Origin of the sequence: Streptomyces tauricus, from assembly GCF_014650955.1 — a bacterium.
GTDB lineage: Bacteria > Actinomycetota > Actinomycetes > Streptomycetales > Streptomycetaceae > Streptomyces > Streptomyces tauricus.
In genome coordinates this window covers 173015-403700 of the sequence record NZ_BMVY01000001.1, presented here as the reverse complement: position 1 = coordinate 403700, position 230686 = coordinate 173015, and the positions used below count along the sequence as shown (strand labels likewise).

General features: G+C 71.8%; 176 protein-coding genes and 2 pseudogenes (2 of these 178 cut by a window edge). 91 read left to right on the top strand and 87 right to left on the bottom strand.

The window, feature by feature from the left end; translation table 11 throughout:
• The 6 genes from IE278_RS42025 to IE278_RS01495 form a co-directional block, all read right to left on the bottom strand.
• Positions 1-9028, bottom strand: the 5' portion of a protein-coding gene (locus IE278_RS42025; protein WP_189767908.1) for a non-ribosomal peptide synthase/polyketide synthase. It extends 11783 nt beyond the left edge of the window; the window shows 9028 of its 20811 coding nt (coding positions 1-9028); it begins with the start codon at positions 9026-9028; its stop codon lies off the left edge, out of view.
• 13 nt (positions 9029-9041) lie between these two features.
• Positions 9042-27932, bottom strand: a complete 18891-nt coding sequence (locus IE278_RS01515) for a non-ribosomal peptide synthetase (RefSeq protein WP_189767907.1) — start codon at positions 27930-27932, stop codon at positions 9042-9044.
• Positions 27933-28055: 123 nt separating this feature from the next.
• On the bottom strand, positions 28056-29402 hold the full coding sequence (locus IE278_RS01510) for a serine hydrolase domain-containing protein (protein WP_189767906.1): 1347 nt from the start codon (positions 29400-29402) through the stop codon (positions 28056-28058).
• 104 nt (positions 29403-29506) lie between these two features.
• Entirely contained in the window at positions 29507-30805 is a 1299-nt protein-coding gene (locus IE278_RS01505) for a cytochrome P450 (RefSeq protein WP_246569672.1), read from the bottom strand.
• A 1026-nt stretch (positions 30806-31831) separates the two neighbouring features.
• Positions 31832-32896, bottom strand: a complete 1065-nt coding sequence (locus tag IE278_RS01500; RefSeq protein ID WP_189767905.1) for an aldo/keto reductase — start codon at positions 32894-32896, stop codon at positions 31832-31834.
• Between the two features lie 162 nt (positions 32897-33058).
• Positions 33059-33439 carry a hypothetical protein gene (locus tag IE278_RS01495; protein WP_189767904.1) on the bottom strand — a complete coding sequence of 127 codons (381 nt, stop codon included), beginning with the start codon at positions 33437-33439 and terminating at the stop codon, positions 33059-33061.
• 164 nt (positions 33440-33603) lie between these two features.
• Here IE278_RS01495 and IE278_RS01490 point away from each other — a divergent pair, with 164 nt between their 5' ends.
• Positions 33604-34344, top strand: coding sequence for a VOC family protein (locus IE278_RS01490; RefSeq protein ID WP_189767903.1), 741 nt, complete (start codon positions 33604-33606; stop codon positions 34342-34344).
• A gap of 64 nt (positions 34345-34408) precedes the next feature.
• On the opposite strand, the gene IE278_RS01485 is transcribed toward IE278_RS01490, so the two are convergent.
• Positions 34409-35011, bottom strand: a complete 603-nt coding sequence (locus IE278_RS01485; protein WP_189767901.1) for a TetR/AcrR family transcriptional regulator — start codon at positions 35009-35011, stop codon at positions 34409-34411.
• A 195-nt stretch (positions 35012-35206) separates the two neighbouring features.
• Here IE278_RS01485 and IE278_RS01480 point away from each other — a divergent pair, with 195 nt between their 5' ends.
• Complete coding sequence (locus IE278_RS01480; RefSeq protein WP_189767900.1) at positions 35207-35803, top strand: TetR/AcrR family transcriptional regulator; 597 nt, start codon at positions 35207-35209, stop codon at positions 35801-35803.
• A gap of 3 nt (positions 35804-35806) precedes the next feature.
• Here IE278_RS01480 and IE278_RS01475 read toward each other — a convergent pair.
• Positions 35807-36229: pseudogene (locus IE278_RS01475) on the bottom strand (MSMEG_6728 family protein); the annotation flags it as partial.
• A 264-nt stretch (positions 36230-36493) separates the two neighbouring features.
• On the opposite strand from IE278_RS01475, the gene IE278_RS01470 reads away from it, so the two are divergent.
• The gene (locus tag IE278_RS01470) at positions 36494-37768 is read left to right on the top strand and encodes an NAD(P)/FAD-dependent oxidoreductase (RefSeq protein ID WP_189767898.1); all 1275 of its coding nucleotides are present in this window, start codon (positions 36494-36496) and stop codon (positions 37766-37768) included.
• 77 nt (positions 37769-37845) lie between these two features.
• Here the strand turns inward: IE278_RS01470 and IE278_RS01465 are convergent, their stop codons facing one another.
• Both IE278_RS01465 and IE278_RS01460 read right to left on the bottom strand, forming a co-directional pair.
• A complete protein-coding gene (locus IE278_RS01465) occupies positions 37846-39873 on the bottom strand; it encodes an ATP-binding protein (protein ID WP_373311856.1) in 2028 nt (675 codons plus the stop codon).
• Between the two features lie 142 nt (positions 39874-40015).
• The gene (locus IE278_RS01460; protein ID WP_189767894.1) at positions 40016-40948 is read right to left on the bottom strand and encodes an oxygenase MpaB family protein; all 933 of its coding nucleotides are present in this window, start codon (positions 40946-40948) and stop codon (positions 40016-40018) included.
• 322 nt (positions 40949-41270) lie between these two features.
• On the opposite strand from IE278_RS01460, the gene IE278_RS01455 reads away from it, so the two are divergent.
• On the top strand, positions 41271-42395 hold the full coding sequence (locus tag IE278_RS01455) for a P1 family peptidase (protein ID WP_189767892.1): 1125 nt from the start codon (positions 41271-41273) through the stop codon (positions 42393-42395).
• Between the two features lie 26 nt (positions 42396-42421).
• Here the strand turns inward: IE278_RS01455 and IE278_RS01450 are convergent, their stop codons facing one another.
• Together IE278_RS01450 and IE278_RS01445 are read right to left on the bottom strand one after the other, a co-directional pair.
• Positions 42422-44431: an FHA domain-containing protein gene (locus IE278_RS01450; RefSeq protein WP_189767890.1), complete on the bottom strand. Its 2010-nt coding sequence runs from the start codon at positions 44429-44431 to the stop codon at positions 42422-42424.
• Positions 44432-44599: 168 nt separating this feature from the next.
• Positions 44600-46606, bottom strand: coding sequence for a serine/threonine-protein kinase (locus IE278_RS01445; protein ID WP_189767888.1), 2007 nt, complete (start codon positions 46604-46606; stop codon positions 44600-44602).
• A gap of 452 nt (positions 46607-47058) precedes the next feature.
• On the opposite strand from IE278_RS01445, the gene IE278_RS01440 reads away from it, so the two are divergent.
• Together IE278_RS01440 and IE278_RS01435 are read left to right on the top strand one after the other, a co-directional pair.
• Positions 47059-48261 (top strand): MFS transporter, encoded by a 1203-nt coding sequence (locus IE278_RS01440; protein WP_189767886.1) that lies wholly within the window; start codon positions 47059-47061, stop codon positions 48259-48261.
• Between the two features lie 129 nt (positions 48262-48390).
• Complete coding sequence (locus tag IE278_RS01435; protein WP_246569670.1) at positions 48391-49080, top strand: 2-phosphosulfolactate phosphatase; 690 nt, start codon at positions 48391-48393, stop codon at positions 49078-49080.
• Here IE278_RS01435 and pdxR read toward each other — a convergent pair.
• Entirely contained in the window at positions 49049-50485 is a 1437-nt protein-coding gene (pdxR, locus tag IE278_RS01430; protein ID WP_246569668.1) for a MocR-like pyridoxine biosynthesis transcription factor PdxR, read from the bottom strand. The genes IE278_RS01435 and pdxR overlap by 32 nt on opposite strands.
• Positions 50486-50531: 46 nt before the next feature.
• Between pdxR and IE278_RS01425 the strand changes: the two genes are divergently transcribed.
• From IE278_RS01425 to IE278_RS01415, 3 genes are all read left to right on the top strand, one after another.
• Positions 50532-51473: an aldo/keto reductase gene (locus IE278_RS01425; protein WP_189767880.1), complete on the top strand. Its 942-nt coding sequence runs from the start codon at positions 50532-50534 to the stop codon at positions 51471-51473.
• A gap of 145 nt (positions 51474-51618) precedes the next feature.
• A complete protein-coding gene (locus IE278_RS01420) occupies positions 51619-52593 on the top strand; it encodes an aldo/keto reductase (protein WP_189767878.1) in 975 nt (324 codons plus the stop codon).
• A 200-nt stretch (positions 52594-52793) separates the two neighbouring features.
• Positions 52794-53009: a hypothetical protein gene (locus IE278_RS01415; RefSeq protein WP_189767876.1), complete on the top strand. Its 216-nt coding sequence runs from the start codon at positions 52794-52796 to the stop codon at positions 53007-53009.
• A gap of 113 nt (positions 53010-53122) precedes the next feature.
• On the opposite strand, the gene IE278_RS01410 is transcribed toward IE278_RS01415, so the two are convergent.
• From IE278_RS01410 to IE278_RS01395, 4 genes are all read right to left on the bottom strand, one after another.
• Positions 53123-53326, bottom strand: a complete 204-nt coding sequence (locus IE278_RS01410; protein ID WP_107014587.1) for a cold-shock protein — start codon at positions 53324-53326, stop codon at positions 53123-53125.
• A gap of 220 nt (positions 53327-53546) precedes the next feature.
• A complete protein-coding gene (locus IE278_RS01405; protein WP_189767874.1) occupies positions 53547-54206 on the bottom strand; it encodes a DUF1707 SHOCT-like domain-containing protein in 660 nt (219 codons plus the stop codon).
• 188 nt (positions 54207-54394) lie between these two features.
• Positions 54395-55765, bottom strand: coding sequence for an outer membrane protein assembly factor BamB family protein (locus IE278_RS01400; protein ID WP_189767871.1), 1371 nt, complete (start codon positions 55763-55765; stop codon positions 54395-54397).
• On the bottom strand, positions 55762-56343 hold the full coding sequence (locus IE278_RS01395; RefSeq protein WP_189767869.1) for a SigE family RNA polymerase sigma factor: 582 nt from the start codon (positions 56341-56343) through the stop codon (positions 55762-55764). Before IE278_RS01395 ends, IE278_RS01400 begins: the two co-directional genes overlap by 4 nt.
• Before the next feature lie 357 nt (positions 56344-56700).
• Here IE278_RS01395 and IE278_RS01390 point away from each other — a divergent pair, with 357 nt between their 5' ends.
• A complete protein-coding gene (locus tag IE278_RS01390) occupies positions 56701-57207 on the top strand; it encodes an STAS domain-containing protein (protein ID WP_189768991.1) in 507 nt (168 codons plus the stop codon).
• Between the two features lie 387 nt (positions 57208-57594).
• Here IE278_RS01390 and IE278_RS01380 read toward each other — a convergent pair whose 3' ends face one another.
• Positions 57595-58485 (bottom strand): alpha/beta fold hydrolase, encoded by an 891-nt coding sequence (locus tag IE278_RS01380; protein ID WP_189767867.1) that lies wholly within the window; start codon positions 58483-58485, stop codon positions 57595-57597.
• An 86-nt stretch (positions 58486-58571) separates the two neighbouring features.
• Between IE278_RS01380 and IE278_RS01375 the strand changes: the two genes are divergently transcribed.
• A complete protein-coding gene (locus tag IE278_RS01375) occupies positions 58572-59048 on the top strand; it encodes a MarR family winged helix-turn-helix transcriptional regulator (protein WP_189767865.1) in 477 nt (158 codons plus the stop codon).
• A gap of 272 nt (positions 59049-59320) precedes the next feature.
• On the opposite strand, the gene IE278_RS01370 is transcribed toward IE278_RS01375, so the two are convergent.
• Genes IE278_RS01370 through IE278_RS01360 form a run of 3 tightly spaced genes read right to left on the bottom strand, consistent with a single transcriptional unit; the run spans position 59321 to position 61742 of the window.
• The gene (locus tag IE278_RS01370; protein WP_189767862.1) at positions 59321-59986 is read right to left on the bottom strand and encodes a response regulator; all 666 of its coding nucleotides are present in this window, start codon (positions 59984-59986) and stop codon (positions 59321-59323) included.
• The gene (locus IE278_RS01365) at positions 59983-61194 is read right to left on the bottom strand and encodes a sensor histidine kinase (protein ID WP_373311855.1); all 1212 of its coding nucleotides are present in this window, start codon (positions 61192-61194) and stop codon (positions 59983-59985) included. Before IE278_RS01365 ends, IE278_RS01370 begins: the two co-directional genes overlap by 4 nt.
• 2 nt (positions 61195-61196) lie before the next feature.
• The gene (locus tag IE278_RS01360; RefSeq protein ID WP_189767860.1) at positions 61197-61742 is read right to left on the bottom strand and encodes a hypothetical protein; all 546 of its coding nucleotides are present in this window, start codon (positions 61740-61742) and stop codon (positions 61197-61199) included.
• Positions 61743-61992: 250 nt separating this feature from the next.
• Between IE278_RS01360 and IE278_RS01355 the strand changes: the two genes are divergently transcribed.
• The gene (locus IE278_RS01355) at positions 61993-62442 is read left to right on the top strand and encodes an excalibur calcium-binding protein (protein WP_246569666.1); all 450 of its coding nucleotides are present in this window, start codon (positions 61993-61995) and stop codon (positions 62440-62442) included.
• Positions 62443-62479: 37 nt separating this feature from the next.
• Here the strand turns inward: IE278_RS01355 and IE278_RS01350 are convergent, their stop codons facing one another.
• On the bottom strand, positions 62480-63025 hold the full coding sequence (locus tag IE278_RS01350; RefSeq protein WP_189767858.1) for a septum formation initiator: 546 nt from the start codon (positions 63023-63025) through the stop codon (positions 62480-62482).
• A 102-nt stretch (positions 63026-63127) separates the two neighbouring features.
• Here IE278_RS01350 and IE278_RS01345 point away from each other — a divergent pair, with 102 nt between their 5' ends.
• The 3 genes from IE278_RS01345 (at position 63128) to IE278_RS01335 (ending at position 65775) form a co-directional block, all read left to right on the top strand.
• Positions 63128-63820 carry a response regulator transcription factor gene (locus IE278_RS01345; protein ID WP_189767856.1) on the top strand — a complete coding sequence of 231 codons (693 nt, stop codon included), beginning with the start codon at positions 63128-63130 and terminating at the stop codon, positions 63818-63820.
• Positions 63817-65127, top strand: coding sequence for a sensor histidine kinase (locus IE278_RS01340; RefSeq protein ID WP_189767854.1), 1311 nt, complete (start codon positions 63817-63819; stop codon positions 65125-65127). Before IE278_RS01345 ends, IE278_RS01340 begins: the two co-directional genes overlap by 4 nt.
• 132 nt (positions 65128-65259) lie before the next feature.
• Positions 65260-65775 (top strand): PepSY domain-containing protein, encoded by a 516-nt coding sequence (locus IE278_RS01335; RefSeq protein ID WP_189767851.1) that lies wholly within the window; start codon positions 65260-65262, stop codon positions 65773-65775.
• Positions 65776-65845: 70 nt separating this feature from the next.
• Here IE278_RS01335 and IE278_RS01330 read toward each other — a convergent pair whose 3' ends face one another.
• Complete coding sequence (locus tag IE278_RS01330; protein WP_189767849.1) at positions 65846-66196, bottom strand: hypothetical protein; 351 nt, start codon at positions 66194-66196, stop codon at positions 65846-65848.
• 159 nt (positions 66197-66355) lie between these two features.
• On the opposite strand from IE278_RS01330, the gene IE278_RS01325 reads away from it, so the two are divergent.
• On the top strand, positions 66356-66988 hold the full coding sequence (locus IE278_RS01325; RefSeq protein ID WP_189767847.1) for a M23 family metallopeptidase: 633 nt from the start codon (positions 66356-66358) through the stop codon (positions 66986-66988).
• A 170-nt stretch (positions 66989-67158) separates the two neighbouring features.
• On the top strand, positions 67159-67653 hold the full coding sequence (locus tag IE278_RS01320; RefSeq protein ID WP_189767845.1) for an SRPBCC family protein: 495 nt from the start codon (positions 67159-67161) through the stop codon (positions 67651-67653).
• Between the two features lie 191 nt (positions 67654-67844).
• On the opposite strand, the gene IE278_RS01315 is transcribed toward IE278_RS01320, so the two are convergent.
• Entirely contained in the window at positions 67845-69158 is a 1314-nt protein-coding gene (locus IE278_RS01315) for an NtaA/DmoA family FMN-dependent monooxygenase (RefSeq protein WP_189767843.1), read from the bottom strand.
• A gap of 824 nt (positions 69159-69982) precedes the next feature.
• Between IE278_RS01315 and IE278_RS01310 the strand changes: the two genes are divergently transcribed.
• From IE278_RS01310 to IE278_RS01285, 6 genes are all read left to right on the top strand, one after another.
• On the top strand, positions 69983-71275 hold the full coding sequence (locus IE278_RS01310; protein WP_189767841.1) for an ABC transporter substrate-binding protein: 1293 nt from the start codon (positions 69983-69985) through the stop codon (positions 71273-71275).
• Positions 71276-71372: 97 nt separating this feature from the next.
• Positions 71373-72311, top strand: coding sequence for a carbohydrate ABC transporter permease (locus IE278_RS01305; RefSeq protein WP_189767839.1), 939 nt, complete (start codon positions 71373-71375; stop codon positions 72309-72311).
• Between the two features lie 15 nt (positions 72312-72326).
• Positions 72327-73154 carry a carbohydrate ABC transporter permease gene (locus IE278_RS01300; protein WP_189767837.1) on the top strand — a complete coding sequence of 276 codons (828 nt, stop codon included), beginning with the start codon at positions 72327-72329 and terminating at the stop codon, positions 73152-73154.
• Positions 73155-73243: 89 nt separating this feature from the next.
• Entirely contained in the window at positions 73244-74260 is a 1017-nt protein-coding gene (locus IE278_RS01295) for a LacI family DNA-binding transcriptional regulator (protein WP_246569906.1), read from the top strand.
• An 88-nt stretch (positions 74261-74348) separates the two neighbouring features.
• Positions 74349-76283: a cellulase family glycosylhydrolase gene (locus IE278_RS01290; RefSeq protein WP_189767833.1), complete on the top strand. Its 1935-nt coding sequence runs from the start codon at positions 74349-74351 to the stop codon at positions 76281-76283.
• Positions 76280-78553, top strand: coding sequence for a glycoside hydrolase family 3 N-terminal domain-containing protein (locus IE278_RS01285; protein ID WP_189767831.1), 2274 nt, complete (start codon positions 76280-76282; stop codon positions 78551-78553). Before IE278_RS01290 ends, IE278_RS01285 begins: the two co-directional genes overlap by 4 nt.
• Positions 78554-78581: 28 nt before the next feature.
• Here IE278_RS01285 and IE278_RS01280 read toward each other — a convergent pair whose 3' ends face one another.
• The 9 genes from IE278_RS01280 to hisD form a co-directional block, all read right to left on the bottom strand.
• Positions 78582-79349 carry a DUF4097 family beta strand repeat-containing protein gene (locus tag IE278_RS01280; RefSeq protein ID WP_189767829.1) on the bottom strand — a complete coding sequence of 256 codons (768 nt, stop codon included), beginning with the start codon at positions 79347-79349 and terminating at the stop codon, positions 78582-78584.
• A 68-nt stretch (positions 79350-79417) separates the two neighbouring features.
• Complete coding sequence (locus tag IE278_RS01275; RefSeq protein WP_189767827.1) at positions 79418-80623, bottom strand: NAD(P)/FAD-dependent oxidoreductase; 1206 nt, start codon at positions 80621-80623, stop codon at positions 79418-79420.
• A gap of 114 nt (positions 80624-80737) precedes the next feature.
• Positions 80738-81682: an RNA polymerase sigma factor SigJ gene (gene sigJ / locus IE278_RS01270; protein WP_189767825.1), complete on the bottom strand. Its 945-nt coding sequence runs from the start codon at positions 81680-81682 to the stop codon at positions 80738-80740.
• A 25-nt stretch (positions 81683-81707) separates the two neighbouring features.
• Positions 81708-83453 carry a glycoside hydrolase family 13 protein gene (locus IE278_RS01265; protein ID WP_189767823.1) on the bottom strand — a complete coding sequence of 582 codons (1746 nt, stop codon included), beginning with the start codon at positions 83451-83453 and terminating at the stop codon, positions 81708-81710.
• A complete protein-coding gene (locus tag IE278_RS01260) occupies positions 83450-84370 on the bottom strand; it encodes a nitrilase-related carbon-nitrogen hydrolase (RefSeq protein ID WP_213089695.1) in 921 nt (306 codons plus the stop codon). Before IE278_RS01260 ends, IE278_RS01265 begins: the two co-directional genes overlap by 4 nt.
• On the bottom strand, positions 84367-85167 hold the full coding sequence (locus IE278_RS01255) for a carbohydrate ABC transporter permease (protein ID WP_189767821.1): 801 nt from the start codon (positions 85165-85167) through the stop codon (positions 84367-84369). The genes IE278_RS01260 and IE278_RS01255 overlap by 4 nt, the downstream gene beginning before the upstream one ends.
• Entirely contained in the window at positions 85164-86201 is a 1038-nt protein-coding gene (locus tag IE278_RS01250) for a carbohydrate ABC transporter permease (RefSeq protein ID WP_189767820.1), read from the bottom strand. The genes IE278_RS01255 and IE278_RS01250 overlap by 4 nt, the downstream gene beginning before the upstream one ends.
• The gene (locus IE278_RS01245; protein ID WP_189767818.1) at positions 86198-87583 is read right to left on the bottom strand and encodes an ABC transporter substrate-binding protein; all 1386 of its coding nucleotides are present in this window, start codon (positions 87581-87583) and stop codon (positions 86198-86200) included. The genes IE278_RS01250 and IE278_RS01245 overlap by 4 nt, the downstream gene beginning before the upstream one ends.
• Before the next feature lie 79 nt (positions 87584-87662).
• A complete protein-coding gene (gene hisD / locus IE278_RS01240; protein ID WP_189767816.1) occupies positions 87663-88982 on the bottom strand; it encodes a histidinol dehydrogenase in 1320 nt (439 codons plus the stop codon).
• Between the two features lie 89 nt (positions 88983-89071).
• On the opposite strand from hisD, the gene IE278_RS01235 reads away from it, so the two are divergent.
• Positions 89072-89989, top strand: a complete 918-nt coding sequence (locus IE278_RS01235; protein WP_189767814.1) for a LysR family transcriptional regulator — start codon at positions 89072-89074, stop codon at positions 89987-89989.
• Between the two features lie 410 nt (positions 89990-90399).
• On the opposite strand, the gene IE278_RS01230 is transcribed toward IE278_RS01235, so the two are convergent.
• The 5 genes from IE278_RS01230 to IE278_RS01210 all read right to left on the bottom strand — a co-directional run bounded on the left by IE278_RS01230 (position 90400) and on the right by IE278_RS01210 (position 95800).
• Entirely contained in the window at positions 90400-90645 is a 246-nt protein-coding gene (locus IE278_RS01230) for a DUF5133 domain-containing protein (protein ID WP_189767812.1), read from the bottom strand.
• A 213-nt stretch (positions 90646-90858) separates the two neighbouring features.
• Positions 90859-92313 carry a GH1 family beta-glucosidase gene (locus IE278_RS01225; protein WP_189767810.1) on the bottom strand — a complete coding sequence of 485 codons (1455 nt, stop codon included), beginning with the start codon at positions 92311-92313 and terminating at the stop codon, positions 90859-90861.
• Positions 92314-92413: 100 nt separating this feature from the next.
• Entirely contained in the window at positions 92414-93355 is a 942-nt protein-coding gene (locus IE278_RS01220) for a carbohydrate ABC transporter permease (RefSeq protein WP_189767808.1), read from the bottom strand.
• Positions 93356-93368: 13 nt separating this feature from the next.
• Positions 93369-94358, bottom strand: a complete 990-nt coding sequence (locus IE278_RS01215; protein ID WP_189767806.1) for a carbohydrate ABC transporter permease — start codon at positions 94356-94358, stop codon at positions 93369-93371.
• A gap of 128 nt (positions 94359-94486) precedes the next feature.
• Positions 94487-95800, bottom strand: coding sequence for an ABC transporter substrate-binding protein (locus IE278_RS01210; protein ID WP_189767804.1), 1314 nt, complete (start codon positions 95798-95800; stop codon positions 94487-94489).
• A 283-nt stretch (positions 95801-96083) separates the two neighbouring features.
• Here IE278_RS01210 and IE278_RS01205 point away from each other — a divergent pair, with 283 nt between their 5' ends.
• Positions 96084-97100, top strand: coding sequence for a LacI family DNA-binding transcriptional regulator (locus IE278_RS01205; RefSeq protein ID WP_189767802.1), 1017 nt, complete (start codon positions 96084-96086; stop codon positions 97098-97100).
• Positions 97101-97289: 189 nt separating this feature from the next.
• Here the strand turns inward: IE278_RS01205 and IE278_RS01200 are convergent, their stop codons facing one another.
• Positions 97290-98267, bottom strand: a complete 978-nt coding sequence (locus tag IE278_RS01200; RefSeq protein ID WP_189767800.1) for a TIGR01777 family oxidoreductase — start codon at positions 98265-98267, stop codon at positions 97290-97292.
• Between the two features lie 600 nt (positions 98268-98867).
• Here IE278_RS01200 and IE278_RS01195 point away from each other — a divergent pair.
• Positions 98868-99665 carry an SCO4651 family lipoprotein gene (locus IE278_RS01195; RefSeq protein WP_189767798.1) on the top strand — a complete coding sequence of 266 codons (798 nt, stop codon included), beginning with the start codon at positions 98868-98870 and terminating at the stop codon, positions 99663-99665.
• A 90-nt stretch (positions 99666-99755) separates the two neighbouring features.
• Here the strand turns inward: IE278_RS01195 and IE278_RS01190 are convergent, their stop codons facing one another.
• Positions 99756-100283 carry a DinB family protein gene (locus tag IE278_RS01190; protein ID WP_189767796.1) on the bottom strand — a complete coding sequence of 176 codons (528 nt, stop codon included), beginning with the start codon at positions 100281-100283 and terminating at the stop codon, positions 99756-99758.
• A 275-nt stretch (positions 100284-100558) separates the two neighbouring features.
• On the opposite strand from IE278_RS01190, the gene IE278_RS01185 reads away from it, so the two are divergent.
• The 5 genes from IE278_RS01185 (at position 100559) to IE278_RS01165 (ending at position 110265) form a co-directional block, all read left to right on the top strand.
• Complete coding sequence (locus tag IE278_RS01185; protein WP_189767794.1) at positions 100559-101404, top strand: MIP/aquaporin family protein; 846 nt, start codon at positions 100559-100561, stop codon at positions 101402-101404.
• Positions 101405-101431: 27 nt separating this feature from the next.
• Positions 101432-102949: a glycerol kinase GlpK gene (gene glpK / locus IE278_RS01180; RefSeq protein ID WP_189767792.1), complete on the top strand. Its 1518-nt coding sequence runs from the start codon at positions 101432-101434 to the stop codon at positions 102947-102949.
• Positions 102950-103353: 404 nt separating this feature from the next.
• Entirely contained in the window at positions 103354-106467 is a 3114-nt protein-coding gene (locus tag IE278_RS01175) for an AfsR/SARP family transcriptional regulator (protein ID WP_246569664.1), read from the top strand.
• Between the two features lie 278 nt (positions 106468-106745).
• Positions 106746-107687, top strand: a complete 942-nt coding sequence (locus IE278_RS01170) for a TauD/TfdA dioxygenase family protein (RefSeq protein WP_189767790.1) — start codon at positions 106746-106748, stop codon at positions 107685-107687.
• A 211-nt stretch (positions 107688-107898) separates the two neighbouring features.
• Positions 107899-110265, top strand: a complete 2367-nt coding sequence (locus IE278_RS01165) for an AbfB domain-containing protein (RefSeq protein ID WP_189767788.1) — start codon at positions 107899-107901, stop codon at positions 110263-110265.
• Positions 110266-110322: 57 nt separating this feature from the next.
• Here IE278_RS01165 and IE278_RS01160 read toward each other — a convergent pair whose 3' ends face one another.
• The 3 genes from IE278_RS01160 to IE278_RS01150 all read right to left on the bottom strand — a co-directional run bounded on the left by IE278_RS01160 (position 110323) and on the right by IE278_RS01150 (position 113998).
• On the bottom strand, positions 110323-111054 hold the full coding sequence (locus IE278_RS01160; protein ID WP_189767786.1) for a LamG domain-containing protein: 732 nt from the start codon (positions 111052-111054) through the stop codon (positions 110323-110325).
• A 134-nt stretch (positions 111055-111188) separates the two neighbouring features.
• Positions 111189-112394: a PP2C family protein-serine/threonine phosphatase gene (locus tag IE278_RS01155; RefSeq protein ID WP_189767784.1), complete on the bottom strand. Its 1206-nt coding sequence runs from the start codon at positions 112392-112394 to the stop codon at positions 111189-111191.
• The gene (locus IE278_RS01150; protein WP_189767781.1) at positions 112391-113998 is read right to left on the bottom strand and encodes a sensor histidine kinase; all 1608 of its coding nucleotides are present in this window, start codon (positions 113996-113998) and stop codon (positions 112391-112393) included. Before IE278_RS01150 ends, IE278_RS01155 begins: the two co-directional genes overlap by 4 nt.
• 108 nt (positions 113999-114106) lie before the next feature.
• Here IE278_RS01150 and IE278_RS01145 point away from each other — a divergent pair, with 108 nt between their 5' ends.
• Complete coding sequence (locus IE278_RS01145) at positions 114107-114877, top strand: response regulator (protein ID WP_189767779.1); 771 nt, start codon at positions 114107-114109, stop codon at positions 114875-114877.
• A gap of 13 nt (positions 114878-114890) precedes the next feature.
• Here the strand turns inward: IE278_RS01145 and IE278_RS01140 are convergent, their stop codons facing one another.
• Positions 114891-116453 (bottom strand): alpha/beta hydrolase, encoded by a 1563-nt coding sequence (locus IE278_RS01140; RefSeq protein ID WP_189767777.1) that lies wholly within the window; start codon positions 116451-116453, stop codon positions 114891-114893.
• 93 nt (positions 116454-116546) lie between these two features.
• On the opposite strand from IE278_RS01140, the gene IE278_RS01135 reads away from it, so the two are divergent.
• Positions 116547-117500, top strand: coding sequence for a MerR family transcriptional regulator (locus IE278_RS01135; RefSeq protein ID WP_308434870.1), 954 nt, complete (start codon positions 116547-116549; stop codon positions 117498-117500).
• Positions 117501-117697: 197 nt separating this feature from the next.
• Positions 117698-118516 carry an SAM-dependent methyltransferase gene (locus IE278_RS01130; protein WP_189767775.1) on the top strand — a complete coding sequence of 273 codons (819 nt, stop codon included), beginning with the start codon at positions 117698-117700 and terminating at the stop codon, positions 118514-118516.
• 85 nt (positions 118517-118601) lie between these two features.
• Here the strand turns inward: IE278_RS01130 and IE278_RS01125 are convergent, their stop codons facing one another.
• Entirely contained in the window at positions 118602-119522 is a 921-nt protein-coding gene (locus IE278_RS01125; RefSeq protein ID WP_189767772.1) for a helix-turn-helix domain-containing protein, read from the bottom strand.
• A gap of 115 nt (positions 119523-119637) precedes the next feature.
• Positions 119638-119865 carry a DUF397 domain-containing protein gene (locus IE278_RS01120; protein ID WP_189767770.1) on the bottom strand — a complete coding sequence of 76 codons (228 nt, stop codon included), beginning with the start codon at positions 119863-119865 and terminating at the stop codon, positions 119638-119640.
• Positions 119866-120305: 440 nt separating this feature from the next.
• On the opposite strand from IE278_RS01120, the gene IE278_RS01115 reads away from it, so the two are divergent.
• Entirely contained in the window at positions 120306-120860 is a 555-nt protein-coding gene (locus tag IE278_RS01115; RefSeq protein ID WP_189767769.1) for a hypothetical protein, read from the top strand.
• Positions 120861-120919: 59 nt separating this feature from the next.
• Here IE278_RS01115 and IE278_RS01110 read toward each other — a convergent pair whose 3' ends face one another.
• On the bottom strand, positions 120920-121366 hold the full coding sequence (locus IE278_RS01110; protein WP_189767767.1) for an SRPBCC family protein: 447 nt from the start codon (positions 121364-121366) through the stop codon (positions 120920-120922).
• A 299-nt stretch (positions 121367-121665) separates the two neighbouring features.
• On the opposite strand from IE278_RS01110, the gene IE278_RS01105 reads away from it, so the two are divergent.
• From IE278_RS01105 to IE278_RS01095, 3 genes are all read left to right on the top strand, one after another.
• Positions 121666-124071 (top strand): beta-L-arabinofuranosidase domain-containing protein, encoded by a 2406-nt coding sequence (locus IE278_RS01105; protein ID WP_189767765.1) that lies wholly within the window; start codon positions 121666-121668, stop codon positions 124069-124071.
• 151 nt (positions 124072-124222) lie between these two features.
• Positions 124223-124840 carry a hypothetical protein gene (locus tag IE278_RS01100; protein WP_189767762.1) on the top strand — a complete coding sequence of 206 codons (618 nt, stop codon included), beginning with the start codon at positions 124223-124225 and terminating at the stop codon, positions 124838-124840.
• Positions 124841-125121: 281 nt separating this feature from the next.
• Positions 125122-126159 carry a hypothetical protein gene (locus IE278_RS01095; RefSeq protein WP_189767760.1) on the top strand — a complete coding sequence of 346 codons (1038 nt, stop codon included), beginning with the start codon at positions 125122-125124 and terminating at the stop codon, positions 126157-126159.
• Between the two features lie 132 nt (positions 126160-126291).
• Here IE278_RS01095 and IE278_RS01090 read toward each other — a convergent pair whose 3' ends face one another.
• The gene (locus IE278_RS01090; RefSeq protein WP_189767758.1) at positions 126292-126756 is read right to left on the bottom strand and encodes a MarR family winged helix-turn-helix transcriptional regulator; all 465 of its coding nucleotides are present in this window, start codon (positions 126754-126756) and stop codon (positions 126292-126294) included.
• Between the two features lie 130 nt (positions 126757-126886).
• Here IE278_RS01090 and IE278_RS01085 point away from each other — a divergent pair, with 130 nt between their 5' ends.
• From IE278_RS01085 to IE278_RS01065, 5 genes are all read left to right on the top strand, one after another.
• Positions 126887-127447, top strand: a complete 561-nt coding sequence (locus IE278_RS01085; protein WP_189767756.1) for a quercetin 2,3-dioxygenase — start codon at positions 126887-126889, stop codon at positions 127445-127447.
• Positions 127448-127452: 5 nt separating this feature from the next.
• Positions 127453-127599, top strand: coding sequence for a DUF1427 family protein (locus IE278_RS01080; RefSeq protein ID WP_189767753.1), 147 nt, complete (start codon positions 127453-127455; stop codon positions 127597-127599).
• A complete protein-coding gene (locus IE278_RS42865; protein WP_265647253.1) occupies positions 127596-127979 on the top strand; it encodes a XapX domain-containing protein in 384 nt (127 codons plus the stop codon). Before IE278_RS01080 ends, IE278_RS42865 begins: the two co-directional genes overlap by 4 nt.
• Positions 127966-128982: an amidohydrolase family protein gene (locus IE278_RS01070; protein ID WP_189767751.1), complete on the top strand. Its 1017-nt coding sequence runs from the start codon at positions 127966-127968 to the stop codon at positions 128980-128982. Before IE278_RS42865 ends, IE278_RS01070 begins: the two co-directional genes overlap by 14 nt.
• Before the next feature lie 117 nt (positions 128983-129099).
• Complete coding sequence (locus IE278_RS01065; RefSeq protein WP_189767749.1) at positions 129100-130002, top strand: alpha/beta hydrolase; 903 nt, start codon at positions 129100-129102, stop codon at positions 130000-130002.
• On the opposite strand, the gene IE278_RS01060 is transcribed toward IE278_RS01065, so the two are convergent.
• Entirely contained in the window at positions 129991-131178 is a 1188-nt protein-coding gene (locus tag IE278_RS01060; RefSeq protein ID WP_189767747.1) for an FAD-dependent monooxygenase, read from the bottom strand. The two genes, IE278_RS01065 and IE278_RS01060, sit on opposite strands and share 12 nt — an antisense overlap.
• Before the next feature lie 127 nt (positions 131179-131305).
• Between IE278_RS01060 and IE278_RS01055 the strand changes: the two genes are divergently transcribed.
• Positions 131306-132049, top strand: coding sequence for a class I SAM-dependent DNA methyltransferase (locus tag IE278_RS01055; RefSeq protein ID WP_189767745.1), 744 nt, complete (start codon positions 131306-131308; stop codon positions 132047-132049).
• 60 nt (positions 132050-132109) lie between these two features.
• Here IE278_RS01055 and IE278_RS01050 read toward each other — a convergent pair.
• Together IE278_RS01050 and IE278_RS01045 are read right to left on the bottom strand one after the other, a co-directional pair.
• A pseudogene (locus IE278_RS01050) lies at positions 132110-132376 on the bottom strand (sugar phosphate isomerase family); the annotation flags it as partial.
• 2 nt (positions 132377-132378) lie between these two features.
• Positions 132379-133266 (bottom strand): SDR family NAD(P)-dependent oxidoreductase, encoded by an 888-nt coding sequence (locus tag IE278_RS01045; RefSeq protein WP_189767743.1) that lies wholly within the window; start codon positions 133264-133266, stop codon positions 132379-132381.
• A gap of 70 nt (positions 133267-133336) precedes the next feature.
• Here IE278_RS01045 and IE278_RS01040 point away from each other — a divergent pair, with 70 nt between their 5' ends.
• Both IE278_RS01040 and IE278_RS01035 read left to right on the top strand, forming a co-directional pair.
• A complete protein-coding gene (locus IE278_RS01040) occupies positions 133337-134245 on the top strand; it encodes a LysR family transcriptional regulator (RefSeq protein ID WP_189767741.1) in 909 nt (302 codons plus the stop codon).
• Positions 134246-134536: 291 nt separating this feature from the next.
• The gene (locus IE278_RS01035) at positions 134537-135202 is read left to right on the top strand and encodes a lytic polysaccharide monooxygenase auxiliary activity family 9 protein (protein WP_189767739.1); all 666 of its coding nucleotides are present in this window, start codon (positions 134537-134539) and stop codon (positions 135200-135202) included.
• Positions 135203-135265: 63 nt separating this feature from the next.
• On the opposite strand, the gene IE278_RS01030 is transcribed toward IE278_RS01035, so the two are convergent.
• Together IE278_RS01030 and IE278_RS01025 are read right to left on the bottom strand one after the other, a co-directional pair.
• Positions 135266-136351 carry a sensor histidine kinase gene (locus IE278_RS01030; protein ID WP_189768984.1) on the bottom strand — a complete coding sequence of 362 codons (1086 nt, stop codon included), beginning with the start codon at positions 136349-136351 and terminating at the stop codon, positions 135266-135268.
• A 113-nt stretch (positions 136352-136464) separates the two neighbouring features.
• Positions 136465-137130, bottom strand: coding sequence for a response regulator (locus tag IE278_RS01025; protein ID WP_189767737.1), 666 nt, complete (start codon positions 137128-137130; stop codon positions 136465-136467).
• A 175-nt stretch (positions 137131-137305) separates the two neighbouring features.
• On the opposite strand from IE278_RS01025, the gene IE278_RS01020 reads away from it, so the two are divergent.
• Together IE278_RS01020 and IE278_RS01015 are read left to right on the top strand one after the other, a co-directional pair.
• Positions 137306-138550, top strand: a complete 1245-nt coding sequence (locus IE278_RS01020) for a DUF418 domain-containing protein (RefSeq protein ID WP_189767734.1) — start codon at positions 137306-137308, stop codon at positions 138548-138550.
• A gap of 166 nt (positions 138551-138716) precedes the next feature.
• Complete coding sequence (locus tag IE278_RS01015; RefSeq protein ID WP_189767732.1) at positions 138717-140750, top strand: hypothetical protein; 2034 nt, start codon at positions 138717-138719, stop codon at positions 140748-140750.
• A gap of 110 nt (positions 140751-140860) precedes the next feature.
• On the opposite strand, the gene IE278_RS01010 is transcribed toward IE278_RS01015, so the two are convergent.
• A complete protein-coding gene (locus IE278_RS01010; protein WP_189767730.1) occupies positions 140861-141340 on the bottom strand; it encodes a MarR family winged helix-turn-helix transcriptional regulator in 480 nt (159 codons plus the stop codon).
• 120 nt (positions 141341-141460) lie between these two features.
• Between IE278_RS01010 and IE278_RS01005 the strand changes: the two genes are divergently transcribed.
• Both IE278_RS01005 and rox read left to right on the top strand, forming a co-directional pair.
• On the top strand, positions 141461-143536 hold the full coding sequence (locus tag IE278_RS01005) for an MMPL family transporter (RefSeq protein WP_189767728.1): 2076 nt from the start codon (positions 141461-141463) through the stop codon (positions 143534-143536).
• 218 nt (positions 143537-143754) lie between these two features.
• Positions 143755-145182, top strand: coding sequence for a rifampin monooxygenase (rox, locus tag IE278_RS01000; RefSeq protein WP_189767726.1), 1428 nt, complete (start codon positions 143755-143757; stop codon positions 145180-145182).
• Here rox and IE278_RS00995 read toward each other — a convergent pair.
• Both IE278_RS00995 and IE278_RS00990 read right to left on the bottom strand, forming a co-directional pair.
• Positions 145146-145991 carry a response regulator gene (locus tag IE278_RS00995; protein ID WP_246569900.1) on the bottom strand — a complete coding sequence of 282 codons (846 nt, stop codon included), beginning with the start codon at positions 145989-145991 and terminating at the stop codon, positions 145146-145148. The two genes, rox and IE278_RS00995, sit on opposite strands and share 37 nt — an antisense overlap.
• Positions 145988-147379: a sensor histidine kinase gene (locus tag IE278_RS00990; protein ID WP_246569897.1), complete on the bottom strand. Its 1392-nt coding sequence runs from the start codon at positions 147377-147379 to the stop codon at positions 145988-145990. Before IE278_RS00990 ends, IE278_RS00995 begins: the two co-directional genes overlap by 4 nt.
• Before the next feature lie 295 nt (positions 147380-147674).
• Between IE278_RS00990 and IE278_RS00985 the strand changes: the two genes are divergently transcribed.
• Both IE278_RS00985 and IE278_RS00980 read left to right on the top strand, forming a co-directional pair.
• Positions 147675-148412 (top strand): ABC transporter ATP-binding protein, encoded by a 738-nt coding sequence (locus IE278_RS00985; protein ID WP_189767724.1) that lies wholly within the window; start codon positions 147675-147677, stop codon positions 148410-148412.
• Complete coding sequence (locus IE278_RS00980) at positions 148409-150847, top strand: ABC transporter permease (RefSeq protein ID WP_189767722.1); 2439 nt, start codon at positions 148409-148411, stop codon at positions 150845-150847. Before IE278_RS00985 ends, IE278_RS00980 begins: the two co-directional genes overlap by 4 nt.
• Before the next feature lie 95 nt (positions 150848-150942).
• Here the strand turns inward: IE278_RS00980 and IE278_RS42860 are convergent, their stop codons facing one another.
• The gene (locus IE278_RS42860; RefSeq protein WP_281403086.1) at positions 150943-151845 is read right to left on the bottom strand and encodes a class I SAM-dependent methyltransferase; all 903 of its coding nucleotides are present in this window, start codon (positions 151843-151845) and stop codon (positions 150943-150945) included.
• A 112-nt stretch (positions 151846-151957) separates the two neighbouring features.
• Between IE278_RS42860 and IE278_RS00970 the strand changes: the two genes are divergently transcribed.
• Genes IE278_RS00970 through IE278_RS00960 form a run of 3 tightly spaced genes read left to right on the top strand, consistent with a single transcriptional unit; the run spans position 151958 to position 154445 of the window.
• Positions 151958-152767, top strand: coding sequence for an alpha/beta fold hydrolase (locus IE278_RS00970; RefSeq protein WP_189767720.1), 810 nt, complete (start codon positions 151958-151960; stop codon positions 152765-152767).
• Positions 152767-154089: a PP2C family protein-serine/threonine phosphatase gene (locus IE278_RS00965; protein WP_189767718.1), complete on the top strand. Its 1323-nt coding sequence runs from the start codon at positions 152767-152769 to the stop codon at positions 154087-154089. Before IE278_RS00970 ends, IE278_RS00965 begins: the two co-directional genes overlap by 1 nt.
• A complete protein-coding gene (locus IE278_RS00960; RefSeq protein ID WP_189767716.1) occupies positions 154086-154445 on the top strand; it encodes an STAS domain-containing protein in 360 nt (119 codons plus the stop codon). The genes IE278_RS00965 and IE278_RS00960 overlap by 4 nt, the downstream gene beginning before the upstream one ends.
• Positions 154446-154491: 46 nt before the next feature.
• On the opposite strand, the gene IE278_RS00955 is transcribed toward IE278_RS00960, so the two are convergent.
• Genes IE278_RS00955 through IE278_RS00930 form a run of 6 tightly spaced genes read right to left on the bottom strand, consistent with a single transcriptional unit; the run spans position 154492 to position 162631 of the window.
• Positions 154492-155268, bottom strand: a complete 777-nt coding sequence (locus IE278_RS00955) for an ABC transporter ATP-binding protein (protein ID WP_189767714.1) — start codon at positions 155266-155268, stop codon at positions 154492-154494.
• Positions 155265-157178, bottom strand: a complete 1914-nt coding sequence (locus tag IE278_RS00950; protein ID WP_189767712.1) for a branched-chain amino acid ABC transporter ATP-binding protein/permease — start codon at positions 157176-157178, stop codon at positions 155265-155267. Before IE278_RS00950 ends, IE278_RS00955 begins: the two co-directional genes overlap by 4 nt.
• Positions 157175-158044 (bottom strand): branched-chain amino acid ABC transporter permease, encoded by an 870-nt coding sequence (locus tag IE278_RS00945; RefSeq protein ID WP_189767710.1) that lies wholly within the window; start codon positions 158042-158044, stop codon positions 157175-157177. The genes IE278_RS00950 and IE278_RS00945 overlap by 4 nt, the downstream gene beginning before the upstream one ends.
• Before the next feature lie 36 nt (positions 158045-158080).
• Positions 158081-159274 carry an ABC transporter substrate-binding protein gene (locus tag IE278_RS00940; RefSeq protein ID WP_189767708.1) on the bottom strand — a complete coding sequence of 398 codons (1194 nt, stop codon included), beginning with the start codon at positions 159272-159274 and terminating at the stop codon, positions 158081-158083.
• Between the two features lie 40 nt (positions 159275-159314).
• The gene (locus IE278_RS00935) at positions 159315-161084 is read right to left on the bottom strand and encodes a thiamine pyrophosphate-binding protein (RefSeq protein ID WP_189767706.1); all 1770 of its coding nucleotides are present in this window, start codon (positions 161082-161084) and stop codon (positions 159315-159317) included.
• Entirely contained in the window at positions 161081-162631 is a 1551-nt protein-coding gene (locus IE278_RS00930; RefSeq protein ID WP_189767704.1) for an aldehyde dehydrogenase family protein, read from the bottom strand. Before IE278_RS00930 ends, IE278_RS00935 begins: the two co-directional genes overlap by 4 nt.
• Before the next feature lie 129 nt (positions 162632-162760).
• On the opposite strand from IE278_RS00930, the gene IE278_RS00925 reads away from it, so the two are divergent.
• The 8 genes from IE278_RS00925 (at position 162761) to IE278_RS00890 (ending at position 171497) form a co-directional block, all read left to right on the top strand.
• Positions 162761-163546, top strand: a complete 786-nt coding sequence (locus tag IE278_RS00925; RefSeq protein WP_246569660.1) for an IclR family transcriptional regulator — start codon at positions 162761-162763, stop codon at positions 163544-163546.
• Between the two features lie 55 nt (positions 163547-163601).
• Positions 163602-164804 carry a CaiB/BaiF CoA transferase family protein gene (locus IE278_RS00920; RefSeq protein ID WP_189767702.1) on the top strand — a complete coding sequence of 401 codons (1203 nt, stop codon included), beginning with the start codon at positions 163602-163604 and terminating at the stop codon, positions 164802-164804.
• Positions 164801-165667, top strand: coding sequence for a citryl-CoA lyase (locus IE278_RS00915; protein ID WP_189767700.1), 867 nt, complete (start codon positions 164801-164803; stop codon positions 165665-165667). Before IE278_RS00920 ends, IE278_RS00915 begins: the two co-directional genes overlap by 4 nt.
• 160 nt (positions 165668-165827) lie before the next feature.
• On the top strand, positions 165828-167999 hold the full coding sequence (locus IE278_RS00910) for an outer membrane protein assembly factor BamB family protein (RefSeq protein ID WP_189767698.1): 2172 nt from the start codon (positions 165828-165830) through the stop codon (positions 167997-167999).
• Between the two features lie 29 nt (positions 168000-168028).
• Complete coding sequence (locus IE278_RS00905) at positions 168029-169045, top strand: ThuA domain-containing protein (protein ID WP_213089693.1); 1017 nt, start codon at positions 168029-168031, stop codon at positions 169043-169045.
• A gap of 79 nt (positions 169046-169124) precedes the next feature.
• Entirely contained in the window at positions 169125-170318 is a 1194-nt protein-coding gene (locus tag IE278_RS00900) for an acyl-CoA dehydrogenase family protein (RefSeq protein ID WP_189767695.1), read from the top strand.
• Between the two features lie 136 nt (positions 170319-170454).
• Entirely contained in the window at positions 170455-170949 is a 495-nt protein-coding gene (locus IE278_RS00895) for a GNAT family N-acetyltransferase (protein WP_189767693.1), read from the top strand.
• A gap of 38 nt (positions 170950-170987) precedes the next feature.
• Entirely contained in the window at positions 170988-171497 is a 510-nt protein-coding gene (locus IE278_RS00890) for an SRPBCC family protein (protein ID WP_189767691.1), read from the top strand.
• A 50-nt stretch (positions 171498-171547) separates the two neighbouring features.
• Here the strand turns inward: IE278_RS00890 and IE278_RS00885 are convergent, their stop codons facing one another.
• The gene (locus IE278_RS00885; protein ID WP_189767689.1) at positions 171548-172309 is read right to left on the bottom strand and encodes a PIG-L family deacetylase; all 762 of its coding nucleotides are present in this window, start codon (positions 172307-172309) and stop codon (positions 171548-171550) included.
• Positions 172310-172315: 6 nt separating this feature from the next.
• Positions 172316-172864 carry a DUF6328 family protein gene (locus IE278_RS00880; protein WP_189767687.1) on the bottom strand — a complete coding sequence of 183 codons (549 nt, stop codon included), beginning with the start codon at positions 172862-172864 and terminating at the stop codon, positions 172316-172318.
• A gap of 278 nt (positions 172865-173142) precedes the next feature.
• On the opposite strand from IE278_RS00880, the gene IE278_RS00875 reads away from it, so the two are divergent.
• Positions 173143-173568 (top strand): SRPBCC family protein, encoded by a 426-nt coding sequence (locus IE278_RS00875; protein ID WP_189767685.1) that lies wholly within the window; start codon positions 173143-173145, stop codon positions 173566-173568.
• A gap of 37 nt (positions 173569-173605) precedes the next feature.
• Here the strand turns inward: IE278_RS00875 and IE278_RS00870 are convergent, their stop codons facing one another.
• Positions 173606-174679: an alkene reductase gene (locus tag IE278_RS00870; RefSeq protein WP_189767682.1), complete on the bottom strand. Its 1074-nt coding sequence runs from the start codon at positions 174677-174679 to the stop codon at positions 173606-173608.
• Positions 174680-174820: 141 nt separating this feature from the next.
• Between IE278_RS00870 and IE278_RS00865 the strand changes: the two genes are divergently transcribed.
• On the top strand, positions 174821-175201 hold the full coding sequence (locus IE278_RS00865) for a MerR family transcriptional regulator (protein ID WP_189767680.1): 381 nt from the start codon (positions 174821-174823) through the stop codon (positions 175199-175201).
• A gap of 112 nt (positions 175202-175313) precedes the next feature.
• On the opposite strand, the gene IE278_RS00860 is transcribed toward IE278_RS00865, so the two are convergent.
• Positions 175314-176195 carry an alpha/beta hydrolase family protein gene (locus tag IE278_RS00860; protein WP_246569891.1) on the bottom strand — a complete coding sequence of 294 codons (882 nt, stop codon included), beginning with the start codon at positions 176193-176195 and terminating at the stop codon, positions 175314-175316.
• A gap of 262 nt (positions 176196-176457) precedes the next feature.
• Here IE278_RS00860 and IE278_RS00855 point away from each other — a divergent pair, with 262 nt between their 5' ends.
• The 6 genes from IE278_RS00855 to IE278_RS00830 all read left to right on the top strand — a co-directional run bounded on the left by IE278_RS00855 (position 176458) and on the right by IE278_RS00830 (position 189889).
• Positions 176458-177042, top strand: coding sequence for a TetR/AcrR family transcriptional regulator (locus tag IE278_RS00855; RefSeq protein ID WP_189767675.1), 585 nt, complete (start codon positions 176458-176460; stop codon positions 177040-177042).
• A gap of 120 nt (positions 177043-177162) precedes the next feature.
• Positions 177163-178017: a DUF4132 domain-containing protein gene (locus tag IE278_RS00850; protein ID WP_189767673.1), complete on the top strand. Its 855-nt coding sequence runs from the start codon at positions 177163-177165 to the stop codon at positions 178015-178017.
• The gene (locus IE278_RS00845; protein ID WP_189767671.1) at positions 178014-183191 is read left to right on the top strand and encodes a hypothetical protein; all 5178 of its coding nucleotides are present in this window, start codon (positions 178014-178016) and stop codon (positions 183189-183191) included. Before IE278_RS00850 ends, IE278_RS00845 begins: the two co-directional genes overlap by 4 nt.
• 139 nt (positions 183192-183330) lie before the next feature.
• Positions 183331-184500 (top strand): ATP-binding protein, encoded by a 1170-nt coding sequence (locus IE278_RS00840; protein WP_189767669.1) that lies wholly within the window; start codon positions 183331-183333, stop codon positions 184498-184500.
• A 5-nt stretch (positions 184501-184505) separates the two neighbouring features.
• Positions 184506-188087 carry a vWA domain-containing protein gene (locus IE278_RS00835; protein ID WP_189767667.1) on the top strand — a complete coding sequence of 1194 codons (3582 nt, stop codon included), beginning with the start codon at positions 184506-184508 and terminating at the stop codon, positions 188085-188087.
• A complete protein-coding gene (locus IE278_RS00830) occupies positions 188084-189889 on the top strand; it encodes an SWIM zinc finger family protein (RefSeq protein WP_189767665.1) in 1806 nt (601 codons plus the stop codon). The genes IE278_RS00835 and IE278_RS00830 overlap by 4 nt, the downstream gene beginning before the upstream one ends.
• A gap of 14 nt (positions 189890-189903) precedes the next feature.
• Here the strand turns inward: IE278_RS00830 and IE278_RS00825 are convergent, their stop codons facing one another.
• Positions 189904-191109, bottom strand: a complete 1206-nt coding sequence (locus tag IE278_RS00825) for a cysteine desulfurase-like protein (RefSeq protein WP_189767663.1) — start codon at positions 191107-191109, stop codon at positions 189904-189906.
• Positions 191110-191296: 187 nt separating this feature from the next.
• Between IE278_RS00825 and IE278_RS00820 the strand changes: the two genes are divergently transcribed.
• From IE278_RS00820 to IE278_RS00800, 5 genes are all read left to right on the top strand, one after another.
• Positions 191297-191794 (top strand): DUF2975 domain-containing protein, encoded by a 498-nt coding sequence (locus IE278_RS00820; protein WP_189767661.1) that lies wholly within the window; start codon positions 191297-191299, stop codon positions 191792-191794.
• Entirely contained in the window at positions 191794-192030 is a 237-nt protein-coding gene (locus IE278_RS00815) for a helix-turn-helix domain-containing protein (protein WP_189767659.1), read from the top strand. Before IE278_RS00820 ends, IE278_RS00815 begins: the two co-directional genes overlap by 1 nt.
• Positions 192031-192153: 123 nt before the next feature.
• Positions 192154-192666 (top strand): hypothetical protein, encoded by a 513-nt coding sequence (locus IE278_RS00810; RefSeq protein ID WP_189767657.1) that lies wholly within the window; start codon positions 192154-192156, stop codon positions 192664-192666.
• Positions 192667-192729: 63 nt separating this feature from the next.
• Positions 192730-195075 carry a protein translocase subunit SecD gene (secD, locus tag IE278_RS00805; RefSeq protein WP_189767655.1) on the top strand — a complete coding sequence of 782 codons (2346 nt, stop codon included), beginning with the start codon at positions 192730-192732 and terminating at the stop codon, positions 195073-195075.
• Between the two features lie 75 nt (positions 195076-195150).
• Positions 195151-196413, top strand: coding sequence for a saccharopine dehydrogenase family protein (locus IE278_RS00800; RefSeq protein WP_189767653.1), 1263 nt, complete (start codon positions 195151-195153; stop codon positions 196411-196413).
• Positions 196414-196474: 61 nt separating this feature from the next.
• Here IE278_RS00800 and IE278_RS00795 read toward each other — a convergent pair whose 3' ends face one another.
• Positions 196475-197092, bottom strand: a complete 618-nt coding sequence (locus IE278_RS00795; protein WP_189767651.1) for a DinB family protein — start codon at positions 197090-197092, stop codon at positions 196475-196477.
• Entirely contained in the window at positions 197089-197727 is a 639-nt protein-coding gene (locus IE278_RS00790; RefSeq protein ID WP_189767649.1) for a TetR/AcrR family transcriptional regulator C-terminal domain-containing protein, read from the bottom strand. The genes IE278_RS00795 and IE278_RS00790 overlap by 4 nt, the downstream gene beginning before the upstream one ends.
• A 50-nt stretch (positions 197728-197777) precedes the next feature.
• Here IE278_RS00790 and IE278_RS00785 point away from each other — a divergent pair, with 50 nt between their 5' ends.
• Positions 197778-199340, top strand: a complete 1563-nt coding sequence (locus IE278_RS00785) for an FAD-dependent monooxygenase (RefSeq protein WP_189767647.1) — start codon at positions 197778-197780, stop codon at positions 199338-199340.
• Positions 199341-199380: 40 nt separating this feature from the next.
• Here IE278_RS00785 and IE278_RS00780 read toward each other — a convergent pair whose 3' ends face one another.
• The 8 genes from IE278_RS00780 to IE278_RS00745 all read right to left on the bottom strand — a co-directional run bounded on the left by IE278_RS00780 (position 199381) and on the right by IE278_RS00745 (position 207545).
• Entirely contained in the window at positions 199381-201771 is a 2391-nt protein-coding gene (locus IE278_RS00780) for an ATP-binding cassette domain-containing protein (protein WP_189768977.1), read from the bottom strand.
• Positions 201772-201872: 101 nt separating this feature from the next.
• Positions 201873-202286 (bottom strand): VOC family protein, encoded by a 414-nt coding sequence (locus IE278_RS00775; protein ID WP_189767645.1) that lies wholly within the window; start codon positions 202284-202286, stop codon positions 201873-201875.
• A gap of 116 nt (positions 202287-202402) precedes the next feature.
• Entirely contained in the window at positions 202403-202951 is a 549-nt protein-coding gene (locus IE278_RS00770) for a TetR/AcrR family transcriptional regulator (RefSeq protein ID WP_189767643.1), read from the bottom strand.
• An 11-nt stretch (positions 202952-202962) separates the two neighbouring features.
• Positions 202963-203544 (bottom strand): sugar O-acetyltransferase, encoded by a 582-nt coding sequence (locus IE278_RS00765; RefSeq protein ID WP_189767641.1) that lies wholly within the window; start codon positions 203542-203544, stop codon positions 202963-202965.
• 218 nt (positions 203545-203762) lie between these two features.
• Positions 203763-204299, bottom strand: a complete 537-nt coding sequence (locus IE278_RS00760; RefSeq protein WP_189767639.1) for a dihydrofolate reductase family protein — start codon at positions 204297-204299, stop codon at positions 203763-203765.
• Between the two features lie 154 nt (positions 204300-204453).
• Positions 204454-205722 (bottom strand): MFS transporter, encoded by a 1269-nt coding sequence (locus tag IE278_RS00755; RefSeq protein WP_189767637.1) that lies wholly within the window; start codon positions 205720-205722, stop codon positions 204454-204456.
• 237 nt (positions 205723-205959) lie between these two features.
• Positions 205960-206544: a TerD family protein gene (locus IE278_RS00750; protein ID WP_189767635.1), complete on the bottom strand. Its 585-nt coding sequence runs from the start codon at positions 206542-206544 to the stop codon at positions 205960-205962.
• 161 nt (positions 206545-206705) lie between these two features.
• Entirely contained in the window at positions 206706-207545 is an 840-nt protein-coding gene (locus IE278_RS00745; RefSeq protein WP_189768974.1) for a GntR family transcriptional regulator, read from the bottom strand.
• Positions 207546-207858: 313 nt separating this feature from the next.
• Here IE278_RS00745 and IE278_RS00740 point away from each other — a divergent pair, with 313 nt between their 5' ends.
• From IE278_RS00740 to IE278_RS00720, 5 genes are all read left to right on the top strand, one after another.
• Positions 207859-209118, top strand: coding sequence for an extracellular solute-binding protein (locus tag IE278_RS00740; protein WP_189767633.1), 1260 nt, complete (start codon positions 207859-207861; stop codon positions 209116-209118).
• 131 nt (positions 209119-209249) lie between these two features.
• Positions 209250-210239 (top strand): carbohydrate ABC transporter permease, encoded by a 990-nt coding sequence (locus IE278_RS00735; protein WP_189767631.1) that lies wholly within the window; start codon positions 209250-209252, stop codon positions 210237-210239.
• Positions 210236-211075, top strand: a complete 840-nt coding sequence (locus tag IE278_RS00730) for a carbohydrate ABC transporter permease (RefSeq protein ID WP_189767629.1) — start codon at positions 210236-210238, stop codon at positions 211073-211075. Before IE278_RS00735 ends, IE278_RS00730 begins: the two co-directional genes overlap by 4 nt.
• 55 nt (positions 211076-211130) lie before the next feature.
• Complete coding sequence (locus IE278_RS00725) at positions 211131-212663, top strand: beta-N-acetylhexosaminidase (RefSeq protein ID WP_189767627.1); 1533 nt, start codon at positions 211131-211133, stop codon at positions 212661-212663.
• Between the two features lie 28 nt (positions 212664-212691).
• Positions 212692-214119, top strand: a complete 1428-nt coding sequence (locus tag IE278_RS00720; RefSeq protein WP_189767625.1) for a cellulose binding domain-containing protein — start codon at positions 212692-212694, stop codon at positions 214117-214119.
• Positions 214120-214152: 33 nt separating this feature from the next.
• Here IE278_RS00720 and IE278_RS00715 read toward each other — a convergent pair whose 3' ends face one another.
• Positions 214153-214866: a TetR/AcrR family transcriptional regulator gene (locus tag IE278_RS00715; RefSeq protein ID WP_189767623.1), complete on the bottom strand. Its 714-nt coding sequence runs from the start codon at positions 214864-214866 to the stop codon at positions 214153-214155.
• 118 nt (positions 214867-214984) lie between these two features.
• Between IE278_RS00715 and IE278_RS00710 the strand changes: the two genes are divergently transcribed.
• Positions 214985-215860: an NmrA family NAD(P)-binding protein gene (locus IE278_RS00710; protein ID WP_189767621.1), complete on the top strand. Its 876-nt coding sequence runs from the start codon at positions 214985-214987 to the stop codon at positions 215858-215860.
• A 145-nt stretch (positions 215861-216005) separates the two neighbouring features.
• On the opposite strand, the gene IE278_RS00705 is transcribed toward IE278_RS00710, so the two are convergent.
• Positions 216006-216254, bottom strand: a complete 249-nt coding sequence (locus tag IE278_RS00705; protein WP_189769124.1) for a hypothetical protein — start codon at positions 216252-216254, stop codon at positions 216006-216008.
• Between IE278_RS00705 and IE278_RS00700 the strand changes: the two genes are divergently transcribed.
• From IE278_RS00700 to IE278_RS00685, 4 genes are all read left to right on the top strand, one after another.
• Positions 216232-217020, top strand: a complete 789-nt coding sequence (locus IE278_RS00700) for an AfsR/SARP family transcriptional regulator (protein ID WP_265647205.1) — start codon at positions 216232-216234, stop codon at positions 217018-217020. The genes IE278_RS00705 and IE278_RS00700 overlap by 23 nt on opposite strands.
• A 139-nt stretch (positions 217021-217159) precedes the next feature.
• Positions 217160-220072, top strand: coding sequence for a beta-ketoacyl [acyl carrier protein] synthase domain-containing protein (locus tag IE278_RS00695; protein WP_189767617.1), 2913 nt, complete (start codon positions 217160-217162; stop codon positions 220070-220072).
• Entirely contained in the window at positions 220069-221247 is a 1179-nt protein-coding gene (gene redW / locus IE278_RS00690; RefSeq protein ID WP_189767615.1) for an L-prolyl-[peptidyl-carrier protein] dehydrogenase, read from the top strand. The genes IE278_RS00695 and redW overlap by 4 nt, the downstream gene beginning before the upstream one ends.
• 67 nt (positions 221248-221314) lie before the next feature.
• Positions 221315-221671: a RedY/HapK family protein gene (locus IE278_RS00685; RefSeq protein ID WP_189767613.1), complete on the top strand. Its 357-nt coding sequence runs from the start codon at positions 221315-221317 to the stop codon at positions 221669-221671.
• A 47-nt stretch (positions 221672-221718) separates the two neighbouring features.
• On the opposite strand, the gene IE278_RS00680 is transcribed toward IE278_RS00685, so the two are convergent.
• From IE278_RS00680 to IE278_RS00650, 7 genes are all read right to left on the bottom strand, one after another.
• Positions 221719-222450, bottom strand: a complete 732-nt coding sequence (locus tag IE278_RS00680) for a response regulator transcription factor (protein WP_246569653.1) — start codon at positions 222448-222450, stop codon at positions 221719-221721.
• A gap of 353 nt (positions 222451-222803) precedes the next feature.
• The gene (locus IE278_RS00675; protein ID WP_246569651.1) at positions 222804-224078 is read right to left on the bottom strand and encodes a nitroreductase family protein; all 1275 of its coding nucleotides are present in this window, start codon (positions 224076-224078) and stop codon (positions 222804-222806) included.
• Between the two features lie 14 nt (positions 224079-224092).
• Positions 224093-224875, bottom strand: coding sequence for a 4'-phosphopantetheinyl transferase family protein (locus IE278_RS00670; RefSeq protein ID WP_189767611.1), 783 nt, complete (start codon positions 224873-224875; stop codon positions 224093-224095).
• Between the two features lie 10 nt (positions 224876-224885).
• Entirely contained in the window at positions 224886-225776 is an 891-nt protein-coding gene (locus IE278_RS00665) for a DUF6206 family protein (RefSeq protein WP_189767609.1), read from the bottom strand.
• 10 nt (positions 225777-225786) lie between these two features.
• Positions 225787-226230 (bottom strand): DUF6041 domain-containing protein, encoded by a 444-nt coding sequence (locus IE278_RS00660; protein ID WP_189767608.1) that lies wholly within the window; start codon positions 226228-226230, stop codon positions 225787-225789.
• A gap of 93 nt (positions 226231-226323) precedes the next feature.
• A complete protein-coding gene (locus IE278_RS00655) occupies positions 226324-227562 on the bottom strand; it encodes a beta-ketoacyl-[acyl-carrier-protein] synthase family protein (RefSeq protein WP_189767606.1) in 1239 nt (412 codons plus the stop codon).
• Positions 227559-227807, bottom strand: coding sequence for an acyl carrier protein (locus tag IE278_RS00650; protein WP_189767605.1), 249 nt, complete (start codon positions 227805-227807; stop codon positions 227559-227561). The genes IE278_RS00655 and IE278_RS00650 overlap by 4 nt, the downstream gene beginning before the upstream one ends.
• A 514-nt stretch (positions 227808-228321) precedes the next feature.
• Here IE278_RS00650 and IE278_RS00645 point away from each other — a divergent pair.
• The 4 genes from IE278_RS00645 to IE278_RS00630 all read left to right on the top strand — a co-directional run.
• Entirely contained in the window at positions 228322-229335 is a 1014-nt protein-coding gene (locus IE278_RS00645) for a beta-ketoacyl-ACP synthase III (protein ID WP_189767603.1), read from the top strand.
• Positions 229336-229431: 96 nt separating this feature from the next.
• Entirely contained in the window at positions 229432-229686 is a 255-nt protein-coding gene (locus IE278_RS00640) for an acyl carrier protein (protein WP_189767601.1), read from the top strand.
• Between the two features lie 79 nt (positions 229687-229765).
• Complete coding sequence (locus IE278_RS00635; RefSeq protein ID WP_189767599.1) at positions 229766-230026, top strand: acyl carrier protein; 261 nt, start codon at positions 229766-229768, stop codon at positions 230024-230026.
• Positions 230023-230686: the beginning of an aminotransferase class I/II-fold pyridoxal phosphate-dependent enzyme gene (locus IE278_RS00630; RefSeq protein WP_189767597.1), read on the top strand. Its footprint extends 1307 nt past the window's final position; the window shows 664 of its 1971 coding nt (coding positions 1-664); its start codon is at positions 230023-230025; the stop codon falls past the right edge of the window. Before IE278_RS00635 ends, IE278_RS00630 begins: the two co-directional genes overlap by 4 nt.

Below are 230686 nucleotides of genomic sequence, written 5' to 3'. Positions count from 1 at the left end.
AGAGGGTGGCGTCGGCCGCGCGGCCCGTCTCCCGCAGCCGTTCGGTGAGCGCGGCGGGGAGGGTGAAGGTCACCAGGGCGCCTGTCCGGTCGCGTACGGCCGGACGCGGCCGGTCGGTGGGCGGCTCCAGGGGGGTGATCCCGTCCAAGGCGGTCCGCCAGTAGGCGAGTTGCGCGTCGACCTCGTCGGTGCGGGCGCGTTGCCAGGCCGCGAAGTCCGCGTACCGCACGGGCAGGTGGGGCAACCGGGGCGCGCGGCTCTCCAGAGCGGCCGTGTACAGCTCGCCCAGGTCCCGGCCCAGCACACCGACCGACCAGCCGTCGGTGACGATGTGGTGGACGGCCAGGACCAGCACGTGCTCGTCCTCGGCCAGGCGCACGAGACGGGCCCGCAGAAGGGGCCCGGCGGCCAGGTCGAAGGGGACGGCCGCCTCGTCCTCCACGAGGGCGTCCAGGCGGTCGCGGGCGCCGGTGAGGTCGTCCAGGGGCAGGTCAACCGGGTACGGCTGGTGCACGATCTGCCGTGCCCGGCCGTCCTGGGGGGCTTCGGCGAACGTGGTGCGCAGCGCCTCGTGCCGGGCGACCAGCCCGTCGAGGGCGGCACGCAGGGCGCCGACGTCGAGCGTGCCGCGCAGGCGCAGCACGGACAGGGTCGTGTACTCGGTGCTGCCCGGCTCGAAGCGGTCGAGGAACCACAACCGCTGCTGCGCGTACGACAGGGGCACCGGGGAGCCGGGGTCCAGGGCCGGGACGACGTCGGCCGGTGCGGTGCCGTTCTGCGCCGGGCCGCCGAGTTCGGCGGCCAGCGCGGACACGGTCGAGTGGGTGAACAGCAGCCGGGGCGAGACCTCCGCGCCGAAGGCGGCACGCAGCCGGGAGACGACCCGGACCGCGAGGATCGAGTCGCCGCCGAGGGCGAAGAAGTCGTCGTCGGCTCCCACCTCGTCGGTGTCGAGGACGTCCGCCCAGGCGGCGGCGACCGCACGCTCGGCGGGCGTGCGCGGCGCGACGCGCCCGGTGTCCGTGGCGAAGCCGTCCGGTCCGGGCGCGGGCAGCGCGCGCCGGTCGAGTTTGCCGTTGACGGTCAGGGGCAGGGCCGCCATCGGCACGTAGGCGGCGGGCACCATGTGCGCGGGCAGCAGCCGCTCCAGGTGGGCACGGAGCTCGGCGGCGGACGGCGGTCCTGCGGCGTCCGACTGTCCGGCGGCGGGCAGCGGTCCGGCGGTATCCGACTGTCCGGCGACAGGCAGCGGTCCGGCCGTGTCCGACTGTCCGGCCGTGTCCGGTTGTCCGCTTCCGACCCGGCGGCCGACGACGTGGGCCACCAGTCGGCGTGTCCCCGAGGCGTCCTCGTACACGCCCACGGCCGCGTCCCCGACGCCCGCGTGGGCGTGCAGGGCGGCCTCGATCTCGCCCGGTTCGATGCGGTAGCCGCGGATCTTCACCTGCTGGTCGGCACGGCCCAGGTACTCCAGCGTGCCGTCGGCACGTCGGCGGGCCCGGTCGCCGGTGCGGTACATCCGCCGGCCCGGCACGCCGAACGGGTCGGCGAGGAAGCGGGTCGCGGTCAGACCGGGCCTTCTCAGATAGCCGCGGGCCAGGCCCTCCCCCGCCACGTACATCTCGCCCACGGCTCCGGTCGGTACGGGGGCCAGGTCGGCGTCGAGGACGTAGATCCGCAGGTCGGGTATGCCGGTGCCGATGGGGCTCGCGGCGCCCGTGCGGGCCGTGGTGCGGTCAAGCGGCTCGTAGGTGACGTGCACGGTGGTCTCGGTGATGCCGTACATGTTGACCAGGCGTGGCGCGGTGTCGGGGTGGTGTGCGTACCACTCGCCGAGCCGGTCGACGTCCAGGGCCTCGCCGCCGAAGACCACGGTGCGCAGGGCGAGCCGTGCGCTGAGTTCAGGGTGTTCGGCGTCGGCCCGGGCCAGTGGGTAGAACGCGGACGGGGTCTGGTTGAGGACCGTGACCCGTTCGTCGGCGAGGAGCCGCAGGAAGTCCTCCGGGGAGCGTGCGGTGTCGTCGGGGACGACGACGAGCCGGCCGCCGTGCAGCAGGGCGCCCCACAGTTCCCAGACGGAGAAGTCGAAGGCGTAGGAGTGGAACAGGGTCCATACGTCGCTCTCGTCGAAGGCGAACCAGTGGCGGGTGCGGCTGAAGAGGCGTACGACGTTGGCGTGCGGGATGACCACGCCCTTGGGGCGGCCGGTGGAGCCGGAGGTGTAGATGGCGTAGGCGGGGCTCTCCGGCAGGGGCCGGTGGGCGGGCGCGGGTCCGCCGGCGGGGCGGCGGGCGAGGTCGGCCCGTACGTCGGGGGCGTCCAGGACGAGGAGCGGGACGCCCGTTCCCCGCACGCGTCCGGCGGCCTCCGTGGTCGTCACCAGGGTCACCGGGGCGGTGTCGTCCAGGAGATGGGCGACGCGTTCGGCTGGCAGCTTCGGGTCGACGGGCAGATAGGCGGCGCCCGTCTTGAGGACGGCGAGGACCGCCACGACGAGGTCGGTGGAGCGGGGCAGGGCGAGGGCCACGTACCGCTCGGGTCCCGCGCCTGCCTCGGCCAGCCGGTGGGCGAGGCGGCCGGCCGCCGCGTCGAGCGTGGCGTAGTCGAGGCGGTCGGTCCCGCAGGTGACGGCGAGGGCGTCGGGGGTGCGGGCGGCCTGCGCCTCGAACAGGTCCACCAGGGTGTCCGTCGGCCGGCCGTGCTCGGTGCCGTTGAAGTCGACCAGCACGCGGCGCCGTTCCTCGGCGGTCGTCCGGGCCAGGGCGCGCAGTTGCCGCTCCGGGTGCTCGGCGATCTCCGTGAGGAGCAGGCGGAGGCGGTCGGCCAGCGCCCGGACGGTGTCGGCGTCGAAGAGTCCGGGGTCGTAGGCCAGGTCGAAGCCGAGCCGTTCGCCCTGGTAGGCGCGCAGGACGAGGGGGTAGTTGGTGGCGTCCCGGGAGGTGACGTCCACCAGCCGCACCCCGGAGCCGGAGGTGCGGGCCGCGTCGAAGGGGTAGTTCTCGAAGGCGACCATGCTGTGGAAGAGCGGGGTGCCGGACGGCACATCGCTCAGCGCGGTCAGCTCGGCCAGGGAGGCGGCGGCGAACCGCCGTGACTCGGCCTGTACGTCCTGGAGTTCGCGCAGCCAGGCGGCGGCCGGGCGGTGGCCGTCGACGTGGACGCGGGTGGGCACGGTGTTGATGAACATGCCCACCATCGACTCCACACCGGGCAGTTCGTCGGGGCGCCCGGAGACGGTGGTGCCGAACACCACGTCCCGCTCGGCGCTGTGGCGGGCCAGCAGCAGCGCCCAGGCACCCTGGACGACGGTGTTCACGGTCAGCCCGGCGTCGCGCGCTGTGCGGGCCAGGGTCGCGGACACCGTGTCGGACAGCTCGGCCGTGTGGACGTCCGCCGACCGGCTCTCGTGCGTCCCGGTCAGGGACCGGTCGACAGGCAGCGGCGTGGGAGAGGCGAAGCCGCCGAGCGTCTCCCGCCAGTGCGTGCGCGCGGCCTCGGCGTCCTGGTCGGCCAGCCAGCGCACGTAGTCGGCGAAGGACCGGCGCACGGGCGGGTTCGCGTCGGCGCCGACAGTGAGCGCCGCGTACTCCTCGCACACCTCCGTGAGCACCTGGGCCAGGCTCCAGCCGTCGAGGATGAGGTGGTGGGAGGTCCACAGCAGGTGCAGCCGGGCGTCGGGCAGCCGGACGAGGGTGAGTCGCATGAGGGGCGCCGAGGCGAGGTCGATGCCTTGGGCGAGGTCGTCGGCGCGGAGCCGGTCCAGGCGTTCGGCGCGCTCGCCCGGGTCCACGCCCCGCCAGTCGTGGTGGGTGACCGGCACGCGTACGTCCCGGTGGACGACCTGGAGGGGGACGGGCACGTCCTGCCACACGACCGAGGTCCGCAGCGCGGGTGTCCGGTCGATGACCCGCTGCCAGGCCAGGCCGAACGTGTGCGGGTCGGCGACACCGTCCAGCAGCAGGGCGGCCTGGTCCACGTACACGTCGTCGGCACCGCCGACCAGGCGGTGGAAGAGCATGCCCTCCTGGAGCGGGGTGAGCGGGAGCAGGTCCTCGACCGCCCGGCCGTCCCCGACGAGCCGGTCCACGGCGGCCTGGTCCAGCCGGGCGAGGGGGAAGTCGGAGGGGGTGCGGCCGCCCGCGCCGGGGCGGGCGCAGTGCTCGGCTATCGCGGCCAGCGCCGCCACCATGCCCTGCGCCAACTCCCTTACGGTGTCCGCCTCGTGGGCCTGGTCGCTGTAGTGCCAGGTGATCTCCAGTTCGCCGTCGGCGACCACGGCGGAGATGTCGAGCAGGTGGTCGAGGGGTTCGTCGGCGGCCATGTCCCGGCCGGGCACTTCGGCGGCCGGTGCGAAGTCGGCTCCCGCGGTGGTGTCCCACTGCCCGTGGTAGTTGAAGCACACCTGGGGCAGCGGCAGTTCGCGCAGGGCACGGGCGGCCGGGTCGGGTGAGCCCAGGCGTGCGAGCGCCTCGTAGCTCAGTCCGCGCCGGGGCACGGCCCGCAGCCGTTCCTTGACGGCCTTCAGCGTGCCGCCCCAGTCGGGTGCGTCCGGCGTACCGGCCGGGGTGAGGGTGACGGGGTACTGGGAGGTGAACCAACCCACCGTGCGGGACAGGTCCACGTCCCCCGGGACCAGGTCCTCGCGCCCGTGGCCCTCCAGGGCGACGGTCACCCGCCCGGCACCCGTCCAGTCGGCGAGGACCCTGCTCAACGCGCCGAGCAGGACGTCGTTGACCTGCGTGCGGTAGGCGGCGGGCACCCGGCGCAGCAGCGCCTCGGTGGTGGCGCGGTCCACTCGGGTGCGGACGGTGCGCACGGTTCCGGCGAGCGGGGTTCCCGGGCGGTCCACCGGCAGCGGGGTACGGGGCCGGGCGGCCTCTGTGGTCCAGTACGGCAGGTCGTCGTCCAGGTCGCCGGACCGTGCCAGGTGGGAGAGGTGCGCGGCCCAGTCGGTGAACGCCGTTGCCACGGGCTCCAGTTGGATGGCTTCGCCCGCCGCTGCCTGCCGGTAGGCCCGCTCCAGGTCCGTGAGCAGGATCCGCCAGGACACGCTGTCCACGGCCAAGTGGTGTGCGGTGACGAACAGTTGGGGGCGCTCACCGGGCGGGGGCTGGAGCAGTGCGGCGCGCAGCAGGGCGCCGGTCGCCGGGTCGAGAGCGGCACGGGCGGTGTCGGCGGCCACGAGGCGGGCCGCCGTGAGGTCCACGGCGCCGGACAGGTCGTGCCGGGTCAGCAACCCGGTGACCGGCCCCTCGCCGGGGTGCTGCCGCCATACGCCATCGGTGTCGCCGGTCTCGCCGGTTTCGGTGGTCGCGGCGGTGTCGCCGGTCTCACCCGTCCCGGCGGTCCCGGCGGTCCCGGCGGTCGCGCTGTCCTCGCCGCCCTCGACACCCTCGCCGCTACGGGCGTAGCGCGTGCGCAGTGCCGGGTGGTGGGCGGCCAGCGCTTCCACGGCGCGTTCCAGGGCGGGTTCGTCGACGTCGTACGGCAGGTCGAGCAGCATCGACATGCTGAAGGGCCGCAGACGGCCGTCCCGGTCGCCGTGGGTGGCGGCGTACCACTCCTGGACCGGCGTCAGCGGGGCGGGCCCGTCCGCGCCCGGTCGGCGGTGCGCGGGCGTCTCGGCGGTGCGCGGGGACGCGGCGGCGGCCAGATCGGCGACGGTCTGATGGCGGAAGACGTCCCGCGAGGTCAGCTGCAGGCCGGCCGCGCGGGCGCGGGAGACGGCCTGGATGCTGAGGATGGAGTCGCCGCCGAGTTCGAAGAAGTTGTCGGTGACGCCCACGCGCGTGACACCCAGCACCTCGGCCCAGATACCGGCGAGCGTCTCCTCGTCGGGGGTGCGCGGTGCGACGAACTCCCGCTCGCGCGGGCCCGCTTCGAGGTCGGGGGCGGGCAGCGCGCGGCGGTCCAGCTTGCCGCTGGTGGTCAGGGGCAGCGCGTCGAGCACGGTGAACGACGACGGCACCATGTGCTCGGGCAGGACGCGCAGGCAGGCGGCCCGCAGCGACGCGGCGGCGGGCCGTTCGGCGCCCGCGGCCGGTACGACGTAGGCAGCGAGCCGCAGTTGGCCGTGCGCGTCGGGGAGCGCGACGACCGCGGCGCCGGTGAGGTCCGGCAGGTCCAGGAGGGCCGCCTCCACCTCGCCCGGCTCGATGCGGTGGCCGCGTACCTTCACCTGGTCGTCGGCGCGCCCGAGGTAGTCCAGGCGTCCGTCGGCGGTCCAGCGGGCCAGGTCGCCCGTGCGGTACATCCGGGTTCCGGGCGGGCCGAACGGGTCGGCGAGGAAGCGCGCGGCGGTCAGCCCGGCCCGGCCCGCGTAACCGCGGGCCACCTGCTCGCCCGCCAGGTACAGCTCGCCGCCGACGCCGGGCGGCACCGGCTGGAGGCGGTCGTCCAGGACGTACGCACGGACGTTGGGCAGTGGCCGGCCCACCAGCGGACGCCCGTCGCCCTCGATACGGCAGGCCAGGGCGTCGACCGTGCACTCGGTGGGCCCGTAGAAGTTGTACGCGGCCACGCCCCGGTGTCCGGCCAGTTCGCGCCACAGGCCGGGGCCGATCGGCTCGCCGCCGAGCATCAGGACGCGCGGGTGGTGGCGCGGGTCGGTGAGCAGTCCGGCGGGCAGCAGTTGGCGCAGGTAGGAGGGGGTCAGGTCGAGAAAGTCGACGCGGTGCTCGACGACGTACTCGACCAGCGCGGCGGGGTCGAGCCGGGTCGTCTCGTCGACCAGGTGCAGCGAGTGGCCGTCGGCCATCAGCAGCACGCCCTCCAGCGAGGTGTCGAAGGAGAACGACGCGGTCAGCGCCACGCGCAGCGGCCCGCCGCCCGCGTCGGCGACGAAACCCTCGCGGTGGGCGGCCAGCAGATGGGCGAGCGAGCGGTGCGTGACGGCGACGCCCTTGGGGCGCCCGGTGGAGCCGGAGGTGTAGATGACGTACGCGGTGGTGTCCGGGTCCGGCGGTGCGGCCGTCGGACCGGTCTCCGGCGGGACAGCGCCCCCGGGCCCCGATACGGACCCTGTCCCTGCCGACCCTGTCCCGGAGCCGGAGCCGGACCCTGTCCCGGAACCGGAGCCGGAGCCTGTCCCGGAACCGGAACCGGAACCGGAACCGGAACCGGCGCCAGAGCCAGAGCCAGAGCCAGAGCCAGAGCCAGAATCGGGCCCTGGCCAGGGCCCGCCTTCCGCCGCCTCGCGCCGCGCCGCCTCGTCCAGCGCCGCCTCGCGCAGCGCCGCCTCGTCCAGGACCAGTGCCGGCCGGGCGTCGTCGAGCAGGAACCTGACGCGCTCCTCGGGCAGGGCGGGGTCCAGGGGCAGATAGCCCGCGCCGGACTTCCAGACGGCGAGGATCGCCACGATCATGTCGGCGGTGCGCGGCAGCCGCAGCGCGACCAGGCGTTCGGGGCCGGCGCCCCGGGCGACGAGGTGGTGGGCGAGCCGGTCGGCGCGGGCGTTGAGCGTCGCGTAGTCGAGGCGGTCCTCCCCGGCGACCAGCGCGGTGGCGTGCGGTGTGCGCTCCGCCTGCCGTGCGAACAGCTCGGGGCAGGTGACGGCGGGCACGGCCAGCGCGGTGGCGTTCCACTCCTCCGTGATCCGCCGGGCCTCGTCCGGGCCGAGCAGGGGCAGCGCGCCCAGCGGTCGGTCCGGCAGGGTCGCGGCGCCTTCCAGAGTGCGGAGGAGCTGGTCGGTCATCCGTTCCGCGGTGGCCGTGTCGAACAGGTCGGTGCGGTACTCCAGCAGGCCCGTCAGGCCGTCCCCGTCGGGGACGAACTCGACGCTGAGGTCGAAGGTGGCCGCCCGCCGGGGCACGGCGACCGGGGAGGCGGTCAGCTCGCGCAGGGCGGGGGCGGCGGGCGGGACCGGGTGGAGGAGGACCATGACGTCGAAGAGGGGGTTGCGGCCCGGCTCGCGGGTCGCGCCCACGGCCTCCACCAGCCGCTCGAACGGTGTGTCGCCGTGCGCGAAGGCGTCGTTGACGGTGGTCGCGGCGGCCCCGAGCAGATCGCGGAAGGAGCCGCCCATGTCCACGGGTGTGCGCAGGACGACGGTGTCGGCGAAGAAGCCGACGGTGCGTTCCAGGTCGGTGCGGGAGCGGCCCGGGGTGAGGGAGCCGACGGTGATGTCGTCCTGCCCGGACCAGCGGGCCAGCAGCGCCTGGCAGCCCGCGACCAGGGAGGTGAACAGGGTGGTGTGCTGCTCGGCCGCCAGTTCCCGCAGCCGGGCGGTGGTCCGCGCGGGCACGGTGAAGGCGCGTACGGCGCCCGCGCCGGACTCCTCTCCGTCACGGGGGTGGTCCAGCGGCAGCCGCGACGCGACCGCTCCCGACAACTGGTCTTTCCAGTATTCGAGTTGGCGCTCCAGGCGAGGGCCGGAGAGCTGTTCGCGCTGCCACGCCGCGAAGTCCGGGTACTGCGTCGCCACCGGCTTCAGCTCCGGCGTCGTACCGCCGGCCAGGGCGTCGTAGGCGGTGCACAGTTCCTCCAGCACGATCCCCATCGACCAGCCGTCGGTGATGATGTGATGGGCCGTCAGCAGCAGGGTGTGCGCGGTGTCCGTCTCGCGCAGGAGCAGGGCCCGCAGCAGTGGCCCCGCGCCCAGCTCGAAGGGACGCTCGTACTCCGCGAGCAGTGCCGACTCCAGCGCGTACGAGGGCGTGTCGGTCACCGGGAGCGGTACCGGGGCCGGCGGTCGTACCGTCTGCGCGGGCCGTCCGTCGCTCTCCTCGAAGGTGGTGCGCAGCGCCTCGTGGCGCTCGACGACGGTGTCCAGGGCGCGGGAGAGGGCCGTGTGGTCCAGCGGGCCGGTCAGGCGCAGGGCGACGGCGCTGTTGTAGCGGGCGTCGCCGGGGCGCAGCCGGTCCAGGAACCACAGCCGCTGCTGGGCGAAGGACAGGGGCAGCGGCCGGGTGCGGTCGGCGTGCGGGATGCCCGGGCGGGCGGTGGCGGCCCGGCCTGCGAGGCGGCGGCGCATCGCCTCCTGGAGGTCCTGGGGCAGTGCCGAGGTGCGGTCTCGCTTCGAAGACGTCATGGTCTGCCGGTCCTCACCGTTCGTCGTGGTCGCTGTCGCCGCGTGCGGCGTCTTCGAGTTCGCTGAGCACCTGTTCCTCCACCAGGTCGGCCAGGGCGGCGACCGTGCGGTGGACCAGGACGTCACGGGGTGTGAGGTGCACGCCGAAGGCGTCGTTGGCCCGTGAGGAGATCTGGAGGGCGCGCAGGGAGTCGCCGCCCAGATCGAAGTAGTCGTCCTCGGCGCCGACGGGCGTGTCCAGCGCCTCCTCCCACAGCTCGGCGAGGATCTCCTCGGTGGGGGTGCGCGGAGCGACATGTTCCGTGGTCCGCGTCGCGTCCGGTGCGGGCGCGGGCAGGGCGGCCCGGTCGGTCTTGCCGTTCTCGGTGAGCGGGAAGCGCTCCAGGACGACGTAGGCGGTGGGCACCATGGGGCCGGGCAGGGTGGCGGCGGCCAGCGCCCGCAGTTCGGCGGCGGCGGGGATCTCGGCGTCCGGTGCGCGCAGCAGGTGGGCGACGAGCCGCGGCAGGCCCGGTTCGTCCTCCCGTACGCTCACCACGGCGTCCAGCACGGCCGGGTGGCGGACGAGTGTGGCCTCGACCTCGCCCGCCTCGATGCGGTGGCCCCGCAGCTTGAGCTGGTGGTCGGTGCGGCCCAGGTAGTGCAGCTCGCCGTGGGCGTCGCGGCGTACGAGGTCGCCGGTGCGGTACATACGGGTGCCGGGCGGCCCGAACGGGTCGGCGGTGAAGCGGGTCGCGGTCAGACCGGGCCTGCCCAGGTAGCCGCGGGCCAGTGCCGGTCCGCTCAGCCACAGTTCGCCGGGCACGCCGTCCGGGACCGGCCGCCGGCGGGCGTCCAGGACGTACGCCCCGGTGGCGGGCAGCGGGCGGCCGATGGGCGGGGCGGTGCCGTTCGCCTCCAGTGCGTCCGACCAGGTGGCGACGACGGTGGCCTCGGTCGGCCCGTAGGAGTTGACCAGGCGGTGGTGCGGGGCCCAGCGGGCGACCAGGTCGGCGCCGCACGCGTCGGCGCCCACGGTCAGGGTCTTGAGGTCGGGCAGGGTGCCGGGGGTGTCCGGCGGCAGGGTGCCCAGCGCGGCCGGGGGCAGCAGGGTGTGGGTGATGCGCTCGGTGCGCAGCACGTCGGCCAGGTCGGCGCCGAGCAGCGGGCCCGGCCGTGGGACGACCAGGCGGGCGCCCTGCGGCAGGGACATGCACAGCTCCAGCACCGAGGCGTCGAAGCTGGGCGTGGCGAACGCCAGCACGCGGTCGCCGGGCGCCACTTGGTAGTGCGCGGCCTCGGCGGCTGCGAAGGCGGCCAGTCCCCGGTGGGTGACCACCACGCCCTTGGGGGTGCCGGTGGAGCCGGAGGTGTAGATGACGTAGGCGGGGTCGTCCAGGTCCAGCGGACGGCTCCGGTCGGCGTCGGTGGGCCGGTGAGCCGGGGTGTCACCCGGACCGGCATTCCCACCGCGCTCGTCCGCGAGGAGCGCGGACACCTCGGCGGCGTCGAGGGTCACGGCGGGCGCCGCGTCCCGCAGCATGAACTCCACCCGCTCCGGCGGGTAGTCGGGGTCCACCGGCAGGAAGGCGGCCCCGGCTTTGGTGACCGCGAGCTGGGCGAGGACCATGTCCGCCGAGCGCGGCAGGACCAGGGCGACGAGGGTGCCGGGGCCCGCGCCGCGCGCGATGAGCCGGTGCGCCAGGCGGTTGGCCCGCTCCTCCGTCTCGGCGAAGGTCAGGGACAGGCCGGGCGCGCTCAGTGCCGTGGCCGTGGGACCGCGGTCCACCGCCGCCTCGATCAGGGCGGGCAGGGTCGCCGGGGCCACCGGCGGGAGCTGCGGGCGGGCCGGGCCGTGCAGCAGCCGGGCCCGTTCCCCGGGCGGCAGGATCTCGATGCTGTCCAGTCGGTCGGTGTCCTGGGCGGCGGCCAGTTCGCCGAGCGTGTGCAGGAGCTGGGCGGCGAGGGAGTCGGCCGTGGCCGCGTCGAAGTGGCGCGGGTCGTAGCCGAGTTCGACGCCGAGCCGCTCGCCCGGCGAGATCACCACGGTGAGCGGGTAGTTGGTCGCCTCGCGGGCGTCGAGGTCATGGACGTGGACGCCGTGGACGCCGGCCGTGGCATCGCCGACCGGGTAGTTCTCGAAGACCAGCAGGCTGTCGAACATGGGCGTCCCGGCGGGCAGCGCGCTCCACGCCTGGAGGTCGGTCAGGGGTACGTGGTCGAAGCGGCGGTCCTCGGCCCGTACGGCCTGGGTGTGCCGCAGCCAGGTGTCGCAGGCCGCGCTCCCGTCCACGGCGACCCGGGCGGGCAGGGTGGTGATGAACAGGCCGGTGATGGTGTCGGCGCCCGGCAGGTCGGCGGGCCGCCCGGAGACGGTGGTGCCGAAGCACACCTCGCGTTCGCCGCTCCACCGCGACAGCAGCAGCGCCCAGGCGCCCTGCGCGACGGTGTTGAGGGTGAGGCGGTTGCGGCGGGCGAAGTCCTCCAGCCGCTTGGTCTGTTCCGTGTCCAGCCACTGGGACAGCCAGGTGTCGGAGCGGGCCGCGGAGCTCTGGGCGGGCCTGCGGTCGTAGGGCAGCGGTGTGGGAGCGGTGAGGTCCGCGAGGGCGCTCCTCCAGTGCTCCTCGGCGGGTGCGGTCTCCCGGGCCGCGAGCCAGGCCGCGTAGTCGCCGAACGGCCGGCGGTCCGGCAGCCGGGGTTCCTCGCCCCGGACGAGTGCCGCGTGCGCGGCCATGACGTCGGCCAGGACGTGGAAGACGCTCCAGCCGTCCAGCAGGACGTGGTGGAAGGTCCACACGACCCGCACCTGGTCCGGGCCCAGCCGGATCAGGGACAGGTGCAGCAGCGGGGCGCGGTCCAGCGCCAGACCGAGTGCCTTGTCCTCGGCGAGCAGCCGTTCCAGTGCCGACTCCCGCGCGTCCGGGGCCAGGGCGGACCAGTCGTGTTCGGTGACCGGCAGCACGGCGGTGCGGTGGACGGCCTGGAGCGGTGCGGGGACACCGTTCAGCACCACGGTGGTACGCAGGACGGGCGTGCGGTCGACCACGTGCTGCCAGGCGGCGGCGAGCAGGCGCGGGTCGCGCACCCCGTCCGCGACGAACGTGATCTGCTCGACGTACATGCCCCGGCCGGGTTCGTCCAGGCCGTGCACGACCATGCCGGTCTGGGTGGGGGTGAGCGGATAGAGGTCCACGATGTCGCGGCCCGTGCCCACCAGCCGGTCCACCGTCGGCTGGTCCAGTAGTGCCAGCGGGAAGTCCGACGGGCTGCGGCCCCCGGCGCCGGGTTCGGCGCAGTGCCGCACGATGTGCCGCAGTTCGTCGGCCAGTTCGGCGGCGAGCCGGGCCACGGTGTCCCGCCGGTGCACCTCGCGCGAGTACGACCAGGTGAACTCCAGCCGCTTGCCGGTGACTTGGCCGAGCACGTCGAGGAGGTGCGGGCGGTCCGCCGCACGGTCGAGGCCGCCGGCGAGTCCGGCGTACGGGGTGTGCAGCAGGCCGTCCGCGGTGGTGCCGCGGTCCTGCTGACCCAGGTAGTTGAAGCCGATCTGCGGCAGTCCCGGCAGGCCGAGCCGGTCGCGGTCGGGGTGCAGGCGGCGCAGGGCGCCGTAGCCGAGTCCGCTCCTCGGCACGGCCCGCAGGGTCTCCTTGACGGACTTCAGCGCCGCCCCGGTGGTCGCGTCCTGCGGCACGTCCAGCGCGACGGGGAACATGGTGGTGAACCAGCCGACGGTACGGGCCAGGTCGACGTCGTCGAACAGTTCGTCGCGGCCGTGGCCCTCCAGCGCCACCATGACCCGGTCCTGCCCGGTCCAGCGGCTCAGGACCCGGGCCAGGGCGCACAGCAGGACGTCGTTGACACGGGTGCGGTAGACGTCCGGTACGTCCTGGAGCAGCCGCCGGGTGTCGTCGGCGTCCAGGCCCACCGTCACCGTCTCCTCGCAGGCGGCCGTGTTGGCACCGGCGATATCGGTCGGCAGGGGTGTCGTCTCGGTGGACAGGCCCTGCCAGTGGGCGAGTTCGTCGTCGAAGCCGCCGGCGGCGGTGTGCGTGGCCAGGCGCTGGGCCCACGTCCGGAAGGAGGTGCTCTTCGGGCCGAGGTCGGCCCGTTCTCCGGCGCGCAGCGCGCGGTAGGCGGTCTCCAGGTCCTCCAGGATCAGCCGCCAGGACACCGCGTCAACGACCAGGTGGTGGGCGGCCAGCAGCAGGACCGGCCGCCGGTCGTCGCCGCGCCGGCACAGGGCGGCCCGGAGCAGCGGACCTTCGGCCAGGTCGAAGCCGGCGGACAGACGGTCGGCGAGGGCGCGTATCACCGCGTCGGAGGTGCCGGACGCCTCCACCGTGGCCGACGCGTCGGAGGTGTCGGACGCCTCCGCCACGATCGCCGCGTCGTGGCCGTCGGACAGGTCGTGCACCTCAAGCTGCGGCCCCTCCCCCGGCGCGGTGCCGTACTGCCGCCATCGTCCGTCGCCGGACGGCTCGAAGCGCAGGCGCAGGGCGTCGTGGTGTTCCAGGACGACGGCCAGCGCGGCCCGCAGCAGGGCCTCGTCGGTGTCGGCGGCCAGGTGGAAGGAGACCGCCTGGGTCAGCTGGGCGGGGTCTCCGGTGAGGTCGTCGAACAGCCAGTGCTGGACGGGGGTCAGCGGTACGTCACCGACGACCGGACCCTGTTCCGCGGCGGCCCGCGGCAGTTCCGGGCCCTCCGCCGCGGCGGCCAGTTCGGCCACGGTCTGGTGGCGGAAGAGATGCCGGGGGGTCAGGGCGAGACCGGCCCTGCGGGCGGCGGAGACGATCTGGATGCCGAGGACGGAGTCGCCGCCGAGCGCGAAGTAGTTGTCCTGTGCGCCCACGTCGGGCACGCCCAGTACCTCGGACCAGATCGTGGCGAGCACCCGCTCGGCGTCGGTGCGCGGCGGCCGGTCGCCGCCGCCGCCCGGCGCCGACCACACGGGGTCGGGCAGCGCGCGCCGGTCAAGCTTGCCGGTGGCCCCGAGGGGCAGCCGCTCCAGCGGCACGACGAGCGCGGGCACCAGGTGGTCGGGGAGCGTACGTGCGAGGAAGGCCCGCAGATCGGCGGAGCCGGGAAGCCCGGGGCCGTCGGGGACCACGTACGCCACCAGGCGTTTGTGACCGTCGTGCTCGACCACGCGGGCGGCCGCCGCGGACACCTCGGGGTGCCGGGTCAACGCGGCCTCGACCTCGCCGAGTTCGATGCGGAAGCCGCGGACCTTCACCTGGTCGTCCGAGCGGCCGAGGTACACCAGCTCGCCGTCGGCCGTCCACCGTACGAGGTCTCCCGTGCGGTACATACGGCCGCCGGGCGGGCCGTACGGGTCGGCCGGGAAGCGGGACGCGGTCAGGCCGGGCCGGTCGAGGTAGCCGCGGGCCACCCCGGTCCCGGCCAGGTACAGCTCGCCCGGCACTCCGGCGGGCACCGGGCGCAGCCGGGCGTCCAGGGCGTAGGCGCGGGCTCCGCCGACGGGCCTGCCGATGAGCGGTACGCGGTCGGGTTCGGCCGGGTCGCAGGTGAAGGCGGTGGCGTAGACGGTGGCTTCGGTGGGGCCGTAGATGTTCATCACCCGGCAGCCGGGGACCGCCGAGCGGACCTGGCGCACGGTCTGCACGGGCAGCGCCTCGCCGGCGAGGACGACGGTGTCGGCGCTGACGTGGACGGTGTCCTCCGCCAGCAGACGCCCCAGCGCGGAGGGCACCGCGCTCAGCAGTCCCGCCTGCCAGGGCTCCTCGCGTTCGGCGAGGGCGAGCAGGTCATGGACGATCTCGACGCGGCCACCCGCCAGCAGGGGCGAGAAGATCTCGAACACGGACACGTCGAAGTTGAGCGAGGTGGAGGCCACCACGTGCTCCAGGCCGCGTCCGCCGAACTCGGCGGCGGCCCAGTCGGTCAGGGCCAGGACCGACGCCTGGGCGACGACGACACCCTTGGGCCGGCCGGTCGAGCCGGAGGTGTGGATGACGTAGGCGGGATGGTCGGGCAGCAGCCGTCCGTGCCGTTCGTCGTCGGTGAGGTCGTCGCCGGACAGGGCAGCCAGGCGTGCGGCGCACTCCGGGTCGTCGAGGGCGATCCTCGTGAACGGCCCGTCCGGCAGCCGGCCGCCCGTCTCCGCGCAGGTGACGACCGCCTCGGGCCGCACGTCGTCGAAGAGGAAGGCGATGCGCTCGGCCGGGTAGCCCGGGTCGACGGGCAGATAGGCGGCGCCGCTCTTGAGGACGGCCAGCAGTGCCACGATCAGGTCCGGGGTGCGCGGCAGGGCGAGCGCGACGAACCGTTCGGGCCCGGCCCCCGCCTCGACGAGCAGCCGGGCCAACCGGTTGGCGCGCTCGTCGAGCTGCCGGTAGGAGAGCTGTTCCCGGCCGCCGCCGAGCACGGCCGACGCGTCGGGGGTACGCGCCACCTGGGCGCGGAAGGCCTCGGGCAGGGTGCGGTACGGGGCCTCGGCCACCGGGCTGCCGAAGCGGTCCAGCAGCCGGCGGCCCTCCTGGGCGGACACCAGCGGCAGCTCGGCCAGGGAGCGTTCCGGGCCGGTGGCCATCTCGGTCAGCAGCGTGCGCAGGCTCGCGCCGATGCCGTCGACGGTGGCCGCGTCGAAGGCGGCGGGGTCGTAGTCCAGGGTGACCGTCAGGGTGTCGCCGGGCGCGACCACCACGCTGAGCGGGTAGTTGGTCGGCTCCACATCGCGTTCCTGCTCCATGGCGAGGCCGTGCCGGGCCAGGGCGTCCGCGTCGAACGGATAGTTCTCGAAGACCACGATGCTGTCGAACAGGGATGTGCCGCCCGGTACTTCGCTCCAGGTCTGGAGCTGGGCGAGGGAGACGAAGTCATGGCGCCGTGACTCCGACTGGGCGGCCTGGAGGTCACCCAGCCAGTCCAGCAGCCGACGCTCGCCGTCGATGCGCGCCCGGGTGGGGAGCGTGTTGATGAACAGGCCGACCATGGAGGTCACGCCCGGCAGATCGGCCGGCCGGCCGGAGACGGTGGTGCCGAACACCACGTCGTCCCCGCCGCCGTAGCGGGACAGCAGCAGCGCCCAGGCGCCCTGGAGGACGGTGTTGACGGTCAGACCGGCCGTCTGCGCCGTCTCCCGCAGCCGCGCCGACACGTCGGCGTCGAGCGTCACCCGCACCGAACCGGAGGACGAGGTGCGGTGCGCCTCGGCGGGCCGCCGGTCGCGCGGCAGTGCGGTGGCGACGGGGAAACCGGCCAGGGCCTCGCGCCAGTACGCCTCGGCCCGCTCGGTGTCCTGCCGGGCCAGCCAGCCCAGGTAGTCGCCGAAGGGGGCGCGGTCGGGCACGTCCGGGCGGCGCCCTGCCGTGAGCGCCGCGTACCGCTCGCACACCTCGTCGAAGACCTGGGCGGCGCTCCACCCGTCGAGCAGCAGATGGTGGAAGGTCCACAGCATCCGCACCCGTTCGGGCGAGAGGCGGATCAGGGCCAGGCGCATCAGCGGGGCCGTCTCCAGGTCGATGCCGGTCCCCCGGTCCTCGTCGACCAGCCGCGCGAGTTCCGTAGCCCGGCGCTCGTCCGACCATCCGGACCAGTCGTGGTGCGTGACGGGCACGGTCGCGCGCCGCCGTACGGCCTGCATGGGCTCGGCGGTCTCCTGCCATACCGGGTGGGTGCGCAGCATCGCGTTGGCGTCGACCGTCCGCTGCCACGCCTCGGCCAGGGCGGGCGGATCGGTGACGCCCGAGAGCACCAGCTGCACCTGGTTGACGTAAGTGCGGCTGTCGGGGTCCATCAGGCTGTGGAACAGCATGCCGGCCTGCATGGGCGTCAGCGGGTACAGCTCGTCGACCGTGCGGCCGTCGCCCACGACCCGGTCCACGGCCGTCTGGTCGATGCGCACCAGCGGGAAGTCCGACGGCGTACGGCCGCCCGCGTCCGGCGCGGAGCAGTGGGCGACGACGTCCTCCAGCGCCCGCAGCATGCCCGCCGCGAGGCCGTCGACGGTCTCCTCCCGGTGCACATGGCGGCTGTAGTGCCAGGCGATCTCCAGTTCGCCGTCCTCGACGCGGGCGACCACGTCGAGCAGATGCGGGCGTACGGACTCCGGCGCCTCGGCGCCGTCGAGGCCGCCGGGCACGGAGTGCACCAACGCGCCGCCCCGGGCCGACCAGTCGAAACGGCCCAGGTAGTTGAAGCTGACGCCGGGCATCGGTGTGTCGGCCAGGTGCTCGTCGCGCGCCAGACGGCGCAGCGCGCCGTGGCCCAGACCTCGCGCGGGCACCGCCCGCAACTGCTCCTTGACGGACTTCAGGGCCGTTCCCCAGTCCCCGTCCTGGACGTCCGGGAGGTCGAGGGCGACGGGGAACAGGCTGGTGAACCAGCCGACCGTGCGGGACAGGTCGATGTCGTCGAAGAGCTGGTCCTCACGGCCGTGTCCCTCCAGACCGACGGCGACGGTCCGCCGTCCGGTCCAGTCGGCGAGCACCCGGCCGAGGGCGGTCAGCAGGACGTCGTCGACACGGGTGCGGTAGACACCCGGCACCTCGCGCAACAGGGCGTCCGTGCGTCGCCGGTCGAGGCGTACGGTCACGGCGTCCACGTCGGCCATGGTGTTGCCGCCGTCGCCGTCCACCGGCAGGGGTGCGGCGCAGTGCCGGGCCACCGCGTCCCAGTGCTCGCGCTCCGCGGCGAAACCGCCCGACGCGGTGTGCGCGTGCAGCCGCCGCGTCCACTCCTGCACGGAGGTCGTCCGCTCCGGCAGCCGTACGGGCTCGCCGGCACGGGCCTGCCCGTAGGCGGTCTCCAGATCCTCCAGCAGGACACGCCAGGAGACGCCGTCGACGACCAGGTGGTGCACGATCAGCAGCAGGCGGGTGCCGGTGCTGCGGGTGGTGCCGGTTCCGCCGGTGGCTTCAGCGTTACTGGTGGTGCCCGTGCTGCCGGTGAACAGGTGAGCCGTCAGCAGGGGGCCGCTCGCGAGCCGGAAGGAGGCGTGCGCCTCGGCCGTCAACCGCGCCTCGGTCTCCTCGGCCGCCGCCCCCGCGAGCCCGCGCAGGTCGTGGAACGCCAGCAGTTCGGGGACCTCCTCGTCGGCTCCCGGGCACTCCTGGCGCCAGGAGCCGTCGGCGGATCGGACGAAACGGCAGCGCAGGGCGTCGTGGTGCGCGTACACGGCCGCCAGGGCGCGCCGCAGGGCCGCCGGGTCGACGTCGTCGGGCGTTTCCACGACCACGGACTGGTTGAAGAACTCCGGCCGCCGGGGCCCAGGGTCGAGGAACCAGTGCTGGATCGGGCTGAGCGGAACCTCGCCGCTCACCGGACCGGTCCCCGCGACGGGTACGGCGGTACCGGTGGTCGCCGCGGCGGCCAGCGCGGCGACCGTCGGATGCCGGAACAGATCCCTCGGTGTGAGCGTGAGTCCGGCGGCGCGGGCACGGGAGACGACCTGGATGCTGAGGATCGAGTCGCCGCCCAGCGTGAAGAAGTTGGTGTCGGCGCCGACCCGTTCCACTCCGAGCAGTTCCGCCCAGATCCCGGCGAGGGTCCGCTCGGCCTCGGTGCGCGGCGCCCGGTACTCGCTCCCGCCGCCCGCCGTCCAGTCGGGTGCGGGCAGCCGGCGCCGGTCCACCTTCCCGTTGGCCGTCAGGGGAAGTTCGGCCAGGGTGACGAAGGCGGCGGGCGTCATGTAGTCGGGCAGTTCGGCGACGACGTGCGCGCGCAGTTCGTCCGCGGACGGCAGGGCGGCCGAGGGCGCGGGTACGAGGTGTGCGGCCAGCCGTTTGCGTCCGGCGTGCTCGTACACCGAGACGACCGCCTCGGCGACGGCCGGGTGGGCGGTGAGCCGGGCCTCGATCTCGGTGGGCTCGACGCGGAATCCACGGATCTTGACCTGGTCGTCCGCGCGTCCCACGAAGTGCAGTTCGCCGTCGGCGCTCCACCGCACGATGTCTCCGGTGCGGTACATCCGCCCGCCGGAAGGGCCGAACGGGTCCGCGAGGTAGCGGGCGGCGGTCGCACCGGGGCGCCCGGCGTAGCCACGGGCCAGTCCGGCACCCGCGATGTACAACTCTCCCGGCACCCCGGGCGGTTGCGGCTGGAGGGTGTCGTCCAGGACGTACACGCGGGTGTTGTCGAGGGGGCGTCCGATGGGCAGCACGGGCGGCAGCGGGTCACCCGCGTGGAAGATCCGCCGGGTCGCGAAGGTGGTGGTCTCGGTCGGTCCGTAGCCGTCGACGACGGTGAGGCCGGGGCAGGCGTCGAGCACACGGCCCACCACCGCGCCGGGTACGGCCTCGCCGCCGGTCCACACCTCACGGGCGCCGCGCAGGCAGGTGGGGTCCTCCTGGGCGAGCAGCCGGAACAGTCCGGCGGTCAGCCACAGGCAGCGCACCCCCTGCTCGGTGATCGCGCGGCGGACGACGGCGGCGTCCACGTCGACCGGCGGCGCCAGTACGGCCGTGCCACCGCGCAGCAGCGGCACCCACACCTCGTAGGTGGCGGCGTCGAAGGCGTGCGGGGAGTGCACGAGGACCCGGTCGTGTCCGGCGAAGGCGCCGTCGAGGGCGAGCGCGGCGACGTCCCGCTGGCGGACCGCGACGCCCTTGGGGACGCCGGTGGAGCCGGACGTGAACATCAGGTACTGGACGTTGTCGGCGTACACCGCGTGAGGGGCCGGGGACTCGCCCGCCAAGTCGGCGTGCTCACCCGGGATCTCGGGTGCGAGGAGGTCGGCCACGGGCAGCACGGTCCCGTCGGGCAGTACCTCCGCCGCCGTGGCCCGCCGGTCGGCGTCGGCGTCGGTGAGCAGCAGCCGCGCGCCCGCCTCGGTGAGCATCCTGCGCAGCCGCTCGTGCGGTGCCCTGCCGTCCAGCGGGACGAACACACCGCCGGTGCGGACCAGGGCGAGCTGGATGACCACGAGGTCGGCCGAGCGGTCCATCAGGACGCCGACCGGGACCTCGGCGGTCACACCGAGCGCGGTGAGCCGGCCGGCCAGCAGGGCGGCCCGGGCGTCGAGTTCCCGGTAGGTGAGCCGCTCCGTGTCCGTCTCCAGGGCCACGGCGTGCGGTGTGCGCCGCACCTGCGCGGCGAACAGCTCGGCCACGGTGGCCTCGGGCAGGCCGGTGGCCGTGTCCGTGTCGTTCCACTCCTCGACGACCTGGGCGCGGCGGGCGTCCGTGAGCAACGGCAGTCGCGCGGGCGGCAGTTGGGGCGTGGCCGCCATGTTCGTCAGCAGGACGGTGAGGTACTCGACCATGCGCTCGACGGTGTCCGTGTCGAACAGCCGCGGGTCGTAGCCGAGCCGCAGGCCGAGTTCGGCGCCCGGGTAGGCCACCAGGCTCAGCGGGTAGTTGGTGGTCTCGATGCCGTCCAGGGCGCTCAGCCGCAGTCCGTGCGCGGCGGCGAGTCCGTCGTCGACCGGGTAGTTCTCGAAGACGACGATGCTGTCGAACAGGGCGGCGCGTTCGGGGAGTTCGGTGAACCCCTTCATCCGGGTGAGCGGCACGTGGTCGTGGCGGCGGTCCTCGCTCTGTTCCTGCTGGAGATCGCGCAGCCAGTCGAGCAGGGGCCTGTCGGCCGGCACGGTCACCCGCGTGGGCAGGGTCGTGATGAACAGCCCGGTCATGGTGTCGGCGCCCGGCAGCTCGGGGGGCCGCCCGGACACGGTGGTGCCGAACACGACGTCGCTCCGGCGGGCCTGACGGCTCAGCAGCAGCGCCCAGGCGCCCTGCACGAGGGTGTTGACGGTCAGCCCGGCCGTCCTGGCCAGTTCCTCCAGTGCCCGGCTGGTGGCGCTGTCCACGCTGGTGCGGACCGCCGCGGTGGACTCGGCGCGGTGGCTCTCGCGCGGTTCCCGGTCGTACGGCAGCGCGGTGGCGTCGGCCAGGTCCGCCAGGCGGCGTCGCCAGTGCCGTTCGGCCTCCGCCTCGTCGCGCTCGCGCAGCCAGGCCACGTAGTCCCGGAAGGGCCGCCGGTCGGGCAGCGGCTCCCGCCCGCCGGTCGCGTGTCCGGTGAACACGTCGGACAGCACCTGGAACAGGCTCCAGCCGTCCAGGACCAGATGGTGGAACGACCACACCACCCGTACGCCGCCGTCGGATATCCGGGCGAGCACCAGCCGCTGGAGCGGGGCCCGGTCGAGGTCGATGCCCCGTTCGCGGTCCCGGTCGAGGAGGTCCCGCAGCCGGTGCTCGCGCTCCTCCTCGCCCAGGTCGCGCCAGTCCAGGTGGGTCACGGGCACGGTCGCGTGCCGCTGCACCACCAGGAGCGGCTCGGGTACGTCCTGCCAGACGACACGGCCGCGCAGTACGGGTGTGTGGTCGGTGACGCGCTGCCAGGCCGCCGCGAGGGCCGCCGGGTCGGGTACGCCGTCCAGGTCGAAGGTCAGCTGCTGGAAGTAGACGCCCAGGTCGTCCTGGGAGAGCCGGTGGAAGAGCATGCCGGTCTGGGTGGGGGTGAGCGGATGGATGTCCTCCACCGCGTCCGGGTCGTCGCCGACGATCCGGTCCACGGCCCTCTGGTCGAGGCGGGCCAGGGGGAAGTCCGAGGGGGTGCGTCCGGCGCTGCCGGGCCGGCCGGCGTGCCGTGCGATGCCGGCCAGCGCGTCGGCGAAGTGTGCGGCCAGCTCGGCGACGCTCGTCCGCGCGTGCAGTGCGTCGGAGTAGAACCAGGTGAATTCCAGCGCGTCGCCGTCCAGTCGGCCCACGACCTCCAGCGGGTGCGGGCGCAGGGCGGCCGGGTCGGCATCCAGTTCCAGGGTGCGGAACGGGCCCTCGTACAGGCCTCCGGTGGTGTCCGGGAGGCCGAACCTGCCGAGGTAGTTGAAGCTGACCTGTGCCTGCGGCGCCCCGGGCAGTGCCCCCGGGCGGGCGAGGTGGCGCAGGGCGTCGTGCCCGAGGCCGTGCCGCGGCACCGCCCGCAACTGCTCCTTGACCCGCTTGAGTACGACGTCCCAGTCGGCGTCGGACGGGACGGCGAGGGCGACGGGGTGGCGGGTGGTGAACCAGCCGAGGGTACGGCTGATGTCCACGTCGGCGAACAGCTCCTCGCGGCCGTGTCCCTCGACATCCACCAGCACCCGCTCGTGCCCGGTCCACGCGCACAGCACCCGGCCGAGCGCGCTCAGCAACACGTCGTTGACCTGGGTGCGGTAGGTGTCCGGCAGGGTGCGCAGCAGGGCGGAGCTGTCCTCGGGGGTGAGGCGGACGGTCACGGAGCGCGCGGAGGCGTAGGTGTTGGCGCCGGTGCCGTCGGTGGGCAGGGCCGCACCGGCGCCGGCGACGGCATCGGTCCAGTACGCGGTCTCGTCGTCGAAGCCGCCGTCGGCCGCGTGGGCGGACAGCCGCCGGGCCCAGTGCCGCAGCGGTGAGCTCTTCGGGGGCAGCGCCGCCCGGCCGTCCCGGCCCTCCCGGCGGGCGCGGTAGGCCCGGTCCAGGTCCTCCATGAGCACGCGCCACGACACGCCGTCGACGACCAGGTGATGTACGGACAGGTGCAGCACACGGGACCGGCCGGGGCCGCGGTCGTGCAGCACCGCGCGCAGCAGCGGGCCGCGCCGCAGGTCGAAGGGGCCGTGGTGCGGCGAGTCGGTGTCCGGGCCCGCGTGGCGGGCCAGGTGCACGCGGGGCGCCTCGTCCTCGACGCGCCAGACGACGGCCGGACCCGCGTTCGCGCCCCGGGCGTCGGTGCCGGCGCGCTGTACGGCGGTCCCTTCGGTGGCCTCCTCGGTCGCCTCCCCGGTGACCTCTTCCGTGAGGAAACGCGAGCGCAGCGCGTCGTGGTGGGCGACGAGGTCGTTGAGGGCCTCCTCCAGTGCCGCCGCGTCCAGATCGTCGGGGACCTGGAACGACAGGGTCTGGGCGAAGCGGCCCGCGTGGTGGGCGGCGCTCTCGAACAGCCAGCGCTGGATGGGGGTCAGGGGCGCGGGGCCGGTGGCGGGAACGAGGGCCGGGGCGGCGGGCTCCCTCCCGCCGGCCGCGTCGGCGCAGCGCGCGAGGGCGGCGATCGTCTGGTGGCGGTAGACGTCCCGGGAGGTCAGGGTGAGACCCGCCTGCCGGGCCTGGGCCACCACCTGGATGCTGAGGATGGAGTCGCCGCCCAGCATGAAGAAGTTGTCGTCCACCCCGATGCGGTCCACGCGCAGGATGTCCGCCCAGACGGCGGCGAGGATGCGCTCGGTGGGCGTACGCGGGGCCACGCGGTGGGAACGGCTGCGCGCGGGTCCCGGATCCGGGAGGCGGCCCCGGTCCAGCTTGCCGTTGGGGTTGAGGGGCAGGTCAGCCAGGACCATGACGGCCGTCGGCACCATGTAGTCGGGCAGGGTGTGGCCGAGGGTCCGGCGCACTTCCTCCGGCTCGACGCGCGCGTCCGGAGCGGGAACGACATAGCCGACCAACCGGCGGTGGCCCTCGCTCTCCCACACGGTGGCCGCCGCCTCCGCCACGCCGTCGAGACCGCGCAGCGCCTCCTCCACCTCACCCAGTTCGATGCGGAAGCCGCGTACCTTGACCTGCTGGTCGGTGCGGCCCACGTACTCCAGTTCGCCGTCGGCGGTCCACCGCACCAGGTCCCCGGTGCGGTACATCCGGTCCCCCGGCGCACCGAAGGGGTCGGCGACGAACCGGGACGCGGTCAGCCCCGGGCGCCCCAGGTAGCCGCGTGCCAGTCCCCCGCCGCCCAGATACAGCTCTCCTGTCACGCCCGGCGGCTGGAGGCACAGCAAGGGGTCCAGGACGTAAGCCCGGGTACGGGCCACGGGCCTGCCGATCAGGGGTGCCTGGTCCGGTGTCCCGTCCCCGGCGAACCACGCGGTGGCGTAGACGGTGGCCTCGGTCGGGCCGTAGATGTTGGCGATGTCGCAGCCCGGCATGGACCGCCGCAGGTCGTGCACGGTCTGCGCGGGAAGCGCCTCACCGGCCAGGACGACGGTGTCCGCCGTCACGGGCGCGCCGTCCTCGGCGAGCATCCGGGAGATCACCGAAGGCACCCCGCTGATGAGCCCGGCCCGCCGGGTCCCGGTGGCATCGGCGGCGCCGACGGTGTCGGCCGCGTCGACGAGAGCCGGGAGGTCGGGGACCACCTCGATGCCGCCGCCCACGAGCAGGGGGCAGAGCATCTCGAAGACCGACACGTCGAAGTTGAGCGAGGTGGAGGCGACCACGTGGGCCAGTCGCCGCGGCCCGAAACGTTCCCCCGCCCATTCCGCGAGCGCCGCGACGCTGCGGTGGGTGATCACCACACCCTTGGGGCGTCCGGTCGAACCCGAGGTGTAGATGACGTACGCGGGGTGCTCCGGGTCGAGGGGCCGCACCAGGTCGGCGTCGCTGAGGTCGCCGTCTGCGGCAGTGGCGGCGGCTGCGGGTTCCTGCGGAACGCAGCCCTCCAGAAGCAGCGGAGCGCAGTCCTCCGGCAACGCCCCGGCCGTCTCGCCGGTGGCCAGGACCAGGGCGGGGGCCGCGTCGGCGAGCATGAAACGGATGCGCTCGACCGGATAGCCGGGGTCCACGGGAAGGTAGCCCGCGCCCGCTTTCAGTACGGCCCACAGCACCGGCAGCAGGTCCGCCGTCCGGGGCAGGCACAGGGCCACCAGGGTCTCGGGCCCGACGCCGCGGGCGGCCAGCAGCTGGGCGAGCCGGTTGGCACGCCGGTTGACCTCGGCGTAGTCCAGGCGGTCGGGTCCGCACGTCACCGCGGTCAGGTCGGGCGTCCGCGCCACCTGTGCCTCGAACAGCGCGGGCAGCGTACGGGCCGGTGCGCGGCCGGCGTCCTCGGCCGGCGGGTTCCATTCCTCCAGCACCGTGTGCCGTTCGTCCTCCGACAGCAGGGCGAGTTCACCCACCGTGCGGTGCGGCCCGTCGGCCATGCCCTCCAGCACCCGGCGCAGTTGGCGGGCCATCCGCGCCACCGTCCGCGCTTCGAACAGGCCGGTGTTGTACTCCACCGTGAGCTCGCAGCCGCCGTCGGTACGCGGCACGAACTCCAGGACCAGGTCGAACCGGGCGGCCGGGCGGGGCAGCGGCTGCTGCTCGATCCGTACGCCGTCGGCCCCCGGCGGGTCGTCCAGGGCCGTCTGCTGCACCACGAGCACCTGCACGAGCGGGGTGCGGCTGGGGTCCCGGGTCGGGGCCAGCTCCTCCACCACCCGGTCGAACGGCACCGATTCATGGGCGAAGGCGTCCAGCACCGTCGCCCGCATGCTCTCCACGAACCGGTCGACGGTCAGGGCGTCGTCCACCTCGCCGCGCAGTACGACGGTGTTGGCGAAGAACCCGGTCACGTCCTCCAGTTCACGGCGTCCCCGCCCGGTGGTGACGGTGCCGAGGGCGATGTCCCGCTGCCCGGAGTACCGGGAGAACAGCACCGCCGCGGCTCCGGCGAACAGGGTGAAGACAGTCGTGCCGCGGCCTCCGGCCAGATGCCGCAGCCGGGAGACCAGTGCGGCCGGGAGGTGCTGCCGGTGGGCCTCGCCTTCGGTGGTGCGCACCACCGGCCGGGGCCGGTCGGTCGGCAGCTCCAGTTGCGGCATGCCGGTGAGATGCCGCTTCCAGTACGCGAGGTCGGCCGCGTCGCCGTCCCCGGAGCGCTGCTGCCGCTCCCACACGGCGAAGTCCGGGTACTGGACGCGGGGTTCGGGCAGTCCGGAGGGCAGGCCGGACGCCTCGGACCGGTACAGCGCGGCGAGGTCACGGGTGAGGATGCCGACGGACCAGCCGTCGGTGACGATGTGGTGCTGGGCCAGCAGCAGCACATGGTCGTCGGCCGCGCGGCGGACGAGCAGGGCCCTGGTGAGCGGACCGGTGGCCAGGTCGAAGGGCCGGCCGAGTTCCTCGGTGAGGAGCCCTTCGACGGCCTCGTCGCGGCCGTCGGCGGGCAGGTGGGTCACGTCGGCGGTGCGCAGCGGCAGCTCCGCGTGGGCGTGTATGTGCTGCACGCCCTGGCCGTCCTCGGTGGCGAAGGTCGTGCGCAGGGAGTCGTGGCGGGCGGACAGCCGGTCCAGGGCCCGGCGCAGTGCCCCGGCGTCCAGTGCGCCGCGCAGTCGCAGTGCCAGGCCGGTGTTGTACTCGGTGCCGCCCGGGGTGAGGTCGTCCAGGAACCACAGGCGTCGCTGGGCGCTGGAGAGCGGCAGCGACCGGTCGCGCGGTACGGGCGGGATCGGGTCCAGGGGTGTCGCGAGGGTCGACGGGCTCACCAGCCGGGCCAGCGCGGCGACGGTTCGCGCGGTGAACACGTCCCGGATCGACAGCCGGGCGCCCAGTTCCTCACGGATCCGGGCCAGGGCGCTGGCGGCGAGGATCGAGTCGCCGCCCAGGTCGAAGAAGTCGTCCTCGACGCCGATGCCGTCGACCCCGAGGACGTCCGCCCAGACGTCGGCGAGTATCCGCTCGCGCGAGGTGCGCGGCGCCACATGGCCCGGCGCGGCCACGCGCACGGGTGCGGGCAGCGCACGCCGGTCGATCTTGTTCTGCGGGGTGAGCGGCAGGGCGTCCAGGACGACCACGGCGGACGGCACCATGTGCGGCGGCAGGACGGCGGCGGCGACCGCCCGCACGTCGGCCGCGTCCAGGTCCTGTGCGGGACCGGCGGCGGTGACGTACCCGACGAGCTGCCGTCGGCCGGGCTCGTCCTCGCGCACCACGACCACGGTGTCGCGCACCCCGCCGTGGCGCCGCAGCGCCGTCTCGATCTCCCCGGGCTCGATACGGAAGCCCCGCACCTTGACCTGGCGGTCGACCCGGCCGAGGTACTCCAGTTCGCCGTCCGCGTTCCAGCGTGCCCGGTCGCCCGTGCGGTAGAGCCGGGCTCCGGGCCGGCCGAAGGGACTGGCGACGAAGCGGCCCGCGGTGAGACCGGGCCGGTTGAGGTATCCGCGGGCCACTCCGACCCCGCCGACGTACAACTCACCGTCGGTTCCGGGCGGTACGGGGCGCATGTCCGCGTCCAGCACGTACGTCTCGGTGCCGGTGAGGGGCCGGCCGATGCTCGGGGTGCCGCTTCCGGTGGCCAGCGGTCCGGTCCAGGAGGCCACGATGGTCGTCTCGGTGGGACCGTAGGAGTTGATCATCCGGCGGCCGGGCGCCCAGTGGTCGACGAGTGCCGCGGGGCACGCCTCGGCTCCCACGATCAGGGTGCTCAGCCGTCCCGGGCCGAGCCGCGCGGGGTCGGGGACGGTGGCGAGGGCGGCCGGCGGGATCAGCGCGTGGGTGATGCGGTGTTCGTTCACCACCGCGGCGAGTTCGTCGCCCAGCCAGGGGCCGTCGGGCGGTACGACGAGGGTGGCGCCCGACAGGACGGAGATGAACAGCTCCAGCACGGAGGCGTCGAAGCTGGGCGAGGAGAACTGCAGGACCCGGCCGCCGGGGCCCACCGCGTACTGTCGGGCGGCGCCTGCGGTGAAGGCGGCGATGCCCCGGTGGGTGACGGTGACTCCCTTGGGTGTTCCCGTCGAGCCCGAGGTGTAGATGACGTACGCGGCCTGGTCGGGGTCCACCCGCGGGCCCGGGCCGTCCGGGGCGGGCCCGGTGGCCTCCATGACGGCGCGCAGGTCGGACAGGTCGTCGAGGACGACGGCGGGCGCCGCGTCCGCCAGCATCAACGCGCGCCTCTCGCGCGGGTACTGGGGATCCACCGGCAGGAAGGCCGCGCCCGCGCGGGCCACGGCCACCTCGGCGGCGATCAGCTCAAGCGAGCGCGGCAGGACCAGCGCCACCGTCCGCTCGGGACCGGCTCCGCGCCGTACGAGATCGGCGGCCAGGCGCCCGGTCCGCTCCGCGAGTTCGCGGTAGGACCAGGTCCGCCGGCCGTCGGTCACGGCCGGCGCGTCCGGTGTACGGCGCACCCATGCCTCGAAGAGTTCACCGAGCGGCAGCGGCTCCACCGTGCCGTCGGTACCGCCTGCGGCGGTGGCGTCCTCCGCCCGGGCGGAAGGGGATGACGACACGGGCTCGTTGTGCAGGTCCGTCATGGGGGGTCCTTCGAAAGCGGTGGTGATGCGGGTGCGCGCGGGCGTGGGGAATCACCCGGGCGCGCCGGGCCGCACGGGGGCGGCTCTTCGGCGCGGGGAGGGGTGGTGCGGGACGGCTCTGCGTCAGGCGCTGCCGACGCGGCGGGCCGTCCGACCGGAGATCTGTACGCGGTCGACGCTTCCGTCGACGGGATCTCGGTGGAAGCGTCCGCCGGGCTCCCGGAGACCGGTGGCGGGGTCGACCAGATCGCAGCTCAGATCCGGGTAGCAGACCAGGGGCAGCGACAGGTCGCCGTCGATGGACAGTGCGGGCAGGCCGTCGGCGCCGAGGCTGATCCGGTACTCGCTCGTCCCGTTGCGATAGGTCCCCGCGCACTGGGGGAAGGCGATGGGTCCGCCCCGGTCCGGGCGTGCGGGAGTGGTCGGCACCCGCAGACCGGTGAGCCGGGTGAGTTCGTCGGCCAGATCCCGCCACAGGGCGGTGGCGCCGCCGGCGTTGCCGGTGAAGGCGACCACGACACCGCTGCGCGGCTCCGCGCGCAGATGACACGAGGTGCCCTGGGCGTTGCCGTCGTGACCGCACCACCAGCGGTCGTCCTGCTGGTAGAGGGCGGCGCCCAGTCCCCAGGCGTCCGCCAGGGGGGCGGCGTCGGTTCCCTCCTCGGGGCGTCGCATCAGCGCGGCGGTGGCGGACGGGACGACGGCGGACCGGCCGATCAGGGTCCTGCCGAGGGCCAGCAGATCAGGGGCGCTCGCCAGCAGGGCGCCGGCCGGGGCCTCGACGGGCGCCAGGCTCTGCCGGGCGGGCCGCACGGCTCCCGTCGCCGTGTTCAGGGCGTGTCCGCTGGCTATGGGACGGCCGGGGGCGGTCTCGCCGAGGAAGGAGGGCGTGATGCCCAGCGGCTCCAGCACCAGCACGCGAACGGCTTCGTGCCATGTCATGCCTGTGACGACTTCGATCAGCCGCCCCGCCGCCACGTAACCGGCGTTGGAGTACGAGAAGTCCGTCCCGGGGGCGAACAGCGCGTCCTCGGCGGTGCAGACCGTCGAGAGATAGCGGGAGGCCGTCAGGCCGGCCGCGGTGTCCGAGTCGAGGCCGGTGGGCAGACCGGCCGTGTGGGAGAGGAGGTGACGCACGGTCACCTTGGGTAAGTCCTGGAACTCGGGCAGGACATCGGCGACGGACTCGTCCAGGTCGAGATCCTCGTCGTCGATCAGGAGCATGACAGTGGCGGCGGTGTACGTCTTGGTGACACTGCCCAGTGGCACGGCGGTGTCGGCGGTGAACGCGGTGCCCCGGACGGCGTCGGCCGTGCCGGTGTGCACACTGACGAACTCCGTCCCGGTGTCCACGGCCAGCTGGGCGCCGGGCACACGGTGGGTTCGCGCGAGGGTGTCGAGACGGTCCTGCAGAGTTCGGTGTAAGGGGGACGGTTGCGGGGCGACTTGAGCGGCGGTGGGGTACGGCATGTGAAGGGGACTCCCAGTGATGCTTGGTGTGAACGTGACGCGCGAGGCCGGTGGGGAGGAGCGGAACGGCCCCCGCGTCGGTGCGGGTGTGGCGTTCTTGCCTGCTAACTTCTGGCGACTTCGACCGGCAGACGACGTACGCCGACGATGACGCCCGGGTTCTGGAAGGTGACCTCTCCGTAGGTGGGGACACGCAGTTCGGAGAAACGTTCAAGCAGCATGCGCAGCGCGATACGCGCCTCCAGCCGGGCCAGCGGCGCGCCGAAACAGAAGTGGATGCCGTGCCCGAACGTCAGATGGGGATTGGGGCTGCGGGTCGGATCGAAGACGTCCGGTGCCTCGAAGCGGGAGGGATCGCGGTTGGCGGCGCCCAGATGGGCCACCACCATCGCGCCCGCCGGAATGTCCTGCTCGCCGATCACCACGGGCCGGGTGGCGCGTCGGCCGAGTTCCGCGAAGGGAGGCAGCCAGCGCAGTACCTCCTCGATGGCGTCCGGGAGCCGGTCGGGCTCGGCCCGCAACGCCTGGAACGTGCCGGGGTGCCGGTCGAACGTGACGACCGCGTTGCCCAGCAGCGCCGTGGTGGTGACGTGCCCGGCGACGAGCAGCAGGGCGACGAACCCGACGATCTCCTGGTCCTCCAGCCTGACCCCGTCCACCTCGGCGGCGAGCAGTTTGCTGGTGAGGTCGTCCCCCGGATTCGCTCGGCATCGCCGGATATGGTCAAGGACGTAGCCGTTCATCTCCCGTACGGTCGGGGCGATGGCCTTGAGCGCGCGGGCGAGGTCGTCCATGTTGGGCGCTTCACCGAGTTCGTCGCCGCCGAAGAGGGTGGCCGCCCATTCCTGGAAAAGCCGGTGGTCGGCCGCCGGTATGCCGAGCAGTTCGGCGATGACGATGATGGGCAGCGGGTAGGCGAGCGTGTCGACCAGATCGAAGCGGTCCCGGTCGGCGACGTCGTCCAGCAGCCGGCCGCACACATTCTCGATGCGTGGTTGCAATCCGCTCACCACGCGGGGGGTGAATGCCTGGCTCACGAGAGTTCGTAGTTTTCGGTGCTCCGGTGGATCCATACCGACGAAATTGCCTTGCCGGAAGACCTCGAAGTCCTCCTGCGTCGGCGCGATGGACGAGAAGTCGGAGGAAAACGTCGCCGGGTCCGCCAGCACCGCGGCCACCGACTCGTGATCCACCACCTGCCAGGCACTTTGCTGTTCGTCGTAATGCACCGGTCTCAGTGCGCGCAAGGACTGCCATCGATCGCTCAGCGCGTCGAAGGGTAAGTGCTCCTGTTGTGATGTGTTGCCGGTCACCTGTTCTCCTTCGTGCGGTACGCGGGGACAGCGAAACCACAAGCGGGATGGTCGACATCGAACCCGGGCGCGGAGCCGGATCTCGGCCACGAACTGGTGCGATAACGACCGACGGCAGCCCTGAGCGGTTGGCTGGACAACTCGGTCGACGTTACCGACCACCGAACTCGGTCACCGGCGGCGCTCACGCCGGCCCGTACAGCCGTATGCCTCGCATCATCTGCTTCAGCGATACGCGTCAACATATGCGGCGCGGACCGTATCGGTTCCACGCCCACCGCCGAACAACCGGCGGCACTCGTCGTGCGCACGTAGCTGACATCACACATCTCCAGTGAGTGAACGCACCACGCAGCGTTCACGCGGCGACTTCCCCTTGCCTTTACCTCGCGTATGCCGGGCCTTTGGGTGGGGCCCGATGTCCTGCCAACACACGCGCGGCTGTGCACAGCCGCCGGGCGGAGCGGACATAACCGGGGCGAAATTCCTCGACCCCGTCGAACCCGGCGACAGTCTTCATGGTGGGTCAACCGAGGGCAACCCCCCGAAGTTGGGTGGAGGCTATATCGGCAAGCCATTGCGCATTGTCTGCGAGCAGCCCGAACTAAACGCGTCGGCGGGGTCCTGGCCTGCTTCACCGCCCCCACGCGTGCCCCGGAAGCAGATGCCTAAACAGACGATTGCGTAGAACCTGGAACTCCTCTTGAGGAGCAACCGGCCACAACTCCCCTCACCTGCGCAGAGATTGTCCGCGGCGGCATGACGAGCACGAACATAAAAAAGCGGAACACCCCATTCGAAGAGCGCCCGAACGCGCCGGACCTTCGGCGCCGCGCCCGGGGACCGGCTCCGCGCGCCGTCGGCCACCCGGCCGGTCCGGCACCAACTTCGGCCGAATCCCGCCCGGAGCACGCGGGGCGCATTCCCCTGGCGCGCACGCGGGCTCGCGCTCCGCGGCCCACATCAGGACGGCGATCACAGGACAGCGACCACGGGGCAGCGCGGAACGGCGGACGACAGGAGCCCCACCCGCCTCAGGCCGATACGACCGCCCCACGCTTCCCGGCCACGATCCGGGACCACAGCGCGGTCGAGTACGTGGAGGGCTTCACTCGCTCATACGAGCTGCTCGTTGTCGTTGACGGGGCGGCGCGAGGCACGTCGGCGGTCGACCACCTGCCGCCACGTGTCTCCGTAGACGAGACCGATCATGTCCTCGCCCGCCATCACGTCGTGCGGAAAGCCCAGTTCCGGAGCACTGATCTCGTCGAGCCGGCTCAGCGCGTCGTCGTCGAGGACGACGTCGACGGCGGCGAGGTTGGCCGTCAGCTGCTCCTCGCCGGTCGCCCCGAGCAGCGGGATGACCGTGCCGGACCGTGAGCGCAGCCACGCGAACGCGACCTGCGCGGGCGTCCAGCCGCCGGCGTCGGCGACGGCGACGACCTCGCGGACGATGTGGTCGCTCCGTTCACCGCTGAAGTCCCATCCCCCGCGCGTGAGCCGTCCTTCCGAGCCGCCCAGGTACTTGCCGGTCAGGCGGCCCTCGGCCAGGGGGCCCCAGGCCACGACGGCCAGGTCGTGCGCCTGGGCCATCGGCGTCAGCTCGGACTCGACGGAACGGGCCAGCAGGTTGTAGCGCAACTGCACGCCGACGAAGGGCGACCAGCCGCGCAACTCGGCGAGGGTGTTCGCCTGGGCGATCTCCCACGCGGACCAGTCCGAGACACCGACGTGCAGGACCTTGCCGGCGCGCACCTGGTCGTCCAGCGCGCGCATCAGCTCCGGCAGCGGAGTGAGGGTGTCGCGGGCGTGCACCCACAGCACGTCGACGTGGTCGGTGTCCAGCCGCCGCAGGCTCGCCTCAAGAGAGGTCACCAGGTTCTTGCGGTGGTTTCCTGCCGTGTTCAGGTCGCCGGGGACGGTCTGCGCCGTGTACTTGGTACCGAGCACGAACCGGTCGCGTCGCCCGCGCAGCGCCCGCCCGACGATCGACTCGGAGGAGCCGCCCGTGTACACGTTCGCGGTGTCGATGAAGTTGCCGCCCGCGTCCGCGTAGATGTCCAGCAGCCTCGCGCTCGTCTCCGGCGCCGCGCCCCAGCCCCAGTCCTCCCCGAAGGTCATGGTGCCCAGCGCGAACTCGGAGACGCGGATACCGGAACGGCCCAGAAGTGTGTAGCGCATGAAAGGTCCTCGATTCGAAACGCGTGTCCATCACCGCGGAACGGGCCGGCCGCCCCGCATCCCCAAGGTGCTGCACCCCGCGCACGTCAACCAGGCCGCGCTCATCCTGGGTGCGCCCCACCCAGGAACCTCGGTGTCCCGTCGTCCCTCACCGCGGAGGCGTCAACGGGTAAGGGTCTGGAACCCCATGTCTCCGCAGTACTCGACGACGCGCTGCTCCGCCTCGGAGTCACTGTTGCTCATCGCTGCCACCGTCGCCTCCGCCAGAGTGCGGCCCTGACCGACGGACTCGTCCTTGAGCGGTCGCATCGCGACGAAGGCATCCCGGGCGACGGTCCCGACCTCATCGTCCCCCGCCGAGTCCGCCGAGTCCGCCGTGTCCGTGGACGCCGCGTTCCGCGCTTTCTGCCAGGCCCCCAACTGCGTGCAGTAGTTCTCCCTCTGCACGGTCAGCCGCTCCTCGTCCTCGCCGTCGGTCGAGGAACATCCGGCCAGCAGCGCCAGCAGGACAAGGACCGGAACCGCAGTCCTCTGTACGCGCACCACATGCCTCCGCCTGAACCTGCGCCCGCTCCACCCCTGCCACCTGCAACTCCCGCAGCAGGATAGCCGTTTGCGGATATCTCCCTGGGCCACACAAGCGATCAGGACATGGACCGGTGCGCGCTAGACGCGGCGTCGCGAGGCGGGTGCATAGGATCGCCGGCATGACCCTGCGACCTGTTCTGGTGAACATCAAGGCCGTTGACGACTCGGCGGTCGGCCGGTTCTGGGCCGAGGCGCTCGGCTGGCGCCTCACCAGCCAGGGATCAGGCGCGACCGCCGCGCAACCCCCCGGCTTCGACTGGCTGGACCCGAGCACCGTCTGCGTCGACGTCATCGCCGTCCCTGAACCCAAGAGTTCGGCGAAGAACCGCGTGCACCTCGATCTCGCCAGCACCTCCGCCGCCCATCAGGCGGAGCTGGTGGCTCGCCTCAGGGCTCTCGGCGCGACGCCCGCCGGGGTCGGCCAGGGCGATGTGCCGTGGACGGTCCTCGCCGACCCGGAGGGCAACGAGTTCTGTGTGCTGGAGCCTCGGGAGATCTACCGGGACACCGGGCCGGTCGCCGCGGTGGTGGTCGACTGCGCGGATCCGCGGGCCATGGCCCGGTTCTGGGACGAGGCGATGGACTGGACCCTGCACGAGGTGACCGACGACCGGGCGGTCTGGCGCTCCCCCACAGGTACCGGCCCGTACCTTGAGTTCCTCCGCTCCCCCGATGTGAAGACCGTGCCGGACCGCGTCCATCTCGACCTGGTGCCGGGGCCCGGTGACGACCGGGCGGCGGAGGTGGCCCGACTGCGGGCCCTCGGCGCCACCGACCTCGACGTCGGCCAGGGGGACGTCCCGTGGACCTGCCTGACCGACCCGGAGGGCCATGAGTTCTGCGTCCTCTCACGCACATGAGTGTCCTTCCGCGCACGCGTATCCAGGTCACCCCGCGCGTGTGAAGGGCGGCGACCCGTCCCGTTCAGACCCGTTCCAGCGCCTGGCGCCACAGCGCCGTGACGTGGGTCCGTAGCCGTTCCGTGTCGACGCGTCCGGGGTCGATCAGCCGTTGCATGCCGATTCCCCGGAGCTGCGCGACGACGGCGATCGCGGTCTCGTCGGGTGCCACGTCGGCGCGGATCGTGCCGTCGGCGATCCCGGCGGCCAGGTCCTCGTACAGATCCGCATGGAACGCCTCGTTCCGCTCGCGGAAGAGCGGAGTGAGTTCCGCTGTCGTCGCGGACTCGGTCCAGAGTTTGAGGAAGACCCTGTTCAGCACGCCCATGCGGCCGAGTTCGCCGATATATCCGTCGATCAGTCGCAGGAGACGGTCCAGCCCGGCCGGCAGCCCGTCCAGTCCCGGCACGAAACCGGCCTGGGCCGCGCGCGCCAGGCGTTCGACGAGCGCCTGCTTCGACCCGAAGTGGTGGGTCACGAGCCCGCGGCTGTAACCGGCCCGCTCCCCCACGGCCGCCAGCGTCAGCGCGTGTACGCCCTGTTCGTCGACCAGTTCGGCGGCGGCCGTGAGCAGAGCGGTTTCGGCCTCTTCACGGCGCTGCTTCTGCGTGCGGCGAGTAGTGGTCATGCGTCGAACCCTACAAGAAACTTGTCATACGACCAACAAGTGAATAAGAATGTGACTTCGGCGGCGCACTCGCCGCTTGGCCACCTCTCTGCGGACCCCCCTCTGCGGACCCCCCTCTGCGGACCACCTCTCCGCGGACCGCGACTCGTGCGGATGCCTCGTCGGCACGCCGCGGACCGGAACGGAAGGCGCCGGATGACGCGAACCCCTCGACGTGCACCGCGATCGGATTCCCTGGAGAACCGCGCCCGCATCATCGAGACCGCACACGCCGCCTTCACCTCCGACCCCTCGGCGAGCCTTCAGGCGATCGCACGGGCGGCCGGGGTCGGCCAGGGAACGATGTACCGCCACTTCCCCGACCGCGAGGCCCTCCTGCTGGCCGTCTACCGCGAGGACCTCGAAGCGCTCGCCGCCGCCGCCCCGCTCCTGCTGGACGAGTACGGGCCGCTGGAAGCCCTGCGCCGCTGGTTCGAGCGCCTCGCCGCCGACGGCCGCCCCACCGGCGGAGCGTCCCAGGCCGTGGCGGCCGCCACCCGGGCCGGCCGGCACCACCCACCGATCGTCGCCGCTCTCGACCTGCTGCTCAGCGCGGGCAAGGAGGCACGGCAGGTGCGAGCGGACGCCGAAGCGGAGGAGGTCCTGCTGCTGGCGTCCTCCCTCTGGCGGGACCGACGGGGCGACGGCGAACCCTCCTGCCCGGACCGCGGTCGGCGGATGCTCACCGTCATCATCGACGGGCTGCGCGCCGACGCACGCCCCGCACGCCCCGCACGCCCCTCACGCCCCTGACGCCTACGGCTCGCCCAGCGAACTGACGCGGTCGGACGCGGGCCAGAGGTAGGGCAGGTCGTCGGGAACGTCCGGGAAGACCGGGAGGTAGACCTCGGGTGCCTTGCGCACCAGCGCCGACCGGTGGCTGAGGTGGAAGGCGGGGTCCCCCAGCCAGGGCGGCAGCTCCCCGTCGTCGGCGAGGTCCTCCTGGACCCGGACAGCGGCCCCGGGCCGGTACAGGCCGAAGTCGGTGACGAGCGTGGTGGCACAGGTGTCGGCACGCCCCTCCGCCACCCACATGGCGCACACGTCCAGGCCGTAACGGACCAGGGCCTCCTCGTAACCGATCCACATACGTACCGCCGGATGGTGCCGCCATCCGTAGCCGGGCACGGTCAGGCCGCGCAGCACCTGCAGTGCCTCGACCCGCTGTGTCGGAGTACGGAAGAAAGGTCTGCACGCAGCATGCCTACCGCGGCGGCGTGAACGCGTATCAGCGCGCCCCGCATCCGTCCGCGCGCCGCGACGGGAAGATCGGTTGTGGAACGCGTGTACGCGGGTACGCGGAGTCGGGGTGCCGACGACGGCCACGTCGGCGGATTCCACACGACACGCCGGACGCCGGCGCCGGCGCTGTACAGCGGACGTCGCACGCCTGGCGTCGCGGGCCGCCGGTCAGACGTCGTATGCCGAACAAGGAGAGTGCCCATGGCCGCTACTCGCGGAGAACCGGATGTCCTCGTGGTCGGCGGAGGTCTCGCCGGTCTGGCCTGCGCCCGCGACCTGGTGGACGTCGGACTCGACGTCAAGGTCCTGGAGGCGTCCGACGAGGTGGGCGGGCGCATGCGCACGGACCGTCACGAAGGCTTCGTCGTCGATCGCGGCTTCCAGGTCTTCAACACCGCCTACCCGCAGGTCCGCCGACGGCTGCCGCTGCGCGAACTGCGGCTGAGGCCCTTCACCCCCGGCGTCCTCGTGCACACCGAGGACGGGCCGATGCGCTTCAGCGATCCGACCCGCAGGTCGCGTACACCCCACATGCCTCCCAGGACACGCGCTCTGCGCGACCTGCGTCCCGGACGTCTGGCGGGCACCCGCGATCTCCTCGCGCTGGGCGCCCTGTCGGCCCGGGACATGCTCGCGCCCGCGCGGCTGCTGAAACGCGAACGCGGCGAGGACCGCACCACCCGGACCGCGCTCGCTGCGGCGGGGTTCTCCGAGGAGTTCGTCGAGCGCTTCTTCCGGCCCTTCCTCTCCGGCGTCTTCCTGGAGGACGAGTTGGAGACCTCCGCACGCGTCTTCCACCTCGTCTGGCGCAGCATGCTGCGCGGCACGCTGTCTCTGCCGGGCGAGGGCATCGGAGCGGTCCCGCGCGCGCTCGCCGCCGCGCTCCCCCGGGCGACCGTACGTCTCGGCAACCCGGTCGCCCGGCTCACGGACGACGGAGTCGAACTGGCCACGGGCGCCGAACTCCCGGCCCGCGCCGTGGTGGTGGCCACCGGCCCCGGCCCGGCCGCCGACCTGCTGCCGGGCCTCGACGTGCCCGCGTACCGCGTGGTGACGACGTACTACCACGCCGCGACACGCTCCCCCCTCCCCGAGCCCACGCTCCTCACCGACACCCGCAGACGCTTTCTGAACTCCTGTGTCCTCAGCGAGGTCGTCCCCTCCTACGCGCCCGCGCACATGTCCCTGATCGCGACCTCGGTGCTCGGCGAGGACACGCAGGGCCGTGAGCGGGAGGTCCGCACGGCGCTGGCCGACGCGTACGGCGCCGACACGGGTGACTGGGATCTGCTGACGGTACGGACCGTGCCCGACGCGCTGCCCGTCATGGCACCTCCGCAGCCCCTCAGCAGGACCGCCCGGGTCGCACCCGGCCGGTACGTGTGCGGCGACCACCGGGCCACCGGATCGGTCCAGGGGGCACTGGCCTCGGGCACCCGGGCGGCCCGCGAGGTGGCCCGGGACCTGGGTCGGTAGCGGGGTCGGTAGCGGGGTCGCGGGCGCCCGTCGCTCTGCCGCGGGGGTGGCAAGGCGTCGCCGTCGCGATCCCGCTCTCAGCGCTTTCTGTCCAGGAGTTCCTTCAGCACCGACTCGGGGTCGCGGAGCACCGAGACCAGCAGGGCCTTGTCGTACGCGGAGTCGCCCAGCAGGGAGCGCGCCGTCGACTCGTACCGGTCCCGTACCGGTCCGAGTTCCGGTGTGCCCCGCTGCGGGTGGCCGACGGCGGCCCAGTAGTTCTCGCCGGCCCCGTACGCGGCGACCGCGGGCCCGCCGGCGCCCTGCGCGGCGAGCGCCGAGGCGAGCAGGTCCAGGCCGAGGGCGATGCCGAAGCTGTCACCGATGCGGCGCTTGCCGTCGAGCATCGCGGCCGCGTGTCCGGCGGCTTCCTCCGCGCGGTCCTCGAACAGCGCGAGCAGCGCCAACTGGTACTCGGCGTACGACCGGGTCCACCACTCGCCGCGTACGACGCAGTCCCGGCGCAGTTCGACGGCCTCGCGGCGGGCCTCCTCGCGCAGCCCCTCGGCCGTCAGGGCGAAGACGCGGATCAGCCGGCACAGCACACGGCCCACGGAGGCGAAGGGCCCGCCCTCGGCGCTCGCCAGGGCCCCGTCGACGACGAACCGCGCCGCCATCGGCCGCCCCCGCAGCAGATGGACCAGCCCTTGCAGATAGGCGGCGTGCAGCGCCCCTTCGGTCTCCTCCTGGGCCGCGGCCTGTCGCCGGCAGGCCAGGGCGAGCCGCTCGGCCGCCTCGTGCTCGCCGCACAGCACCCGGGCGACGCCGAGGGACCACAGGGCCCGGGTGCGTACGGCTCCCGGCTCCTCCGTCAGTGCCAGGGCCTCCTCCAGATAGCCCGTGGCTTCCCGCAGGTGACCGCAGCAGCTCCAGAAGAAGCCCAGCAGCCCGGCCAGTTCGAGCGCCTGCTGCGGCCGGGTGGTGAGGAAGTGGTCGAGCGCGGCACACAGGTCGGAGTGGGCCGCGGAGACCCAGCGGTACGCGTCCATCTGTGCCGGGCCCGGCCAGTCGGCGTGGGCCCGCCGGGCACGGCGCAGAAAGTAGGCGGCGTGGCGCCGGGACAGCACCTCGGTCTCGTCCAGTTCGCCGAGCCACATACGGCCGTACTCACGCAGGGTGTCCAGCATCCGGAAGCGGCCCTCCACGCGGGCCACGACGGACTTGCGCTCCAGTCCCGCCAGCGCCCGTTCGACGTCCGAGGCACGCAGGGCCTCGTCGGCGCACACCGCGCGCACCGCGTCGGCGTCCACGGCGTCCCGGAACACCGAGAACCGGGCCCACAGCAGACGCTCCGCGGGCTCGCACAGTTCGTGGCTCCAGCCGATCGCGGTGCGCAGCGTCCGCTGCCGGAAGTGGACGCGCCCCGCGGGGCCCGCCTTCGGCGCGGAGAGGTCCAGGCGTGAACCCAGGAGTTCCTCGACCTCGTCGAGCGTGTGGTGGGTCAACTGGCCGGCCGCCAGCTCCAGCGCGAGCGGGATCCCTTCGAGCCGCCGGCTCAGACGGGCGGCGGTCAGGATGCCCTCCGGGCCCATCGGGCCGGTCCCCGTCGCGGCCGCACGACGGCAGAAGAGTTCCACGGCGTCGGAGGCCGGTGGCAGCGGCTCCACGACGACGCGGTGCTCGCCGTCCATCCCGAGCGCTTCCCGGCTGGTCGCCAGCACGGTCACTCCCGGGCAGTCGTCGAGGAGACGGCCGAGCAGGTCGCGGCAGGCCGCCGAGAGGTGTTCGCACGAGTCCAGCACCAGCAGGACGTCCTTGCCCGCGAGCCAGGCGCACAGCGCGTCCAGCGGTTCGGCCGTCGCGTGGTCGGCGAAGTCGAGGGCGTCGGCGACCGTGGCGAGCAGCAGGCGGGCGTTCGTCAGCGGCCACAGGTCGGCCCAGGCGACGCCTCGGGTGCCGACGCGCATGACCTGCTCCGCCGCGTGCAGCGCGAGCCTGCTCTTGCCCACGCCGCCCACGCCGGTGAGGACGACCAGACGGTGCCGGTCCAGGGCGTCGGCGACGTACGCCAGTTCCCGGCGTCGTCCGACGAGTTCGTCAGGGGGCTCGGGCAGGTTCCTCAACACGGTGACCGTCTCTCGTGTGCGTCGCCCGGGCAGCGTCCGGACCGGTGGTCGAAGGTGGTGTGGGCGGGGCGCGTGGTGCGTACGGTGCCCGTGGCGTAGACGGGGCGCGTGAGGTCCGCGATGGGTGTTCGGATCCGTCCGCTCAGTCGGCCGGGGCCGACGTCACGGACGCGGGCCCGGGCGCGGTCTCGGTCGCAGCCGCGGCGGCGGTCGGCGGCGGCGTCATCGCCCACCGCACGGCCGCCGTCATGGCGGAGCCGAGCGGCCGTACGCACAGGTTCTCGGCCACCGCCAGCCGTGGCAGCCCGAGTTCCCTGGTGGCCCAGGTGGGCAGCAGGGACACGGCGTTCGCGGCCAGCACCCCGTAAGGGGGCCGGGCGATCAGCGGCAGCGGCGGATTCAGCAGCAGGAAGCGTGCGGCGGCACGCGCCTGCGCGGTCGCCCGCAGTTCCGGGCGGTACGCGTCGAGCCGTTCGGCCAGCTCGGCCCGGTCGCGCGGTGGATCGACGACACCCAGCGCGGCGCCGACGCGCGCCATGTCCGCGACGTACCCGTCGCACTCCGCGGCCGTCAGCGGGCGGCGCCCGTAGCGCTGGTGGGCGCGGAGAAAGCTGTCGGCCTCCGCGACGTGGACCCAGCCGAGCAGATGCGGGTCGCTCGCACGGTAGGCGAGGCCCTCGTCGGTCTCCCCCACCACCCGTTCGTGGACCGAGCGCACCTGCGCACAGGCCAGCCGGGCGCTCTCGGCGGTGCCGTACGTCGTCGTCGCCAGGAAGGTACTGGTGCGCTGGAGTCTGCCCCACGGGTCGCCGCGGAAGCCGGAGTGGGCGGCCACCGCGGCCATGGCGAGCGGATGGAGCGACTGCAGGAGCAGGGCCGACAGACCACCGATGAACATCGACGCGTCCCCGTGCACCCGGCGGACCGGGCGTTCGGGGCCGAACCAGCGCGGGCCCGGCGTGTCGTGGATGCGGGCGCGGTTGCGTGGGCCGTCGGGGCCCGCCACCCGGGCGAAGAGCCCGCTGCCCAGGCGTTCCCGCAGCCCGTCGACGCGAAATGCTCTGTTCAATTTCATCGGTGCCGTTTTCATCGGTGCCGTTTTGATCCGTGCCGGTTCCATCCGTGCCGGTTTCATCCGTGCCGTGTTCTCCTGTCGGGCGCTTGCTCGCGGGCGCGCGTCGCACGCGGTGTCCGCGCCCGGTGCGGGACGGCACCCGCTCCCGCCGGTGCCGTCCGGCGGGTGTCGGGCACACTCCCCACCCTTGATTCCGGACGGCGGAGGCGTTCGGACGCACCGGTCCGCGAAATCCGTGCGGGCGGCACGCCGAAGCGGACGCGGGCCCGCCCCGGGGGACCGGGCGTCCCGGGGCGTACGCCGTCGGCGATAGCGTGCCGACATGCGCGAGTCACTGCCCGAGCCGTCCCCGCCCGTCACCGCCCGCAGAGCCCATGAGCTGGGGCTCTCCGTAGGGAACCTGCCCACGGGCACGCACAACGCCCTGACCGATGTGCCCGGGGTCCGCGTGGGACACACCACGCTGGTCCGGCCGCCGCGGGTGCACAGCGGTGTCACCGCGATCGTGCCGGACGGGGTGGGCCCCGGCAGCCCGCTGCCCGCCGGGGTGTTCGCGGGCAACGGCTACGGCAAGCTGCTCGGCACCACGCAGCTCGCCGAACTCGGCGCCCTGGAGACACCGGTGCTGCTCACCTCGACCCTGTCCGCCTTCAGGGTCGCGGACGCCCTGGTCGGCTGGGTCCTGGAGCGGCCCGAGGGGGCCGCCGCGCGGAGCCTGAACCCGGTCGTGGGCGAATGCAACGACGGGCTCCTGTCGGACATCCGCTCACGTCCGGTCCGGGAGGAACACGTCCGGGCGGCCCTCGACACCGCGAGCGGCGGGCCGGTCGCCGAGGGGTGCGTCGGCGCGGGTACCGGGATGACCGCGCTGGGGTTCAAGGCCGGTATCGGCACCTCGTCGCGGCGCGTACCGCTGGCCGGCCGGGACGTGACGCTCGGGACGCTCGTGCAGGCCAACTTCGGCGGCACGCTTCGGGTGTCGGGCCGTGTGGTCACGCCCGCCGACGTCGGCGTACCGACCGAGGACCCGGACTCGACGACGAACCCCGTCCCCGAGGCCGGTTCCTGCATGGTCGTGGTCGCCACCGACGCGCCGCTGGACGCCCGCCAGTTGACGCGCCTGGCGCGGCGCGCCGTCTACGGACTCGCCAGGGCCGGGGCCGCGTACGGACACGGCAGCGGCGACTACGGCCTCGCCTTCGGTACGCGTCCCCTGGGCACGCCCGCCGGGCCCGCCGTGCTGCCCGACGACCGGCTGGACCCCCTCTTCGTCGCCGTCCTGGACGCCGTGGAGGAGGCCGTCCTCAACGCGCTGCTCACCGCCACCACGACCACGGGACCGTACGGCCACACCCGCCACCCCCTGCCCGCGGCACCGCTCCTCGCCCTGCTGGGCCGAGAGGAGCCGGGCGCCGCCGGGAGTCCCGGCGGCACTCGTTCCCCCTGAGCCGGAAGGCGGACCTCTCAGGCCTCTCAGGCCCGGTCGAGGGCTACGGGGCCCTGGGGTCCCGAGTCGGGTCCCGCCACCCGTGGGTCCGCGGGGCGGGGGGCGTAGATGGGCGCGTCCGCCTGGTAGAAGAGGTCGATGTCGGCCTCCTCACCGCCGACGATCAGGGTGTCCCACGCACCGCTCTCCTGGAGGGTCCGCAGGGTCGACGGCTGGAGCGTGGCGAGGTGTTCGCGCAGTTCCTCGTCGGAGGGCATGCCGGGAAGGCGGGTCTCCAGCCGGTCGCGTATCGCGCGCATGCGCTCGAGCAGCGCGTCCAGATCGGGCTGCTCCAACTTGGCCTCGGCCCCGCCCTCGGCTCCGGCTCCGGCCCCGGCCCCGGCCCCGGGCGCGCCTGCCCTGGCCACGGCGGCTGCCGGAGACTCGGTCTGCTCCATGCTGCGGGCGATGATGTCCTTGATCGCGCGGGTGGCACCCTGCTCGTCCGTGGTGACCATGGCGTTCCAGGCGCGGCTCTTGTGCCGGTACTGCAGCATGGACATCGCGGCCTCGTGCCGGATGAAGTCGGCGTCGCGCAACGGCCGGCCCTGCCAGGTGCGGCTGAGCGAGCGGGCCAGGGACACGGCGGAGGCGAGGCCGCTGTTGAGACCGCGCCCCGGCCAGAAGTGGATGGCGTTGGCGGCGTCGCCCAGCAGGAAGCCGTACGTTCCCGGGGTCGTCGCGGTGGAGCGGGTGAGCTGCGCCGTGAACCTGGGGCGTTGCACCATGTCCAGCCGGAACGAGGTGATGGCGCTGAGGTCGTCCTCGGCCACACCGAACAGCTTGAGGCCCTCCCGTATCCGCTTCCACAGGTGCGAGCCGCGCAGCAGGGCGGGCAGGAACAGGGTGCCGTGGGTGGGACAGACGAACTCGTTGTCCTCGTGGCGGCTCATGACGCAGGGGCGTGCGGCGATGCACTCCTCGAAGACCTGGCGGACGGGATCGATACCGATCACGGCCTTGGTCTCGTCGCGGGTGAGCCGCATGTTCAGGAAGCCCTCGCCGCGCAGCGAGTTGAGCAGGAACCTGTTCTGCGACACGGTCAGCAGGACGCTCATCTGGTCGGTCAGCGGCGACTTGACCCGCAGCCCCAGCACCACGTCCTGGAGGTGTTCGCCGTCGAGGGAGTAGATGGAGGCGTCGGCCGCGCCGAAGCGGTCGGCGTAGTGCTCGCGGGTGCGGGACCGTCCGCCGTCGCAGATCGCCAGGACATGGTCGTTGGCGACCCGGTGCTCGTGCTCCGAGGGGTCGAAGCGCTTGGGTACGAGCCGGATCGCCGACTTGCTGTTGGCCAGCTCCAGCAACTGGTCCTCGACGTAGGCGATCCGGATGTTGCGGGGAGGCCGGCCGTCGACGGAGTCCGGCCCGACGGGCCACATCTCGGAGAACTGCCCCGCGTCGAACAGCGCGGACTGCATCTCCTCGGTCAGCGCGAGGTACTGGCGGCTCTGGATGGTCACGACCTGCTGACGGCGGACGTTGCCCAGCGTCTCGTCCTTCCAGGCCACCGTCGTACCGTTCTTGACCCAGCGACCCTCGTAGACGGTGATGAACACCCGTCCCTGCAAGGCGTTTTCCAGCAGCAGCGCGAAGGCGAGGCCGACCGGGCCACCGCCGGCGATCGTGACGCGGAGCGCGCTGGGGTTCGCCAGGGCCGTGGGGCGCGGCACGTCGAGCTGGGAGAGGTCCATGACCGTCTCCAGCGCCTCCTGCGTCTCGAACAGGAAGGTCTCGTCGCCGATCCGGATGACGTCACCCGGGGCCAGCGGGTGCCGGGTGACGCGCCGTTCGTTGACGTAGGTGCCGTTCCTGCTGTTGCGGTCGTGCAGGACGAACGCGTCGTCCTCCACGACGATCTCGGCGTGCAGCCGGGAAGCGCTCGTGCTGACGATGATCACGTCGTTGTCGCTCTTGCGACCGAACCGCAGGGCCGCGGTGCCCAGCACCACGCTCTGACCGCTGAAGGGACCCGTGCGTCCCACGATGACCGACGACACTCAAACTCCTAGCAGACATGCCCCGGTGCCGGGCCGGACCGCACCGGGCGGCCGATCCGGCACGAGGGCCAACTGGACCATCACAAGCAGGGAACCCGGGTGCGAGCAGGCCGCACCGGGCCGGTCAGTGGGCGGGGCGCCGAGGGTGCACGGCCGCCGCCCGACCCGTCACTCGCATGTCAGCGTGAACGGCACCGTGTCGGAGATGTTCTGCTGCGAAGACTTGATCTCCACGCCCATGGCGCTCGCCAGCGTCCCCTCCCGCGCGTACGTCGTCACACGGATCGTCTCCTGGTGGGTGCGGGGGCCGCCTTCCGAGAAGGTCAGCGCCCGCCACGTCTTGTCGACCACCGACCCTTCGGCCGAGACCCATCGGTAGGTGAACTTCACGGGCAGCTCCGTCACTTCGAAGGTGGCCGTGAACGCGGGAGCCTCCCCCTGCGGTGGCGGGCAGCTCCCCGCGTACGTCGTGTTCGTCCCCGTGACCGCCACCGTCACCGGCGGCTGTCCCGCGGCGCCCGAGCCGTCCCCTTCCGCGGAAGGGGAACCGTTCTGTGCCTGCTGCGCGGAGGAACTCGTCTCCGCGCCGGGGTTCTTGCCGTCCGCCCGGTCCTCGTCGTCACGCGTCAGGGCGTAGCCCAGCCCGCCCAGGAGCAGGGCGGACACGGTCACCAGCGCCGCCACCAGGTACCCCTTGCGCCGAGCGCGCCCCGGCCGGGCCGGGGCGAGTGTCCCCACGGTGACCGGGCCGCTCGCCGTCGGGAGCGAGTACGCCGGCGAAGCCTGCGAGGGTGTGAACGACGCCGCCGGCTGGGCGGGCCCGAAGGTGCCGGTGGTGCCCGTCGCCGTCGCCTCGAAGGGCGACGCCTGCGGTGAGCCGTGCGTCTGCCCGGCGGGCGCGTCGACGACGGTCTCCGAAGTGCCGCTGGTGGCGGGGGACTGCGCCGCGGGGTGTACGTCCCCGGTCTGCGCGGCGGCGGTCGCCGCCGACGTGGCTTCGGTCGCCGCGGCCTGGGCCGCCGCCGCGTGCGTCGCCGCGGTGTGTGCCGCCTCGGCTGCCGCGGTGTGCGTGGCCTCGGTGTGTGCCGCCGCGGTTTGTGTCCCTGCCGCGTCCGGGGACGAGGCCCGCGTCGCGACGCGCGGGTCCTGGGTGGGCGCGTCGAGGGTGATGTCCGAGGTGGCGTCCGCCGAGGAGGGCTGTGCCGCGGGACTCACCCCGCCGGTCTGAGCGGTACTGGTCTGGCCGGTGCCGGTCTGGGCGGTAGCGGACTGCGCCGCGACGGTCACCGTAGGGGTGGATTCCGTCCTCGTGACGTCGGCGTCGGGCGTACCGCCGGCGGCGATGAGCCGCAGGTCCCGCGCGGTCTGTTCGGCGGAGGCACGCTCGGCCGGGTCCTTGCGCAGGAGACCTTCGATGACGGAGGTCAGGGGACCGGCCCGGTGCGGGGACGGCGGCTCGTCGTCGACTACGGCGCGCAGCGTGCCCAGGGCACTGTCCTGCCGGAAGGGCGAACGGCCCTGCACGGCGGTGTGGAGCAGGACACCGAGGGACCACAGGTCCGTGGCGGGGCCGAGGGCACGGCCCAGGGCCTGCTCGGGCGCGAGGTACTCGGGGGAACCGACGACCTCGCCGGTCATGGTGAGCGCGGTGTCGCCGACCACCATGGCGATACCGAAGTCGGTGAGGATCACCCTGTCGTCGTCGGCCAGCAGGACATTGGCCGGTTTCACGTCGCGGTGCAGCACATCGGCGGCGTGTGCGGCGCGCAGCGCGCTCAGCACCTCCGCGCCGATCCGCGCGGTCTCCCGCGGGCTCAGCGCCCCCTGGGTTCTGATCAGGTCCGCGAGCGAGCGGCCACGGACCAGCTCCATCACGATCCACGGGCGGTCACCGTCGGTGACGACGTCATGGACGGTGATCACGTTCGGGGCGGTGATGCGCGCCGCGGCCCACGCCTCCCGCTCCAGCCGGGTGTACATGCGCTCGATCTTCTCGGCGGGCAGCCCGGAGGGAGCGCGCACCTCCTTGATGGCGACCTCGCGGCGCAGCACCTCGTCGCGAGCGCGCCACACGGTTCCCATGCCGCCCTCGCCGAGGGTGGACAGCAGACGGTAGCGATCGGCGACCAGCCGCTCCGGGCTCGCGTCCGGGGACGCTGCGTCCTCGTGGTGCATCGGGGCCAATCTCCCTTGTCTTTAGGCATGAATGAGCGCCCGGACATGTTCCGTCCGATCGGCACCTCTCACCACCCAGGTGCTCTCAGCTATCAACTACACGCAGGACAGGGGCCGTTCGGTTGCTGCAGTCTAGCCCTGCCGCCGGTCGGGTTCGGCCAACGCCAGTCGTATCTTGTCCGTATCTGTTCAGAACGGCGATCATGACTGAGACAGGTCGCGAAAGGTCACGACAGGTCACGGCGAGCAACAGTGCGTCACGGTCGATCGCGGGGTTCCCCGAGGCACCGAACGCCCAGATCAGGTGCCCTATGACCTTCTTATAGGCTTGCCCCGTTCTGGGGCTGCCGGGCAATGGTGCTCAGCGCGACGGGCCACGGGAACCGGGAGCGTTTCCGGGCCCGACCTCGCCTCCCATCACCGGACCCTGTCTGTGAAAGGTCACCCGCACCATGCCCCTGGCCCTGCTGGCCCTCGCCGTTGTCGCGTTCGGCATCGGCACCACCGAGTTCGCCACCATGGGGTTGCTGCCCCAGATCGCCGACGGGGTCGGAGTGTCCGTGCCGCAGGCGGGCCATCTCGTCTCCGCCTACGCGCTCGGGGTCGTCGTCGGCGCCCCCGTCCTCACGGGCATCGGCGCGCGCGTCCCCCACAAACGGCTGCTGCTGATCCTGACCGGGCTGTTCGTGATCAGCAACGCCGCGTCCGCGATCGCTCCGAACTTCGGCCTCCTCTTCGCCGCGCGCTTCCTGGCGGGTCTGCCGCACGGAGCGCTGTTCGGTGTGGGAGCGGTCGTCGCGTCCCGGCTCGTCGCCCCCGACCGGGCGGCCCGCGCCGTCTCGAAGATGTTCCTCGGGCTGACCGTCGCGAACATCGTCGGCGTGCCGGCCAGCACGGCCCTCGGGCAGCAGCTGGGCTGGCGTTCCGCCTACTGGACGGTCGCCGTCATCGGCCTCGTCGCCCTGGTGTCGCTGGCTCTCTTCGTGCCTCACCAGCCACGCGGTCAGCAGTCCGGCATCCGGCACGAACTGCGGGCGATGGGCAACAGGCAGGTCGCGATCGGTCTGGCCACCGCCGTCGTCGGGTTCGGCGGGTTCTTCGCCGTCTACAGCTATCTGGTGCCCATGCTGACGCATCTGACGGGCATCTCCGACGCGTCGACGACTCTGGTCCTCGCGCTCTACGGCGTCGGTATGACCGGGGGCACACTGCTCGCGGGCCCGCTCACGGACCGTGCGCTGCGGCCGACGCTGTACGTGGGACTCGCGCTGCTCGCCGCGGCGCTGGTGACGTTCTACTTCACCGTCCACAGCACCGTGCCCGCCCTGATCACGATCACCTTCATCGGTGCGATGGGCTCCCTCATCACCACGCCCGTGCAGATGCTCCTCATGGCCAAGGCGAAGAACGCTCCGACCATGGCGGCGGCCTCCAACCACTCAGCCTTCAACCTGGCCAACGCGGGCGGCGCCTGGCTCGGCGGCCTGGTCATCTCGGCCGGCTGGGGATGGGCCTCGCCCAACCTGGTCGGCGCGGCTCTCGCCGTGGCGGGCCTGGGCCTCGCCTTCACGGGAGGTCTCATGGACCGGGGCGGCCCCCGCTCCGAGACGATCACCAAGTCCATGGGTACGGCCGAGGCCTCGACGGCGGGCTAGGGTACGGAGCACCAGCGCACCTAGCCCGCACAGCGTCCCCTCGAACACCATCCCGTCTGCCGATGTGACGCCCCTCACTCTCAGGAGGGGGCCGGGGCGCCGGGCCGGGTGTGCCCGATCATGCTCGGAATGGACACTCGTTTCTCCAACATCGCGGACCTGGTCGAGACTCCGTCCGAGCCCCCGTCCGTGGCGGTAGTGATCGACGTCATGCGTGCGTACACCGTGGCCGCCTGGGCCTTCGCCCAGGGTGCGGAAAAGATCGTTCTCGCCGAGTCGCTGGACGAGGCCCTGGCGCTCAAGGCCCGTCACCCGGACTGGGTGGCCCTCAAGGACGGCCCGCCCGCCCCCGGGTTCGACGCCGTCAACTCGCCGGGGCTGCTGCGGTCCGTGGACCTCGGTGGACGGACCGTCGTACAGAAGACCACGGCGGGGACGGTCGGCGCCCTCGCGGTCAAGGGTGCGCGGCTGGTGCTGTGCGCGGGCTTCGTGGTGGCGGAGGCGACGGCTCGGCTGCTGCGGACGCACGACGCCCCCGATGTCGTGTTCGTGGTCACCGGCGAGGACGGGCGGGCCGAGGAGGACCTGGCGTGTGCGCAGTACATCGCCGGGCGGGCCACCGAGGCCGGGACGGACGCGGCGGAGTTCCTCCGCCGCGCCGCCGCCTCGCGCGCGGCCGTCGAACTGGCACAGGGCATACGTCAGGGAGTCCATCCTGATGACGTCGCGCTCTGTCTTGAGCTCGACCGGTTCCCCTTCGCCATGGTGGCGGCCCTGAAGGACTCGCTCATGGTGCTGCGCCCGCACGCGATGCCGTAGGGGTACGCAGCGCTTCGCTCAGGAGCGTGACGGCCGGCGGAATCTCCGTGTCGCCGATATTGCCGTACCCGAGGACGAGCGCCCGTTCCACCGGCCGGTTCGTGCGGTAGTCGTCGAGGTCAGCCAGGCGCAGCCCCGCGGCGGCGGCCGCCCGGACCGCCCCGGCGGTGTCCGTGTCGTCCGGCAGGTGCAGCAGGATGTGCAGTCCGGCGGCGGTACCGGCGACCCGGCCCTGCGGCACCTGTTCGCCGAGCGTCCTGACCAGCAGGTCGCGGCGGGTCCTGAACCGCCGCCGCGCGGCCCGCAGATGGGCGTCGTACCAGCCGCGGTCGATGAAGGTGGCGAGCGCGAGCTGGTCCAGGACGGGTGGCGCGGCGGCGACGGGGTTCGCCGCCCGCAGTACCGGGGTCATCGCGGCGGGCGCGACCGACCAGCCCAGGCCGAGGGCCGGCGACAGCGTCTTGCTGACCGAGCCGAGGAGGAAGACCCGGCCCGGATCCATCCCCTGCATGACGGCGACCGGATGGCGGTCGTAGCGGAACTCGGCGTCGTAGTCGTCCTCGACGACGAACCCGTCGACCTCACGGGCCCAGCGCACCAGGCGTGCCCGGCGGGCCGGGGACAGCACCGTCCCCGTGGGGAACTGGTGTGCCGCGCCGACGACGACGGCGCGGGCCGGCGTACCCGCGAGGTCGTCGACGCGGAGGCCGTCCCGGTCCACGGGCACCAGGTGTACGCGCAGACCGGCGCTGGTCGCGGCGTCCCGCAGCCGCCCCCAGCCCGGGTCCTCCACGGCCAGGTCGGCGATGCCCTCGGCGCGCAGGGCCCGGCAGGTGCGTACCAGACCGTCGGTGACGCTCGCGCACACCGAGACGGAACCGTCGTGTGCGTCCGCGCCGCGCGAGCGCCGCAGGTACTGCGCGAGCGTCGTACGCAGCTCCGCGTGTCCGGCGGGGTCGGGCAGGCCCAGGTCGTAGTGGACGGCCGAGCCTGTGACCGCCCGGACCGCGTCCGCCCAGCGACGCCGGGGAAACGCCCGCAGATCGGGCAGGCCGGGCGCGAGGTCGTACCGGATCGGTGGCCGTGCCGGTGCGCGGGGCACGCGGGAGCGCGGCTGCGCGGTGTCGGGCGACCACGAGACACGCGTGGCGGAGCCCACCCGGGCACAGAGGTATCCCTCCGCGACGAGTTGCCCGTACGCCTCCGTCACGACCCAACGTGAGCAGCCGAGTTCCTCCGCGAGCGCGCGGCTCGGCGGCACTGCGGCACCTTCCGCGAGCCGGCCGTCGCGGATCGCGGTGCGCAGCGCGCGAGCCAGTCGGTCGTGCAGACGGCGCCGCCCGCCGTCCGCGGGTCCGACCTCCAGCAGGGTCGCCCACGCGAAATTGGTCTGGGAAACGGTCACAGAATTGGAGCGTAGCGCCGATCCGAATCCGCCTAGCGTCACAAGCATGATGGAGAACCTGGTCCTCGGGGCCATGCTGTTCGGTACCACCGCGGACGAACGACGGTCGTTCGCGCTCCTGGACCGTTTCGTGGACGCCGGAGGCGTCTGGATCGACACCGCCAACTGCTATTCGTTCTGGGCGGATCCGAGCGGATTCGGCGGGCAGAGCGAGGCGCTGCTCGGCCGCTGGCTGGCGAGCCGCCCGGGCGTCCGTGACCGCGTCAGGATCAGCACCAAGGTGGGCTGCGAGCCGACCCTGGCCGGCCGGTTCCCGGAGACGGCCGAAGGCCTCTCGGCCGGGGCCGTCAAGAACGGGATCGAGGGCAGTCTCCGCCGGCTGGGTACGGATCACGTCGAGTTGTACTGGGCCCACAAGCCCGAGCCGGCCACACCGCTGGAGGAGACGGTGGCCGCCTTCGACGAACTCGTGTCCGCGGGCACGGTCGGTCGGCTCGGCTGCTCCAACTACCCCGTCTGGCAGGTCGAGCGGGCCCGGCAGCTCGCCAGGGCGAACGGCGGTACGGGCTTCACCGCGGTGCAGCAGCACCACACGTACCTGCAACCGCGCCCCGCGACCCGGCCGTCCGTGGTGCACCGGTTCGGTGCGGTCACCGATGAGGTGCTCCACTACCTGGAGCAGCACCCGGACATGGCCCTGTGGGCGTACACGCCGCTGCTGGGCGGCCGCTACACCCGCCCGGACAAACCCCTGGCCGCCGAGTACGACCACCCCGGCACCACCCGGCGCCTGGCGGTGCTCGACGAGATAGCCACCGAGACCGGCACGAACCGCAACCGGGTGGTGCTGGCCTGGCTGACCGGCGGGAACCCGGCTGTCACACCGATCGTCGGTGTCAGCACGGTCGAGCAACTGGACGAGGCGTTCGCGGGGGTGGCACTGGAACTGACCTCCGATCAGCGCGAACGGCTCGACTCCGCGATGTGACCCGCGACGACCGGCCACCGCCGGGTGGGGTGGTGGCCGGTGCTCCCGTGGACGACGGTGTGACCACGGGGGCGGGAGCACGTCTCGGCTCCCTGCCGGAGAATGGACGTCGGCGCGTCGGCGGACCACGAGAAGAGGCACAGTGATGAAGCACATCGAACTGCGGGACCTGGACGTTTCCCAAATCGGTCTGGGTGCGATGGGCATGTCGCACGGCTACACCGGCGCCGGAGCCGACGACGCGGAGTCCGTCCGCACCATCCACCGCGCACTGGAACTGGGCGTCACCTTCATCGACACCGCCGAGGTCTACGGGCCGTACACCAACGAGGAACTGGTCGGCCGCGCCCTGAAGGGCCGCCGGGACCAGGTCGTGCTGGCGACGAAGTTCGGCCTGATCTCCCACACCGGCCGCACCGGGCCCACCGACAGCAGCCCGGAGAACGTCCGCGCCGCCGTGGAAGGCTCACTCAAGCGGCTGGGCACCGACCACATCGACCTGTACTACCAGCACCGCGTCGACGCCGGCACGCCGATCGAGGACACCGTCGGCTGCCTGGCCGAACTCGTCACCGAGGGCAAGATCGGGCACATCGGCCTCTCCGAGGCCGGCCCCGGCACCATCCGCCGCGCCCACGCCGTGCACCCGATCACCGCGGTCCAGTCCGAGTACTCACTGTTCACCCGCGACCCCGAGGCCCGTGTACTGCCCGTGCTGCGCGAGCTGAACATCGGCTTCGTCCCCTTCTCCCCTCTCGGGCGGGGCTTCCTGACCGGCACGATCCGCTCCACCGACCAGTTCGACTCCACCGACTTCCGTGCGGACAACCCCCGGTTCACCGAGGAGAACTTCCAGCACAACCTGCGCCTGGCCGACCAGGTCGCCGCCGTCGCCGGCCAGATCGGCGTCACCCCGGCCCAGGTCGCCCTGGCCTGGCTGCTGGCGCAGGGCGACGACATCGCGCCCATCCCCGGCACCCGGCGGGTGGCCCGCGTCGAGGAGAACACCGCCGCCGACGGCGTCCGCCTCACGGACGACCAACTCGCCCTGCTCACCGGCCTGCCGCCGGCCGCCGGTGACACCCACACCGAGGCTCAGATGCGGATCATGGAGCGCTGAGACCTCCCGGAACCGGCCTGATCAGGCCATTCGGCTCGTACGCGAACCGGGTGACAGAGGGTGGGTGTCCGGCGTGGGCAGCGCGACCGGTTCGGGGCAGCGGTGAAGATCGCGAGGTCAGAGGCCATCCGTGCCTCTTCTACTTCGCAAAGGGGAAGTCCATGCGCATGATCGCGCGCGCTTCACTCACCATTCTCTGTGTGACCGGAGCCGTCTTCGCGACCGTTCCCGCCGCTCAGGCCGCCGCTCCGAACGTAGCTCCGGTCGCCGACTGCCGTCTGCTCTTCGGGCAGGACTCCTCCGGGCAGATGGGCCGCTTCTGCAAGGACGGCCGTTCGCAGTCGTCCGACGACCGCGACCGGGTCGAGGAAGTGGACGGTCTCGTCGGCCTCGTGCTGGACATCCTCTTCGGCTGAATGAGTCGCTGAACCTGCTGGCGGCGCCGCTGCGCGTATGCCATCAGGCTTCACAGCAGCACAGCGGCCCCCGGAACAGGTGTTCCGGGGGCCGCCGACGTCCGGCTGTGGGATCAGGCGGGGGTGATGTTCTCCGCCTGCGGGCCCTTCTGGCCCTGCGTGACGTCGAAGTTCACGACCTGGCCCTCCTGCAGCTCACGGAAGCCGGAGGCGTTGATGTTCGAGTAGTGGGCGAAGACGTCCGGGCCGCCACCCTCCTGCTCGATGAAGCCGAAGCCCTTCTCGGCGTTGAACCACTTCACAGTTCCCTTGGCCATGCTCGTGCCTTCCAGTCGATAACGGACCCACACAACGCGAGCCCGGAGGTGATCGCCCTGGTCCTGCACTGCACAGCAAAATGCCCGCACCGGAGCGCGGGCAGGTACTGCGAACCACGACATCTGAGGAAGACGCTACACGGCGAAACCGCCTACCACCAGAGAGCAACAGGACAAGATCCCGAAACCATTGCCGTTGTGAGGGATCAACCGAACCGAGTCACCCACCCGCGGAGGGGGACGCGGGCTTGCGCAGCAGCCACTGTCCGAACGTCCGGCGCGCGGGCCGCATGACCACGCGGCCATGGGCTTTCTGGCCGACCAGTTCCACCCGCAGCACGACCGGGGTATCAGGATTCGCGGGCGGCTGACGGTACTTGACCCTGCTGTGCACCAGCTGCAGACCGTCCAGGTCGACCACGACGCCCGGTTTCGTGACCAGCGTCAGGGTCTTCCCCGTCATGGCCACGTCGATCCGCAAGGTGTCGTGTGTGATCACCGCCTCGGTGAAGTCGAGTGTCACCTCGCAGTAGGTGATGGCGAGATCCAGCCTCCGGGGTACCACCCAGCGCCCCACGCGCTCGACCGCGCCGCTGAAGACCTGTTCGATCCGCACCACGTCCTTGGCCTCGGCTCCGGTCCCGCCGACCGTGGCCACCGTGGGCGGCAGGTCGGCGGTGAGCGTGGCCAGTTCGCCCAAGGTCCTTGCGGACAGGGCGACTTCGAGCCGCTCGTCCAACTCGTCCGCGGTCAGCAGGCCGTCGCCCGCCGCGACACGCAGCACGTCCACCACCCGGTCCCGGTCCGCGTGCGAGGCACGCAACTCGGGCGACGAACCGGGGCCGGCGTGCTTACCGGTGGGCGAGATCTCTTCCGACATGCTTCCGTCCTGGTCCGGTCGAACGTCTCCACGCCACGCGGTCAGCGGCGCGAGGAGAAGACTAGCGCTGTATCGCGACATGATGCCTCGCACCGCATGCCTTGTACCGCGTACCGCATGCCCCACACCGCGGCCGCGTGGGACCCGGGTTCCCCCGCCGGGTCCCACGCGGCCTTCCCGCGATCCGGTTACGAGCCTGTCCTGGCCGGTTTCGGCTCGATCCGGAACAGTTCGCCGCCGACCTGGCCGACGAGCCCCTGGTCGTAGAGCATCAGCTCGGGGGCGATCCCGGCTTCCACCGGACTCTTCGGCACGTCGACCGCGCCGCGCCAGCGCACCGCGCCGCTGTCCAGGTCAAGACCCACCAGTTGCCCGGACGGAGCGAGGTAGTACGCCACCCGGCTGTCGAGATCCACCACGGCGGCCGAGGGCAGCTCCCGCATGGTCGGATCGCCCGGCTGCTTCCGCAGTTCCAGCCCCAGTTCGCCGGCCCAGAGCCGTCGGCCGCTCTCGGCGGAGTACGCGGTGACCTTGCCGTTCCTGCCGGTCACCAGGACGGTGCCGTCCGCGACCGGGCCCATCGGCAGTGCGTCGACGCGGTGTTGCGACACCTTGCCCGAGCCGAGGTCGACGCGGATGAGGTCGGCCGGACCCGCGTCGCCGAAGAACTTCTGTCCGCCCGCCATACCGCCCAGCAGTACGGCGTCCCCGTCGGTGCCGATATAGGCGGTCTGGCCCTCGACGGTCGCGACGGTCTCCGGCGCGCCGGTCTCCGGGTCCAGCCGGACGACGGTGCTGCGCTGAGGGGCCTTGTCACTGTCGGGCGAGCACATCAGGTAGGGGACGCCACCGACGGCTGTCCGCTCGCAGTCGGCCTTCTTCCACGAGTACGTCCACAGCGGCTCGCCCGACTTGTCGTCGAGCGCGACGACACTCTTGAAGGTCGGGGAGTTGGCGAGGACCCCGCCGTCGAACAGCACGGCGGAGGAGCTGTTACGGCTGTCGTCGGCCAACTCGTGCTTCCACAGCACGTCCTGTCCGTCGATGTCGAGAGCGACGAGATCGGTACCCGCCTGGGAGGCCCCCGGCTTGTGATCGGCATACGTGTACAGCACGCCGTCGCGGACCCCGGGGAGTGACCCCGCCGGGGAACGGTCCCCGTCGGCCTCCTGGGCCTTCTGTCGCCACGCCACCTTTCCGGTACGGGCGTCCACGCCGATGCCGTCGTACCCCACCCCACGGCAGTAGACGGCACCCGTACCCGTGGTGCAGGCGTCCCAGGACGTGCCGGGCAAGGTGGTCTGCCACAGGAGCCTGCTCTCCTTGCTGACCCGAGAGGCGGGCTGTGGCGCCCCGTCACCGTCGCCCGCACCGGTGGCGAGGACCGCGCCGAAGGTGATGCCGGCGACGCCGAGGACCGTTCCGGCGGCCCGCACGAGGTTGCGTCGCCGATGGCGGCTCACGATGCGGTCGGCGACGCCCGCGGGGGCGCCGGGGTCGTCCGGGGTCCACTCGTGCAGGACGTCCCGGATCACGCGGTCGAGCTGGTCGCCGTTCATGTGTGGGCTCCCTTCGGCAGGTTGCTGCTGGGGACGACGGCCGCGGCCCGCTCCGGCGTGTCCAACTTCGGCGTGTCCAACTCCGACGTGTTCAGCTCCGGCGCGAGACGGCGCAGCCGGGCCAGTGACCGGTGGGTGGTGCTGCGCACCGTGCCCACGGAGCAGCCGAGCGCGGCCGCCACCTCCGTCTCGGACAGGTCCTCGAAGTAACGCAGCACCAGCATCGTGCGCTGCCGAGGCGTCAGCCGGGCGAGCGCCTGGCCGACGGTGATCCGCAGGTCGGCTGCGGACGTGCCGTCGGCGACGCCGAAGTCCACCGGCGGCGTCGCGAACGTCGGCTCGCGATGCGGGCGGCGCAGACGCCACCGGCTGATCTGCTGCCGGTACATCACCTTGCGTACGTAGCCCTCCGGGTCCTCGATGTGCCGCCAGCGGCTCAGCGCCTTCATCAGAGCGGTCTGCACCAGGTCCTCGGCCTCGTGCCGGTCGCCGCCGGTGAGCAGGTTCGCCAGACGCAGCAGAGTGCTCCACCGGCTTTCGACGTAGTCCCGGAATCTCTCGTGGTCCTGCGGATCCATGGGCCCTCCCCTTCCCCAACGCACACAAGGACGCGCGGACCCCTGACGGTCTATGCCTCCCGGTTCGGAGTTTCTTCGCCCACCCCGCAAACGCCGTAGACGCCGCGGTGCCGCGGTGCCGTGAGCCACGCTGCCGCGCGGATACGGAGCCACAGACTCACCGCAAGCCACTCGGCCATCATTCATTCGATCGAGTGATCCAGTGGACAGGCATATCGTTTCTGCGTGTCCGCCGCGCCCTACCGTGCGAGTGAGGCGACCTGGACCCCGTGAGCCTGCAGCAACCGATCAGCGCGGCCTCCGCATTGCCGTGCCGCAGTGTACGGAGGCCCGGACGACGTTCCTGGTGAGGCCCTCATGCCGCTGCACGATTCCCACCCTCTGCCCCGTACAGAGCTGCCCGGCGCCCATGCTCGTTGCTTTGCGCGCGGCGAGGCCACGGTGGTCGAACTCCACGGAGAGATCGACGTCTTCACCGTCGGCGAGATCAGCGGCGATCTCGACGCCGCGACCGCGCAGCCCGCTCCGCACGTCATCGTCGATCTGCGGCCGGTGTCCTTCATGGACTCCAGCGGACTGGACCTGCTCAGCCGCGCCCACCGTCGTGCCCGTGCCCGCGACGGCGGTATTCGGTTGATCAGCGACCAGCCGCGCATCCGGCACCTGCTGCGGCTGACCGCACTGGACCACATCCCCCTCTCGGCCACCTTCGACGACACACCCGCGGTCGGGGCCCCCAGCAGGACGGCCCATGAAGGCGGTGGCGCCGTGCGGACACCGCGCGCCGTGCCCGTAGGACGATGCCGTGGGTGTGGCGGTGGGTGCCGGTGGGGGGTGGGGCGGTCCGGGAGCCGGTCTCGTTGACACCGCCGCGCCCGCCCACATGGCCTGCTGCCAGCCGCCGTCGAAGGACTCCTGTGCGGCCCGGACCAGCGCCCGCCCGTGCTGGTCGGCCCCGTCGGCGGCCGTGGGCGCGTTGGTGACGCCCTCCCGGGCTCGGTCGGCGTCGGCTTCCGGTGCCCCGGCGAGCCTGGAGTCGATGGCACTGCGGCAGCCGGCGGTCAGGACCGCTCCGAGGAGCGTGACACCGAGCGCGGTGCCGAACTCCCGGGTGACGTCGTCGAGAAAGAGGACGAGCACGACCGGCAGGACGAAGAGTCACCGCCAGTTCGCCAGGTCGCCAGGTCGACCAGGACGGCCGGCAGGTACATCCCCAGGATGCCTCCAAGCGACGTGCGGGGACTCGGCCGTTCAGCGGTTCCGGTCGACGCGGTCGACGAAGTCGCCGACCGCCGTGGCGAAGGCGGCGGGCGCCTCCTGCGCGACGAAATGCCCGACGTCCGGGATCGTGACCGCGGTGACGTCGCCGGCGACCTGGCGCATCGTCCCCTCGGTGAAGGGGGCGTTGACGCCGTCGACGGCGAGCACGGGAACGGTCAGCGGCCGCGACTCGGCCAGTGCCCGCATCCGGTCGCCGCCGGTCAGGGAGGAACGGTAGAGCCCTTCGGTGCCGCGCCAGCCGTTCGGCCGCGCGTAGGTGCGGGCGAACTCGTCGAGGTCGGCCTCGGTGACCCCGCCCGGCACCGTCGTCATCGCCGAGACGGCCCAGTCGAGCATCACTCGCTCGCGGCCGGCCAGGAACAGCTCCGGAATTCCCGGGGCGGCCAGGAATCCCACGTGCCAGGAGCCGCCGTTCCTCACGTCGGCCAGCATCTCCCAGCCGTACCCCGGAAGGGTGGTCTCGACGCCGGTGAAGCTGAGGACGTCGCCGGGGTGCGTGGCCGCGAACGCGAAGACCGGCCCGCCGCTGATGTCCTGGCAGGTCACGTGCACGGGCCCGACGCCGAGGTGGGCGACCAGCCGGTGCAGGTCCTCCGCCATGGTGGCCACGTCGTGGTCGCCGTCGGCGATGCCGGAGTCGCCGAAGCCGCGCAGGTCGACGGCGAACACCCGGTGGGTGGCGGCGAGCAGCGGGATGACGTCGTGGAAGGCCCACCAGGTCTCCGGCCACCCGTGCACCAGCAGGATCGGGGAGCCGGTGTCGCCCGCCGAGACGTAGTGCAACGTGGTGCCGTTGACCTCGGCGGTGTGGTGCGTAACGCCCGCCACGGCGGGCGAGGCGGTGACAGAAGAGCTGGTCATGCGATGACCCCCAAGATAGACAATCAGGTTGACTGTAGTGTTGGTCAACCTGGTTGTCCAGATCGGGGGAGACCTAGACTGTGGTCATGTCCTCACGATCCGGCGCCGATCTCGCCCTGCTGCTCCTGGGCAGCTATCGCAATCTGGTGGACGAAGTGGTCCGGGAGCTGGCGACCCGGGGATACCCCGACGCCCGGCCGTCGCACGAGTACGCGATCCGGGCCATCCGAGCCGGCGCCGACAGTGCCTCGGACCTGGCCCGCAGACTCGCCATCACCAAGCAGGCCGCGGCGAAGACGATCGCCGCGCTCGTCGAACGCGGGTACGTCACCACCGAGACCGACCCCGCCGACAGCCGCCGCAAGAACATCCGGATCACCGATCACGGGATCGGTCTGATCACCGCGGGCACGGAGATCTTCGACGAGGTGCGGGCCCGCTGGGAAGTGCGTCTGGGCGCCGCCGAACTCGCCGAGCTGGAAGCGCAGCTCGCCCAATTCGTCGGCGACTCGCCCATCAACCTCGACGCTCCGGGCTGGGCGGCGGGACAGGAACTGCGCTAGCGGTCGGCCGGGGGTCGTGGTCGGCCGGTCGGCGCCGCTTTCGGCAGGGTCCAGGACGAGATGTCGGCCCGGAGGGGGGATCCAGGCCTACAAGTTCGTCCTGCCGACCGGGAACGACGCCGGCGAACCCGAGCCGCGTACGCATGAGGGCTACGACTGGGTCTTCGTCGTACCGCACCGAAACACACCGAAACAGGTCCCGGCCGAGTGAGTGGACTCAACACGCAGACCCTGTACGGCTGTACGGAATACGGCTGTACGGGCCTTCGGGGTCAGGCCAGGCCCGCCGCGATGGCTCGGCGTACGGCGTCGGGGCGGTCCCGGATGCCGGCCTTGGCGAACAGGTTGTTGATGTGGGACTTGACCGTGGCCTCGCTGATGAAGAGCTTCTCGGCGATGGCCCGGTTCGGCAGGCCCTGGCCGATGAGGGTGAGCACCTCACGCTCGCGCCGGGTCAGGTCCGGCGGAAGTACCCGCTCCGTGGCCGACGGGCGGGCGCGGGCGGTGGCGAGGAGACGGTCCTGGACCTCGCGGTCGAGTACGGCCTGTCCCGCGGCGGCGGCACGGATCGCCCGGACGATGTCCTGGCGTCCCGCGTTCTTCGTCAGATAGCCGCGGGCACCGGCGCCCAGCGCGGCCAGGATCGATTCGTCGTCGGCGAAGGTGGTCAGCACCACCACGGCGATCTGCGGGTGCTCCTCGCTCAGTCGGCGGGTCGTCTCGATGCCGTCCATCACGGGCATGCGCAGGTCCATGAGGACGACGTCGGCCGGCGCGGCGGCCACGGCGGCGAGCACTTCGGTGCCGTCCGCCGCGGCGGCGACCACCTCGATGTCCTCGGACATGCCGAGCACCGCGGCGAGCGGCTCACGGACGGCGGCCTGATCGTCGGCGACGATCACCCTCAGCCGCCGTGAGTCGTCTGTGGGTTCACTCATCCCGGGATCACCGCCTCCACCTGCCAGCCGCCTCGGTCAGGGCCCTCGGTGACGGGGCCCGCGGTCATGGTGCCACCCAGCAGGGCGACGCGCTCACGCATCCCGATCAGCCCCATTCCGCTGCCCACGCCCGCGGTCACCTCGCCGGTCGCGGGGCCGTTGCGGATCCTCAGTGTCGTCGACGCGGCGCCGAACGTCAGCTCCACGCCGGCGTGGCCGCCCGGCGCGTGCCGGGCGGCGTTGGTCAGCGCCTCCTGCGCGATGCGCAGCAGGTTCTGGGTGACCTGTGCCGGCAGTTCACGGACGGTTCCGGTGACGGTGAGGGCGTCACGGTGGCCGGAGGACTCGACCATCGCGCTCAGGCTGTCGAGCAGCGGAAGAGCGTCCTCGCGCAGCGCGTGTACGGTCCACTGGGCCTGCTTCAGGCTCTCCTTGACCATGCTGTGTGCCTTGTCGTTCGCCGCCCGGACCTTCTCCAGGTCGCCGGTGTCGAGCAGGGCGTCCGCCAGTTCCAACTGCATGTTGATCCCGGCCAGCGAGTGCGCCAGTACGTCGTGGACGTCCCGGGCGATACGGCCGCGTTCGGTGAGTACGGCGGTACGGGCCTCGGCGCGGGCGGCCCGCTCGGCGGACTCGGCGGACGACAGCATCGCCTCCATGGCGCGCTGTCTGCTGCGGCTGAGGATCCCGGCCACCACCGGAGCGCCGATGGTGAGGCCGAGGGCCCAGGGCAGTGCCTCGTGGCCCGGGCCGAGGCGGAAGTACAGGACAGCGGTGCAGAGCAGGCTGGTCAGAGCCGCGAGGGAGAGGGCCTGCCTGAGGGGGAGCCGGTAGCCGATGTGGCCGACGAGGAAGTAGGCGAACAGGTAGCCGGAGCCGGTACTGCTGACGCCGATGAGAGCGGCGGCCGCCACGACACCTGCGGTCAGCCACAGGAGCGCGATCCGGGGCGGGAGCGTGGCTTCGGGAAGGTGCCGCGCCAGCAGGGCCACGGAGTTGACCACGATCAGGGCGGCCACCAGCAGGCCGCGACCGCTGGTGTCCAACGGACGGACCGTCACGAACGCGGCGACGACGACCGCCAGGGTGACGGCCCACTGCAGACGGGGGTCCTGGCGGGGCACGACCCGGGGGCCGGGCTCCCGGTCGGGGGCCGGCCCGGGGTGCGGGCCACTCACTGATGCGGACACGCCGCGACCATAGCCCACGGTCAGACCGTACGGTCGAGGGCTGCGGCGGCGGGCCGCGGGCCCGCGGGGAGCTGCGGCTCGCGTATCACCAGACGGCTCCTGACGAAGATCGTCGCCAGGCGGGTGACCACCTCGGTGAGCGCCATCAGCACGAAGGCGGCGACCCAGGCCTGACTGGTGGTGATGTCGTGGGTGGCACTGAACCGGCCCACGTCGTCGGCGCCGCCGTGGTCGACCCACACCTGGAACCCCATGCGCGCGCCCATGCCGAGCACCCACAGGACCGCCGATACGGCGCCTGCCTTGATGAAGAGGTGTCCGTCGGCGCCGCGGATCCGGGTGTAGACGCCACCCGCGACGCCGAGCGCCGCGCCGGCGGCGACCAGCGCTCCGATCAGCACCAGGTCGTTGCCCGCGGAGGGGACGGTGTGCAGGTACTGCGAGGCCACGAAGGCCACGATCCCCAGCGGGACCAGATAGGACCTGAGGTCCAGACGTCCTTCCCGCAACTGCCGGAAGACGACGAGTACGAGGGCGATATCGGTGATCCAGTCGGTGGTGGTCATGCCCCCAAGACTGTCGTCCCCGGGTCTCACACACCTGGACCCACGGGTGGAGGTACGGGTGGAAGTCTGGGTGGGAGTACGGGTGCAGTGCGGGCCGAGCTGCCTCCACCCGCGGTGGATCCGGCACAGCCGTCGAGCCGATGCCCCGGCCACCCGTGCGGCCACTCGTCCGGCCCACCATCTCGCGCCGCCGAACCCGTCTCTTCCTAGTGTCGACGCGATGGCCACCCCGGCCAGTAGGAGGAACCTCATGCCGAGCCGCGCCCTTCTCGCGTGCATAGCCGGTGCCGTCGTGTCCATCGCGCCACTCGCCGGAACCGCCCACGCCCAGGACCTCGACTGCCGCAACTTCAGCTACCAGGAAGACGCGCAGGCCGTGTACGACCAGGACCGCAGTGACCCGAACCGGCTCGACGAGGACCAGGGCCCGGACGACGGCACCGCCTGCGAAGTCCTGCCCCGCCGTACCGCCACAACCCTCACCACCCCGGCCTCAAGCACCCCCTCCCCCGCCCTGCCCACACTCGGCGCGCGTGCCGGCGTGGGCGGTGGTGTCTCCGCGGCGCGTCCCTCCGGCTGGGACATCGGTATCGGTGCGGGCCTCACCACTGGCGCCGTGCTCGCTGTCGGCTCCGTCGCGCTGCATCAGCGCGGCCGACTCCGCCGTCTCGTCTCCAGAGGCACCCGCGACACACGCTGAACGCGTGTCCGTCGCCACCCCGGCGTGCCGCGCCGCGTCAGTCGTCTCGTTTCCACGATCCGGTGGGGTGGCCGTCCGTGCAGCGCACGCGGAGTTCGACCTTGCCCGCGGTGCCCTCGAACCTCACCTCGGCGTGTTCGTCGTCGGGGCCCGGGTCCGCGCTCTTCACCCCGTACCCCTGGGCAGGGGCCCACGACAGCAGCCGTACGGTCGTTCCCTCGCAGGTTGCGATCGCCGTGCCGCCCGGAGCTGAGAAGGTCTTCCTCACCTCCGTGGCGGTGGCGGCGGGCGCGGTCGTGGATGTGGACGGGGACGGGGGCGTCGACGTGGGTCCGGGCGTCGTTGTCTCGGTAGTGGGAGTCGCGCTCGGTGTCGTGGTGGTCGATCCGCCGCCCGGGCCGGACGACGCCGAGGCCTTCGCCGCGTCGAGTTGCCGCTCGACCTGTTCCGAGCTGAGCGTCGTGCCGTCGGAGGAGCCGGTGATCCCGTCCCCGATGATCTCGACGGCGGCCAGGCCGGTGAGCGTGGCGGCCGCGGCGGCGGCCGTCCAGCCGGCCAGAGCGAGAAGAGTGCGGGAGGGCATGCGTACGACTATGCCCCGGCCGCGGATAAGGAGAGCACCGGGGAAACCTAAGAGATGGTTAACAGCGCGGACCCGCCCGACTGCTCGGATAGCGTGCCTGCTGTGGTTCACCTCCTGATAGTCGAAGACGACCCGACGATACGGACACCGCTGATCCGCGCCCTGCGCGAGCGCGGCCACGCCGTCGCCGCCGCGCACACCGCGATGGGCGGGCTGCAGACCGCGCTGGACGAGCGTCCCGATCTCGTGGTCCTCGACCTCGGTCTGCCGGATCTCGACGGCATCGAACTGCTGCGCATGCTGCGGGCGGTCAGCCCCGTCCCGGTGATCATCGCGACGGCGCGCGACGACGAGGCGGAGATCGTCCGAGGGCTCGACGCGGGTGCCGACGACTACGTGGTGAAGCCGTTCACCGCCGCCCAACTGGAGGCACGGATCAGGGCGGTGCTGCGGCGCGGCACCAACTCCCGCGAACCCGCTGCCGCCACCGTCGTCGGCGAACTGCGCATCGACCCCGGTACCCGCGAGGCGAGCCTCGCCGGAACCGTACTCGACCTCACGCCCCGCGAGTTCGACCTCCTCCACCATCTCGCGGGCCGCGCGGGACAGGTCGTCAGCAAGCGGGAACTGCTCACCGAGGTGTGGCGGGTGCCGTACGGAAGCGCCGACAAAACCGTGGACGTACACCTGTCCTGGCTGCGCCGGAAACTCGGTGAGAGCGCGCAGGAACCCCGCTACCTGCACACCGTACGAGGTGTCGGTGTCAGGCTGAGCGCGCCCGCGGACCGTGCATGAGACGCCGTCTCACCCTGCTCGTCGCGGCGACCATGTGCCTGGCGCTCCTCGCGTTCGTCGTGCCCCTGGCGTTGCTGCTGCGTACGGTCGCGCAGGACCGCGCCACCGTCGCCGCCAGTGCGGACGCGCAGAGCCTCGTCTCGCTGGTGGGGACCGCGGACCCGACGACCCTGCGGACCAGCGTCGAACACGTCGCCGCCGGGGCCCGGGGCCCGCTCACCGTCTTCCTCGCCGACGGGTCGGTCCTGGGCACCCCGGTGGCGCGGACCGGTGCCGTGCGGCTCGCCGCCCTGGCCGGGGTCAGCCGGACCGTGGAGCGGGCCGACGGACGCGAGATCGTCGTGGCCGTGCTCGGCCGCCCGGACGGCACCGCCGTCATCCGCGCCTTCGTGCCGGCCGCCGAACTGACCCGCGGGGTCACCCAGGCCTGGCTGGTACTCGCCGGTCTGGGCGTCGCGCTCCTGCTGCTGGGCCTGCTCGTGGCCGACCGCCTCAGCCGCGCCCTGGTGAGCCCCATCGCGGATCTGTCCGCCGTGTCCCACCGGCTCGCACGGGCCGACCTCACCGCCCGCGCCCGCCCCGACGGCCCGCCGGAACTGCGCGAGGTCGCCGGCGCCCTCAACCATCTCGCCGACCGGATCCAGGAACTGCTGCGCGAGGAACGCGAACAGGTCGCGGACCTCTCCCACCGGCTCCGCGCGCCCCTCACCTCCCTGCGGCTGGAGGCCGAATCACTGACCGGCACCGACGCCGCCCGGATCACCGCCCGCGTGGACGCCATGGAACGGGCGGTCACCGGCCTCATCAGCGAGGCCCGGCACCGCCCGGAAGCGGACCCGCATACGCACGCGGAGTGCGAGGCGGCCTCGGCGCTCCGCGAACGGGTGGCGTTCTGGACCGTACTGGCCGAGGACACCGGGCGGGCCGTCGCCTTGGACATCACGACGGAGGGTCCTCTGCCGGTCGGGGTCCCCGCCGACGAACTCGCCGCCGCCGTGGACGCGCTGCTGGGGAACGTGTTCGCCCACACCCCCGACGGAACCGCCTTCTCCGTCAGCCTGTCACCCCGCCCCGGCGGCGGAGCCGTACTCACCGTGGCCGACGACGGCCCCGGGCTCTCGGCCGACCTGGCCCGACGGGGCGCCAGCCTCGGCGGATCCACCGGTCTGGGCCTGGACATCGCCCGCCGGGCAGCCCAGTCCAGCGGTGGCGACATGACCCTGACGACCGGACGGGCAGGCGGTGCCCACGTGACCCTGGAACTGGGACCCCCCAGGCCCCCGGTCACCCCTCCCTCTTCTCGATGACCACCTCGGCCCCGGTGGCCCCCTTGGCCGGCTCATCGGCCGCTTAGGCCGCTCTTAGCATTGCCGCAGCGCGGCCCTACCGCGGCCCGCGCGAACCTCTCCTCACCACCAGCCATTCACAGGAGGTTCGCCATGAAGCGCGCATCACTCGTCCTGCTCACCTCGGGAGCACTCGTCGCCGCGATCACCGGCACCGCACTCGCGGGCGGAGGCGACGACGCGTCACACTCCCGCAGCACGTCATCGCCCTCGCCCTCGACGTCGACCTCGGCCACGGCCACGGCCACACCTACGGCTACGGACTCGTCCGGACCCGCCTCCGGGGCGCCGAGCACGGCTCCGACGGCCGGCGACGACACGGCCGGATCCGCCACGGCCTCGCCCACCCACCCGAGTTCTTCCGTGGGCAGCCGACGCGCCGGGGAGATCGCGCTCTCCCATGTGGGCAGCGGAACCATCACCGAGGTCGAGGCCGAAACGGAACACGGCCGCACGGTGTGGAGCGTGAAGATCCGCAAGAACGGCACCCGGTACGACGTACACGTCGACCGGGCAAGCGGCGAGATCACACGGTCACGGACCAAGTCCGACGACGACCACGGTGACGCCGACGACGACAGCGGTCGTCACGGCCGCCATCACGACTGACCCTGCCCCGGACGCGTGCGGGGCGCCTGCGCCCGGCGCAGGCCCTCTCACCGCAACCTGACCTGTGCTGCTACCTGCGTTGCTGCCTGCGCCAGAGCGTGCGGGTGATGCCGGTGGCGATGGTCGTGGCCAGCACCCAGCCCGCGGCGATCAACGCCGCCGCGAACCACTGCTCGGCGAAAGCCACCGTCGCCACGAACAGCAGGGCCAGCAGCCAGCCTGCCGCGCGGCGTGGCAGGAACAGGAGCGAGATCGGGACCAGTATCAGTATCAGGGCGAGGATCAGGGTCAGGGTCAGGACGAGGCGTGGGCCACTCCCCCACGCTGTCGGGCCGAATCGCTTCGGGCCGTCCCCTACTGGGATGCCCGCGCACTCCCTCGGTTCCGCGGAGCCGGCGGACGCGCCGCGCGGTAAAGGCATGACAGGCACGGGCTCGGCCGGGTTCCCTGTTCGGCATACGAGTCCGGGGCAGGTGGCCGGCCCCGGACCTGGAGGAACACCTGCCCCAGCTGCCTGGGACGGCGGGCGCGGCACCGTGCGGGGCGGAAGAACCACCCGCCTCAGCGACTGGAGGTCGCCATGCCCACGCTCTACAAGCCCTTCCGGGGCAGCCATGGAATCAGCCGCGGTTTCACCGGGCGGGACTATCGCACCCAGCACACCGGGGTCGACTACCGCACCCCGAAGCGCACGCCCGTTCTCGCCTCCGCCGCCGGGGTGGTCGTGAGGTCGGTGGACCTGACGGTGTCGTACGGGCGGTACATCATCATCGCCCACTCCGGCGGGGTGTTCACCCTCTATGCCCACCTGGACAAACGGCAGGCCGGCGAGGGTGCCCGTGTCGCGGTCGGCCAGCGGATCGGGTTGTCCGGCAGCACGGGGCGGTCCACGGGTCCTCACCTGCACTTCGAGGTACGCAAGGGACGCAACAGCTCGGCGGCCACGGTGAATCCGGTGCCGTTATTGAAAGGCAGTCCGCCCACGGTGACGGAGCTGACGGAGCCAACAGGCCTGACGGGGCTGACGGATGCTCCGGGGGCGGTGGGGGCGGCTGTGGTCTCCGCGCCCGAAGCCGCCGAAGTCACCGACGTCACCGACGTCACCGACGAGCCGGACACCCGCGAGGTCGTCGAACCCGGTGAGACCGTTGAACCAGGCGAGGCGGTCGAACCCGGCGGGGTCCGCGAACCCGGTGTGGCACCTGACCAGTAGCAGGTGGACCCCTCGCCCGAGCCGGGCGGGGGCCGGCCCTCTCGGACGGCCGATGAGTTCCGCCCCGTCACGTCGTCCACATGTCGGAAACCCCCTCTTTCCGCGAACATCCTCGTGCCTCTCTCGCGGAAGGCCCGGGACGAGACGAGACGACGAGGAGCGTGCACGCCATGGACCGAGAGAACGTGAGCGCCACCCTGACCATCGCCGAGCCCGCCGCGAGGGTGTTCGCGGTGCTGTCGGACCCGACGACGCACTCCGCGATCGACGGCACCGGCTGGGTCCAGGAGTCCGCTGACCGGGCGCCGCTCACCGAACTGGGGCAGATCTTCCGGATGGACATGTATCACGCCGGCCATCCGGACGGTGACTACCAGGTCGTCAACAAGGTCCAGGTGCTGGACCCACCGCGCCGCATCGGATGGCTGACGGGACAGCAGAAGGGCGACGGGGAGATGGAGTTCGGCGGCTGGCTCTGGCGCTACGACCTTGTCGCGCTCAGCCCGCCCCAGACCGAGGTCACGCTCTCGTACGACTGGTCGGCGGTACCCCCGCACATCCGGCAGCGGGGCATCCGGTTCCCGCCGTTCGGCCCCGAGCACCTCGGCAACTCACTGCGCCACCTGGCCGCCCTTATGGGAGCACGAAGCGACCGGGCGCGCTGAGCGCGACCCCGCACGGTGAGCACGACCCCGCACGGTGAGCACGACCCCGCGCGGTGAGCGCTACCGGGGGCGGTGAGCGCGACCGGAGGCGGGAATCGGCGGTGGCGGCGGCAGCCGGACCGGCCGCCCGGTTGCCCGCCCCCGGAGAGGCGGGCGGGCACGACCGCTTACTGCTCGGTCACCCGGTCGGTTCAGACCCGGGCGGGTGCGGGCACCCGGGCCGGCAGTTCCAGTCCGAGGTTCTCGCGCAGCGTGGTCCCGGTGTAGTCGGGAGCGACGATCTTCCGTTTGCGCAGTTCGTGCAGCAGGCCGTTGACGGCGAAGTCGTGCTGCTGCGGGTCCGCGAGGCCGCTCAGCGTGATCACGTCGAGAATACCCGCCCGGAACCGTTCCTCGACGGCGTCGGCGAGTTGCTCGGGCGTTCCGGCGGCGGCCCAGTGCCCGGTGTCCTGGGCGGCGACGATCAGCTCCCGCAAGGTGTAGCCCTGTCGCGCGTACCCGGTGAAGATGTCGACGCGGCCCCGACGCCGGTTCACCGAGGTGATGTCGGGCAGCAGGCTCTCCGGCAGCTTCGAGTCGAGCGGGACCTCCGACAGGTCGACGCCGCCGCCGAGCATGTCGGCCACCTGGGTACGGCCGCGTTCGAAGTCGATCGACTCCCGCTTCTCGCGTACCAGCCGCCGCGCCTCCTCCTCGGTGGAGCCGTACGTGGCATGCAGCGAACTGAAGATCAGCGGCAGTCCGGCGGCCCGTCCGAACCGCTCGGCCCGGCTCCGGATCTTCCGGGTGAAGTCCACCGCGATGTCCAGGGTCGGCAGCGAGGTGAAGACGATCTCCGCGTACCGGGCGCCCAGCGCCTGCCCCGCCTCCGACTGACCGGCCTGCATCTGTACCGGGCGCCGCTGCGGCAGTGGCGGGATGTTCAACGGTCCGGCCACGGTGAAGAACGGGCCCGAGTGGTCGATCGGATGCACCCGGTCGTGGTGCAGCACCGCCTTCCCGTCCGCGCCGACGGTCAGCGCGCCGGGTTCCCAGCTGTCCCACAGGGCGTTGACCACCTCCAGGGTCTCCGCGGCGCGCGCGTAACGCTCCTCGGGGCCGGGCAGGTCGCCGGGGCCGAAGTTCTCCTCACCGATGGAGGAGGTCACCAGGTTCCAGGCGGCCCGCCCGTTGCTGACGTGATCGAGGGTGCCGAACAGCCGGGCCAGGTTGTATGGATGGTGGAACGTCGTCGAGACCGTGGCGATCAGGCCGATCCGCGAGGTCACCTGGCTCAGCGCCGAGACGAAGACCAGCGGTTCCTGCGAGCCGATCGGGCCCTGCGCACCGAAGCTGAGCAGATCGGCGGTGAACAGGGCGTCGATCCTCGCGGCCTCGGCGAGTTTCGCCACGCGCACGGCGGTGTCCAGAGTCGATCGGGTCGGGTCGATCGCCAGGTCGTAGGTCTCGGACGTGCCGCCTGCTCCGGTCACGGTCTTCAGCGTCCTGGGGCGTTCTGCGCTCACGAATCGTCCATTCCCACCGGTCCGGGACCGTTGCCGGTATCGGTGCCGACGGTCAGGTCGACACCGACGCCGACCCCGGACCAGGACCGGTGACGTCTGAGGGCGGGGGATTTTCCTGCGGCGCGCGCGGGTGTCCGGGCGCGGTATGTCCGGGCGCCGCATGTCCGGACCCACCGGCCGGGACGTGCCGATCCGGACATGTCGATCCGGATATGACGGACCGGACACCGCTGTAACCGGACATACCGGTCCGGGGCGGCCGAACGCGGCCGAGCGAAGCTGCGGCAACCCGCGATACGCGCGGACACGTGACACGCGGACACCCGGACCCCCGGGAGACGCCGAGCACGCGGGACAGGCCCGGCACGCAGGGCACACGGGCACGCGGAACACGCGGCACACGCGGGTCTGCCAGGGGGAGAGCCGGAACCGCGGTCAGTTCCGGAGCAAGGGGTCAGCTACAGAGCGCGCCATGCGTCCGGCACAGGTCGACGTGCCGACGCTTCGTCCAGACCGGCAGCGGCACCGCGCTGCGGACAGGCCTGACGCGTGACGCCCTCAAGGTGACTCCCGCACTAGGTGGTTGCGCAATGAAAGTACGTCGCAAGGGTGCGCCCCTGTCAAGAGCGCACCCCCCGCGCCCGTCGGGGCGTCCGGAGGGGCACCCGTCGGGGCACCCCTCCGGACGCCCCTCCCCCAAGCGGCGGGCCCTTCCGGATTCCTCCAGGCCTTGACCCCACGCGGAACCCCTCCTAAAGTCCTCGCACTTCCGCAGGTACATCGATTAACCACTCGTTAACCTCCAGGGTTGGAGACACCCCGCTGTGCGCTCACCGCTGACTCGGCGCGGCTTCCTCGCCGCCGGTACCGGCCTCACCGCCGCGACCGCCCTGCCCGCTCTGTCCGGCTGCTCCGCGCTGGCCGCGGCGGACTCCGACCCCGACACGCTCGTCGTGCACAGCCAGCTGGGCACCACCGCGCCGGGCTCGCCCACCTATCTGGCGTCCCTGGACCGCTTCCGCGAGGAGAACCCGGGGCTCAAGGTCAAGAACCTCGTCAACGGCGACGACCTCGCCCAGGTCTACGAGACCTCCCGGCTGGCCCGTAAGGAGCCGGACGTCGTGATGGTCAACCTCTACGACAAGACCCTGGCCTGGACGGACGTCGGCGCCACGGTCGACGTCAAGGACTACCTGGACGACTGGGGGCTGCGCGAGCGGGTGCTCCCGGTGGCCCTGGACGCGTGGACCGACGGCAAGGGCAGGCTGCGGGCCTTCCCCTACTTCGCCACCAACTGGCCCGTCGCCTACAACCGCTCGCTCCTCGACAAGGCGGGCGTGGACGAGATCCCGGTCACCGGCGACCAGCTGATCGCCGCGGCCCGCAAACTGCGCGCCAAGGGCATCGGCCCCGTCACCACCGGCGGCAACGACTGGACCGGGCAGAAGCTCCTCGCCCAGATCATCCAGACCTTCCTCAGTGAGAACGAGGCCCGGCACGTCTACTCCACCGGCGACTTCAGCGGCAGCAGGGGCGCGAAGGAGGGCATCGACTACTTCGTGGCGCTCCGCGACGCCGGGGTGTTCGTCGACAAGGCACAGGGTCTGACCTCCGACCTGATGACCACGCAGTACAACACGCAGTCAGCCGCCATCCAGTCCGCGATGTCGTCGGCCCTCGCGAAGGTGCCCGAGTCCGTCGCCCGTCACACGGACGTGGGCGGCTGGCCCCTCGCCGAGGGCGCCGCGCACGAGCTGCCGACGATCCTGCGGACGTACACGCTGATCGGGTTCTGGATCAGTCCGAACGGCACGAAGAAGATCGACGCCGTCGAGAAGTTCCTGCGGTTCATGTACCGCCCCGACACCGTCTCCCGGTTCATCAAGGAGAGCGGCCGGGACATGGCGCTGCGCTCCAGCACGGTGAGTACGGACTTCCCGCTGGTCGCGGCGGCCCAGCGGCTGGGGGACGACGTCAGCCAGGTCCTGCTGCCCGACGTGTACGTGCCGCCCGCGGCGACCCAGCCCTTGATCACCGCGACCAGTACGTCCTTCACCCGGGGCACCCCCGCCACCAAGGTCCGCACCGCACTCGAAGCCGCGTACCACTCCGCATGAGCCACCTGACCTCTCCCCCGAGTCCCCCTGGTCGCCCTGGTCCCCCGCGCCCGCCGCGCTCCTCGCGTCCCTCGCCCGAGTCCATCGGAGTCACCGCATGACGACGTTGACGCCCACACCGGGCGACACCACGGTCCGCCGCCCCGGCCCGCCGACCGCCACCGCGGAACGGCGCGCGCCCCGGCAGGGCGGCACCGGCCTCGCCGTACCGGCCCTGATCTGGTACCTGGTCTTCATGGTCGGGCCGATGATCGCGATCTTCGTGGTCGCGGCCCTGCACTGGCCCGGCATGCTGCAGCCGGTGTCGTTCGCCGGTCTCGGCAACGTCCGTACCGTCCTCGACGACCCGGTCTTCTGGGACGCGGTGCGCAACACCGCCGTCCAGCTCGCCGTCGCCCTGCCGATCATGATCGTCTGCGCGTACATGCTGGGCTACTACGTGGCGCAGAAGCCGCCGGGGCACCGGGTCATCCGCTATCTGCTCTTCATCCCGGGGCTCATCTCGACCCCGGCGAAGGCCATGGTGTTCTACGCCGCCCTGTCCCCCGACGGGCTCGCCAACGGCGCTCTGGAATCCGTGGGCCTCGGCTCGCTGACCGACGCCTGGCTCGCGTCGCCTTCCACCGCGCTGGCGTGTCTCATCGCGCTGGACGTGTGGGCGGGAATCGGTTTCACGGCCGTACTGTTCGCGGCCCGGCTCGGCAGTGTGCCGGACGAACTCGGCGAGGCCGCCCAGCTCGACGGCGCCGGGCACTGGCGCACGATGTGGCTCATCCACTTCCCCGTCATCCGCGACTACGTGGGTGTCGTGACGATGCTCCAGTTCCTGTGGACGCTCTTCGGGTCCGCCCAGCACGTCCTGCTGCTCACCCAGGGCGGCCCGGGCAGCTCGTCCACCACCCTGTCGTTCCTCGTCTACCAGAAGGCGTTCATCGCCGCCGACCTGGGCTACAGCCAGACCGTCGGCGTCATCCTCTTCCTCGCCGGGCTCGTCGGACTGCTCACCATCCGCCGCGCATTCCGCCAGACCTACTGATCGGAGCCGCTCACCATGAAGCTCGGCAAGCGCTGGCTGCCCGCGCACATCCTGGTGTGGTCCTACGCGGTCCTGCTGATCGTGCCGCTGTACTACTTCCTCGCCTCGGCCTTCAAGACGAACGACGAGATCTTCGCGCACCCCTTCGCCCTGCCCACCTCGTTCGGGTTCGGCAACTTCCGTACCGCCTTCGACAGCGCCGACCTGGGGCTCGCCGTCGTCAACTCGACGCTGGTGACCGTGTTCGCGCTCGTGCTGACGCTGGGGCTCGCGCTGCCCGCGGCGTTCGCGCTCGCACGGTCCACCGGCCGGCTCGCGTCGGTCATGGAGAAGGTCTTCTCGCTCGGCTTCCTCATCCCCACCTTCGCCGCGCTGTTCCCGACGTTCCTGCTGGCCGCGGCGACGGGTCTGTTCCACACCCGTACGTTCATGGTGCTGTTCCTGCCCGCGACCGCGATGCCGCTGTCCGTGGTGATCCTGGTGCAGTTCATGCGGACCATCCCCAAGGAGATGGAGGAGGCCGCGCGGATGGACGGCGCGTCCACGTTCGCGGTCCTGCGGCACGTCTACATCCCGATGTGCATGCCCGGCATCGCGACGGTCCTGCTCCTGAACTTCCTGACCTTCTGGAACGAGTACCTGTACTCCCTCGTCATCATCGGGCCCGACCCGGCGCAGCGTACGGTCCAGGTCGCGCTGCCCACCCTGAAGTCGATCACCGGCACCGACTACGGCGTCCTCACCGCGGGCACCGTCCTCACCCTCGTACCCGTATGGGTCGTCTACACCGTGCTGCAGAAGCGCATGCAGCAGGCGCTCGTCAGCGGGGCGGTGAAGATGTGAACACCTCCACCGACGACACCTTCGGCCCCGACGCCACCGACCCCACCGACGGCACCGACGGGCCCGCCCAGGCTGTCAGACGTCCCACCATCAAGGCCGTCGCGGCAGCCGCCGGTGTGTCGACCGCGGCCGTCTCCCAGGCCTTCAACGACAAGGGGCGGCTCTCCCCGGCGACCCGGCGCCGCATCCTGGACACCGCGCTGGAACTGGGCTGGTCGCCGAGCGCGCCCGCCGCCGCCCTGCGCAGCGCCCGCACCCGTACGCTCGCCCTGGTCGTCCGGCGCCCCACCGACGTCCTCGGCGCGGACCCCCACTTCAGCGAGCTGATCACCGGCATAGAGGGTGAACTGGCCCCGCGCGGTTACGGGTTGCTGCTGCATCTGGTCGCCGGGGCGCAGGAGGAGAACGTCCTCTACGAGCGGCTCGCCGCCGAGGGCCGGGTGGACGGCGCGGTGCTCACCGACGCACGGGCCGTCGACCCCCGTCCCGCGCTGCTGGCCCGCCTCGGCCTGCCCGCGGTGCTGCTGGGCGCTCCCGACCGCGCCGCGGCCGTGCCGAGCGTCGGCCTCGGCCGGCAGGGGGCCGGCGTCGAAGAAGTCGTCGCCCATCTGCTGCAACTCGGTCACCGGCGCATCGCCTATGTGGCGGGCCCCGAGGAGTTGCAGCACACCAGACTGCGCCACGGCGCCTTCGACGCGGCCCTGCGCAAGGCGGGGGTCCGGCCGGTCGCCGTGCTGCACACCGACTTCTCGGAGGTGTCGGCCGTCGCCGCGACCGTCGCCCTGCTGGACACCGCCGACCGCCCCACGGCCATCGTCTACGCCAACGACTCCATGGCCGTGTGCGGTATGGGGGCCGCGCAGCGCGCGGGCCTGCGCGTCCCCAAGGACCTGTCGGTCGTGGGCTACGACAACCTGCCGCTGGGTCGTTGGCTCCACCCGCGGCTGACCACCGTCGACCAGCAGGTGCAGCGGGTCGGCGCGGCGGCCGCGCGGGTCCTGCTCGCCCGCTGCGGCGAGGACGTCGAGGCCGAGCGGCTCGACGACCGGCCCCGCCTGGTCGTCCGCGAGTCCACCGGCCCGGTTCCCCGAAGACCTGCCCCTTGACCCCGCCCCGGCCTCCGGGCCGGACCTGTACCGCCCGGCCGCCCCGTGCCCGTACCGCACCACCCGATCGATCGATCCGAGAAGGACCATGCGACGCCACAGCGCCCACCTGACCCACGACTCCGCCGTACTGCCCTGGCTCGGCGCCAACTTCTGGTCCCGCACCGGCGGTCCTCTGATGTGGCGCGACTACGACCCGAAGACGGTCCGCGAGGAACTGGAGGTGCTGCGCGAGCACGGGCTGACCATGACGCGCTCCTTCTTCTACTGGCCCGACTTCCACCCGGAGCCGCACCGGATCGACGACACCCTGTGCGAGCGGTTCGCGGACTTCCTCGACGCCCATACCGAGGCGGGCATGGGCACCGTGCCGACGTTCATCGTCGGCCATATGTCCGGCGAGAACTGGGACCCCGTGTGGCGCGGTGGACGGGACCTGTACGAGGACGTGTGGATGGTGGGCCGTCAGGCGTGGTTCGCCTCGCAGATGACCCGCCGCTTCAAGGACCATCCCGCGGTCACCGGCTGGCTCATCACCAACGAGATGCCCGGCTACGGCCGCGTCTACCAGGAGAACCCGCCCTCCTCCGACGTCGTCACCGCCTGGGCGCAGGCCATGTGCAACGCCGTACGGGCGGCCGGCGGCACCCAGCCCGTCTCCCTCGGGGACGGCGCCTGGGGCATCGAGGTGACCGGCCGCGACAACGGTTTCTCGCTCCGGGACACCGCCGAGTACGTCGACTTCGTGGGCCCGCACGTCTACCGCTCGGACACCGACCGGCCCCGCCAGCACTACCGTGCCGCCTTCGAGTGCGAGCTGGCCTCGGTGACGGAACAGCCCGTCGTCCTGGAGGAGTTCGGCCTCTCCACCGACACCGTGTCCGCCGAGAACGCCGGGATCTACTACCGGCAGACCCTGCACAACAGCCTGCTGGGCGGTGCCACGGGCTGGATCGCCTGGAACAACACCGACTACGACGACCTGTGGGACCGCTCGCCGTACGACCACCACCCCTTCGAGATGCACTTCGGCATCACGGACAGCGAGGGAGCGCCGAAGGCACCGCTGCTCGAACTCGCCGCGTTCGCCGATGTGCTGCAGGCCGTGGACTTCGCCCGCTGCCGCCGCGCCGACACCGACGCGGCCCTGGTGGTGCCCGCGTTCCTGGAGCGCGGCTACCCGTACAGCAGGCCCGCCGACCGCCCCCTGATCTTCACCTCGCTGCACCAGTCGTACGTCGCCGCGCGCGCCGCCGACCTCCCGGCCGGACTGGTCCGCGAGGCCGACCACCTCCCCGGCCACGCCAAGCTCTATCTGCTGCCCGCCACACGGCAGTTGACCGCCCGCACCCGGCGTGAACTGGCCCGGCGCGCGGAGGAGGGGGCGACGGTCTACCTGTCGTTCTGCTCCGGCGAACACCCCGGCACACGCGGCCCGTGGTTCGACGACCTCGACGGTCTGTTCGGCGTCGAACTGCAACTGTCGTACGGGGTCGCCGAGCCCATCACCGACGACGTACTGGAGATGACCTTCACCGAGGACTTCGGCCCCCTCTCCGCGGGCGAGACCCTCTCCTTCCCGGTGGCGGGCAACGAGGACAGCCGGGCCTATCTGCCGGTGGTCCCGCGCGACGCCAGGGTGGTCGCCGTCGACGGGCACGGCCGCCCCGCCCTGCTCGTACGCGAGACCGGACGCGGACGCACGGTCCTCGCCACCTACCCGCTGGAGCACATGGCCGCCCGCACCGCGCACATCAACCCCGAGCAGACCCACCGCCTGTACGCGGCCCTCGCCGACCTCGCGGGCGCCGACCGCCCGGTCACCGTCGACAGCCCGTACGTGGGCGCCGACCTGCTCGTGCACGAGGACGGCCGGCGCTTCGTGTGGCTGGTCAGCCAGTGTGCCGAGGAGCTGACCGTACGCCCGGACGCGGCCGGCACCCTGCACGACGTGACTTCCGGCGAGCGGGTGACGGACGTGCGGCTCGCCCCGTACGGGGTCGTCGTCCTGGAGCTGACATGACCGGCCCGCTCTACCGGGACCCGGACGCGCCGGTCGAGACCCGGGTGCGGGACCTGCTGGGCCGCATGACCCTCCAGGAGAAGGTGGGCCAGGTCAACCAGCGCCTCTACGGCTGGGACGCCTACGAGCGCAGGTCGTCCGGTGACCACCGGCTCACCGACGCCTTCCGGGCCGAGGTCGCCGCGCACGACGGCATGGGCGCCCTCTACGGTCTCCAGCGCGCCGACCCCTGGTCGGGGGTCGGGTTCGCGGACGGCATCACGGCGGCCTACGGCGCCCGGGTCTCGGACGACGTGCAGCGATACGTCGTGGAGCACACCCGCCTGGGCGTCCCGGTGCTGTTCGTGGAGGAGGTGCCGCACGGCCACCAGGCCCTCGACGGCACCGTCCTGCCGGTGAACCTCGCCGTGGGCGCCACCTGGGACCCCGGCCTGTACGAGGCAGCCGCCGAGGCGGCGGGCGCCGAACTGCGCGCCCGCGGCGGCCATGTGGCGCTCGTGTCGGCCCTCGACCTGGTCCGCGACCCGCGCTGGGGCCGCGCCGAGGAGTGCTTCGGCGAGGACCCCCACCTGGCGGCCCGGTTCACGCAGGCGCTGGTACGCGGTATGCGCCGGGCGGACACCGCGGTCGTGCTCAAGCATTTCGCCGGGCAGGGTGCCACGGTCGGCGGACGCAACAGCGCGGCCACCGAACTGGGGCCGAGGGAACTCCACGAGATCCACCTCGCGGCGGCACGCGCGGGCGTCCGGGCCGGTGCGGCGGGCGTGATGGCGGCCTACAACGAGCTGGACGGCCTGCCCTGCGTCGCCAACCACCCTCTCCTCACGGGGCTCCTGCGTGACCAGTGGGGTTATGACGGGATCGTCATGGCGGACGGCGGCGCCATCGACCGGCTGGTCCGCCTCACCGGTGACCCGGTGGCCGCGGGAGCCATGGCCCTGTCGGCGGGCTGCGACCTCAGCCTGTGGGACGCCGCCTTCCCACGGCTGGGCGAGGCCGTCACCCGTGGACTCGTTCCCGAGGCCACGCTCGACACCGCCGTCGCCCGGGTCCTCACGCTCAAGTTCCGGCTCGGCCTCTTCGAGCAGCCGTACACGTCCGGTCGGCCGGCCCATGAAACGCCTTATGCCGTGCGGGAGTTGAGCGAGCGGATCGCCCGAGCCGCCGTCGTCCTGCTCGAACACGACGGGGACACCCTGCCGTTGGGTCCGGCGGCCCGGCGGATCGCCGTACTGGGGCCGGGCGCCGACTCCGTACCGCACCAGATCGGGGACTACACCGCGCCCCAGCGGCCCGGGACGGGCATCACCGTGCTGCAGGGCATCCGCGACGCCGCACCCGACGGCGCCGAGGTCACCCATGCCGCCGGGTGCGCGCTGACCGGCGCCGATCTGTCCGCGCTCCCCGAAGCGGTCGCCCTGGCCGCCGCGGCCGAGGTGGCCGTGCTGGTGCTGGGCGGTTCCAGCGCCCGCGACGGCGACACGGCCTTCGACGACAACGGCGCCGCGCGCGTCGGCTCCGCCACGCCGAGCGGCATGACCTGCGGCGAGGGCGTCGATCTGGCCGAACTCACGCTGCCCGAAGGGCAGTTGCGGTTGCTGGACGCCGTGGCCGCCACCGGCACACCGGTCGTCGTGGTCCTGGTCCAGGGACGCCCGCACGCGCTGCCCGACCTCTCCCGTACCGCGGGCGCCGTGCTGAGCGCCTGGTATCCGGGGCCGTGGGGCGGAGCCGCGGTCGCCGATGTCCTCTTCGGCCGGGCGGAGCCGGAGGGGCGCCTCCCCGTGTCGGTGCCGCGCTCGGCGGCGCAGCTGCCCGTCTTCTACAACGGCAAGGACCACGGCTACCGGGGATACGTCGATCAACCGGCGTCCGCCCGCCACCCGTTCGGCCACGGGCTGTCGTACACGACGGTGTCCTACGGCGAACCGAAGCTGTCGCGTACGTCCGTGTCCCTGGACGCGCCCACGCTGACCTGTACGGTCACCGTCACGAACACGGGGCGGCGGCCGGTGTGCGAGACCGTGCAGTTGTATGTGCGGCGGATGTCGGGCGGCTCCTCGTGGCCCAGGGCGAGAGAGCTGCGCGGGTTCGCCCGTGTCCGGCTCGCGCCGGGTGAGAGCGCGGAAGCCGTGTTCGACATCGACGCGGACACGCTCGGCTCGGTGACGCGCGACCTCTCCGTGGGTGTCGAGGCGGGCGAACTCCTGCTGGAGACAGGCCCCTCGTCCGCCAGGACCAGGGGAGCCGCCCTCACTGTCGGGCCCTGAGCCAACCCCTGGCGCGTGCGGTAAGTGCCTACTCCACGCCGGCCGTGACGTCACCGTTGACGGTGGTGAGCGTCATGCTGCGGTCGTCGTCCTCGTCTCCGGCGGGGACGGTGACCGAGGGGCGGCCGTTGTCCGTGGTCGCCGCGACCCGGTAGGCGGGCGCGTCGTGCGGCAGCATGACCCGGACCGAGCCGTTGGTGGTGCGGCCGCCGACGCCGCCCGGGGAGGTGGCGCAGTCGAGCGTCACGTCGCCGTTCACCGTCTCGGCGTGCACGTCCTTGGCGCGCAGGGTACCCGCGCGAACGGATCCGTTGCGGGTCTCCAGCCGGACGGCGGCGTCCTTGCGGCCCGACCTGGTCACGGTGACATCGCCGTTGACGGTCGTGAGGTCCAGCGCGGCGGAGACACCGGCCACGTCGATACCGGCGTTGCGGGCGGAGACGGTGACGGACGTGCCCTCGGGGACGTCGACCTCGGGCATACGGGCACACTCCCGGCCGTGGGTGTCCTGCTTCGGGCACGACAGGTCGAGCACCCAGGTGTCGTCCCGGTGCGACCACTCGTGCCGGATGTGGCCCCCGACGCCCACCCGGTCACCGTCGGCGGGGCGCAGCCGCACCCCGTTGTCGGTGGTGATCACCAGGTCGGCGCCCCGGGCCACGGCAGGCTGTGCCGCGGCCCCCCAGGCGCCCTCGCCGTCGTTCCCGTCGTGGCCTGCGCCGCACGCCGCGACGAGTGGGACGATCGCCATCAGGGCGATCAGGCTCCGTGCGCGCGTCGTTGTCGTTGCGTCCATGCCCGGTCGGTTTCCCCGGGCCCGCGCATCCATGACTCCTGGGGGCCGCCCGCCGTGCGCCGTTGCCGTCAGACCGCTGCCCCGACGGCCGTCCCCGTCCCCGTCCCGGCCGTCTCCCCCACGACATGGCGGCGACGGGCGGGCAGGCCGAGGGTCGGATTGGCGACACCCCAGACGGCTCCCTTGCAGACCAACTCCTTGTAGAGGGCGGCCAGTCGGCCGGTGAGGGTCGCGTCGACGGCCCGGTCGTCGGCGGTGACGTACTGGATCAGGCCCTCCTTGCGGCCCAGCGAGATGCACTGGTTGAAGTACCTCACCGGCGCGTGCGGCAGTTTGCCGCCGGTCAGGCGTGCCGCGACGGCATCGGCGGCCTGCCACGCGGCGGGGGTGCCCGAGGCGCACGACATCCGCAGCGGCTTGTCGCCGGGGCCCATCGCCATGGCCGCGTCGCCGACGACATAGACATCCGGGTGCGAGAGCGAGCGCATCGTCCGGTCGACCACGATCTGTCCGGTGCCGGTGGTCTCCAGGGTGGTGGCGCTCGCGATCGGGTGGACCGCGAAGCCGGTCGTCCACACGGTGACCGCGGCGGGGACGGTCCCGCCGTCGGCGATGGTGACCCGGTCGGCCCGGACCTCCGTCACGGCGGTGTTCTCGTGCACGGTGATGCCCAGCTCGCCGACGACCTTGCGCAGGTGGGCGCGCCCCTTGTCCGAGAGCCAGTCGCCGAGGCCGCCGCGGGCGACGAGGGCGACAGCGAGGTCCGGGCGGGCCTCGGCCAGCTCCGTCGCGGCCTCCACACCCGTGAGACCGGCGCCGACGACGACCACGGGCTGTCCGGCCGCAAGGCCGGCCAGCCGCTCGCGCAGCCGGAGCGCTCCGGGCCTGCTCGCGATCTCGTAAGCGTGCTCGGCGGTACCGGTGACGCCCTGGTCGTTCCAGCCGCTGCCGAGGGCGTACACGAGGGTGTCGTACGGCAGTTGTCCGGTCACGCCGTCCTTCTCGGTGACGGTGACCGTCCTGCGGTCGGCGTCGACACCGGTCACCTCGGCGATCCTCAGCTCGACGCCGGTGCCCTCGAACATCTCGCTCAAGGGGCGCGGCGTGAGGTCCTGGCCGGCCGCGAGCTGGTGCATCCGGACGCGTTCGACGAAGTCGGGCTCGGCGTTGACGAGGGTGATGGCGACCTCGTCACGGTGCAGCCGCCTGGCGAGGCGGCCGGCCGCGATGGCTCCGGTGTATCCGGCGCCGAGAACGATGATGCGGTGCTGCATGATGGCGACTCCTGTCTGCGCGGGTCCGGCCCGTGTCGAGCGCTGTGACGCCCCTTGAACCGGGCAGCACGCCGATCCCTGACAGGAACTCCGTGTGAAGCAGCTCACATCGCGTCAGAAGGCGTGGAAGAGCGGTTCCCCGTGGTCGGCCGCCGCCCACACCTCGGTCGCGCGTTCCAGCTTGTCGGGGTTGACCTGGCTGCGGAACGCGGCGATGCCCTCGGCGGTGATCTCCGGGCAGGTGATGCCGACGACCTTGCCCGCGACCACGGCGACGATGGCGAGTCCGCCGTTGGCGGTCGTCAGGTGTATCTCGGCCGAACCGCCGAGCAGAGCGCGCTTGGCCGGTGCCGGCCTGAACAGGCCCCGCATGAACTTCGCGACCGCGAGGGCGCCCTCGAACGGCGTGGCCCTGGCCGGGACCTTCCCGCCGCCGTCGCCGACCGAGACGGCGTCACCGGTGAGCAGCCGCACGAGCGGCTCGGTCTTCCCCGTGGTGGCGGCCGACAGGAACTCCTCGACGATCCGCCGGGCGGCGGCCCCGTCGATCTCGGCGCGGGCCCTGCCGTCGGTGATGTGCCGCTTGGCCCGGTGGAAGATCTGCTGACTGGCCGCCTCGGTGATGCCGACGATCTCGGCGATCTCCCGGTGCGGGTAGTCGAAGGCCTCCCGCAGCACGTACACGGCCCGCTCGTTGGGGGACAGCCGCTCCATGAGGGTCAGGACCGCGTACGAGAGCGACTCGCGCTGCTCGGCGGTGCCCGCGGGGCCGAGCATCGGGTCCCCGTCGAGCAGCGGCTCGGGAAGCCACTGCCCGACGTACCTCTCGCGTCGTGCGCGGGCCGAGGTGAGCTGGTTGAGGCACAGGTTGGTGAGCACCTTCGTCAACCAGGCCTCCAGGACCTCGATGCGTCCGGTGTCGGCGGCCTGCCACCGCAGGAACGTCTCCTGTACGACGTCCTCGGCCTCGCTCGCCGAACCGAGGAGGCGGTAGGCGATGGCCTCCAGACGAGGCCTCAGCGTCTGGAACCGGTCCACGTCCCGCACGGTCAGCGACATGGACCGGATCCTAACCGGCGTGCTCCTACGCGGTGTTGGCCTCCCCCGTGGTGTCGGCCTCCCCGGTGGTGAACCAGACCGTGGCATCCGGCGGTACCTCGGTCGTCACCGGCTCGGACGCGGCCAGCACCCGTGCCGCGGGAGGCAGGGGGACGGGGTGCCCGCCGAGGTTGGCGACGACTTCGACGGGGCCGTTGGCGAGGTGCAGGACGTCGTCGCCCCCGGGGCGCGGGACGTCGTCGGAGGAGGCCACCCATGTGAGCGTCCCCTCCCCCAGCCGGTACCGGCGGCGCAGGTCCAGCAGGGTGCGGTACAGCTCCAGCGTCGACCCCGGGCGGCCCCGCTGTGCGGCCACGGCGTAGGAACCGTAGTCGGACGGCTGGGGCAGCCAGGTGTCGGACCCGGTGCCGGTGCCGAAACCGAGGGCGGGGCCCTCCTCGGTCCACGGCAGGGGCACCCGGCAGCCGTCGCGCCCTCGGATGCGGTGTCCTGACCGTTCCCACACCGGGTCCTGGCGTGCCGCGTCCGGCAGCGAGGTCGCCTCGGGCAGGCCCAGTTCCTCGCCCTGGTACAGATAGGCGGACCCGGGCAGGGCCAGCATGAGCGCGGTGGCCGCTCGGGCCCGGCGCAGTCCCAGGGGGCGGTCGGGCTGCGGGTCGTCGGCGCCCACGCCGTGTTCCAGCTCGACCTGTCCGTCGTATCCGAAGCGGCTTGCGTGCCGCATCACGTCGTGGTTGGACAGGACCCAGGTGGTCGGCGCGCCGACGGCGTCGTTGGCCGCCAGCGACTCGGTGATGACCTTCCGCAGGGGGCCCGCCTGCCAGGGTGTCTCCAGGAAGCGGAAGTTGAAGGCCTGGTGCATCTCGTCGGCGCGGATGATCCGGGCGGCGCGATCCGGCGGCAGCCAGGCCTCGGCGCACAGGATGCGCCGGCCGTCGTAGCTGTCCAGGAGCCGCCGCCAGCCGCGGAAGATCTCGTGGATGCCCTCCTGGTCCCACATGGGAGGCATCACGCCGTCGACAGGCTCGATCACCCCGTGGGTCGGACGGGGCCAGTCGGGCAGCCCCGGGGCCTTGACGAGGGCGTCGCACACATCGACGCGGAATCCGTCGACACCGCGGTCGAGCCAGAACCGCAGCGTCCGCCCGAAGTCCGCCCGTACGGCGGGGTTGTCCCAGTTCCAGTCGGGCTGGGAGGGGTCGAACAGGTGCAGGTACCACTGCCCGGGACGGCCGTCGGCCTCGGTGACCCTGGTCCAGGCGGCCCCCTCGAACATCGACGTCCAGTCGTTGGGCGGCAGGGAGCCGTCCGGTCCGCGGCCGTCGCGGAAGTGGAACAGGGCCCGCTCGTCGCTGCCGGGGGCGGCGGCCAGCGCGGCACGGAACGCGGCGTGCTCCGAGGAGCAGTGGTTGGGCACGAGGTCGACGATCACGCGGATGCCCAGCCCGTGGGCGCGCGCCAGGAGTTGGTCGAAGTCGGCGAGCGTGCCGTAGCGCGGGTCGACCGCGCGGTAGTCGGCCACGTCGTAGCCGCCGTCGCGCTGCGGCGAGGGATAGAAGGGGGAGAGCCACAGGGCGTCGACCCCGAGGTCCGCCAGGTGGTCGAGCCGTCCGGTGATGCCGGGCAGGTCACCGGTGCCGTCACCGTCGCCGTCGGCGAACGAGCGCGGGTAGATCTGGTAGATGACTGCGGTGCGCCACCAGTCGTCGTCGGCCGCCGAGGACAGCGGACCGGTCTGTGCGGCTGCGGGAGTGGAGTCTGCTGTGGTCATAGCAGCGGGGTCTCCTGTGCGTAGATGTCGGGCCGGCGGTCGCCGAGCAGGTCGTTGTGCGGGGAGATGGCCTTGTCGCGGGACAGGTGGAGGAAGAGGTCGGCCACGGCCCGCTGCGGCGAGGCGGCCGGATCGTCCGGACCGGTCGGATCGGCCGGATCACCCGAGCCGGTCGTGGCCTTCGTGTCGGACGTGAGCCAGCCGAACTGGTCGATGACCGCCGTGCCCTGTGTCCACCGCTGTCCGCGCTCGACGCCGCCGCGGTCCGCGCACGCGATGAAGACGCCGTTGGCGCGTGCGGCGGACTGGGCCTGGATGATCTCCGCCGGATACTGGCCGGCCGGCTGCTCGACCAGCGGCCAGTTGGTCGGCACGGCTATCAGGTCGGCGCCGGCGAGTGCGAGCCGGCGGGGCATCTCCGCGAACTCCAGGTCGTAGCAGATCAGTACCCCGATACGGCCGTGTGCCGTGTCGACCACCGGTGGGGTCCGGTCCCCTGGGGTGAAGAACAGCGTCTCCCTGTCCCACAGATGTGTCTTGCGGTAGACGGCCCGCACCCCGCTCGCGTCGACCACGGCGGCGCTGTTGTACAGCGTGCCGTCCGCGTCCTCGGCTTCCTGGCAGAAGCCGAGGACGACGACACCCCGCGTGCCGGTGAGCAGCGCGCTCAGGTCGGAGAAGAAGGGGTCCTCGACGGTGATCGCCGTGGTGCGGGCCTCCTCGGCGGTCTCGAAGACGTAACCGGAGGTGACCAGTTCGGGGAGGACGACGATGTCGGCCCCGTCCGCCAGGGAGCGCCGGACGGCTTCCAGGGCCAGCCCCTTGTTGTAGGTCAGGTCGCCGATCCGTGGCGCCAGTTGCTCGCACACCACACGGGTCACCCCGGTCCTCGCGCTGGTGGGACGGCTGACGGTCACTTCACCGCTCCTTCCGTGAGGCCGGTGATCAGGCGCCGTTGCAGGACCGTGTACGCCAGCAGCACCGGAAGGGCCACGAGGACGGCGGCCGCCGCGGTGACCGCGGGGTCGCTGGAGCGGGCGGCCCCGGAGAAGAAGGACAGCGCCAGCGGAACGGTCTGCACCGCCGCGTTGTCGGGGACCAGGATGAGGGCCAGCAGGAACTCGTTCCAGGTGAAGAGGAAGAGCACGGTGCCCAGGGTCGTGAGGGCGGGCCCGGCGATGGGCAGGACGACCAGCCGCAGCGTCTGGAATCTGCTGGTGCCGTCGATGCGCGCCGCTTCGAGCAGTTCCTGCGGGACCGAGGCGAAGAACGTACGCATCCACAGCACTCCGAGCGGGACCGACAGGGCGATCTGCGGAAGGATCAGCGCCCAGTAGGTGTCGATGAGGTTCCAGCCCGCGAGCAGTTCGTACAGGGGCAGCACGGTGACCTCGTACGGGAGGACGAGGCCGAGCAGGAGCAGGCCCAGGACGACCTTGCCGCCGGGGACGCGCATGGTGGCCAGCGCGTAACCGGCCAGGCTCGCGAGGAGCACGGTGACCACGACGACGGTGACGGACACCAGGGCGCTGGAGACCAGGGCGGAGCCGAAGCGTCCCTGGGTCCAGGCCGTCGAGTAGCTGGACAGGGACGGTCCGCCGGAGGAGCCGGCGAACGAGGAGACGACGATCGACACCAGCGGGAAGACGGCGACGACGGACGCGAGGACGAGCAGTGCGTGCGTGGTGACGCTCTCGGTACGGGCGATCCTCATGGCTGCACCTTCCTGGCCGGCCGGGCGGGGCCGCGTCGTGCGAGTGCGCGGCGTACGAGGCCGGGTCGCCCGGGGTCGCGGCCCGTGCCGTCGCGTTCCCGCAGCAGGAGCTGTACGGCGACCACGACGGCGAGGATGACCACGGTGAGCACGATGGCCAGCGCGGAGGCGCGGCCGAGCAGGCGGTTCTGGAACGCGTCCTGGTAGACGTACAGGCTCGGGACGGTCGTCGAGGTGCCGGGTCCGCCGCGGGTGGTGTTCCAGATGAGGTCGAAGTTGCGCAGGGCGAAGGTGACCGTGAGGATCAGCGCCATCGAGATCTGGGGGCGCAGTGCGGGCAGGGTGATGGAGAAGAACTCCCGCACCGCTCCGGCGCCGTCCAGGCGGGCCGCCTCGTAGGTCGAGCGGTCGATGGCCACGATGCCGCTGAGGAAGAGCACCATGCACAGGCCGTACTCGACCCAGGTGCCGACGACCCCGATCGAGGGCAGGGCGGTGTCGAAGTTCCCGAGCCAGCTCGTCGTGAAGCGGCCCAGGCCCACGGCCCGCAGCAGCGCGTTGACCGGGCCGTCCTCGGCGAGGAGGTTCCGCCAGGCGACGGCGACGACGACGCTGGAGAGGATCTGCGGCACGAAGAGCACCGCCCGGAACAGGGTCAGGCCGTACACGCGGATGCGGGACATGGCTCCGGCGAGCAGCAGGCCGACGGCCACCGGCAGGGCGGCGTAGAAGAACAGCAGGACCAGTGAGTGCAGCAGCGCGGCGCGCAGGTCCGGGTCGGTGAAGACAGCCGTGTAGTTGCCGAGGCCGACCGGGGTGCCCTCGGTGAGGCCGTCGTAGGCGTAGAACGAGTACCAGACCGAGATGCCGATGGGGTACAGCACGAAGACGGCGAAGAACGCCAGGGCCGGTGCCACGTACAGCAGCGAGGACCAGGAGAGGGAGGTCAGGTGGGGGCGTGGTCTGCGGGTCCGGCGTATGCCGGCCGGCGGGGGCGCGGTGTCGCGTTCGCGCGCGGGGGCGACGGTGCTCACTCGGACTCCCTCGCCTTCTGCCAGGAGTCCTGGACCGCCTCGGTGAAGGCGGCACTGCTCGTACGGCCGGCCATGACCTCCTGGAGCTTGCCTCCCATGACGGAGAGCATGTCGGTGGCGCTCCAGTCGTAGTAGCCGACCTGTGTGCCCGCGGCGATCGTGCGCTTGAGCACGTCGAGGGTCTGGCTCTGCAGGCTGTTCGCGCCCTTGACGCCGTCGGTGACGACGGGCAGGCGGCCGGTGTCGAGGATCTTCTGACCCGTCCCGGGTGTGTGCAGGGCCGCGAGGAAGGCGACGGCGGCGGGGGTGACCTTGGAGGAGGCGGCGATGTGCCACGGCGAGGCGGTGGCTCCGGCGCCGCCGGTGGTGAGCGCGCCGAAGCCGAACTTCTCGGGGTCGAGCTTGGCGCCGTTCCAGGAGCCGCCGACGAAGAAGGCGCCCGAGCCCTTGGCGAAGCGGGCGATGGCGTCCTCGTTGCTGAGGCCGTCGTAGCCGGATCCGAAGTAGCCCTTCTTCGCCCAGTCGGCCATGGTGTCGGCGGCCTTCTCGTTGCCGGGGGTGGCGAAGGTCGTGCCGGCCCTGCCGCCGATCCAGTCGCGGATCGAGGCGGGGCTCTGCTCGGTGACGGCGAGGTCGGAGAAGATGTGGGTGGCGGCGTACTGGTCGCTGTTGCCCAGCATGACGGGCTGCTTGCCTGCCTTCTTCACGACCGGCAGGTCCTTCTCCAGGTCGCTCAGGGACCGCGGCGGTGCCAGGTCCAGGGATGTCAGCAGGGCCTTGTTGTAGTAGATGCCCTGGACCTCGCTGATCGGGGACATGCCGTAGAGGTTCCCGTCGCCGAACGCGGTGCCCGCGCTGTTCCAGCGGGCCGGTGCCAGGGTGCTCGCGCCGGTGCCGGTGAGCCAGCCGTAGGTCGCGGCCACGTCGTCGAGAGGGCGGACCAGCTTGGCCTTGACCAGGGCGCCGTCGACCGCGTAGCCGATGTTGCCCTGGAACAGGTCGGGCGGGGTGCTGCCGGAGGCGGCGTTGACGACGGTGGCGATGAGGTCGTCGAAGCTCTTGTAGGTGAGGTCGACGGTGACGTTCGGGTACTTCTTCTCGAAGGCAGGGACGACCGACTTCATCAGCGGCTTCTCCGCCTGGTCCGCCCACATCCGCAGGGTGACGTCGCCCAGGGCGGCGACCTGCGCGGTCGTCACCGGCTCGGTGACGAAGGACTGCGTCCCGGCGGTGGCGGACTTCCCCGCGCCGGGCGCGCCGCACCCGGCGCAGGCGAGGACCGCGGCCAGCGCGACGGCCGCGGCGGTGCCCCAGGCGCGACGGGGCGCGCCCGCTCTCTCACGGAGTACGTGACGACGTACCTCACGACGTACGGATTTCATCCGGTGCACCGTTCCTGTGTGGGCCTGTATGTGCCTGTATATGCCTGTGTGGGCCGTGTGGGCCTGTGCGGGAGGGGGGTCAGCCGGCGTAGGAGCGCAGGCGGAGGGTGGCCGTGGCCTGGTGGGCGGTCATGCCCTCGCTGGCGGAGATGACCTCCACCGCCTCGGCGAGCAGCGGCGTGGCCTCACGGCTGATGCGCTGGTACGTGAGCGGCTTCAGATAGCGGGAGACGGACAGGCCGGCGCTGTGCTTGGCGCCGCCGGCGGTCGGAAGGGTGTGGTTCGTGCCGGCCATGCCCTTGTCCGAGTACGCGACGGTGCTCCAGTGGCCGAGGAACAGGGAGCCGTAGTTGCGCAGCGTGTCGTGGTACCAGTCGTCCTCGGCCGTGTGCACCTCCAGGTGCTCCGGGGCGAGTTCGTCCATGACCGCGACCGCGTCCTCCCTGGTGTCCACGAGGATCACGGAGCCGAAGTCGTGCCAGGCGGGTCCGCAGATGTCCCGCGTGGACAGGGTCGGCACCTGGCGCTCGACGGCGGCGATGACGGCACGGCCGAGCTGTTCCGAGGTGGTGACCAGGGCGGCCGGTGAGTTGGGGCCGTGTTCGGCCTGGCCGAGCAGGTCCGCCGCGACGGCTTCGGCGTCGGCCGTGCCGTCGGCGATGACAGCGACCTCGGAGGGCCCCGCGAGGAGGTCGATGGCGACCGTGCCGAACAACTGCCGCTTGGCCTCGGCCACATAGGCGTTCCCGGCGCCGACGAGCATGTCGACGGGCGCCCGGCCCAGCAGACCGAAGGCCATGGCCGCGAGGGCCTGCACCCCGCCGACGACGAAGAGGTGGTCGATGCCCGAGAGGTGGGCGGCGTAGGTGACGGCGTCGTTGGCGCGTCCGTCCGGCTGCGGAGGGGTGCATCCGATGACCGTGGGGACGCCCGCGGCCTTGGCCACGCCCACGGTCATGAAGGCGCTCGCGGTGAGCGGGAAGCGGCCCGCGGGGAGGTAGGCGCCGACGGCGGCGACCGGTATGTACCGCTGGCCGACCAGCAGGCCGGGGGCGATCTCCTCCTCGAAGTCCGCCAGGTGTTCACGCTGCAGGCCGGCGAAGCGGCGGGTGCGCTCCGCGCCCAGCTCGATCGCCGCACGCAGGTCCTTCGGCAGCCGGTCGCCGCTGCGGGCCAGGTCCGCCGCGTCCAGCTCGATCGCGCCGTCGGGCTGGCCGTCGAGGGTGCGCGCGTAGCGGCGGACGGCGTCGAGGCCGTCGCGCTCGATGTCGGACAGCATGCGGCCGACCGTCTCGATCACCTCGGGGTCGCGCTGGGCGGGCGGAGCGTCGACCGCGGGAGCCTTGAGCAGGGTGAACCGGTCGGCGTAGGCAGCGGTGAAGCGGGAGCTCAATTTCATACGACTGAGCCTGAGGGACGGTTTGCCCCGGGACAACCTCGAATTGTCCTCGCCACCCCATAGGGCTGCCCTATGGCAGAGTGGAGGGCATGCCCCCTTCGTCCGCTCCGGCGATCACGCTCAACCAGCTGCGCGCCTTCCTCGCCGCCACCCGGCTGGGCACGTTCTCCGCCGCCGCGGTGGAACTGCGCACGACCCAGCCCTCGGTCTCGGAACTGATCAAACGCATGGAGGACCACTACCGGGTACCGCTGTTCACCCGGGGTGCGCGCCGGCTCGTCCTGACCGCGGCGGGCGAGGAGCTGCTGCCCTACGCCGAGCAGGCGGCGGAGGCTGTCGAGGGCGCCGACCGGGCACTGCGCTCCCTGACCTCGCTCGACGGCGGGGTCGCCACGTTCGGTCTGCTGCGCAACGCGGACTACTACCTGCTGTCCGACCTGCTCGAGACGTTCCACGCCCGGCATCCCCGCGTACGGCTGCGGATCGTGGGCCTCAACTCGGTGGAGGTCGCCGAAGCCGTCGCCGCGGGTGATCTGGAGGCCGGTCTCGTCGTCCTGCCCATCGACGCCGAAGGCCTGGACATCACGCCTCTGATGCGCGACGAGGTCGTCTACGCCTCGGCGGACCCGGAGCGCACCGCCCGGCCCGTGACCATGACCGACCTCGCCGAGGCACCGCTGATCCTGTACGACGCCCACTACGGCTGGCGGGATCCCACCCGGCGCCAGCTGGCCGAGCGGGCCCAGGTGGAGGGCATCACCCTGTCGCCGGTGGTCGAGGTGGAGCAGGTCGACTCCGCGCTGCACCTCGTGGCGCGGGGCGCCGGGGACACCATCGTGTCCCGGGCGGTCGCGGGCAGCCGCACGTTCCCGGAGAACCTGCACACCGTCGGTTTCGCCGAGCCCCTGTACGACACCATCGCCGTCGTCCGGCGCCAGGGAGCCGTACTGTCACCCGCGACCCGGGAGCTGGCCCGGCTGGCCCGCCGCATGTTGCTCGAACACTGACCTGAACCCGGGCCGTACCCCCGGGGCGGGAGGTGTTCCGTACCGGGGTGTGCGTCGGTGCGCCGTCCCCTGCCCCGGTCCGCCCGCCATGCGCCGCCGCGCGGCCACCCGCGCCCCGCTACGGTGGGGGCAGTGGCGGATACCCGTGCTGACAGCCCGCAGGGTCATCGCGCCGCTCGGCTCCCGGACCCCGCGCCGCACACCGGAACAGACACGGCAGCAGAACGGCCGGGGCCCTCACATCCTCGCAGCGGACGCCGGGACCCCGGATTGTCGTCCTCCGCCGTCCTGGAGCGATTCCCGCTCGCTCCGGCAGGGGGAGGACCGGACCGGCGCGGGGACACCCGCGGATGGGGAGCCGACTGTGCCCCCGCGTCGGCAGGACCACCGTCACCGCGCGGCCCAGGTCCCTACGCGGCCAGGGTCTCGTCCTCCTGCGCCGCCCCCTCGCGCGTGGTGCGGTACTTCTCGATCAGCAGGTCGGCCGTACGCAGCGCCTCCTCGGCGGTGCGCGAGGCCGTCATGACGCAGAGGGTGTAGGTGACGTCCTCCAGAGCACGGCTGGTACGTCCGGTGGGGCGCACGTCGTGCTCGATCCGTACCTCGGCGAACTGGGCCAGGACCGTACGCAGTTCCTTCTCCGCCGGCACCATCATGGTGATTCCTCTCCCACACACAGCACAGCTCGCATGTGGGCAGGTGCCACCGCGAGAATCCAGACTTCCTCAGTGGCGTCGTTGTCACTGGGCGACACCAAGCGGTGTCGGCTACACCCCCTGGTGCCCCGTCGCGGTGGGTCTATACCTGCACATGCCCCACATCCACCACACGGATCCGCGGTCGCGGCGCCGGTGCCGGGGAGGAACGGCTCAGTCCTCGCCTCCTTCGTCCGGCAGGACGCCCGTGCGGGCCACGCCGGCATACCAGCGCGCGCTGGCCTTGGGGATGCGCCGGCCGGTCGGGTAGTCGACGTAGACGGCGCCGAAGCGCTTGCTGTAGCCGTAGCCCCACTCGAAGTTGTCCAGCAGGGACCACAGGAAGTAGCCGCGCACGTCGACGCCGTCCCTGATCGCCCGGTGCACGGCGGACAGGTGGCCGCGGAGGTAGGCGATGCGCTCGGGGTCGACGACCTCGCCCTCGGGGTTCACGTAGTCGTCGAACGCCGCCCCGTTCTCGGTGATCATCAAGGGCATGGCGGGGAAGTCCGCCTTGAGCCGCAGCAGCAGGTCGTACAGACCGCTCGGGTCGACCGCCCAGCCCATCGCGGTGGTGCTGCCCTGTGGACGGTGGAAGGCGACCTCGGCCCCCGGCCAGGGGCTGTGCGCGCTCTGGCCGTGACCGTCGGAGCCGTGGCTGGCCCCGCCGGTGGCGGCGGAGACGACGGTGGGCGTGTAGTAGTTGACGCCCAGGAAGTCCAGCGGCTGGTGGATCTCGGCGAGGTCGCCGTCCTGCACGAAGGACCAGTCGGTCAGCGAGGCCGTGTCCTGGAGGAGGTCCTGCGGGTACCGGCCCTCCAACTGGGGTCCCGTGAAGACACGGTTGGCCAGCGCGTCGATCCGGCGGGCCGCGTCCACATCCTCGGCGGACTCGGTCAGCGGCCGGACGTGGTGGATGTTGAGCGTGACGGACGCCCGCGCGTAGGACGGCAGTTCGGCACGCAGCGCCTGTACGGCCTTGCCGTGGGCGAGGTTGAGGTGGTGGGCCGCGCGCAGGGCGGCCACCGGGTCGGTACGGCCGGGGGCGTGGACACCGGAGCCGTACCCGAGGAAGGCGCTGCACCAGGGCTCGTTGAGGGTGGTCCAGGTCTTCACCCGGTCCCCCAGCGCACGGGCCGCCAGGGTCGCGTAGTCGGCGAACCGGTCGGCGGTGACGCGCTCCGGCCAGCCGCCCGCGTCCTCCAGCTCCTGCGGCAGGTCCCAGTGGTAGAGGGTGACGACCGGTTCGATGCCCTTCTCCAGCAGGGCGTCGGTCAGGGCGCGGTAGAAGTCGAGCCCCTTCTGGACGGCCGGACCGCGACCGGTCGGCTGCACCCGCGACCAGGACAGCGAGAACCGGTAGGCGCTCACCCCGAGGTCGGCCATGATCTCGACGTCCTCGCGCCAGCGGTGGTAGTGGTCGGTGGCCACGTCACCGGTGTCGCCGTTGCGCACCCTGCCGGGCGTGTGCGAGTAGGTGTCCCAGATCGAGGGGGTGCGTCCGTCCGCGGTGGCGGCGCCCTCGATCTGGTAGGCGGCGGTCGCCGTACCCCAGGTGAATCCCTGCGGGAACCGAACGGCGGCGGAGTTGTCCGGGGTGGGCGCGACACGTCGGGTAACGGTGGTCACGTGAGTCCTTCCAGATGTACTGCGGGACGGGAGAAGCCAGGTGGAGTGGGCCGGGGTGGGGGCGCCGGAGGGCCCCGGGACCAAGGGGACGGCGGGACGCTCATCCCTTGACCGCGCCCTGCATGATGCCGCCGACGATCTGCCGGCCGAAGACGATGAACATGGCGAGCAGGGGCAGCGTGCCGAGCAGGGCACCCGCCATGATCAGCGACTGGTCGCGCACGTATCCGGCGCTCAGCTGGGTGAGCGCGACGGGCACCGTCGGATTCGACATGTCGAGCACGATGAACGGCCAGAAGAAGTCGTTCCAGGCGTGCACGAACGTGATCATGAACAGGACCGCCATGGGTGCCCGGGCGATCGGCAGCACGATGCTCCAGAAGATGCGCAGGGAGTGCGCGCCGTCGACCCGGCCGGCCTCCACGAGTTCGTCGGGCAGCGCCTCGCTCAGGTACTGGCGCATGAAGAACACCCCGACGGCACTGACGAGCGTGGGGAAGATGACGGCGGGCAGCTGCTGTCCCCAGCCCAGCTCCGTCATCATCATGAACAGTGGTACGACGCCGAGCTGGGGTGGCACCATCATCGTGCCGATCACGAGCATCAGCAGGATGTTGCGGCCCTTGAAGCGGAGTTTCGCGAAGGCGAACCCGGCCAGGGTGGCGAACAGCACCGTCGACAGGGCGATCACACCGGCCACGATCAGGCTGTTGAGCATGGCCTTGCCCAGTGCGGCGTCCTGCCAGGCCTTGCCGAGGTTGTCCAGGAGGTGGGGCCCCGGCAGGAACGGCGGGGGCGTCTGGGTGACGCGCGTGTTGTCGCTCGACGCCGCCACCATCGTCCAGTAGAGCGGGAAGAGGGAGAAGAGGGCCGCGATCCCCAGCAGGATGTAGGCGACGGGACCCGCGTGGTGCTGACGTCCGGCACCGGGGTGGCGAAACAGCTGTCGGCTCCGGCCACCGGGCGGCTCGCTCTTGCGGGTCTTGCGCGCGGCCTCCGGGCGTGCGTCCGCCGTCTGGACCGGGATGCTGTCTGTGGTCATGGGTATCTCCCGGTCAGGCCTTGCGCGCCAGGACGCGCTTGACGACTCGTTGGACGACGAAGAGGACGATGAGCAGCAGGAACATCGCCCAGGCGACCGTGGCGGCCCGGCCCATCTGGTAGTTCTTCCAGCCCTCCTCGTACAGGAGCAGTCCCAGCGTCTGGTACTGGTTGTCCGCGCCGCCGGTGATGCCGTTCGGGCCCTGGCCGAAGATCAGGGGCTCACCGAAGAGCTGCGTGGCGCCGATCGTGGACAGGACGATGGTGAACACGATGGTGGAACGGATACCGGGGACGGTGACCTTGAGGAACTGCTGCCAGCGCGAGGCGCCGTCGATGGCCGCGGCCTCGTAGCGGTCCCGTGGGATCGCCTGCATCGCCGCCAGGTAGAGCAGCGCGTTGTAGCCGGTCCAGCGCCAGATGACGATCGTGGAAATGGCCGTCTGCGCGGCCCACTTGTTGTTCTCGAAGTCGATGTTGTCGATGCCGACCAGGCTCAGCATCCAGTTGATCATGCCGAAGTCGCGCTCGAAGAGCATCGTGAACACCAGGGCCGCGGCGCCCACGGAGGTGGCGTACGGGGTGAGGGCGGCGACGCGGAAGAACGTCGAGCCCCGCAGCTGGTAGTTGAGCAGGTGCGCGAGACCGAGCGCCATCATCAGCTGCGGCACGGTCGACAGGACGCCGATGGTGAACGTGTTGAGCAGCGCGTTCCAGAACCGGTCGTCGTCCCACAGAGCCGTGTAGTTGTCGAAGCCGACCCATTCCATGACGTTCAGGGTCGACAGTTCGACGCGGTGCAGCGAGATCCACGAGGTGTAGACGAGCGGGTAGAAGCTGAAGGCGGCGAAGACGACGAAGAACGGGGCGACGAAGGCGTACGGGGCGCCGCGCACGTCGAGCCGGTGGAGCAGCGAACTGCGGCGCTCGGAGGCGGTACCGGTCCCGTCCGGCGCGGCGGTGCCGGGCGCATCGTCTGGGGGTGTCGAGGTGGAGATGGCCACCGGAAGGCGTCCTTCCTGGAGGGTGAGCTGAGGGTGGGGCGGGGCGGGCAGGGGCCCGGCGGCCCGCACGGGCCGTGCGGGGGACGCCGGGCGGCTGCGGAGGTGGGCGACGGACCGGTCCTACGAGGTCAGCCGGCGGCTTTCTCGATGCGCTTGTCCGTGGTCTTCCACGCCTCGTTCGGGCTCTTGCCCTGCGCCTCGATCAAGGTCAGACCCTGCGAGAAGATGTCCTTGATCGTGCCGTCCTTGCGGCCGAGCACCTGCTCGTCGGGGATCTCCTTGGCCGCTTCACCGAAGATCTGCCCGATGGGCGCACCCGCGAAGTAGTCGGACTTGGCGTCGACCACTTCGGGCATCTCCAGCGCGGTCTGCGACGAGGGGAAGTTGCCGATCTCCTTGAACAGGTAGGCCTGCTGCTCGGGAGCGGTCAGCCAGGCCACGAGGTCCTGCGCCTCCTTCTTGACCGGGCTCTTCTCCATCACCCCGAGGAAGGACCCGCCCCAGTTGGCGCCCTTGGGGGCCTTGGCCACGTCCCACTTGCCCTTGTTCTTCGGTCCGGCCTTCTCACTGATGTGCGCGAGCATCCACGCCGGGCAGACGGTGGAGGCGAAGGTGCTGTTGGCCAGACCCGGGTCCCAGCCCGGCTGGAACTGGCGGAGCTTGGCGGTCAGATCGGACGTGGCCGCCTCGGAGGCCAGCTTCCACGCGTCCTTCACTACGGGGTTCGTCTCGTAGATGAGCTTGCCCTGCTTGTCGTAGAACTGCTGGGAGTTGCCGTAGATCATGGCGTTGAACAGTCCGCTGGAGCTGTCCATGAAGGCGACCTTGTCGTCCTTCGACTTCTTCTTGAACGTCTTGCCCGCCTCGACGTACTTCGACCAGTCGCCCTCCCACAGCTTGGCGACCTCCTCGCGGTCGGTGGGCAGACCGGCCTGCTCGAACAGGTCCTTGCGGTAACAGACCGCCATCGGGCCGATGTCGGTCCCGAGGCCGATGACCTTCTTGTCGTCGGTGGTGACCTGGCTCTGCTTCCAGGGAAGGAAGTGGTCCGTCCCGGCCGCGCCGGCCAGGTCGACGAACTTGTCCTTCTGCGTGTCGGACAGTTCCTTGGCCCGACCAATCTCTATGCCCTGGATGTCCTTCAGCCCGCTCCCGGCGGCGAGGTGGGTCTGCAGGGCGGTGTAGTAGGTCTGCTCGTCACCCGCGACGTCCGCCTTGATGACGACGTCCGGGTGCTCCTTCATGTACTTGTCGAGCAGGCCGGTCTCCTTGAAGCCCATGACACCGAAGAGCCCCATGGTGATGGTGGTCTTGCCGTCCTTCTTCCCTCCGCCCGTCCCGCCGCTGTCGCTGCCTCCGCAGCCCACGACCAGGCCGAGAGCCGACACAACCGATACGGCGGCCACGGCTCGTGTACGCAACTTCTTTCGGACCTTGCCCATTTCGTCCTCCTAGCGGCGGCGCTGACGCACCGGAGTTCGAGCCCCGCGGTCCGCTCCGCAGGCCCGATTTGTCCGGTGGGTACGTTCCCAAACAACGATGGGAACGTGCCCACTCGGTGGCCCAGAGCGTGGCCGCCGCCACAGGGTCCTGTCAAGAAGTTGAAACCACTTCGTTGCCGGAAGATGTCGCGGAGGTGCACCAGGACCATCCGGGCGCCCTTCGCGGGTCTGGCACAATGCGCAGGTGACAGCCGTTCGGACGGCGCGGGGGCGAGGAGGCGGCATGCGGGGCAGACAGCGTCCGACCATCAAGACCGTGGCCGCGCGCGCCGGTGTCGGACGGACCACGGTTTCACGAGTCATCAACGGCTCGGAACTCGTCAGCGAGAAGGCGAGGGCCGCCGTGCTCGCCGCCATCGCCGAACTGAACTACGTACCGAACTCCGTCGCCAGGGGCCTGGTGACGAGCCGGACGAACTCCGTGGCCCTGGTGATCCCCGAGTCCGAGAGCCGGCTGGGCTCGGAGCCGTACTTCTCGGCGGTCATCCGCGGGGTCAGCACGGCCCTCGCGAAGACCCGCACACAGCTCCAACTGGTCCTCGTCCGCGACCAGGCGGAGCGCGACCAGCTCACCGAGTCGGTGGCGGAACGCCGGGTCGACGGGGTGCTCCTGGTCTCGGTGCACGAGCACGACCCGCTGCCGGGCCTGCTGGAGGACATGGGACTGCCGACGGTGCTCGCCGGGCGCCGTTCCGTCACGGAGTCGCTCAGCCATGTGCACTCCGACAACGCGGGCGGCGCCGCGACGGCCGTCGGCCATCTGCTCGCGCAGGGGCGGCGGACCATCGCCACGATCAGCGGCCCCCTCGACATGGATGTGTCGCGCAGCCGGCTCCAGGGGTGGCACGAGGCCCTGGAGAAGGCAGGACACGACCCCACGGACCGGCTTGTGGCCTCCGGCGACTTCACCGAGGAGGGCGGCGAGGCTGCGATGCGTTCACTCCTTGAACAAGTCCCCGCGCTCGACGCCGTGTTCGTCGCCTCGGACGTCATGGCGGCGGGGGCGCTCGTGGAGCTGCGCAGGCAGCGGCGCAGCGTGCCGGAGGATGTTGCCGTGGTCGGCTTCGACGACTCCATCATCGCCCGGCACACCAACCCGCCCCTCACGAGCGTGCGTCAGCCCGTCGAGGAGATCGGCGAGACGATCGCCCGCCTCCTCCTGGAGGAGATCGGCAACCCCGAGGAGCCGCGCCGGCACGTCGTGCTGCCCACGGAACTGGTCGTACGCGAGTCGTCCTGAGCCCGCGGTCCATGGTCCGTGGTCCGCGGACTGCCGGTTGCCGGTTGCCGGTTGCCGGTTGCCGGTTGCCGACTGTGAACGCTGCCGCCGGCCGGCGCAGGCAGGATCATCGGCGCGTCGCGTGCGCCGGGCGGACCGCCGCGGAGGGTTCGTCCTCCCGTACCGGCAGGGTCCGAGGAGGACGGACCGCTAACGCGTCGACAGCCGGTCCGCCTCCCGGCCCGGATGTCTGCGACCCGCCTGCCGGACAAGGGACTTGGCGGCGCTCCCCCACTCGGGATGTGCGAAGGCGAACCCGGCCGCGCCGAGCCGACCGGGCACCACCCGGCGGCTCTTCAGCAGCAGTTCCGTGTCCGAGCGCAGGGCGAACGCCCCCAGCTCGGCCATCCAGCGTGTCGCCGGCAGCCCCACCGGAACGCGCCACGCCGTACGCAGCGCCCGCATGAAGTCGCGGTGCGGAAGAGGCCCGGGCGAGGCGAGGTTCACCGGTCCCTCGATGTCGTCCCGGTCGATCAGGAACTCCACCGCCCGCACGAAGTCCTCGCCATGGATCCAGGAGACGTACTGCGCGCCGCCCGCCACCGGCCCGCCCAGCCCGAGTCGTACGAGCCGCGACAGCACGTCGAACACGCCGCCCCGGTCCGGACTCATGACCATCGCCGACCGCAGGGCCACCTTGCGGGTCGCGGGAGTCGGTGCCTCGGACTGCGCCCGCTCCCAGTTCTGCGCGATCTCGACGCTGTACGCCCAGTAGTCCGGCACGCCGGGCTCCGCACCGCCGATCACGCCGGTCGTCTCGTCGTGCGCCGCGTCGAAACTGTGGGCGTAGACCGTCGCGGTACTCATCTGCAGCCAGACGCGCGGTGGTCGCTCGGCGGCGGCGATCGCCTCGCCGACCACGCGCGCCGAGTCCACCCGGGAGTCCATCATGGCCCGCAGGTTCTCCTCGGTGTAGCGGCAGGAGACGCTGCGTCCGGCGAGGTTGACGACGACATCGCAGCCGTCGATCGCCTCGGCCCAGGGGCCGAGTGTGACCCCGTCCCAGCCGATGTCGTGCGCCCTCGACGGACTCCGGGTCACCACCGTGACCTCGTGGCCGGCCGCTGTCAGCGCGCGGTCGAGAATCGCGCCCACCTGTCCGGTTCCCCCGGGCAGCACTACCTTCATCGAACCCCCTCGGCTTCGTTCGACGAAAGCGTATCCCGCCTTTTTGAACATGTTCAACTCTGTGGCGGAGTGGGCTGCGGGTTTCGGCGACGCGAGTGGCCCGGTTGCTGGTTTCCTGGACCCATGATCTCGGTGACATCGATGGTCGGGGCCGGTGCAGACCTTCGCGTCGGCACGTGCGGCAGCGCTGATATTCGCTCCGGCAACGCGTCTTGCGTCAGCGCCGCGCCTTCCGTGGGACAGGCGCTCGGCGGGGCCCGCGGGCTTCCCTCCTCCAGCGGGCGGGGCTGCGCGTCATGACCGGGCGTCGGGGCTTCTCCGCGTCCGAAGGGGTCGGCGCAGGCGCTGTAGGCCGCGTGGGCACTGCGGGCACTGCGGGCGCCACAGCCCGAACCCGATGGCTCAGCCGCGTACTCGGGCGCGCCCGCCCGGAATGAGGCGGTGAGGGGGGCGCCGTCCGCTCGCAGGAGACCGCTCGGTTCGGCGCTCCGATCAGGGTGCCGCAGCCGAAAATCTTGAGCCCCCTGGCCGGTTCCATGCGAAGATCTGCAGGCCCTTCGGGGCTCCACCCCACCGCAGTGACGATGTCCCGGAGAACCGATGCGCCACGCCCACCTCCTCTCCACCGCTGTCATGCTGCTCTGCTGCACCGCTTGCTCCGGTGGTCCGGGCGGCGGCTCAGGGGAGAGTGCGGAGGAGACCGTGGATCACGGGGCGGCCGTGCGCGCCGCGATCGCGCGGACGAGCGCGGACAGCGCCCGCGTGGACGAGACGATCGAGATGCGCTCCACCGACAGCCCCACGACCTACGTGTTCGCGATCGGCGGCGCCTTCGACCTGGCGGGTGACAGGGGCCGGCTCACGGTGAACCTCGAGGACAGCGGCATGGACCCCGTCGAGGAGGTCTTCGTCGGTGACACGGTCTATGTGCGGGGTTCTCGGGCGGTGGGTGAGGACACCTGGGCCGCGGCCGACCGGAGTGAGGCCCTGACCCGCTATTTCCTGCGGTCGCCGCTGAACGACCCCGAGCATCTGCTCCGCCAGATGAAGGCGATGCGGCAGGTGTCGAACGAGGGCGAGGAGCAGGTGAACGACGCTCCGGCGGTGCACTACAGGGGCACGATCGACCACGCCACCGCGACGCTCCGGATGACGGCGAAGACGAAGCAGGGCCTGGACGAGGTGCGCGAGAAGCTGGGCGACGACGTGCCCGTCTACGCGGATGTGTGGGTCGACGGCAAGGGGCGTGCCGTCCAGGTCCGGCTGTCCTACTTCGGCGGTATGAAGGCCGTGACGACGCTGACGCTGTCCGACTTCGGAACACCGGTGAAGGCCGGGGCGCCACCGGCCGACGAGGTCGTCCCCGTGACGGCGGGCGAGGACGTCCTGCTGGCCTGAGCGGGGGTGCGGGGCGAGGACCTCCTGCCTGCTCGCAGGTGGCGGGCACGGCGGCGCAGACCGAGGGGCTGAACCGCGTCGAGCGGTCCGTCACGTGCCGGTGACTCCGTCGATCCGCTCGCGGATGAGGTCGGCATGACCGTTGTGACGTGCGTACTCCTCGATCATGTGCACCATGATCCAGCGGAGCGAGACTCCGTGGTGGCCGACGTGAGCCGCGTCCTGTTCGGACAGGCGGCCGGAGTCCTCCAGGGTCGCGTCGGCGATCAGCTCACGGCCCCGGGCGATCTCCGCCCGCCAGGCAGCCATCACCTCGTCCAGCCCCCGGTCCGGCCGGAGGCCGAAGCCGTCGTGATTGTCCTGCCCGAAGACAAGTGGCACGTCATGGCCCGCGAAGACGCGCTGGAACCAGTTGCGCTCCACCTCGGTCAGGTGCTGTACGAGGCCGAGCAGCGTCATCGACGAGGGCGCCGCCGCGGCCAGTCGTAACTGGTCGTCCTTCAGGCCCGCGCACTTCAGGGTGAGCGTCGCGCGGTGGAAGTCCAACCACGCTTCCAGCATGGCGCGTTCGTCGGCGTGTGTAGGCGGGATAGGTCGTCCGTCCGGTGTCGTATTCATGACCACACCCTCGCAGGGGCGACCGCGATCCCACAGGGATGTGCGGGTCAGGAAACCGACGCGAAGCCGATCACCACACCGACCAGACCGGCGGGGCTCGCAGAGCGGTCTCAGGTGACCCGTGTGCGGGAGCACCGGCAAGGCTCCGGAGCGGCAGGGCACCAGCCACCGAGCCGGATGTGCCCCGATATGCACTCTCGCGTAAACCGTCCTAGCCTGGCGGATATCGCTCGGGGCGGTCGACGGCCGGTACAGCCGGCGGAGGGTGAGCTTCCATGGCTGAGCGGCGTATACGGGCCGGAGTGGTCGGCGAGTTGTCGGCCGAGTTCGCGGGCACACTGATCCTCATTCTCTTCGGCTGCGGCGTGGTGGCCCAGGTGTCCGCGGGCGGCGCTCTCACGGATCCGGCGGGCGGTCTGGGTGACCACGACAGCATCGCCTGGGCGTGGGGCCTCGGTGTCACCCTGGGCGTCTATGTGGCGGCGAGACTGAGCGGCGCCCACCTCAATCCCGCGGTGACCGTGGCGCTCGCCGCGTTCAAGGGGTTCCCGTGGCGCAAAGTGGCTCCCTACGCGGTGGCCCAGACGGCCGGCGCCTTCGTGGCGGCGCTCCTCGTCCGCTGGAACTACAGCGAGGCCCTGGCGAAGGCCGACCCCGGACACACCCTCAAGACGCAGGGCGTGTTCTCGACGCTCCCCGGCAACGGCAATCCCGCCCTCCCCGTCCACGAGTGGGGCGCGCTCCGTGACCAGATCATCGGCACCGCCATCCTGCTGCTGCTCATCATGGCCATCACGGACATGCTGAACACGCCGCCGGGCGCGAACCTGGGCCCGTTCGTCATCGGCCTGGTCGTGGTCGCGATCGGCATGGCCTGGGGGACGAACGCGGGGTACGCCATCAACCCGGCCCGTGACTTCGGACCCCGGCTGGCCAGCTTCCTCACCGGCTACGGCGGAGCGTGGCGGGACCAGTACGGGAACCTCTACTTCTGGGTGCCGATCATCGGTCCGCTGATCGGCGGCCTGCTCGGCGCGGGTCTGTACAAGGTCCTCATCGGCCGCTTCCTGCCGTCCGCTGAACCCGAGCCGCCGGGACGCATCCCGGCATCCAAGGACTGACCACACCGGCCGGAGAGGCGGAAACCCATGGCGGACTTCATCGGCGCGGTGGATCAGGGAACCACCAGCACCCGATTCATGATCTTCGACCACGGCGGCAACGAGGTGGCGAAGCACCAGCTGGAGCACGCCCAGATCCTGCCGCGTTCGGGCTGGGTGGAGCACGACCCGGTGGAGATCTGGGAACGCGCCAACTCGGTGATCCAGAACGCCCTGCGCTACGGCGGTCTGACGGCGACCGACCTGGCCGCGATCGGTATCACCAACCAGCGCGAGACGACGGTGGTGTGGGATCCGCGCAACGGCCGCCCGTACTACAACGCCATCGTGTGGCAGGACACCCGCACCGACGGGATCGCGGCGGCCCTGGAGCGTTCGGGGCAGGGCGACGTCATCCGCCGCAAGGCCGGGCTGCCGCCGGCCACGTACTTCTCCGGAGGGAAGATCCAGTGGATCCTGGAGAACGTCGACGGCGTACGTGAGGCGGCGGAGCAGGGCCATGCCCTGTTCGGGAACACGGACGCGTGGGTCCTGTGGAACCTCACCGGCGGGCCCGACGGCGGTATCCACGCCACCGACGTGACCAACGCCAGCCGCACCATGCTGATGAACCTGGAGACCCTCGACTGGGACGACGAACTGCTGGGCTTCTTCGGCATCCCGCGGGCCATGCTGCCGGCCATCAAGCCCTCGTCGCACCCGGAGGCGTACGGTGTCACCCGCGCCTCGCGGCCCCTGCGCGCGGCCATTCCCATCGGGGGTGTGCTCGGCGACCAGCAGGCGGCGACCGTCGGACAGGTCTGCTTCGCGCCCGGCGAGGCGAAGAACACCTACGGCACGGGCAACTTCCTGGTGCTCAACACCGGCACGGAGCTGGTCCGTTCCGAGCACGGGCTGCTCACCACCGTGGCGTACAAGTTCGGTGACGACCCGGTCATCTACGCGCTGGAGGGCTCCATCGCGGTGACCGGCTCCGCGGTGCAGTGGCTGCGCGACCAGATGAAGATCATCAAGACGGCCGCCGAGAGCGAGGATCTCGCCCGCAGCGTCGAGGACAACGGGGGCATGTACTTCGTCCCTGCCTTCTCCGGCCTGTTCGCGCCCTACTGGCGCTCCGACGCGCGCGGGGCGATCGTCGGACTGGCCCGGTACAACGACAACGCGCATCTGGCACGGGCGACGTTGGAGGCCATCTGCTACCAGAGCCGCGACGTCGTGGACGCCATGGAACAGGACTCCGGGGTCCATCTCGACGTGCTCAAGGTCGACGGCGGGGTCACCGCCAACGACCTCTGCATGCAGATCCAGGCCGATGTCCTCGGCGTCTCCGTGAGCCGTCCCGTCGTCGCCGAGACGACCGCGCTCGGCGCCGCCTACGCGGCCGGGCTGGCCGTCGGTTTCTGGCGGGACACGGATGAACTGCGCACCCACTGGAACGAGTCGAAGCGCTGGGAGCCGCAGTGGTCGGACGACCAGCGCGCGGAAGGCTACGCCGGGTGGAAGAGGGCCGTGGAACGCACCCTCGACTGGGTGCGCGTCCCCTGACGGCGCGTGCGCGGAGCGCGGCATCGGTGGTGTCCGGTGCCCCGCTCCGCCGCCGCTGACCCCCGTTGACAGCGGCGACGGGCGAAGCCCCACTGCAGGTCCGGCTCCGTGCCTGAACCTGCGGCTGATCCGGTTGACCGGCCCGGCACGAAGGGGGGTCCGGACGCCGGGCCGGCCAACCGGCTGTTCGAAGACTGCAAGAGGGACCTTGTGAAAACCTTGCCGGGCCCCTCGGCCCCCGCACGGCCGCGCCCGGGACCTGCGTGCCGACCTCGGGCCGAGCCGGGATCACTGGGCGTACCGGAACCATCACCATGACCGCACCACCGGCCCCCCATGTGTGGAATCCTGGGCAAGATCGGGGGAGTTCGTGAAAAGCAGTGCGGCCGATCGTGGGTGGGGACGTGGATCTTCGATTACTGGGCTCGTTGGAACTGTGGGCCGGCGGTCGTCCTGTCGAGCTGGGGCAGCCCAGACAGCGCATGGTCCTGGCGGCGCTGGCCGCCAACGCGGGCCGGTTGATGACCGTGGACGCCCTGGTGGACCGGGTCTGGGACGACACCCCTCCCGACGCGGCCCGTTCGACGCTGTACTCGCATGTGAGCCGGGTCCGGCGTGTGCTGGACGAGGCGGCGCGCGGCGAGGACGGGACGGCGGACCATCCGCCGCTCCAACTGGCCCGGGTGTCGGGCGGTTATCTTCTGCGGGCGGCGGACGACAGCATCGACCTGCTGCGGTTCCGGGCGCTGGTGGCCCAGGCCCGTGGTCTGCGTCCGGGTGACGCCGAGTGCGGCAGGCTCCTGCGGGACGCCCTCGACCTGTGGCGGGGCTCGCCGCTGGCGGACCTGCCGGGCGCCTGGGCCGAGCGGACCCGGACGGCCTGGCTGAACGAACGGCTCGAAGCCGCCCTCCAGTGGGCCCGGGCCGAGACCGCGGCGGGACACGCCTCGCAGGCGATCGGCCGGATGCGGGCCCTGTCCGACGAGTTCCCCCTGGCAGAACCCCTCGCGGCCTTGCTCGTCAGGTCACTGGCCCGGGCCGGCCGGACCGCCGAGGCACTGGACCACTACACCGAGGTCCGCCGCAGGCTGGCCGACGAGTTGGGCTCGGTCCCCGGGGTGGAACTGCGCACGGCCTACGAGGAGGCGCTGCGCGACCGCCCACTGCCGGCCACCGGCACGGAGTCCGGCCCCGCTGCGGGAGGCGCGCGGACATCTGTCTCCCGGCCCGCGCAACTGCCCTTCGACGTACGGGCGTTCACTGGCCGCAAGGAACAACTGGACGAGCTGTCCCAGCATTTGCTGTCCACCGAGGAGGGGGCCGACGCCACCAACACGGTCGTGGTGTCCGCCGTGTCCGGCACCGCCGGAGTCGGCAAGACCGCGCTCGCCGTCCACTGGTCCCACCGTGTGCGCGAGCAGTTCCCCGACGGCCAGCTCTACGCGGACCTGCGCGGCTACGACACGGACGAACCGGTGCCCGCGGCCGACATCCTCACCGGATTCCTCGTCGCCCTCGGTGTCCCGGGCGCCGAGATCCCGCTGCGCCCGGACGACCGCTCCGCCCGCTACCGCACCGAGCTGAGCGAGCGCCGCATGCTCATCGTGCTCGACAACGCCTCGTCCAGCGAGCAGATACGCCCGCTCCTGCCCGGCGCGAGCCGGTGCAGAACCGTGGTGACCAGCAGGGACGTGCTCAGCTCCCTGGTGTCCCTGCACGGCGCCCACCGGCTCGTACTCGACGTGCTCCCCCTGGACGACGCCGTACGACTGCTGAGCAGGCTCATCGGACCCCGGGCCGCGGCCGAACCACAGGCCGCGGCCGTCCTCGCCGAGCAGTGCGGACGGCTGCCCCTCGCCCTGCGTATCGCCGCGGAGCTGGCGCTCGCCCGGACCTCCTCGCCACTGAGCGCCCTCACCGCCGAACTGGACGACCGGCGGAGCCGGTTGGAGCTGCTGGACTCGGACGACGATCCCCGGGCGGCCGTGCGCGCCGTCTTCTCCTGGTCCTACGACCGCCTGCCGCCCGAAGCCGCCGTCGCCTTCCGGCTTCTGGGACTGCACCCGGGACCCGATGTGGACGTGTACGCGGCGGCCGCCCTGTGCGGACGCTCCGTCGCCGACACCCGGCAGACCCTGGACCTGCTGGCCCGCAGCCATCTGATCCAGCCCACCCGCGCCGGCCGGCACGGCATGCACGACCTGCTGCGGGTGTACGCGGCCTGGCAGGCCGAGCGGCACGACGGGCCCGCCGACCGCGAGGCGGCGCTCGACCGTCTCCTCACCCACTACCTCGCGGCGTCCTGCGCAGCCATGGACGTGCTGTTCCCGGCCGAGCGGCACCTGCGGCCCCGGATCGCGGCCCCGCGGACCGAACTGCCGCCGTTTCCCGACGAGGCCCACGCCAAGGACTGGCTGGCGGCCGAGCACGCCGTGCTCACGGCGGTCACCGCCACCGAGGCCGGACGCGGCAGGGCCGAGCACGCCGTCGGGCTGTCCACCACCCTGCACCGCCACTTCGACAGCCGCGGACTGTTCACCGACGCGCTCGTCATCCACGGCAACGCCCTGCGGGCCGCCCGCGCGGCGGGTGACCGGCGGGGCGAGGCCGAGGTGCGCACCTGTCTCGGCACGACCCACCGACGGCTGGCACAGTACGACGAGGCGGTCCGGCACCACACGGAGTCGCTCGCCCTCTGCCGGCGGATCGGGCTGCCGGTGACCGAGGCCCGCAACCTCACCAACCTCGGCGTCCTGCACGAACTGCGCGGCCAGTACCGCGAGGCAGCCGAGCGGCACGGCGAGGCGGTCGTCCTCTTCCGGAAGGTCGGGGACATCGGCGGCGAAGCCGACACGCTCAACAACCTCGGCATCGTGCACGAGTTGCTCGACGACTACGAGACCTCCGCGGAACAGCACCGGCAGGCACTCGCCCTCTTCCGTTCCCTCGGTCATGCCTTCGGTGAGGCCAGCGCGCTGGGCAACCTCGGCATCGTGCTGTCCCGGCTCGACCAGCACGCCACGGCGGCCGAGCACTTCGAGGAGGCGCTCGCCCTGTTCCGGCGGCTCGGCCACCGCGGGGGCGAGGCGCACGCCCTCAGCAACCTCGGTGACGCCCACAACCGCCTCGGCCACCACCGGGAGGCGGCCACCCATCAGCGGGCGGCGCTCGCCCTGTTCCAGCGGACCGGGGAGCGCTACGGCGAAGCGGGCAGCCTCAACGGTCTCGGCGAGGCCCTGCACGGCTCGGGCCGGCCGGACGAGGCCGCGACCGCACACCGCGCCGCCCTCGCCCTGGCCATGGAGATCGAGGAGAAGGAGGAGCAGGCCCGCGCCCACATCGGCCTGGCCCGCATCCACCAGGACCGCGCCGACCTGCCGACGGCCCGAGAGCACTGGCAGGAGGCGCTCGCCCTGTACAGCGCCATCGGGTCACCGCGCGCCGCCGGTGTGAGCGAGTCACTGGCCGCGCTGGAGACACGGCGGCAGGAGGACACGCACAGCCCCGACTGTGCCTGAGCCGGCCGGGGCCCTCGCCGACGTCCGTTGACAGCGGAGAGGGCTCCTCCCACAATGATCAGCATGACCTGGCACTGTTGCGACGCGATGACGGGGCCTCTGCGTGCCCCGAATCGGACCGGGTGCGAACGCTCCGGTCGATAACCGGATATCCGCTTCACCGCCGAACCGAGCCGTATCACTCTCGCCGCGCCGCAGTCCGGTCGTGCTGGTCATCTCCTCACGCCCCGTGCCTGCCGCCCGACGGCCATCGAGCCATGCGAACGAGGAGCATCTTCATGACGGTCACCATTCCGCAGACGGACGTGCCGCCACTGCGCGAAGCACACGTGCCGACGGGCGGCATCTACGAAGGCGCCCGTGAGCTGCGGCGCCTGCCCGAGGGCCTGCCCGCCCGTCCCTACGACCTCTTCGAGCTGATACCCCAGGCGCGCACGATCGGGGCCGAGATCCGCGGCGTCGACCTGTCGCGTCCGCTGGACCCCGCCCTGCGCGAGGAGCTCAACCGGGCGCTGCTGGAGTGGAAGGTGCTCTTCTTCCGCGCCCAGCACCTCACGTCCGAGCAGCAGAGCGGCTTCGCCCGCAACTGGGGTGAGCTGGAGACCAACCCCCTGCTCGCCCGCGGCTCCAGCGCCGACGTGGTGCGCTTCGACAAGGGGGCCGGGGCCACACCGACCTTCGAGAACGTGTGGCACGCGGACGTCACCTTCCGTGAGCGGCCCGCGCTCGGTGCCGTGCTCCAGCTGCGCGAGGTGCCGCCCTTCGGCGGAGACACCATGTGGGCGGACATGGCCGCCGCGTACGACAACCTCTCGCCGGAGGTGAAGGACCGTATCGACGGGGCCACCGCCGTGCACGACTTCATCCCCGGCTTCGCCCGCTTCTACGGTCCCGAACGGCTCGCCCCGTACCAGGACGCCTTCCCGCCGGTGGAGCACCCGGTCGTCCGCACGCATCCGGAGACGGGCAGGAAGCTGCTGTTCGTCAACACCTCCTTCACCACCCGGATCACCGGCCTGGCCCGCGAGGAGAGCGACCAGTTGCTGCGCCACCTCGTGCAGCAGGCGCACGTTCCGGAGTACCAGGTGCGCTTCCGCTGGCAGGCCGGGGACATCGCCTTCTGGGACAACCGTGCCACCCAGCACTACGCGGTGAACGACTACGGCACGCACCGTCGCGTGGCGGAACGCGTCGCCATCGCGGGCGACCGCCCCTTCTGACCGGCGCGCGCGACCCCTGGGCCCGGCGCGGCCCAGGGGCGGTGCGGTGTGTGCTCGCCCAATTGTTCTTGTCATGTACCTGTACAGAGCTTCGGTGTCGTGCTGTCATGCCAACTACCGCCCTTTCCAACGTTGTACAGGCTGAGCCGCCGAGCCGCCAGCCTTCTCTCCGTACGTGCACGTCCTTGCCCCCGACACCCAAGGAGTCACGATGCGCAGCACCACCCCGGCCCCGCGCCCCCGGGCACTCTGGCTGAGACAGCGGGCGAGGCGGATCACCACCGTGCTCGCCACCCTCGCGTTGGTCTGCACGGCCGCCCTGACCGCCACGGGCACCGTGCAGGCCGCCCCGGCCGCGTGGACACCCAAGCCCTCCCCCATGACCACCCCGTGGACCAACCAGGTATCGGTCGACAGTCCACTGCCGGAGTACCCGCGCCCGCAGCTCACCCGTCCCGACTGGGCCAATCTCAACGGCATCTGGGACTTCGCGGTCACCTCGGCGGACGCGGGCCAGCCCGCCTCGTTCTCCGAGCAGATCCGGGTGCCGTTCGTCGCCGAGTCCGCGCTCTCCGGGATCCAGCGCAAGATCACCCAGAACGACAAGCTCTGGTACAAGCGCACCTTCACGGTCCCGGCGGGCTGGAACGGCCGCCGCGTCCAGCTCAACTTCGGCGCCAGCGACTGGCGTACGACGGTCTGGGTGAACGGCAGCCAGGCCGGCGCCACGCACAGCGGGGGCTACGACTCCTTCTCGTACGACATCACCGGGCTGCTCAACGGCGGCACCAACACCGTCGTCGTGTCCGTCTGGGACCCCAGCCAGACGGGCATCGGGGCGGTCGGCAAGCAGCGCATCAACGACGTGACCCCGCACCCGGGAGGCGGCATCTTCTACACCGCGGCCTCCGGCATCTGGCAGACGGTGTGGCTGGAGCCGACGGCGACCGCGCACATCACCCGCCTCGACATGGTCCCCGACCTCACCAACAACACCCTGAAGGTCACTGTCCGGGGCGCCGGCGTCTCCGGGCAGAGCGCCCGGGTGACCGTGTCCTCGGGCTCGACCACAGTGGGCGCCGCGACCGGCGCGGTCGGCGGCACGATCACCGTACCGATCCCGAACCCGCGGCTGTGGACCCCCGAGGATCCGTTCCTGTACGACGTGAAGGCAGAGCTGCTCTCCGGTTCGGCCGTCGTCGACTCCGTGGGCGGCTACAGCGGCATGCGTTCCGTGGGCGTCTCGCGGGTGGACGGCGTCCTGCGTCCCGTCCTCAACGGGAAGTTCGTCTTCCAGACCGGCACCCTCGACCAGGGCTACTGGCCGGACGGCATCTACACCGCGCCGACCGACGACGCCCTCAAGTACGACCTGCAGAAGCACAAGGACCTCGGCTTCAACATGGTGCGCAAGCACATCAAGGTCGAGCCGCAGCGGTGGTTCTACTGGGCGGACCGGCTGGGGCTGCTGGTCTGGCAGGACATGCCCTCCATGGACACCCGCACCCCCGACAGCGCCGCCCGCACCCAGTGGGAGGCCGAGTACGACCGCATCATCGACCAGCACCGCAGCTCACCGTCCGTGGTGATGTGGGTCAATCAGAACGAGGGCTGGGGGCAGTACGACCAGGCCCGCATCGCCGACCATGTGAAGGCGTACGACCCCTCGCGGCTGGTGAACAACATGAGCGGCGTCAACTGCTGCGGCGCGGTCGACGGCGGCAACGGCGATGTCCTGGACCACCATGTCTACGTCGGTCCCGGCACGACCGTGCCCAGTGCCACCCGCGCCGCCGTCCTCGGTGAGTACGGCGGTCTGGGCTTCAAGGTCGCCGGTCACGAGTGGTATCCGGGCGGCGGCTTCAGCTACGAGGACCAGCCGGACCAGGCGCATCTGAACAACCGGCTGGTCGGACTCCTCGACGCGCTGCGCGAGGTGCGGATGCCCGCCGGGCTCTCGGCCTCCGTCTACACCGAGATCACCGACGTGGAGAACGAGGCCAACGGCCTCCTCACCTATGACCGGCAGGTCGTCAAGGTCGACGCGGCCCGCGTCCAGGCCGCCAACCGCGCCCTCATCGACACCTCCCGGACCCCGACCACCCCCGTGGTCCTGCCCTCGAACCAGTACAGGTCCCTGCGGGTGACCACCCCCGGCTACACGAACCGCTATCTGCGCCACCGCGACGGGGCCGCCTACACCGACGTGGTCGACGCGAACAGCGCAGCCCTCCTCAAGAACGACGCCACCTGGAAGGTCGTACCGGGCCTCGCCAACAGCGCCTGCTACTCCTTCGAGTCGCGCAACTACCCCGGCCAGTACCTGCGTCACCGCGAGTACCGCGTCTACAAGGAGTCGGGCAGCGGGGCCGTGTTCCAGGCCGACGCGACCTTCTGTGCCGTGCGCGGCGCGGGCGGCGGCATCCGGCTGTCGGCCTCCAACTTCCCCGAGCAGTATCTGCGGCACTACAACGCCGAGTTGTGGCTGGCCACCCCGGGCGGCTCCCACGCCTGGGACAACCCCGCCTCCTTCACCGAGGACACCACCTGGGCCGTCGAGACACCCTGGGCGCCCTGACCGCACGCGGGGGACGGCACCCTCGGCCGGGCCGCCGTCCCCCGCCCTCCTCTGCCCTCACGGGGGCGCTTCGGCCGTCCCGGCCGTCCGGGACGGCACCGCGGCCGGACGGCGCACGACCAGACTCTCCACCACGTACGACATCTCCTTGGTCCCGGATTCGGGGCGAGGGTGGTACCGCCCGGCACTCACCGACAGGTTGACGATGAGGTAGGCGTGCCAGTTCCTTCCCACGCCTCGGCCGTCGGCGAAGATCCGCGTGCCGTTCAGCCACCAGACCACCGAGCGGGCCCCGAACTCCACCCGCAGGTCGACATGGCCGCCGGGACGCACGGCTTCGTCGTGGTGGTAGAGATGCCCGCCGCGCACATGGTTGGAGAACTCCAGCAGGTCGGGGTTGTCCGGGTGGTACTCGAACACGTCGATCTCCTGGCCCCCGTCCCGCCAGGTCCAGATGGCCGGCCAGGCCCCTACCTCGACGGGCAGCCGCACGCGTGTCTCCAGTACGTCCCCCGCGCGCACCATGAAGTCGTCCTCGCTGCCCTCGGTGGTGAGCAGGCCCGCACTCCACAGGCCGTCCTTGCGGCGCGTGGCGCGGAACGTGCCGGTGCGGGAGTACGCCGGGTCGGGGACCAGGTAGTCCAGCTTGTTGTCGGTCGGATTGACCGGGCCGCCCTCGGGATAGGCCCAGGAGCGGCCGGCCACCCACTGCCTTCGCGAACTGAAATCGGCGGTGAAGACGATGTCGGGCACAGACCGGCTCCTTGGGACGGAGGAACGGGGACACATGCGCGCAATCCGTTTCTCCCCGCCCGTCCGGCGCCCATGCGCCGACCGGTCCCACCCGCCGCGCAAACAACCCGCCCGGGTGAACTCGCCCGCCGGACAAGGGTTTCCGGGCGGGCGGGGGCCGTCGCCGGAGCTCAGGGACGAGCGGGCCGGCTGCCCCAGTCGAGGCGGAGCACGGCCAGGTCGTCGGAGTGCCGGCCGGCGTTCAGCGCATGGGTCTCCTTGATGAGGAGGTCGACGTGGGCGGCCGGGTCCGCCGACGGCAGTTTCTGTATCAGCGCGAGCAGCCCCTCGACGCCGAGCCGCTCCTCCTTCGTCCCGTTGTGTCCTTCGGTGAGGCCGTCGGTGTAGAGCGTCAGGGCTCCGGCGGCCGGGAGCGGGACGACCGTGGAGGGCCAGCTGTGGACGCCGGGGACGATGCCCAGCGCGATGCCGTGGGCGGCGGTCACCTCCCAGGTCCCCTCGGGTGCGGTGAGGAGGGGTTCATGGTGGCCGGCGAGGTGGAGGGTCGCGGTGGCGGCCTCCTGGTCGAGGGTGAGCAGCGTGCACGTGGCGAACAGCTGCTGGTTGCCGCGTTCGGCGATGAGGATGCGTTCCATCAGGTGCAGCAGGTCGTCCCCGCGGTGCCCGCCGAGTACGAGGGAGCGCCAGGCTATCCGCAGGCAGACACCGAGTGCGGCGGCGTCGGGGCCGTGGCCGCTGACGTCTCCGACCACGGCGTGCAGCAGCCCGTCGTCCCCTTCGACCACATCGAGGAAGTCACCGCCGAGCAGGGCCATCGTGGCGCCGGGCAGATAACGGGAGGTCACTCTGACCGTGGAGGTGTCGAGGATCGGCTGCGGCAGCAGACCCCGTTCCAGACGGGCGTTCTCCTCCGCTCGCAGTTGAACCGCCTGGGCCTCAGCGCTCGCTCGTTCGGTCTGGCTCCGGTAGACGGCGTAGCGCAGCGTCCTCTGCAGGAGGTCCGGTTCGACCTTGCCCTTGACGAGGTAGTCCTGGGCACCGGCCGCCATGGCGTCGGTGCCCGCCCGGTCCTCGGACAGCCCGGTCAGGACGATCACCGCGGTGTGCGGGGCGAGCCCGCGGACCGCGGTGACAGCGTCGATGCCCGACACGTCGGGCAGGTGGAGATCGAGGAAGATGCAGTCGATCGGGCCGCCCGCCAGTTCGGCGCGCGCCTCGGCCAGCGTGGTCCGGGTCGTCAGCGCGAACCGCAGCCCGGTGTCGTGCAGGAGTTCCTCCACGAGCAGCGCGTCGCCCGGGTCGTCCTCGATCAGGAGAATGCGGTACATCGGGTTGTCGGAGGCCGCGCCCGGGGCGGCCGTCGTTTGTCCGGTCATCGCGCCTGCTCCGCCTCCGCGCGGGTGGCTTCCGGCGTGGTGTCCGTGCCGGGGCTCTCCGGCGGCCGGGGTGCGAGGGTGAAGACGATGCGGGCGCCGTCGTGGTAGGCCGGGTCGACGGAGATGGTGCCGCCGTGGAACTCGACGATCTTCTTGCACATCGCGAGGCCGATCCCGCTGCCCGAGTAGGTGTCCTTGGTGTGCAGCCGCTGGAAGATCACGAAGATCTTGTCGGCGTACTCCGGTGCGATGCCGATGCCGTTGTCGGTGACGGCGAACCGCCACAGCTCGCCTTCCCGCTCCGCCGTGACGTGGATCTTCGGCGTCTCGCCCGGGCGCCGGAACTTGACGGCGTTGCCGATCAGGTTCTGCCAGAGCATGCCCAGCTGGGTGGGGTCCGCGACCAGGGTCGGCAGCGGGTCGTGGGTGATCGTCGCCCCGGCCTCCTCGATGCCCACGCTCATCGTGGACAGGGTCCGTTCCAGCACCTCGTCCAGGTCGACACTCTGATGCGCGTTGTGCAGGCGTCCGACCCGGGAGAAGTCGAGCAGGTCGTTGATGAGGATCTGCATGCGGTTCGCCCCGTCGACCGCGAAGTCGATGTACTGGTCGGCCCGGCTGTCGAGCTGCCCTCCGTAGCGCCGCTGGAGGAGCTGGGTGAAGCTGGAGACCTTGCGCAGCGGCTCCTGGAGGTCGTGGGAGGCCACGTACGCGAACTGCTCCAGTTCGGCGTTGGAGCGCTGGAGGTCGGCGGTCTGCGCGTTCAGACGTAGCCGTGTCTCCTCGCTGACGGCCAGCTCCCGGACGAGACGCCGGCGCATGAAGTCGATCTCGCTGCTGAGGCGGCGCAGATCCGCGGGGCCGGTCGGGGTGATGGGGTGCTCGAAGTCACCGCCCGCGACGGCACGGGCGTCCGCGCCGAGCTGCTCCAGGGGCCTGTTGATGCCGCGCCGCAGCCCTTCGAAGATCAACGCCGTGAGGAGGACGATGAGTACGGCGATGGCGCTGAACACCCAGTTGCGCAGGGCCATCGTGGACATCAGGTCGTCCCTGGCATGGACACGGTCCTCGCGCAGCCGCTCCTGCTGGCCGCTCAGGGCGGCGCGTACGTCGTCGAAGATCACCTTGCCCTCCGCGGCCCGTTCGGTGGCCAGCGGTGAGGGCGAACCGGCCGGCTCGGCGGCGACGGGCCGGGCGATCCTCTCCTGCCACCTCGTCACGGCGTCCTGCACGGTCTTCAGGTCCTTCAGCCGTGCGGCGTCGCCCCGCAGCAGCCCGGCGAGCTGCTTGCGGTTCGTCTCCTGCTCGGTGACCCCCTCCTCGTAGGGGGTGAGGAACGCCTTCGTGCCGGTGAGTCCGTAGCCGCGGATCCCGGTCTCCTGGTTGAGCACGGCCGCTTCCAGGCGTATGGAGACGGTCAGCGCGGGAGAGCGCACGTCCACGAGGTTGCTGCTGAGCGTCTCGGTCCGCCCCAGGACGTAGGCGCCCGCTGTCCCGAGCACGGCCAGAACCACCAGGGACGCGGCCACCCCTACACGAAGCCACCGCCTGGTAGTCCACGCGGAAAGCCCTCGCGTACGCGATTGCCTCTCATCGCCGGTCATTCTGTGGGCTCCTCGCTCTGACTGTCGTCTTGCTTGTTTGGCCAGCACACTTTAGAGGGCGACAACCCTTGTTGTCGCGGGGCTCCCCTTGGACCTAGAGTGCCGGGTATGCCAGGCAAGGACTTCGCACTGCGGATCACTCCGCAGGAGACAGCGACCATCGCGGACGCGACGGTCGGCGATCTCGCGCAGCGCCTCGCCCGTCGGCTGGTGGAAGCCCCGTCGCACCCGGCATCGGACGACCCGGCACAGGCTCTGGCCCTGCTCCACGTGCTGGATCACCTCAAGCAGGCCACCGAACGGCTCCAGCAGGAGGCGGCGGTGGCCGCCGCACGCGCGGGCGCCGGATACCCGCAGATCGGCGCCGCCTGCGGCATGACCCGCCAGGGCGCCCGGCGCCGCTGGCCGGGGCTTTTCCACCACTCCCACGAGAAACCCACGGAGCATCCGAAAATGACCACCCCCGCCCGTCCCTTCGACGTCCTGCTCGTCGAGGACGACATGGCCGACGCCATGCTCATCGAAGAAGCCCTCTCCGAGCGCGGGGCCCGCAACCTGGTCCAGGTCACCGACGGAGTCGCCGCGCTGGAGCACCTGCGGACGCCGGGCACCCCGCGCCCCGACCTCATCGTCCTCGACCTGAACATGCCGCGGATGAACGGCCGCGACCTGCTGAAGGTCCTCAAGAGCGATGACGACCTGCAGACGATCCCCGTGGTCGTCCTCACGACGTCCACCGCCCCGGACGACGTCACAGGCGCGTACAGCAGCCACGCCAACGCGTATGTGACGAAGCCCGTCAACCTCGACGAGTTCGAGCAGGCCGTCCAGAGCATCGACGCCTTCTACCTCGACACCGCCACCCGGCCCCGCCCCTGAACCGTGGGACGAATCACCACAGCCGTTCCAGCTGTGCGAGCACCGTGCGCACGGCCCGGACCACGGCCTCGCGTGATTCGTCCGTCGGTTCGTCGCTCTCGAAGCCGTGGCGGCCGTGCGGGACGTCGATGATCTCGACCGGGGCCTTCGTCTCCGTCGCCGCGGTCACGAACTCCCGCACTGTGGCGGCGATCTGCGGCGTCTCCAGGCCCGCCCGGGTCAGGACGACGGGCGGCAGCGCCCCGGCGGCGGTGCGGAGCGCGCCGACCGGGCCGAAGCGGGGGTCGACACCCCAGCCCGGCAGCGGGGCCAGGATCGGGTAGGTGAGGGCAAGGCAGCGCAGCCACGGCGGCGGCGCGGCGAGCCAGTCCGCGGCGAGCAGTCCGGCACCGGAGAAGACCCACAGGGCGATGCGCCCCGCGTCCACCCGGGGATCGGCCCGCAGCAGCTCGACGGCCTCCGCCACGTCGTCCGCCGCGCGCGCGTAGTCGGTGATGCCGTGCAGACGGTGCTCCACGACGGCACCCACCGCCCCGAGGCTCGCCGTGTACCGGGCGTAGCCGAGGTAGAACGGCGAGTCGCGCGGCGCGGGGACTAGATCCGCGGGCACGGGTCCGCCGTGCACGAACAGCACCGCGGGCCAGGGGCCTCGCGCCCCTCCCCCTCGCTCTCCCGCGCCCTCTCCCTCGTCCGCGCCCTCTCCCTCTCCGGTTTCCGCTTCCGTTCCCGTTCCAGTTTCCGGCAGGTGGAGGTCCACCCGCCCGTTGCGTACGCGCGGGCGCTCCGGGGCGTCGAGCAGAAACGGCCGGCCGTACGAGGACTCCTCCTCGGGCACGGTCAGCCGGCGCCCCTCGTCGGCGGCGGCGCGGAGCAGAACCCCGGCCAGTTCGTCCGGGCAGGAGAGCATCGGCCAGTGACCGGTGGCCAGTTCGAAGAAGCCCACCCTCGGATCGGCCAGCTTCCGCAGGTGCGGCGGGCCGGTGCGTACCAGCGCCTCGACCAGTTCCACGGTCGTCCCGCCGGCCGTGCACAGGATTCCGGTGGTGGGCACGGCCCCGGCGGCGCCGGTCAGTCGCAGTGGCCGCGTCAGCGTGCGCGCCGACTGCGGGGCGGCCAGCCGGCTCAGCAGTTCCAGGTGCCGCGCCGACAGGCCCTCCGTGCTGCCCCACCGCTGCCATCGCGCCGGCTCCGGCGGCGGGACCGGCCCGGGATCGCCGTCCGCGCGCAGCAGTTCGTGCACCGACGGGTCCGGCACCAGGGCGAGGGCCGTGTCGCCGTCCTGCGGCATCCCGGCGTCCAAATGCACGACCCGTGCGACCCGCTCGGGGCGGCGGTCCGCCGCGCCCAGGACGGGGTGGATGGCGTAGTCGTGGCCGACCAGCACCACCTCCTCCGTCGGATCGAGGGAATCGATCAGCCGGACCACGTCCTCGACATGCGTCTCCGGATCGGCCTCGGGCTGCGTGGTCAGCGACACCGGGTGCGCCTGCGCGCCCGCCTCCCGCAGCCGCCCGACGACTTCGCTCCAGATCCGTCCGTCGGTGAACGGGCCCGAGACCAGGATGAACACGGACATCGGTACCTCCAGGGTGGGTTCGTGGCAACCGACCGTTCTGGCCGGCAACCGCCCTCGCTAACCTAGGAACTCCCCCTGAGGGAGGTTCAACCCTTGCCACCCGACGGCACGAGCGGCACGAGCGGTACGAGCGCCGTGAACGGCATGAGCGGCGTCAACGGCACCCTGAGCATCGGCGAGCTCGCCGCGCAGGCGCGGACGACGGTCAAGACCGTCCGCTTCTACTCCGACCGGGGCCTGCTGCCCGAAGCCTCGCGCAGCGGCGGCGGCCACCGGCGTTACGGGCCCGAGGCGCCGGAGCGGCTGCGCACGATCCGCGCGCTGCGCTCACTGGGCGTGTCCGTCCCGGAGATCGGGCGTGTCCTCGACAGCGGCGACACGCTGGAGGCCGTGGTGGCACGCCGGTTGGCCGACCTCGGCGGCGAACTCGCCGTCCTGCGCTGGCGCGAGGCCGCGCTGCGGGCGGTGCGCGACGGCGACCCGGAGCGGCTCGCGGAGCGCCTGGAGCTGATCGGGGCGGTCAGCGTCCCGCCCAGCACGTCCGCCCTCGCGCACTACTGGCGCCGGGTGTTGCCGGTCCGCCTCTCCGCCCGGCTGCGCGGCGCCGTCACCGAGGCGGCCGTCCCACAGCCCCCGGCCGACCCGACTCCGGACGAGGTCCTCGCCTTCGCCCGCCTCCACGCCCTGGCGACGGCCGCCACCGACCACTGCCTCGCGTCCCACCGGCCCGCCACCGCCGCGCACCCGGACCTGCTCTACGACGGTCTGCACGAGGCGTACCTCCTGGTGGCCGCCGCCCTGCGGGCCGACCGCGCCCCAGGCCCTGGTGAGGCACTGGACTGTTACGTCGCCGCCCACGCCCGGGACTCCGGCACCCGGGACAGCCCCGCGTTCCGCCGCGCCCTCACGGTCCGTCTCGCCGCGGCGGATCACCCGGTGATGGCCCGCTACTGGCACCTGGCGGCGCGGTTGACACCCGGTCCGACCCTCGGCGGGGCGGACTCCTGGCTGCGTGAGGCACTGACCACGAGCGTGGCGGCGGCCTGATCCCCGCCCGCCGTGGCGCTCCCGCGGCGGAACCGGCAGGGGCGGACGGGGCGGGGCAGGCCGGATCGTGTCGGACAGTTGACCGCATCGCCATCCGAAGGGCCGGTTTCGTGACAGGCTGGCCGCCGCGAACGCCAACTCCCTAAGATGTACATCCTGTTACGCATGCAGCTGGTGCCGATCGAGCCGGGGGAACCATGAACACCGACAGGCCGCTCTCCAAGAAGATCGACGCCACTGTTCCGACGGCCGCCCGCATGTACGACCACTATCTGGGCGGCAAGGACAACTACTCGGCGGACCGCGAGGCCTGCGAAGAGCTCGACAAGGTCGTCCCCAGCACCCGGCGGCTTGCCCTCAACAACCGGCGCTTCCTGCAGCGGGTCGTCAGGACACTGGCGACGGACTACGGGATCCGGCAGTTCCTGGACCACGGATCCGGTCTCCCCACCCAGGACAACGTGCACCAGGTCGCCCAGGGCATCGACCCCGACGCACGCGTGGTCTACGTCGACAACGACCCCATGGTGCTCGTGCACGGCCGGGCGCTGCTGGAGCAGAACGACCGCACCGCGGTCATCCACGCGGACCTGCGCAACACCGACGAGATCTTCTCCCACCCCGACACCCGGCGTCTGATCGACTTCTCGCAGCCGGTCGCCGCGCTGTTCAACTCGGTCTTCCACTGCATCCCCGACAGTGACACCGACGGCCCGCAGGCCGTGGTGCGGCGCGTGACCGAGCGGCTCGCACCGGGCAGTTTCATGGTGATCTGCCAGCTGGTCAGCGAGGACGCCGGGGTCCGGGACTTCGTCACCGACTTCATGGACAAGGCGACGCAGGGCCACTGGGGACGCGTACGCCAGGAGAAGGACGTGGCGGCGCTGTTCGACGGCATGGAGATCCTGGAGCCGGGGCTGGTGGAGGTCTCCACCTGGCGCCCCGACAGCGAGGTGGAGACCCGGCAGCTCTCCCAGGAATGGATCGAGTTCGGCGGCCTGGGCCGGCTCCCCTAACGGACCGGGCCGACTCCCTCAGCGGTCCGGGCCGGCTTCCCAGCGGCCCGGGCCGGCCGGCTTCCTCAGCGGTCCGGATCGCCGGTTACTCGGGCCCGTAGCGCTGTTCCATCGTGGTCCGCAGCATCTGCAGGGAGTCGCGAGGCTTCAGGGCCTCGTCGGCCAGCCGGTCGAGCGTGAGCCGGTACTCCTCGGTCTCGTCGCGGTCCTCGAGGAAGTGGGCGCTTCTGATGTGTTCCAGGTAGACGACGTCCGGCAGGTCGAGCCCGCCGAACCGCAGATAGGTGATCGGTATGGCGGGCGCCGAGGCGTTCGTGACGTCCAGAGGCACGATCTGCAGGACCACATGGGGCCGTTGAGCCATCTCGATGAGGTGGGCGAGCTGCTCGCGCATCGCTTCCCGGCTGCCCAGGACACGCAGCAGGACGGACTCGTCGATGATCGCCCACAGCTGCGGGGCGTCCGCGCGGTTCAGCAACTGGGCGCGGCGCATCCGCAGTTCGACCCGACGGTGCACCTCGGCTGCCGGTGCGTTCGGCAGGCCCCGTTCCACCACGGCCCGGGTGTAGGCCGGCGTCTGCAGCAGACCGGGTACGTACTGGATCTCGAAGGTCCGGATGGCGGCGGCCGCTTCCTGGAGGCCCACCAGCCGCTCGAACCACTCGGGCATGAGGCGCTTGTCGTAACGCTGCCACCAGCCGGGTTCGTTGGCCCGGTGCAGCAGCTTGAGGAGCACCGAGGCTTCGTACTCGTCGGTGCCGTACAGCCGTAGCAGTGCGCGTACATCGGCCTCGGTCGGAGGCTTGCGGCCCTTGCCCGACTCGATGCGTGAGAGCTTGGCGCCGCTGAAGCCCAGGGAGCGCGCGGCCTGGTCCTGAGCGAGGCCGGCGTCCTCCCGGAATCCCGAGAGCTGGACGCCGACCAGCATCTTCAGCAGAGTCGGAGCCGGTTCGGACCGCTCCAGATAGGATTCGAGCCGTGCGACGCGCGGCGACTCGGCGACCATCTTCGACTCCCCCGCGATCCGGCACAAGGCACAAGGACGGCAACAGTATCGCACCGGACCGCGCGGCATCCCATCCCCCGTCAGCGGTCACGGAGTTGGGCCGGTGCCCGGCGGCTCACAGCAGATGGTCGAACTCACCGTCCTTGGCTCCCGCGAGGAACGCCGCCAGCTCCGCGGACGTGTAGACGAGCGCGGGCCCCTCGGGATCCCGGGAGTTGCGCACGGCGACGCCCCCGTCGATGCGGGCGACCTCCACGCAGTTCCCCTCCGCATTGCTGTGGCGGCTCTTGGTCCAGCTGACGTCCAGCGAGCTGGCCCGTATCCCGTTCTCCACCTGTGGCACCGCATCTCCTTGCTGTTCCCGTTCCCGCCCCGCACCGCATCGCGCCGAGCCGGCGGCCCTCGACCTAACGTCTTCGGCCAAAGTTCACGCAATTTCGCGTGCAATTGCACACGGCCGTGTTCAGTGTGGATAATAACTGCAGCGCCGACAACCCCAGCCAGGACATCGCGTCCTGACGTCACATCAGGGAGATGACGTGTTGTCACCTGCGCGTCCAGCGCCTCCGTCGCCGCGGCCGACCGCGTCGCCGGCAGGTGGCTGGGGCAGGTTCACCGGACGTCCGGCGCGACCACTTCCGACGGCCGACGGAGCCGCCGTACCGGGAATCGCGGACATCCGTCGACGCCCGGGGCGCGGTACACCCCCGCGGGCCCCGGCTCCGGACGGACCCGCCGCCCTGGCCATCCCACCGATACGACACGCCGGAAAGGCCTTACGCCATGAGTAGCGTTCCGCCGCAGCAGCCGAGGACCGGGCAGCGAGGGCACGAACTGGCCCGGACGGGAAAGTCGTCCACGACACCGCTGACGGCCATGGGCCATGTCCCCTGGGACCAGCTGCGGGACTCCACGGGCCGCGCGACCGCCATTCCCCTGCTCCTGAGCAGTGTCGCCTGGGGTGACGAAAAGACCGCGGCGACAGCACTCAAGGACCTGCGGGAACGCGTCTGCCAGTACGGCTTCGTCGTGGAGCAGGCGACCGCCGCCACGGTCCCCTTCCTCTGGGAGCTCGCACAGCTGCCCCAGGTGACCTGCCGGGCACGGATCCTGCAGTTGCTCAAGAACATCGCCGACACCCGGCAGTGGGAGAGCATCGCGGACGCCTATCCGAAGCTGCTCAACCACCGCGAGAACCCTGCCGCGTGGGAGCGCGCGGCGCGCGAAGCCGTCCATGCCCACCGGGACGCGCTCGACGCGCTGGTGTCGGAGGACGACACGGAGATCGCGCACGCCACGACGGAACTGGCGCGCACGCTGGGCAGACAGCCCTGCTGAACGGGCGGCCGTTCGACCTCAGGCCCCAGGCCCAGGCCCCCGACTACAGGGCTCAGGTCTCAGGAGGACTCCACGGCCCGTTTGATCCGCTGGCCGAAAGCAGGGGCGTCCTTGCGTGCCGCGCCGCCCGCGAGAGGCAGCAGCACCTTGCCGATGCCGTGGCCCTCCAGCACGTTGAAGATACGGACGCGGGTACCGCCGCTCGGCGTCGGCTCCAGGTCGTAACCGCCGTCGGCCGCGGTGACCAGGTTCCGTGACCGCTCGCTCCAGCGGATCCTGCTCGGGGAGACGAGTTCGGTGATCTCGAACTCCCGGCCCGTCTTCATGCCGGCGTCCTTCACCGTGCTGCGAAAGATCGTGCCGACGGCCGTCGGCCCTTCCGGCGTCTTCTCGATCTTCTGCACGCGGGGGCTGAACTTCGGATCGTTCGTGCCGTCGGCGAGGAAGGCGAAGACCTCGTCGATCGGGCGGTCGATGTCGACAGTGGCCTCGAACTGGGTACCCATGGGCTCTCCCGGTGATGGCGGTGGCCGGCGGCAGGAGGTCGGCTCGCCGCCGAGGCCGAAGGTCCACACGTCAGAACAGGCGGGTCAACCATACGCCGCCACGCCCGGCCCCGCAGGCACAACGGGACAGGCATGTCCTTGTCATTTCTCTGGACAGCCGCCGTACGCCGTGCTGTGATGCCGCACACCAAGTTTCCAACGTTGTACAGCCTCTGTTCCGCCGCTCACGGCCGACGGCCGACCGTCCTGCACGGCAGCCGTCGGTGACCACTTCCTCTCCCCCAACAGGAAGCAGTGACATGCCGATCAACAGACGCCATCTGCTGCGCACCGGCTGCCTCGCGCTCGGTGCGGGCGCCCCCCTGATGAACACCGCAGCCGTCGCCGCCGCACCCCGGGTGTCCGCTGCCGGGGCGACCGATGTGGCCGCCGACGCCTTCCTCCGGCTGCGACCGGGCAGCATCGTCCCGCGCGGCTGGCTCGCCGGTCAGCTGCGGCTCCAACTGGACGGACTGTGCGGCCGTCTCACCGAGAAGTCCCACTTCCTGGACTTCGCCACGAGCGGCTGGGTCCACCCGGAGAACAACGCCTGGGAGGAGCTGCCGTACTGGCTGCGCGGTTATGTGCCGCTGGCCGTCGCCACCCGCGACGCCGCCGCGCTGGACCGGTCGCGGCGCTGGATCGACGCGATTCTCGCCACCCAGCAGAGCGACGGCTTCTTCGGACCGCGCGCACTGCGCACCGCGCTCAACGGCGGCCCCGACTTCTGGCCCTTCCTCCCCCTCCTCCAGGCGCTGCGCAGCTTCGAGGAGTTCACCGGTGACACCCGTGTCGTCCCCTTCCTCACCCGGTTCCTGCGGTACATGAACACGCAGGGCAAGGGCGCCTTCGACACCAGCTGGGTGTCGCAGCGGTGGGGTGACTGCATGGACATCGCCCTGTGGCTGTACCGGCGGACGCCCGAGCCCTTCCTCCTCGACCTGGTCGACAAGATGCACATGTGGGGCGCCGACTGGACCGGTGCGCTGCCGAACGCCCACAACGTCAACATCGCGCAGGGTTTCCGCGAACCGGCCCAGTACGCGCAGCGCTCCGGCTCGGCGGAGCACACCCGCGCCAGCTATCGCACGTACACGGAACTGCTGGCCGCGTACGGCCAGTTCGCCGGTGGTGGCTTCGCGGGTGACGAGAACATCCGGCCCGGTTTCGGCGATCCCCGGCAGGGCTTCGAGACCTGCGGCGTCGTCGAGTTCATGGCCAGCCACGAACTGCTCACGCGCGTCACCGGAGACCCGCTGTGGGCCGACCGGTGCGAGGAGCTGGCCTTCAACATGCTGCCCGCGTCCCTGGACCCCGACGGCAGAGCCGTGCACTACGTGACCAGCGCCAACAGTGTCGACCTGGACAACACCCGCAAGACGCAGGGGCAGTTCCAGAACGGCTTCGCCATGCAGTCCTTCCAGCCCGGCATCGACCAGTACCGCTGCTGTCCGCACAACTACGGCATGGGATGGCCCTACTTCGCCGAGGAACTCTGGCTCGGCACCCCGGACGGCGGTCTCGCCGCGGCGATGTACGCGGCCTGCCAGGTCACGACACGGGTGCCCGGGGGCACGAACGTCACCGTCACCGAGACCACCGACTACCCGTTCGGTGAGACGGTCGACTTCGTCGTCACGACACCGCGTTCCGTGCGCTTCCCGCTGCTGCTGCGGATACCCGGCTGGTGCGCGGCGCCCCGGCTCCAGGTCAACGGGAAGAGCGTGCCGGCGCGCGGCGGACCGGCTTTCGTACGGGTGGAACGCACCTGGGCCGACGGCGACCGCGTCTCCCTGCGTCTGCCGCAGCGCACGACCGTGCGCACCTGGTCCGGAAACCGGGACTCGGTCGGCGTCACCCACGGCCCGCTCGCCTACGCGCTGCGCATCGGCGAGCGATACGTCCGCTACGGCGGCGACGCGACCTTCCCCGAGTACGAGGTCCATGCCACGAGCCCCTGGAACTACGGCCTGGTGCCCGGCGGGGCTCTGACGGTGCACCGCGCTTCGGGGCCGGTCGCCGCGAATCCGTTCACCCAGTCGGCCGTTCCCGTGTCGATCACCGCGGAGGCACGCCGTGTCCCGGAGTGGATCGCCGACGACGAGCACGTGGTGGCTCCACTTCAGCAGAGCCCGGCCCGGTCCGCGGGTGCGGTGGAGCGGGTCACGCTGATCCCCATGGGCGCGGCCCGGCTCCGTATCGCGTCCTTTCCGACCGCCTCCCCCGACGGCACGCCCTGGCAGCCCGAGGCCCCGTACCGACGGATCCGCAACAAGCACAGCGGGAAGGTGCTCGCCGTGGACGGCATGTCCACCGGGAACAGCGCCCACGTGGTGCAGTTCGACAACTCGGGGACCGGGGACCATGCCTGGCAGGTCCTGGACCGGGGCGAGGGGTGGTCCCTGATCCGCAACGGCCACAGCGGGAAGGTCCTGGGCGTCGACCTCATGTCCACGCAGAACAGCGCGCACGTCGTCCAGTACGAGGACAACGGCACCGACGACCACCTGTGGGCCTTCGTCGACGCGGGGAGCGGCTGGTTCCTGATCCGCAACAAACACAGCGGCAAGGTCCTGGGAGTGGACGGCATGTCCACCCGGAACAGTGCCCATGTCGTCCAATTCGAGGACAACGGCACCGACGACCACCTGTGGCAGTTCGCCTGACCGGCACCCCGCCGATACCGAGCGGTTCACAAGAGAACCGCTCGGCTCCGCGCGCCGTCTTGATGCTTGACGCGGAACTGCGACGAGAGATGACTCGTGGGGCCGCTGAGGCACATGCATGTTCACAGGAAAGGCAGTTGAAGTGGTGTTAGTGGATCAGAGGGCGAGACGGATCAGCTCGATCACGGGAGCCGCGCTGGCGGCGGTCGTGGCTCTCGGGGGCTGTTCGAGCGACTCCGACTCCGGCTCGGACAAGAAGTCGTCCGCGAGCGGCTCGCCCGCAGCCGAGAAGAAGCCGGACTCGGACGCCTCGGCATCGTCGCCGGCTTCGGCCGCCGACCAGTCCACGGCCGAGGGAGCTGTCGCCGCATGGGTCGCCGCGGTCATCAAGCAGCAGCCCAAGGAGGCCTGCCTGGTGATGGCGGAACCGGCCGACGGTTCGACGCCCGCCAAGGTCGGCAGTGAGGAGACCTGCGGCGACGGCGCAACCGACCGGAAGCAGATCGACGCGACCGTCGAACAGCTCGGTGAGTCGTTCACCCCCGAGCCGCCCCCCGCGGACCCGAAGGTGGAGGTCGCCGAGGTTCCGGCCACCGGCGACACCGTCGAGTTCCCGGCCGACAAGATCAGCGTCGACGGGCAGACCCTCGACAAGATCGTGCTGTCCCACTCCACCGGAGTGACGGCGGACCAGCTGAACATCAAGATCCAGTCCAGCAGGATCGAGGACTCCTGGTACGTGACGAACCTCGACCTCGACATCGGCTAGGACCCGTCCGGCCGATCGTTCGGCTGTCCGTCCGTTCGGCCGAGCGGGTCACCGGGGAGCGGGTGACCGGGTGACCGCCTCATGTCCGCGCCCCTCAGGACGGACATGAGGCGGTCATGTCCCACGGATGGATCGACGGACGGATGGATGGACGGGTGAGCGGCGGGGGCCGTGCGGCCGGGCCCCCGCGCCGGGTTCCGTGCGAGCCGGTCCACGACTACGCGATGGCCGATGCGGGAAGGTCGCTTCTGCAGAACTGCCCTTCGGAGAAGGAGCACAGGATGCACAACCGGCCCGAAGACATCCCGGCACAGCCCGAACCGCAGGCGTCACCCGCACCCGACTCCACGGCTACGACCGGCTCACCCACCGCCCCCGGCTCCACCGCCCCGCCGGCGGACCAGCTCTCACCCGCGCCCCAGTCGCAGACGGACGCACAGGCGCAGACGCAGACACCGGCATCGGCACCGGCACCGGCACCGGCACCGGCACCGGCACACCAGTCACAGGCGCAACATCCGCCGTCCTCGCCACCCTCGCCGCCCAGACCCGAGCCCCCGATGCTCCCGTACCAGAGCACACAGCCGACGGGCAGCTACGGGTACGGGCCCCCTCCCGCCTATCCGCCGGCCCACCCGTACCCGTACGGGCAGCCGCCGGGGTCTCCCCCGCCGCCCGGCGGCAAGGGCACCGCGGGGCGCGCGGTGCTGTGGGCGGCGGTGGGCGCGGTCGTCGCCTCGACCCTGTGGGCCGGCGGGCTCTTCCTCCTCGGTCCGCTCGACGGCGATCCGGATCTGGCGGGCTACCGGGCCAGGGCCAATCTCTGCTCCTCGGTCGACTACGACTCGCTCAGAACCGAGTACACCGAGGAGGACGACGCCCCCACGCACAACGCGCTCAAGCACAAGGCCATCGACCAGAGCTACTGCAGCATCTCGCTGAAGAAGTCCTCGGCCTCCTCCTACTCGGACGCCTACCTCTCCGTACAGATGGATCTCCACAAGGAGACCGACCCCTCCGCCGAGTTCACCGCGCTGTGGTCCGAGTACGCCCAGCGTTACGACGACTACGAGGTGGCGAAGGTGTCCGGTTTCGGTGACGAGGCCTATCTGGTGACCGAGGACACCACGTCCGGTTCGGGGGTCGGCGGCAGCCGGGCGGTGATTCTGGCGGTGCGCGACGGCTGGATGACGTACCAGATGAGCTGGAACGTCTACACGACCTCCTACGAGACGACGTCACCGCCCGAGATAGGCGAGGTCTCGCGGTGGGTGAAGGCCGACACCCGGTCGACACTGGAGAATCTGCGCTCCGACTGACCGACTGACCGACCGAACGGGGTGCGGCCTTGCAGGCGCCGGGCCGGCTCGTCCTGCGCTGCCGACAGGGCCACGACCGAGTCGGCAGCCCCGCGGGACCCCCGTCCAGGTCCCTGACTACCGAGTCGTGTCCTACGAACCCGGTACGCCCGCCGACTTGATCCGCAGCGTGGGCGGGTCGCCCCGCGGTGCCTCCAGCGCGGCGCGCAGGGAGTCCACGGAACCCCGGCCGATGCGCAGCGCGAGTTCGTCCTCGAGTGCCGCCAGGACGGAGATGGCTTCGAGGTGCGCCGCCGCGCCCTCGCCGGTGCGGCGGATCAGCCGCCGACGCGCGGACGAGGGATCAGGGACCTGTTCGAGCAGTCCCATGCCGATGAGGCTGTGCACGGCCTGATGCGCGGTCTGCCGGGTGACCCCCATGCGCCGGGCCAGCTCGGAGACCGTGGTGCCCTTCTCGTCCAGCGCCGCGAACAGCTGTGCCTGTGTCGGGGAGATGGGCGCCATCCCCGCCTGCTCCAGCGTCGCCACCAGCGCCTCGTCGAACCAGCGGCGGGCGTCGAGGAGCAGCTGCGGGAGGGGAGTGCCAACGGACTTCATGGGTTCCTCAAGAAAGACGCACAGGGGATCCGAGCTTAGGTCGGGGGATTGCCACGCAGCCAATCCCTATGTCAGGCTACCTGACATAGGGATTCGTCCACGTCCTCCGTGAGCCACCCCGGGAGAGAACATGACCGCTGAATTCGCCACCCGCCACCGCTCCGTCTCACGCATCCCCTCGGATCCGGGCAAGCCGTACTTCATCGAGAAGGGCATGGGTGACCGCGCCCACCTGTTCGGCGACCTGTTCACCATCTACGCGGGCGGTGAGCAGACCGAGAACACGTTCAACTTCTTCACCGCCGAGGGCCCCAAGGGCGACATCATCCCGGCCCACTCGCACCCGGACACCTACGAGGTCTTCTACATCACCGACGGCGCGGTACGTCTGTTCGTCGAGGACACCGCGGGCGAGCAGTACGAGAAGCTGCTGACCTCCGGCGACTTCGGCTTCGTACCCAAGAACTGCCCGCACGCCTACCGCGTCGAGCGGCACCACAGCCGCATCGTCGGAGTGGCGGCCGGCCCCGGCGGCACCTTCGAGCGGTTCTTCGAGAACCTGGGCACGCCCACGGAGGAACTCGGTCTGCCGCAGCGGCCCTTCGTGCCCGAGGGGCACAAGTTCGGCTCCGTCCCCCAGCAGTACGACGTGCGCTTCCTGCCCGACCACCAGTGGCGCACCCAGGGATGAGCGGCATGCCCTACCTCAAGGCGCTCGCGGCCGGGCTGCTCGTCGGCGCTCTCTACGCGGTCATGTGGGTCAGGTCCCCCGCGCCGCCCCCGATCGCACTGTTCGGCCTGCTGGGCATGCTGCTCGGCCAGGCCCTCCTGGCGGCGCTGTGAACGCCCCGGAGTCCGTCCCGGAGACGACTGCGACGGCTGCGACAGCTGCGACGACAGGCCCGAGTACCGGCCCGAGATCCGGCCCGGGGTCCGGCCCGAGAATCGTCCGAGCCGGACAGTTCACGCGGCACGCCGCCCTCGCCCTCGTCGCCGGGGCCCTCATGGGCGCCGTCTACTGGGCCCTGTCCGTCCCCTCCCCCGCGCCTCCGCTGCTCGGTCTGACCGGGCTCGCGGGCATCGTCGCGGGCGAGCGGATCGTCACCGCGGTCCGCAACCGGCCCTCCCGCCGCCGTCCGGCGCCCTCCGAGGCCGACAGCCCCGGCCCCGGCTCCGCGCCCTCGTCCGCCACCTCCCAGGAGCCCCCTCATGACCGCCCCTGAAGCTCCGCGCCTCATCGACGTGCACGCCCACTTCGTCACCGAGTCCTATGTCCGCCGGGCCAGGGCCGCCGGACACGAGCTGCCCGACGGCATGCCCGGCTGGCCCACCTGGTCGCCCGCCGCCCATCTGGACCTGATGGACCGCTGCGGTATCGGCACGGCGATGCTGTCGCTCTCCTCCCCCGGGGTGCACTTCGGCGACGACGCCGCGGCCAGGCGCCTGGCGCGCGAGGTCAACGAGGAGAGCGCGGCCGTGGTCCGCGAACACCCGGGCCGCTTCGGCCTGTTCGCCTCACTGCCCCTGCCCGACGTCGACGGGGCTCTCGAAGAGATCGCGTACGCCTTCGACACCCTCGGAGCCGACGGGGTGGTCCTGGAGACCAACACCCATGGTGTCTATCTCGGTGACGCGGGGCTGGAGCCGGTCTTCGCCGAACTCGCCCGGCGCGACGCCGTGGTCTTCCTCCACCCCACCTCTCCGGTGTGCTGGGAGCAGTCCGCGCTCGGACGGCCGCGCCCCATGGTGGAGTTCGTCTTCGACACCGCGCGGACCGTCACGGACCTGCTGTTCGCGGGCACCCTCGAACGCCACCCCGACCTGAAGGTCGTCGTCCCCCACTGCGGCGGCGCCCTGCCCGTGCTCGCGGACCGCGTCAACGGCTTCATGAAGCTGTTCATGCCCGACGACCAGGGCGTGCCCGACGCCCTCGCGCAACTGCGCCGCCTGTACTACGACCTCGCCGGCACCCCGTTCCCCCGCCAGGTCCCCGCGCTCCTGAGCCTGGTCGAGCCCGACCGGCTGCTGTACGGGAGCGACTACTGCTGGACCCCGCCGGCCGCCGCCGAGGCGCACGTCGCCTCGGTCGACGCGGCCCCGGTCCCGATCCCCGTCCCGGTCCCGGGTTCGGCTTCGGTGCCGGGTTCGGCTTCGGGTGAAGGCGTCACCTGGCGCTCCCTGACCACGGCCAACGCGGAGCGGCTGCTGCCCCGCCTCGCCCGCTGAAGTCCCGTACACGGAAGCCCTGTTCACCGCAGGCCCGTTCACCGAAGCCCCGCCCACCGAACGCCCACCGAACGCGCACCGAGCCGCCGCTCCCGGCCGCGGATCCCGGAGGAACCCATGTCCCTGGCACCCGACCTCGCCGCACTCCTCGCCCCGCCCGACCCGGCCGGGCTGCCCCTGCCGCCCGCGGCGCTGCCCGCCCCCGGCGTACGGCTGCTGCGTGGCGTCCCCTATCTGGTGCCCGACGGCCACCGCCCCCTGGAACTGGACCTGTGGCTCCCCGAGGAGCCCGAGGGGCCGCTCCCGGTCATCGTCTTCGTCCACGGCGGCGCCTGGCGCACCGGCCTGCGTGGTGACCTGGGCCCCGCGTTCCGCTCCTGGCAGCCCGGCCCGTTCGCCCGCCTCGCCCAGGCGGGATTCGCCGTCGCCTGCCCCGCCTACCGGCTCAGCGGCGAGGCCGTGCATCCGGCCCAGGTCGACGACCTGTCCGCCGCGCTGGCCTGGCTGCACGGGCGGGCCGGTGAACTCGGCCTGGACTCCGCCCGAACCGTCCTGTGGGGCGAGTCCGCGGGCGGGCACCTGGCCGCCCTGCTCGCTCTCACCTCCGGCAGCCGCGGCCCCTCGGTCCCACCCGTGACGGGCTGTGTCACCTGGTACGCCCCCACCGATCTCCTCGCACTCGCCGAGGACCCGGCTGACGGGCACACCTTCGAGGCGATGCTGGTCGGAGGGGCTCCGGCCGACATGCCCGACCGCACCCGGGACGCCAGCCCCCTCCACCACGTCACCGGCGACGCGCCGCCGTTCCTCGTCCTGCACGGCACCGAGGACCACATCATCCCCAGCGACCAGGGCATACGGCTGGCCGCCGCTCTGCGGCAGGCCGGAGTACCGGCCGACCTGCGGCTGATCGACGGAGCCGATCACCTCTGGTACGGCCTTCCCGACGCCGAGGTCGAGCGGTGCTTCGCCCTCTCGCTGGACTTCAGCCGGGACCGTACCGCCCGTTCATCCCGCTGACCGGGACGGCCGGGCGGCGTCCCTCCAGCCGGCCGACTGCGGCATGAACCTGTTGCGGGCCGCGTGGGCCGCCATCCGGGCGTTGCGGGTCCGGGCCTCGGGGCCGTCCGGCAGGTGGAACTCGTCGCCCGCCCGCGCGGCCCCGGCCTGCACGCTCGTGGCGGTCGCCAGCCGTCGGCGTACGTACCGGTCGAGTGCGCCCGGCACCTCGGCCGGCGTGGCGTCGGTGAGTACGTCACCGAGCACAGCCGCGTCCATGATCGCCTGGGCCGCGCCCTGGGCCAGGAACGGCACCATCGCGTGGGCGCTGTCGCCCAGCAGGGTCACCCGTCCGACGTTCCACCGCTCCAGCGGGGCTCGTGTGTAGATGCCGTAGCGGAACACCTGCCCGGCGCGTTCCAGGACGCGGAGCACCCGGGGGTCCCAGCCCGCGAACTCACCCAGCTGCTCCCCGGGTTCGGCTCGCGCGGTCCACGACTCCTGCGTCTGCTGCGCCTCGTCCGCCGTGTACACGGCCACCATGTTGAGCAGTTCCCCACGACGTACCCAGTAGTGGACGAAGTGGCGGCTCGGTCCCATCCAGACGGCGAGTTCCGGCAGGTCCAGATCGGCCACCCGGTCGGCCGGCAGCAGGGCCCGGTAGGCGGCGGTCCTCGAGAAGAGTGCCTTGTCCGCGCCGAAGAGCCACTGGCGGGCCGCGGACCGTATGCCGTCGGCCGCCACGACCAGATCCGCGCTCAGTCGCTCGCCGCTCGCCGTGGTGACATGGGCGGCCGTGTCGTCCTGGTCGATCCCGACGACCGTGGTGTCCAGGCGCACCGAAGCGGACGGCACTCCGGCCGCCAGTGCCTCGCGCAGATCGGCGCGGTGGAGGAGGAGGTAGGGCGCCCCGAACTCGTCCTCGACCTCGCGTCCCAGCCGGTAGCGGCAGACGTCGGTCCCGTCGGACCAGGTACGGAAGCACATCTCGGAGGGGCGGTACGCCCGCGCGGCGACCTCGTCCAGCAGGCCGAACCGCCGCAGTACGCGGGTGGCGTTGGGCGCGAGCTGGATACCGGCGCCGATCTCGGTGAACCGCGGTGTCTGCTCGACCAGCGTCACCTCATGGCCGGACCGGCGCAGGCTCAGCGTTGCCGCCAGTCCGCCGATGCCCGCACCCACGACAATCGCCTTCACGCCAGACCCCCGCCTCGGCCCACTCGTCCACGACGTTCGGAGCACCCCCATTCAAGCGCCGGCCGGCTGCCCGTCATAGAGAGAAAACCGTTGGACAACACATCGGCCGGCGGCGACCGTTGACGGAATGCAGCAGGCAGAGATCTGGGACGCCGCCACCGCGCGGCGCTACGACACGCCCGGCACCGGCATGTTCGCGCCCGAGACGCTGGGGCCGACCGTGGACCGTCTCGCCGACCTCGCGGGGGAAGGGGCCGCGCTGGAGTTCGCCATCGGCACCGGCCGGGTGGCCGTCCCGCTCGCCGGACGAGGCGTCCCCGTCACCGGCATCGAACTGTCACCGCCGATGGTGGAGCAACTGCGCGCCAAGGCCGACGAGGCGACGATCCCCGTGGTCGTCGGAGACATGGCGACGACCGCCGCCCCGGGCGAGTACAGCCTGGTCTATCTCGTGTACAACACGATCTCGAACCTCCTCACGCAGGCCGAGCAGGTGGAGTGTTTCCGCAATGCCGCCCGCCATCTCATTCCCGGTGGGCGGTTCGTGGTCGAGCTCTGGGTGCCTGAGTTGCGCAAGCTCCCGCCGGGCCAGGAGGCCATGGTCTGGCGGTCCGACCCCGACTACATCGGTCTGGACACGTACGACGTCCTGCGCCAGCACGTCGTCTCGCACCACTTCCGGTTCGACGAGACCGAGCGGGCGCGGCTGTTCCGCAGCCCGCACCGATACATCTGGCCGGCCGAACTCGACCTCATGGCCCAACTCGCCGGTCTCGACCTGGAGTCCAGGCACGCCGACTGGGACGGCACGGCCTTCACCGCCGACTCACGCTCCCACGTCTCCGTCTACCGGCTTCCGCCGTCCCGGTGACCACCAACCGTCGCCCGGGGGATGTCACTGTTGAGGCTTCACCAGATGCAGTGCGGTTCCGGAGGTGCCCGTGCACTCCATGGCCGTCTGCTTGACCTCCACCTTGAGGTCGGAGGGAGTGGTCACCCCGTGCAGGAGGTCCCATGAGCTGGTGCTGATGAAGGCCATGTCCAGGGCGAGTTGCCGCAGGACGGTCGCGGTGAGGCGGCCGACGCCGGACCGGTCGGCGGACTCCACCCTCCCGCCGACATGGATGAGGTCGAGGTGGGGAGCGGCGGCCATCAGCTGGTCCACGGTGGTGAAGTCGTTGGTGACGACGGTCAGCGCATTCAGGGTGTGAGGATTCGGTCCTGTTCCGTCGGAGGCGTGCCGCTGTACCAGGGCAGCACCTTTCCGAACCGGACCAGCTCGCCGTAGTGGTCGGGGGCGACCCGCTCGGCGAGGACCAGGTCGAGCACCGCGCGGGCGGCGCGGGCGGGCGACTGGGCGTGGCCGTAGTCGCTGAACCAGGGGCGTGAGGTGGCGGTGTCGACCATGCCGGGGCACACGGAGGCGATCAGGGTCCCGTCGGCGAGATCGCCCTCGCGGCGTTCGGCGGCGACCGCGCGGACGGCGGCGACCTGGGCCACCTTGGACGGCACGTTCAGCCAGCGCGGCCAGCCCGCCTCCTCGGCGGTCCCGGAGTGGACGGCACCGCGCCAGGACTCGACGGCGTACTCGACCTGGTCGAGGCTCACACCGTCGAACAGGTGGTGCAGCCGCGGGTCGAGGTGTCCGAGGGTGCCCAGCGTGCTGGCGACGACGAGCAGCCGGCCGCCCGGGCGCAGGACGGGCCCGAACGCGCGCAGGATCGCGTGGGTGGCGGTGTTGGACACGTCGATGAACTCGTCGGCCCGCTCGGCCTGGGAGTCCTCGGGCAGCAGACGGGCGATGGCGTTGGAGAGGACGATGTCGACCCCGCCGTGCCGTGTGCGCAGTTCGCCGGCGAGGCGGGCGATGGCCTCGCGGTCGCAGACGTCCAGCACGCGGCCCTCCACCCGGCTGCGCGTACCGGCCGCCCGCGCCACCTCCCGGGCGGCCTCCGAGACGCGCCGGTGACTGCGCCCGGTGAGCAGAACCATGTCATCCGGGCCCATACGGGCCGCCAGCCCTTCGACGAGAGCGCGGCCGAGCCCTTGGTTGGCCCCCGTGACGAGGGCGATGCGTGAAGCGGTCATGGGGCCACGCTAGGAAGGTTCGCGGCATGCGTCCAACGAGAGTCGCGCACACCTGGTATGCGTATTCCTCATGGACTTCACGCAGGTGTCACTGACCGCGCTGCGCGTCTTCTGCGCGGTGGCGGAGCAGGGGAGCTTCACCGCGGCGGCGGTGTCGCTGGGGTACACGCAGTCGGCGGTCTCCCGGCAGATCGCCTCGATCGAACGGGTGGCGGGCGCGGAGCTGCTGGAGCGGCGGCGCGACGGGGTGCGGCTGACCGCGGCCGGCCATGTCGTCATACGGCGCGCGACGGTCGTGCTCGACGAGATCGACGCGACCGCACGCGAACTGTCCGGTCTGCCCGGGCAGGCCGGGACCGTCCGACTGGGCTGGTTCCCCAGCGCGGGAGCCGTGCTCCTGCCCGCGGCACTGGCGGAGCTGCGCCGCAGCGACCCCGGCCTGCACGTCGTCAGCAGGGAGGGCAGCACCCCGGCGCTGGTACGCGCCCTGCGGGCCGGCGGTCTCGATCTGGCCCTGTTGGCGGCGGCGCCCCCGTTCCGCCCGCCGGACGCGGAGTCGCCCCCGTTGGCGCTGGAGACCCTCACGGAACGCGCGCTGTGTCTCGCGGTACCCGCCGCCCATCCACTGGCTCGCGGCGAGCACATCGACGTGACCGCCCTGCGGGGGCAGCGCTGGATCGCCGGATCCGCCGCCGGAGGGGACCGGTTGCTGGGGGTGTGGCCCGGCCTGGACGAGCGTCCCGACATCGTCCACACGGCCCGCGACTGGCTGGCCAAACTCCAGCTCGTCGCCGCCGGCTGCGGACTGACCACGATCCCCGCCTCACTCGCCGCCGCCGCGCCGCCGGGGGTACGCGTCCTGCCCGTGCGCGGCGGGCCCCAGGAGCAGCGACGTCTGCTGCTGGCCCGGCTTCCGCAGCCGCCGACCGACCCCGTCACGCGCGTGGCAACCGCGCTCCGTACCGCGTCACGAGCGTGAATCCGGCACAGCGGCCCGGACAGCCCGGGAGGCCCGGACGGCTCGGACGACTCGGAACGCTCGAGCGGCCCGAGCGGCCCGAGCGGCCCGAGCGGCCCGAGCGTGAATCTGGCGCAATCGAGTGTTGCCATTCCGTTTCGTCGCACCCAGCCTGGGTGGCGCGGGAGCGCTCCCACGCCTCCGGCGCACCCCCACGGTTGCGGTGCGCTCCCGCAGACCCGGCCCGCAGGACCTGATCCCCCACCTCCTCAAGACACGGGAAACTCCCGGCACATCCGAAAGGGGCACGCCTTGACTTGTCATGATCGCGTCAGCTCTTCCCGGGCGACCCTCGCCCTGAGCCTGCTCACCGCCGTGCTGCTCTGCCTGATCCCCTGGAGCGCCCCGGCCCACGCCCACGGCTCGGTGGTCGACCCGGCGTCCCGCAACTACGGCTGCTGGCTCCGCTGGGGAAGCGACTTCCAGAACCCCGCCATGGCACAGGAAGACCCCATGTGCTGGCAGGCGTGGCAGGCCGACTCGAACGCCATGTGGAACTGGAACGGGCTGTACCGTAACGGCTCCGCCGGAAACTTCGAGGCAGTCGTCCCCGACGGGCAGCTGTGCAGCGGCGGCCGGACCGAGGGCGGCCGCTACAACTCCCTGGACACCGTGGGCGCCTGGAAGACGACGGACATCGGCAACAACTTCACCGTGAAGCTGCACGACCAGGCCAGCCACGGCGCCGACTACCTCCTCGTCTATGTCACACGCCAAGGGTTCGACCCCGCCACCCAGCCACTTACCTGGGACGACCTTCAACTGGTCGCCCGCACCGGCACGTACGCCCCCGGTCAGAACTACGCCGTCGACGTGAGCACCTCCGGCCGCAGTGGCCGCCATGTCGTCTACACGATCTGGCAGGCGTCCCACATGGACCAGACGTACTTCCTGTGCAGCGACGTGAACTTCCGCTGATCCACCGGTGGTGCCCGCCGGGCGCGGCACGTCCGGCGGGGACCGGAGGAGTGCTCACGCGCCTCACCGCGTCTGCCGCAGCGGCAGGCACAGGTGCAGTTCATAACCGCCGTCGGCGGCGGGACCGGCGATGACGGTGCCGCCCAGCAGTTCGGCCCTCTGGCGCAGACCGGCCAGGCCGTGGTGGGCGCCGGGCAGCAGCAGGGCGGGCCGGGTGGGCGCGGTGTTGGTCACGGCGGCCCGTACCGTCCCCTCGGCCAGCCGTATACGGATGGCGGCCCTCGCGCCGGGGGCGTGCTTGCGGACATTGGTGAGCGCTTCCTGCACGGTGCGGTACACAGCGCGCTGGATGGTCGCGGGCAGGGCGTCCGGCAGGTCGGTGTGCAGCTCGGCCTCGATACCGCTGGTGTCGACCAGCCGCCGCAGATCGGCAAGCGACGGCTGCGGGGTCAGTTCCGTGGGGCGGCTGCCTGCGGCGCGCAGCACGCTCACCATGTGCCGCAGTTCGTCCAGGGTCTGCACGCTCAGCCGTCTGATGGTGGCCGCGGCCTCCTGCGCCATCGGCTCCTGACTGCCCACCTGCAGCGCTCCCGCGCGCACCGCGATCAGACTGACCTGGTGGGAGACCACGTCGTGCATCTCCCGGGCCAGTTGCGCGCGTTCCTTCGCCAGCACGCTCTGGGCCAGCAGTTCGCGTCCGTGCTCACGCGCCTGGGAGATCTCGGCCAGCCGCAGCGACAGTTCGCGGCGCGCCTGCACGAGTTGGCCGAGGAAGACCGGCGCCGCCGCGGTGGCCAGGCTGTAGGTGACGTTGATCAGGTCGGAGGGATCGGAGAAGTCGGCGAACGTCGGCGAGGGCCACATCCACCAGGTGATGTCGCAGGCGGCGAACAGCAGCGCGCAGACCACCAGGAGGACCCGGCTGCGGCTCAGCGAGGCGAGGGCGTACAGCGCGGCCAGGGTGGCGAACACCGCGTCGCTGACCAGGGTCGCGGGCAGGGCGCACAGGAAGGCCGCCAGCGGAAGGTGGCGGCGCAGGGACAGGGCCGCGGCGGCCAGCAGCGCGGCGGCCCTGCGCTGCGGTTCGTCGTCCTCGATGTGCACCCAGATGTCCAGCAGGGCGATGCCGATGAGCAGGGCGTCCATCATCGGGGGCGGAACGCGCCGGGCCGCGGCCCACCGCCGCGGGCGCGCGGCGCGCTTCAGCCGGCCTCCCGGGTGCGTGGCGGAGCGCGTCCGGCCTCCCTCGTGCGCGGGCTGCTTCATCCCTCCTCCTGGGCGCCCGGCGGTTTGAGCAGACCCGCGCGTTCGGCCAGCAGGGCGGCCTGGACCCGGCTGCCCACCCGCAGTTTGGCCAGCAGCGCACTCACGTGGTCCTTGACCGTGCCGATGCTCAGGTGCAGTTGGGCGGCGATGGCGGCGTTGGGCAGACCTTCCGCGATGAGGATCAGGACGGCCTTCTCACGGCCGGTCAGCTGGGTGACGCGGCGCAGGGCGGCCTGCTGGGGGCCGTTGGCGAGATAGCCGTTCACGACGGTGCGGGTGATGGACGAGGACAGCACGACCCCGCCCTGTGCCAGCGTGCGTACCAGCACGGGCAGTTGGACGGGGTCGGTGTCCTTGAGCAGGAACCCGGACGCTCCCGAGCGCAGGGCGGCGGCCACGTACTCGTCCATGTCGAACGTCGTGAGCATCGCCACCACCGGCGCAGCCGGCAGCAGCCGCAGCTGGGCCAGCACACTCAGCCCGTCCACGTCCGGCATCCGGATGTCCAGCAGCACCACGTCCGGCGTCAACCGCCGGGCCGCCGCGACCGCCTGGCCGCCGACGACCGCGCCGACCACCTCGATGTCGTCGGCCGCGGAAAGGATGTGCTCGAAGCCCGTGCGGATCAACGCTTCGTCGTCGACCACCAGTACGCGAATCACGTGCGCCCCTATCGACGTGGACCGCTTGAGGTTTCGTACCACGCGGGAGAGTGCCCAGGGGTTCCTTCGGTGACGTTTCCCGCTGGGCGACGGTGGGCTTCCAGCCGACCGGCTGGATGATGTCCGCCACTTGCCGGATGGGCCCGGGCCGGTGCGCCACGTCAGCCTGAAACCCATGACACACGACGCGCCTTCAGCCTCCGCACCGGCCCTTCCCTCGCCGGTCCCGCGGCCGAGCCGGCCGGCCGGCGGCCCCCTCCCGCCCTCAGCCGGCCGGCTCCTCGGTATCGATCTCGCGCGTGGCCTGGCGGTCTTCGGCATGTACGCCGCCCATGTGGGCCCCGAGCCGACGGTGGGCGGACCGGTGGGCCTTCTCGCCGAGCTGGCGCGCGGCCGGTCCTCCGCACTGTTCGCGCTGCTCGCCGGGTTCTCCCTCGTCCTCATCACCGGCCGCCCGCGACCGCACACCGGCCGGGCCGGACGGCAGGCGATGGGCCGGATCGTGCTGCGCGCGCTGATCCTGATCGTCGCGGGCTACGCGCTCACCGCCCTGGACACCGACGTCGACGTCATTCTCGCCTTCTACGGGCTGATCTTCCTGATCGTCCTGCCGCTGTACCGGCTGCGCGCCCGCACCCTGGCGCTGCTCGCCGCCGCGAGCGCCCTGCTCATGCCGGTGGCGCTGTATGCGATCCAGCGGGCGATTTACGGCGGGAACTGGGCCGACGCGTTCATCGCGGCGGATCCGCTGGCGCGGGCCAGCGGTACCGACGGACTGCTCGAACTGCTCTTCACCGGTGAGTACCCGGCGCTCACCTGGACGCCGTTCATGATCGCCGGGATGGCGGTCGCCCGCCTCGATCTCACCCAGGCCCGCACTCGTGCCCGGCTGGCCCTGACCGGCGGCGGCCTGGCCGTGCTCGGCTACGGCGGCTCCTGGCTGGCCCTGCACCTCGTCCCGGGCGCCCTCACCACGATCGCCGCGGCCACGGACGGCGGCGCGGCGGCATCGGCCTGGTGGTCGGACGGCGTCGGCTACCTCAGCGACGACACCCCGGCCGCGTGGCTGCTGGTGGGCGCGCCCCACAGCCAGACCACGTTCTCCGTCCTCGGCAACACGGGAGTCGCCCTGCTCGTGGTGGCCGGCTGCGTCACCGCCGCCGCCCGGCTGCCGCGGCTGACCCGGCTGCTCCGACCGGTCGCCGCCGTCGGCATGATCGCGCTGACCGCCTACGTCGCGCACATCCTCGCCATCCACGTCGTCGGCATGGAGGAGGAACCCGGTCCGGCCCTGGTCGCTCTGCTCGCCTTCGTCGGCGCGGCCATGCTGCTGGCGACCGTCTGGACACGCTATTTCCGCCGCGGTCCGCTGGAGTACCTGCTGTATCGCGCCACCCGCATCACGCGTCACATCAGGTAACACCCCTGACGGCCCGCCGGGTTCGGCCGGGCCGGGGACGTGACCGGGGTGCGGCGAGGCGCGGCGAGGTGCGGGCGAGGTGTGGTGACCAAGGTGACGGCATCGAAGATCACTCGTTTGACCGTACTGACAGGTCTTCCTCGTCCCCCGAAAGAGCGAAGCGATCATGTTTGTGCGCCGGCAGTCACCCTCGGACGGCGACCCGCGTGTGCTCGATGTGCGGCGCGCGGAAGCCGCACTCATGGAGCACTACGCGCGGTTGGTCCGGCTGGTCTACGTCACCCTCCCCCGCTCCCCGGGCCGCCACCGGCGGGTCCTCGCCGCCCACGGTCTCGTACAGCGGGCGCTGCCCCGTCGCGGACCCGCCCTGCCGGGCCGGCGCCGCGCGGACGACTCCCGGGACGCGGCCCCGGACGCGTACGGGGCCTTGCGGACATCCGTACTGCGGGCGGCCATGGCCCAGGACGCGCGGCCCGGTCCGCTCCCCCGCCCATGGGGGCGGTGGGCGGGGCGCCCCGCGCTCCCCGCGGTATGGGGGCTGCGTGTCTTCCCGCAGTCGGGGGGCGCCGAGGAACTGCTCCTGGACCGCGCCCTCGCGCAGGCCGACTGGCCGGTGCGGGCGGCCGTCGCGCTGCTCGTCCTGGAGAAGCTGTCCGCCGACGAGGCGGCTGCCGTCCTGGGGGAGACCGGCGTGACCGAGCCCGGAGAAGCCCTCCTGGCCGGCCGGCGGCTGATCGACGAGAGCGGCCCCCGCACCTCGGACACCACAAGCGGCACGGGTGCGGCGGTCGCGTCCGCCGGATCCGGGCCCACGTCGGTGGCCGACAGCTCCGGCACACCCGTATCCGCCCTGCTCGCACCGGAGTTCGACCCCTGCCTGCTGCACGCGCGGCCGACCGATCTGCTCCGCCGCAGACACCGGGTGCGCACGGCCGTGACCGTCGTCCTGCTGGCCGCGTGCGTCGGAGCCACCTCCCTCTCCCTCGCGGGCGACAGCGGTGTCCCCGTCGAGAGCGGACGTGCGGGGACCTCGTCGAAGGCGACGGACGCCGCACTGCTGCGCCATACGCCCGCCGGTGTCTGGGCGGACACCGCGCGGGTCGACTTCACGGCCTGGCCCGCCCGCGGTGCGCGGACCGGGGACCGGGCACTGCTGGAACGTGCCCTGCGGGCCTGGTCGGACCCGTCCTGGCGGGGACGGCGGTCGCAGGAGGCGGGAGCGGCGTCCACCGGTAGCGGCAGGGCGCCGCGTCTGCTGTTCGCCGACGACGTCGACGGGCGCGCGGTCGTCGTCCTGCACGACGACCTGACCACCGTGCGCTACAGCGAACCGCTGCGGGGCGACGGCGCACCCGAGCTGGTGTCCGCCCTCACCGACGGCGCCGACGTGACGACCGCCGCCGCGGTGGTAGTCTCCCGCACCCCCGAGTCCGTACGGATGCTGCTTGCGCCGTGGATCGCCGAGGCGGGCACCCGCGATCTGCTGGCACCCGACACACCGGCCCGAGAGGTGTCCCGCTCGGACAGCGGTCTCACCGAGCCCCTGCCGGTGCCGTCGGCTGACGGCGACTGCGGGGCCTGGCCCGTCGTGCAACTGCGGTCCTCCTCGCGCATCGTCGAGAAGCACGCGTTCCTGCTCACCGACCTCGGCGGCATCTCGCCCGTCCATCTGACCTACATGCCGCCGCCGGAGCCGGGGACGCGTCCCCGCCCGCCCCGGGAGGCCACCGGCCCGGACGCGCTGCGGGGCTGGGCCCGCACCGCCTGCCGGCTGGACGGAATGCGCGGCCGGGGAGTGCGCGCGGTGAACCACTGGGTCTTCGCCCAGCAGGATCTGCCCGAGCGCGCCGGACGGGCCACCTGGGTGTGCGCCCGCGCCGACACCTGGCGCGGCCCCGGGCGGGTGGAGTACCTCTTCCTCGGCCCGGACACCAAACCCGCCCGCTCCGCCGGTGTCCGCGAGAACACCGCCGAGTGCAGCCGGTTCGGCCAGCACGTGCTGGCCGACGTCGGCTGGCGGGCCCCCTCCGGATCCTCGTACCTGCTGGCCGCCGGGAGCAGGTCCGTCGGCGGCATCAAGGCGTCGGGGCCCCTGCGCGCCGAGGCCGACGGACGCTACCTCGCCGTCCGTGCCCCCCGGAACACCGACGCGGAGGTCGTCGGACAACTCCCCGAGCGCGCCGAGGTCCGGGCGCCCTGACGGGACGCCGGGGCGCCTGGTCAGCGGTCGCCGATCACGACCGCCGGTCAGCGGGCGTCGGTCAGTGGGCGCTGATCACCGGTCGCCGGTCGCCGGACAGCGTTCATCGGTCAACGCTCGTTGCTCAGTTCGGTGTTGAGGGCGTGGAGGAACTCGGCGATCGTCTCCAGCTGGTCGGGGGTGAACTTCTGGCGCGCGGCCTCTGTGCTGCGCGCCAGGGGGCTGAAGTACTCGCGGGCGAGCGCACGGGCGCCCGCGTTGTAGGTGAGGTGGACCACCCTGCGGTCGGCGCTCTCGCGCGTGCGGCTGATGTGGCCCGCGCGTTCGAGCCTGTCCAGACACGCCGTGACGGCTCCGGAGGTGAGGTCGAGGCGCTCCCGCAGGCGCGAGGGCGTCATCGGCTCACCGTCGGTCGCCGAGGCGTCCAGGATCGCGGCCAGCGCGTGGACGTCCGTGGCATGCAGTTCGTTGGCCTGGGCAAACGAGTGGGCGATCCGGTTGAACTCGCTGTTCAGCGCTCGCAGCAGGACGGCGTAGGCCTGGAGATCGCTGGCGGGGCCTTCAGGGCTGTCCGAACTGTTGGGCTGCATGGGACAAGGATAATATCTCTCAACGGTTGAGATACTTTCTCTTTGAGATACCTTGGTCGGTGACCGCTGTCCGGCCCCTGTCCGCCACGCCTGTGGGGAAAGTCCAGGTTGAGAAAGTCAATGAACCCCGTGCGTCGACCCGCCCGATGGCTGGTCCCCCTTGTCCTCGTCGTCGTCTGGCTCGGTCTCGGCGGAGCGTTCGGCTCCTACGCGGGCAAGCTCGGCGACGTGTCCACCAACGACCAGGCGGCCTTCCTGCCGCAGAACGCCGAGTCCACCAAGGTCATCGAGCAGCAGAAGGCCTTCGCCGAGCGCGAGACCCTGCCCGCCGTCCTCGTCTGGACCGCCGACGGCGGCGGTGAGGTCTCCGTGGCCCAGCAGAAGTCCGCGACCCGGGTCCTGGCCTCGCTCGCCGACGCGGAGGGTGTCGAGAGCGAGCCCTCTCCGGCCCTGCGCTCGCAGGACGGAGCGGCGCTGCAGGGCGTGGTACCGCTGCGCCCGGATCTCGGGGAGAAGCTCGGCGAGGTACTGGACGAACTGGAGAAGGCCGCCGGTGACGTCTCCGGGACCCGCGTCCAGATCGCCGGGCCCGCGGCCACCCAGGGTGATCTCGGCGAGGCCTTCGCGGGCATCGACGGGATCCTGCTGGGAGTGGCGCTGGCAGCCGTGCTGCTCATCCTGCTGCTGGTCTACCGCAGTGTCCTGCTGCCCTTCACGATCATCATCAGCGCCGTCTTCGCACTCGGCATCGCCTGTGCCATCGTCTATGTGCTGGCCGACCACGACATCGTGCGCGTGGACGGTCAGGTGCAGGGCATCCTCTCCATCCTCGTGATCGGCGCCGCCACCGACTACGCGCTCCTGCTGACGGCGCGTTTCCGCGAGGAACTCGCGCGCAGCGACGACCGGTTCCAGGCCGCGCGCAAGGCGCTGCGCGACTCCTTCGGCGCGATCACCGCCAGCGCCGCGACCGTCGCTCTGGGGCTGCTCGCCCTGCTGCTCAGCGACCTCACCAACAACCGTGCGCTGGGGCCCGTCGGGGCGATCGGCATCGTGTGCGCGGTACTGACGACCCTGACGTTCCTGCCCGCCGTGCTCGCCCTCATGGGCAAGGTGGCCTTCTGGCCCGCCAAGCCCCGTTCGGCCGACGCCGAGACGGGCGGACACGGGATCTGGCGGCGCGTCGCCCACTGGGTGGACACCCGTCCCCGCCGGCTGTGGATGGCCTCCGCCGCCCTGCTCGTCGCCGGCGCCGCGTTCTTCCCCGCGCTGCAGTCGAAGGGCGTGCCCCTGGACGAGCTGTTCGTCAACGACGCGCCGTCCGTCGCCGCGCAGGAGACCCTGGGCAGGCACTTCCCCGGCGGCTCCGGCCAGCCGGTCGTGATCATCGCCGACGCGGACCGGCGTACGGAGGTCACGCGCGCCGCGGCCTCGACGCAGGGGGTCGCCGAGGCGCAGACGGTGACCGCGTCGGGTCGGCCGGGCGGCAAGCCGCTGGTCGTCGAGGGACGGGTGCGTATCGACGCCGTCCTGGACGCGGCACCGGACAGCGACTCGGCGAAGAACACGGTGCAGAAGCTGCGCGACCGCCTGCACACCGCCGACGCCGGCGCTCTGGTGGGCGGCTACACCGCGCAGCAGTACGACACCCAGCGCACCGCGGAGGACGACCGGACCCTGATCATCCCCGTCGTCCTGGCGATCATCCTGGCGATCCTCGTCGTCCTGCTGCGCTGCCTGCTGCTGCCCGTGATCCTGGTGGCCACGGTGGCGTTGAACTACCTGGCCACGCTGGGGATCGCGGGCCTGGTCTTCCGGCACGGCTTCGGCTTCTCCGGGACGGACGCCTCGGTGCCGCTGTACGGGTTCGTGTTCCTCGTCGCGCTCGGCGTCGACTACAACATCTTCCTCATGTCACGTGTACGGGAGGAGACACTGCGACTGGGCACGCGGCAGGGCATGCTGCGCGGGCTGATCGCCACCGGCGGTGTGATCACCTCGGCGGGCGTGGTCCTGGCCGCCACCTTCGCGGCCCTGATCGTCATCCCGCTCGCGTTCCTCGCGCAGATCGCCTTCATCGTCGCCTTCGGCGTGCTGCTCGACACGATCGTGGTGCGCTCGCTGCTGGTCCCGGCCCTGGTACGGGACATCGGCCCGGCCGTCTGGTGGCCCGGCCGCCTCGCACGCCGACCGTAACGAGCGGAGGCAGCGGCCGGCGAGGGCAACGGTCAGCGAGGACAACGGCCGACGGGGGCAACGAGAAAGGCAAGGAGTCGTGTGCTCCTTGCCTTTCTCAAGCTATAGCGCACCGGGGGGCTTGCGGCAAGACCCCGGTCGTGGCGCAGAATCACCGGCCGAAGCCGGAAACCACCGGACCGGCTTCCGAGTTTCCACGCCGTTGAGTTGGGGTTCTGATGATTGACGTGATCGTTGTGGGCGCGGGACCGACCGGCCTGATGCTGGCCGGCGAGTTGCGGCTGCACGGGGTGCACGTGGTCGTGCTGGAGAAGCTGACCGAGCCGACCGCGGAGACCCGGGGCCGTGGTCTGCACACACGCAGCGTCGAGATGATGGATCAGCGCGGCCTGCTGGACCGATTCCTCGCGGTCAGTGAGAAGTTCCAGGTCGGCGGGCTCTTCGGCGGCATCATGAAACCCTGGCCCGACCGGCTGGACACGGCCCATCCGTACGGCCTGTCCACCCTGCAGCCGGTCACCGAGCGGCTCCTCGACGAACGGGCCGTCGAACTCGGCGCCGAGATCAGGCGCGGCCACGAGGTGGCCGGGCTGAGCCAGGACGAGGACGGGGTGAGCGTCGAGCTCACGGACGGTACGCGCCTTCGTTCGCGCTACCTCGTCGGGTGCGACGGCGGCCGGAGTGTGGTGCGCAAACTGATCGGCGTCGGCTTCCCCGGTGAGCCCGCCACCGTCGAGACGCTGCTGGGCGACATGGAACTGACCGCGGACACGGCGTCGGTCGAAGCCGTCGTCGCGGAGGTCCGCAAGACCCAGCTGCGGTTCGGCACCATCCCCAACGGGGACGGGACGTACCGCGTCATCGTGCCCGCCGACGGGGTCGCCGAGGACAGGGCGACCGCGCCGACCCTCGACGAGTTCAAGGAGCGGCTACGGGCCGTCGCGGGCACCGACTTCGGTGTGCACTCGCCGCGCTGGCTGTCCCGGTTCGGTGACGCCACCCGGCAGGCCGAGCGCTACCGGGTCGGACGGGTGCTGCTGGCGGGCGACGCGGCGCACATCCACCCGCCGACCGGCGGGCAGGGACTCAACCTCGGGGTGCAGGACGCCTTCAACCTCGGCTGGAAGCTGGCCGCGGCGGTCGACGGCTGGGCGCCGGAAGGGCTCCTGGACAGCTACCACGACGAACGGCACCCGGTGGGCGCCCGGGTGCTGGACAACACCCGTGCGCAGATCACGCTGCTGGGGACCGACGCGGGGGCGACCGCGCTGCGGGAGCTGTTCTCGAAGCTGATGGACTTCGAGGAGGTGAACCGGTACGTGACCGAGATGATCACCGCGGTCGGGGTCCGCTACGACTTCGGCGAGGGCCACGACCTGCTCGGCCGCCGGATGCGGGACCTCGACCTCAAGCGCGGACGCCTCTACTCGCTGATGCACGACGGGCGCGGTCTGCTGCTCGACCGGACCGGCCTGCTCTCGGTGTCGGGCTGGACGGACCGCATCGACCACGTCGTCGACGGGAGCGAGCAACTGGACGTACCCGCCGTGCTGTTGCGGCCGGACGGCCACGTGGCCTGGGCCGGCGACGATCAGCGGGACCTGCTCGCTCACCTGCCCAAGTGGTTCGGGAACGCGACCGGTTGAGCATCCGGCGGCAGGCCCCTCTCTCCTTCCCACTCTCCCTCCCTCTCCCGCTCCGGTCGCCCGGCGGCGGGAGCGGGGTCCGCGGACTCGTGTACGCCCGCGCTGACCAGCCCTGTCTCGTAGGCGACGATGACGGCCTGGACGCGGTCGCGGAGCCGGAGTTTGGCGAGGATGCGGGCGACGTGCGTCTTGACGGTCGTCTCGGCCAGATGGAGGCGGGCGGCGAGTTCGGCGTTGCTCAGTCCTTGGGCCAGCAGGCCGAGGACCTCCAGTTCGCGCGGGGTGAGCGGGGCGAGGTCGCGGTGGAGCGCGGCGGTGTCGCTGCCGCGTCGGGTGAACCTCCGCACGAGACGGCGGGTGATGGCGGGTGCCAGGAGAGCGTCGCCGGTACGGACCGTGCGGATGGCCGCGGTCAGCTGCTCGGGGGTGACGTCCTTGAGGAGGAAGCCGCTGGCCCCCGCGGACAGCGCCGCGTAGACGTACTGGTCGAGGTCGAAGGTGGTCAGGATGATGACACGCGGGGCGTCGGGGGCGTTGGGGGTGTCGGCGGCACCGGAGGCACCGGAGGCACCGGAGGCACCGGAGGCACCGGCGAGGATGCGGCGGGTGGCCTCCAGGCCGTCCATCTCGGGCATCCGGACGTCCATCAGCACCACGTCGGGGCGGGTGCGGCGAACCGCTTCGACCGCCTCGGCTCCGTTGGTCGCCTCGGCGACGACGTCGATGCCGTCGGCGCCGAGGATCAACCGGAACCCGGTACGGACCAGGGTCTGGTCGTCGGCGAGGAGCACCCGCAGCGGCTCGGTCACGGTGTCCACGGTGTCTCCAAGGGGACTGTCTCCAGGGGGATCTGGGCCACCACACGGTAGCCGCCGGTCAGGCGCCGGCCGGTTTCCAGGGTTCCGTCGTGGACGGCCAGGCGCTCGCGCAGACCGATCAGGCCCCGGCCGCTGCCGGCCGTCGCGCCCGTGCCCGGGTGCCCGCCGGTGTCGGTGACTTCCACCCGCAGCCGCCGCGGTCCGTATGCGACGGTCACGGCGGCGGTGGCACCGGACGCGTGCTTCACGGTGTTGGTCAGGGCCTCCTGTATCACGCGGTAGGCGGCGAGTTCGAGGCCGGGCGGGAGGGGGCGGGGCGAGCCCGTCACGGTCAGCTCGACGGGCAGTCCGGCGTCCCGGACCCGTCCGACCAGCTTGTCCACCTGGTCCAGGCCGGGTTGCGGGGCCAGCTCCGGCTCTATATCGGGCGGGTCCGCGCGTTCGCCCGTCCCAGTCCCCGTCCCAGGCCCCGTCCTGGTCCCCGTTCCATCCCCCGTCCCGGTCCCCTTGCCCGTCCCCTCGGCCTCCTCCTCGTCAACGCCTTCGGCGGCCATGGTGAGCAGCCCCATGACATGGCGCAGTTCGGTCATGGCGGCCCGCCCGCCCGCCTCGACGGCGAGCAGCGCCTCGCCCGCCTGCTCGGGCGAGGTCTTCATGATCTTGCGGGCGGCGCCCGCCTGGATGATCATCACGCTGACGTTGTGCGTGACGACGTCGTGGAGTTCGCGCGCGATCCTGGCCCGCTCGTGCTCGACCGCTCGGCGCAGGGCCCGGGTCTGTTCACGTTCCAGGGCGGAGAGCCTGGTGCGGCCCTCGTCGGTCCGGAGTTTCCAGGTCCGCAGGCCGACGGCGGCCACGGCCATCGGAACCAGGATCAGCAGCGCGATGTACTCGTTGGGGACGATCGGTGTCACCGAGTTCCCCGTGGTGCCGACCAGGACGACCGACACCGGCAGCGCCGCCAGGGTCGCCACCCGGTACGGGCTGTACACGGCGGCGCTGTAGACGGCGATGACGTACGCGTAGAAGGTCAGGCGGAGGACGCTCTGCGGTGTCGCCAGAGTCGCGGCGGTCACGACGCACAGCACGGCGAGCGGGTAGCGGCGGCGCAGTGCCAGGGCGCCCGAGGCGACGGCCGCGAGGGTCACCATGAAGGCCATGCCGGCGGGGCCGGACGGACGCGGTATGACGCGCTCCACGCCGGGCGCGATCTCACGGATCACGACGTTGTCGGCGTTGTCGATGCCGTAGTAGACGGTGGCGATGCCGAGGACCAGGGCCATCAGCACATCGCACTGCCAGGCGCGCCGGGTGGGTCGCAGCCGTGGACCGCTCGGCAGCCCGGCGTCGCGGACCGCCCGGCGGCCGGCCTCCCACAGGCGCGCCGGCGTCGCGCGTACGTCTCCCCACGGGCCTGCGTCGCTCAACGGGTCTGCGGCTGTCGCCGGTTCTGCGTCCCTCACCGGTTCATTGTCGCCGTCGCGCGACCTCGCGGAGTCCGTCCTGATGGTCGTTCTCGCCGCACCGGATACATCACCCGCCTACGTCGCAGGGATGACGTTCCGGGGAATCGTCCCGACGCGGTACCGCAATGGGTCCGGGCGGGCGATGTGTACGGGCCGGGCCCGCTCCTAGCGTTCAGGCAGCCGACTCCCCCGACGCAAGGAGCACTTCGTGACCATGCCGGTGATCGAACTGAGGGAGGTGAGCCGCCGGTACGACGACGGCCCGCCCGCTCTGCAGGAGGTGTCCCTGACCGTGCGGCCCGGTGAGGCCGTCGCGATCCTCGGCCCTTCCGGCAGCGGCAAGTCCACGCTGCTCAATCTCATCGCGGGCCTGGACCGGCCCGACACGGGGACCGTCACCGTGGACGGGGTGCGGGTGGACGGGCTGGGCGAAGCCGGATCGGCGCTCTACCGGCGGTCGAAGGTCGGCATGGTCTTCCAGTTCTTCAACCTGCTCGACGATCTGACCGTCACCGACAATGTCGCCCTGCCCGCCCGCCTGGCGGGGATGGCACGCGGCGAGGCGGACCGCCGGGCGGCCGAACTCCTGGAACTGCTGGGCATCGACCGGTACGCCCGCGTCCGTCCGGGGCGGCTGTCCGGCGGTGAACGGCAACGGGTCGCGGTGGCGCGGGCGTTGATGAACCGGCCCGCGCTGCTCCTGGCCGACGAGCCGACCGGGGCGCTGGACACGGCAGCCGGACGGGACGTCAGCAGGCTGCTCGGCGACCTCAACGCCGAGGGCCAGACCCTCGTCGTGGTCACCCACGACCTGGCCCTGGCCCGGTCCTGCACGACCCGCACGGTCCGGATCGCCGACGGCCGGATCACCGACGACGTCCGGTCGGAAGCCGTCGCCTCGCAGGGCGACGCCTCGCGCATCGACGCCTCTCAGGTCGTCCGATGAGCGCGCTCGGCAAAGTGGTGCGCTCGGGGGTGCGTCGCCGTCGCGTACAGACGCTGGTGGTCGGGCTCGCCACGATGATGGCGGTGACCGTCTCCGTCCTCGGCGAATCGCTGCTCGTGGTGTCCGGCGCGCCCTTCGACGACGCCTTCGCCGAGCAGCACGGCGCGCATCTGTCCCTGCAGTTCGACGCGGGCAAGGTGAGTGCCGGGCAGTTGTCGAAGTCCAAGGACGTCCAAGGAGTGAGCGGGGCGGCCGGGCCCTTCCGTACGGCGACGGTCACCCCGCGCTCGGACGGAGCCGGCCCCGGCGGCCCGTTGACCGTGGCCGGCCGGGGCGATCCGGGCCGTGACGTGGACGAGGTGGCGCTGCGCGACGGGCGGTGGCCCACGCGCTCCGGTGAGGTCGCGCTGTCCGCCGACGCCCCGCTCATCCCGGCCCTGGGCATGGAGATCACCTTCCCCGACCTGCCCGGCGATCCAGAACTGACGGTGGTCGGGGTGGCCCGCTCGGTCACCCGGACCGCCGACGCCTGGGTGGTCCCGTCCCAGATGCCGGCGCTCACGGTGCCCGGCGGCGGTGGCTACCAGATGCTCTACCGCTTCACCGAGGCGGACACCGCCGCCCGGATCACCGCGGGCGGCAGCGCCGTGACGCGCTCCCTGCCGTCCGGAGCGGTCCTCGGCAAACAGTCCTGGCTGACCGTCAAGGAGACCGCCGAGCGAGAGACCGCCGTCTACGTCCCGTTCCTCATGGCGTTCGGAGCGCTGGGCCTGGTCATGTCGGTGCTCATCGTCGGCAACATCGTCGCGTCGGCCGTCGGTACGGGAACGCGCCGCATCGGCATCCTCAAGGCCGTCGGTCTCACCCCGTCCCAGGTCGTCCGGGCGTACGTGGGCCAGGCGCTGATCCCGGCCGCGGTCGGCACGGCCCTCGGTGTCGTCGCCGGCCATCTGCTCGCCGTCCCCGTCATGGCCGAGACCGAGGAGGTCTACGGCACCTCGTCCCTGGCCGTCGCCCCCTGGGTAGACCTGACGGTGACCGGCGGGGTGCTCGGCCTGGTGGCGGTGACCGCGTGGGCGAGTGCCTGGCGGGCCGGCCGGCTGCGTACGGTCGACGCGCTCGCCGTGGGCCGGACCTCTCCGGCGGGGCGCGGACGGTGGGCGGCCCGCCTCGCCGGACGGCTGCCGTTGCCTCGGCCGGTCGCCCTGGGCCTGGCCCGGCCCTTCGCCCGGCCCGTCCGCGCGCTGGCCATGGGCACGGCGATCCTGTTCGGCACCGTGGCCGTCACGTTCACCGTGGGGATGAGCGCCTCGCTCGGCCAGGTGATGAAGGCGAAGGCCCACGATGTCGCCGATGTGGTGGTGCCCGCGCCACTGCCGGACTTCGGCCGCCCAGGCCCGCCCGGTGCCGAAGGCCCGTCCGGTGCTGTAGACGCGCCCGGTACCGGAGGCATGCCGGGCTCCCGAAGTCCTCAGGGCTCCGGCGCCGAGAAGCAGTCCGAGGCCGATCCCGCCGCGGTCGTCGAGGCCGCCGCCGGGACAGGGAAGTACTACAGCGCCGCGACGGTACGGATGGCCGTGTCCGGTCTGACCGGCGCCGTCGACGTGATCGCCTTCACCGGCGACGCCTCCTGGGGCGGCTACACGATGGTCTCGGGCCGCTGGTTCGACAGGCCCGGTGAGGCCGTGGTCCCGACCCCCTTCCTGACCGCCACCGGCGCCCGTATCGGCGACACCGTCACCCTGAACGGGAACGGGAACGGGAACGGGGCGGCCGAGCCGGTCACGGTCAGGATCGTCGGTGAGGTCCTCGACCCCCGTAACGACGGCATGCAGGTCTTCACCGACGTCTCGACTCTGGCCGGCGCACATCCCGACCTGACGGAGACGAGCCATCACGTCGCGGTCACGCCGGGTACCGATGTGACCGGCTATGTCGATGCGCTGAACAAGGACCTGGCTCCGCTGGGTGTCACCGCTCAGGCCGGCGGGCTCGGCGCCGGCGGCGACATGGTCGTCACGCTCAACGCGCTCTCCGCGATCCTCACGCTGATGCTCGTCGCCGTCGCCGCGCTCGGCGTGCTCAACGGCGTCCTGCTCGACACCCGCGAGCGCGTCCGGGAGATCGGTGTCCACAAGGCGCTCGGCATGACGCCCCGGCAGACCGTCGCGATGGTCCTCACCTCGGTCGTCGTGACCGGACTGGCCGCCGGTTCGCTGGGCGTGCCGCTCGGCGTGGCCCTGCACGGCTGGGTCCTGCCCGCGATGGGCGACAGCGTGGGGCTCCGCCTCCCCGGTTCCGTCATGGCCGTCTACCACGGGGCGGAACTGGTCCCGCTCGTCCTGGGCGGCCTGCTCATCGCCGCCCTGGGTGCGCTCCTGCCGGCCGGCTGGGCCGCCAGGACCCGTACGGCCACGGCTCTGCGCACCGAATAACGGACAGGGCAGGCAGCCGGACAGGACAGGCGCGAGGCCGTCGGGTCCGGGTGCCGACGTGCTGTCTCACAGGCGCCGGACGCGCAGTACGGCGGTCAGCATGGGGAGCGTGAACTCGCCGCGGGCGGTCTCCGGTCGGCTCGCGAGATAGCCGCGGATCCGGTCCAGCGTGGCCCGGCGCTCCGGTTCCGGCATGACCAGCATGCCGGCGCGCGTCGCGAGGGCCGCGACGAGGGAGTCGGCGGTACGGCGCTGCCCGTGCGGGAACTCGGCCCGCTCAGGCGAGCCGAAACAGGCGGCCGCGCCCGTCTCCGGAAGGTGCGCGTCGCCGTCTCGGCGCGCCAGCCAGCGGGTGTGTCCCGCGGACCGACGACCGCGCTCCCGCCGACCCGAGCGAGCCCGGAGACCCATTCGGCCCCACCGGCCCTACCGGGCCCACCAGCCCCACCAGCCCATTCGGCCCCACCAGCCCCGTCGGGCCCACGGGACCCACCGGCGCCGTTGGCTTCACCGGCCCCATCGGCCCCATCGAGCCCATCGATCCCGCCGGCCCCGCCGGGCCCGTCGACCTCGTCGTTCATGACGTTCCACAGACCGGCCAGGATGCCTCCGGGCACGAGGACCCTGGCGATCTCGGGTCCCGCCACGGCCATGTCGAACCAGTGCAGGGCGTTGCCCGCCAGCACGGCGTCGACAGACCCGTCCGGCAGCGGGATCGCCTCGGCGCTTCCCGGCAGGGCACGGACTTCCGGCAGTGAGCGGCGCAGCTCGGACAGCATCGCCGGGTCGGGCTCGACCGCGACGGTGTCCGCGCCCAGCGCGAGCAGCGTGGCGGTGAGCTTCCCGGTCCCGGCCCCGAGGTCGAGTACGCGCGGCCCGGCCGCGGGTGCGAGCGCCCAGCGCACCGCGGCCCGCGCGTAGTCCGGACGGTGCTCGGCGTACGCGACGGCCGCCGCACCGAACGAGGAGGAGTGGAGCAGCCGCTCGTCCTGGTCCATCGGGTCACCCTATGAGGGCTGCGGACGGCCGACCACCCCGCCGCACGCGTCCCGCCCCACGCACAGCTCCTCGATCCGCGGGGACCACCCCCGGTCTGCGAGGATGTTTGGTATGGATGTGCGGCATAGGAACCACGTGACGGTGTCCGGGCGCCCCGGCGGGCCCGTGGTGATGCTGGCGCACGGGTTCGGGTGCGACCAGAACATGTGGCGTCTGGTGGTCCCGGCGCTGGAGCGCGACTTCACCGTCGTGCTCTTCGATCACGTGGGGGCGGGCAACTCGGATCTGTCGGCATGGAGCGCGGACCGGTACTCGACGCTCGACGGCTACGTCGAGGACGTGCTGGAGCTGTGCCGGGAGCTCGCGCTCGGCCCCGTGACGTTCGTGGGGCATTCCGTGAGCGCGATGATGGGTGTGGTGGCCGCTGTCCAGGAGCCCGAGGCGTTCGCCGGGCTCGTGCTGCTGGCGCCCTCGCCGCGGTTCATCGACGATCCCGAGACCGGTTACCGGGGCGGGTTCGACGCCGAGGACATCGACGAGCTCCTGGGATCGCTGGACGCGAACTATCTGGGCTGGTCGGGCGCCATGGCCCCGGTGATCATGGGCAACCCGGAGCGGCCGGAACTGGGTGAGGAGCTGACCAACAGTTTCTGCCGCACCGATCCGGAGATCGCCCGGGTCTTCGCACGCGTGACGTTCCTGTCCGACAACCGCGAGGACCTCGCCCTGGTCAAGGTCCCCACGCTGGTGGCCCAGTGCTCCAGCGACGCGATCGCTCCCCGGGAGGTGGGAGAGTTCGTGCACGCCCAGATCCCGGGAAGCCGCCTGGTCACGCTCGATGCCACCGGTCACTGTCCGCAGCTCGCAGCCCCGGAGGAGACCACGGCAGCGATCGCCTCGTTCGTGGAAGCACTCGCCTGATGCGCGGCTGCGGCGACGAGGAAGACGCGGAGGCCGAGACAGACGGGGCCGCGGCCGTCGGGGACAGCGGCGGCCGTGACTCCTCCGGCGACGAGGCGCAACTCTCCGCGCTGCTGGAGGACAGCGCCGAGGATCTGTACGAGCACGCGCCGTGCGGTTATCTCTCCACCCTGCTGGACGGCAGGATCCTGAAGGTCAACACGACGCTGCTGGACTGGCTGGGCTACGAGCGGGACGACCTGCTGGGCCGTAGGTACTTCTCCGACCTGCTGACCGTCGGCGGGCGGCTCTACCACGAGACCCACTTCGCCCCGTTGCTGAGAATGCAGGGCGAGGTCAGCGGCATCGCCCTGGAACTGAAGGCCGCCGACGGCTCCCGCCTGCCGGTCCTGGTCACCTCGACGGTGAGGACGGGCGAGGACGGGCAGCCGCTGCTGATCCGTACCACCCTCTTCGACGCACGCGACCGCCGCGCCTACGAGACAGAGCTGCTGCGCGCCCGCAAGGAGGCCGAGCGGGAACGCGAACGGCTCCAGCGCCTGGCCGCCACCCTGCAGAAGACACTGCTGCCACCGATCCTGGCCGACGTGCCCGGCCTGAACGTCTCCGCGTACTACCACATCGCCTCGGCCGACGAGGTCGGCGGCGACTTCTACGACCTGTTCCCGCTGGCCGAGGGCACCTGGGGACTGTTCCTGGGCGATGTGTGCGGCAAGGGGGCCGCCGCGGCGGCCGTCACCTCGCTGGCCCGCTACACCCTGCGGGCCGCGGCCGTGTACAACCCCGACCCCGTCGCCGTACTCGGCAACCTCAACACGGTCCTCAACCACGAGTACAACGGCGCCGACCCGCGTTTCTGCACCGTCATCTTCGGCCTGCTGACCCCTGACCCGGACCCGGACCGGGGCGGCTTCCACATCACCCTGGCCGGCGGCGGACATCCTCCGGCCCTGCTGATGCGCGCCGACGGCACCACCGACTACCTGCCCACCCCGGGCGGACAGCTCATCGGCGTCCTGCCCGACGCCCACATAGCCACCACCGCCGTCCGGCTGTCCCCCGGCGACACCCTGCTGCTGCACACCGACGGACTCACCGAGGCCCATGTCAGCGCCGGCCTCGACAGCGAGGACCGTTACGGCGAGGACCGCTACGGCGACGACGCCCTCCTCGACTTCGCCCGCACCCTGGCTCCCACCACCGCCTCGGACACCGTCGACGCGATCCGCGACCTGCTCGACACCTTCGGCAGCGGTGTCGACGACGACACCGCCGTCCTGGCCATCCACGTCCCCCGACCCCCCAGTGAAGAGCAGCAGTGACCCAGCACCTGACCCTCCGCACCCGCACCGCTCCCGCCGGAGCGGTCATCGAGCTCGCCGGGGAGCTGGACCACCACAGCGCCCCCGAGGTACGCGCCGCACTGCCCGGGCTCGACCTGCGTCCGGGCCAGCAGCTCGTCCTCGACCTGGGCGGCGTCACCTTCTGCGACTCCAGCGGTCTCACCGTGCTCATCGCCGCCCGCAATCACGCCCTGGCGGCCGGTGGGGGCATCGCCCTGGCCGCCGTGCCCGATCCCGTCAGCCGGATCTTCCGCATCGTCGGCCTGGACCAGGTCTTCCCCGTCCACCCGACGGTCCGGGCCGCCGAGGCGGCTTGGCGCCCGACCGCGAGCTGACGGTCCGGCCGGCACCACCGAGGGATGCCGGTCGTGGACCGGTCGATCACAGGCCGAGGTAGATCCGCCGCACCCGCGGGTCCTGGCTGAGCTCCTCGGAGGTTCCCGTCATGGCGACACTGCCGTTCTCCATGACCAGGCAGTGGCTCGTCGCGCCGAAGGTGAGTTTGGCGTTCTGCTCGACGAGCAGCAGGCTCAGTCCCTCCTCGCGCAGCCGTTTCAGCGCGTTCAGGATCTCGCCGACGAGCTTGGGCGAGAGCCCCATGGACGGTTCGTCGAGGAGGAGGATGCGCGGCCCGGCCATCAGCGCGCGGCCGATGGAGAGCATCTGCTGCTGTCCACCGGAGAGCGCGCCGGCCAGCCGCCCGCCCATCTCGCCCAGCACGGGGAAGAGTTCGTGCACCTCGGCCAGTGTGGACCGGGTCCCGTCGTCCCAGCGGCGGGCGTACGCGCCGAGCATCAGGTTCTTCTCCACGGTCAGGCCGGGGAAGACATGCCGGCCCTCCGGTACGTAGCCGATGCCGTGCCGCACCATGTCGCGGGCCCGAACCCGGGTCAGGTCACGTTCGCCCAGGGTGATGCGTCCGCCGCCCCGCGGGACCAGTCCCATCAGGGCCTTGAGCGTGGAGGTCTTGCCCGCGCCGTTGGCGCCGATGATGCCCACCGATGCCCCGGGCGCCACGCTGAAGCTGATGGAACTGACCGCGCGGACACCGCCGTAGTGCACGGACAGGTCGTCGACGGCGAGTGTGGCCGGGGTCGCCGGGGTGCCCGGGGTCCCCGGGTCGGGTGCGGCCGTGCGCCGGAAGGAGATCGTCCTCATCGGCTCGCCTCCTTCGAAGCGGACGGAGGTGAAGCCGGCGGAGGCGAGCCACCCGGAGGCTCCGGAGCCGGAGCCGGAGCCGGAGCAGGAGCAGGAACCGGCTGCGGTCGCGGTACGTCCGCCAGCGCCGAGTCCCCGAGATACGCCTCGATGACCTCGGGAGCGGCCACCACCTCGGCCGGTGTGCCCTCCGCGATGACCCCGCCGCCGGAGAGCACGGTGACGCGCTCGCACAGCGACATGACCAGACCCATGTTGTGCTCGATGAGGACGACCGTGGTGCCGCTGTCGCGGATGGAACGCACGATGCCAGCGAGTTGCCCCACCTCCTCGCCGTTCAGTCCGGCGGCCGGTTCGTCGAGCAGCAGCAGCCGGGGCCGGGCGGCCATGGCACGGGCGATCTCGATGCGCCGCTGGATGCCGTAGGGCAGGGAGCCGGGCGCTGACTCGGCGAAGTCGGCGAGCCCGAAGCGTTCCAGCAGTTCCTGGGCCCTGCGGCGCAGTCGCCGCTCGCGGCGGACGACTCCCGGCTGCCACAGCGCGTACTGCCAGATGGTGTGGGTCCTGGTGCGGTCGAGTGCGACGAGGATGTTCTCCCGGACGGTCAACTGGCCGAACAGGCGCAGGTTCTGGAAGGTGCGGGCCACCCCCAGCAGGGAGAGGGTGTACGGGCGGGCGGTCGTCGTGGTGCGGCCCGCGAACCGCACCTGACCCGAGGTGGCCCGGTAGAAGCCGCTGATCACGTTGAACAGGGTGGTCTTGCCGGAGCCGTTGGGTCCTACGATGCCGCGGATCTCGCCGGGTGCGACCGTGAGGGAGACGTCGTCCAGGGCGCGCAGTCCGCGGAAGTCCTTGGTGACCGACCTGATGTCGAGCAGGGGTTCGGCGGTGGAGGAAGGGCGCTCGACGGCCTCGTACGGCTGGAAGGGGCGGAGCCGGGCACGGTCGTCCGCCTCGGCGCGACGGCCGTGCCCGTGTCGCCGCCGGTTCACGAACTCCTTCGCGCGGGACGGGATTCCGGCGAGTCCGGTGGGTGCGAAGACGACCATGAGGACGACCACCACGCCGTATCCGAGCTGTGCGTAGGTCGAGAAGTCGGAGAGCCACTCGCGGACCAGGGTCAGGCCGATCGCACCCACCACACAGCCTACGAGGGAGCGCCGGCCGCCGATGATGACCATGGCGAGCAGGATGAACATGTTGCCGATGGAGAAGGTCTCCGGGGCGACATAGCGGATGAGGCCCGCGTACAGCACTCCGGCCAGGCCGCCGTACAGGCTGGCGAGCAGGAACGCGGTCATGCGCAGCAGGGGGATCTCCGCGCCCATGGCGCCCGCGGCCAGGGAGTCGTCGCGCATCGCGCGCAGCCGTCGCCCGAGCGACGTACGGACGACGAAGAGTCCGAAGCCGAGGCCGAGCGCGCAGACCACCAACTCCAGGTAGTAGTAGAGGTATTCGCTGGAAAGGTCGATGCCGGGCAGGGTGGGCAGCGGGATCCCGGAGATGCCGTCGGCTCCCCCGGTGACGGAGGCGTTGGTGATCCAGTTGATGAAGCCGAGCGCCAGGCCGAGGGTGACGATCCCCAGATAATGGGACTGCATGCGCAGGGCGGGGACGCCGACGAACAGGCCCGTCGCCACGGTCGCGAGCACCGCGACCACGGCCGCCGCCCAGAACCCGTAACCGCGGTCGGTGGTCAGGATGGCGAGGGTGTACGCGCCCACGCCGAAGAAGGCGACCTGGGCGAGGTTGATCTGTCCGGAGACGCCCATGGCCAGGCCCATGCCGATGGCCAACAGGGCATAGATGAGGGCGATGTTGACGACATGGATGGAGTAGCTGCCGAGGCCGTACGGCAGCAGCCAGGCGGCCACCGCCAGGGCTCCGAGTGTGGCGGCACGGAACTTCACGCCCGGCTCACCGTCCTCTCCCCGAAGACGCCCATCGGGCGGATCATGATGGCGGCGGTGAAGACCAGGAAGGTCACGAGCACCGAGTAGCCCTGGAAGTGGCCGGCCGCGTAGGAGTCCAGGACGCCGATCGCGAGTCCGCCGACGACGGCGCCGGGGATGGAGCCGAAGCCGCCGAGCATCGCGGCGGCGAACCCTTTGATGCCGAGGGCGCCGCCGAGTGAGGCGTCGACGTACAGCATCGGTCCGACGAGACCGCCCGCGAGGGCGGCGAGGCCCGCGCCGATGGAGAAGGCGAGGGCGTTGCTGCGGCCGACGTCGATGCCGACGGCGGTGGCCGCCTCGTGGTCCATGGCGACGGCCTGCATGGCCGCGCCGCGCTTGGTGCGGGCGAGGAACCAGGCGAGGCCGAGCACGGCGAGGGCCGCGACGGCCATCACCAGCAGGTCGTACGTGCGCACCCGCACCCCGAACAGGTCGAGCGGGGCGGCCGGGAGGGGTGAGCGGACCGCCCGTCCGGTGGTGCCCCAGATCAGGATGGCGACGGCCTGGAGGACGATGCCGAAGCCGATCGTGCCGATCAGCATCAGGTCGAAGTCCTTGTTCTCCAGCGGGCGCAGCACCCGTTCGATGACCAGGCCGATCGCGGCGGTGACCGCGATCGCGACGACCATGGCGACGGCGAAGGGCAGTCGGTGGGTCAGATAGAAGGTGGAGGCGGCGTAGGCGCCGATCATGGCGATGTCGGCGTGGGCGAAGTTGACCAGGCCCATGGTGCGGTAGACCAGGGAGAATCCCATGGCGACCAGGGCGTAGACCGCTCCGAGGCTCAGGCCTCCGACGAGTGTCTGCAGTGTCTCCTGCACTTCGGTGCTCCCCGTGCTTCCCAGTGCTCCCGATGGCTACTGCTGCGGGACGAGTTCGCCGTCGCGGATGACTCCGATGGTGGTCTTGGTGATGCCGACGCCCGACTCGTCGTACCGGAAGTCGCCGAGCAGGCCCTTGTACCGGGTGTCGCGGATGGCGTCCGCGAGTTCCTCGCCGCTCGCGCCGTTGCTGGTCTTCAGCGCGGTCAGCAGGATGTTCGCGCCGTCGTAGGCCTTGGCGCCGTGCAGTTCCGCCTCCTTGCCGTACGCGTCCTGGTACGCGGCGGCGAACTTCTTCGAGGCGGCGCTGACGTCGTTGCTCAGATAGGGCGAGCTGACGATGGTGCCCTCGACGGCGGCCTTGCCGGCGGTGTCGATGAAGACGGGGGTGCCCTGGGGGGCCGCGCCCGCGAAGGGGGCGGTGATGCCCAGGTCGCGGGCCTGTTTGACGATCAGCCCCGCTTCGACCTCCTCCGAGCCGATGAAGATCACCTCCGGTTTCGTGGACCGGATCTTCGTCAGGGCCGCGCTGAACTCCTTCTGGTCGGTGGTGACCACCTGGTCGGTCGTCGGGGTCACACCCAGGTCCTTCACGGCCTTCAGGAACGCGTCGTGCTCGCCCTTCCCGAAGGAGCCGTTGTTCGTGATCATGGCGATCTTCTTGTGGCCCTTGTCCTTGACCAGGTACTGGGCGAGCGTCGAGTCGTAGGTGGTGCTGGTCGGCCCGTTGAGGAAGAGGTACGGGCTCTTCAGCGCGACCAGGCCGTCGGACTGGCCCGAGGTGATGTTCGGGATCTTCGCCTGCTGGAGCACCGGGCCCATGGCGATGGTCACCGCGCTCTCCGCCGTACCGATCATGGCGACGTACTTGTCGCTGACCAGCCTGCGGGCGATGTTGGTCCCGGTGGTCGGGTCGCCCTGGTCGTCGAAGAGCTTCAGCTGGATCTTGCGGCCGTCGACACCGCCCTTCTCGTTCCACTCGTCGACGGCGAGCTTCGCGCCCTTGTACTCCCAGTCGCCGAGCGAACTGAGCTGCCCGCTCTGCGCGTTGACGACGGCGACCTTGATGGGTCCTGAGGACGCCTTGGTGTCGTCGTCCGACTCACCGGGCGCGCTGCACGCGGTGAGGGCGGCGGCCAGCGCGGCGGCCGTGCAGACGGCGGCTCGGGTGGTGACTCGGGCGGTGGCGCGCGGGACGGTACGTGGTCGTGGGGTGCTGCTGCGGGTCATGTGGTCACCTCGGTGTGAGCGGACGGGAGGACATGGGCGGTCAGTCGGCGAAGGACCCGCGGTAGATGTCCTTGATGTTCCAGTGGCCCGGCGTCGGCACGGGTTCGTTGACCATCGGTACGTCGATGACGGCGGGCCTGCGCCGGGCGACCGCGTCGGCGAGCGCCTTGGACAGGTCGGCGGGGGCGGTGACCGTGTGTCCTTCGGCGCCGCAGGACCGGCCGTACGCCGCGAAGTCCGGGCTGTAGGGCCGACCCTCGGCGTCGGTGAACTCACAGCCGTAGGAGCGCCCGAACGACGAGGCCTGGAGGTCGGCGATCGTGCCGTGGGCCCGGTTGTTCATCACCACGAAGATGACGGGCAGGCCCTGTTCGACGGCCATCGGCACCGCGGGCAGCTGCGCGCTCATCCCGCCGTCGCCGATGAGCGCGACCACCACGCGGTCCGGCCGGGCCAGTTGCACCCCGACCGCCGCGGCCGGGCCGAAGCCCATGGTCGAGGCCCCACCGGGGGTGATGAAGCGCCCGCCCGCGGGGAGTTCATAGCACTGGGCGACGCCGTTCTTGTTCCAGCCGACATCGGTGACGAGCACCGCGTCGTCGGGCAGCGCGTCGCGCAGGTCGGCGAGGATGCGCTGGGGCCGCAGGGGGAAGGCGTCGCTGCGGCCGTCCTCCCGGGCGGTGTCGAAGACGGCCCGGCGGGCGGCGGCGACGGTGTCGCGCAGCCCGTCGCGGGTCAGCGGCTCCGGCCTGGCCGCCCGTACGGCCTCGCCGACGGCCCGCAGCGCGTCCGCGGCATCGGCGACGGCGCCGATCTCGACGGGGTAGTTGCGGCCGATCTCGGCGGGGTCGATGTCGATCTGGATGAGCTTGCTGCCGGACGTGCCCTGCCGGTCACCGAAGGTCCAGGTGTACGCCGGATCCCACGAGCTGGCGTCGGTCTCCGCGAACCGGGTGGCCAGCGCGAGGACCACATCGGCTCCCCGCGTGTACGCGTGGGTGGTCTCCAGACCCCAGAAGCCGGGCATGCCGAGCAGCAGCGGGTGGCTGTCGGGCAGGATGCCCTTGCCCATCAGGGAGTGCGCGAGCGGGATGTCGAGGTGCTCGGCGAGGTCCGACAGTGCCTGGCGGGCGGCCGGTTCCCGCAGTCCGCCGCCGAAGTAGATCAGCGGGCGTTCGGCGTCCAGCAGCGCTCGGGCGATGCGTTCGGCGGTGTCCCGGTCGAGACCGGGGAGCGCGGCGCCTCGGGGCAGCGGGTACGTGTCGGCGTACTCCTCGACCTGGCGGTTGAAGAGGTCCATGGGGACGTTGACGAGTACGGCCCCGGGCCGTCCGGAGGTCGCGGTCCAGAAGGCGCGTTCGGTCGTGCGGGCCAGGTCCTGGACGCGGTGCACGTGCCAGGTGCGTTTGGTGAAGGGCCGGTAGATGGCGCTCTGGTCGGCGTCCGCGTGGAGGTTGACCTCCTGGTGCGGGTGGCGGCCAGCGTAGTAGGAGGGGATGTCGCCGGAGATGACGATCAGCGGGATCGAGTCGAGGGCCGCGGTGGCCACCCCGGTGACCGCGTTCATCATGCCGGGGCCGACGTGGGTGAGCAGGACACCGGGTTTTCCGGAGGCACGGGCGTAGCCGTCGGCGGCGTGCGCGGCGGCCTGTTCGTGGCGGGCGATCACGAAGTGGATCGGGCTGGGGCCGAGCGCGTCCAGCAGGGCGATGTTGGTGTGGCCACAGGTGCCGAAGACGTACTCGACGCCGTACGACTCCAGTTGGGCGACCAGGGCTTCGGCGGCGGTCACGGCAGTCACGGCGGTCATGCGCCGGCCTCCCCGTCGGTGGCGGTCGTATCGGATGAGGCCGTGCCGGGAGACGTCGTGTCGAGGTGCGTCGTGTCGCCCCAGACGGACAGGCCGCGGAGCATGAGGGTCTTGACGACCGTGTAGTCGTCGATCATCGAGCGGGGTGTCTCGCGGCCGAAGCCGGAGTCCTTCACCCCGCCGAACGGGACATGGTCGAGGCGGTGGTTGGAGGTGCCGCCGACGATCAGCGCGCCGGTCTCCAGTTCGCGCCAGGCCGTGACGACGCGGCCCAGATCGCGGGTGAACAGCCCTGCCTGCAGGCCATACCGGCTGGTGTTGCAGGTGTCGACGACCGCGCCGAAGTCGTCGTACGGGAGCACCGCGACCAGCGCGCCGAAGACCTCGTGGACCACGACCGAGGAGTCCGGCGCCGGGTCCGCGACGACGGTGGGCGCCGCGGTGGCGCCGTCCCGGGTGCCGCCGCGCAGTACGCGGGCGCCGGAGGCGACGGCCTCGGCCGACCAGCGCACCACGCGCTCGGCGGCCTCCTCGTCGACCATCGAGCCCACGTCGGTGGCCGGGTCGAGCGGATCGCCGACCCTGAGGGTGTCGACGGCGGCGGTGAACGCGTCGAGGAAGGCGTCGTAGCGGGAGCGGTGGACGTAGACGCGCTGGACGGAGACGCAGCTCTGGCCGGAGTTGCTGTATCCGGTGCGGGCGCACTCCTTCGCGGCCTGCGCGATGTCGGCGTCCTCGCAGACGATCGTCGCGGCGTTCCCGCCCAGTTCGAGGACCAGGCGTTTGGCTCCGGCCGCGCGGGCAACCTCACGGCCGGTCGCCGCGCTGCCGGTGAAGCTGATGACGGCCACCTCGTCGGCCGCGCACAGCAGGGCGCCGACCTCGCCGCCGCCGTGCAGCAACTGCACCCCCTGCGGGGGCATGCCGGATTCCAGGAGGAGGGCCACGATCGCCGCGGTGGAGGCCGGTGCCTGGGGCGGGGCCTTGACGAGGGTGGTGTTGCCCGCGGCGAAGGACGCGCCGAGTTTGTGCGCGAGGAGGTTCGCGGGGGCGTTGAACGGGGTGATGGCGAGGGCGACCCCGGCCGGGGCGCGATAGGTGAAGGCGGTGTTGCCGACGCCTCGTGACCAGCCCGCGACGGGCAGGGTCTCGCCGCCGATGTGCCGCGCCTCCGAGGCGCACACGGCGAAGGTGTCCGCGACCCGGTCGATCTCGCCGAGCCCGTCCTTGACCGGTTTGCCCAGTTCCAGGGCGAGGAGGCGGGCCAGCCCCTCGCGGTGGGCGGACGCGGCGCGGGATGCTCGTTCCAGGACGTCGGCACGCAGTGCGGGGGCCAGCCCGGCCACCGTACGGGCGGAGGAGCGGGCGAAGGCGAGGGCGCGGAAGATCTCGTCCCCGGTCGCCGTGGACGTCCGGCTGACGACTCGGCGCAGATACGGGCCTGTCCGGGTCGACGCCGGGCCGTTGCCACCCCACTGGCCGGCGACGTAGGGAGGCGCTTCGGCCACCGCCGCGTCCAGGCCGGCCTTGAGAAGGGAATCGAGCATGAGATCTCCCAGGAAACCGCTCAGTGGTACTGGTGGACTGCTCTGTGGGTCGGCGTGTAACGTACGGGCGCCAACTCACGGTGACAAGAGGGCCGTTCGAGGAAGTTTCGAAGCAGAGGGGGAAGGCGCGTGAGCGGGACCGACCATGAGGGGGCGGCGGCCGAGGCGACCGGGGTGCGCAGTGTGCGCAGGGCTCTGGACATCCTGGGACTGCTGACGGAGGATCAGCCGACGGTCACGCTGCGGGAGATCGTCGACGCCACCGGGCTGGCCAAGACCACGGTCGTCCGCATGGTGCAGACCCTTGAGCAGTGCGGTCTGCTCTGGGACACCCCGGCCGGCTACACCGCGGGTCCCGGCCTGTGGCGCTGGGCCCACCTCGCGCAGACCAGTTGGGAACTGCCCCGCGAGACACGCAAGTTGATGCGCGAGCTGGCCGAGGAGCAGCAGGAGACGGTGAATCTCTTCATGCTGCGCGGCCTGTCCCGCGTCTGTGTGGCCCAGCAGGAGAGCCCGCAGCCGCTGCGTCATGTCGTACGGGTCGGTGACGAACTCCCGCTGTGGGCGGGCGCCTCGTCGAAGATCCTTCTTCGTACGGCCCCCGATGCCCTGCTGCGCCGGATCGCGGCGGGCTCTCCGCACGGCGAGGGGCATGCCAGGCAGTTGCGGGTGTGGGCGGATCTGGCGGCGGAGCGGGGCTTCGCGGTCAGCCGGGGCGAGCGCGACGAGGGGCTGACGGCCGTGGCCGTGCCCGTCGTGGGCCGCGGCGGGGCCGTGGTCGCCTCGCTCTCGCTCAGCGGGCCCAGCCACCGTTTCCCCGAGTCCGTCGTCGAGCGGTTCGCCACCGCGCTCGCCGAGGTCGCCCGGCGGATGTCGGAGCAGGGCTTCGACCATCCGCTCAGTCCGTCGAAGTGAAGCAACGACTCGCAGGACCCGCTCGATCCGCTGTGACCGCAGAAGGAGCCGGTGCATGCCCGAACGACCGCTCTCAGGAATCCGCGTACTCGATCTCACGAACGTGCTCGCAGGGCCGTACTGCAGTTATCACCTCATGCTTCTCGGTGCCGAGGTCGTCAAGGTCGAACAGCCGGGCAGGGGCGACCTCGCGCGGAGCCTTGGACCCGATCCGGAACTGAACCGGTCCGGTATCGGCGCCTCGTTCCTCGCCCAGAACGCCGGCAAGCAGTCCCTCGCACTCGACCTCAAGGACCCCGGTGACCGGGCCGACTTCGAGGAACTGCTGAGCGGCGCGGACGTCCTCCTGGAAAACTTCCGGGCCGGGGTGCTGGCCCGGATGGGGTACGGGGCCGACCGGCTGCGGGAGGTGAATCCGCGGCTGGTCAGCTGTGCGATCACCGGCTTCGGGCAGTCGGGGCCGATGAGCGCCGCTCCCGCCTACGACCAGATCATCCAGGGTCTTTCGGGGATGATGAGCATCACCGGGACCACCGACACCGCCCCGCTCAGGGTGGGTTTCCCGGTGTGCGACTCGCTGGGCGGTCTCGGCGCGGCCCTCGCGATCAGCGCGGCCCTGGTGGGGCGGGAGAGGACCGGGCAGGGGGCCCGGCTGGACGTCTCCATGCTGGAGGTTTCTCTCTCCGCGATGGGCTGGGCCGTCTCCAACTACCTGGTCAGCGGGGTGGATCCGGAGCCGATGGGCGACCAGAACGCCACCGCCGCGCCGTCGGGGACCTTCGAGACCGCCGACGGGGGCCTGAACATCGCGGCCAACCGGCAGGAGCAGTTCGTCACGCTCTGCCGGCTCGCCGGACTGCCCCAGCTGGTCGACGACCCCAGGTTCGCCGAGCGGGAGGCACGCAAACGGCACCGCGCGGAACTCAACTCCGAACTCAACGCGGCGTTGCGCCGCAAGACCGCTCTGGAGTGGGAGGCCATGCTGTCCGCGGCCGGGGTCCCGGCGGCCCGCGTCCTGACCGTCCCCGAGGCCGTCCGGCTGGAACAGCTGGCGCACCGCGGCTTCTTCACGGATCTGCCCTATCCGGACGGCTCCGGCCGCACGCTGCGGGTCAGCGGCAACGGCGTCCTGGTGGACGGTGAGGCGCTTTCGCCGGACACCCCGCCTCCGCTGCTCGACCAGCACGGCGAGGAACGGGAGCGGCTGATCGCCCGCTGGCGGGCGCACCGCCACGCGGCCGGGGCCCGGGCGTCATGACGGCCGCCGGGCCGCAGGACGGCCTGGTCGCGCAGTGGTGGGCCACCGCCGTCAGCCGGGTCGAGCCCGGCATCATCGAACTGCGCGAGCACCCGGTACAGGACCTGATCGGCCGCACGACCTTCGTCGAGACGATCTGGCTGATGCTGCGCGGCGAACTCCCCCGTGCCGGGCAGGCCGGACTCCTGGAGGCGGCCCTGGTGGCCGGCGTCGACCACGGTCCGCAGGCGCCCTCGATCGCCGCCGCCCGGATGGCCGCCACCTGCGGGGTGGGGCTCAACAGCGCCATGGCCACCGGTGTGAACATGCTCGGCGATGTGCACGGCGGGGCCGGTCAGCAGTGCGTGGAGTTGCTGGACGAGATCGTCGAACGGTACGGCCGGGATGCCGCGCGGCCCACCCGGGACGCCGAACAGGCGTCCTCGGAGGCGGAGTTCGAGCGTGTCGTGGCGGAGGTCGTCGCCGAGTGGCGGGCCCGCTCGCGCTATCTGCCCGGCTTCGGCCACCGCTTCCACCCCCGCGATCCGCGCCGCGACCCGCTGCTCGCGCTGGTGGACCGGGCCGTGGCGGACGGTCTGGTGGCGGGCGCCCATCTGCGGGCGGCCCGTGCGGTGGAGGAGCTGCTCAACCGCGGGCGCGAGGGAGGCAGGCCCGTGCCCATGAACATCGACGGCGCCACGGCCGTCGTCTACGCCGAACTGGGCTTCGCCGCGCCACTGGCCCGCGGCCTGTTCGTACTCAGCCGCAGTGTCGGCATCCTGGCGCACGCCTGGGAGGAGACCGGGCAGGGGCGCCGCAACAAGAGCCCCATGCCGCCTTCCATGGTGCCGGTCCACCTGGTGGCACCAACAGCGCTCCCGTAGCGCCTCGTTGACTCTCGTGGCTCGAAAATCCCCTGTCATGTGTCTTGTCATGGACGCATGGCCGTCCCTAACGTGACCTCCCATCACACCGACCCATTGTGTGGCTTGGGCAAACCATCTAGCGGACCTTGATCGAGTCGAGAATCGAGGGAACTGAACGATGGAAAGACGCACCTTCCTCCTGACGGCCGCGGCGGGCGGCGCGGCCGGCGTCCCCACTCTGGCGCCCGGCGCCGAAGCGGCCCCGAACGGCGCCGCGAACGCGCCCTCGGGCCTCGCGCTCCCGGTGCCCCCGCAGTCCGCCGCGCTCGGTACCACCGGCCGCGACTGGCCCAAGGTGGGCGGCGACTACGGCAACCAGAACCACTCCACGCTCCAGGACATCACCCCGCGGAACGTCAAGCGGCTCGGCGGGGCCTGGCACATCAATCTGGAGGGTGGCTCCACCGGCGCGTACCAGCAGTGCACGATCGTCGTACGGAACGGTGTGCTGTACGTCGAGACCACCCAGCAGAACGTCTTCGCGATCGACGGCAGGACCGGCGAGGTCATCTGGCGGACGAGCCTCGGCACCGAGACCACCAACATGCGGGGCGTCGCCGTAGCCGAGGGCAAGGTCTTCACGATCTCCGGCGCCAACATCGTGTACGCCCTCGATCAGAAGACCGGCGCGGTCGTGTGGCGCAAGCCGCTGATCGTCGACGACAACGGCGGTGACGACGGCTGCGACAACGACAGCGGCCAGTGCGGCGGCAACAGCGGCGGCCTCGCGGGCGCGGTGGTCCACTGGGACGGCCTCGTCTACATCGGCACCGAGGGTTCGACCGCCGGCGCCCGCGGACGCGGGTACGCGCTCGATGCCAAGACCGGCGACGTCCGGTGGAACTTCTGGGGCCCGCCCGGCCCAGGTGACTACGGCCACGACACCTGGGAGGGCGACTCCTGGAAGACCGGCGGCGCGGTCCCCTGGATCCACCCGGCCGTCGACCCCGAACTCGGCCTCGTCTACTGGACGTTCGGCAACCCGTACCCCCGTACGGACGGCTCCTCGCGCGGCGGTGACAACCTCTTCGCCAACTCGATCGTCGCCATCGACGCGAAGACCGGCAAGCGGCGCTGGCACTTCCAGTCGGTCCACCACGACATCTGGGACGCCGACAACGTCATGGCGCCGGTGCTCGCCGACCTCCTCGTCGACGGCAGGAGACGCAAGGTCGTCGTCTACGGTTCGAAGACCTGCTGGTACTACGTCCTCGACCGGCGTACGGGTGAGGCCGTCCACGGCATGGAGGAACGGGAGGTCCCCCAGCACGCCCTGCAGAAGACGTCCCCCACCCAGCCCTTCCCCGGCGGCGAACCGTTCGTGTCCCCGTATCCGGAGCTGGACAAGACGACCCGGCCCGTGCCCTTCTATCCGACGGGCGGCCTGTACGAGGTCTTCTGGGACCGGGCCACCATCATCTTCCCCGGCGCGGGCGGCGGCGCCGACTGGGGCTTTCCCTCCTTCAGCCCGAGGACCGGATACGTCTACGTCGGCTACGGGCTCGTCAACTCCTCCTACTCCAACACCCGCGGCGGCCGCGTCAACACGGCCCGGCCGCTCGGCGAGCTGTTCGGCGGCGGTCTCGTCGCGATGGACCCGCGTACCAACACGGTCGCCTGGCGCAAGGAGGGACCGTGGTCGCTGGCCCACGGCAACGGCGTCCTCACCACCGCGGGCCGCGTCCTCTTCCAGGGGCGCCCGGACGGCGTACTCGAAGCGATGGACGACACCGACGGCGGAACGCTGTGGACCTGGCAGTGCGGCGCCGGAGTCAACACCGTGCCCGTCAGCTACGAGATCGACGGCGAGCAGTACATCGCCGTGCTCGCCGGCGGGAACGGGCTCCCCTTCCCCGACATCCCGCGGGGCGACCACCTCTGGGCGTTCAAGCTCGGCGGCACCGTGGGACAGGCTCCCGCGCCCACTCCCCCGTCCCGCCGCAACCAGATCCGTACCGCCGCCGTGACCGGGGCGACGGCACGCGACACCGTCACGCTCGGCCGTGTCTGGAACACCTCCACGGGCGCGCCCGGAACCACCGAGAACACGGTCGCCCAGAACGCCATGGCACCCCAGCACCTGACCGTCCCGGCCGGCACCACCGTCACCTTCACCAACCCCGCCGACAACACCCAGGCCCATGGCGCGGTCGCGTTCTTCGACGCCGAGTTCGACACCGGGCTGCTGATGCCGGGCCAGTCGTACACGTACACCTTCGCCAGGCCGGGCGAGTACTTCTACAACGATCCGGCCTTCCCCCAGTCCACCGGCAAGATCGTCGTCCGGTGAATCACCGTCCAGTGAGAGGGCCGGTCGCCATGACCTCCAGAGCGCGTGCGGCACGTACCGCCATGTCCGTACCGGCCGCCGTCGGTGCCACGCTCCTCGTCGCACTCGCCGCCTTCTTCGGCTTGCAGCAGCAGGAGGACGTGCGGGGCGGAGGCGCTTCGGCGGGAGCCCAACACCCACAGGGTGCACGGGAGTTGGGCAGTCCGGACTACGGCGTCTGCCGGGGCACGAGCACCAAGTGCTACCACGACTGGGGCAACTTCTCCCCGGCCACCGACGGCTACCGGGTGCTCCTCTACACCCGGACCGCCGGGCCCCGCCACGCGAACCTCGGTCCCGCGCTCGGCGCCGGACTCAACCCCGCTCTCGCCGACACCAACGTCGTCCAGAACGCCCTCGTCACGATGGGCAGGGAACACGGCTTCACCGTCGACTGGACCGAGGACGTCACCCAGCTCTCCACACCCGCACGGCTCTTCCGGTACAACGCCGTCGTCTTCTACTCCACCAGCCGTGACGCCCTCGACGATGCCGCGCAGACCTCCCTGCGCCAGTACATCCGCGGCGGCGGTGGTTTCGCCGGGATCCACAACGCCTTCGGCACGGAGTACAACTGGCCCTGGTACGAGGGTCTGCTGGGCGGCGCCAACTTCTACGACCACGGACCCGGGCAACGCGGCACGGTGGTCGTACAGAACCGCCGCGACTCCTCCACCGCCGGTCTGCCGGACCGCTGGGACTTCACCGACGAGTGGTACAACCTCGTCCCGGCCCCTTCGCGGGTCCGCGTCCTGGCCACCGTCGACGAGTCCACTCTCGCCGGGGGTGCCACGGGCAACCAGGGCCACCCCGGTCATGGCAGGGGCCACCCGGTCGCCTGGTGCCAGTACTACGACGGCGGACGTGCCTGGCTCACCACCCTCGGCCATGACGCCGGAGCCTTCTCGACGGACGGCTCGTTCCCCGGTGCCGAGCACTTCCGGAAGCTGGTCCTCGGCGGCATCGAGTCCGCCATGGGCAGGGAGCCGTTCTGCCGGGCGGGCTGATCCACTCCGGTGCAGTACCGGTTCGCCCATTCGCCGAATCCCCGTGCATCCTGCAAGGAAAGCGTGGAAGAAGGCGAAGATGAGATCTTCCATGGATGACGGGATCGTTGCCGACTTCTACGACTTCGAGGGCGCGCTGTCGGACGAGGAACGCAAGATCCTGCTGAGGACACGCGCGTTCATGCACGACGAGGTCAAGCCGCTGGTGAACGAGAACTGGGCCGCGGGCACCTTCCCCACGGAGCTGATCACGAAGTTCCGGGAGAGCGGCCTCGTAGGCCTGTCGTACGAGGGCTACGGCGAGCACCGTCCCGCCGTCAGCCATCTGCTGACCGGGATGATGGCGCTGGAGATGAGCCGGGTGGACGCCTCGGTCGCCACGTTCTTCGGGGTGCACACCGGCCTGGCCATGTACTCCGTCCACGCGGGTGGCAGCCAGGAGCAGCGGGACCGCTGGCTGCCTGGCATGGCGGCCATGGACACCATCGGGGCCTTCGCCCTGACGGAACCGCTCGACGGGTCCGATGTCGCGGCCGGTATGGGCACCACGGCCGAGCGGCAGGGCGACACCTGGGTCCTCAACGGCGCCAAGCGCTGGATCGGCAACGCCACCTTCGCCGACCATGTCGTGGTCTGGGCTCGGGACCTCGCGGACGACCAGGTCAAGGGGTTCATGGTCGGCAAGGGCACGCCGGGCTTCGTCACGGAGAAGATCGCGAACAAGATCTCCCTGCGCATCGTCGAGAACGCCGACATCACGCTGACCGATGTCAGGGTGCCGGAGGCCGACCGGCTCCAGAACGTCGAGTCCTTCCGTGACGTCGCGGAGGTGCTGCGCGCCACCCGCAGCGGGGTCGCCTGGCAGGCGCTGGGTGTGATGATCGGCGCGTACGAGCTGGCGCTCGCCTACGCCACCGAACGGGAGCAGTTCGGCCGGCCGCTCGCCGGTTTCCAGCTCGTGCAGGACCTGCTGGTCAAGAGCCTCGGCAACATCACCGCCTGCTGGGGCATGCTGCTGCAGCTCGCGCGGCTGCAGGACTCGGGCGTGTTCAAGGACGAGCACTCCTCGCTGGCCAAGGCCCATGTCACGGCACGGATGCGCGAGGTCGTGGGCTGGGCCCGGGAGATCTTCGGCGGCAACGGGATCGTGCTGGACTACGACGTCGCCCGCTTCTTCTCGGACGCGGAGGCCATCTACTCCTTCGAGGGAACCCGGGAGATGAACACACTCATCGTCGGGAAGGCGGTCACGGGCGAGAGCGCGTTCGTCTGAGGCGCGGCGTCGCGGGTGTTCAGACCTGGTATCGCGTGCGTCCGAGGCCCGGTACCGGGTCCGTCCGAGGCCTGGTGTCGGGTCCGTCCGAGGCCTGGTGTGAAGAAGGCGATCTCCTGCCTGTAATACTCACCCAATGAACCGGAGCATTACAGGCAGGAGTGGCTCGGTCTCGGTACGGCGGGCCACCGCACGGGACGCCAAGCGACTCACGCGGCTCGTGCGCGGCTCACGCGCCTACGAGGGCCAGTACGCGGCCATGGTCGCGGGCTACCGGGTGGGCCCCGACTACATCGAGACCCACCGCGTCTTCGTGGCCGCCGCCGCCGCGGAGGGACACGAGGGCCAGGTGCTCGGGTTCTACTCGCTCGTCCTCGCCCCGCCGGAGCTGGACCTGATGTTCGTCGCCGATCAGGCGCAGGGGCGCGGGGTGGGACGGCTGCTGGTGGCACACATGACGTCCGAGGCCCGCGCGGCCGGGCTCGACCGGGTCCGCGTGGTGTCCCATCCTCCCGCGGAGGGTTTCTACCGCAGCGTGGGCGCGGTGCACGTCGGGACCGCGCCGGCGACGCCGCCCGCGGTGGTGTGGGACCGACCCGAGCTGGAGTTCCGTATCCCTACTTGCCAGTAGACTTGCCGGTAACTTCTGCGCCCACGGAGAGAGTGCCCATGCCCCGCACGTTCGCCGTCACTCGTGACATCCTGGTCGAGGCGGCACCGTCGGCCGTGTACGACCAGGTCAGCCGGCTCTCGCAGATGGGCCGCTGGAGCCCTGAGAACCTCGGCGCGACCGTCCCGGGCGGGGACGTGCCGGCCCACGTCGGGATGGTCTTCGAGGGGCACAACAAGCGTCGCGGCTTCCGCTGGACGACCCGCTGCACGGTCACCGCGGCGGATCCCGGCCGGCGCCTCGCCTTCCGCGTCCACGCGATCGGAATCCGGCGACCGCGCCTCAAGGCACCCATCGCCACATGGGAGTACCGGTTCGCGGCGGAGGGCGGCGGCACCCGGGTGACGGAGACCTGGACCGACGACCGCCGTTCCTGGCCCACGCTCGTGGCCGACGTCTTCGACCGAGTGGCCACCGGCGGCAAGACCTTCGCCGCCTTCCAGGTAGGCAACATCGACAGAACCCTCCGCAACCTCAAACGAGAACTGGAAGCCCCGACCCGCCCCTGACGAAGTCGGCGGCCGAGCGGCCATGGCGACCCCCGTGTGCGGCGTCCGGCTCAGACTGTCAGTTCTGTCCGCGGGGCCGCGACGGAGCAGGGGTCGTGGCGGATGTACCACTCGGTGGAGAGCAGCCGTGCCCGGCCGGACGCCGGAAGAGCGGCGATCAGCGACGGCACGGCTCCCCTTTCCACTTCGGTCCGGTGGGCCAGTACGGCGGCCACCTTCTGCTCCAGCCAGGGGCCGACGTCGACGGTCGCGCTGATCCACTCGTCCGGCACAGTGCGCATCGTCTTGCTCCTGGGGGCCAGGTGTCCGGCCCACGCTCGGAGCGCCGAGTGTGGGTGCGTGGCCAGGTACAGGGCGCCCGGCCGCCAGGGTTCACCGGCCTCCGGGTAGAGCCGTTCCAGGCCGGACGCGTGGACGGCGAGTGTGGTCACCCGGTGGGTGTGGACATGGTCCGGGTGGCCGGTCAGCCCGCCGTAGGCGTCATGGGTGACCACCACCTCCGGGCGGAACTCCCGCAGCTGCACGACCAGTTCGCCCACTGCCCGGTCGAGCGGCACATCGCAGAACCGCGCCCTGCCGGGTGCCGACAGCGGGACGCGCGCGTCGGCGTATCCGAGCAGCCGTGGAGCATCGGCGCCGAGGATCCGAAGCGCCTCGGCCAACTCCGCGGCACGCGCGGTGCCCGGGGCCCATGTCGCCGTGACGACCGCGACGCGAGCGCCCGCCGCCGCGTGCCGTGCGAGCGTTCCGCCCGTCGACAGGGACTCGTCGTCCGGGTGGGCGAGCACCGCGAGCAGGGGCGGCGTAGTCATGGCGTCTCAGGTGTTCTCTTTGCGTGTGGCGCGGTGGCGGAGCCAGAGCGGGAGTGCGTACCAGCACAGGGCGAAGTACAGCATCACGCCGGCGACGAGGAACTCCGCTATGAGGCCCGGCAGTACGACGCGCAGGATGAGCAGCAGCGTCGAGCCGATGGTGAGGGCCAGCAGGACCATGCCGAACATCATCAGCCGGTGCGCGGTCTCCACCAGTTCGTCCTTCATCCGCTGGCCGGACAGGAAGCGGTGGATCGAGACCGGGGCGATGAGGGAGCCGGTGGCCGCCGCGCCGAGGACGACGGTGACGACGTAGATCGTCCGGTCGATGGTCCCGAGGTCCCGGAACCCGGCGGTGAAGGCCACGCTGAGCAGGAAGCCGAAGAGGATCTGTACGCCGGTCTGCGCGACCCGGGTCTCCTGGAGGATCTCGTTCCAGCGGCGGTTCGCCTGCTCTCTCGGCGCCTCCGTGTCTTCCTTGATGTCTTCCCTGGCGTGCCCGCGTCCAGCGGTCTCGGAGGGAATCGTGGGGGCGGGCGGGTCCGTCACGGCCATGATGTCCTCCACAGGTGCGGTTCGGGGTTCGGGTACAGGTACGGGTCACGGGCCGTGTGCGGCGCGTCGGAGATGCCGCTTACCCCGCATGGCCTGCGTCAAGCCCGCTGGTCCCGGGCGCAGTTGGAACCACGGCGGGGCGCACAGCACCGCGTGGGCCCGTCGGCCGGTCTGGAGCGGCCCGGCCGGCGGCCGCGTGTGGGAGGGGAGCGCGCGGGTAGCCGGGCCCTGCCGAGCCGCCCGGTTCGGCGCCGAACCGACCACGAAAGGCGGCCCCCGTGTCCGCATCCCTGGTGGAGACCGTCGACATCCAAGCCCCCGTGTCCGTCACCTGGGCCCTGTGGAGCGATGTGACGAGGTGGCCGTCCTTCCTCAGTCACGTACGGCTGGTGGAGCCCCTGGACGAACGCCGTTTCGCCTGGCAGCTGTCACTGCCAGGCGCGGACAAGAACTTCGTCGCCGAACTCGCCGAGGTGGTCCCAGAGGAGCGGATCGCCTGGCACACCGTCGAGGGCGTGCACCACGCGGGAGTTGTCACGTTCCACCGGCTCAGCGACACATCGAGTCGCGTCACCCTGCAGATCGAGTACGACCCGAAGGGTTTCGTCGAGCGCCTGGGCGCCCTGACCAATCTGGACTCGACGCTCGCCAACTACGACCTCGGCGAGTTCCAGAAACTCGCCGAGACCGCCGCGTCGGCCTGACTCCGCCGCCCTCGGCCCGGCGCAGCGCCGGCCGGGGTCAGGCGCTGTACTGGTGCGCCGGATAGGTCAGGTATCCGGCGTCGCCGCCCTGGTAGTAGGTCGCCTCGTCGACGGGCGCGATGGGGACACCCGTGCGCAGGCGTTCCACGAGGTCGGGGTTGGCGATGAAGGCACGGCCGAAGCTGATGAGGTCGGCGCCCAGGCCGAGCCAGTGGTCGGCGTCCGAACGACCGGTCTGCTTGGGCCCCATGGGCAGGACCGGGTTCATGACGAGGATGCCGGGCCAGGCGCGCCGGAGCTTGAGCAGCACCTCTTCGTCGCTGGTCGCCTCGATGTGTACGTACGCCACGTCCAGCCGCACCAACTCGCCGAGCAGCGCGGTGTACAGCTCCGTGACCTCCGTCTCCTCCACACCCCAGAAGGTCCCGCCCGGGGAGAGCCGGATGCCGGTGCGCGCCGCGCCGACGGCCTCGACGGTCGCGGACACCGCCTCGACGGCGAACCTGATCCGGTTCGCCACGGAGCCGCCGTACCCGTCCGAGCGCAGGTTGGCGTTGGTGGAGAGGAACTGCGAGATCAGATAGCCGTTGGCGCCGTGCAGTTCCACGCCGTCGAATCCCGCGTCCACGGCCCGGCGGGCCGCGTCACCGTAGGAGCGGGCATGCTCCGGAACCTCCGCGGTCTCCAGTGCGCGGGGCACGGGCGCGGGCTGCGGACCGGTCGGCGTGAACACATCACCGACGGCGGCCACGGCCGACGGGCCGACCGGCTGGAAACCCGTGGTGTCGGGATGCGAGACGCGCCCGCCGTGCATGAGCTGGGCGAAGATCCGTCCGCCGTTGGCGTGCACGGCGTCCGTGACCTGGCGCCACGACTCCTGCTGCTCATCGGTGTGCAGACCCGGCGTACCCGGGTTGGACTGCCCGATCAGGCTCGGCTGGACCCCCTCCGTCACGATCAGCCCGGCGCTCGCGCGCTGGGCGTAGTAGGTCGCCATCGACGGCGTGGCCAGACCGCCGGCGGCGGCCCTCACCCGGGTCATGGGGGCCATCACCACACGGTTGGGCAGCGTCAGGGCACCGAGGTCGTAACGCTGGAACAGGCTCGTCACTTGCGACTCCCTAGCGATCCGTGGCCCGTCCTCCGGGCACAACGGTTACGCTAAAACCTGACATTGACGTCAGGGGCAAGTTCTGTGACCCAGGTAACAACTCCGGGAGCCCGGGTGACGGTGGACAGTGGGGAGAAGCGCATGCGTATCGGAGAGCTCGCCGAACGGGCCGGTGTCAGCGTCCGGTCGTTGCGCTACTACGAGGAACAGAAGCTGCTCACCAGCACCCGCAGCGCGAGCGGACAGCGGCACTACACGGACGACGAGATCGAACGCGTCAGGTTCATCCAGCGGCTCTACGCGGGCGGCCTGTCCAGCCGGACCATCGCCGAGCTGCTCCCCTGCGTCGACTCGCCCAGCGAGGAGAACTCGGACGCCGCCCTCGACCGTATGAGCCAGGAACGCGACCGGCTCTCCACGCACATCGCGGAACTCGTCCAGGCCCGCGACGCGCTCGACCAGCTGATGACGTCGGCCCGGGCGTACCGCGACCAGCTCCAGGCGGCCTCGGCCGGCGTCTGACGCCCTCCCCTGGCCGCTCTCTCACCACTGCCCCACCACTGCCTCACCACTGACTCACCGCTGTCTTATCACCCGCCTGGCCGACGCTTGAGGTGAGATGTCGGCCGGACGGTCACTTGGATTCGATCCGCCCCAGCGGGTCGGCGCCGGACGCCAACGCCTTGCGCGCCGCCGTCCAGCTGTCGTCCTCGATGCCGAGCGCATGGCGGAGGTAGGCCCAGGTGACCCGCTGGAGCAGGGCGACCCGCCCGGGGTGCTCGTCCGTCGTCTCCTGGACCTCGTAACCGGCGATCCCGCCGAGCGAGTGCTCCGCCCCGAACAGGGTGAGCAGACTCTTGTCACCCGGGCTCAGGACGTACGGGTCGGCGAGCCATTCCGGCCCCCGGACGGACAGCGGGGAGTCGTCCCGGTCCCCGACGACCACGAGAGCCCGCGTGGTCATGTTCTCGAAGCTCGGGTTCATGAACGGGAAGTGCTCGGCGGCGAACGGCGTCAGATCGGCTCCGCCCTTCCCGGCCGTGGCGAGCAGCACGCCCGCCTTGACTCGCGCGTCGGACAGGTCCTCCCCCTGCCCGCTCACCGGGTCCAGGACCCGCAGGCCCAGCAGATTGCCCGCGGTCTGACCGCCGAAGGAGTGCCCGGCCACGGCGATACGGGTCCGGTCGAGGCGACCGCCGAGACCGGGAACGGCCTCCTCCAGCAGATCGAGCCGGTCGAGAACCCGCTTCACGTCCTCGACGCGGAACCGCCAGATCCGCGGTGTACGGGGATCGTCCTGGGCGAGGCCCACCGTCCGGGAGTCGAGGTGCGTCGGCTGGACGACGACGAAGCCGTGAGCGGCCCAGAAGTCGGCCAGGGGGCCGTAGCCGTTCAACGACGACCCGAAGCCGTGCGAGAGGACGACGACCGGCAGCCCGCTCCCGGTCACCGGTGCGGAGATCCTCACCTGGAGGCCTTCGCCGCGGCCGGGCGCCTCCAGCACCACCGGCTTCACCGAGACGACGGGGGTGGGTGCGAGGGGGAGTGTGAATGTGGATGCGGCTGACGCAGCCGACGGGGTTGATGCGGTTGATGCGGTCACGGTTGTTCCTTCTTCCGACCGTCCGACGTGCTGAGGGTGGGCGGCTGGCCACCGCCTCCCCCACCTGCCATGATGGATAAACGGGACGCTGTCCCATTTCGAGTTCGAACATACGGGACACTGTCCCGTTTAGTAAAGTCGGCAGCGGCAGGCCGGCGACGAGAGGAACACCGCGGTGAGCGGAAGCGATCAGGACGCAGGACGTACGGCCCGACCCAAACGGGCGGACGCGCGACGCAACGAGGAGGTTCTGCTCGACTCGGCCGCCGCGGTCTTCGTCGCGTCGGGCGTGGAGGCGCCGATCCGCGACATCGCGGCCAAGGCGGGCGTCGGCACAGCCACCATCTACCGCCACTTCCCGACCCGCGCGGATCTCATCGTCGCCGTCTACCGGCACCAGGTGGAGGCCCTCGCCGAGGCCGGCCCCGCTCTGCTGGCAGCCAGCCCGAAGCCGTACGCCGCGCTGGCGGAGTGGATCGACCTGTTCGTCGATTTCGTGGTCACCAAACAGGGGCTCGCCTCCGTGCTGCAGTCCGACGACCCCTGCTTCGATCCCCTGCACTCCTACTTCCTCGATCGCCTCGTGCCCGTGTGCGCCGAACTGCTCGAAGCCGCGGCGGAGTCGGGGGAGATCCGCCCCGGCATGGATCCGTACGAACTCATGCGCGGCGTCGGCGGTCTGTGCGCGGGCGCCGGCAACAACCCCCGCTACGACGCGCGTCGGCTGGTGGGGATCCTCGTCGCGGGCCTGCGCCGGTAGTGGCACCAGGAACCACACCGGACCCTGGGGCGACGGTGGGAAGTTGGCTTGGAAGCGGCGTTGTCAGTGGTCTCACCTAGAGTTCTCGGCACTTGATCAGTGAAGTGCGGGGAGGCACATATGGGGTGGGTCACGGCCGGCGATTACGAGGTCGGCCTCGACGGCGGAAAGGTGGTGTGCCGCAACGCCGCGGGACGGCGGTTGAAGTCCGTACCGGCCAAACTCGCGGAGGATCCCGCGGTCATGGGGCTGCGGCAGCTCGCCGAGTGGCTGGAGCGGCACGAGCGCCAGTGCCTCACCGACGTCGAGAAGTGGATGGTGCGCTCGCTTCCGGTGCCCTTCGCCGTCATCGCCCGGGTGTGGCCGGATCCCGCCTGGCAGAGCGCGCTGCGCGATCTCGTCGTCACCGGCCCGGACCACGAAGTGGCCGGATTCCTGCGGGACGTCGACCTCGACCGCGGTCTCGGGCTGGTCGACCTCGACGGCGACAGCGTGCGCATCACCCCCGAACTCGTCCGCCTCCCCCATCCCGTCCTTCTCCACGACCTGGAGGATCTGCGGGAGTTCGCCGTCGAGATCGGTGTCGAGCAGCGCGCCCAGCAGCTCTTCCGCGAGGTGTGGCACCGTCCCGCGGCCGTCGACGCCGAGGCCACCACCGTGGAGGACTACGCGGGCGGCGTGTTCAAACAACTGCGCTTCCTTCAGGGCCGGACCACCCAGCACGGATACCGCGTGCGCGGTGGCAACGCCGTCTGCTCCGTGCGGGAGGACTCCCGCGGCGTCGAGGCCCGCGTCTGGATCGGCGACTACGACGGTTACGAGCAGACCGAGACCGGCCCCCTGATGTGGACGGACGGCGCGGGACGCGTGCTGAAGCTCGGTCAGGTGGGGCCCATTGCCTGGTCGGAGGGCATGCGCATGGCAGCGGCCCTGTTCGTCGGGCGTGACATCGAGGACGAGGAGCAGGCGGCATGACCACGCACGCGCACATCGACACGGCCGCGCTGCTCGAAGCCGGCGCCGTCCTGCCCCTGGGCATCCCCACCGGTGAGGACGCCGACACCCTCACCGTGCGGACGTACAGCCATCCCGCGCTGGACGGCCGGGTGGCCGTCCGTCTCGTGCCGGGCACGCTCGGCGAGGCCGAGGACCTGGCGCTGGAGTTCCTCGGTCTGGCCCGTGAGCCGGAGACACCCGAGGTCGGCCAGGTCCGCCGCGAGACCCTCGGCTTCCCCGCCTGGGCGCTGGTCAACGACCCGGCCAACGGACACCACGCACTGGCACTGGTCAAGGACGTCGAGCGGCTCGCGCGCCAGGCCAAGTCCCGCCCAGGCACGGCCAAGGAGGGCTTCGAGGCGCTCGGCGAGCGGCTCGGCCGTGCCGTACCGCACTTCCTGCCGACCTTCTACGAGCAGGCGGCGCGGATCTTCCTCCAGTTCGAGAACACGACGTACGGGGCCACGTTCTTCGGCAAGGCCCGCGAGGCCGAGCGGGTGCACGCGCTCAGCGTCGACGAGGAGCGGCAGCGTGCCGTGTTCCTGGAGTTCGCCTTCGCCGGGGCGCTGACGGTCAAGGCCCTCAAGGAGTATGTGAAGGACCTGGCCCACCGGCTCGACCCGGCCACGGCGTGGGCGCAGTTCCGGCAGCTGTGCGTGGAGCGCTGCGCGGCGGGCATGCCTCCGTACGCGTCGCTGCCGCAGGACGCCCGTGGCCTGATCAAGGCCGCGGGGCTCGACCGGGTCACCGAGGAATGCGCGTTCGTGGCCGACCTGGTCGCCTCCCCCGCCGCGGTGCGGGCGCCCGCCTCCTTCTGGACCGCGTACCGAGCCACTCTCGCCGTCCTGGCCGAGCGGCAACCGGCCGTACGGGCCCGGCTGCTGGAGATCATGCCGACCGGTCTGGGACGCGACGTCAAGAACGACGAATTCTGGCTGACGCTGCTCGCGGAGAGCGGCGCCGATCTCCTCCTCACGGGCGAGGACGGCGTGCGCGACCCGCGTGACGAGGCGGGTGACGCGGGCGGGGTGCGTGAGGCCCGCGCGGCGGGTGACGAGGCCGCTACGGCGGGCGCCGCCGTCCCGCCGGACAGCGTCGTCTCGCCGGACACCGTCGACGCGGCGGACTGGCTCAGCCGCTGGGCCACCCACCGCAAGCACGGCGCCACGGTCAGCGGGCGCTCTCCGCTCACTCTCCAGCTCGTCGAACGGATGGCGCCGCGGCTGCGCGCCGACGGCCGGGCCGTGGACCTCTTCACCGGCCGCTGGTACGCGGGTGCCGACCTCGACCTGCTGGACCTGTGCGTGGCACAGGGCATCCCTCTCGCGATGCCCGACGCGGACAAGGACGTGCATCTGGCCCTCGACCGCTGGTTGCGCGAGAGCCTGCCCGGTGGACGCGACCTGACCGCCACCGCCGCGGACGCGCGCACCCGGCCTCTGCTGCACCGGGCCATCGGGACGCTGGGCAACGACCGGTCGCTCTCCTCCGAACTGCTGACGAGCCTGGCCGACCATCCCGTGCTGAACGACGTGCTGCGCGAATGGCTGGACGACGCGGCCGAGACGTTCGGCGCGTCGACGGGCCTGCCCGGCGCCCGCACGGCCCTCCAGCGCCTGCGCCCCTTCCGGCCGGTCGCCGCCCGGGTCAGCCCGCGAGCGGTCGCACGCGTCGCGGGGCACGAGATCGCGCCCCTGCTCGCCCGCACCCTGCGGGCCGGCATCCCCGACGAGCTGGGCTGGCCCGCCCTCGACGAGGCGCTGCGGCTCATGGACAGTGAGACCGGCCGCGACCAGGACGACCAGCTGCGCCTCACGGAGGCCTGGCCCGCGCTGATCCTCTCCCGCGGCCACAAGGCGGTCGTCGTCGGCCCGGACAAGGTGCTCCTCGACCACGAGCTGCGGCTGCCCGTCGAGCTGGACCGCTGGACGTATCCGCGGTTCCGCTGGACCGACGGTGAACTGCTCGTGGTGTGGCGCCACGACAACAAGCAGTTCGGCTACTGGTCGGCCCGGCCGTCCGAGGTGTTCACCCTCGGCGGCGAGCAACTGCCGTACTGGTACAGCAGCGACGCCGGTGATCCCTCCATCCCGCTGTCCGGTGGCGGCCGTGCCACCGGCGGACGCACCCTGCACGCCGGTGACACCGTCCTGCCCGCCGACCGTCCCGTCATCGGTGACGGCACGACGTGCTGGCGTCAGGGCAGGCAGGGGTTGCAGCAGGTCTGGCTCGAGTACGACCCCGCCACCGGGACGCACGGCCGTGCCTCCCTGCCCGCCTTCCTCCAGTCGGGCATCCGCGAGGACGCCACGCTCCTGCAGCACCACTGCCAGGTGCTGCCGCTGCAACCCGGCCTCGAACAGAGCCCGTTCGGCACCGACGGCACGGTCCTGGGCCGCTGGGTGCGCTCGGAGGGCACCGGAGCCGAGGCCCGGACGACCACCGGTACGCCGGACGGCCGGACCGTCACCCGGCTGTCGGCCGACAGCCGGTCGGGGGGCTTCCCCCTCGGCGCCCTGCGGCTGCCCGGCGGCGCCGAGCCCGTCGCGGCACAGTTCCACCAGCAGGTCGCGCTGTTCGCCGCCGAGGACACCTCGGACTCCGGCGAACTCGGCCGGGTGACCCCCGGCCACAGCGGCGGGGAGTTCGCGGCCGGTACGCGGCTCGTACCGCCGATCGCCTTCTGGCACGCGCTGCGCCCCCGTGACGAGCGGGCGTCCGCCGTGCTGCGGGCGCTCACCGACAAGACGGTGGCCGACGTACTGGCCGCGGCGGCCCGGGCGCTGGCCGAGCGGCAGGCTCAGATCCTCAAGGCCGGCGGTGCCTCCCTCCCGGCCGGTGCCACCGCCCAGAAGGCGCGTGGTGCCGTCCTCAGGGCGGTTCATGCCGTCAGGACCGCCGTCGACGGCAAGCCCGACATCCCGTCCGCGGACGAGTTCGTCCGGCGTGCCGTGTCCAAGGCCCTGCCCGACCTCACCGACGAGCGGATGCTCACCGGTGTGTCCTCCCTGGTCCGCGCGGCGCTCCGCGTCGTCGAGTCGGTCGGTACGTTCGTGGAGCCGCCGGTCGAGCGGCCCCGGGCCGACCGCCGGCGCACCGAGGGCATGTTCCCCGACTACCGCCCCGTGCACGGCGACGACCGGACGGTGCGCACGGCCGTCGACGGTCTCGCCAACATGTGGGGAGGGTGGGGCAGCGAGGCCCAGTGGACCGTTCTGCGACAGATCCGGTCCGTGAACCATGTCCTGTCCGGACGGCCCGCCGACGGCAAACCGCTGCCCGACCTCGCCCGGACGGGCGCTGTCGGTGACGGATGGCGGAGCGAGGAACACACGATCCCCGGCATGGGCAGCGCGTGGACGTCCCTGCTCGCCGCGCTTCGGCCACTGGCCTACCGGGCCGCCACACCCGTGGTGACGGAGGCCGAGCGGGAAGCCCTCCTCCTGCTGTTCGGGGCGATCACCGAAGGGCCCCTCGCCGCACCCGGCGGCGGGCTGCGCGAGATCGTGCTGAGCGAGCCGCACACCCAGCATCAGCGTGTCGGTCAGGTGCTCCGCCGGGAGGGCCGGACGGTGGTCGTCCTCACCTGCCAGAACGTCGACACCCAGCACGCCCGGGTCAACTGGCTCGCCCTCGACCACGACCCCTCCGGCGCGTTCGGTGCCGTCGCCCACTTCGCCCTGGAGAAGGAGACCCCGGTGGTGTCGGCGTTCCCCGAGAACGGCCTCGCCGCCGTCACCCGGCTGATCAGGGACAAGGGCGCCGCCCCGTGGCTGCCCGGGGCGCCCGCCGCGTTCGCCGACGCGACCGGCGGCGGTCTGGGTCCCGTGCAGGCCACGGTGCTGCTCGCCGGGCGTCCGCAGGATCCCGGATCCGACGCCCTCGCGACGATCGGACTCAAGCCCCGGCAGCTGGACCTGGGCAACGACCGCCTGTCGTCGCTCAGCCGGGAGGACCGGTCCGCGCTGCTGAGTGCCCTGCTGCCCGAGGACCCCGCGGACCTGTGGACCACCGGTCCCGACGTCGCGGCCGCGGGCCGGGTGTGGGCCGAGCTGCTCGGTTCCGTCGTCCGCCTGCCCGAGGATCTCGCGGTGGATCTCGCCGGTCTGCCCGCCGGTTTCGCCGAGTCCGTGCTCAATCCGGGACTCACCCCCTGGATCAGCCGCACCACGGTGCAGCGTCCGGACAAGGACGGCAGCCTCGTTCCGGCGGACCCGGCCGCGCTGCCCGGCGCGCACCACCTGACCCGCGCCGTGGCCGCGCTGGCCTCGCTCGCCTACGCCCTGCCGTACGGGCACCCGCTGCGGGCTGCCCTGCCCGAGGGTCTCGCCGCCCTGCGACACCGCCTCACCGACCCCGAACTGCTGCTCGGACTCGATGTCATGTGGACGGAGAAGGGCGGCTCGACGGCGGTCGAACTGCGCAAGGCGTACGGGCTGCCCGCCACCGGGGGTGCCGACGCGCACGGCCTGACAGCCGTCGGGGACGCCCTCGCGCTGCGGCCCTGGTACGCCGAGCGGGAGACGGTCCTGGTGCGTTCCGCCGCCCTGACCGGCCCGGACGACCCGGCCCTCGGGCTTCTCGCGGGTCTGGTGGGTCCGCAGCGCGACGCCGGTCTGCAGTCCCTGCGTGCGATCCTCGGCGACGAACTGGCCCACGCGGTGCAGGCCGGCACGGACGCCGAAGGCCCCGCAGGGTACGCCCAGGACCCGACCGTCGTCGCCCCCGCACTGGTCGCCGAGGTGGCCGCGGCCCACGGTCTGGGCGAGGACGCGGCGACGCTGTACCTCCAGTTGCTGGCCCTGCCCGATCCGACGGACCGCAACTGCGCCCGCTGGACCGGCTGGAAGCCCACCCGGCTGAAGAAGGCCCGCGCCGAGCTGGCCGCCACGGACCTGGTGGTCGAGGCGAAGCGACCGCGCGCCGGGCGCACCCTGTTCCTGCCGTGCGGCTGGCGGGACCTCAAGTCGCCCGCGCTGCCGGTGGAGACCTGGAAGGAGGACCTGTACGCGATACGCGAGAACACGCGTGCCGTGCCGCTGCTCCCGGTGCCCGAGCTGTTCGCCCGCGCCTGGCGCCGGGTCCAGGACGGGGACGCGCCCGCATACGAGCAGCTCACCACCCGCGCCACCCGGAAGGGCCGCCGCAAATGACCACCGCCCGAGCCGCACAAGCGGCACGAGTTGCCGGGAACGGCGGGGACGAGCCCTCGACGACGGCTCCCTCGACGACCGTCCACCAGATGACGCCCCCTGTGCCGATGACCCACCGACCCGACCGGACGGACCACCGATGACCACCACCCTGGCCTCCGCCCCGGGCCGCCAGATCACCCCGCCCGAGGACCGGCACGCCACCGAGCTGGCCTTCCTGGCCGCGTACGACGACGGGCCGCGGCCCCCGGCGTGGCGGCTCACGCCCCGGGCCGTCGTCACGTTCGTCATGGGCAGCGTCGGGCAGGCCCTGCGGCTGCCCGACGGCGCCCAGGTGCCCGAGGGGGTGCCCCGGCGCCTGGTCGTCGAGGGCAAGTTCGTCGGCGACCGTGCGCTGGTCGAGCGGTGCGTCGTCACCCTCGCCGGTGAGCGCGGGCTGCTGCTCGTCGGTGAGCCCGGCACCGCCAAGTCCATGCTGTCCGAGCTGCTGTCCGCCGCGGTCTGCGGCACCAGCGGCCTGGTCGTGCAGGGCACCGCGGGCACGACGGAGGACCAGCTGAAGTACGGCTGGAACTACGCCCTGCTGCTGGCCCAGGGGCCCAGTCGGCAGGCCCTGGTGCCGTCGCCCGTCCTGACCGCCATGACCCGGGGGGCCGTCGCCCGGGTGGAGGAGGTCACGCGCTGTCTGCCCGAGGTGCAGGACGCGCTGGTGTCGTTGCTCTCCGAGCGGCGCATCGCCGTGCCCGAACTGTCGGGCAGCGAGGACGCCCTGGCCCACGCGGCGCCCGGTTTCACCCTCATCGCGACCGCCAACCTGCGCGACAAGGGCGTCTCCGAGATGTCGGCCGCGCTCAAGCGCCGCTTCAACTTCGAGACCATCGGCCCCATCGCGGACCTCGACGCCGAGACCGCGCTCGTCCGCAGCCAGGCCCGTGCCTCGGTCGAGCGCGCCGGGGTGCCCTTCCAGGTCGACGACGCCGTCCTCGAAGCCCTCATCACCGCCTTCCGGGATCTGCGGGAGGGCCGGTCCGCGGAAGGCTGGGAGGTCGAGCGGCCCTCCACGGTGATGAGCACCGCGGAAGCGGTGTCCGTGGCGGGCGCCCTCGGACTCGCCGCCGCCTACTTCCCCGGCGACCGCGATGTCCTCGGCCTGCTGCCCGGCCACATCCTCGGCGTGGTCCGCAAGGACGACCCCGCCGACGCGGCCCGGCTCCGCGGCTACTGGGACGGCCCCGTCAGGCGCCGCGCCGAGCAGGGCTCCGCCACCTGGCGCACCCTGTGGGACCTGCGCACCGTCCTGGAGGACTGACCACCGTGCCCCTCTCCCCCGAGGAAGCCGTCGCGGCTCTCACCGACCCGGCGGCGCCCTATCTCATCGGCGTACGGCACCACTCGCCCTCGCTGGCGGCGGCCGTGCCTGCGCTGCTGGACGCGGCCTCGCCGGACGTGCTGCTCGTCGAACTCCCCGACGAGATGCAGGAATGGCTGCCCTGGCTCGGCCATGAGGAGACGCGGGCACCGGTCGCCCTCGCCGCCGCTCCCCGCGACGGGGGCGGCGGCCGGGGTCCGGCCTTCTATCCGTTCGCCGACTTCTCGCCCGAACTGGCCGCGGTGCGCTGGGCCGCGCGGCACGACGTGCCGGTCGTCGCCTGCGACCTGCCGCTCGCCGACCGGGCATGGGGCACGGACCGCCACGATCCCCCGCCCACACTCGCACCCACATCTGCACCGGCACCTGCATCTGCACCCGCACCTGTCGACCGGGCCGCTGACGGTCTCGCCGGCGCCCTGCGCGCCCGGCTCACCGGCCGTACCGGTGACGATCTCTGGGACCGGCTCGTCGAGGCCGCCGCCCCGGGGTCGCCGCCCGAAGCGCTGCGGCGCGCCGCTCTGTTGACGGGCTGGGCGTTGCGCGGGGAGGCGGCGGCCTCGGGAGGCGTGCCCGAGCTGGACCTTCGGCGCGAGGAGTGGATGCGTACCCGGCTGGCCGCCGCCACCGTGAACGGCGAACGTGCCGCCGTGGTCGTCGGCGCCTTCCACGCCCCGGCGTTGACAGCGCCGACCCCCTCGGCCCCACCGACGCCCTCGGTCCCACCGACGTCCTTGAAGGCGTCGACCTCGCCGACCGCGTGGACGACGTCCCTCATCCCCTACACCTACGCGCTTCTCGACGAGCGGTCCGGCTATCCGGCGGGGATCCGGGACCCGGAGTGGCAGCATCTGGTGCTGCGCGCGGCGGGCGATCCGCTCGCCCTGGAGGAGGCCCTGACCCGCGCGGCCGTACAGGTCTGCACCGAACTGCGCACCATGGGCCACCCGTCGGGCCCCGCCGAGGCCCGGGAGATCTGCCGCCTCGCCGGGGATCTCGCCCGGCTGCGCGGCCTCCCGGCGGCGGGCCGGGGCGAACTGGTCGAGGCGGTGCAGACGGTCCTCACGCAGGGCGAGCCGTACGGGCGCGGCCGGGCCGTCGCACGGGCGATGGAGCGGGTGCTCGTAGGAAAGCGCGGCGGCCGTCCGGCACCCGGAGCGCCCCGCAGCGGACTCGCTCCCGCGGTGGAGGCGCAGCTGGCGGAATTGCGGCTGCCCGGGCCCGACAGCCGGGGCGCCGACGCCACCCGGGAGCTGCGCCTTGACCCGCTGCGCTCCGACCTGGACCGCCGCCGCGAACTGCTGCTGCACCGGCTGAGCGTGTGCGGTGTGCCGTACGGAGAGGCCAAGGACTCCGTCGGCGCCGGCGGCACGGAGGCTCTGACCTCGCGCTGGGAGGTGCGCTGGACACCCGCCACCGCGGCCATGCTGACCGCGGCCGGCGTCCGGGGAGTCACCCTGGCGCAGGCCGCCGAAGGTCTGTTGCGTGAACGGCGGCGGGCCGAGCAGGACGAGGGAGGACCCACGGCCGCACAGACCTTGCGGGGGCTTCGGCAGGCGGCGGAGTGCGGTCTGCCGGACCTCACCGACGAGCGCCTCACCGAGGTCCGTGACGTGCTGCCCCGGTCCGCCACACTGCCGGAACTGCTCGACGCCCTGGCCCTGTCGGACCGGCTGCGGGCGGGTCATGTCGCGGGCCTCGGCGCCGACGAGGAGCGGACCGCCGCGGTGACCGCCGCGGCCGAGCTGCTGACCGCCGCGGCGGTGCGGCAGGTGGACGGCCTCACGGGCTCCGAGGACCCGGCCGACGCACACGCCCTGCTCGAACTCGCCCACCGCGCTGACCTGTTGGGCGGCATCCGGCTCGCCGACGCACTCGCCCGGCTGGCCGCCGAAGGTTCCCCGCTGATGCGCGGCGCCGCCGGAGCCGTACGGGTGCTCCTGGGACACGAGGAACCCCGTGCTCTCGGCGACCGGATCGACTCCTGGGTCGACGGGGCCGGGACCCCCGAGGCCCGCTCCGCCCTCACCGATCGCCTCGTCGGCGTACTGACTGCCGCCGGTCCCCTGCTGGAGGCGGCGGCTCCCGCCCTGGAGCCACTGCTCAACCGAGTGACCGAGATGCCCGACCGGGACCTGCTCGACCGGCTCCCCGCGCTCCGGGGCGGCTTCGACGCGCTCAGTCCGGCGGCCCGCGACCGGCTGCTCGACATCGTCGAGCAGCGCCTCGCCACCACACGGCTGAGCGACACCGGTGGCGTCGACCCCGGGGCGCTCGCCACCTGGACCGGCGCGGACCTGGCGGCCCGCGCCGCCCTGCGCACCCTCGGGCTGCTGCCCCCGCCCCCCGTGGACGTGCTCGTACCGACGGTGGAGATGCCCGCACCGCACAAGCCCGGCGAAGGAGCCCCCGAGGAACACGTACTTGGGGCCGCCGACCGCTGGCGGCTCGTGCTCGGACGCCGTACGGATCAGCTGCCGGCGTCGGCCTCGGCGCTGGCTACCGCGCTGGACGAGCTGTACGGCAGCGGACGCGGCGAGGGCAGCAGGGGCGAGCTGCACGGACCGGGCGCACGCGGCGGCCGTGAGGCTCCGTACCCCGGGGTGCGCGAGTGGTCCGAGGAACTGGCGGCCCTGTTCGGTCCCGGCATCCGGGAGGAGGTGCTCGCGGCCGCCGCCGCGTCGGGCCGCAAGGACGTCCTCGCCGAACTCGATCCGGCGAGCGTGCGGCCCTCCGTCGACCTGCTGCGTACCGTGCTCCGGCACGCGGGAGGACTGCCCGAGGCCCGGCTGGCCGCACTGCGCCCGCTGGTTCGCCGTCTGGTCGAGGCGCTGACCCGGGAACTGGCCACGCGGCTGCGTCCCGCGCTGCACGGCACGACCCTGCCGCGGCCCAGCCGGCGGCCGGGCGGCGGACTCGACCTGTCCCGCACCCTGCGCGCCAACCTCGCGACGGCGCGCCGCGGCCCGGACGGGACCGTCCAGGTCATTCCGGAGCACCCCGTGTTCCGTTCGCGCGCCAAACGCGCCGCGGACTGGCGGCTGATCCTGGTGACCGACGTGTCCGGGTCCATGGAGGCCTCGACGGTCTGGGCCGCGCTCACGGCGTCGGTCCTGGCGGGGGTCCCGACCCTGTCCACGCACTTCCTGGCGTTCTCCACGGAGGTCATCGACCTCACCGGGCACGTCGACGATCCGTTGTCGCTGCTCCTTGAGGTCAGTGTGGGCGGCGGCACGCACATCGCAGCGGGACTGCGCCACGCCCGTGAGCTGGTCACCGTGCCGTCCCGCACCCTCGTCGTCGTGGTCAGCGACTTCGAGGAGGGATATCCCATCGGAGGGCTGCTCGCCGAGGTCCGCAACCTCGTCGGGGCGGGCTGCCATGTCCTGGGCTGCGCGAGCCTCGACGACACCGGCCGCCCCCGGTACTCGACCGGCGTCGCCGGACAGCTCGTCGCCGCGGGCATGCCCGTCGCCGCCCTCAGCCCGCTCGAACTCGCCCGCTGGGTAGGGGAGAAGATCTCATGAGCCTCGACCTGCCTCCGGTCGCGCCCTCCGTGACCGCCGCACTCGTCCAGGGGCTCACCCCCCGCCTCCGCAAGCGGCTGGACGCGGGCGTCGCCAAGCTCGCGGACCGCCCGCACGTGCGCGACGGCGACACCGTACGCATCGCCGTCGACGACGACACCCACCTCGAACTGCACGCCCCCGGTGGCAGCGTGACCAGCGTGGACGCGATCCGTTGCGGCTGCCTGCTGGCACCGGACTGTTTGCACCGCGCGGCCGCCGCCTCGGCCGCCCCGATCGCCGAGTCCGAGGCGGAGACGGAGCCCGCAGCGCAGCCAGCAGGTGAGCCGGAGCCGGGCGCCGGAGCCGACTCGGACAGCGGCGCCGGGGCGACATCCGACACCGCCTCCGTGCTCACGCTGGTGTCCGAGACCGTCACCCCCGAGCAGCGCGCCGCCGCGCTGGCCATGTACGACGCCGCGGCCGCCGTACTCGAAGCCGGCACGGACGGAGCCGGAGCCGTGCTGCAGGCGGAGTTGCTGCGTGCCGCGCACACCGCACGGGTCAGTGGTCTGCCCAGGGTCGCCGCCTCGGCGGTCTCCGTGGTCACCCAGCTCCGTGCCGCCCGGGGCACCGATCCGGCGTACCGCCTCACCGATCTCACCGCGGCTCTCCGTGACGTCCTCATGACGGCCCACCGTCTTCCGGACTCCACCGATGCCGACCTCGCCGACCTGCGCGGCAGCGCACGGCAGCCCTACGCACCGGACGGGTCCCTGCGGCTGTACGGGCTGTTCTCCGAGCCCGTCCTGACGGCGACCGGTTACGCGGGAGCGGTCACCTGGACAGCCGACGCCGACGGCAGGCTCTACACGGTCTCCGATGTCGCCCCGGGCGGTGCCGGCCGGGCCGTGGGCGCGGCCGACCGGGCTGTACGGGTCGGAGACACGGCCCTCACCCACCGGGAACTGTCGCGGGCCGGGCTCGCCGTGTCCGGCGCGACCGTCTCCCCGACGGGCCGGCTGGGCGCGGGTGCGGGTGTCCGGGCCGTGCGGGCGGCGGGGGCCGCCTGGAGCGAGGATCCCCTGGACCGGCTGTGGGCGGCGCCGGTCGCCGAACAGGTGTCACGTGCCCTGACGACCGGCGGGGACGCGCTGCTGTTCCTCGATGTGACCCTCATCGGGACGGTCCGCGAGGCCGCGGGCGACTGCCTGCTCGCCGACTGCGACGGCCTGACCCTCCGTCTGGCCGCCGCGCACGACCATCCCGCGCTGCCCTACCGCGACAATCTCCGGCTCCTCGCGACCGCTCCGGGTGTCCGCCTGCGCGTCGTCGCACGCCTGGACCCCGCTCCGGTCCCCCGGGCCCTCCTGGTCGCCACGCGCCACCCCGGTGATGCCGGGGCCCATGTCGACCTGGGCCTGGACCGCCTTCAGCACGCGGACCTGCCCGCCGCCGCGACGGCACCCACGGGCGCGGCCACCGGTTCCCCGCCCGCTCCCCTGGACGAGGCGCCGCTGCATCTTCTGCGGCGCCGTGTCCACCAGGCGGCCTCGGCGGGCCGTCGTGTCCTCGCCTTCCCCGGTGACAGTGCCGCCGACAGCCGGCGTCTGAGCCGTTACGGCTTCGCCTGTGCCGGAGACCTCCTCGACGAACTCCACGCCGCCGCCGCGGACCGGTCCCGCGACGTCTTCGGCCGTCTCGCCCCCGCCGACGTCAACCGGTTCGCCCGTGCCTGGCTCGCGGCGGCCCACTACACCGAGGAGGTGGACCGGGCGCTGTGCGCGGCTGCGTGGGGCGCCGCCGGACACGGCGGCCGGTAGGCCCCTCGAAGTGATCAGAGCGCCAGGAACTCGGCCAGGCCCGCCAGGAACCGGTCGATGTCCTCCGCGCTGTTGTAGGGGGCGAGGCCGACGCGGAGGCCGCCGGTGTCGCCGAGGCCGAGACGGCGGGAGGCCTCGATCGCGTAGAAGGACCCGGCCGGGGCGTGGACATCGCGCTCCGCGAGAAAGCTGTACGCCTCCGCCGACGGCCGGTCCTCGAAGGTGAGCAGCACGGTGGGTGTGCGGTCGGCCGCCTTGGAGTGGACCTGGACTCCCCGGAGTGCGGTCAGCCCCTTGTCGAGCTGGGTGCGCAGAGTCTGCTCGTGTGCTTCGAGAGCCGTGAAGGCCGCGGCGAGACGCTGTCGCCGCGTCCCTGTGGCGTCGGTGTCCAGGCCGGCGAGGAAGTCGACGGCCGCCTCCGTGCCCGCGAGGAACTCATAGGGCAGGGTGCCCAGTTCGAAGCGTTCCGGGACCACGTCGGTGGAGGGCAGGAGCTTGTCCGGCCGCAGTGTCTCCAGCAACTCCGGCCGGGCCGCGAGGACTCCGTGGTGGGGGCCGAAGAACTTGTACGGGGAACAGACGAAGAAGTCCGCGCCCAGCGTCTCCAGATCGGCAAGGGCGTGGGCGGCGGAGTGGACGCCGTCGACGTAGGTGAGCGCTCCGGCCTCGTGTGCCAGAGCGCAGATCTCGGCGACCGGAGGACGGGTGCCGATGAGGTTGGAGGCGGCCGTGAAGGCCACCAGCCGGGTGCGCGGGGACAGTACGGCGCGGATGTCGTCGGCGGTCAGCTCCCCGGTGGCGGGATCGAAGTCGGCCCAGCGCACGGTGGCACCGGCCTGTTCGGCGGCCTGGATCCAGGGGCGGATGTTGGCGTCGTGGTCGAGCCGGGTGACGACCACCTCGTCACCGGGCGACCAGGTCCTGGAGAGCGTGCGGGAGAAGTCGTAGGTGAGCTGCGTGGCGCTGCGGCCGAAGACGATCCCCGTCGGCCGCGCTCCCAGCAGATCGGCCAGGGCCTGCCGGGTCCTGGTGACGATGGCCTCGGCGTTGCGCTCCCCCGGTGTCATCCGGCCCCGGATCGACAGGGGCCGCGCCATCGCGTCGGCGATCGCCCGGATGACGGGCTCCGGCGTCTGGGTGCCGCCGGGGCCGTCGAAGTGGGCGATTCCTGCGCTCAGCGCCGGGAACTGCGCGCGGAGGGCGGTGATGTCGTACGTCACGAATGCTCCTGTCGGTGGCATGCCGGGGCGACCGGCTGTGCTGTGGGCCGGCCCTGCCCGTTGTTCCGGCCGCCCTTGCAGCGTGATCGTTTGACTCTCCCGCCACAAGGGGCCCTCGGTCACCAGTCACTCCGCAAAGTTCGAGGAATCGATTGATTTTCGATCGATACCGATCGATAATCGATACATGCATCAGCTCTTCATCGTCGTGCTCCGGGTCGGCATCCTTGCCACGGTCGCGGGCGGGCTCTTCGGGCAGATCGTGGTCATTCCGACGACGGCGGCCGACGAGGTGGACCGCTTCCCGCCCTACGCGCCGTTCGCCACGCCCTATGTGACGGTGGCGATCATCGGCGTCGCCTGCGTCCAGGTGGCTCTCTTCGCGGTGTGGATGCTGCTCGACATGGTCCAGCGTGACGCGATCTTCTCGCCGCGGGCCTTCCGCTGGGTCGACATCGTCATCGGGTCCTCGGTCGCGGCGACCCTGCTGGCCGGCGGAGTCTCCCTGCACATCCTCCTGAGTGACATTCCCTCTCCGGACGACGGCATGGAACTCCTCGGCGTCCTGGGGGCCACCGTCATGTCCGTCGCCGTGGGAGCGGCGTTCGCGATGCTCACCGTCATCATGCGAGGCCTCCTGCGCAAGGCGACGGACCTGGAGACCGAGATCGCCGGGGTCGTCTGATGGCGATCATCGTCGACCTCGATCTCCAGCTCGCCAGGCACAATCTGTCGGTCGGTGAGTTCGCCGCCGCCGTCGGCATCACGCCCGCCAATATCGCCGTACTGAAGAACGGCCGCGCGAAGGCCGTACGGTTCACCACCCTCGACGCGATCTGCCGCACGCTCGACTGCCAGCCGGGGGATGTGCTGCGCTGGGTACCGGACGACGAGCCCGACAGGGGCGCTCCCCTGCCCTGACTCCTTCCTTCATCCGTGCCGGTCCCCGCGAACCTTGTGCGTTCCCCGTGCGTTGTCCTTGAAGGCCGCTCTCTGTCGGCCGTACCGCATGCGGTCGCGGTCAGACGAGGAGGGGGGCAGGTCATGGCAGAGCGAATCCGCGCGACCGCACCCTCCGACGGACACCGGGCTCCCGTCACCGGCGCACTGCTGGCGGCGCTGTTCACCCTCCTCGGCGTACTCGGCCTTCAGGGCGTCCCCGCCGCGGCCTCCACCGACGCGCTGCGGACGTCGGTCGCGGTCGCGGTCGCCGCACAGCACGGCCCGGCACAAGCCCCAGCACCAGCCCTCGCTCCGGCTTCGGCTTCGGCTCCGGCTCCGGCTCCGGCTCCGGCTCCGGCAAAAGCCCAGGCCGATACGCGTACCGGTGTCCACGACACCTGCGTCACCGCCTGTGGCCAGCCGCCCCGTGCGGGCCGCGTCACCGCGGGCGAGTGGCACGCGCCGCCTCCCGGCGGGCTGTCACTCCCGCCCGGCCTCGTGGTCCCCCGACCGGCGACAGGGCTGCCGCTACCGGACGCACTCGGCGCCGTCACACCCTCACCGCATTCCGCGCAGTACAGCGGGCGGGGCCCGCCGCCTTCAACCGGCATCTGACGTCACCCAGTCGATCCCCACCGCACCCCCTTACCGGGTGCGGTATGCCTGTTGGAGGCACCCTTGACGCGCGCCGTCCGCGTGCGGGCGTTCTTCGCCCTGGCCGTTCTGGCCCTGTCGCTCTACATCACCCTGACCGTCCCGGTCCGCCTCGGTCTCGACCTGCGCGGCGGAACCCAGATCGTCCTGGAAACCCGCGACTCCCCCACCGCCGAGGCCGACTCCGAGGCCACCGACCGAACACTGGAGGTACTGCGCCACCGCATCGACGCGCTCGGCGTCTCCGAGCCCACCATCGCCCGTTCCGGGGACAACCGGATCATCGTCGAGCTGCCCGGTGTCCAGGACCCCCGCGAAGCCGCCGACGTCCTCGGCCGTACCGCCCAACTGACCTTCCACCCCGTTCTCGACACGGATCCCGGAACCGAGCCAGGCGCAGGTTCCGGTGCGGTCGACTCCGACGAGTCCGGGCGCCCCGTGCGGCTCGGCCCCTCAGCCCTCACCGGCGCGGACGTCGACAGTGCCGAGGCGCGTATCGACCCGCAGACCGGGGCCGGCTGGTTCGTCGGCATCGAGTTCAGGGGAAGGGGAGGCGACGCCTGGGCCGAGCTGACCGGCAAGGCCGCCTGTCACCCGGCCGGCGACCCGGCCCGCCGCGTCGCCATCGTCCTGGACGACAAGGTCATCTCCTCCCCCGAAGTCAACTCGTCGGTGGCCTGTCGTACGGGTATCGCCGGCGGCTCCACCCAGATCACCGGTTCGTTCAGCCGGGAGGAGGCCCGCGAACTGGGCCTGCTCATCAACGGCGGAGCCCTGCCGGTACCGGTCGAGACCGTCGAGCAGCGCACCGTCGGCCCCACCCTGGGCGCCACGGCCATCGAGGCCAGCGCCCGGGCCGCGATCATCGGCACCGCGCTGACCTCGCTGTTCATCATCGCCGTCTACCGGCTCCTCGGTGCCCTCGCAGCCGTTGCCCTGGCCTGTTACGGAGTCATCTCCTACGCCGCCCTGGCCGCGCTCGGCGCCACCCTCACCCTCCCGGGACTCGCGGGGTTCGTCCTGGCCATCGGGATGGCCGTCGACGCCAACGTGCTCGTCTTCGAACGGGCCCGTGAGGAGTACGCGGTCCGCCGCAAGGGCCTGCGTTCGGCTCTCACCGCGGGCTTCCGGAACGCCTTCAGCGCCATCGCCGACTCCAACATCACGACGCTCATCGCCGCCGGGCTGCTCTTCCTGCTCGCTTCCGGGCCGGTGCGAGGCTTCGGCGTCACCCTGGGCATCGGCGTACTCGCCTCCATGGTCAGCGCCCTGGTCATCACCCGCGCCCTCGCCGACCACGCGGTCGCCCGGCGCTCCGTACGACGCCGGCCCCGGCTCACCGGGATCGCGGACACCGGGAAGGTCCGTGACCGGCTCACCCGCCGCGACCCGGACCTGATGCGGCGAGGGCGCACCTGGCTGGCGGCGTCCGCCGTGGCCCTCGTCCTGGCCACCTCGGGCATCGCGGTCCGGGGGCTGGACTTCGGCGTCGAGTTCACCGGCGGACGGCTCATGGAATACGCCGCCTCCGCCCCGGTCGACGTCGACCGCGCGCGGGCCGCCCTGGCCGACGTGGGGCTGCCCCGTGCCGTCGTGCAGACCTCCGGCGACGGTGATCTCACCGTACGCACCGGTCAGCTGACCAACGCCGAGGCGGCGGAGGTGGACCGGGCGGTCGGCGAGCTCGCGGGCGGTGCCGAGAAGATCCGCGACGAGCTCATCGGCCCGAGCCTCGGGGACGAACTGCGGCGGGGAGCCCTCATCGCCCTCGCCTCGGCGCTGGCCGCGCAACTGCTGTATCTCGCGGTCCGCTTCCGGTGGGCTTTCGGGGCGTCGGCGGTCGCGGCCATGGTCCACGACACGCTGATCCTCGTCGGTGTCTTCGCCTGGCTCGGCAAGCCGGTCGACGGAGTCTTCCTCGCCGCGCTGCTGACGGTGATCGGGTACTCGGTCAACGACTCCGTCGTCGTCTTCGACCGGATCAGGGAACTGTCGGCCGCCAACCGGACCGGCGGCCCCGGCGGCCCCGGCGGCCCCGGAGATCCCAGCATCCCCGGCGACCCCGGTGACCCCGGTGACCCCGGCGGCAAACGGAAGGGGATCCCCTTCCCGGTCCTCACCAACACGGCGATCCTGCAGACCCTGCCCCGGACCGTCAACACCGGTATGGGGGCCGTGTTCATCCTCGCCGCCCTCACCCTGCTGGGCGGCGACTCCCTGACCGACTTCGCGCTCGCCCTGCTCATCGGCATCGTCGTCGGCACGTACTCCTCGATGTTCACGGCCGCACCCCTGGCCATCGAACTCCACGCCCGCGGCAACCCGCCGCCCGGCACGCGGAAGCGGAAACGGGAACAGGGCTCGCGGTAGGGGCAGGACCGAGCGGTGCCACTGCTATCGTCTCGGCCCACTGAACGGGCGGGCGGGACGAAGGAGTGCTGCACCATGCGAGTCCTCTTGGTCGGAGCAGGGGGCGTCGGCACCGCGATCACCAGGATCGCGGCCCGTCGCCCCTTCTTCGAGCACATGACTGTCGCCGACTACGACCTCGCGCGGGCGGAGTCGGCCGTCGCGGCACTCGGAGAGGACGGGCGCCGGTTCTCGGCGGTGCGGCTCGACGCCTCGGACACCGACGGCGTACGGGCCGCCCTCGCCGAGCACCGCTGCGATGTCCTGCTCAACGCCACCGATCCGCGTTTCGTGCTGTCGCTCTTCGACGCGGCGCTCGCCCATGGCGCCCACTACCTGGACATGGCGATGTCCCTGTCCCGGCCGCATCCGACACGTCCGTACGAGGAGTGCGGCGTCAAGCTGGGCGACGCGCAGTTCGCGCGGTCCGCCGAGTGGGAGGCGGCGGACCGGCTCGCGCTGGTCGGCATGGGGGTGGAGCCGGGCCTGTCGGACGTGTTCGCCCGCTATGCCGCCGACGTCCTCTTCGACGAGATCGAGGAGATCGGCGTCCGCGACGGAGCGAACCTGGTCGTGGACGGCTACGACTTCGCCCCGTCCTTCAGCATCTGGACGACCATCGAGGAATGCCTCAACCCGCCGGTCGTCTATGAGGCGGACCGGGGCTGGTTCACCACAGCGCCCTTCAGCGAGCCGGAGGTCTTCGACTTCCCCGCGGGCATCGGTCCGGTGGAGTGCGTCAATGTCGAGCACGAGGAAGTGCTGCTGATCCCCCGGTGGTTGAAGGCCGGGCGGGTCACCTTCAAGTACGGTCTCGGCGACGAGTTCATCGGCGTCCTGCGGACCCTGCACAAGCTGGGCCTCGACCGTACCGAGCCGGTGACCGTGGACGGCGGCGGGGGCAGGGTCGCGGTCTCCCCGCGGGACGTGGTCGCCGCCTGTCTGCCCGACCCGGCCGGCCTCGGCGACCGCATGCACGGCAGGACGTGCGCCGGTACGTGGGTCAAGGGCACCAGGGACGGCCGGCCACGGGAGGTCTACCTCTACCACGTGGTCGACAACCAGTGGTCGATGCGCGAGTACGGCTCCCAGGCCGTGGTCTGGCAGACCGCGATCAACCCCGTGGCGGCCCTCGAACTCATCGCGTCCGGCGCCTGGCACGGCAGCGGGGTGCTCGGCCCCGAGGCCATGCCGCCCCGCCCGTTCCTCGACCTGCTCACGGAGTACGGGTCGCCGTGGGGCATGCGGGAGGAGAAGGCCGCCGTACCGGGCCCGGACACCGACGGCCCGCCCCGCTGACCGCCGGCACCGGCACCGGCACCGGTAAGGCGATACAGCGATACAGCGGCACCGTGCTGCGTCATGCCCGGCGATCCGCCTCCTGGGCCGCGCGCTCCAGCCGGCTCCGGTACTCCTCCCACCACGCCGCATCGCCCGGCGCCATGCTGTCGTTGCTCTTGTTCATCCCGACCGAGCCGTCCATGAGTTCACGGAGGATGTCGGCATGGCCGGCGTGCCGGTGCGTGTCGGCGATCACGCGTACGACGACATGGTGGAGGGTCACCTCGTTCCGCTCGCTCGGCCACCACGGCACCCGGCCGACCGTGTCCAGCGCGAGCGTGTCGATCGTCGCGTCCGCGTGGGCCCAGGCCCGGCGGTAGAGGCCCACGATGTCCTCGCGTGACTCGTCGGCGGTGGCCCACATGTCCGCGTTGTCCTCGGCGCCGTCCTCCAGCCAGGGCGGCGACTCGCCGGACGGCCGTCCGAAGGTGTCGCCGAAATAGCCCAACTCCACCCCGGCCGCGTGTTTGACCAGGCCCAGGAGGTTGGTTCCGGTCGGCGTCAACGGGCGGCGGACGTCGTACTCCGAGAGCCCTTCGAGCTTCCACAGCAGGGCGTCGCGGGCGTTCTGCAGGTAGAAGACCAGGTCGGCCTTGGGATCGGCGCTGTGTCCTGCGTCGGGATTCGATGTGTTCATGGGGTCGAGTCTCCCGCTCGCACGATGATCGCGGACAGCCCGAACTCGAAGCGCTCGTCGAAGGATTGAGCGTCGAGGTGGTGCAGGACGCGGTGGAGGGCGGGGTGGGCCGTCCTGGAGACCGCGTTCGCCAGACCGTCCTTCAGAGGGCCGGCGGGCGCCGCCTGTTCCTCCTGGGTGAGGCCGAGGGCGAGATAGATGATCGTCCACGCGGTCCAGGCGGCGTCCCGGTCGTCGAGACCGCCGTCCAGCAGCGCGGTCACCAGCGCGTCGGCGAAGGCCAGGGTGTGCCGTTCGGCGGCGTACGTGCCGACCACGAGTGCGGCGCCGTCACGGTGGGCGAGCAGGGCGCGGCGGTACCGGCGGGCGAGTTCGCGGACGCGTTCGTCCGGGTCGGCCGGAAGTCCGTCCAGCGGGGCTTCGCCGACGACGGCGTCCGCCATCAGTTCCAGCATCCGGGCCTTGGTCTTCACGTGCCACAGCACGGTGTTCATCCGTACGCCGAGCCGGTCGGCCACCGCCCGGGTGGACAGGGCGTCCAGGCCCTTCTCGTCCAGCAGTTCCAGCGCGGCCCGGATCACCGTCGCGGGGTCCAGCCGGGGGGCACGGTCCTCACTCGCTTGCCTCTTGGTCATTGACCTAGTTTACTGCGGACACGCTATTGGTCAGTGACCTAGGAGGATGCATGGAACAGCAGGTCGTCATCGCGGGCGGCGGTCCGGTCGGGCTGTGGCTGGCCGCCGAACTGCGGCTGGGCGGGGTCTCCGTCACCGTCGTCGAGGAGCGGCCCGACGTCGATCCGCGCTCCAAGGCGCTCACCGTCCATCCCCGGACGATCGAGATCCTCGCCTCGCGCGGGGTGCACAAGCCCTTCCTCGCCGAAGGGCTGCGGATACCGAACGGGCATTTCGCCATGCTCGACGAGCGGCTCGACTTCAGCGAACTGGACACCCCGTTCCCGTACACCCTCGCACTGCCCCAGGCCCGTACCGAGGAGCTGCTGGAGGAGCACGCGCTCGCGCTCGGCGCCACGATCGTGCGCGGGCACCGCGTCAGCGGGTTCACCGAGGACGCGGGGTCGGTGACCGTACAGGTGCAGGGGACGGACGGGCCGTACGAGCTGCGGGCGGCGTACCTCGTCGGGTGCGACGGCACCCGCAGTACCGTGCGCACCGCCGCCGGCATCGACTTCCCCGGCACGCCCTCCACGGTCCTCGGCTGGCTCGGCGACGTCGTTCTCGACCGGCCGCCGCGCCCCGGGTTCGGCCTCTTCGGGCCCCGGGGCGGGCTGCTGGTCGCGCCGCTGCCCGGCGGGCGTCATCGCCTCGTCGGCATCAGCCCCGACAGCCGTACCACCCAGGCGCCGCCGGACCTCACCCTGGAGGAGCTGCGGACCAAGGTCGTCGCCATGACGGGCGAGGACTACGGGATGCGCGACCCCGTGTGGCTCTCCCGTTTCGGCAACGCCACCCGGCTGGCCGCGGCGTACCGGCGCGGCCGGGTCCTGCTCGCCGGTGACGCCGCCCACCAGCACTTCCCGACCGGGGGTGTTGGCATGAACGTCGGCATCCAGGACGCGCACAACCTCGGCTGGAAGCTCGCCGCGACGCTCGGCGGCCGGGCCCCGGACGGTCTGCTCGACAGCTACCACTCGGAGCGGCATCCTGTCGGCGCCCAGTTGATGGAGCACAGCCGGGCGCAGACCGCGCTGATGACCGGCTTCACCCCCGAGAGCCTCGATCTGCGGTCGTTCCTCAGCGGGATGATCGCCACGCAGCCGGCCTTCGGCAGGGCCCTGGCCGAACGCCTCACCGCGCTCGCCGTCGCCTACCCGGCCCCGGACGTGACGGCCCACCCGCTCACCGGCGGCCGCGCCCCCGACCTGGCCTTCACCGACTCCGGAAGCGGCCTGCACGGCCGGTTGCGCGCGGACGGCTATCTGCTCCTCGACCTGACGGACGGCGTACCCGGTCAAGGCCTCCGCCCGGAGAACGGCCACCGGGCAGGTGTCCTCGCGGACCGGGCGCGCCCGGGGCTCACCGTACTCACCGGGACCCTCGACCGGCCCCAGGCCGCCTGGGCCGCGGTGCGCGCCGCTCTGATCCGCCCCGACGGCCACATCGCCTGGGTCGGCACGGACCGGGACGACGCCGCGCTGGCCGCCGCCGCGGACCGGGCGCTCGCCACCACACACCGCGCCACGCACCGCTCCATGCACGGCGCCACGCCCCGCTCCGCGGTCGGCTGACCGCGCCCGTCTGCGGACGCGGGGCCGCGAGCGGGTACGGTCAGTCGCCCACGTACGCCGCGAGGTGTTCGCCCGTGAGGGTGGAGCGGGCGGCGACCAGGTCGGCCGGGGTGCCCTCGAAGACGATCCGGCCGCCGTCGTGGCCCGCGCCGGGGCCGAGGTCGATGATCCAGTCGGCGTGCGCCATGACCGCCTGGTGGTGCTCGACGACGATGACGGACTTACCGGAGTCGACAAGTCGGTCCAGCAGTCCGAGCAGTTGCTCGACGTCGGCGAGGTGCAGGCCGGTGGTCGGCTCGTCGAGGACGTACACACCGCCCTTGTCGCCCATGTGGGTGGCCAGCTTGAGCCGCTGCCGCTCGCCGCCGGACAGGGTGGTGAGCGGCTGGCCGAGGCTGAGGTAACCGAGACCGACCTCGGCGAGCCGGACGAGGATCCGGTGCGCGGCCGGGGTGCTCGCCTCACCCTCGCCGAAGAACTCCACGGCCTCGGTCACCGACATCGCGAGCACCTCGCTGATGTCACGGCCGCCGAGGTGGTACTTCAGGACCGCGGCCTGGAACCGCTTGCCCTCGCACTCCTCGCAGGGAGTGGCCACGCCAGCCATCATCGCCAGGTCGGTGTAGACGACTCCCACGCCGTTGCAGGTGGGGCAGGCGCCCTCGGAATTGGCGCTGAAGAGCGCCGGCTTCACGTCGTTGGCCTTGGCGAACGCCTTGCGGATCGGGTCGAGCATTCCGGTGTACGTCGCCGGGTTGCTGCGCCTGGAGCCGCGGATCGCGCCCTGGTCGATCGACACCACGCCCTCGTCGTCGTGGATCGAACCATGGACGAGCGAGCTCTTCCCGGAGCCGGCGACACCGGTGACGACGGTGAGCACACCGAGAGGAATGTCGACGTCGACGCCCTGGAGGTTGTGCGCCGTCGCGCCGCGGATCTCCAGCGATCCGGTGGGCTTGCGGGCCGTCTCCTTGAGGGTGGCCCGGTCGTCGAGGTGGCGGCCGGTCACGGTGTCACTTGCCCGCAGCCCCTCGACCGTGCCCTCGAAGCAGACGGTGCCGCCCGCCGTGCCCGCGCCGGGGCCGAGGTCGACGACGTGGTCGGCGATCGCGATGGTCTGCGGCTTGTGCTCCACGACGAGCACGGTGTTGCCCTTGTCCCGCAGCCGCAGCAGCAGGTCGTTCATCCGCTGGATGTCATGGGGGTGCAGACCGATGGTGGGCTCGTCGAAGACGTAGGTGATGTCGGTGAGCGAGGAGCCGAGGTGGCGGATCATCTTGACGCGCTGCGCCTCGCCGCCCGACAGGGTGCCCGCGGGCCGGTCGAGCGAGAGATAACCGAGACCGATCTCCACGAACGAGTCGAGGGTCTGCTGCAGTGCGGCGAGCAGCGGCGCCACCGACGGCTCGTCGAGGCCGCGGACCCATTCGGTCAGGTCGCGGATCTCCATCGCGCAGGCGTCGGCGATGCTGACCTTCCCGATCTTCGACGACCGGGCCCCCTCACTGAGCCGGGTGCCGTCGCACTCGGGGCAGGTGGCGAAGGTGACCGCCCGCTCCACGAACGCCCGGATGTGCGGCTGCATCGCCTCCTTGTCCTTGGACAGGAACGTCTTCTGGAGCTTGGGGATCACTCCCTCGTAGGTGAGGTTGACGCCGTTGACCTTGACCTTCATCGGCTCCCCGTAGAGGAAGTCCTGAAGCTGCTTCTTGGTGTACTCGCGGATCGGCTTGTCCGGGTCGACGAGGCCGGACTGGGCATAGACCTGCACGGTCCACTGGTTGTCCGACTTCCAGCCCGGGATGGTGAACGCGCCTTCGGAGAGGGACTTGGAGTCGTCGTAGAGCTGGGTGAGGTCGATGTCGGAGACGGAGCCACGGCCCTCGCAGCGCGTACACATGCCGCCGGTGCGGTTGAAGGTGGCCTTCACCGTCTTCTTGGCGCCGCGCTCGACGGTGATCGCCCCGCTGGCACGGACCGAGGCGGTGTTGAAGGAGTACGCGCTGGGCGGTCCGATGTGCGGTGTGCCGAGGCGGCTGAAGAGGATGCGCAGCATCGCGTTGGCGTCGGTGGCGGTGCCGACGGTGGAGCGCGGGTCGGAGCCCATCCGCTGCTGGTCGACGGTGATGACGGTGGTCAGCCCGTCGAGGACGTCGACCTCGGGGCGGGCCAGTGTGGGCATGAAGCCCTGCACGAAGGCGCTGTAGGTCTCGTTGATCATCCGCTGCGACTCGGCGGCGATCGTGTTGAACACCAGCGAGCTCTTGCCCGAGCCGGAGACACCGGTGAACACGGTCAGGCGGCGCTTGGGGATCTCGATGCTGACGTCTTTGAGGTTGTTCTCGCGCGCGCCGTGCACGCGGATCAGGTCATGACTGTCGGCAGCGTGCGGCGCGGGCGACCGCGTGTCGGTCCTCGGGGCCATGCTCATCATGTCTCCATCTGTTGATCTGCTGCTCTGTCGATCTGTCGATCCATAGATCCGATCTATCGATCCATAGATCTGTCGACCTGCTGCGTTCGCCGGACCGCTCAGCGCCGTTCCTGGATGCGGATCATGTTGCCCGCGGGATCGAGGAAGGCGCAGTCCCGGACGCCGTACGGCTGCTCGGCCGGTTCCTGGACGACCTCGCCGCTGCCGGCCGCCCTGACCCGCTCGAAGGTGGCGTCGAGGTCGGGGGTGGCCAGGAGGATGCCCGCGTACGCGCCCTTCGCCATCATCTCCTCGACGGTCCGGCGCTCGTCGTCGGTGACGCCGGGGTCGGTGACCGGCGGCTCCAGGACGATGGACGGGCCGGACCTGCCGGGGGCCCCGACCGTGATCCAGCGCATCGTGCCGTGTCCGACGTCGTCGCGGACCTCGAAGCCGAGGGCGTCCCGGTAGAAGGCCAGGGACGCGTCCGGATCGGTGTGCGGGAGGAAGCTCGCGTACAGGGTGACGTCCATGGCAGTCACGCTAGACGCGGCAGTGGGATCGGCGCTTCTCGATTCCTGATCGATCCCGCGCCCGGTGCCCGGTACTCGGTGCCCGGTGTCGCGTGTCGGGTGTCGGGCCTGCGGCCCTATGGGCGTGTGGTGGTGATGCGGGTGATCGCCTCAAGGGTCAGGGCGCGGTCGTGGGGCTCGTTGTCCAGGGCCCGGTGCAGGGTCAGCCCTTCGATCAGGGCGTCGAGTTGGCGTGCCGTCGCCGGGTCGAAGTGCTTCTCCAGATGCGTGCGGCTGCGGCCCATCCACTCATGGGTGAGTTCCCGGTAGACCGGCCGACGGGCGGCGAGGGTGTACAGCTCCTGGGTGAGTACGAGGTCGCGCTGGCTCCCCTCCGACAGGGCGTGGACGAGATCCGTCACGGCCTGCCGGGCCTGGTCGCGGTCGGCCGGAGCGGCGAGGTGGGCGTCGAAGACGGCGACGATGTGGTCGGCGAAGCGGGTGAACGCCTCCCGCAGCAGCTCGTCCATACCGCTGAAGTGGTAGGTCATCGACCCCAGGGGGACACCGGCACGCGCGGCGATCTTCCGGTGGGAGACATGGGCGATCCCCTCCTCGGCGATGAGGTCGAGGGTCGCGGCGATGATGCGTTCGCGGCGTTGCGGGTCGGTGTGTCCGGTGGCCATGGCGGAAGCCTTCAGAGGGTGCGGACCGGGCGGGCGGGGTTGCCGACGGCGACAACATTGGCCGGCACGTCCTTCGTCACCACGGCGCCGGCGCCGATGACGGAGTTGTCTCCGATACTCACACCGGGCAGCACGATGGCGCCTCCCCCCAGCCACACGTTGTTCCCGATGGTGATCGGCCGGGCGGCTTCCAGCTTGTCGCGCCGGGGCTCCGGCTCCAGGGGGTGGGTGGGGGTGAGCAGTTGGACGTTCGGGCCGATCTGGCAGTCCTCGCCGATGGTGATCGCCGCGACGTCCAGGGCGGTCAGGTTGTAGTTGACGAAGGTGCGCGCGCCGATGGTGATGTTGCTGCCGTAGTCGACGTACAGCGGCGGCCGCACATGTGCGTCGGGCCCCAGGGAGCCGAGCAGTTCGGCGAGGATCGGCCGGGCCGCCTCGGTGTCCTCGACATAGGCGGCCTGATAGCGGGCGGCCAGCCGCACGGCCCGCTCGTACCGGCGGATGATCTCCGGGTCGTCGGCGATGTAGTGATCGCCCGCCAGCATGCGTTCGAGGTTCGTACGGGGATCCTGGGCGAAGTAGTCCGTCGACATGCGTACGATCGTACACTCAACGGTGCCGACAGAGGTGGCTACGGGCGGCTCCCTGGCTCAGCCGCCGGGCCGAGCGGGATCCGTGCCTTCACCCGCACGGAACCGCAGGTGGTCCTCGGCCGCCCGCCCGAACGCGTCGACCGTGTGGGAAGCCCGGCCGATGTCCGCCGTGAACTACGGCCGCTGTCGGGTCAGTTCGCCAGTAGTCGTGACCGTGGCTACTTGCGCACGTGGAAGCGCAGCATGGTGACTCCGCCCGACTGGATGTTGCTGAACGGTTCCAGGTCGATCCGGTCGAGGCCCGGCGGGGTGAAGCGGACGCCGTCGCCGAGCAGCACCGGCAGCACGTACACCAGGATCTCGTCGACGAGGCCGCGGTGCAGGCACTGCGCGGCCATGTCGGCGCCGAGGATCTCCAGGTTCTTGTCGCCGGCGGCGTGACGTGCCCTCGCCACGGCTTCCTCGATGTCGCAGGTGAGGAAGGTGACCTGCGGGTCCGGCTCGTCGGGCGGGCGGTGGGTGAGGACGAACCGCGGCCCGCCGTCGTAGTCGGGGTTCTCGTCGGACATACGCTTGCCGACCTCGTACGTTCCCCGGCCGATGAGCATGGCACCCGTGGCCGCCATGACCTCCGGGAACGTCGCCGACGTCATGTGCTCGAAGATCCAGTCCATCGTGTGGCCGGGACCGGCGATGAACCCGTCGAGGGACATCACCCTGTTCACGACGACTTTGCCGGTGCTCGCATCCGTCATGCGTCTTCTCCCAGCGGGTGGAGGGCCTTGGACCGCATCATAGGCCGGTGAGCGACATCGTCCTGGGCGCCTAGCCACGACCGGGACCCGTCCGATGGCGCCACCGCGGTGTTCATCGACGTACTCATGCCGTGCATGTGCGCGGAACGGGTACTCAACGGCGCCCGGGCTGCAGCACTCCGGCGAGCAGCAGCACCAGCAGGCCGGCGAAGGGCACCACGAGCAGGCCCACTCGCAGACTGGCCGCGTCCGCGACGAGTCCGACGACCGGCGGGGAGAGCAGGAAGCCGAGCCGCATGAGCCAGGACACGATGGCCAGTCCCGAACCGGGCTTGAGGCCGGGCAGTTCGTCGGCTTCGTGCATCGCCGCGGGGACCAGCGTCGCCACGCCGAACCCTGCCGCGGCGAACCCGAGGATCGTGCCGGGCACCGTGGGCACGGCCAGCGCCAGGCCCATGCCGGCCACGACGATGAGGCCGCCCGTGCGGGCCACCGTGCGCTGGCCGAACCGGTCGACGAGCCGGTCGCCGATGATGCGGCCCACGAACTGGGCCCCGACCAGGGCGATGTAGCCGGAGGCGGCCAGCGTCACCGACGCGGACAGTGAGCCGGAGAGGTAGAGAGCGGCCCAGGAGTTGCCCGCGTCCTCGACGAGCGTGCCGGCCGTGGCGATGAGCACGAGGGCGCCCAGCACGTACGCGGTACGCCGACCCGGCGTCGGACGCCGCACCTGCCGCTGCCCACGGCTGTCGGGGCCGGACTTCGCCGCCGAGTCCGTCGCCGATCCGGTGTCCGCCTCGGGGCCGGCCACCGCATCGCCCGCGGTCTCGGGCTCGGTCTCGGGACCCGGCAGGCAGAACCGCAGGGCGACGCACGCGGCCACCGCGAACACCACCGCCGAGATCGTCAGGTGCTGCCCGCGGGAGAGGTCGAGCGCTATCGCCGCCGCGGCCATGGATCCGCCGGCGACGGCGCCGATGGACCAGATCGCGTGGAAGGAGTTGATGATGGAACGTCCGTAACGTCGCTGCACACGCAGTCCGTGGGCGTTCTGCGCCACATCGGTGACCGCGTCCATCGCTCCGGCCAGGAACAGCGCCGCCGCGAACAGCACCACCGAGTCGGCCAGACCCGCGACGAGGATGCCCGCGCCGGTCAGCAGGGTGCCTGCCACCGCCGCCCGCGCGGAGCCCATGCGGCGGATCACCACTCCCGCGGCGAGACCGGCCGCGATGGCGCCCGCGGGGAACGCGGCGACGGCCAGACCGTAGGCCGCGTTGCCTATGCCGAGATCCGCCTTGATCTGCGGATACCTCGGCAGCAGGTTGGCGAACAGGGCTCCGTTGGTGAAGAACAGCACGGCGACGGCCACCCGGGCCCGCCGTTCGGCCGACGCGGGCCGGGGCAGTACGTCAACAGTCATGGGCGTGAGCCTATAGCGGGAGCGTACGAACGTACACTCTTGACTCTCGGCAGGTCAGGACGTACGGCGGGGCGGTCGCGACACACGGCGGAGCACGACCCCGGGCGGGCGGGACGTACGGCGGGGCGGGACGTACGGCGGGGCGGGACGTACGGCGGGGCGGGACGTACGGCGGGGCGGGACCGGCGTGTGCGCCGGTCCCGCCCCGTCCCGTCTCCGTGCGGCCTGCCCGGTGACCTACTTGCTCGCCGCGAAGCGCATCAGGGCCTGCTCGTCGCCCTGCTTGATCTTCCCGGTCTCGTTGATCACCTGCAGCTTCCAGGCCCCACCGACCCGGATGGCCTTGGCGACGGCGCAGCCGTTGTCGTTGCTGAGGAGGCTCGGCCAGATGTCCGCGACCTGCTGGGTGCTGCCGCCGCTGGCGTCGTACACCTTGAAGCTGATGTTCCGCGCCTTCTGGAAGGAGCTGCTCTTCTTGTAGGCGGCGGCGACGAAGACAATCGAGGTGATGTTCGCCGGGACCCGCGCGAACTCGACGGTCACCGTCTCGTCGTCACCGGCGCCCTTGCCGGTCTGGTTGTCGCCGGTGTGCACCAACGAGCCGTTGCCCAGCGGGTCCAGGGAGTCCAGACCCGCCAGTCGTACCGGGTCCGAGCCCTGCATGGCGATGGCGATCAGGTCGAGGTCCGTGCCGGTCTTCTGGCGCAGCTTGCCCATCAGTCCGCCGCTGCTGCCGACGGTGGGGTCCCAGGACACCCCGATCGACAGATGGGTCACTCCGTCGAGATCCGCCGGGCCGTCTTCCTTCGTAAGCGTGATCATGCGTGTTCCTCTTGATCGTGAGAATGCCTAGATGCAGTGTGCCTGCCCCGGGTCGCACCACATAGCCCGGGACCCACACGAATCACCAGATCCCCGCACCCCTCGGGTCACAGGCACCCCGATCCGACCATCGGGGATCCGCTCCGGCCGCCCGGCACGCCTCACTGCCCGGCCTGGATGTCCCCCCGCGTGGAGGACGCGATCGTCTCGCGGTGGGCGAAGTCGCCCGGGGGGATGCCGGGGTGGTGGCCGAGCACGGTCGATGGTTCCGTGGCCGAGGGCGCGAGGGTCAGGCGCGAGACGATGCGGTAGCGGTCGCCGCGGTAGATCGAGTGGACGTATTCGACGGGGCGGCCGGTGGTGTCCGAGGTGAGCCGTTCGAAGAGCAGCGCCGGGGACAGTTCGGGGACGTCGAGCAGTTCGGCCTCGGCCCGGGTGACGACGGTCGGTTCGATCGCCTGCACGGCCTCCTGGACGTGTACGCCGTGCTGTTCGCGCAGATGCTCGTAGAGGTCGCCTGCTTCCAGTTCCTCGGCGGACAGGGTGGGGACCAGATCGGCCCTGATGTGCAGGTGCTCGATGGCCATCGGGGCCCCGTCGACCAGGCGCAGCCGTGCCACGTACACGATCTCGGCGGCGGGTGACATCCGCAGTTTGCGGCCCACGCGTGCGCCGGCGGCGAAGGTGGTGAACTCCAGCAGGCGGCTCGACCAGGCTCCGGAGGCCTGAGGCGCCGTCATGGCCTGCTGGCCGGAGACGAGCTCCTGGGTGATCTTCTCGGGGGCCACGAACATGCCGCGGCCGTGTTCCCGTACCAGGAGCCCCGCGGCCACCAGTTCGTCGACGGCCGCGCGCAGGGTCGGGCGGGACACCCCCAGCCGGGCGCACAGGGAGCGCTCGGAGGGGATCGCGTCACCCGGGCTGCGTGACTCGACGAGGTCGAGGACGAAGTCGCGGACCCGCTCCCGTTTCAGTACCGCGCCCGACGCGTCGTCCTTCATGCCGCTCCCGCCCTCATACCGCTCCCCCTCATGCCGCTCCCCCATGCTGTGCCCCTCATACTGCCGTGCGCGACATCCCCTTTACCAGTTGACCAGTTGGCGCGCGCAGTGTCACTCCTGGTGGGGCGAAGTGTAACCGCTGTCTATGGACCGGCACCCGAGCTCTGCCTCGCTCGGACGTCAACAACCCATGCAGCGCAAGGGGTTGACGCCGTCGATTGGTCTATGCCAGTTTCATCCCCGCATCGAGAGGTGAGCTGTCCAGTGGGCTTCACTGGTCAGGTGGTCCGCTCATGTCCTCCAGAGGTGAACCGTGAAGCTCCGCTTGTTCGCCGGTGTGTCCGCGCTCGTCGTGACCGCCGGGCTGAGTGCCTGCAGCAGTTCCTCCGACGGCGGTTCCGGCGGGAGCACCGCCATCGACGTGTGGCTGATGCGCGACAGCGTCTCGGACCAGTTCCAGAAGGACTTCGTCGAGGGCTTCGAGGCCGCTCACCCCGACATCGAGGTCAAGGTGCAGATCCAGGAGTGGGACGGTATCGGCGAGAAGGTCACGGCGGCCCTCGCCAGCAGCGACGCACCCGACGTCATCGAGACCGGCAACACCCAGGTCGCCCAGTTCGCCCAGAGCGGTGGCCTGCTCGACCTCAGCGACAAGGTCGGCGAACTCGGCGGGAAGGACTGGCTCAAGGGCCTCGCCGAGCCCGGCGCCTACGACGGAAAGCAGTACGGCATCCCGTACTACGCCGCCAACCGCGTCGTCATCTACCGCACCGACCTCTTCGAGAAGGCGGGCGTCGACCCGGCCGCGATCAAGACCCGCGACCAGTGGATCGCCGCCACGAAGAAGCTCAACACCGGTGGTACACAGGGCATTTACCTGCCCGGCCAGAACTGGTACACCCTCGCGGGCTTCGTCTGGGACGAGGGCGGCGACCTCGCGACCGAGTCCGGCGGCAAGTGGAAGGGCTCGCTGGACACCCCCGAGGCGCTCCGCGGCATGGAGTTCTACCAGGAGCTGCAGGCGCTCGGCCGGGGCCCCAAGGACTCCGACGAGGCCAATCCCCCGCAGGCGGACGTGATGGCCAAGGGGAAGGTCGCCCAGATCGTCTCGTCCCCGGGCGGCGCCAACACGGTCGTCGAGAACAACCCCGCGCTCAAGGACAAGCTCGGCTTCTTCCCGATCCCGGGGAAGACCGCGGACACCCCCGGCGCCGTCTTCACCGGCGGCTCGGACCTCGTCATCCCCACGGCCTCCGCCAAACAGGACGCGGCCTACACCTTCGTCAAGGAACTCACCGGCGACACCTGGCAGAAGAAGCTCGCCGTCGCCATGAGCTACGTACCGAACAAGACCACCCTGTCCGACGCGGTCGCCGCCGACCCGGGCGCCTCGGCCATGGCGGTCGGCGCCGCCCAGGGGCACGCCACGCCCAACACACCCGGGTGGGCCGCCGTCGAGGCGAAGAACCCGATCAAGGACTATCTGACCGCCGTACTCACCGGTGGCGACGCGCGGAAGGAAGCGGCCAAGGCGTCCGAGGCCATCACCACGTCGATGAACTCCGGCACCTGAACCCGCCGGGCCTCCGACCCGCCGCCACCGGGTCCGGCAGGTTCCCGAAGCGGTCGGTCGCTTACCGCCCGGCCCCCGAACCGTCCTCGCACCGGGCGTCCGCGCCGGTGCCGTGCTGGAGGAAGTGTGCCGTGACGGCCGTCCGAGAGCAGACCGCGTCCCATCCCCCGCCGAGCGCCGGGCGCCCCCGGCGCTCCCCCGGCCCAGGACCGCGCCGCCCGTCGAAGGACGGCGGGCCCGGTGTCTGGCCGTACCTCCTGATCGCGCCCGCCGTCCTCGGCTCGCTCTACCTGCTCGTCTATCCGCTGGTGCGCGCCGTGGTGATCTCGCTGCAGGACTTCGGACTGCGTCAACTCATCCTGGGCGACGCACGGTTCGTCGGACTCGACAACTACGGGACGCTGCTCGGTGACAGCCGCTTCTGGGAGGTCGTGCGCCGCACCTTCCTCTTCATGGCGGTCAACGTCGTACTGATCATGGTGCTGTCCACCCTGGTCGCGCTGATGATCGAACGGCTCGGCCGCTTCGGCCGGATCGCGGTCCTCAGCTCACTCGTACTGACCTGGGCGATGCCCGTCATCGCGGCGACCACCGTGTTCCAGTGGCTGTTCCACTCGGAGTTCGGCATCGTCAACGCCGTCCTGACGGACCTGGGGTTCACGTCCTTCGACCGCTACGCCTGGTTCGCGCACGGACCGGCCGCCTTCGCCATCCTGGTCGCCCTCATCGTGTGGCAGTCCGTGCCGTTCGCGGCGATCACCCTGTACTCGGCCCTCACCACCGTCCCCGCCGAACTGTACGAGTCGGCGCGGCTCGACGGGGCGTCGGGGATCCGGATCTTCCGGTCCATCACCTTCCCGGTCGTGCGGCCGATCTTCCTGCTGGTGTTCTCGCTCGAAGTGATCTGGACGTTCAAGGCGTTCGTCCAGATCTGGGTGATGACCAACGGCGGCCCCGGCGACGCGACCACGATCCTGCCCGTGTACGCGGTGCAGACCGCCCTGTCGAGCCAGCGCTACGACCTCGGTTCCGCGGCCTCCATGGTGACCGTCGTGCTGATGTCGGGCGTGCTCGTCCTCTACTTCCGCCAGATGTTCCGCCAGGAGGACGAGCTCGCATGAGCACCACCCGGCCCCGCCTGCGCCGCATCCCCCTCAGTGCCGCCGCCGTCGTCACGGTCGCGCTCTGTCTGTTCCCGGTCTACTGGATGGTCGCGACCGCGTTCACCCCGGCCCGCGACATCCAGTCCGACAGCCCGCGGCTCGTCCCCCGGACCTGGACGCTCGACCACTTCCGCACCGCTGTCGGCGCCGACGGCTTCGGCCTGTTCTGGCGCAACAGCCTCCTCGTCACGCTGAGCGCCGTCCTGCTCTCCCTCGTCATCGCGCTCGGTTCCGCCTACGCGGTCGCGCGGATGAGGTGGCGGGGGCGCCGGCAGTTCATGCTCATGGTCTTCATCGCCCAGATGGCGCCCTGGGAGTCACTGATCATCCCGGTCTACATCATCTCCCGGGACACCCACATGCTGGACCGGCTGCCGACCCTGACCCTCGTCTACTTCATGATGACGCTGCCCTTCACGGTCATCGTGCTGCGCGGCTTCATCGGCACGATCCCGCCGGAGCTGGAGGAGTCCGCGCAGGTCGACGGCTGCACCCGGCTCGGCGCGTTCCGGCACATCGCGTTCCCGCTGCTGGCACCGGGGCTCATGGCCACCTCGCTCTTCGGCTACATCACCGCCTGGAACGAGTTCACCTACGCCAACTTCCTCATCATCAAACAGCAGGACAACCGCACCCTGCCCGTGTGGCTGTCCTCCTTCCAGAACGTCTTCGGCACCGACTGGGGCGCCACCATGGCCGCCTCGACCCTCTTCGCGGCCCCGGCGCTCGTGGTGTTCCTGCTGCTCCAGCGCCATGTCACGGTCGGCTTCGCCGCCGGCGCGGTCAAGGGCTGACACCCCCAGCCACTCCCCCACGTGCTCCCCGTGCACTCAGCTCCGGAGGCGATCCGTGCCCGCACAGTCACCCGCGCTCACCCTCATCCCCCGCCCCACCGAAGCGATACTCCGGCCGGGATACTTCACGCTCGACGCCGACACCTCGCTGCGTATCGGCGACGGCGCCGAACCGGCAGCGGAACTGCTGCGCACCCTCCTCACCCCCGCGACCGGGTTGCCCCTGCGCCCTTCCCCGGACGGGCAGTTCACCCTGGCGCTCGACTCCGGCCTCGGCGAGCTGGGCGAGGAGGGGTACGCGCTCACCGTCGACCCGCACGCCGTGCTGCTGCGGGCCGCGCACCCCACCGGCCTGCTGCACGGCATCCAGACGGTCCGTCAACTCCTGCCTCCTGCCACCCTGTCGGCGGACCCGCAGCGCGTCACCCGGTGGCCGCTGCCGTGCGCCGACATCACCGACGTCCCGCGTCACCCCTGGCGCGGCGCCATGCTGGACGTGGCACGCCACTTCCAGCCCGTCTCCTACGTGCGCCGGTACGTCGACCTCCTCGCCCTGCACAAGATCAGCGTCTTCCATCTGCACCTCACGGACGACCAGGGCTGGCGCATGCCGGTCGCCGCCCACCCCAAGCTCACCGAGATCGGCGGCCACCGCGCCGAGTCCCAGCGGGGCCCGGCCGGCAGCGGCACGTACGACGGGATCCCGCACGGCGGGGCGTACACGCGGGGTGAACTGACCGACCTGGTCCGGTACGCCGCCGCCCGCGGTGTCACCGTCGTGCCGGAGATAGAGATGCCCGGGCATGTACGCGCCGCCCTCGCCGCCTATCCGTCCCTGGGCAACCACCCGGAGCGCACCCTCGACGTGTGGACGCGTTGGGGTGTGTGCGACACCGTCCTCGGTGTCCACGACGAGGTCCTCGACTTCTGCCGCGGTGTCCTCGACGAGGTCATGGACGTCTTCCCGTCGCCCTACATCCACCTCGGCGGCGAGGAGTGCCCGACCGGTGAGTGGACGCACAGCGCCGCCGCACGCGAAAGGGCGGCGATCGAGGGCCTGTCGGGCCCCGAGGCGCTGCACGGCTGGTTCCTCGGGAAGGTCGGCGAGCACCTCGTCCGGAACGGGCGGCGGCCGGTCGGCTGGGCCGAGACGGGGGCCGAACTGCCCGCCGAATTCACCGTGATGACCTGGCGCGACCCGGCCCACACCCTGACGGCGGCCCGCCGCGGCCACGGTGTGATCAACGCCCATCACCGGGCCACCTATCTCGACTACGCCCAGTCCGACGACCCGAAGGAGCCGCAGGCCCAGCCCGGAGCCGTCGTCGACCTGCGCGCCGTCCATGCCCACGACCCGGTGCCCGAACACGCGGACACCGAGGCCGCCGCGCGGGTGCTCGGTACGCAGGCCCAGCTGTGGACCGAGTTCGTCACGACGCCCGCGCACATCGAGTACCTCACCTATCCACGCCTGTGCGCCCTCGCCGACCGCGGCTGGAGCGGCGCCACCGACTGGACCGACTTCCGGTCCCGGCTCGACGGGCACACGGCCCGGCTCGACGCGCTCGGCGTCCACCACCACCCCTGACCCCACTCCCCCCTGGAGAGGAACCACCATGAGATTCACCAAGAACAGGCTGCGCGCCACCGCGCACACCGCCGTCGCGGTGGCCATGGGCGCCGCCGCGCTCACCGCACTCCCGGCCACCGCGAGCGCGGCAGCCGACGGACTGAGCGTCCAGTACCGTACGAGCGCCACCGGAGCCGGCGCCGACCAGGCCGAGCCCTGGTTCAAGGTGAAGAACACCGGTACCGCGAGCGTGCAGTTGAGCGGCGTCAAGGTCCGGTACTACTTCAAGGCCGACTCGGCGGGCGCCACCTACCGCTTCGCCTGTTCCTGGGCCGTCAAGGGCTGCGCCAACGTCACGGGCACCTTCGGCACGCTCGCCAACCCGACCGCCACGGCCGACCGCTACCTGGAGATCGGCTTCACCTCCGGAGCCGGTTCCCTCGCTCCCGGCGCCGACACCGGTGACCTGCAACTGCGCTTCCACCAGTCGTCGTGGGCCTCGCTGAACCAGAGCGACGACTACTCCTTCGGCGCCTCCCAGACGTCGTACGGCGACTGGTCCAAGGTCACCGCGCAACTGGGCGGCACCACCGTGTGGGGCCAGGCGCCCGCGGGCAACGGGCCGACGGATCCGCCCACCGACCCGCCGACCGATCCTCCGGCCGACGCCGCCACCCTGTTCGACGACTTCAACTACAGCGGCTACAGCGACCCGAGGATCTCGGCGAACGGCTGGAGCGTCCGCTCCAACTCCGGTGGTCCCGGCGTGCCCGGCGCCACCTGGGCGCCCGACAAGGTCACCTTCGCCAGCACGGGCGGCAACTCGATCATGAACCTGGAGACGTCGACCGCCGGCACCGCGGCGAGCACCAAGCACACCGAGATCCTCACCAAGGCGACGAAGTTCAAGAACGGCACCTACGCGGCACGGGTCCGGTTCAACGACGCGCCCAAGTACGGGCCGGACGGCGACCGCCTCGTCCAGACGTTCTTCACCATCAACGACCTCAAGGCACCGCTGGCGGACGACTACTCCGAGTACGACTTCGAGTACCTGCCCAACGGCGGCTGGGGCGAGCCGTCCAACATCCTCTACACGACGTCCTGGGAGACCTACCAGGCCGAACCGTGGGTGGCGGTCAACGAGCACACCGAGGCGAGGCAGAGCTTCAGCGGCTGGCACGACCTGGTGCTGACCATCGACAACAGCACCATCAAGTACTACGTCGACGGGCAGCTCTTCGGCACGCACGGCTCCGCGTACCTGCCGGAGCGGCCCATGTCGATCAACTTCAACCAGTGGCTGATCGACCTCGCGGGCCAGACCAGCACGACGGCAAGGGCGTACGACCAGCAGGTCGACTACGTGCTGCACGTGAAGGACCAGGTCCTCACGCCGGCCCAGGTCACCACGAGGCTGAACGCCTACCGCAGCGCGGGCACCACCTTCCAGGACACCGTGCCCGGCAGTTGACCGCCCGGCCTGGCCCTGGCCTCCGGCGGCTCGTCAGCCGTCGGAGGCCAGCCGGTCCAGCCACTCCCTCAGCAAATGCTGTTCCGCCCCGCTGAGGACCGACTGCTCGGGCAGCGTGGCGCGCAGGGCCCGGGCGGCACCCGCCGGGCCCACCTCCTGCACGGCCGGCTCCTCGTTGGTGACGGCGGTGACCATGGACTCCCGGAGGATGGTCAGCAGGGCCGGGTCGCGCCGGTCCACCGGCAGGGACAGCCAGGTGAGCACCGCGCCACGGGCCGTGGCGTGGATGAGCATGGCCGCGAGCTCCTCGCCGACCCGGAGGCGGCCACCGGCGGCGAGGCGGCGGATACGGCCCATCAGGATCTCCATGCCGGCCTTGAACGCGGCCGATGTCGCCCTGGTGGGCTCGCTGTACATCAGCGTGTACAGCGCGGGATTGGCCAGCCCGAACTCGACCGCAAGGTCCCACCCCGCCCGCAGGTCCTCGATGAGGTCCTGCGGGTCGGGGTCGACGTGTTTGGCCGCGAGGAAGGTCGCGAAGCCGTGTTCGGCGACCGCTTCGAGGAGCCCGTCCTTGTCGCCGAACAGCCGGTAGATGGCCGGCGGCTGCAGGCCCGCCGCGACCGCGACCGCACGCGTGGTGACGGCGTCGCGGCCCTCGCGTGCGAGCAGATCGGCGGCGGCCTCGATGACGCGCTGCCGGGTCTCGACGGCGCCCCCGTCCCTGGTGCGTGGTGGTGAAGGCATATATCAACGATACCGCATTGGCGTTTCCGGCGCTAATATCGATGATATGCTCGAAACGTTTCCACTGGAACGCCATCACGCCATCACGCCATCTCGGCACACAGCACTGGAGCGCAACATGATCATCGTGACCGGAGCCACCGGCCTGCTCGGACGTCAGATCGTCGAGCGACTGCTCACCCTCGTACCGGCGGACAGGATCGGCGTCAGCGTCCGCGATCCGCGGAAGGCTCAGGCGCGGACGTTCGCCGAGCAGGGGGTACGGGTCCGGCAGGGCGGCTTCACCGACGCCGCGAGCCTTGCCCACGCCTTCGAGGGCGCCACCCAGGTGCTGATCGTCTCCGTCGACAAGATGGGCGACGAGGCCGTACGGCAGCACCGCGCCGCGATCGACGGGGCCGTCGCCGCAGGTGCCCGCCGCATCCTGTACACCAGCCACATGGGAGCCGACCCCTCGTCACGCTTCCAGCCCTGCCGCGACCACGCCGCCACCGAGGAGGCGCTGCGCGCGTGCGGCGTACCGTTCACCTCCCTGCGCAACGGCTTCTACGCCTCCAGCGCGCTGCAGTTCCTGGGCGACGGCCTGCGGACCGGCGAGGTCGCTCTCCCCGCGGACGGGCCCGTGAGCTGGACCGCCCACGCCGACCTCGCCGACGCTGCCGCCGCCGTCCTGGCCGACGAGGGCCGCTTCGACGGGCCCACTCCGCCGCTCACCGCGGGCCAGGCGCTGACCTTCGACGACATCGCCCGTATCGCCGCGGACGTCACCGGCCGCTCCTTCACCAGGAGCACCGCAACGGACGACACGTTCCGGCAGCAGTTGATCGGCCACGGTGTGCCCGCCGGGGCCGCGGACCAACTGCTCGGCGTGTTCACCGCGGCCCGCGCGGGGGAGTTCGCCGCGGTGGACCCGACGCTGGCCAAGCTGCTCGGCCGGGAGCCCATCGCCCTGAGCACGGCCCTGAAGGAGCTGTGGCTCAACTCGGTCTCTTAGCAGTGGGGTTGGCGGAAATTCCGCGCGTCAGCCGATCGCCCCTCAGGGCCGGGCCCTCGGCCAGAACTCGTCCGAACGGTCGAGGTCCCACTCCCCCGTCCTCCCACCGCTGTCCACCGTTCGTTGACTCCTGTCGCCACCTCCCTCAACGAAAGGCTGAGCCGAGCACACCCCAGGACTCGACCGCATGTGTACGGGGGAAATCGACCGGCTGATCGATGACATGCGCCAGGAGGGCTGAAATACTGAGCCCCAGCAAATTCGGCCGCGTTTTCCGGAACAGCGTGGCTTTCACGCCGGTCTCTCCATGACGCAGCACATCGCGCAGCACACAACGGGGGAACAGCTTGCGGATCAACATTCTGGGACCTGTGTCCATCAGCGCGAACGGCACGCACCACACCATACGTGCCAATAAAGTACGGGCATTTCTCGCCCTTCTCGCGCTGGAAGCCGGCCGGGCCGTGTCGAATGAGGATCTGGCGGAAGAACTGTGGTCCGGGCAGTCGGTGGGCAACACCCGAAACGCCTTACAGGCGCACGCCACGCGACTGCGCAAGGTGATCGTCGGCTCCGCCCAGCAGCGTCAGGGCGCCTCCGTCCTGCGGGCCGTGCACAACGGCTACCTCCTCGAAGTGCCGCCCGAGTGCGTCGACAGCAACAGGTTTCTCGACTTGGCCGCGCGCGGGGCCGCCGAGTTACCGGTCCGCCCGGAACGCTCGCTGGAGCTCCTGCAGCAGGCTCTCGGGCTCTGGCAGGGGCCCGCGCTGCTCGACGCCGGTGACGGGCTACGGGCCCGCGGCGCGGCGGCCCTCTTCGACGAGCGCCGACTCACGGCCTGGGAGAACCTGGTCAGCGCCTATCTGGCCGTGGGAGACGACGCGGGCGCCATCGCGGAGCTGCGCCAGCTGGTCGCCCGGTACCCGCTGCGCGAGCGGTTCTGCGAACTGCTCATGCTGGCGCTGTACCGGACAGGTCGGCAGGGAGAGGCCCTTGACCTGTTCCAGCGGGCCAGAAGGCAACTGGACGAGGAGCTGGGAGTCCGGCCGGGCGCCCTGCTCCAGCGCCGCCACACGGAGATCCTCGCCCAGGACCCGTCACTGACGCTCCCCTCCGCGGTCATACCGGGCCGGCGGGAGCCCGCGACCGCCAGAAACTGACGTGTACGGGACCGCACCTTCCGTGCGGCCTGTATTCCCCTCAGCCATTTCGGGATTTCGGGATCACTGTTCTCCGAAATTGCTCTCACGGAATATTTGAACCGTCAGCCGGGCCAACCAGCGGGAGTGTTCAGACATCATGCGGTTCGATGCGGCGGAACCCGTGGCGATCGTGGGTATCGCCGCCCTGTACCCGGGCGTACAGGGCCCCGAAGAGTACTGGCAGTTGCTGAACGACGAATTCCCCGTCCCCACCACCTCCCGCACGACACCCGGCCTCGACGCCATAGAAGTGGACGTCGCACGTTTCGGAATTCCCCCGGCCCAGGCGCGTTCCATGGCCCGTATGCAGATCCTCATGCTTGAGGCCGCCCGGCAGTGCCTGGCGGACGCGGGGCACCCCGAGCGCGTACTGCCCGTTGAGCGAACGGATGTCATCACCGGCACCTGTTTCGGCCTGGACCGCCAGCACGCCAACGCGCTGCGCGTAGAGGCGAGTCGCCACGTCCGCGAGGTCGAACGCGCGGCGCTCTCCGCGGGCGCAGGATCCGACAGCGCGCGGCAGGCCGCCGAGGAGCTGCGGCTGCTGCTCGCTCGGCGTCTGCACGGTTCCCCGCACGACCGAGTCGGGGAGATGGCGAGCACGATCCCGGCGCGTATCGCGACAGCCTTCAAGTTCCACGGCAGGACGCTGGCCATGGAGTCCGCGGACGCGACCTCGTACGCGGGAGTCGCCCAAGCCGTGCTGAATCTCCGCGGCGGACTGTCCGACGCGGTGCTCCTGGTCGCCGGGCAGCGCCGGGAGAGCCCTCTGTTCGCCAAGGCCCTCGACGCCAAAGGACTCACCTCCACCGCGAACCGCCCTTTCCCGGCGGACGGCTCCGGCTCCAACTCCATTTCCAACTCCGGTTCCGGCTTCGTGCTCGGTGAGGGCGTCGGGGCGCTCCTGTTCAAGCGCCTGTCCACCGCCGTACGCGACGGCGACCGGATCTACGCCACGATCCTCGACTGCTCGCTGCGTCACGACCCCCGCCCGGGCCCGTTCGCCGCTTCGCCCTCCGTCGCGCTGCGCCACTCGACCGCTGTCGGCTCGCTGCGTGCGGCGGCGGTCCGCCCGGAGACCGTCCAGTACGTCGAGTGTGTCGGATCCGGTGTCGCCCCCGAGGTCCGCGCGGAACTGGCGGCGCTCGCCGCGCTGCACGAGGGTGCCGCCGCCGGATCCGTGGCCGTCGGAAGTGTGAAGGACCGGCTCGGACACACCTTCGCCAACGCGGGAGTCGCCGCTCTCAGCAAGGTCGCGCTCGCGTTGCACCACCGCCGGCTCCCGCCGGGGCGGGAGCCGGCCGAGGCAGCGGAGTTCGCACGCTCGGGCACGCCGCTCCGGCCCATCGGCGCGGGCCGGCCGTGGCCACCGGGCGAGGAAGGACACCCGCGTCGGGCGACCGTCCACGGCACCTCGCTCACCGGCACGCTCTGCCACCTCGTACTCGAAGAGCACGACGGTACGGGCGGGCATGACGGTACGGACCTGCACGGCAGTACGGACCGGTACGACAGTACGGACCGGCACAGCCGACCATCCGACGCCGAGGCCCTGCGCCCGCCCCGGCCGCCCACTTCCCCGTACGCGGTCGGGAACACGGCGTCGGGCACCGAGCCGATCGCGGTGGTGGCCCTGGCGGGGTGGTTCGCGGACTCGGCCGACGCGGAGAGCTTCTGGCAGGCCATCCGCTTGGGCGTCAGCAGGATCGGCCCGGTGCCCGAGACCGTCCTCGACCGGGAGCTGTACTACGCCCCGGGCGCGCTGAGCCTCACCCACAGCTACACCGACCAGGGCGGTCACACGGCACTGCCGACCGCTCCCCCGCCCGGTCTGCGGATCTCCCCGTCGCGCCACGCCTCCATGGACGGCGCGCAGCGCCTGGCCCTCGCCGTCGCCGCGCAACTCCTCGCCGGACGGGGCACGACCGAACCGGGCGGCCGGGGGCTGATCGCCGTCGGCAGCAATCTCGGCCTGTCCCGGGAACGCCGTCTGAACGCCGAGTCGTCGCTGCAGGACCTGGAGGACACGGTCGCCCGTCTCGACGCCCTCGGCGGTCTGTCCCCGCTGCGGAGGAAGTCGCTCCTCACGTCGCTGCGCGAGCACCTGGGCCCGCCGGACGAGGGTGTACGGCCGGATCTGCTGGACGGCTGCCTGGCCAGCGGGATCGCCGCTCTCCTCGCCAACGAGTACGGGCTCGACGCGGTCCCCCTCGCGGTGGAGGCGGCGTGCGCCTCCTCGCTCGCGGCGATCGACGTGGCGGTCGGCGCGCTCCGCGCGGGGACCGCCGACTTCGCGATCGCCGGTGGTGTCGAACTGGCCTGCAACGCCCGGGACATGGTCCTGTGCTCCGCGCTCGGTCTGCTGTCGCACAGCAGGAACGCGCCGTTCGACGCGGGCGCAGACGGTTTCACGCCGGGCGACGGCTGCGGTCTGTTCCTGCTCAAGCGTTACGGTGACGCGCTGCGCGACGGTGACGATGTCCTCGGTCTCGTCCGGGGTGTCGGAGCGTCCAACGACGCCAAGTCCCTGATCGCGCCCGATGTCGCGGGGCAGACACGCGCGATGGAACGGGCTTTCGCCCAGGTCGACTTCGCCCCCTCGGCGGTCGACTACCTGGAGGCGCACGGCACCGGCACCAAGGTGGGGGACCGGGTGGAGATCGCCGCGGTCGCGGAGGTCTACGGCGGGGCCCCGCGCGCCCGTCCGCTGACGATCGGATCGGCGAAGTCGTTCTACGGGCACACCTTCGCCGCCGCGGGCAGTGCCGGGCTGCTGCGCACGCTGCTGGCGATGCGGGCGCGGACACTGCCGCCCAACACGAACCTGCGCACCCTCAATCCGGCGCTGGATCTGGCCGCCGTTCCCGCCGTGGTGCCGACCGAGCCGTCCGTCTGGGTCAGGCAGCCGGGGCAGCCGAGGCGCGCCGCGGTGAGCTCGTTCGGCACGGGCGGCATCAACTATCACGTACTCGTCGAGGAGCACGAGGAACACATGGACGGAGCACGATGAACTTCGAGTTCGACCCGGACGTCGAGGAGATGCGCGCCATGACGGTGGCGTTCGCCCGGCGCGAGCTGGCCGGTCGGCGCGAGGAGAACGGTGCGGCCTTCGACGCCGACGCGTTCCGCGGACGCTGGCTCCTCGCGGGCAAACAGGGTGTGGTCGGCGGGGTCGTCCCCGTCGAGTACGGGGGCAGCGGCCTGGACGCGGTCGCCGCGTCGGCGGTCATGGAGGCCCTCGGGTACGGCTCCTCCGACACGGGCTTCGCCTTCTCCGTCGCGGCGCACCTGTTCGCGTCCCTGATGCCGATCGTGGAGTTCGGTACGGAGGAGCAGAAGCGGCGTCTGCTGCCGGCGCTGTGTTCGGGAGAGCTCATCGCGGCGCATGCCATCACCGAGCCCGAGGCGGGTTCGGACGCGCTGAACCTGCGTACACGCGCCGAGTTCCGGGGCGACCACTATGTGCTGCACGGCAGCAAATGCTTCACCACGAACGCCCCGGTCGCCGATGTCTTCGTCGTGCAGGCGGCGACCGAACCGGGCCGTGGCTTCTTCGGTCTGACGGCGTTCGTCGTCGAGGCCGGCACACCCGGGCTCAGCGTGGGGCCGCCCTACACCAAGGTCGGTCTGCGGGGTTCCCCGACGGCCGACGTCCACTTCGACGGGTGTGTGGTGCCCTCGGCCGATGTGCTCGGGGCCCGGGGTGCGGGGGCGAGTGTCTTCTCCTCCTCCATGAAGTGGGAGCGCACCTGTCTCTTCGCCGCCTATCTCGGTGCCATGCAGCGCGTGCTGGAGTCGACGGTCGAGTACGCGGGGGAACGTGAGCAGTTCGGCGCTCCCATCGGCAGTTTCCAGGCGGTGGGCCATCGCCTCGTCGACATGACCCTGCGGCTGGAGTCAGCCCGCCTTCTGCTCTACAAGGCCGCGTGGGGGCTGGCGCGGGGCTCCGAGGACGAGGTGGCTCCCGCGCTGGCGAAGCTGGCCGTCAGCGAGGCCGCCGTGCAGGTGGGCCTCGACGCCATTCAGGTGCGCGGTGCGCTGGGCGTCCTCGAAGGGGAGGCGGAGACGCTGTTGCGCGACGCGCTTCCCGCACGGATCTTCTCCGGCACCAACGAGATCCAGAAGAACAACATCGCGCGGGCGCTGGGCCTGAGCGGCAGCCGCCGCCGGGCCCGGCGGCGCTGAGCCACCGATTGCTCCGGCAACCACTCGTCGGCCCGGTCACCTTGTCCGGCCCGGAACGGAGTACACCATGACCATCATCGTCCACCGCATCCGTCTGCTCGACGGGGTGGCACCGGACCGCTTCGAGACATGGGTGCGGGAGGTCGACTACTCCACGTGCCCCGAGCTGCCCAGTGTCCTGTCGTTCAGTGTCCAGCGGCTGACCGGGCCCGCGGTCGACGGACACGACGGCGCCGGGACCGTCGCGGACACCGGCACCGAGCCGCTCGCCTACGTCGAAATCATCGAGGTATCCGGCCTCGCGGACTTCGAGCAGGACATGCAGAGCCCGCCATTTCGAAAGCTGGTCTCCGACTTCGATCAGATGGCCGAGGTCGTGTCCGAGACGGTGGGCGAACGGATCGGAGAAGGCTATCGCGCGTGAATAGCGGATGTGCCGCCGACGTCGAAAGGCGTATTGATTTGCGCTCGTCAGCTCCGGCCCGCGTCCTTTGAATTCTGTTCAATGGCCGCCATGAGTCCGGTCTCGTAGGCGACGGCCACGGCCTGGGCGCGACTTCCGACACCCAGTTTCCTCAGCAAATGGTGAACGTGGGAGCGAACAGTCGCTGTGGAAACCGATAGTTTCTCCGCTATCTCCGCATTGGACTTTCCCTGGGTGAGCAGGACGATCACCTCGGTCTCCCGTGGCGTCAGCGACGGCACGACGCTCGCGGCGAGCGCCGAGGCATGGCGCTGCGGCAGATGGTCGAGGCTCCTGCGGGCCGCCTCGGGGATGACCATCGCACTGCCCGCGCTGACCGTCCGCAGCACATGGATCAGCTCGTCGGCGGAGGTGTCGGGGGCGAGGACGGCACGGACCCCGAGACGCAGGATCTCGATCGAACGGCTCGCGTTCTCGGCCTTCGTGATGTGGATGACCTTGGTGAGGGCGGCCAGAGCGGTCAGCTCCCGCTTGTTCTCGATGGTCAGGGCGGGGGCCACCACCACCGTGACGTCCGGGGCCGAGTCGGCGGCGGCGGCCTCCGAGTCCGTCCCGGTCGAGTAACCGATGACAGCGATGTCGGGCTGCTGATCGAGGAGGGCGCGCATACCGGCACCCACGATCGATCCCTCACAGCAGAGCAGCACCCGGATACCGCGGCCGGCACCACCGCCCGGGGCGGCATGATGCGCCGGGGAGGCCGGCCAGTCGTCCCGCACGGCTCGATGTCCCGACCTCCGCCGGTGGACGCTCATCGCTCGGTGATCAGGTCGGTCGTCCACGCGAAACGATGAGTGGCATTGAGGCCCGTTCGCCGAGAGCAGTGCAAGGTTCGTTCCTCCCCCGAGATTGACGCGACCCTGCGTGTTCCAGGAGACCCTCGCTGCTTATCGGTCTCGCAACATCGAGGCCGCATGGCATATGCAGGGTAACACAGGAGACACACGCTCACGGCTCTCCGAGGACCTCACAGAGTTTTACCACCGAGTAACCTCGTGCCTTATGTGTCCGGTATTTGGTGGCTGGTTCTGACAACGCCCGGGAGAATTTCACAAGACCTTTGGACGACGTGTCAGATCGTGCGTACGGCACGGACTCCTAACCGACGTGGTGCGCGCGGGAAATCTGTGAGAGGCCGCCCCAATCTGCTCACGAAGAAGGTCCGGCCCGGCAGTCCCAGCCGGTCCTGCAGCTCCTTTCGTACGTCGTCGTGCTGCAGGACGACACTGACGGGGTGCAGCGCGAGCCCCGCCTCCGTGGCCCGCAGCCAGTATTCGGCCAGCCGGGCTCCGCCCCGGAGGGTGGCCCCGACACCGGGAGACGCGTCGGCGAGCCCCATGGCGACGACGACCGGCGTCGGCCGTACGACGCGGGCGAGTTGGCGGGCGAGCACGCGGTGGTAGCCCGCGTGGCGGAGCACACGCATCGTGGTGGGAGCCAGCGCGAGGCTCAGTGCGTGGCGCCGGGGCGTCGACAACGGCCCGAACAGCTGGCTGAGGGGGAAGCCGTCACCACGTGCCGCGGCCTCGGCCTCGTCCCGGCGCACGTAGGAGTGTGTCTCGCGCCAGGCCTGTCGATGGCTGAAGTCGCGTCCTCCGTGGCGGGCCACGAGGTCGGCGAAGGCCGCGCGCTCTCTGTCGGCCACGAGATGCCGGACGGTGACGTCCGCGCCCTCCGCGACGCCGGTGGACGAGGCGGACAGGCCGTCCAGGACGGCTGGTTCGACCGCTTCGGGACGGTAGGGCGCGCGGTTGGTCCTTCGGGCGAGGGCGGTGCGGCGGAGTTCGGCGAGAGAACCGTCGGGCACGTCCGGCTCGTCCGTGCGGCGCAGCCGGACGACGCACAGGGGTGACCAGGACACGGGCCAGGTGTCACCGAGCGGGGGCCACGTGTCATGGGTGCCACGCGTCTGTTGGCCGGCGCGCGGTTCGACGAAGTGGACGCGGTCCGTCGACCAGCCCTGCAGGGCCAGGGAGCGCAACAGGATCTGCAGGTACGCGCCACAGCTGACCAGCATCTCGACGGCGTGCGCGGGGAGGGAGGTCAGTTCGCGCTCCCGGTCGAGGGCGAGGATCACATACTCGTCCGTGGCACGTCCACCGGTTCCGCGGGCGTCACCGGAGACACGGTCGGGGGCCTCGGGGCCGTCGGCGGGAGCCCGGTCGACGAGCCGTTCCGCTGCCCGGCGCGCACCACGGCCGGTGGGCCATGCGACGCCCCACGGCTGGCAGTTGTGGGACGACGGGCTGAGCGCGGCGATCTCGGCCGCTTCGCGCAGCGCGTGCTCGAACTGCGCCCGGCCTTGCGCCGAAGGCGGCCGAGGTGTCGATATGGGTGAGCTGGTCACGGTGTCCGGTCTCCTCACTGCCACACGAGTGCCAGGGCGTATCCGTCGACTTCCCGGGCCCAGCTGTCGAAACGGGAGCCGTCGGCCGCGGGTGCGTGACGGCGGAGTTCGGGCCCTGCCCGCCAGGCGAACCGGCCGTCGGGCCACCACTGGGTGAGCCGTACCTCGCGGCTGTCCACCCGCAGGCCGAAGCCGAAGTGCTTGAGCACCGCCTCCTTGCAGGCCCACCGCAGGGGCAGCGGCATGGCACCCACTCCCCCGAGCCGGGGGTCCGCCGCTATCTCCGGGGGATGCGTGAGCAGGTCCGCGAGCGGCGGTGGCACCTGGCGGCTGCGCTCGACGTCGATCCCGACGGCACGCGGCCCGCAGACGGCGACGGCGAAGTCCACCGAGTGCGACAGACCGACCTCGACGCGGGCGTCGACGACGGGTTTCCCGGCGCGGAGTCCGTCCGGGACGACACCGACCGTGATGTCGCGAGGGTGTACCGAGACGCCGGCGTGCCGCCGCTGATAGGCGCACACGCTGTGCTTGATGGCCAGACGTCCGGCCAGCCACTCCAACCGCCTTTTGATCAGGCGCAGTTGGGCCGCCTGCCGGATCTCTTCGTCGCTGAGATGGCGGGCGCCGATCGTCGCGCGGTCCGTCTCGTCGCGCCCGCGCAGCCAGGCGATCGACACCACGGCGACCGTCAGGGGGCCGCGGGCGTGGCTGACGTACAGGGGACGCGCGGGGTCGAGCGCCATGCTGTCGTCGAGACTGCGTGCCGCGACGCGGTCCGGCGAGGTGATCGTCATCGCCGGGCCTTCAGCGCTCCACGCGCGGGGGCAGCAGGAAGGGATAGGTGCGGCGTCTGATCCTGTGGTGCCAGAAGCGGTCGGCCTGACGCAGTCGCTGGATGAGTTCCCACATCCGGGCGTCGTCGCGGTAGTACGCGGCCACCTCCTCCGCGGTGATCGGCCGCGACAGTCGGGCGTTGGCCTGTTCGAGGAACGCCGGGACGAGTTCGTGGAGCCGTTCCTTGTAGAGGTTGCCGAGGAAGTCCAGCAGGACGCCGCGGGTCTCGTAGAACTTGTCGAAGATCGACTTGCTCATCGAGACACGGACTGCGTCGCGCAGGACCCAGGGAAGCGAACTGAAGAAGAGCCGGACGTCCAGCTGTTCACGGCCGCGGGTGTCACGCATGAGTGGGGTGGTGACATCGAGGTACACCAGTTCGCCGCCGACATCCATCCAGTTGGCGGCCTGTGCGTCCAGGCCGAGGGTGGGCTCAACGGCACTCTCGACCCGGTCGAGGAACCGGGCGAAGAAGTCCTTGATCCACACGTCGTCCTCGGTGTGCAGGAGTCTGGAACACAACCGGTGCGGCGGCAGCTCGCGTTGCACGCAGTAGGCCGTGATCCGGCCCGACGGCTGCCGTGTGTGCCACAGCTCGGTGTCCGCGACGTGGAGGCCGCTGTCCGCGAGCCTGTTCAGATACGCGCGGAGGCCTTCCTCGTACCGTTCGAAGCGTCCGCGGTCGGGGAACACCGGCAGGCGCTTGCACGCGAACGCCCCTGCCTCGGCACGGAGTCGGAGCACCAGGGTGACTTCGCCGTACCCGAGCACATCGAGGGCACTGCCGTCCGTGGTCCTGAGCGCTGCCTGAACCTGGTCTTCGAGCTGTGCGAGTTCGCTGTGCGGAACGGTGAAGGACATGGCATGGCCCTTAGGTCTGGTTGTCCGTCCCGGCACGTGCGGTGGCCGTGGTGGACGGGGACGGTGTGCGCCGGTGCCGCACGAGGAGGTAGATGGCCGCGGCGAAGAACGCGGCGTCGAGCACGAGGATCTGCGGCACGCTGCTGACGAGGATGACGACCAGGCAGACCAGCATGAGCAGTTGGCCGTAGAGCGCGGCGACGACCAGGCGGCGGTCGAGGATCAGGACGACACCGCTGACGATCATCGCCGCCGCGACGAACACGGTGACGGCTGTGGGGTGTTCGGCGAGCCAGTCGGTGAACGGGCCGATGACGGCGACACCGTCGTTGCCGTCCGCGGCGCCGTCGAGGCGCTCCTCGACCGACTCGATCTCCGGGAAGAATTTGCCGATGCCGGCGATGACGTAGAGGACGCCCACTGTGCGCTGGAGGATCAGGTCTCGTGTGGTCACCCGATGGAGTCTTCCGGTGTCGTGGCCTGGCGGCCGGGGCTTTTTCGGACGAGATCCACTGCTGTGCGATCCGCTGGTCGCGGGTACGCCGGTTCAGGCGGCCGTGATCACCAGGACCGCGTTCTGACCGCCGAAGCCGAACGAGTTGCTCACCGCGACCTCCACCTTCCGTTCCCGGGGTGATCCGGCGACGATGTCCAACTCGACCTCGGGGTCCTGCCGTTCGAGGTTGGCGGTCGGGGGGATGGTGCCGTTCTCGACGGTCAGCACGGTCAGCGCGGCCTCGATCGCGCCGGCGGCTCCCAGGGTGTGGCCGGTCACCCCCTTGGTTGAGGTGACCGGAGGGCCCGCGCCGAGGAGATCCCGCAGCACCTTGGCCTCGGCCGCGTCGTTGAGCGGTGTGGAGGTGCCGTGGGCGTTGACATGGTCCACGTCCCCGGGCGTGACGCCCGCTGCCGACAGGGCCGTGCGCAACGCCCGCAGAACCCCCGCGCCCTCGGGGTCCGGGGCGGTCATGTGGTAGGCGTCGGCGGAGGCCCCGTACCCGGCGATCCTCGCCCGGACCGTCGCCCGGCGCGCCCGTGCGTCCGCCTCGCGTTCGAGGACGAGCATGCCGCTGCCCTCGCCGATGACGAACCCGTCGCGGTCCGCGTCGAAGGGGCGCGACGCGGCGGACGGTTCGTCGAGTCTCCGGGACAGCGCGCCCATCTGCGCGAAACCCGTCACCATCAGGGGACTGACCCCGGCCTCGGCGCCGCCCGTGACGACGACGTCACAGCTTCCGTCGCGCAGCAGGTGCAGGGCCGTGCCGATCGCCGTGGCACCGGAGGCGCAGGCGGTCGCCGTGACGAGATTCGGACCCTTGGCGAGCAGGTCCATCGCCAGGTGCCCGGCGGCCATGTTGGGCACGAGCATCGGGATCAGCAGGGCGGAGACCGCTTCCGGGCCCTTCTCCAGCATCCGCCGGTGCTGGGTCTCCCAGGTCGCCACTCCGCCGAGGCCGCAGCCGACGACGACCCCGACGCGGGCGCCGTCCCAGGTACCGGGGTCGAGCCCGGCGTCGGCGACCGCCTCACGCGCCGCGGTGATGCAGAGCTGGCTGAAGCGGTCGTGCGCGAGGGAGCTGCGCCGGCCCACGTGCTCGCGGGCGGAGAAACCCGGCACGGTGCAGGAGATGTCCACGGGGAGTCCGGCCAGCGACGGGTTCCTGGCCGCCGGGGACCGGCCCGCGCACACGCCCTTCCAGGTGTCGTCGGCGCCGATGCCGGCCGGGGTGACCAGACCGACACCCGTCACCGCGATGGGCGGCGCGGGCGACCTGGAGGTGGTCATGCCGACGCCTCGGCGGACGCGAGGCGCCCGATCAGGTCGGCGACCTGCGTGATCGTGTCCCCGGGAGACGCGGCGTCGTCACCGACCTGCACGCCGAAGTCCGACTGGATGACGAGCAGCAGCTCGACGAGGAAAAGCGAGTCCATGTCGAGGTCCTCGAACGTGGTACCGGGGCCGATCTCGGCACGGTCCACCTCGAAACGGTCGACCAGGAGATCGACCAGCCTGTCGTACATCGCGCTCATACGTACCTCACGCCCATGCGATGCGCCCTACCTTTCCGGCGCTCACAGGCACCGCCGCGTCAGTCGGTTCGCTGCGCCACTTCGCCGCTGCACTTCCCTGGTGCACTTCACCGTGATCGACCGGACAGGGCCTGGTCGTCATCGAGTGTGGGCGCGGGGGCTGACCGCCCGCTGACCGATGGCTGACCGTGCGCTGACGGGCGGCGCCCGCCGCCGGAGTGGTGCTGTGTCAGTCATCGGTCAGTGCCTCGTCAGCCATCGGTCAGCCCCTCGGACCAGACTCGGCCCGGACATCACCCATGAACGCCCGGAACACATGACCGGACATCACCCGTGACAGTCCGCACGACATGGCCGTCCGAAACACATGACCGTCCGCACGACATGGCCGGCCGGAGGACATGGCCGTCCGGGAGACGAGGAGCACTCGCGTGGTTGCACGTCTTCGCGACCGACCGGCACCTCGACACTGCACCGGTGACCGCCCCGGCCGGCGCGGCCAGGACGGTGTCCGATGAGCCGGGGCCGGGCCGCCGTGCTGACGGGAGTCGGCAGCTGCCTGCCGCCCAGGGCCGTCCCGAACGACGAACTGGCCGCCGGTCTGGACAGCTCCGAGGAATGGATCCGCTCGCGCACAGGCATCGAGCAGCGGTACTTCGCCGAGCGCGGCACGGCCACCTCCGATCTGGCCGTCGGGGCGGGCGAGAGAGCCCTGAAGAGCGCGGGCGTCTCCACCGTGGACACGGTGCTCGTCGCGACGACCACCCCGGACCGCCCCTGTCCGGCGACCGCCCCCGTGGTGGCCGCCCGGCTCGGGATGAGGGGAACGGCCGCCTACGACGTGTCCGCCGTCTGCACCGGCTTCGTGTACGGGCTGGCGACCGCGGCGGGACTCATCTCCGCGGGCGTCGCGGACCGCGTACTGGTGATCGGCGCGGAGACGTTCTCCACCCTGCTCGATCCCGAGGACCGGTCCACGGCTGTGATCTTCGGGGACGGCGCCGGAGCCGTCGTACTGCGCTCCGGAGATCCGGCGGAGCCCGGTGCGCTCGGTCCGTTCGACCTGGGGAGCGACGGGGCGGGCGAGGACCTGATCACCGTACCCGCCGGCGGATCACGCCAGCGGCTGTCCGGGCTGGCACCGGCGGCAGGCGAACGGTACTTCGCCATGTCGGGCAAGGAGGTCTTCCGGCACGCGGTCCTGCGGATGACCGGATCGGCCCGCACGGTCCTCGCCCGGGCGGGCTGGCGGGCCCGGGACGTCGACCATCTGGTGAGCCATCAGGCGAATCTGCGGATCACCAACCATGTCGCCGACGACCTCGGCATTCCCAGGGAGCGCTGTGTCAGCAACATCGCCGAGGTCGGGAACACCGCGGCGGCCTCGATCCCACTCGCCCTCGACCAGGCACACACCGAAGGCGCGCTGCGGCCGGGCGGGCGGATGCTGCTCACCGCGTTCGGCGGAGGGCTCACCTGGGGGTCCGCGGTACTGACCTGGCCGGACCTGGACCCGGCACGAGCGTGAGCACACACATGAGCACCCGCACGAGCACAGACACGAACACGCACACGCGCGAACGAGCACGGCGGAAGGAGCACACGGCATGAGCGTGAGGTACGTATGAGCGCGATGTACGGCAGGCTGGTCGATCTCCTGGTCGACCGTTTCGAGGTGGACCGCGCGGAGATCGGGCCCGGTACCACGTTCGAGGACCTGGACATGGACTCGTTGTTCCTCGTCGAGCTGCTGCTCGTCATCCAGTCGGACTTCGGCGTGCAGGTCGGTGACGACGCCGCGTCTCCCGGGGACACGATCACGCAGGTCGCCGACCTGATCGAGCGCCTCGCGTCCGCCGAGGTCCCCACCGGGCCGTAACCAGGCCGCCGCCAGACCCAGTCAGGTCCAGCCAGGTCCAGTCGGGCCACAGTCCGCCGGAAACGAGCCGAGGACGACCATGAGCACCCAGCAGTCAATCATCAACTACATCGCCGGTGTGTGGCTCGACGGTGACGCCGAGGGCCTCGACGCGCAGGTCCCCCTCGCCGAGCTCAACATCATCGACTCGGCCGGGATCTTCGACCTCGTGCACTACATGCAGGACGACTTCCGTATCACCGTGCCTCTGCGGGAGATCTCCCCGGCGAACTTCCGGACGGTGGACACGATGGCGGCGCTGGTCGAGCGGCTGCGGCGAGAGGGAGAAACCGTCCGATGACGAACGTCACTGGGGACAGGCGGAACGGCCGGCACAGCGAGGTCGGGCGGGACGGCCGGGTCGGCGAGGACGCCGGCGGCGTCCGGCGTCAGGTCGTCGACATCATCGCCTCACGCACGCTGTACGACGAGTCCTACCTGCTCCCCGACAGCCACTTCGAGGCGGAACTCGGTATCGACTCGGTCATCTTCGAGTCGATCCTGGCCTCGGTGAAGGAGCAGTTCTCGCTGGTGGCGCCGCTGCCGTCCGGCCTCGTCACGGTCGGCGACCTCGTCCGCGCGGTCGAACGGGCCTGCCAGGCCCCCGCTGCCGATGTCCCGGGGCCGGCGCACACCGCGGCGCCGGGCGGCCCGCTCCTGGAGACGGTCGTCACCACCACCATGCGGCACACCCAGTACCAGCGAAGTCAGCTGGCCCTCGGCGCCGACTTCGAGAGCGAGCTGGGCATCGACTCGGTGGTGCTGGCCTCGATCGTGGCCGACGCCGCACGTGAGCTCGGACTTCCGCCCGACCTGGCGGGCACCGTCACCGCGACCTCCCTGGACGAGTTGGTGGAGGCCCTGCGTCCGTACCACGAGGACACGCGCCGGGTGGATCAGTCGCTCACCCGTCCGGGTTCCGGTCGGGGTGCGTCGCCGGTCCCGGACGAGCGTGCCACGG

Excerpts from the sequence above, each read along its gene's own strand:
- IE278_RS00785 (WP_189767647.1), top strand. The coding sequence starts at position 197,778 with ATGGAACAGCAGGTCGTCATCGCGGGCGGCGGTCCGGTCGGGCTGTGG.
- IE278_RS01150 (WP_189767781.1), bottom strand. The coding sequence starts at position 113,998 with ATGACCGGCGATGAGAGGCAATCGCGTACGCGAGGGCTTTCCGCGTGG.
- IE278_RS00635 (WP_189767599.1), top strand. The coding sequence starts at position 229,766 with ATGAGCACCCAGCAGTCAATCATCAACTACATCGCCGGTGTGTGGCTC.
- IE278_RS01490 (WP_189767903.1), top strand. The coding sequence starts at position 33,604 with ATGACCCTGCGACCTGTTCTGGTGAACATCAAGGCCGTTGACGACTCG.
- IE278_RS01275 (WP_189767827.1), bottom strand. The coding sequence starts at position 80,623 with ATGCAGCACCGCATCATCGTTCTCGGCGCCGGATACACCGGAGCCATC.
- IE278_RS01235 (WP_189767814.1), top strand. The coding sequence starts at position 89,072 with ATGCCCCCTTCGTCCGCTCCGGCGATCACGCTCAACCAGCTGCGCGCC.
- rox (WP_189767726.1), top strand. The coding sequence starts at position 143,755 with ATGATTGACGTGATCGTTGTGGGCGCGGGACCGACCGGCCTGATGCTG.
- IE278_RS00980 (WP_189767722.1), top strand. The coding sequence starts at position 148,409 with ATGAGCGCGCTCGGCAAAGTGGTGCGCTCGGGGGTGCGTCGCCGTCGC.
- IE278_RS01155 (WP_189767784.1), bottom strand. The coding sequence starts at position 112,394 with ATGACCGGACAAACGACGGCCGCCCCGGGCGCGGCCTCCGACAACCCG.
- IE278_RS01045 (WP_189767743.1), bottom strand. The coding sequence starts at position 133,266 with ATGACCGCTTCACGCATCGCCCTCGTCACGGGGGCCAACCAAGGGCTC.
- IE278_RS00710 (WP_189767621.1), top strand. The coding sequence starts at position 214,985 with ATGATCATCGTGACCGGAGCCACCGGCCTGCTCGGACGTCAGATCGTC.
- IE278_RS01090 (WP_189767758.1), bottom strand. The coding sequence starts at position 126,756 with ATGAAGTCCGTTGGCACTCCCCTCCCGCAGCTGCTCCTCGACGCCCGC.
- IE278_RS00650 (WP_189767605.1), bottom strand. The coding sequence starts at position 227,807 with ATGAGCGCGATGTACGACAGGCTGGTCGATCTCCTGGTCGACCGTTTC.
- IE278_RS00750 (WP_189767635.1), bottom strand. The coding sequence starts at position 206,544 with ATGATCACGCTTACGAAGGAAGACGGCCCGGCGGATCTCGACGGAGTG.
- hisD (WP_189767816.1), bottom strand. The coding sequence starts at position 88,982 with ATGAAATTGAGCTCCCGCTTCACCGCTGCCTACGCCGACCGGTTCACC.
- IE278_RS00815 (WP_189767659.1), top strand. The coding sequence starts at position 191,794 with ATGGCGATCATCGTCGACCTCGATCTCCAGCTCGCCAGGCACAATCTG.
- IE278_RS00670 (WP_189767611.1), bottom strand. The coding sequence starts at position 224,875 with ATGACGATCACCTCGCCGGACCGCGTCGCGGCACGCAGTCTCGACGAC.
- IE278_RS01095 (WP_189767760.1), top strand. The coding sequence starts at position 125,122 with ATGCACAACCGGCCCGAAGACATCCCGGCACAGCCCGAACCGCAGGCG.
- IE278_RS00720 (WP_189767625.1), top strand. The coding sequence starts at position 212,692 with ATGAGATTCACCAAGAACAGGCTGCGCGCCACCGCGCACACCGCCGTC.
- IE278_RS01470 (WP_189767898.1), top strand. The coding sequence starts at position 36,494 with ATGGCCGCTACTCGCGGAGAACCGGATGTCCTCGTGGTCGGCGGAGGT.
- IE278_RS01400 (WP_189767871.1), bottom strand. The coding sequence starts at position 55,765 with ATGAACGGCGACCAGCTCGACCGCGTGATCCGGGACGTCCTGCACGAG.
- IE278_RS01340 (WP_189767854.1), top strand. The coding sequence starts at position 63,817 with ATGAGACGCCGTCTCACCCTGCTCGTCGCGGCGACCATGTGCCTGGCG.
- IE278_RS01460 (WP_189767894.1), bottom strand. The coding sequence starts at position 40,948 with ATGAAATTGAACAGAGCATTTCGCGTCGACGGGCTGCGGGAACGCCTG.
- IE278_RS01245 (WP_189767818.1), bottom strand. The coding sequence starts at position 87,583 with ATGAAATCCGTACGTCGTGAGGTACGTCGTCACGTACTCCGTGAGAGA.
- IE278_RS01005 (WP_189767728.1), top strand. The coding sequence starts at position 141,461 with ATGAACCCCGTGCGTCGACCCGCCCGATGGCTGGTCCCCCTTGTCCTC.
- IE278_RS01280 (WP_189767829.1), bottom strand. The coding sequence starts at position 79,349 with ATGGACGCAACGACAACGACGCGCGCACGGAGCCTGATCGCCCTGATG.
- IE278_RS01265 (WP_189767823.1), bottom strand. The coding sequence starts at position 83,453 with ATGACCACAGCAGACTCCACTCCCGCAGCCGCACAGACCGGTCCGCTG.
- IE278_RS01115 (WP_189767769.1), top strand. The coding sequence starts at position 120,306 with ATGAGTAGCGTTCCGCCGCAGCAGCCGAGGACCGGGCAGCGAGGGCAC.
- IE278_RS00695 (WP_189767617.1), top strand. The coding sequence starts at position 217,160 with ATGCGGTTCGATGCGGCGGAACCCGTGGCGATCGTGGGTATCGCCGCC.
- IE278_RS01130 (WP_189767775.1), top strand. The coding sequence starts at position 117,698 with ATGAACACCGACAGGCCGCTCTCCAAGAAGATCGACGCCACTGTTCCG.
- IE278_RS00775 (WP_189767645.1), bottom strand. The coding sequence starts at position 202,286 with ATGGACGTCACCCTGTACGCGAGCTTCCTCCCGCACACCGATCCGGAC.
- IE278_RS00965 (WP_189767718.1), top strand. The coding sequence starts at position 152,767 with ATGCGCGGCTGCGGCGACGAGGAAGACGCGGAGGCCGAGACAGACGGG.
- IE278_RS00665 (WP_189767609.1), bottom strand. The coding sequence starts at position 225,776 with ATGTCCTTCACCGTTCCGCACAGCGAACTCGCACAGCTCGAAGACCAG.
- IE278_RS01030 (WP_189768984.1), bottom strand. The coding sequence starts at position 136,351 with ATGATGGACGCCCTGCTCATCGGCATCGCCCTGCTGGACATCTGGGTG.
- IE278_RS01395 (WP_189767869.1), bottom strand. The coding sequence starts at position 56,343 with ATGGATCCGCAGGACCACGAGAGATTCCGGGACTACGTCGAAAGCCGG.
- IE278_RS00745 (WP_189768974.1), bottom strand. The coding sequence starts at position 207,545 with ATGAAGGACGACGCGTCGGGCGCGGTACTGAAACGGGAGCGGGTCCGC.
- IE278_RS01390 (WP_189768991.1), top strand. The coding sequence starts at position 56,701 with ATGCCGCTGCACGATTCCCACCCTCTGCCCCGTACAGAGCTGCCCGGC.
- IE278_RS01200 (WP_189767800.1), bottom strand. The coding sequence starts at position 98,267 with ATGAAGGTAGTGCTGCCCGGGGGAACCGGACAGGTGGGCGCGATTCTC.
- IE278_RS01010 (WP_189767730.1), bottom strand. The coding sequence starts at position 141,340 with ATGCAGCCCAACAGTTCGGACAGCCCTGAAGGCCCCGCCAGCGATCTC.
- IE278_RS01220 (WP_189767808.1), bottom strand. The coding sequence starts at position 93,355 with ATGACCACAGACAGCATCCCGGTCCAGACGGCGGACGCACGCCCGGAG.
- IE278_RS00970 (WP_189767720.1), top strand. The coding sequence starts at position 151,958 with ATGGATGTGCGGCATAGGAACCACGTGACGGTGTCCGGGCGCCCCGGC.
- IE278_RS00955 (WP_189767714.1), bottom strand. The coding sequence starts at position 155,268 with ATGAGGACGATCTCCTTCCGGCGCACGGCCGCACCCGACCCGGGGACC.
- IE278_RS00890 (WP_189767691.1), top strand. The coding sequence starts at position 170,988 with ATGCCCCGCACGTTCGCCGTCACTCGTGACATCCTGGTCGAGGCGGCA.
- IE278_RS00900 (WP_189767695.1), top strand. The coding sequence starts at position 169,125 with ATGAGATCTTCCATGGATGACGGGATCGTTGCCGACTTCTACGACTTC.
- IE278_RS01350 (WP_189767858.1), bottom strand. The coding sequence starts at position 63,025 with ATGCCCTCCCGCACTCTTCTCGCTCTGGCCGGCTGGACGGCCGCCGCC.
- IE278_RS01325 (WP_189767847.1), top strand. The coding sequence starts at position 66,356 with ATGCCCACGCTCTACAAGCCCTTCCGGGGCAGCCATGGAATCAGCCGC.
- IE278_RS01190 (WP_189767796.1), bottom strand. The coding sequence starts at position 100,283 with ATGAATACGACACCGGACGGACGACCTATCCCGCCTACACACGCCGAC.
- IE278_RS00940 (WP_189767708.1), bottom strand. The coding sequence starts at position 159,274 with ATGACCCGCAGCAGCACCCCACGACCACGTACCGTCCCGCGCGCCACC.
- IE278_RS01435 (WP_246569670.1), top strand. The coding sequence starts at position 48,391 with ATGGACACTCGTTTCTCCAACATCGCGGACCTGGTCGAGACTCCGTCC.
- IE278_RS00905 (WP_213089693.1), top strand. The coding sequence starts at position 168,029 with ATGACCTCCAGAGCGCGTGCGGCACGTACCGCCATGTCCGTACCGGCC.
- IE278_RS00845 (WP_189767671.1), top strand. The coding sequence starts at position 178,014 with ATGACCACGCACGCGCACATCGACACGGCCGCGCTGCTCGAAGCCGGC.
- IE278_RS01300 (WP_189767837.1), top strand. The coding sequence starts at position 72,327 with ATGAAGCTCGGCAAGCGCTGGCTGCCCGCGCACATCCTGGTGTGGTCC.
- IE278_RS01445 (WP_189767888.1), bottom strand. The coding sequence starts at position 46,606 with ATGCACCACGAGGACGCAGCGTCCCCGGACGCGAGCCCGGAGCGGCTG.
- IE278_RS00655 (WP_189767606.1), bottom strand. The coding sequence starts at position 227,562 with ATGACCACCTCCAGGTCGCCCGCGCCGCCCATCGCGGTGACGGGTGTC.
- IE278_RS01425 (WP_189767880.1), top strand. The coding sequence starts at position 50,532 with ATGATGGAGAACCTGGTCCTCGGGGCCATGCTGTTCGGTACCACCGCG.
- IE278_RS01040 (WP_189767741.1), top strand. The coding sequence starts at position 133,337 with ATGGACTTCACGCAGGTGTCACTGACCGCGCTGCGCGTCTTCTGCGCG.
- sigJ (WP_189767825.1), bottom strand. The coding sequence starts at position 81,682 with ATGTCGCTGACCGTGCGGGACGTGGACCGGTTCCAGACGCTGAGGCCT.
- IE278_RS01165 (WP_189767788.1), top strand. The coding sequence starts at position 107,899 with ATGCGCAGCACCACCCCGGCCCCGCGCCCCCGGGCACTCTGGCTGAGA.
- IE278_RS01170 (WP_189767790.1), top strand. The coding sequence starts at position 106,746 with ATGACGGTCACCATTCCGCAGACGGACGTGCCGCCACTGCGCGAAGCA.
- IE278_RS00810 (WP_189767657.1), top strand. The coding sequence starts at position 192,154 with ATGGCAGAGCGAATCCGCGCGACCGCACCCTCCGACGGACACCGGGCT.
- IE278_RS01085 (WP_189767756.1), top strand. The coding sequence starts at position 126,887 with ATGACCGCTGAATTCGCCACCCGCCACCGCTCCGTCTCACGCATCCCC.
- IE278_RS00895 (WP_189767693.1), top strand. The coding sequence starts at position 170,455 with ATGAACCGGAGCATTACAGGCAGGAGTGGCTCGGTCTCGGTACGGCGG.
- IE278_RS00800 (WP_189767653.1), top strand. The coding sequence starts at position 195,151 with ATGCGAGTCCTCTTGGTCGGAGCAGGGGGCGTCGGCACCGCGATCACC.
- IE278_RS01410 (WP_107014587.1), bottom strand. The coding sequence starts at position 53,326 with ATGGCCAAGGGAACTGTGAAGTGGTTCAACGCCGAGAAGGGCTTCGGC.
- IE278_RS01290 (WP_189767833.1), top strand. The coding sequence starts at position 74,349 with ATGCGACGCCACAGCGCCCACCTGACCCACGACTCCGCCGTACTGCCC.
- IE278_RS01380 (WP_189767867.1), bottom strand. The coding sequence starts at position 58,485 with ATGACCAGCTCTTCTGTCACCGCCTCGCCCGCCGTGGCGGGCGTTACG.
- IE278_RS01140 (WP_189767777.1), bottom strand. The coding sequence starts at position 116,453 with ATGTCCGTGTTCATCCTGGTCTCGGGCCCGTTCACCGACGGACGGATC.
- IE278_RS00840 (WP_189767669.1), top strand. The coding sequence starts at position 183,331 with ATGACCACCACCCTGGCCTCCGCCCCGGGCCGCCAGATCACCCCGCCC.
- IE278_RS01405 (WP_189767874.1), bottom strand. The coding sequence starts at position 54,206 with ATGTCGGAAGAGATCTCGCCCACCGGTAAGCACGCCGGCCCCGGTTCG.
- IE278_RS01185 (WP_189767794.1), top strand. The coding sequence starts at position 100,559 with ATGGCTGAGCGGCGTATACGGGCCGGAGTGGTCGGCGAGTTGTCGGCC.
- IE278_RS01015 (WP_189767732.1), top strand. The coding sequence starts at position 138,717 with ATGTTTGTGCGCCGGCAGTCACCCTCGGACGGCGACCCGCGTGTGCTC.
- glpK (WP_189767792.1), top strand. The coding sequence starts at position 101,432 with ATGGCGGACTTCATCGGCGCGGTGGATCAGGGAACCACCAGCACCCGA.
- IE278_RS00780 (WP_189768977.1), bottom strand. The coding sequence starts at position 201,771 with ATGAGCATGGCCCCGAGGACCGACACGCGGTCGCCCGCGCCGCACGCT.
- IE278_RS01420 (WP_189767878.1), top strand. The coding sequence starts at position 51,619 with ATGAAGCACATCGAACTGCGGGACCTGGACGTTTCCCAAATCGGTCTG.
- IE278_RS00790 (WP_189767649.1), bottom strand. The coding sequence starts at position 197,727 with ATGACCAAGAGGCAAGCGAGTGAGGACCGTGCCCCCCGGCTGGACCCC.
- IE278_RS00770 (WP_189767643.1), bottom strand. The coding sequence starts at position 202,951 with ATGGCCACCGGACACACCGACCCGCAACGCCGCGAACGCATCATCGCC.
- IE278_RS01480 (WP_189767900.1), top strand. The coding sequence starts at position 35,207 with ATGACGCGAACCCCTCGACGTGCACCGCGATCGGATTCCCTGGAGAAC.
- IE278_RS01500 (WP_189767905.1), bottom strand. The coding sequence starts at position 32,896 with ATGCGCTACACACTTCTGGGCCGTTCCGGTATCCGCGTCTCCGAGTTC.
- IE278_RS01195 (WP_189767798.1), top strand. The coding sequence starts at position 98,868 with ATGCGCCACGCCCACCTCCTCTCCACCGCTGTCATGCTGCTCTGCTGC.
- IE278_RS01065 (WP_189767749.1), top strand. The coding sequence starts at position 129,100 with ATGTCCCTGGCACCCGACCTCGCCGCACTCCTCGCCCCGCCCGACCCG.
- IE278_RS00830 (WP_189767665.1), top strand. The coding sequence starts at position 188,084 with ATGAGCCTCGACCTGCCTCCGGTCGCGCCCTCCGTGACCGCCGCACTC.
- IE278_RS01330 (WP_189767849.1), bottom strand. The coding sequence starts at position 66,196 with ATGCCTTTACCGCGCGGCGCGTCCGCCGGCTCCGCGGAACCGAGGGAG.
- IE278_RS01160 (WP_189767786.1), bottom strand. The coding sequence starts at position 111,054 with ATGTGTCCCCGTTCCTCCGTCCCAAGGAGCCGGTCTGTGCCCGACATC.
- IE278_RS42860 (WP_281403086.1), bottom strand. The coding sequence starts at position 151,845 with ATGGACCAGGACGAGCGGCTGCTCCACTCCTCCTCGTTCGGTGCGGCG.
- IE278_RS00715 (WP_189767623.1), bottom strand. The coding sequence starts at position 214,866 with ATGCCTTCACCACCACGCACCAGGGACGGGGGCGCCGTCGAGACCCGG.
- IE278_RS01285 (WP_189767831.1), top strand. The coding sequence starts at position 76,280 with ATGACCGGCCCGCTCTACCGGGACCCGGACGCGCCGGTCGAGACCCGG.
- IE278_RS01055 (WP_189767745.1), top strand. The coding sequence starts at position 131,306 with ATGCAGCAGGCAGAGATCTGGGACGCCGCCACCGCGCGGCGCTACGAC.
- IE278_RS00865 (WP_189767680.1), top strand. The coding sequence starts at position 174,821 with ATGCGTATCGGAGAGCTCGCCGAACGGGCCGGTGTCAGCGTCCGGTCG.
- IE278_RS01335 (WP_189767851.1), top strand. The coding sequence starts at position 65,260 with ATGAAGCGCGCATCACTCGTCCTGCTCACCTCGGGAGCACTCGTCGCC.
- IE278_RS01360 (WP_189767860.1), bottom strand. The coding sequence starts at position 61,742 with ATGACCACCACCGACTGGATCACCGATATCGCCCTCGTACTCGTCGTC.
- IE278_RS01230 (WP_189767812.1), bottom strand. The coding sequence starts at position 90,645 with ATGATGGTGCCGGCGGAGAAGGAACTGCGTACGGTCCTGGCCCAGTTC.
- IE278_RS01320 (WP_189767845.1), top strand. The coding sequence starts at position 67,159 with ATGGACCGAGAGAACGTGAGCGCCACCCTGACCATCGCCGAGCCCGCC.
- IE278_RS01080 (WP_189767753.1), top strand. The coding sequence starts at position 127,453 with ATGCCCTACCTCAAGGCGCTCGCGGCCGGGCTGCTCGTCGGCGCTCTC.
- IE278_RS00640 (WP_189767601.1), top strand. The coding sequence starts at position 229,432 with ATGAGCGCGATGTACGGCAGGCTGGTCGATCTCCTGGTCGACCGTTTC.
- IE278_RS01125 (WP_189767772.1), bottom strand. The coding sequence starts at position 119,522 with ATGGTCGCCGAGTCGCCGCGCGTCGCACGGCTCGAATCCTATCTGGAG.
- IE278_RS01355 (WP_246569666.1), top strand. The coding sequence starts at position 61,993 with ATGCCGAGCCGCGCCCTTCTCGCGTGCATAGCCGGTGCCGTCGTGTCC.
- IE278_RS00915 (WP_189767700.1), top strand. The coding sequence starts at position 164,801 with ATGACGGCCGCCGGGCCGCAGGACGGCCTGGTCGCGCAGTGGTGGGCC.
- IE278_RS01370 (WP_189767862.1), bottom strand. The coding sequence starts at position 59,986 with ATGAGTGAACCCACAGACGACTCACGGCGGCTGAGGGTGATCGTCGCC.
- IE278_RS01110 (WP_189767767.1), bottom strand. The coding sequence starts at position 121,366 with ATGGGTACCCAGTTCGAGGCCACTGTCGACATCGACCGCCCGATCGAC.
- IE278_RS00755 (WP_189767637.1), bottom strand. The coding sequence starts at position 205,722 with ATGACTGTTGACGTACTGCCCCGGCCCGCGTCGGCCGAACGGCGGGCC.
- IE278_RS01020 (WP_189767734.1), top strand. The coding sequence starts at position 137,306 with ATGACACACGACGCGCCTTCAGCCTCCGCACCGGCCCTTCCCTCGCCG.
- IE278_RS00730 (WP_189767629.1), top strand. The coding sequence starts at position 210,236 with ATGAGCACCACCCGGCCCCGCCTGCGCCGCATCCCCCTCAGTGCCGCC.
- IE278_RS00920 (WP_189767702.1), top strand. The coding sequence starts at position 163,602 with ATGCCCGAACGACCGCTCTCAGGAATCCGCGTACTCGATCTCACGAAC.
- IE278_RS00935 (WP_189767706.1), bottom strand. The coding sequence starts at position 161,084 with ATGACCGCCGTGACTGCCGTGACCGCCGCCGAAGCCCTGGTCGCCCAA.
- IE278_RS00760 (WP_189767639.1), bottom strand. The coding sequence starts at position 204,299 with ATGACGGATGCGAGCACCGGCAAAGTCGTCGTGAACAGGGTGATGTCC.
- IE278_RS01070 (WP_189767751.1), top strand. The coding sequence starts at position 127,966 with ATGACCGCCCCTGAAGCTCCGCGCCTCATCGACGTGCACGCCCACTTC.
- IE278_RS00685 (WP_189767613.1), top strand. The coding sequence starts at position 221,315 with ATGACCATCATCGTCCACCGCATCCGTCTGCTCGACGGGGTGGCACCG.
- IE278_RS01485 (WP_189767901.1), bottom strand. The coding sequence starts at position 35,011 with ATGACCACTACTCGCCGCACGCAGAAGCAGCGCCGTGAAGAGGCCGAA.
- IE278_RS00880 (WP_189767687.1), bottom strand. The coding sequence starts at position 172,864 with ATGGCCGTGACGGACCCGCCCGCCCCCACGATTCCCTCCGAGACCGCT.
- IE278_RS01510 (WP_189767906.1), bottom strand. The coding sequence starts at position 29,402 with ATGCCGTACCCCACCGCCGCTCAAGTCGCCCCGCAACCGTCCCCCTTA.
- redW (WP_189767615.1), top strand. The coding sequence starts at position 220,069 with ATGAACTTCGAGTTCGACCCGGACGTCGAGGAGATGCGCGCCATGACG.
- IE278_RS01105 (WP_189767765.1), top strand. The coding sequence starts at position 121,666 with ATGCCGATCAACAGACGCCATCTGCTGCGCACCGGCTGCCTCGCGCTC.
- IE278_RS00930 (WP_189767704.1), bottom strand. The coding sequence starts at position 162,631 with ATGCTCGATTCCCTTCTCAAGGCCGGCCTGGACGCGGCGGTGGCCGAA.
- IE278_RS01255 (WP_189767821.1), bottom strand. The coding sequence starts at position 85,167 with ATGAGGATCGCCCGTACCGAGAGCGTCACCACGCACGCACTGCTCGTC.
- IE278_RS00645 (WP_189767603.1), top strand. The coding sequence starts at position 228,322 with ATGAGCCGGGGCCGGGCCGCCGTGCTGACGGGAGTCGGCAGCTGCCTG.
- IE278_RS01145 (WP_189767779.1), top strand. The coding sequence starts at position 114,107 with ATGCCAGGCAAGGACTTCGCACTGCGGATCACTCCGCAGGAGACAGCG.
- IE278_RS00850 (WP_189767673.1), top strand. The coding sequence starts at position 177,163 with ATGGGGTGGGTCACGGCCGGCGATTACGAGGTCGGCCTCGACGGCGGA.
- IE278_RS01205 (WP_189767802.1), top strand. The coding sequence starts at position 96,084 with ATGCGGGGCAGACAGCGTCCGACCATCAAGACCGTGGCCGCGCGCGCC.
- IE278_RS00910 (WP_189767698.1), top strand. The coding sequence starts at position 165,828 with ATGGAAAGACGCACCTTCCTCCTGACGGCCGCGGCGGGCGGCGCGGCC.
- IE278_RS00765 (WP_189767641.1), bottom strand. The coding sequence starts at position 203,544 with ATGTCGACGGACTACTTCGCCCAGGATCCCCGTACGAACCTCGAACGC.
- IE278_RS01375 (WP_189767865.1), top strand. The coding sequence starts at position 58,572 with ATGTCCTCACGATCCGGCGCCGATCTCGCCCTGCTGCTCCTGGGCAGC.
- IE278_RS01455 (WP_189767892.1), top strand. The coding sequence starts at position 41,271 with ATGCGCGAGTCACTGCCCGAGCCGTCCCCGCCCGTCACCGCCCGCAGA.
- IE278_RS01305 (WP_189767839.1), top strand. The coding sequence starts at position 71,373 with ATGACGACGTTGACGCCCACACCGGGCGACACCACGGTCCGCCGCCCC.
- IE278_RS00795 (WP_189767651.1), bottom strand. The coding sequence starts at position 197,092 with ATGAACACATCGAATCCCGACGCAGGACACAGCGCCGATCCCAAGGCC.
- IE278_RS01515 (WP_189767907.1), bottom strand. The coding sequence starts at position 27,932 with ATGACGGACCTGCACAACGAGCCCGTGTCGTCATCCCCTTCCGCCCGG.
- IE278_RS01210 (WP_189767804.1), bottom strand. The coding sequence starts at position 95,800 with ATGGGCAAGGTCCGAAAGAAGTTGCGTACACGAGCCGTGGCCGCCGTA.
- IE278_RS00885 (WP_189767689.1), bottom strand. The coding sequence starts at position 172,309 with ATGACTACGCCGCCCCTGCTCGCGGTGCTCGCCCACCCGGACGACGAG.
- IE278_RS01440 (WP_189767886.1), top strand. The coding sequence starts at position 47,059 with ATGCCCCTGGCCCTGCTGGCCCTCGCCGTTGTCGCGTTCGGCATCGGC.
- IE278_RS00820 (WP_189767661.1), top strand. The coding sequence starts at position 191,297 with ATGCATCAGCTCTTCATCGTCGTGCTCCGGGTCGGCATCCTTGCCACG.